The sequence below is a fragment of the Pseudomonas fluorescens genome (genome assembly GCF_902497625.1).
In the GTDB taxonomy this organism is placed as follows: Bacteria; Pseudomonadota; Gammaproteobacteria; order Pseudomonadales; family Pseudomonadaceae; genus Aquipseudomonas; species Aquipseudomonas fluorescens_BQ.
This window is the reverse complement of sequence record NZ_CABVGX010000001.1, coordinates 56439-276331: the sequence shown is the minus strand read 5'-3', so window position 1 is coordinate 276331 and position 219893 is coordinate 56439. Positions and strand designations below refer to the sequence as shown.

Genomic DNA, 219893 nt, shown 5'->3' with positions numbered 1-219893 from the left:
GGCGGAGCCTGCGCCTGAACGGGCAGTGCCACCCAGCAGGCTGCCGAGCAATCCACCCAATTCCCCCAGGCCACCGAGTCCGCCCGGGGCCGCGGTATTGCCGGCGCCACGTTGCGATGCGGCGCCCTGGCCACCGCGCAAGAGTTGTTCGAGCAGATCGCTGGTGTTCATGACAAGGTCCTGTTCGACAGCAGAAATTCTGTCAGGAAACGATAGCCCCCTGAGGAGATTCCGCCACCTCCGTCCGGCCGACACCAACGCGAATTTATCAGCAGTATTTTGCTCCGACCCAGCTAACATTCATGAGGGATGGACCTTATTCGCGGATTTTCGGTCGATACCTGCAACCCGACCGGTTTGCCGCCGCCCTCACCCATCGAGGGTGATGACTGGCTTGCTTCACTTTCTGGAGAACACCCCCGTGATATCCACCGTACACATCGCCAGGCTCAAAGCATGGGGCGCCCATGGTTTTACTGCCACAGGCGTAGTCACCGCGTTCCTCGCCACCCTCGCGCTGCTGGAAAACCAACCGATCAATTGTCTGCTGTGGCTGGGGGTTGCACTGATTGTCGACGGACTCGACGGCGCACTGGCGCGCAAGGTCAATGTGCAATCAGTGCTGCCGAGCTTCGACGGCTCGATTCTCGATCTGGTGATCGATTACCTGACTTACGTGTTCATACCGGCGCTGTTCATCTACCGCTATATACCTCTGCCGGACTACACGCTGCTGCTGACGGTCTCACTGATTCTGGTCTCGTCGCTGTTCTGCTTCTGCAACGTCAACATGAAAAGCAAAGACAATTACTTTCAGGGCTTTCCCGCTGCCTGGAACGTGGTCGCACTGTGCCTGTACATTATTGCCCCGTCGCCGTGGATCACCTTCCTGACCGTCATCGGCCTGGCGCTGCTGACCGTGACACGGATGAAATTCCTGCATCCCTTCCGCGTACGCAAGTTCATGCCCATCAACATTGCCGTGACCGCCATCTGGCTGCTCTGCAGCATGTCGCTGGTGATCAACCATCCGTTGATCAACCCGATGGTCATGGGGCTCTGGTTGCTGATGTCGGCCTACTTTTTGGGCATCTGCATCTGGCGGACCGCAATGGAATGGTTTGATGGATCGCGGTTGTAGGCGCAAGCTTGCTCGCGATAGCAGTGGGTCGACCGACATCGATGTTGGCTGTGCCGCCGTCATCGCAAGCAAGCTTGCTACGGGAGTGAAGGGTTATTCAGAGGCGTCGGTTGATGACCACCTCAAGATACTCGCTCGGTACCACCATCGAGTTCTCCCCCGCGCGGTTCAGGCTATTCAACAGTTCGGTCAAGTCACCTTCCAGTAACGTGGCGCCTTCCGGCGGCAGCGCGCCGAATGCCTTGTGGACTGGGCCGTACCAGTTGCGAAAGGTCTCGATAAAGTGCGCGGCAGAACGGTAACGGAAGTTGAAATGCCGGCGTGTCACCTGAATCAGAAAGTCGCTTTCGTCGAACTGCGAACGTAGCCACTCTTCCCGGCCCCAGTTGGACGGAGGTTGCGCACCGGCCGGTGGGGGCATGTGCTGGCCCAGTGTCTTGAACATCTGGCCGACGAAACCTTCTGGCGTCCAGTTGGCCAGACCGATGCGACCACCCGGCCGACAGACCCGCCCCAATTCTGTAGCCGCCTTTTCCTGATCCGGGGTAAACATCACCCCGAATGTTGACAGTACGGCATCAAAACTACGGTCCTCAAAAGGCAAATCCTCGGCGTCCGCAACCTGAAAAGTAACTTCAAGATGTTCAGCCCGCGTCCGGTCCTGTCCGCGCTCAAGCAATGCGGCGACATAATCGGTAGAAGTCACCAGACAACCCCGCCGCGCCGCCGCGAGTGTCGCGTTACCGTTGCCCGCCGCGACGTCCAGCACCTCCTCGTCGCAGAGCAAATCGCAAGCTTCGGCCAACTGCTCGCCGACAATCTGCAGCGTGGTGCCGATTACCGGGTAGTCGCCACTGGCCCAAGCGGCCATCTGCCGGTTTTTCAAAGCAGTGAGATCAATGGGGGTGCTCATAAACTCTGCTCCGCAATAATGAAACAGCATGACCCATGCTCGCTGACTATCGCTCTGGAGCCCGTGTTTGGCACGACCGATGGTCCGGCCGGCGGATGAATTGGCTGACTCGCCGATAAGCGGTGTCGATCTGTTTCAGCGACTTAACAACTTGCGCGCGGAAAGTTGTGCAAATGGGAAAAAAGCACAATGGCTCAGGCTGCAAACCTCTGAGCCATTGCCTTGAACATCTAGGCCGCAGGTGCTTTAGCCTCTTCCAGCAACTGCTGAATCATCTTTTCCTGCGTCTCATAGCGCCCTTCGCCGAAGTGAGTAAAACGAACCTGACCCTTCGCGTCGATCAAGTAGTGCGCCGGCCAATACTGATTGTCGAAATTGCGCCAGATTGCGTAATTGTTGTCGATGGCCACCGGGTAGGTGATGCCGAGTTTTTTCACCTGATCCCTGACGTTGTCGATGATGCGTTCATAACCGTATTCAGGGGTGTGAACACCGATGACCACCAGGCCGTCCTTCTGGTATTTTTTCGCCCAGTCTTTCACGTAGGGCAAGGCGCGCTGGCAGTTGATGCAGTCGTAAGTCCAGAAATCCACCAGCACTACTTTGCCCTTGAGCGACTCAGGGGTGAGTGCCGGCGAGTTGAGCCATTGCACGGCGCCGTCCAGCGACGGCATCGCGCCTTGGGCGTTATCCATCGACGTATCAGCCTTGACCTTGCTGACCAGGTAATCGACCACTTTCGGCACAGTTTCCAGCACCTGCGTTTCGACGTGGCTGATGCCCTCGGATGAAGTGCCCGCCAGCAAGGTTTTGTCCGCACCGGTGGAGATTACAGCGGCAGCGGCCAACACAGCGACACCGGTGCCGCGGCGCAACCAGCCCGTTACAGGAATCGAAGCCTTCAGGCGATTGACCAGGCCGCGACCGGCGAATATCAGCGTGCCGAGGGCTAATGCGCTGCCGAGCCCGTATGCCACCAGCAGGAGGCTGGTCTGCGGGTTGGCACCTTGCAGCATGGCGCTGGTGAGGATCACACCGAGGATCGGCCCGGCGCACGGTGCCCACAGCAAACCGGTGGCGACGCCTATGAGGATCGAGCTGAGCGGACCGGACATTTTGCGGCGATCAGGGTCGATGCGATTACCCAGCAGTACAAAGGGACGCGCCAGCCAGTCGCCAACCCGCGCGGAGATCAGCGACAGAGCGAATAACACCATCACGATCAGCGCCACGTGACGACCGGTATTGTTGGCCTGTACGACCCATTCACTGCTAACCACCGCCAGACTGGAGATCAACGCGAAGGTCAGGACCATGCCTGCCAATGTCAGCAGGATGGATGAGCGCGTGCGGTCGACCCCGGCGAACAGGAACGGCACGACCGGCAAGATGCACGGGCTGAGGACGGTCAACAGGCCGCCCAGGAATGCGATCAGTAACATGGGATTCACCGGATGCGAGAAGAGTGGTTTATGTGAACCGATGGGAGCGGCAGTGCGACTTGCTCGCTCCCACAGTCAAGCCCGGCCATCAAGCCGTCTGGCGCTCCAGCCACTGCCCCTGAGGCGTATGGCGGGCGCCGTTCTCCGCCACTCGTTGGCCCTGGGTGGTTCGGCTTGAACCGTCCTCGGCGAGGAGCCCGTTGCCGCCCTTCACCACTGGCGCCAATTGAAAGCACGTGTCGCTGCCACAGTGACTTTGCCCAACAGCCGCGTTGGCATGGGCGGCCGCGCCGGCCAAAGCGAAAGCACTGGCGGTCAAAAAGCGTGTGAGGTTTTTCATGATGATCTTCCTGCCTAGAAAAGGATTGACGAGGGCTCAATCAGCGACTCAGTTGTCTTCGTTGCAGCTGTCGGAGAATTTGCGATAGTCGAGCACCTGGGTTTTGCCGCTGGAATCCAGGTAGGTCATCTGCGCATTCACCACCCCGCAGGCAGGCTCGGCATCCTGCTTCAGCGACACCACTTTCCTGATGTCCAGATGCGTACCGTAGGTGTAGGTTTTGGGCGTGACGTCGGCTTCGGCACGTGCCGAGAAGGTGCAGATATTCAGTGCTGCAAACAGGCAAGTGGCGTAGATGGCTTTAGTGTTCATGGTGGTGTCCTCAAGGCTTCAATGGGTAGTGAGCCGAGGCGGTTTGGGTTTGCCTCGATGGAGCTCATTAGAAGCCCCCGAGGTATCTCGTCTGTGTCAGAAACAGGCGCGGATAAATCGGTTCGTATCAGAACCCCGTCCTGATACACAGTCATACAAAACCCCTGAAGTTCGTCGTTTTTGCCTCCACATGTATCCCTCGACGGAGCAGATACACTGCAATACAAACCGCAGCGGGCGAACGGGTGAAGGCTCTATAGACTGAGCAGCAATCCCCCATTTACAGAGGCTTGGTCCATGGAACACGTTGATCACATTCTCATCGTCGACGATGACCGCGAGATTCGAGAGCTAGTGGGCAACTATCTGAAGAAGAACGGCCTACGTACCACCGTCGTCGCCGATGGTCGGCAGATGCGCTCTTTCCTGGAATCCACGCCGGTCGACCTGATCGTGCTGGACATCATGATGCCGGGCGACGATGGCCTGATGCTCTGCCGTGAAATCCGCGCGGGTAAGCACAAGGCCACGCCGGTGCTGATGCTGACCGCCCGCAACGATGAAACCGATCGCATCATCGGCCTGGAAATGGGCGCTGACGATTACCTGGTCAAGCCGTTCGCCGCCCGCGAATTGCTCGCCCGCATCAACGCCGTGCTGCGCCGCACGCGCATGCTGCCGCCCAACCTGGTGGTGACCGAAACCGGCCGCCTGCTGGCATTCGGGCGCTGGCGACTGGACACCTCCGCCCGCCATCTGCTCGATGACGATGGCACCATGGTCGCCCTCAGCGGTGCGGAATACCGACTGCTGCGAGTGTTTCTCGATCATCCGCAACGCGTGCTCAATCGCGACCAGTTGCTTAACCTGACCCAGGGCCGCGACGCTGACCTGTTCGACCGCTCCATCGATTTGCTGGTCAGCCGCTTGCGTCAACGCCTGCTGGACGATGCCCGCGAACCGGCCTACATCAAGACCGTGCGCAGCGAAGGCTACGTTTTCTCGTTGCCGGTGGAAGTCCTTGGAGCGCCAGCATGAAACTGTCCATGCGCTGGCCTCGCACCCTCGCCTCTCGGCTGTCGCTGATCTTCCTGATCGGCCTGATTCTGGCTCAGGCGTTGTCTTTCGGCGCGCAATACTACGAACGTTACGAGAGCGCGAAGACCACCATGCTGGGCAACCTGGAAACCGACGTGTCGACCTCGGTTGCCATCCTCGACCGCTTGCCCGCCGCAGAACGTGCAGGCTGGCTGCAGCAGTTGGATCGGCGCAACTACCGCTACTTGCTCAATGAAGGATCACCCGGCACACACATGAGCGATACGCCCATCGCGATGACCTCGATCAAGGACGCCATCGGCATGGATTATCCGATGACCGTCACCGACATACCCGGCGCGCAGAAACACTTCCAGGTGCACCTCAAGCTGTCGGACGGCAGCCCGCTGACGATCGATGTTCGGCCGGCAATGGTGCCGTTATCACCGTGGCTGCCAATGGTGTTGCTGGGACAGTTGGCCCTGATGATTCTCTGCACCTGGCTCGCCGTGCGGATCGCCATTCGCCCGCTCACCCGCCTGTCCGAAGCGGTTGAAAGTCTGGACCCAAACGCCCATGCAGTACTGCTGGACGAGAAAGGTCCGACCGAAGTCGCGCACGCCGCCAGGGCGTTCAATGCCATGCAGGCGCGCATCGCGGCTTATTTGAAGGAGCGAATGCAGCTGCTGGCAGCGATTTCCCATGATCTGCAAACGCCAATCACGAGGATGAAACTGCGTGCCGAATTCATGGATGAGTCCAGCGAAAAAGACAAACTGTGCAACGACCTCGGCGAAATGGAACACCTGGTGCGCGAAGGCGTGGCGTATGCCCGCAGCATCCATGGCTCGACCGAGGAAAGCCGGCGCACCGATCTGGATTCGTTTCTCGACAGCCTGGTGTTCGACTATCAGGACGTGGGCAAAGATGTGCAGCTCGATGGCAAAAGCGGCACGGTGATTGACACCCGTCCGCATGCCCTGCGTCGGGTACTGGTGAACCTGACCGACAACGCGCTGAAATTCGCCGGGGCAGCCGAGTTGCAGGTGGCATCGAAAGCCGATGGCCGTCTGTCGGTGAGAGTCCTGGACCGTGGCCCCGGGATTGCCGAAGCGCAACTGGCGCACGTCATGGAGCCGTTTTACCGCGTAGAAAACTCGCGCAATCGCAGCACCGGTGGCACCGGTCTCGGTTTGGCAATCGCCCAGCAACTGGCACTGGCAATCGGCGGGACGCTGACATTGAGCAACCGCGAAGGCGGGGGATTGTGCGCCGAACTGACATTGCCTGAGCAAGCGTCAGGTCAGTAGAGAGCGGTCACGCCAACCACCCCTTCGCCGTGCATCTGCCGCAGCAGTGCCAGTCCGCCGTCCATGAAGGTTTGCGAACCGACAGAGCCTGCCTCCTGCGCCAGACCCTGCAGCTGCGCCTGACCATTGAGTAGCGGAAACTCCGCGATGCGTTGCAGCAGCCGCCACGCCAAAGGGCTCAATTCGGAAAATTTCACCGTCCAGTCCGCCGCTCGTCGAACCAGTAACAATGTTGGCTGAGCAGGGGCCGTTTGCGGCTGGAAGTCCGGTCCAACCAAGTGCACCGGCCAGGTGTAAGCCAACGGCCATGCCAGCGGTGAAATCATCAAGGGTTGTTGCAGCAAACTGTTGGCAGAACCAGACGGCAGAGGCTCGGCGTCGGACTGTTGCAGGACCATCTCGACCCATTCGTAATGCGCCAGTTCGAGCATGAACGGCGGCCAGGCGACTGGCTTGAACTCATCCGGCTCAGTGCCGAGGAACTCGACAAACTCCTGCGCAATCTCCCCAAATTTAGCCGTTCTCGCGCGATGATCGCGCAGGAAGCTTCTCACCAGCAAACGCCAATGCTCATCGCCAAGGATTTTGATCAACACCGGAAAGGTGCCGCTGAGCAGGGTCGACAGGTTTTGAAAAATCAGGTCGCGATAGACCTCTGCCCGCGCCAAGGGCATTTCGGCCGGTGGCGGGTTGTGCTCGGGATCGCGCAGATAAAGACCTAGCGTGGTCTGTTGTTCCTGCAGCGTGCGCTTAGCCACGGTTCACCTCCTGATCTTGCAAGCGGCGAAGGGTGCGCAGCTCAGTCACCAGGCTGGAAAACGCCGGGAAATTGAAATCCCGTTCCAGCAGGGTCGGTTGCGCACCGAAACGGCCATATGCCTCGGCCAGTAACGCCCAGACCACCGGTTTGACCGATGCGCCATGGGTATCGATCTTCAACGTGTCGGACGCATCAAAATGCCCGGCCACGTGCATCGCCACCACCCGCTTCGGATCGATTCCGGCCAGGAAGGTCTGTGGATCGAAGCCGTGGTTGATCGAATTGACGTACACGTTATTGACGTCCAGCAACAGGTCGCAGTCAGCTTCATGCAGCACTGCGTTAGTGAACGTCAGTTCGTCCATGTCTTGCTGCGGCGCGGCGTAGTAAGAGACATTTTCCACCGCCAGGCGCCGCCCGAGAATGTCCTGGGACTGGCGGATCCGCGCCGCCACGTGATGCACCGCTTCTTCGGTAAACGGCAATGGCAACAGGTCGTAAAGGTGACCGTCGTCACTGCAATAACTCAAATGTTCGCTGTACAACGGCACCTGATAATGATCGAGGAAACTGCGCACTTCGTGCAGGAAAGCAACGTCGAGCGGTGCCGGACCGCCGAGCGACAGGGACAAACCGTGGCAGGATAACGGATAGCGCTCGGCCAGGCTTCGCAAGGCGTGGCCATGGGCGCCGCCGATACCGATCCAGTTTTCCGGCGCGACTTCAAGAAAGTCGAAATCGCCTGCCGGTGCGGCTTGCAGGTCTTTGATCAAACCACGCCGCAGGCCGAGCCCGACGGTCGCTTTCGTTGGCATGACGGGGGTCCGCATGGTGTCGATCTCAAATTGTCTGAACGGAAGCCCAGTTGAGCAAAGCGGTGTATCGGCGCTGTGTTTCGACCCTGCGCAAATACGTTGAAAATGTATCGCCGAGGCGCCTGTACACGCTGTGGTACACGCAGGGTTCAAGACATTCCGCCGGGCAACCTAAACGCCGTTCAATCTGATTCTGGAAGCCCGCAAGTAACTCACCGATGACGGGACGCCTGTAGCAGCTGGCGCAGCCTGCGTTCGGCGGCACACGGCGATTGCAATGACCGAGCCGGGCGCCCGTCGTAAAACCTGAGCGCGCCGCCTTTTGATAATGTTCATCACTTGGATTCACGACTGCTTCGCAGCGGAACGCAGGCTGCGCCAGCTGCTACAGGTCAATGGCTCGCGCTCCTGCGGCAAATGTTACCGAGGCGGCGGTTCAAGACATTCTGCCGGGCAACCGAAACGCCGTTCAATCTGATTCTGGAGGCGCGCAAGTAACTCACCGATGACGGGACGCCTGTAGCAGCTGGCGCAGCCTGCGTTCGGCGGCACACGGCGATTGCAATGACCGAGCCGGGCGCCCGTCGTAAAACCTGAGCGCGCCGCCTTTTGATAATGTTCATCACTTGGATTCACGACTGCTTCGCAGCCGAACGCAGGCTGCGCCAGCTGCTACAGGGCACTTGGATGCATGACTGCTTCGCAGCGGAACGCAGGCTGCGCCAGCTGCTACAGGGCAATGGCTCGCGCTCCTGCGGCAAATGTTACCGAGGCGGCGGTTCAAGACATTCTGCCGGGCAACCGAAACGCCGTTCAATCTGATTCTGGAGGCGCGCAAGTAACTCACCGATGACGGGACGCCTGTAGCAGCTGGCGCAGCCTGCGTTCGGCGGCACACGGCGATTGCAATGACCGAGCCGGGCACCGGTCGTAAAATCTGAGCGCGCCGTCTTTTTGGAAATGCTCATCACTTGGATGCACGACTGCTTCGCAGCGGAACGCAGGCTGCGCCAGCTGCTACAGGGCAATGGCTCGCGCCCCCGCGGCAAATGTTACCCTGCCAACACTCGAACCGACCGGAGTGCGGAACATGCTCGACAGCCCCATCCGCGAACAACTTGAGCAACTTCAGCAACTGATGGCCGATCAGCCCTTTATCGTCCTGACCGGGGCTGGCATCAGCACCCCTTCGGGTATTCCCGATTACCGTGACAACCAGGGCGTGCGGCGTGGTCGCCAACCGATGATGTATCAGGAATTTCTTGCCGCCCCGGAGTCACGCCGGCGCTACTGGGCGCGGGCGATGCTCGGATGGCCGCGCGTGCGCCAGGCACGGCCAAACGTGGCGCATGAATCGCTGGCCAGTCTGCAACGCTCGCAGCTGATCGGCGGCCTGATCACACAAAATGTCGACACCCTGCACGATCAGGCCGGCAGCCGCGACGTGATCGAGCTGCATGGCAGTCTGCATCGAGTGCTGTGCCTGGACTGTGGTCAGCGTACCGAGCGCGATTCGATTCAACACGTGATGGAGGCGCAAAATCCGTACCTGGCCGGGGTCGATGCCGTGCAGGCGCCGGATGGCGATACGTTGCTGGATGCAGCGTTCGAGGCGCGGTTTCAGGTGCCGCACTGTCCGCATTGCAGCGGCGAGCGGATGAAACCGGACGTGGTTTTCTTCGGCGAGAACGTGGCGCAGGCCACGGCGGCCAAGGCAATGGCGGCGGTTGATAAAGCTGCAGGTTTGCTGGTGGTAGGCTCTTCGCTGATGGCGTACTCGGCGTTTCGCTTGTGCCGGGTGATGGCGGATCAAGGCAAGCCGTTGATTGCGATCAACCTGGGCAAAACCCGGGCAGACGATTTACTGGATATGAAAATCGAAGCGTCGTGCGAGCAATTGTTGCCCCTCCTGACACAACGCCTCTTACGCTGATCGTTCCCACGCTCCGCGTGAGAGGCGCTGGTCCAGGTTTTCCTCTCGAAAAATATCGAACAATGCCTGAGCAGCCGCCGACAGCTCCACGCCAGGCTTGGTCAGTACGCCAATCGCCCTCTCCACCACCGGATCATTCAACGTCAAACACCGCGCGCCCAATTCGCGCATCTGCCCGGCACACAACGCCGGCACTGCGCTCACGCCCAAACCGCTGGCAACCATTCTGCCCACCGTCGCCAATTGATGGCTCTCGAACTCCACCGGTAAATTTTTCCCCCGTGCTTGCAGGTGTTCTTCCAGCATCACCCGCACGGTAGACGGCCGTTGCAAGGTGATGAACGGCTCTTTGAGCAGCGTCTGCCAATCGATGTCATTGCGTTGCGCGAGCGGCGAATCCTGCGGCACCACCGCCACGAAGCGATCCACATACAGTGGTGTGAAGTGCAGCGAAGAGCTCTGCAATGGCTCGAACGCCACGCCCAGCTCCACCTGCCGGTCGCGGACCATTTCCAGTACTTGCTCGTTGATTACATCGTTCACCGTGACATTGACTTTGGGATAACGGGCGCGGAAGGTTTTCAGGATCGGCGGCAGCAGATTACCGGCGAACGACGGCATCGCCGCCAGGGTGACGCGGCCACGCTCAAGGGCGAAGCGCTGACGTAATTCGTCTTCGGCATTGTCCCAATCGGCAATCAGCCGCCGCGCCAGCGGCACCAGCGCTTCACCTTCGGGTGTCAACGCCACATTACGGGTGTTACGGGTGAACAGCCGCCCGCCCAATCCGTTCTCCAAGGCTTTTATAGTCAGGCTGAGCGCCGATTGCGACAGATGCAACCGCTCGCAGGCCACCGCAAAGCTCAGGCTCTGCGCTACCGCCAAAAAAGCTCTTATCTGCTTCACTGTCATGTCTGATTGCTCGCAGGAACAGAGCTGGCCCGAGATGACACCGCTGGAAACATCATCTCCACCGCGCCAGTGAAAAATATTAGTGAGTTTTATCTATCAATCGAACGCAAAAATCAACTTAACAAATCAATCCTCCGGCGAGACACTCAACCCAAACGGCTAGCCAGCCGCTCACCAAGAATAAAAGAGGTGCATATGGCAGGTTTCGACAAGCGCGTGAATTCCTACGAGGAAGCGCTGGCAGGTCTTGAAGACGGCATGACCGTGATCGCCGGCGGCTTTGGTCTGTGCGGCATCCCGGAAAATCTCATCGCCGAAATCAAGCGCAAAGGCACCCGGGAACTCACCGTGGTTTCCAACAATTGTGGCGTCGACGGCTTTGGCCTCGGCGTCCTGCTCGAAGACAGGCAGATTCGCAAGGTGGTCGCTTCTTATGTGGGCGAGAACAAGATGTTCGAGGAGCAATTGCTCAGCGGCGCGATCGAAGTCGACCTCACCCCGCAAGGCACACTTGCGGAAAAAATGCGCGCCGGCGGCGCTGGCATTCCTGCGTTCTTCACCGCCACCGGGGTCGGCACCCCGGTTGCCGAAGGCAAGGAAGTGCGCGAGTTTCACGGTCGTAAATACCTGATGGAAGAATCCATCACTGGTGATTTCGCCATCGTCAAAGGCTGGAAAGCGGACCATTTCGGTAACGTCATCTATCGCCACACGGCCCAGAATTTCAACCCGCTGGCCGCCACTGCCGGCAAGATCACCGTGGTCGAAGTCGAAGAAATCGTCGAACCCGGCGAGCTGGACCCGTCGCAGATCCACACCCCTGGCATCTACGTCGATCGGGTCATTTGCGGCACGTTCGAGAAGCGCATCGAACAGCGCACCGTGCGTAAGTGATCCCCTGCCCCCGGACCGAATGAAGGAATAACAACAATGGCACTTTCCCGCGAACAAATGGCTCAACGCGTCGCCCGCGAAATGCAGGACGGCTTTTACGTGAACCTCGGCATCGGCATTCCGACCCTGGTCGCCAACTACATCCCCGAAGGCATGGAAGTCATGCTGCAATCGGAAAACGGCCTGCTCGGCATGGGTCCTTTTCCGACCGAAGAAACCATCGATGCCGACATGATCAACGCGGGCAAGCAAACCGTCACCGCGCGGATCGGCGCGTCGATCTTTTCCTCGGCCGAGTCCTTTGCAATGATCCGCGGCGGCCACGTCGACCTGACCGTGCTGGGCGCCTTTGAAGTCGACGTGCAAGGCAACATCGCCTCGTGGATGATCCCGGGCAAAATGGTCAAGGGCATGGGCGGTGCCATGGATCTGGTGGCTGGCGCCGACAACATCATCGTCATCATGACTCACGCGTCCAAGGATGGTGAGTCCAAGCTGTTATCGCAATGCAGCCTGCCGCTGACCGGCGCCGGGTGCATCAAACGCGTGCTCACCGACCTTGCCTACCTGGAGATCGACAATGGCGCATTCATTCTCAAGGAACGTGCACCGGGTGTCAGCGTCGAGGAAATCGTCGCGAAAACCGCGGGTAAACTGATCGTGCCTGATCATGTTCCGGAAATGCAGTTCGCTGCTCAGTGAGGAATCATTCCATGCAAGAAGTCGTCATTGTTGCCGCCACCCGTACCGCCATCGGCAGTTTTCAGGGGGCATTGGCCAACGTGTCTGCAGTTGATCTGGGCGCTGCGGTGATCCGCCAGCTGCTGGAGCAAACCGGCCTGGACGTGGCTGAAGTCGATGAAGTGATCATGGGCCAGGTGTTGACTGCCGGCGCCGGGCAGAACCCTGCTCGCCAGTCAGCGATCAAGGCCGGCCTGCCGTTTACCGTGCCGGCGATGACCCTCAACAAGGTCTGCGGCTCGGGCCTCAAAGCGCTGCACCTGGCCACCCAGGCGATCCGTTGCGGCGACGCCGACGTGATCATCGCCGGCGGCCAGGAAAACATGAGCCTGTCCAATTACGTCATGCCCGGCGCTCGCACCGGTCTGCGCATGGGGCACGCGCAAATCGTCGACACCATGATCAGTGATGGCCTGTGGGATGCGTTCAACGATTACCACATGGGCATCACCGCCGAAAATCTTGCCGAGAAGTACAACCTGACTCGCGAGCAACAGGACGCTTTCGCTGCGGCCTCCCAGCAGAAAGCTTCAGCGGCCATTGAAGCCGGACGCTTTGCCGATGAGATCACGCCGATCCTGATTCCACAGCGTAAAGGCGACCCGCTTTCTTTCGCCACCGATGAGCAACCAAGGGCCGGCACCACTGCCGAATCCCTGGGTAAATTGAAAGCTGCCTTCAAGAAAGACGGTTCGGTAACTGCAGGCAATGCGTCCTCGCTGAACGACGGCGCCGCGGCAGTGATCCTGATGAGTGCCGAAAAAGCCAAAGCCCTGGGTTTGCCAGTGCTGGCGAAAATCGCTGCGTACGCTAACGCAGGCGTGGACCCGGCGATCATGGGCATTGGCCCGGTCTCGGCCACCCGCCGCTGCTTGGAGAAGGCCGGCTGGTCCATTGATCAACTTGACCTGATCGAAGCCAACGAAGCCTTCGCAGCTCAGTCTCTGGCGGTGGCCAAAGACCTGGAATGGGACTTGAACAAGGTCAACGTCAACGGCGGTGCCATTGCGCTGGGCCACCCGATCGGCGCATCGGGCTGCCGCGTGCTGGTCACCTTGCTCCACGAAATGCTCAAGCGCGATGCTAAAAAAGGCCTTGCCACCTTGTGCATCGGTGGCGGTCAGGGCGTGGCACTGGCGATCGAACGGGCGTAAAGCGTTCAACGGTCGGCGCGGGGACCCACGAAGATCCGCGCCGTCCGGCAATACCCCTGGTGCGACGCCCGTCGCACCAGGCTTTTACACGCATCCGTAGCAGCTGCCGAAGGCTGCGTCAGGCTCGGTCCGCGATCGGACCCAGCAGTCTTGAAATCAGGCGCAGCCGTTTTTCTCCTGCAGCGGGTAGGCTGGTTTTTGACGGTAACGCCGCCGGACGCAGCCTTCGGCAGCTGCTACAAAGTCTGGTTCGTTCGGGCGGCATCGTTATCAGGCTTCGGCGGATACAGGCGGAAAGATTGTATACAATATCGACTAATCAATAGAGCAATCCTGCTCCCACAATGCTACCGTTGCCCTCTCACACATCGGAGGTGTACGCGTGCTGTTGCTCAAACTGCTGGTCATTCCCGGATTCCTGTTACTGATTTCCCTCGCAGGCAAGCGCTGGGGGCCGAGCGTAGCCGGTTGGCTGTCGGGGCTGCCAGTGGTGGTCGGGCCAATTCTGTTTTTTCTCGCCATCGAACAGGGCGAGGTGTTCGCCGCTCACGCAGCGACCGCAGCGTTATCGGCAATGTTTGCGATGATCGCGTTCTGTGTGACCTATGCCCAGGTCGCACAACGCACCGGCTGGCCCCTGGCGCTGGCGTCTTCATTATTGGTTTGGGCTACCGCAGCGATTGCTCTGTCGGTGATTCCTGCGTCGCTGGCGTTATCGGTGATCGCTGCCGCAACCGCATTGCTCGCAGCACCGTACCTGTTTCCGAAAGTGCAGCCGATCGTCGCGGGTCCCGCGCCGAAGTCCGACAAATTGTTCATGCGCATGCTCGCCGGCGCCTTGTTGACCCTTGCGGTTACCTTGTTGGCCAGCACGGTCGGCGAACGCTGGAGCGGCCTGCTCGCGGTATTCCCGGTGCTCGGCAGCGTGATGGCGGTATTTTCCCAGCAAACCCGAGGCCCGGCGTTCACCGCTGCCTTGTTACGCGCCACCGCCACAGGCATGTATTCGTTCGCCGCGTTTTGCCTGGTGGTGGCACTGACACTGCCCGATATGGGCTTGGCAGGGTTTGGTCTCGGCGTCGCGGTGTCCGTGGCGATGCTCGGTGTCACCAAACGCTTGTTGGCCAAACCGGCGGCTGTCCCCGCCCCTGACATTCGCAAAGCCTGAACGCGGTCGCGCTTCACAAATCGCGATTCCGTGGGATGATTGCGCCCACCGCGTCGCCCCCCTTGGAGAGTTTCGAATGTCATTGTTGAGTAAAAAAGTCGTCGTCCTGTTGCTGACAGCGGTCGCCAGCCTGGGTGCGTTGAATGCCTACGCGGCAAAAGCCACACCCTCTGGCCCGGAACAAAAAATCTCAATGCTGGGCGACAAACTGAAATTTACCCTGCCCAAAGGCTTCAGCGCCAACCCGCTGCCCGCGAGCCCGACCGGTGCGAGCGGCACCATGTACACCAACGAGACCACCAAAACTGTGGTGATCGTCGCCGAGAACACCATCCCCGGCGGCGTCAACGTCAAGGATAACGACGGTGAATTCCTCGACTCCGCAGCAGCCGACTTCGCCACCGAGCAAGCCAGGGCACTGCCGGACTTCACTAAAATCAGCGAGAAAAGCCTGACCCGGAAAGGCACCGGCCTGGGCGTTCGCCAGATTGACAGCTCGGCCACTCAGGGCGGCGGCAAAACCCTCGACACCACGCTGATGGCGGCGTCAGGCACGCGCATGGCACTGATCCAGGTCATTTCTCGTCTGAGCGACAATGCAGGTCACGACGCGCTGGTGAAGAAAATCATCAGCGGCAAATAAGCGTCAAGGGTTCAGGCGCTGAAGCCACTTGCGTAAATCCTGTATTTCAACGCTGCTAATGCTGTGCCCGACGCCGGGGTAGGCGTGAAACTCAGGTTTGAGTGACAGACTCTGCAGCAGGCTGTCAGCCTCGGTACCGTCGTTGAACGGCAGACGTTGATCCAGCGTGCCGTGGCCGATGAATATCGCCAATGACTGGCGTCGTGCATCGGGTTTCAGTTCGGCTTTGAGCACCGGCAGAATCCGCCCGCTCAGGGCCGCAATCCCGCCCACAGCGTCGGGGTGCCGCAGCGCGACCTCGTAGGACATGATCGCGCCCTGGCTGAATCCCACCAGGAAAACCTTGTTGGGCTGGGTACGATATTTCTTCGCCGCCTGTGCGGTAAAGTCCAACAGCGCCGCACTGCTGGCCTTCAGATCCTCGGTCTCCCCGTCGTAGCCCGCGGTGCCTTTCTCGCGAAACCACTTGTAACTTCCCTCCTCCATGACCATAGGTGCCCGCACGGACACATAGTTGTACTGCGAGGGCAGCTCATCCTTGATGTCAAACAGGTCTTCTTCGTTACTGCCGTAACCGTGAATGAAAATAATCAGCGGCTTGCCAGCGGATTCAGCGTGAGTCTGCGCCAGATATTTCAGCGGCAAGTCAGCGTGCAGCGGGGTTTGAGCGTGGACGGCGGCGGACGCCAGGAGTGTCATCAATGCGAGAAACTTCAACATTAGCCTTCCTTCACAAGTGCAGGATTCGCCTCGGAGCCTAACACTGTGAAGCTTGCGATGAGACCTTTGAGGCCATCGGTTCCCGGTTCGTGGGCAAACCTGCAGGCAAAAAAAATGGCCACCGTTTTAGCGGAGGCCATTTATTTCAAGCGATGCGATCAATGACCGTAAACGTCAAAGTCGAAATACTTGTCCTGCACTTGCCTGTATTTGCCATTCGCGCGGATCTCAGTGATCGCCGCGTTGAATTTGTCTGCCAGCGCCTTGTCGCCCTTGCGCACGGCGATACCGGCACCGCCGCCAAAATACTGGGCATCTTCGTAAGTGGGGCCGACAAAGGCGAACCCTTTCCCTGCGTCGGTTTTCAGGAAACCTTCGTCAAGGGTGACCGAATCGGCCAGCGTCGCGTCGAGGCGACCCGAGACCATGTCCAGGTTGGCTTCCTGCTGGGAGCCGTAACGCACCAGGAAAATCCCGGCCGGTTGCAGCACTTCAGTGGCGAAGCGGTCGTGAGTACTGGCCCGCAGCACACCAACTTTCTTGCCGCGCAATTCGGTCAGCGGGTCCTTCACGTCGGTGCCTGCCTTCATCACGAAGCGGGCCGGCGTGTGGTAGTACTTGATGGTGAAATCGACGTTTTTCTTGCGATCGTCAGTAATGGTCATGGACGACAGAATCGCGTCGATTTTCTTCACCTTGAGTGCCGGGATCAAACCGTCGAATTCCTGCTCGACCCAGCTGCACTTGACCTTCATCTGCTCGCACAGTGCGTCGCCGATGTCCACATCGAAGCCGGTGAGTTTGCCGTCCGGGGTTTTCATCGAGAACGGCGGGTAGCCTGCTTCGATACCGATGCGAATCGGTTTGGCGTCCTCGGCCACAGCGGTCAGGGACAACATCGACAGTGCCAGGGCACCGAACATCACTAGCTTGTTCATTTATAACTCCTGTAGGCGGAGACTTTTATGGGCAGCGGTTGATAGACAGTGTTCGGCGCGAAAGCCGAGTGGCCGGCAGTCTAGAGCGGCTCCAGGCGTTCGAACAGTGCTCCGGCGACAAATTTTCTGAAAAAAAAGAACAGTCGAAATCAGCATTCACAGCCGATCGCCTGCCTGCTGGATCCGGGCGCGGCAGCGCTCAGTTCAAACCCTTCATCCAGCCATCCGGTCACACCGCCGATCATTTCCTTGACCGGATAACCCAGCGCCGCCAGTTTCACTGCTGCCTTGTTGGCACCATTGCAGTGCGGGCCCGCGCAATACACCACAAACAGCGTTGATTGCGGGTAGTCGGTCAGCGCTGCACTGGTCAGCAATCGCCCGGGAATGTTGATCGCGCCAGGCACGTGGCCTCGTTCAAACGCCAGCGGGCCGCGCACGTCTACCAGAATAAAATCCACACTGGCGGTCTGTTGGCTGCCATGCACGTCAGAACAATCGGTTTCGAAGGTCAGGCGGTTGCTGAAATGCATCAGGGCAATCGCCGAAGGGGCTGCGGGAATTTCACTGACTGGACTGGTCATGGGCGGTGCTTCGCTGTGGTAGGTGTCAGGCGACTTTATCGGCGTCAGGCCAAGCGCTACAGTGGCGCACAGGACACTCACCGGGAATTTTCCGCCAAATGCTTGATCACCCTGGATCAGTCGCGATTCTTGCCTACGATGACCTCTGCACCTTCGAGTTTGGCATTGCCGTAGAGATATTCGGCCTGGCCAGACCCGAATTCGATTTCCCCTGGTATGAACACTGTATTGCTGCGGTCGACCAGGGCCCGATGCGCGCCATGGGTGGCATTCAGGTGCTGGCCGACGGCGGCCTGGACCTGCTGAGTGAGGCACGAACGATCGTCATTCCCGGCTGGCGGGATCGCAGTGCGCCCGTCCCGGCAGAGCTGATCGTGGCCCTGCACCGGGCGTATGACCGCGGTGCACGCCTGCTATCGATCTGCTCGGGTGTGTTTGTGCTGGCGGCGACCGGTTTACTCGACGGACGCGGGGCCACGACACACTGGCGCTACACTGCGGAGCTGGCCGAGCGTTTTCCAAAGATCCTGGTGGACCCGGACGTGCTTTATGTCGATTCCGGGCAATTGATCACTTCCGCGGGCAGTGCGGCAGGGATCGACGCCTGCCTGCATCTGGTCACCCGCGATTTCGGTACGCAGGTGGCCAACGCGGTGGCGCGGCGGCTGGTGATGTCGCCGCAACGAACTGGCGGGCAGGCACAGTTCATTCCTCGCCCGGTCAGCCCTGCACCGCGCAGCGATCTTTCACGAGTGATGCAATGGGCACGGCAGCGTTTGCATGAGCCGCTGCAAGTGCGCGAACTGGCCAGCGAAGCCGCGATGAGCGAACGGACGTTCCTGCGTCGGTTTACCGAAGCCACCGGCACACCGCCCAAAGCCTGGTTGCAGCATGAACGACTCGGGCGCGCCCGCGAGCTGCTGGAAACGACCTCATGGAACACCGAGCAGATCGCCGAGCGCTGTGGCTACCGGTCCGCAGAGAGTTTCCGTGTAGCCTTTCGCAGCGTGGTCGGCGTACCACCATCGGTGTACCGGCAACGATTTGGTCGCCAGGTGAATGCAAGGCTGTAGGCCCCGGGGTTGCCCGCTGTGGCGGTTTGGCTGCTGGCGCCAGAGTCGAGGCTGCCTAGGGCTTGCGCAGCAAGTAGGTATCCATGATCCAGCCATTGGCCAGTCGGGCCGCTTTGCGCACACGTTCGATTTCATCCGCGACATCTTTGAGCTTGCCACTGATGAGGATTTCATCCGGCGTGCCGAGGTAGGCGCCCCAATAAATCTGCGTCTCCTGATCAGCCACCTGGTGGTAGGAATCCTGCGCATCCAGCATCACCACCACGCTGTCGGCATCACTCACTTGCCCCGCCGCCAGGCGCCTGCCGGTGGTGATCTCGATCGACCGGCCAATGCGATTCAGCGGTACTTTGTGCTGGGCCGCCAACGCTTGAACGCTGGTGATCCCGGGGATCACCTCGAACTCAAACACGCAGCGCCCCGACGCCAGGATGTCCTGCAGGATCCGCACGGTGCTGTCGTACAACGCCGGGTCACCCCACACCAGAAAACCAGCGCATTGTCCGTCAGACATTTCCTCATTGATCAGCCGTTCGAAAGTCTGCTGCTTGGAGAGGTTCAGCTCTTCGACAGCCGATGTGTAGTCAACATCACCGCGATCCCGCTCCGGGCTGCGGGCCTCGACGAAGCGCCAGGCGTCATGAGTGATGTAGCGCTCGCAAATTTCGCGGCGCAGATCGATCAGGGCGTCCTTGCTGCTGCCTTTATCCATGAGAAAAAACACATCAACGCTGTTGAGTGCTTTTACGGCCTGCATCGTGATGTAGTCCGGATTGCCCGCACCGATGCCAATCACCCTGAGCTGTTTCATCAGATCCCCTGCGCATCAGCGCCGCTTAAACGTAAACGCCAACGTCCGTTGAACCGAAGCTCAATCACCGACAAGGGTTCGACGTCAATATCGTTGAAGCCGGCGCTCTTCAATACCTGCGCCAGCGCGGCGCGAATAACCCCAGGATGAGTGATGGCTACGATATGGCCGGGCGTCGATTCCAGGGTCGCCAGCCACGCGGCGATACGTTGACGAAGCTGCGCGCGCGACTCACCGCCATGCGGTGACAGTTCCGGGTTATCGAGCCAGGCCTGCAGCGCCGCTGGCTCGGCTATTTGCAGATCATGGATGCGTACGCCTCTCCAGCGGCCGATATCGCAATCGCGCAATGCACTGACAATTTCCATTTCGCTGCCGAACAACTCGGCGGTCTGTCGGGCGCGCAATTCTGGACCACACACTAATCGAAAGGCTTTGTTAAACACATGCCTTCGCGATTTTCGCGCCGCCTGCCAATCCATTTCGACCGGCTCGTCCGTAGGAAATTGCGCCAGCTTTTGTGCGACGGTTCGAGCGTGGCATATCATGGTTAAACGGGTCGTCTGCACGAACAAGTACTCTTTGAAGAATGATAGTCGGGCACCAGGCTGCGGATTATCGCGCAATTGTGCCGTATTAAAGTCTGTTGGCGGTGAGTCTGCCCGGCATGTTTGATATCCGTCATAGCAGTAAGTAAGTAAGTAATGTCCGACACCGTTGTCAGTCAGGACCTACGCCTACCATCGACATTGACGTAGGCCCCGGCTCACGGGCATTCCGCCCTGTTTTTGACGCTTGAAAAACCGCGCGATAATTAACTAGACAGGACGCGCAGGTTGCATAAATACTGGTTTGAAAGCTGAACAAAAATAAACGATATCTCAACAGCACGCGTGGAACTGACAGTGATAGTCAGGTTTGGCCGACCGCCAGATCCATTGATACAGGAGTGCATCCATGCTGGTCTTTCGTCCAGTTGAAACAGACGACCTGCCCCAGTTGCAGCGACTCGCCAGGCATAGCCTTGTGGGCGTTACATCGTTGCCCGACGACACTGAACGTTCACAACGAAAAGTGCTCGACTCCTGCAGCTCGTTGAAAACAGACGTGCAGAGCCCCGGCCCGGAGAATTACTTTTTTGTGCTGGAGGACCAGGACAATCGGCGCCTGGCCGGTTGTTCGGAAATTCTCGCAACAGCAGGTTTCAACGAACCGTTCTACAGCTTGCGCAATCGACAATTCATCAGTGCCTCCCGTGAGCTGAACATCGAGCATGGCGTCCAGGCGCTGTCACTGTGTCAGGACCTCAACGGTCATACCTTGCTGCGCGGTTTTCATATAGAAGCGCAATTGGAGCGCTCCGCCTTCTCCGACTTGTTGTCACGCGCGAGGCTACTGTTCATCGCCGCTCATCCGCAACGGTTCGCCGAGGCGGTGATCACCGAAATCGTTGGCTATAGCGATGATGAAGGTCGCTCGCCTTTCTGGGATGCGCTGGGCAAGCATTTTTTCGACCTGTCTTATGCCGAAGCCGAGCACCTGTGCGGACTCCAGAGCCGGACTTTTCTCGCTGAATTGATGCCGCACTACCCCATTTACGTGCCGATGCTGCCTCCCGAAGCCCGCGCCTGCATTGGCCGCGTTCACCCCGATGGTCAGTCCGCGTGCGACATCCTCGAGCGTGAAGGTTTCGAAACCAACAGTTACGTCGACCTGTTCGACGGCGGGCCGACGCTGTACGCGCGCGTCGCTGCCATTCGCTCCATAGCGCTGAGTAGAACGGCGCCTGTGGCAGTCGGCTCATGCATCGATGCGCGCGGTCGCTACCTGGTCAGCAACGATTCGTTGCAGAACTACCGCGCCATCGTAGCCGACCTCGACTACACCGCCGGGCAACCGATCGCCCTGGACAGCGAAATGTGCGCAGCCCTGAACGTCTGCGAAAACAGCCCGATCCGGGTGATCGAACTTTGAGCACCAGCCGGCACCCAATCCGCTCACCGCGCCCGCGCCTGCGCATCAAGGGAGCTGCGCGATGATCGTCCGACCGGTTCAGGGCACCGACCTGCCCGCCCTTATGGCGCTGGTACAGCAGGCGGGTCCCGGGTTCACCTCGCTTCCGGCCAGCGAAGACCGTTTGGCCCACCGGGTGCGGTGGGCGCAACGGACCTTCGCTGCACAGGTGGAGCGAGCCGATGCCGATTACCTGTTTGTCCTTGAAGATGACGATCAGCAAGTGGTCGGTGTCAGCGCTCTGACCGGGGCCGTAGGGCTACGCGAGCCCTGGTACAACTATCGGGTCGGGATGACGGTCAACTCATCCCCGGAACTGGGGATTCAGCGCCAGATCCCGACGCTGTTTCTCAATAACGAGATGACCGGCCAGTCGGAGTTGTGTTCGCTGTTCCTGCGACTTGATCATCGACACGGTCACAACGGGCGCCTGTTGTCGCTGGCCCGCCTGCTGTTCGTGGCGGAATTCGCCGATCTGTTCGGTGACAGGCTCATCGCCGAGCTGCGCGGTAGTGCCGACGAGCACGGCTGTTCACCTTTCTGGGATAGCCTTGGCCGGCATTTTTTCAAGATGGATTTCGCCCACGCTGACCATTTGTCGAACCTGGGCAGTAAATCATTCATCGCTGAACTGATGCCACGTCAACCACTGTATACCTGTCTGCTCACAGCAAAGGCACAGGCGGCGATAGGCAAACCTCACCGCACTATCGAGCCGGCGCTGAGCATCCTCACCAATGAAGGATTCGCGCACAATGGCTACATTGACATCTTTGACGCGGGACCGGTCATCGACGCCGAGCTGTCGAGCATCCGCACCATTCGCGATAGCCAGTCTCTGTCACTTGCCATTGGCGCCCCGGACAATCAGGACCCGGTCTGGCTGATTCACAACCGCCGGCTGGAAAACTGTCGCATCACCGCAGCACCGGCGCGACTGGACGGCGACACGTTGATGGTTGATCGCCTCACCGCCAAACGCCTGCAATTGCAACCGGGCAATTCGATCCGGGCGGTGCCTTTGCCCGATCGGCAACGCCGGGCTGTGGCGGCCTGAGTGTGCCAAATCCTGCTGCCTGGCAGGAAACCGGGTAAATTCGTCATCATTGCCACCTCTCTCGCGTGATAGCCTTTTGTTTCTTCGGCGTTGACACTTTTGCTCAAGCCTTCCATTCCCATTGGTGGAACTCTCTATGTCCAGGCTTTCTCATCAAGATTTACGGCGTAATTTCCGTGAATTGTTTGCTTCCACTGCTTGCTACCACACGGCTTCGGTTTTTGATCCCATGTCGGCGCGCATCGCCGCCGATCTGGGTTTTGAAGTGGGCATTCTCGGCGGATCGGTCGCCTCCTTGCAGGTACTGGGCGCGCCCGACTTCGCCTTGATCACCCTCAGTGAGTTCGCCGAACAGGCCACCCGCATCGGTCGTGTGGCCCAGTTGCCGGTAATCGCTGACGCCGACCATGGCTACGGCAATGCGCTCAACGTGATGCGCACCATCGTCGAACTGGAACGGGCCGGCATCGCGGCGCTGACCATTGAAGACACATTGCTGCCTGCACAATTCGGGCGCAAATCCACCGATCTGATCCCGGTCGCTGAAGGCGTCGGCAAAATCCGCGCAGCCCTCGAAGCGCGGGTCGATTCGGAGATGGCAATCATCGCCCGCACCAATGCCGGCATCCTGCCGGTGCAAGAAATCATCAGCCGCACCCAGCAGTATCAACAAGCCGGTGCCGACGGGATCTGCATGGTGGGCGTGCAGGATTTCGAGCAGCTGGAAAAAATCGCCGAACACCTGAGCGTACCGCTGATGCTGGTGACGTATGGCAATCCGCTGCTGCGCGACGACAAGCGTCTGGCTGAACTGGGTGTGCGCGTAACCATCGACGGCCATGGCGCTTACTTTGCTGCGATCAAAGCCACTTATGACAGCCTGCGCGAACAGCGCCAGATCTTCACTCAGGCGTCGGACCTGAGCGCGACGGAACTGACGCACACCTACACGCAGCCTGAAGAGTACATCCGCTGGGCGGAAGAATTCATGAGCGTCAAGGAGTGATCAAACCGGATCGAGCAGCTCATGATGCGGGCGAATATCACTGCAACAAATGACACGATTGCGCCCCGTGGTCTTCGCTTCGTACAACGCCTGATCGGCATCGTTCAGCCAAAGCATTGCATCCTCGTGTGCCGGGTTGAAAGCTGCCAGACCAATGCTCAGGCTCACTTTCAACGCCGGATTCTGCTCATACCCGAGCCCGGCAAAACGGTCGCGCAAGGCGTCCATTGCCGCTGCGGCGCTGCTGAGCGGAAGGTCAGGAAGGATCACGCAGAACTCATCGCCGCCATAACGCCCGGCGATGTCGGTGGCCCGCAGGTTGTGCTTGAGCATCTTGCTCAATTGCCGCAGCACGATGTCCCCGGCGACATGGCCGTAGGTGTCATTGATGGTTTTGAAATGGTCGATGTCGATCAGCGCGATAGCCGCGCCCTGATGCTGACGTTTGCAGCGCTGGAATTCGACATCCAGCTGATCCTTCCAGGCACCGTGATTAAACAGTCCGGTGAGGCTGTCGGTGCGGCTGAGCGCCAGCAATTCGCGCTTGTGCCGACCGAGCGTGGTGGTTTGCTGAAAGCAAATCCAACCCAGCGCCAGCGGATAAAAAACCAACAGTGGCAGGCAAGCGTATAGCTGCAGCGAGCTGGTCTGGGCGACGAACGACGGCGTGAACAGCAGCCAGCCGATACCAAGCCCAAGTATTTGCGCAGTCGTGCCAACCAGCAAGAAGCGCAAGCCGCCGATGGCCACATTGTTCATCGCCATCATGGCCAGGGTGGTAGCAGTGGGCAGAGGATTAAAATGCATTGCGGCGACCCAGAATCCGCCCAGAAAGGCGTCCAACAGAATATTCCGATGCTCGGCGTGAAACGGTACCCTGGCCCGGCGCGCCCACAGATAAGCAACATGCGGCCAGAGCAGCCCATTGAACAACAGCAGCGCCCAGACCCAAGCTGCCGGCTGCAACGGGTACATCGCGGCGCCTACGCACAACAGGCCCAACACCAGCCCAAGCGTTCGCGACGCGTAGAGCCTTCTCGCCAGCGAAAGTCCTCTTCCTCCGGTTTTTTCCATGGGACCACCTCTGCACGAGACCTGATGACACCGGGGTGACAGGTGTGATGAAAGTCTATCAGGGCAACTTCAATTAGCCATCATCGAAGGGAAGTCCTTCTGAATAAGGGCGTCGCGCCATATTTTGGCTATACATGAAAGGTGCGTAGGCTGGGCTGGCGTCAAAGGAGAGGCATGCAGACTTTTCAAGTATTGATCATCGGCAGTGGATTTGGCGGGCAATGTGCGGCAATCAACCTGCTCAAGGCAGGCATCGACGATTTCCGGATTCTGGAGCGACGCAGCTTTTTCGGCGGCACCTGGTGTCAGAACACCTACCCCGGCGCCGCTGTCGACGTGCCTTCCCCCCTTTATTCGCTGTCTTTCGCGCCTTACCGCTGGAGCCAGATGTTCGCCACGCAGGCAGAACTTCATCAGTACACACAGCACGTCATTGAACGATTCGGGTTGCCCGAGCGAGTTGAGCTGGACGCGCAGGTCGAACAGGTTGAATGGGACGAAGACGGCAAACGCTGGACAGTGCAAACCGCCAGCAAAGGCACCTTTTACGCGCAGTTCCTGATAAACGCCAGCGGGCCGTTGAGTCAGCCGGTTATCCCGCATTTCGACGGGCAAGAACGCTACCAGGGCAAGAGCTTTCATACTAACCACTGGGATCACTCCTACGATTACCGAAGCAAGCGCGTGGCCATCGTTGGCAGCGGCGCCAGTGCTGCACAGATAATCCCGACGATTGCGCCGCAGGTCGCGCACCTGCATGTGTTCCAGCGCTCACCGCACTGGGTGCTGCCACGGGCTGACCGTTTTTTTGGCCCGTTCCAGCGCTGGCTGCTGGGGCTCAAACCCGCCTATAAATTGCTGCGCTGGATGATCTACTGGCAGTTCGAAACGCGGGTCATCGCTTTCAAATATTCGAAGCCGGCGCTCCGCATGGTTCAGCAACATGCGCTGCGCTTCCTGCAACGGCAGGTGAGTGATCCGCAGCTCAGGGAAAAACTCACACCGGATTACACCATCGGCTGCAAACGGGTCATCGTTTCCAGCACCCTGTATCCGGCGCTGGCGCGCAGCAACGTGAGCCTGCACAGTCGTGAGCAAGGCATCGCGTCGATCGACGAAACCGGCATCGTCATGCAGGATGGCCAGCATCTGGACGTCGACCTGATCGTCTGGTCGACCGGTTACGACGCCACAGACGGGGTAATTTCCTACCCGGTAAGCGGCAAAAACGGCAAACAGCTCAGCGATTTCTGGACGATCTATCCCCGAGCGTACCTCGGCACCAGCCTGCCGGACTTCCCCAACCTGTTTATCGTCACCGGGCCCAACACTGGCATTGGCCACACTTCAGCGCTGTTCATCATCGAATCGCAGATGAACTACATCGTCGATTGTATTCGCACGATAAAAAAGCGCGGCTTGCGCAGTATCGAAGTACGCGCTGAAGCGGAACGTACCTACACTGAAATGATTCACCGGGAAATGCAGCGCACCGTATGGAAATCCGGCGGTTGCAGCAGTTGGTATCAAAGCAAGAGCGGGCATGTGATTGCGATGTTTCCGGGATTCAGCTTCAGTTACTACAGGTTGACCCGGGCACTGAAATCCGCCGATCACATCCTGTCGTAACCTTTTCGAAAAGAGTTATCTGAAAAAAGGGGGCACACGATGCTTTTACTGTTGGCTGCATTGGCGGTATTCGTGGCCTGGAGCTGGTTGAGCTATCCGGCGATCGGTTACTGGCTGTATGACTTGAGCATGGCGGCTGAAGCCAGGCTGTATCGACTGCACAAGATCGTCGTGCCGATCTCCGAGATGACCGTCTCGACCTGGCAAGGCGGCCCCTATGAAGCGTCCAGCAGCGTTTTGATGCTGCACGGCTACAGCGCCGATAAAAATCTGTGGCTACGTTTCGCTCGACATTTTGTCGGCACTTATCGGGTGATCATCCCGGACATTGCCGGGCACGGCGAAACCGGCTTCAAGGCCGGCGGCGGGTATGACATTCCGTTGCAGGCCAAGCGGATGATTCAATTGCTGGACGTGTGCGGGGTGGAGAAGGTCCATGTGATCGGCAATTCCATGGGCGGCTACATGGCAGCCTGGCTCGCAGCGACTTACCCGGACCGGATCGCATCGGTTGCCTTGATCGACCCGGCCGGTGTAACCGCGCCTGAGACCAGCGATCTGGAGCGGCATTTGGCCAAGGGCCACAACCCGTTCCTGATCCATTCCCGGGAAGAATTCCGCCAATTCTACGAGATGACCATGGCCCAGCCCCCGTGGGTGCCCGGCGTGGTGCTGGACGCTGTAGCGCAACGTTATCAACGGTCCCGCGAGGAGCTTGAAGAGATCTTCCGGGATTTTCGCGCGAGCCCGCCGATGGAGCCAAGGCTGGCCGAGATCAAATGCCCGGCGTTATTGGTCTGGGGTCGCAAGGACCGCCTGATCGATGTCAGCAGCATCTCCGTCTGGAGCAAAGGCATCGAGGACCTGCGCGTCGAGGTGCTGGAAGGCATCGGTCACATGCCCATGGTGGAAGATCCTTCGGGCACAGCGAGCCTGTATCGGGAATTTCTGGCATCCCGACGCCTGGAAAGCCCTCAGGATCAGCGCATGCGTTGAGGTACCAGTCCTTTGCAGAATGAAGTCCGTAAGATTCTTCGTTTGTCGGCGTAGTAGAAGGCTGCGATCTTTTCGAGCAACCTCTACGTCACCGCGCCAGGAATTTTTCATGAGCCACCCGAGCTTCGTCTGCCCTGACCTGATCCGCCAACGCTTCTCCAAAGCGATGTCTGATATGTACCGCGAAGAAGTGCCGCTGTACGGCGCGCTGATGGAACTGGTGGAAAAAACCAACCGCCATGTGCTGGACAGCGATTCGCAAATTGCCAGGCAGTTGGACAGCACCGGCGAAATTCAACGTCTTGACCTGGAACGCCATGGCGCCATTCGCGTCGGTACCGCCCAAGAGCTGGCTACCCTTGCACGGCTGTTTGCGGTGATGGGCATGCAACCTGTTGGCTATTACGATTTGACGCCAGCCGGCGTGCCGGTGCATTCGACTGCTTTTCGAGCAGTGCATGAGGGTGCATTGCAAGTCAGTCCGTTTCGGGTATTCACATCGCTGCTGCGGCTGGAGTTGATCGAGGATTCGCGATTGCGCGCTTTTGCGCAGTCCGTGCTGGATAAACGTTCGATTTTCACGCCGTCGGCCTTGAAGCTGATCGAGCGTGCCGAGGCGCAGGGGGGACTTGGCGAACAGGATGCCCAGGATTTCGTCGAACAGGCTCTGGAAACCTTCCGCTGGCATCACAACGCCACCGTCACAGCCGGGCAGTACCAGCAACTCAGCGCGCAACATCGGTTGATTGCCGACGTCGTCGCGTTCAAGGGCCCGCACATCAATCACCTGACGCCGCGCACGCTCGACATCGACATCGTGCAGGCACAAATGCCCGAGCATGGCATCACTCCCAAAGCAGTGATCGAAGGCCCGCCCCGTCGGCAGTGTCCGATCCTGTTGCGCCAAACCAGTTTCAAGGCGCTGGACGAGCCTGTCGCGTTTGCCGATCAAGGCGACACGCCAGGGAGTCACAGCGCCCGCTTCGGTGAAATCGAACAGCGCGGCGCCGCGCTCACCGCGAAGGGCCGGGCGCTGTACGATCGCCTGCTCAACGCCGCTCGCGACGAACTGCAGGACTTCCCCAACGAAGCCAATGCCGCACGTTACAACGCGCTGATGACGCAGCATTTCAGCGAATTTCCTGACACCCTCGAGGGCATGCGCCAGCAGGAACTGGCGTATTTTCGCTATTTCGTGACGGAAAAAGGTCTGTCGGCGAACGGCCTGTGTGATGCATCGCTTGAGGACCTGCTGCGCGATGGCCATGTGCGGATGGAACCGCTGGTATACGAAGATTTCCTGCCGGTCAGCGCAGCGGGGATTTTTCAGTCAAATCTGGGTGATGCGGCACAGACACATTATGGCGTGCATTCCAATCGGCAGGCGTTCGAAACGGCGTTGGGGCGGCCTACCGTTGATGAGCTGGGTTTGTACGCCGAGACTGAGCAACGTTCGATCGGCGATTGTTATTTGGCTCTTGGTATTGCCATAAACAAGTGATGGACACTTGCAGCGGCTGACGCAGGCTGCGCCAGCTGCTACAGGGGCAGGGCTACTTCAGTTTTGCCAGCAATGCTTGCGCCGCAGCCTCCGACGACGCCGGATTCTGCCCGGTGATCAGCAGGCCGTCGGTCACTACATAGCTCGCCCAATCAGCGTCCTTGGAGTAATTGCCACCCTTCTCCTTCAGCATGTCCTCGACCAGGAATGGCACGACATCGGTCAACTGTACCGCCTCTTCTTCACTGTTGGTGAAGCCCGTCACCCGCTTGCCTTTAACCAAAGGCTGACCTTCTGCGTCTTTGACGTGACGCAGAACGCCCGGAGCATGACAGACCGCCGCCACGGGTTTTGCGGCCTGAAAAAACGCCCCGATCAATGCGATCGAGACAGGGTCCTCGGCCAGATCCCACAAGGGGCCGTGACCACCCGGGTAGAACACCGCATCGTAGTCATCCGCGCGCACGCTGCTCAGTAAACCGGTGGAAGCCAATGCCGCCTGAGCGGCGGAGTCCTGGCGGAAACGATCGGTCGATGCAGTTTGCGCATCCGGCTCATCGCTTTTCGGGTCAAGCGGCGGTTGGCCGCCCTTGGGTGAAACCAGGGTCAATTGGGCCCCGGCATCCTTGAAAGCGAAATACGGTGCGGCGAACTCTTCCAGCCAGAATCCGGTTTTCTTACCCGTGTCGCCCAACTGATCGTGGGAGGTCAAGACCATCAGGATTTTCATGTCGCGCTCCTTGAGTTGATAGGGGTTGAGTCAGCGTGGCGCTGTTTTGCAGGATTCACGATTTATCCGCAGTTTCCTGCGCAGTCGATTCGCCGCTTTCAGTCCCCTTGCCGTTTTCTTTGCGCCGAGTCGGATCGGTCGGTCTCAACGCGTCGTTGTCCCGCTCCACCTCTCCCGGTGGATACGGTTCTTCAGGATTCTGGGTAGTGTCTTTCGATTTGCCGCTCATGATCATTAACCTCAGGTTTCAGGATCGTCGACCTCGTGGGCGACGTTCTCGGCGGGCGAGTTTTTGTGCGATTGCTCAGCCTTGGCTTTGAGCGTCTGCCATTGCACGAGGTCAATGGCGCCCTGCCCCAACAAGTCGTCGGCTACTCGCAGCAGTTCGGCGAAGTGTGAGTCGGGCGATTGCTGCCAATACGCTGTGTCGTCAAACAGACGTTGCCAGGAGGCAAGATCAGGTGGTTTGAGATCGTCGCTCATGCGAACTCCTGTGTACGGGCTTCTTCACTTAGGAGGACGCCGCACGGCCGAGAGTTCCGATTCAGTAGCCAGTCATTTCCAGATAGCCCTGCCCTGCGTGGCTACCACTCAGGCGCACGGGGCCTTCCCAGTACGGAATGCGCAAGTCCATCCACGCATTGGGGTTGAGCGCATCCACGCTGATGTCGAGTTGTTTGCCGGGAATTTTCACCGACCAGCGTACGGGCATCGAACGTCCAGCGACCTGCGCCGTGGTCTGCGGGATGAGGCTGATGTCGCTGGCGTGCAATGTTTGAGTCTGGCCCAAAGCATCGATCCAGGTGCCAGTGAGGTAGGGTTCGCCCTTCTTGTGGCGCATGCGGTACAGCATGACTTCCTCGCCGCCGTCCAGGTGCAGGGAGAACCAGTCCCAGCCCGTCTGATTTTCGGTGAGGGGCTGACTGCTCCATTCGCGGTCAAGCCATGCCCGGCCGCTGACCTGGTAAGCCGTGCCGTCAATTTCGACGGTGCCTGAAGCCTGAAAAAACGGCTGACTGTAATAATACGACGCCTGCCCTTGCTCGGATTTCTGACTGAAACCGTTATCGCCCTGCAACACCAGCGGGCGGGAAGCTGTCAGGTGCAGTCGGTAGCTGAACTCCTTGTCGCGGGCGCTGAGGTGCAGATCGGACAAGCTGTCTGAACCCTGGCTGCTGAACTGCCAATCATCGATCCACGCATTGAACGATCCCAGGCTCACCCCGGCCTGCCCGACGCCGCCACGGGCGTAGCGTTCAGCGGCATGGTGTGCCGTCGCCGACGTCACGGCCGCGTGCCCCAGCCAGATCACTTGATTACCCCAGCCTGGCACTTGGGGCGTTGCTTTCAAGGCGCTGCGGAACAGCGTCCATTGCACTCCGAATTCGCGACCCTGATTGTCTTTGAGGTTGGCAGTGACATACCACCATTCTATGCGAAAACCATCGTGCGGCCCGTGATCCGCCGGGAAACTGAAAACCCGTCCAGGCACCACCGGCGTAAACGCAGCCGCTTCGCCGCCCAGACCTGCAAAGCCCTTTTCAACCGGCGCCGAGTCATCGCATGCGCTCAACAGCAGCGCCAGCAGTAGCACTAAACATCTAATCATCATGGGCAAACGTCCTGAGCAGATCTGCCGGCTGCGTGCGATACAACGAGTACAACGGCCACGCGGATGCCAGCAATGTCGCCAACAACGCCAGCCCCATCAGCTGCAGCAGTTGCAGCGGGAACACGCGCAGGGGCAGGCGCCAACCGAAGGCCTGAACGTTGATCACGGTGTCCAGGCACCATGCCAGCGCGATACCCAAAGGCAACGCCAGCACCAGCGTCAGCACTGCCAGCAACCATGTCTGTCCCAGGTTGAGCAGCATCAATTGCCGACGCGTTACGCCCAACGCCCACAACGGGGCGAGTTGCCCGAGGCGACTCTGACTCTGGGTCAGCAGGCTGATGAACAAGGCCACGCCCGCGACGGCGAGCGTCAGGCTGTTGAGTGCGGAGGTGGCTGCGAAGGTGCGTTCGAACACTTGCGTGGACCAGCCCTTGAGCCGCGCTTGATCAACTATGCGGCTGTCTTCGAGCGCGAAGCGTGAATCCAGTGCACTCAAAAACTCGGGAATCAACGCCGGCTCGATTCGAAGGTTGAAACGGTTGGGCGTCAGCTGCGGCCAGCCGCGCAGCAGGTGCTCGATGTTGACCAGGACATGACCTTTGGGATTGCCGTAGTCGGCGTAGATCCCGATGACCTGCGGCGCCCACGTGCCGCCAGCGGTGGGAATGCTCAGGTGATCGCCCAACCTTACCTTCAGGCGCCGCGCCAGTTGCTCGCTGAGCATCAGCGTGTCCTCTTTCGCCAAGCGGTCCCATGGATCTTCGCCCAGCGCTTCGAGCAGTGGCCAATGCTGTCGATAGGTTGGATGATTGATCACGCCGAACACTTCCGCCGGCCAACCCTGCAATTGAACCGACACTTGCCAGTTGGGCAGCACGGCGGTGACCTGCGGTTGTTGTTGCAGCCAGCGTTGCATTTCGCTGGCCTGAGTCGGGTTTTGCGGGTTGAGGTAGAGCTCGGCGGTCAATCGCTGTTCCAGCCAGTCGTTGAAGGTTTCGCGGAAACCGGCGGTCATGCTGCCGGCGCCAATGTTGGCGGCCATAGCCAGCAGGAGCGCCATCAAGGCGAGACTCAGAGCAGGCAATTGCTGTCGGCAATCGGCGAGAAACCATTGGCCGAGCACCGAGCGACTGCGCCGCAGAATCAGCCGTAGCACCCCACTGAGCAGCACCGGCAACGCCAGCGCGGCGCCGATCAACAGCGCCGCCATCAGCACGAAACCGGCAGCAAGGCTGTCGCCAAAAACCCATGCCCACAATGCAATCGTACCCGCCGTTGCGGCAACCCAGCCTTGTCGACGCAGCCACCGCGCGTGGGCCTGATGCCAGGCTTGCGGATCGGCCAGTGCGAGCAACGGCAAGCGCGCCGCGCGCAGCAGGCTGTTGGCGCCGGCCAGCAATGCGCCAAGCAGACTCAGGCCAATGCCGCTCAGCCACCACCCGACACTGAGGTGCAACTGCCCCGCTACTTCGGCGCCGTACAAACCCCGCAGGCTGGCGGCGATATCCGGCAACAGCACGCCGGCGAGCAGGTAGCCGCTGACGACACCGAACAAGCCTCCGATCAGTGCCAATGCGCCCAGCTCAACGACCAGACAAGTGATCAGCATTCGCGCGCTCACGCCGCAGGCACGCAGGGTTCGCAGTAGGCCGCGGCGCTGTTCCAGCGCCAGACCGATCGCGGCGTGGACGATGAACAGGCCAACTACGAAAGAAAGGAAACCCAAGGCGTCCAGGTTCAGGTGGAAGCTTTCGGTCAGGCGTGCAAGATTGTTTTCTTCGTCGCTGGTTTTGAGTTGCAGCACGCCCTTGAATTGATCGGGCAAGGGCGCGCTGAAATCTTTCGGCAACAGCAGGCGCGAGAGCTGATCCGGCAGGCCCAGAATCTGTTGGGCGAAGCCGATGTCCACCAACAACATGCCCGGCGCCATGTCGCTCTGGCTGCGCAGCGGTGGCAGCTTCACACCGTTGGAATTCAGCGGCTGGTCGCCTTCACTCAAGCCCAGGGATTGCAGCGTCTGCGGCGAAATCCAGGTGCTGCCCGGCGGCGTGAAGAACTCGACAATCTGGTCGATCGGTAAGGCCTGGCCGGCCACTGCGGTACCTGGCGGCAACGACACCGGTTCGATGCCCATCAGCTGCAAGCGTTGCGCTTGCTGGCCCTGGAGCGTGACCCGGCCTTGCAACACTGGCGACACTGGCCAACCGGCGCGGCGCAGGTCGACAAACAGTTGCTGAGGAAAAATTGCGCCGTCTGGCGTGGTGAGGCTGGCCTGGGGTTCGCCGCCAATCAGCTGACTGGCCCGGGCGTAGCTTTCCCGCGCCTGACTGTTCAATGCCTGCACGCCGGTCAACAGGCTGGTGGCGAGCCACAGCCCGGTCAGCACGCTGAAAAATTGCACCGGGTGCTGGCGCCAGTGGCTGAGTAGAGCCCTCAAGGTCTCGCGAAAAACTCGCACGTCAGTGCTCGTCTGCGTTGGCCAGACGGCCACGGTGCAGCACCACTTTATCTGCCAGGCGCGCGGCCACTCTGTGGCTGTGGGTGACCATTAACAGAGTGGTCGGACTATCGTCGAGCAACTCCAGGAGCAACTTCAGTACCTCGTCGCTGGTGCTTTCATCAAGGCTGCCGGTAGGTTCATCGGCCAGCAGCAGTCTGGGTCTGGCCGCCAATGCCCGCCCCAGTGCGACGCGCTGTTGCTGGCCGCCGGAAAGCTGCTCGGGATAACGCTCAAGTAAATCCCCCAGGCCCAAACGCTGCACCAGATGCGCTTGCCACTGCCGATCATGGCGGCCGGCGAGACGCGCCTGAAACGCCAGGTTGTCGGCGACGCGCAGACTGCCGATGAGGTTGAATTGCTGGAATACCAAGCCAATTTCCGTGCGGCGCCAGTTGGCCAGTTGAGCTTCGTTCATGTGTTCAAGGTGAAACTCGCCGCTGCGGATGCTGCCACGATCGACTTTGTCGAGCCCGGCGACGAGATGCAGCAGGGTGCTTTTGCCACTGCCGGATTCGCCCATCAACGCGAGGCTGCTGCCGGGTTTGAGGGTGAGGTCGATGCCTTGCAATACAGGCAACGGGCCTTGGGGAGTGGCATAGCTCTTAAAGACGCCTTGGACCTGAAGCATGGGGAAAGGCTCGCTGGATGCAGTGGGCCTAGGATAGCGGAAGGCAGCATGCACGAGTGATCGTTCTTCGCGTGCAGGGGCTGCTCAGGTTAAGCAGACTTCACTGCCCCACCGCCACATCCGCAGGCGCCTTGGTTGGGGTGACGATCCTGTTCAGGTCGATGTGCTTCCACTCCGGCTTGGCCCCAAGTCTCGCATTGAAGCGATAGTTGAAAGTGAACTCGTCTTCGGTCGGCACCGTCAGCGGTTTGCCGTACACCGATTCAATCCCGGCCAGGTCGTAGCCCATCAGTTGCAGCAGGGTCGGGAAAATATTGTAGTGGCTGGAGCGGTCCTTGTTGGCGGGTAACTGCGCCTGCCAGTCCAGCGTCGTCAATCCACTGCCCTGAATCACCAACAGTGGCACTAGGCCCTCCTCCTCCACCGGGTTGCCGCCGCAATGTGTGTTCAGCCCGGGATTACCGCGTTCATGCAAATCCTGGCCGTGGTCCGAGGTGTAAATCACCACGGCATTGTTCAAATGCCCCTGCGCCAGCAGTCGCGAGAAAAACTCGCCGACATTCCATAACAGCGTGTTCTTGTAGGCATTGCGATATAGCAACCAGTCATCCGGCTTGCCATCAAAACCTTCGCGTTTACCGGTTTCCGCCACCTCCACAAACTGCCCGCGAGGCAGCGTCGGGCGGTACGCCATGAACGCATCCGGAAACTTGTCATGCACCGGGAAATGCGCGCCCACTTTGTTGATCACCACCATCTGCGGACGGTCATCGTTGATCAAACTGACCAGCTTCGCCGCCGCCGCCATGTCGCGGTCGAGCACGCTGGTCTGGTCAAACTGTACAAACTCGTCGATGTCATTTTTTTCGCTGTCTTTCATCAGATTCTGCAGATGGCCGCCAGTCGTCTGCGCATCGATATACACAGTGCTCAACCCGGCTTTTTTGGCGTACTGCCAGATCGACGGCAGAGTGCTGTTGATGCGCACGTAATCGGCGCGGGTACCGCCGTAACGCAGGGTGACATTGGTGTCGACGCTGCAGTTGGCAATCGATGCGGCATAGCCGTAGTTGAAAATCTCGACCCCGGGCGGTGGCGACTTGAGGTTGCTGTGCACCCCGAATGGCGCGTTGATGTCCAGGTAATTGCCGGAGATGCTCTCATCGATGATGAGCACGATGTCATGGCCCACCGGGCGATCAGCGCGGGCCAGGGTGACTGGCTCGCGCGGGCCGACAGTGTTGTGCAGCGATTCATAAGCAAACAGATTCAGATACGCCAGCGGCGTGAACATCACCGGCAAGCCACGCGCGCCCTCCCCGCCACGCACAAACAACACGGCACTGAGCAACACCACACCGAACACCGGCGCCGCCACCAGCAAACCGCCAGGCACAGATGGGCGTCTGCGCGGTTTTAACGCGATGCCGAACAGTAACAGCAAGCCACTGAGCAGCCCGCTGATAATCGCCCCGCGGTACTGGTACGCCGCTTCCTCGATAAAGCCGCCGGAATACACCAGCGAAACGAAGGCGCTGTAGGTCAGGTAATCGGCCGTGACGCGGGTGTAAACGTCAAAGAACACCGCCGAGACGAACATCGTCAGGGCAAACACATAACGAATCAGCGGCTGGCGAATGTATGCAGTCATGAACAGCGCCACCGTCAACAGCACGAACATCCCGCCGTAAAGCAGCACCGGAAAGCCAATACCCATGGCACTCAAGCGTTCAAAATAGTAGTCATAAAACTTGATTAAATAGACAACTAAAAACAGCTCTTTGAGGTATCGAATCATAGTCTTTCCGGAGTCCGTCGACGCAACAGGCCAGGAGTTTGTCGGCCAGATTTTGACACTAGCACCGGGCCACTAAAGAGCAAGAAATGTCAGAAATTTTGCAAAAGCGTCAAAAAAATGTTGACTCAAATCTGACACAGTTGATTCTCCTGAAGCCACCGGTTTCAGGGCCTATGACCGTTTATCGCTTTGTTGAAACTCATATAAATCCTTCAAAAATCCGGCAAATCCAGCACTGGCAAGCACTTGATGGCCAATCGCCGTCTAAACACGCCCGTAAGTAACACTAGAACATGTCATTTTGCTGACACGTTTTCCTGCGGCTGGTCTATACCCCTTTTGACAGTCCCAATTCTGATTTCTCCACCGTCTTACGAGGCACGCCAATATGGACGTGAGCGTATTTGGTACGGGCTACGTTGGCCTGATACAAGCAGCGGCACTGGCCGATGTCGGACATCGTGTCCTGTGTGTCGACATTGATCCCAACAAGATCAAACAACTGCAACAAGCAGTACCGCCTATCAGTGAACCGGGCCTGTCCGGCACGCTGGAGGAAAACATCAAGGCCGGCCGGTTGATGTTTACTACCCAGGCCAGTGATGCCGTCGAGCACGCCGAGCTGATCTTCATCGCAGTCGGCACACCGGCCGATGAAGACGGTTCCGCTGACCTCAGCCACGTGCTCAACGTCGCCCGGCAGATCGCCAACCACATGGAGGCCGATCGCACGCTGATCATCAAATCCACCGTACCGGTCGGCACGGCGGACCAGGTCACCGCCACCGCCAGCGAAGAACTGCAGCGTCGCGGCAAATCCCTGAAGGTGCGGGTCGTCTCCAACCCGGAGTTTCTCAAGGAAGGCAGTGCCCTCGCCGATTGCATGCGCCCGGACCGGATCATCGTCGGCACCGATGACGAACAGGCCCGCGACCAGTTGACCGAGCTCTACGCGCCTTTCTGCCGCAACCGCGAAAAACTGATGTTCATGGACAACCGCAGTGCCGAGCTGACCAAGTACGCCGCCAATGCCATGCTTGCTACGCGCATCAGCTTCATGAACGAACTGGCCAACCTTACCGAACTGCTCGGCGCCGACATCGAAGCGGTGCGCAAAGGCATCGGTTCGGACCCGCGCATCGGCTACCACTTCATCTACCCCGGCTGCGGTTTTGGCGGTTCGTGCTTCCCCAAGGATCTGCGCGCGCTGTTGCACACCGCCGAACACAACGGCATGCCGCTGCGGTTGCTGCGCAGCGTGACTGATGTCAACGACAGTCAGCGCCACATTCTCTTCGGCAAACTCAAGGCGCAGTTCCCCGAAGGATTGGCCGGCAAATCCATTGCGATCTGGGGCCTGGCGTTCAAACCCAACACTGATGACATGCGCGAAGCGCCCAGCCGCTACCTGATGGATGCGTTGTGGGCAGAAGGCGCGAGCGTGCAGGCCTACGACCCGGAAGCCATGTCCGAATGCCGACGCATTTACGGCTACCGCAACGACCTGCACCTGTGCGCGACCCGCGACGACACCCTGGAAGACGCCGATGCGCTGGTGATCTGCACCGAGTGGAAAAACTTCCGCGTAGTCGACTTCGAGCTGCTGGCCGGCAAGCTGCGCTCCAGGGTCATCGTCGACGGCCGCAACCTCTACAACCCTGAACACGTAGCAGCGGCCGGCTTGCATTACAGCGGTATTGGCCTGCGCCACATTGCTCCCGAGGCCTTGCGACCATGAAGATACTTGTCACCGGAGCCGCCGGCTTCATTGGTGCCCACTGTGTGTTGCGCTTGTTGCGCGACGGGCACGAAGTCATTGGCCTGGATAACTTCAATGATTACTACGACCCGCAACTCAAGCACGATCGCGTGAATTGGGTGCAGGAGCAGGCCGGCCCTTTCCAGCTCGCTAGAGTTGACCTGGCCGATGCCGCGGCCATGGCAAAACTGTTTGCCGATGAAAAACCCGAGGTGGTCATCCACCTCGCAGCACAGGCCGGTGTGCGTTACTCGCTGGAAAATCCGCGGGCCTACGTCGACAGCAATCTGGGCGGTTTTCTCAACATCCTCGAGAGCTGCCGCAATCATCCGGTCAAGCACCTGATCTACGCCTCGTCGAGTTCGGTCTACGGCGCCAACCAGACCACACCTTATTCGGTGAAAGACGGCGTCAATCATCCGCTTTCGCTGTACGCCGCGACCAAGAAAGCCAACGAGCTGATGGCGCACAGTTACGCCCACCTGTTCAACATTCCCTGCACCGGCCTGCGCTTTTTCACCGTGTACGGACCGTGGGGCCGGCCGGACATGTCGCCCATCCAGTTTGCCCGGGCGATCGCCGAAGGCACGCCACTGAAGCTGTTCAACTACGGCGAGCATCAGCGCGACTTCACCTACATCGACGACATCATCGAGAGCATCGCGCGCCTGATCGACCTGCCGCCGCACGCCGCGCCCGAGTGGGATCGCGAGCAGCCTGATCCGTCCAGCAGCATGGCGCCGTGGCGGATCTACAACATCGGCGGCCAGCATCCGGTGGAACTCAAGGAATACCTGGCCCTGCTGGAAAAACACCTGGGACAAAAAGCCGTGGTCGAGTTGCTGCCCCTGCAACCTGGCGACGTGCTGAACACTTGCGCCGATGCCAGCGATCTGGCCCAGGCCACCGGTTTCCAGCCCTGTATCGCGCTGGATGAGGGACTCGGGCGTTTCATTGCCTGGTTCCGCGAGTACTACCCACTGCCTATCGCCAACGCGCCGCTCGCGGCTGAACTTCAGCGGAGGAATCCATGACTGGACATGAACAAGGTGTACCGCTCCAACAGCTGCGTCGCGACAAGCGCCTGGACCCTGAGCACCGAATGCGCCTCGATACAGCGATCCACCGGCAAGGCCGTGGCTGGATGACCGGTCGTGACGGCGGCCGACCGTGGACGCTGTCGCGCACCAATCGCGTGCTGGCATGCGTCGGTGCCTTGCTGATCCTGCTGGTGTTTTCGCCCCTCTTGCTCGGTCTGGCACTGCTGATCAAACTCAGCAGCCCGGGGCCAGTAATGTTCGTGCAAAAACGTACCGGCTACCGTGGCCGCAAGTTCGGCATGTACAAGTTTCGCACCATGGTCGCCAACGCTGAAGAGCTCAAAGAGTCGTTGCGCCACCTTAACAAGCACGGTGCCGACGCTATCGACTTCAAGATCGACAAGGATCCGCGTATCACCCCCATCGGCGGATTTCTGCGGCGCAGCAGCCTCGACGAATTGCCGAACCTGATCAATGTAGTGATGGGCGACATGCGCCTGGTAGGCCCCCGTCCGACCTCGTTCACCAGTTATCGCTACAAGGACAATCATCTGGCTCGCCTGAGCATCTACCCCGGCATGACCGGCCTGTGGCAGATATCCGGGCGCAGCAATATCGACTTCGACCAGCGCGTTGAGTTGGACCTCAGCTACATCGCCGAGCAGAGCCTGCTGCTTGATCTGAAGATCCTGTTGAAAACCCCCTTCAAAGTATTCAGCGGCCACGGAGCGAGTTAAATGGACGGTTCATCAGCCAAAAGCCTCACCATCGCAAACCCGAGCGAGTCCAATTTGACTTCGACTGTGCTCGATCAAGATCTGCGGATCCTATTCCTGACTGCCGCCAACCCCGGCGCAGGCACCACCACCAGCGCCCTGGCGCTGGCGAGCCAACTGGCACAAATGAGCAGCGGCGACGTGCTGCTGATCGACGCCAGCCACTCGGCCACCAACCTTTCGCAGCAACTCGGTTTGACCAAGGAGCGCGGCTTGCGCGACTTGCTGTTCAACACGCAGAGCCCGCCGCTGTTGCAGGACTGCGTGGTGAACGTCTCGAGCCTGCCGTTTCACGTGATGCCCAACGGCCGGTTTGTGCGCGGCACCGAGCACCTGACCCCGGAACGCCTGAGCCCGTTGCTCGACCAGCTCGGCAGCCAGTACCGCTTCGTCGTGATTGACGGCGACGCGGTGTATTCGGCGGCCGACACCCTGGTCATCAGCACTCAGGTCGATGGCGTGATCCTGGTGGTGCGCTCCGAAGACACCCGCTGGGAGGTAGCCCAGGCCGCCGTCCAGCGCCTGACTCAGGCCGGCGCGAAACTGGTGGGCAGCGTCTTCAACCGACGCAAGTACTACATGCCTAAATGGCTCTACAAAAACCTGTAAGCCACTGCAAAAGGATGACGCCATGAACGCCAGAATGCTTGTCCTGCTGTTGCTGCCGCTTGCGGGTTGCACCAGCACTTCGGAAACACAAAACATGCCGGTGAATATCCTCACCGCTGCGCCAGCCAACGCCCAGGCCACGGACATGCCCCGGGTCGAACAGACTCTGCGGCCACAGGATGTGCTGGACGTGATCTTCCGCATCAGCACCAGCGGCTCGGAAGCCTACCGCGTGCAGTCCGGTGACCAGATCGGCCTGAACTTCACCGCAGCCAGTCAGCTCAACGGCAACCAACTGGTGCTGCCCGACGGCACCATTGAACTGCCCGGTGCCAACACCTCGGTGAAAATTGCCGGGCTCACCAGCGAAGAAGCGCGTCAGGAGATCCAGCGCGCCTATCAACGCAAACAGCTGTTCCAGCCCAACCGCAACCAACTGTCGGTGCAGGTCATCAGCCCGCTGAGTAATGAGGCCAACCTCAAAAGCGCACTGAACCACCCCGGCACCGGCATGAGCCGCGAGATCACCGTGGGCACCGACGGCTATGCGAGTTTTCCGGAAATCGGCTCCGTGCCACTGCAAGGCATGACGGTCAATCAGCTGGAAACCTTCCTTAATAAGCGCTACGCCGAACTGCCGGGCCGGATGACCGTGGACGTGTTGCTCAAATCCACCGCCGGCAATGAAATCTTCGTGCTCGGTGAGGTGGCCCAACCCGGCTCCTATCCGATCCGTCGGCCGGTCTCGGTACTGGAAGCGTTGACCCTGGCCCGTGGCACCAACATCAAGGCGCGCCTTGATTCGGTGGTGATCATGCGCCGCAACGGCAATCAGGTTCAGGCACGCCGCTACGACGTCGAAAAAGCCCTCTCGGGCGATGCGTCGCAGATCGCCTACTTGCAACCCGACGACATGCTGTACGTGCCCAAGACCAAACTGGCCAGCGCCGGTGAGCTCGCGCGGCAGCTGGCAGACGTGGTGTTGTTCCAGGGCGTGGGCCTCAGCTTCGGCTATCGCCTCGACGACAAAGACAGTGACAGCAACTAACTCTCAGGTGAATCGACATGAATCCAAAGGAAAACTACCTGCATGAGTTCTTCAGGATCTTCTTTGCCAACAAACAGTTGGTCAAGCGAGTGTTCCTGGTCTTTGCAGTGATCGCGCTGGTCTTGCCGCTGATGCTCAAACAGAGCTTCGATATCACCGCCCAGGTGATCGTGCAGTCCAAAAAACTGTCACAAGGCGACGCCACCACGTCGCTTAATCAGGAGAACGCCTCGTTCATTCCGCCGTCTCTGGCAGACATGGAAACCGAGAGCAATATCCTGCGCTCCCCTGCCTTGATCCGGCAGACCGTCAGTGACTTGCGCGAGCAGGGCGAATACTCTCCGCCGCCGAGCGGGTTCAACAAACTGGTGACCGAGCCGTTCAAACGCTATGTGGTCAATCCGCTGCGGGCCAAGGTGATCAACCCGATGCGCGATGCGCTCGGGCTCGAAACCGATCCGGTGCGCGATACTACGCTGGACTCGCTCACTGCTCAGGCCATCGACAGCCTGAAAATCGAAACGCTGCCAGGCTCCAACGTGATCTCCATCGTTTACAGCTTTGGTGATCCGGCGCAAGGCACCAAGTTCGTCGCAGCGCTGTTGCAGAACTACCTGGCCAGCCGTCAGGCGCTGCAATCGATCGACCTGCCGCAGAGCTTCTACGAAACCAAAAAGATGCAATATCAGGTGCGTCTCGATGGGCTGGAAGGCAATCGTCTGGGATTGCTTGAAGGGGTCGGTTCGTCCGATCCGAAGGAAGAAATCACCTTCCGCCTCAATGCGATCAATACCGAGGAGCAAGCGCTCAACCTGTACCGCGATCGCCTCCTGCAAAGCCAACGCTGGCTGGAATACCTGAAAACCAGCCTGGCTGCCGCCAAGGACTCCAAACTCAACGACTACACCTTCCCCTACACCTTTACCACCACCGTGGACAACGTCGCCTTCGAAGATCGCGAGATCAAACAGATGGGCGAGGCGCTGACCACCCAGGTCAGCCGCTACATGAACGACCTGGCGATTTTCCAGCCGGGCAGTGAACCGATGCTGCTGACCCGCGAGCAAATTGCCCGCACCCGTCAGCAGTTCCTGAAGGTGGTGAGCAACCGGATTCAGGAACGCACCAATGACATCGCCATTGTCAGCTCAGTGATCGAGCAGAAAACCGCACGCATCGCCGAGTTCAAGGAGCGCATCCACCAGCTGCAAGTGACGCAAAGCAAACTGCGCCAGATGGACACCGAGATCGACGCGCTGCACGCGGCGTTCTCCACCTACGCGCAGCGTTTTGCCGAAAGCAGCAGCGCCCGTTCGCTGGACAGCGACTTGTCCAACGCCCGCGTGCTCAGCCCGCCGTACGAACCGACCGAAGCTGCCTTTCCGAAACCGATGCTGATTATTCCGTTCGGTTTGCTCGCCGGTCTGTTGCTGGCCATCGCCTTGGTCTACGTGCGTGAGTTCTTCGATCATCGCTTCAAGCACCCTGCGCAAATCAGCCACGAGCTGGGCCTGCCAGTGCTGTTGGTGATCAATGACCAGAACACGCTGCCCGCCAACCCACACAGAAGCATCTCCATGCGTGGCTTTGCACACTGGGTGCGCAATTGAACGCGCCGCTCAGCGCCACCCGTCACACCAGCGCCCTGCCGATCATTCACTTGCTCAGCAGCGGCGGCTTCTATGGGGCTGAGCGGATGCTGCTGGACCATTGCCTGGCGACGCCGGGGCAGCACCAGGTGCTGTTTCTCGACGCGCCGCCAGAGCTGATTGCGCGGTTTCGCGACGCCTCGGTGGATTGCCAGGGCTGCGCGGGGCTGGGGGACCTGCTCGGGCATTTGCGTCAGCGGCGTGCTGAAAAGCCGCTGATCAATACGCACAATTTCAAAGGCCTGTTGTTTGGCTGGGTCGGCGCGACACTGTTGCGCCTGCCACTGGTGATTACGCAGCACGGGTTCACCCCGCGCAGTCGCAAGCAGAAGTTTTACACCTGGTTGAGCTTGCAGCTGTGCCGCACGGCCTCGGTGAATCGTGTGGTCTGCGTGGCCGAAAGCATCGCGGCGCTGCACCGCAAAGCCAGCGTGCATGCCGACAAGTTGCAGGTCATTCCCAATGGCTTGCCGGCGGCCAACGGTTCGTTCACCCACGCGGCTGAAGGGCCGCGCTGGCTGGCCGGGTACGTCGGGCGTCTGAGCAGTGAAAAGGGTCCCGACCTGTTTCTTGATGCGCTGATCCCGCTGTGCCTGCAGCACCCGCAACTGGACGCCGTCATGCTCGGCGACGGCCCGGAACGCGACAGCTTGCTGGCGCGCATTGAAGCGGCAGGTTTGCAGGCGCGCATCACGCTGCCGGGGTATCAGACCGACATGAGCGTGTGGTGGCGGCAACTCGATGCGCTGGTGATCAGCTCACGCACCGAGGGCACGCCGATGATTCTGCTGGAAGCGATGCAAGCCGGGGTGCCGGTAGTGGCCTTCGGCGTCGGCGGCATTCCCGATGTGCTGGAGCATCGGCACAACGGGCTGCTGGCGACGGCCGCCGACAGCACCGCCCTCGCCCGGCAGATCGGCACCTTGCTGACGGACCCGGCGCTGGCCAGTGAGCTGATCGACAACGCAAGACGTACGCAACTGGATCGCTACGACCTCAAGGCCTTGGCCGAACGCTGGTCGCAGCTTTATATCCGTACTGCACGGGAGGCTCGCGCGTGATATTTCCACTCTCGATCGTCAGTTTGCTCGCCCTGGTCTGCCTTGGTTTGCTGGCCAGCCCTTATCCGTTTCTGGCACCCGCTGCGGTGCTGGGCCTGGTCGGTGTCTCGCTGCTGTACCGAAAACCCACGTGGGGTCTGCTCGGGATTGCGGTGCTGGTGCCGTTCGAAGGTTTCTTCAAGGAAAACGAAATTTCCGGCACCAAATTCATCGGTGTGTCGCTGGCCGTGATCCTGATGCTGCAGCTGGCCATTCACCAGATTCCCTCGGAACGCCTGCGCAGCAACATATGGCGCTATCTGGTGTGGTTTATCGCGCTGTACCTGTTGAGTCTGCTGGCCACCGACAACCTCGGCATGTCACTGAGTCACCTGCGCGAACTGAGTGTCGGTTTCATTCTGTTTGTGATCACTCTGCTGATCGGTCGTGAACTGAATATGGATTTGTTTGCCCGCTTGGTAACGCTCAGCGTGACGGCGACCTGCGCCTTGGCGATGTTCTCGGCCAAATATCAGGATCAGGGCCGAGCCTCCGGCCTGCTCGAAGACCCGAACGGCTTCGCCATGCTCATCGCCTTCGCTGTACCGCTGGCCCTGTGGCTGGTGATCAGCAGTCCGAAAATGTTGCACCGGTTGTTCTGGGCCACCTGCTTCATTCTGCTGTTGGGCGGCATGACCAAGACCGAATCGCGCTCCGGGCTGGTGGTGCTGTTTCTCAGCCTGATGATTGGCGTCTGGCACTACCGCACCGAGCTGGCGCGTATTCGTCCCCGGCACCTGGGCTTTGCCATGCTCGGCGCGGTAATCGCGATCCCGCTGGTGATCCATGCGATGCCGGCCGGTTACGTCGAGCGCATCAAGTCCTTGAGTATTCTCAGCGCCGGCGCCCGCAGTCAGGACGCTTCGCTGGGGCGTCGCGCCTCCTACATCGTGGTCGGCAGCGAGATGATCCGCGAAAACCCGCTGATCGGCACAGGGCCCGGGACCTTCCCGCTGCACTATGCCGCCACGGGTTACGCCAAGGCTTTCTCGGCCAACCGCAAGATCGGCGACCTGTACCGGCGCGCGCACAACACCTACCTGGAAATCTTCAGTGAGCTTGGCATCCCCGCCGGGCTGATGTTCGTCGGCATGCTGGGCCTGGGCCTGTACAACCTGATCCGCGCACGCGGCGCCTGGCTGTTGCGACGTAACGGCGCGCAGGCGGACCTGATGACGCACCTGAGCATGAGCTTCCTGTCATTGACGCTATTCCTGATGTTCCTCAGTGCACCGAACCAGAAGTACGTGTGGATCATGCTCGCCCTGACCAGCGTGCTGCGTTTGAAAGCCGAAGAAAGTCCGTTGCCGGAGGCCAGGGCATGAGCCTAATCAGTATTGTCATTCCGATGTACAACGAAGCGAAGCACATCGGCCGCACGCTGCTCGCGGCACAAAAAGCCGCGCATGCGGCCAACCTCGAATGCGAGTTGATCGTAGTGGACAACGGCTCCAGTGATCAGGGCCCGCAGATCGCCCGACAGTTCGGAGCGCAGGTGCTGGTGGTACCGGGCGTACTGATCGGCGCACTGCGCAATCGCGGTACGGCCATCGCAACAGGGCAATGGCTGGCCTTCATCGACGCCGACGTGGAAATGCCGGAAGACTGGCTGCGGCCGTTGATTGAACTGGAAAGCAGCGGCCAGGCGGATGTCTTCGGCCTTGACCTGCACACCCCCGCCCAGGCGCCGTGGTACGCCACGGCCTGGCAACGGCGGACATTGCGCCCGGCCACTCATGCCGTGCGCAAAGTCGACTGGCTGCCCAGCTGCAATCTGTTGATGCGCCGCAGTTGGTTCGACAAGGTTGGCGGTTTCGACGAAAGTTTGCGCACGGGCGAGGACAAGGATTTCACCTTGCGTCAGCACGAAGCTGGCGCGCAATTGTTGGCGATCAACCAGAGCGTTGCCCTGCATTGGGGCTACGAAGCCAATTGGCGCGAGTGGATGGGCAAGGAAATGTGGCGTCAGGGCAGCCATCTGCAACTGTTGCGCAACCACGGCATCAGTCTGCGCCTGCTGCGCTTCCCTCTGTTATCCCTTGGCGCCTGGCTCCTGGACTTCCTGGCGATCTCGGCGCTGATGGGCGGCTTCCCTCATCACGCACTGCTGATGATCATGCTCACGACCCTGCCTGCATTGGTGATGAGCGTTCGCCAGAGCCACAAGCACCGCAACATCGGCCTGACCCTGCAACTGTGGGGGTTGCATTGGGTGCGCTTGCACCTGGCCGGCGCCGCGTTCGCCCTCAGTATGTGTCGTTGGACTGCCAGGAGGCCTGCCCGTGGCTGAATTCTTTTTCTGGACTTGCCTGTTGCTGCCCGCGTACGCCTACGTCGGTTATCCGCTGCTGCTGAGTGTGCTGGCGCCGCTGTTCCCGGCGCGGCGCATCACGCCAGCGGCGCCGATGAATGTCAGCATCGTGATCGCCGCGCACAACGAGGCGCGGCACATCGAACACAAGTTACGCACACTGCTCGCCCAGGATTATCAGCCTTCCTCGCTGCAGATCATTCTGGCCAGCGACGGTTCGACCGATGACACGGTAGCGTGCGCACACCGGGTGGTCGACCCGCGCATCACCGTGCTCGACCTGCCGCGCCAAGGTAAAGCGGCGACCCTGAACACCGGCGCAGCACTGAGCACCGGCGACATTCTGGTGTTTACCGACGCCGACAACCAATGGTCGCGCGACACCCTCGGCCATTTGCTCGCGCCGCTCGCCGACCCTGAAGTCGGGGCCTGCGCCGGGCATATGGTGATTCCGGTAACGGGCGGTGGCCTGAGTGTCGGCGACAGCCTCTATCGGCACTACGAAGGCTGGCTGCGCAAGGTCGAAAACCGCACCGGCTGCATGGTGTCCGCTGATGGTGCCCTGCTGGCGCTGCGTCGCGAGCTGTTCCAGAACATCCCGGCGGAGGTCAACGACGATTTCTTCATCAGTACCTGCGCGCCGGTTGCGCATAAACAAATCGTCTATGTGCCCGAGGCGCAGGTGATCGATCACGGTGTCGACGAGGCCGACAAGCAATTCCGTCGGCGCCAGCGCGTCACAGTCGGTGGCCTGCAAAGCCTGGCCCAGCGCAGCGAACTGCTCAATCCGATGAAACACGGCCTCTATTCGATTGCGTTGATCAGTCACAAGCTGATCCGCCGTCTGGCGCCGATCCTGTTGTTGCCATTGTTGCTGAGCAATTTCTGGCTGTGGCAGGAACACGGTTTTTATCGCTTGAGCCTGATCGCCCAGTTGTTCGGCTACACAGTGGCGATCGCCGGTCTGATGGACTTCAGACACCGCTTGCCCAAACCCTTCCGCCTCGCCGCGTTTCTTCTGGTGACCCTGGCCGGGATGAGTATCGGACTGTGGCAGTTCCTGCGTGGCCAGCGCTATGCGCAGTGGAATCCGGAACAGAATCGTTGAAAAAAGGAGCGTGCCATGGCGATCAGACAACTGTTAAAACGCACCAGTGGCTGGCTGTACCGCAACTCGCCGGCAGGACGCAACCAGCTGCACGGGGCCGGGGTGATTCTCATGCTGCACCGGGTGCTGGCCGACGACAACGCTGCCACCCTGCCCCATCGCAATGAATTGTGCGTCGGACCGAACGCCTTCGAGCACTTGCTGATCTGGCTGAAACGCCATTTTGATTGCGTGCCCCTGATGGACATTCTGCAAACCGGCACGTTGCACGCCGAACGACCAAAAGTGGCGTTGACCTTCGACGACGGCTGGCGCGACAACGCCCTGAACGCCTTCCCGCTGCTGCAAAAATACCAGGTGCCGGCGAGCATCTTTCTCTCCACCGATTTCATCGGCAGTCGCCAGCGGTTCTGGTGGGAAAGCATCGGTGAAACCCTGTGGGGCAGCCATGGCGAGAGGGCCCGGGCGCACATCATCAATCGTCTGAACATGGCCGCACGGCCGGTGCCGGCAGCGCTCACTGAAGGGCATGTGCAGCGCCGCAGCCTGGCCCTTTTGCAGTATTTGCAGACTCTGAAAACCCTTGCCCCGCACGATCTCAGTCGCTTGACCGATGACTGCCCGCAAGAGTCGATGCCGCAAGCGCTGGACTGGCATCAGGTGCGCTCGCTGGAAGCTTCCGGCCTGGTGCGTTTCGGTCCGCACGGCGCGAGTCACGCGATCCTTACCGGCCTTGATGATCAACGGCTGGACGAAGAACTGAGGCGCAGCCGCGATGCGCTGTTGAACGGCTGCAATCAGCCGCTGCCGGTCTATTGCTACCCTAACGGCGACAACGACGCACGTGTGCGCCTCCACGTGGCGCAGCACGACTATGCGTTCGGTCTGGGCACCGCCACCGGCATCTACCGTGGCGTCGAAGACCCGCTGGCGCTCCCGCGTTTCGGGGTCAGCCAGCGCACCGCGCGCAATCCGGAATTGTTGTCGTGGCGCATTTATCGCGGGGCACGGCCATGAGCCGCAGCAACTACCTCAAACACCTGGCCATGAGCATGGGCACCAAGCTGGCAATGATCGCTTTGCGCTTGTTGCGCAACGTATTGCTGGCGCGGATCCTCGGGCCGAGCGAACGCGGTCTGTTTGCCCTGCTCAGCACCTTGCCCGATCTGATCAGCGCGGCCACCAGCGGCGGGCTTAACTCGGCGGTCGGTTATCAGGCCGCCAAGCAGCGGCCGATGGGCTTGTTGCTCAGTCAGGTGCTGGTCTTTGGCTGCCTGCTTGCCGGTTTGCTGACGTTGCTGGTGGTGGGGCTGACCCGCGAGTTCGGCACCGAGCTCGACATCACCACGCAACTCGGTCTGCTCGCCTGGCTGTTGCTGCTGGCGGTACCGTTGACCGTGCTCAAAAGCGGACTGCTGACGTTACACAACGCCTCCGGCGGGATCATGGCGTTCAACGTCCTGCGCCTGATTGAGTCCCTTGCGCCGCTGCTGTTGTTTCTTGCCCTGTTCTGGATGTGGAAAGACGCTGCGCTGGAAGCTGCACTGCTCAGTTGGCTGGCGGGCATCAGCCTGGTGGTGCTGGCGGGCTGGTTCTGGCTCAAACGTGCGCAGCCGCTGAAACTGCAATGGGACCGCGGCAGCCAGAACGAACTGCTGCGCTTCAGTGCCCGCAGTCATCCCGATTTGCTCTTCCAGCAAGTGATCTTGCGTTCCGACTACCTGTTTATCGGCGCCCTGCTCGGCAGCACCGCGCTGGGTCATTACGCCATGGCCAGCGCCGCGGCTGAATTGCTGCTGATCGTTCCGGAAGCAGTGACCACGCCACTGATGAAACGCCTGCTGCAGCAGGATGAGGGCATGGACAAAGTCACCCCGCTGGCGCTGCGCCTGACCGCTACGGTAATGCTCGGCGCCTGCCTGAGCATGGCGGTGATTGGCGAATGGCTGATCGTCACCCTGTTCGGTGCCGCCTATCAACCGGCGTACCCGGCGTTGCTCGCGCTGCTGCCGGGCCTGCTCGGGCTGTGCTACGCGAGCATCCTGCGCCTGGACTTGCTGGGCAAAAACCGCCCCGGCACGATTTCGTTGCTGATGGGGCTCGGCGCCTTGCTTAACCTGACGCTGAATGTAGTGCTGATCCCGCTGTACGGCATCGTTGGCGCGGCAGCCGCGTCGTCCATCGCTTACCTGGCTGTGACCGTAGCGTTGCTTGTCCTGTATTGCCGATTGAGCGGCGTGCCGGTGTGGCAGACCCTGATCATCCTGCCCAGCGACTTCAGTCCGATGTTGCACATGCTGCAGCGCAAGTCGGCATGACACACCTGATCCTGCTATTGAGCCGGGGCCCTGTCCCATGATTCTCATCGCATGGTTTGCCGCGCAACCCGTTGTCCGCACGGTGAGCCACTCCATCCACGGTCACCACCGTCAGGAGCCAATACCATGAGTGTTTTTTTGAGCAAGCTTGGCGAGCACATCCGGCACAAAGGCTGGCGCGCTACCGCCGCCAAAGGCTGGAAGCGTTATGTATTTTTTCATTGGGAACTGTTGTGGATGGAGCGCGATCTGGTCACGCCGATCCCGCCGCATAAACTGCGACCGTACCCACCGCTGAAAGTCGTCGCCATCACCGCGCAAAACGCCGTGGCGTTTACCCGTCATTTTGGCGATCGCGTAGAGACCATGGCCGAGCTCGCCCGTGAAGGTTTCACCGGACAGATGCACGTCGATGAGGCCGGTGACGCAGTGGCTTTCATCTGGGGCGCCACCCGCAACTACCACGACAAGCACTATTACGGCTGCAGCTTTCCCGTGAAAGCCGGGGAGTTTTTCGAGTTTGGCGGTGAACTGAGCCGCGCCTACTGGGGCACGCGGTTATCAATGGACCTGCAGACCGAACTGTGGAAAGCCATGCAGGCGCAGGGCTGCAACAAGGTGGTGGATGTGTGCGAGTCGGGCAATATTCCGGCGCTCAAGTTACACATTCGCACCGGCTACAAAGAACAGGGACGGGTCATGAACGTGTACGGGCTGTTTGGCCGTTGGCGCTTCTACCGGGAAACCCGTTACAGCGGTTCGCGCCTCGATGCCCTGCGCAAACCGGAACGTTCAACCGTTACAGCATCGGTGACCTGAGCTTATGGCAGCGCGATACGAATGGCGCACTTCGCTGTGCGCAGCAGATTTTCCTGCGGCGGCTTATGAAGCACTGCGCCTGCGAGTGATGGACCACACCCCATTCAACGCGCTCGCCTGGCTGTGCGCGTCCGAACAGGCGCTGAGCGGCGCGGAGCGTTTGCACGTGCTGCTCGGCTGGCAGGGCACCGAACTGGTGTTTTGCCTGCCGTTGGTGGCCTCGGTCGAGCGCTTCGGCAGGCTGCCGTTTCGGGTGCTGCATCACCTCGGCTATCCACTGACCGATCGTCTGGCATTACTGACCCGCGTCGACGCCGACGACATGCGCAAGGCCTTGATCGAGATCCGCCGACGCTTACCGCATGCCCTGTTGCAACTCAACGAGCTGTCCGAACCGATCGGCGCGGAGAGCGCGCTGACACAATGGATGGCTCACAGCTCGACGGGCGAACGACGTCTTAGTTGCCGAGTGCCGGTGCACTTGATCAGCGACGCCGATCGTCAGGAAGTGTCCGGTGATCCGCGCTACAAACTACGTCGGGCGCGCAAACGAATTGCGGCCTGCGGCGCTGAAATTCGCCGCATCACGCCCGACGCGGCGAGCATGGGACCCTTGCTGCAAGTCATCAGCGAAGTCGAAGCAGTGAGCTGGAAAGGCGACGAAGGCGTGGGAATTTTCTCTGATGAACGTCATCGCCAGTGGATGGATCGCGCCTTCACCGCCCTCGCCGCTCAGGGTCTGGTGCGAGTGGTGGTGCTGGAACTGGACGGCCGTTGCATCAGTTATCGACTCGGGTTGCTGGAACAGGGCCGGCTGTACGATTACAACCTGGCGTTCCTGCCGCAATACGCTGATCTGGGCAGCGGTCGGGTGCTGCTGGAAGAATGGATTCGCTGGGGGCTGGACGACAATTGGCGCTGGATCGATGCGTCGCGGGTCAGTCTGGAAAATTCCAGCCATCAGCTGCATGAACGCATGAGCGGCCAGCTTGAGCATTGGCGCTGGAGTTTTTACTCGTGGCGCCCCAGCGGCCTGGTCCTTGGATTTGCCTTGCGCAGCTGGCAGCGGTTGAAACCCTGGTTGCAGAAATGGCGCGCCAGGCGAGCCACGTCGGCGACACCTGCGACACCGGTACCGACCGCTAAAGTGGCCGCCACCATCGAACCTCACCGGGAGAGTGAACATGCCACGCCAAGTCATAGTCAACGCTGATGACTTCGGTCTCAGCCCCAACGAAAACACGGTGATCCTCGGCGCGTTCCAGGCGGGCGTCATCAGTTCTGCAACGGCGATGGCCAACATGCCTGCGTTCGAAGCGGCCTGCGCCATGGCTCGCCATCCGTTGCTTGCGGGGCGCATCGGCCTGCATTTCAACCTCACATATGGCCGGCCTTTGAGCCAGGGCATTCTCACGCGGGCCAATTTTTGCGACAGCACCGGGGTCTTCGACCTCAACCTGCCGCGCCACCGTATGCGGCTCAATCGTCTGGACCGCGATGCCGTACAGGAAGAACTACAAGCGCAATGGCAACGCTGCCTCGACAACGGTGTGCGGCCCAGCCATCTGGATTCCCATCAGCACGTGCACAACATCTGGCCGATTGGGGAAATCGTCGCGCGTTTCGCGGCGAGCCAGGGCGTTGCCGTGCGACTGGCGCGCAACATGGGACAAAACCTGAACCTGCCCAAGCGCATTTTCAAGGAGCTGCTCAACCGTCGTCTGCGTAGCCTGGCAGGTACCACAGCGGATTACGTGTGCACCCCGATTGGCTTGCGCGACGGTGACATTCCAACCGACGGCGTGCTGGAAATTGTCGCGCACCCGACCCAGCTCGGGGCCGATTTCGGCGACGCTTACCTGTCGCCAGAAGAATCGCTCAAATCCCTGCTGACGCTCAGGCTGCCGGGCGTTCCACGTATTTCCTATGGCGACCTGATTGAGGATTTACGCGGCCAGGCAATACCAATGGAGCGATCTACATAAAATGCAACATATTCAAAGGTGGCGCTTTGACATGATTTTCACCGCGTGATCTATACCCAACAAGAACGTCCCCCACCACACCTTGGCTCCGGCTTTGGAGAGCGTCATGAAAGTCATCGACAAGCTTCGCGAACGAATCAAACAAAAAGGTCTGAGCCGCATGCTTCGCACGCTGTGGAGGCGTTATGTATTTTTCCATTGGGAACTGCTCTGGATGGAGCGCGACCTGGTCAGCCCGGTTCCACCGCACAAGCTGCGACCTTATCCACCGGTACGAATGGCAGTAATCACCCCGGAAAATGCAGTCGCGTTCACGAAGCACTTCGGCGATCGCGTAGGCACGATGGCCGAGCTGGCCGCCGACGGGCATACCGGCCATATGTACCTGGACCAGGATGGCCATGCCATCGGGTTCATCTGGGCCAGCACCCGCGACTACCATGACCGCCACTATTACGGTTGCTGGTTCCCGGTCAAGCCAGGCGAATTTTTTTGTTTTGGCGGCGAAATGGCCCGCGCCTATTTCGGCACCAGTCTGTCGGTCGATGTCCAGGTGGCGCAGTGGGAAGCCATGGCGGCCAAAGGCTGCAACAAGGTGGTCGACGTGGTGGAAACCCACAACATCCCGGCGATGAAGCTGCATATCCGCATGGGCTATCAAGAGCAGGGTCGCGTGACGCATGTGTACGGTCTGTTCGGTTTGTGGAAATTCTATCGGGAAACGCGTTACACCGGCTCGCGCCTCGACCCGCTGCGCAAACCGGGTCGGCCCGTAGTCACGGGCGCGGCGAGCGCGTGAGGCTCGGTTGAAACCGGCACAACCTGCAGGGGCACCGCTCCTGCCGTTGGCGGGGTTGATCCGCCATTCTCGGTTACAGGACATTCATGGAGGGCGAGGCTAGCCCCGAGACGGGGCCTGTAGGCCGTCCCGGCGCAGTCATACGATCTCTTAGCAAGAATACCCAGGTTGCTTAAACGGCCTGGCAGGCAGGCAGGCAGGCAGGCAGGCAGGCCAACATTTTCGTGCTTTAAATAAACCATCATCCTTGCCCACGCAAACCAATTCCGGTAGAACTCAGGAGGTTGTACGATGACATAATAACAACACGAAGCCATCCCGGAAGATGGCACGTACCCCTCTTGAGAACCTGCCATGACCCGCTCCGCCCTCGCTTCATCCACCCCAGCACCTTTTCCCCGCCACATCGCCGTGCTCATTCTGTTGTGCATGGGCTGTGCATTCGCCGGTAATCATGTGGCAGCCCGGGTCGCCTTCGATGATGGCGCCGGGGTATTGCTGGCGATCTTGATGCGTTCGGGCGGAACGTTGCTGGTGCTCGCCGCGCTGGTGCTGTGGCAACGACAGAATCTGCGATTGCCGGCGGGTGCCTGGCGCTGGCAACTGCTGTTGGGTTTGCTGATTACCGCGCAAAGCCTGTGTCTTTACTCTGCCGTGGCGCGAGTGCCGGTCGCATTGGCGTTGCTGGTGGCCAACGTCTTCCCGATCCTCCTGGCGTTGCTCACTTGGGCACTGGGCGGAGCACGGCCGACGGCGCGCACGGCGGCCTTGATGGGGCTGATTCTGGTGGGTCTGGTATTTGTGCTCGACGTGCCGGGACGCCTGTCGGCCAACGCCAGCGTGGGTCCGCAATGGCTGCTCGGCGTGGGCCTCGCGTTTTGCGCCGCCACTGTGTTCGCCTGCGCGTTGTGGATTACCGATCACAAGTTGTCGCAGGTTCGCGGTTCGGTGCGCAGCCTGCTGACTATTTTCATCGTCTTCAGCAGCGTCAATCTCGCGGGATTGACCGGCGCCCTGCCCGGCGGCCTGAACCTGCCTGCGACGTCCACCGGCTGGATGGCACTTGCGACGCTGGTGGTGCTATATGGCACGGGTTTCATCGTGCTGTTCATTTCCGTGCCGCGCCTGGACATGCCGCGCAACGCGCCGGTGATGAACATTGAACCGCTGGCAACCTTGCTGATGGGCTGGATTGTGCTGGATCAGATGCTGAGCGCCGGCCAGGTGGTGGGTGGCGTGATCGTCGTGACAGGCATTGTGCTGCTGACGTATCGCAAGACGGAGACAAAGGTCGAAGCGAAAGCTGGAGCTCTGTAGCAGCCAGCTTGCTGGCGAGGCAAATGCCTGACGACATGGATACCCGGTTGAAATCGCATCGCTGGCAAGCCAGCTCCTGCACGTTCGCGGGTGGTTGCTGAATTTCGGTATGGGGGATCGGCGATGGTGTGGTTTGATAATCAGCAGGTCAGCGCGGTTTGACCACCACCAGCAGATCGGTGAAATGCTCAACCTGGATCGGTAGATTGTCGGCCAGTGTCGCCAGCGCGGCGTCGGTATCGTCGAGGCGGAATACGCCGGACACTCGTAATGACTGCAGCGCCTGTTGGTCATAGCGCACCAGGCCATGGCGGTAACTGGCCAGCGCCTGCAGCACTTCGCTGAGTGGTCGGTCGTCGACTTTCAGCAAGCCGCGTGTCCAGGCATCCGGGTCTGCGTTGCCGATGGCATACGGTGCTTGCACCCTGCCCGCTTTCATCCGCGCTTGCTCGCCGGCCTTGACGTTCACCGCCTCAAGCCCATTGGCTTTGGCGGCAACAACCGATTCGAGCACGCTGATTACCGTGGAACCGTCCGCTTCGCGTTTGACCAGATACCGCGTGCCAAGCGCCGTCGCGGTGCCTTGGTCGGTGCGCACCACGAACGGACGCTTGGCGTCCTTGGCCACGTCCACCCACAACTCTCCCGCCAGCAATTCAATCACCCGTTGCTGCCCGTCGAATTTCACGTCCAGCGCCGAATGGCTATTGAGTTGCAGATGGCTGCCGTCCGACAACGTCATCTCGCGCCGCTCGCCCACGCCAGTGCGCTGATCGGCCATCCAGATCGGCAGATTGTCGACACCGACCCAGCCACACGCCAGCACTCCCAGCAGTGCTAACACCTGGACGCCACGGCTTGAAGCAGATCGACCGGATCGCGCGAAAGCCTGTTTCAACGCAACCCGTGCAGGCGCGGCCGGCAGCTCACTGAGGCTGGTCCATAAACCGCGCATGCGTTCAACCGCAACAGCGTGCCGTGGATCGGCTGCGCACCAGGCATCGAAAGCCGCACGCTCGGCGTTACTGACGCAGTCGTCATGCAGCAGCGTCAACCAGCGCGCCGCTTCGTTGATCATCTGTTCGGAGGGAGGCGTCACGCTGGCTGATCCGCCCCGTACAAGGTGTTGTAACAATGAACCAGCGCCGCCGCGACATAGTTTTTCACCGTGCTCGCCGACACCTTCAATTCAAGCGCGATCTCACTGTAAGTCAGCCCGTCGAGCCGACTCAGCAGAAACGCCTCGCGGTTTTTGCTCGGCAACCCGGCGAGCATCACTGCGATCTTTTCCAACGCCTCAAGCGCGACGTGAATCGCCTCGGGGTCTGGCATGCCGGCATCACTTGCCTGAATCGCCAGTGCCTCGAGATACGCCTGTTCGATCCGCCGGCGCCGGGCGCCATCGATCAACAGCCGGCCAGCCATGGTCGCCAGAAACGCCCGCGGCTCTTTGATGGTGTGCGGATCGGTCAACGTGAGCACGCGGATGAATGCATCCTGCGCCAGATCGGCCGCCCGTTGCGAGCAGCCGAGTTTCTTCCGCAGCCAGCCATGCAACCAGGAATGGTGATCGCTGTAGAGCTGGGAGAATGTCCGATGACGGCTCGCCAAATCATCATCGGCCACGGAAATGTTACGCATACGAAAAAATTTCTCAAATAAGAAAGATTACCAGTAGCGATAACGATGACAGCAAATCTGCGCCAGAGCAAGCCACCGGCACGGCCGAATGTTCAAAAGAAACGCTGTTGGGCGATCGACCTCAGTGCTCCGGCGCGACCATTCTGAACCTGATAGTGATATCGCTGGATACGAAGCTGTCCGCCCATTCACCTTCGCCCAGTTTGAAATCGGCGCGCCGCAGGATCAGTTCGCCGTCAAAGATGCCGATAGCGTTCTCGGACTTGAGTGTCACCGGCACTGCCACTTCACGGGTAACGCCCCGCAGCGACAGGGTCCCGCTGATCAGGTAGCGGTGCTCGCCCAGCACCTTTACCGCAGTCGACTGAAACGTTGCCCGCGGATAAGTCGCCGTGTCGAACCAGGCAGGTTTTTTCAGTTCTTCATTGGCATCGCTGCTGCCGGCATCGATGCTGTCCAGTTCGATGACCAGCCCTGCGCGGGAGACGGCAGGATTCTGTGTGTCGAAAGCGAGCGTGCCGCGAAAGGAGGCAAACGTGCCATATACCCGCGAGCCCATCTGATGATAGGTAAAACTGATGGTGCTGGCGGTGTCGTTGACCTCGCTGTACTCGACCGCCTCAGCCCACGGCAATGCACCGATCAACAAGGCTGCAACCCCTGCGGCAGGGCGCTGGAATCGACGGTTCATGGGCTTCTCCGATGGCGCTGTAAGAAGACTTAAGCAAACATTTGCCGCGCGCGCGAATCTCGCCAGCGCTGACGCTCCACAAACCCGCTAACCCGCCCCGCCCTATACCAGACGCTCGATTTTCTGATGCTTCCACACCAGTTTGTAATACAGCGTCTGCAACAGCAGCATGCCCAGGTACGCCACCGGGAACGCCATCCACACGCCTTGCAAACCGTAGTGCCCATCCAGCACATAGGCCACCGGCAACTGCACCCCGACCACGCAGAAGATAGAAATCGCCATCGGCACCAACACATTACCGCTGGCGCGCATGATGCCGCCGATGATCGCCTGGAAGCCAAACACCAAAAGACTCCAGAGCATGATATGCAACAGCTGCTCGGCTTTCGCCCGTGTCAATTCATCGGTCAAGAAAAGGCCGAGCAACCAGTGCGACAGCAGGTAACCCAACACCACCAGGCCACCGGTCAGGCACACGTTGATCAGCAGACCCGTGCGCAGAATCGGCCCGATTCGCTCGACCCGCGCCGCGCCGATCGCCTGCGCCCCGAGGATCGAAGCGGTGATCGCAATCGACAGCGCCGGGAACTGCACATAATTGACGATCTGCGTCACCGCGCCATAGGCCGCCGTTGCCTGCGAACCGTGCTGATTGACCAGCGCCAGGATCACCAGCTCTGATACCGACAACACCACCATCTGCAACCCGGTCGGCAAACCGATGCGCAACACTTTGCCTAGAATCACCCGGTCCAGGCGCATCGCCGCAAACATCTCGCGGTCCGGCGCCAACGGATGCCCGCGTCGAATCAGTCGCCATGCCAGCCAGCCCATCGCCGCCAGATTGCCCACCAGCCCCGCATACGCCGCACTCTGAATCCCCATCATCGGCAGCCCCAGCCAACCGCGAATCAACGCCGGCGTCAGCGCCAGCCCGATACAAGTCGACACCACCAGCGCCACCAGCGGCGACACCGTATCGCTCACCCCGCGCAGCAACTGCGTGAACAGCACGTATACCAGCAGCGACGGCATGATCCACATCATCACGTGGGCATACGCGACGGCGTCATCGAGTACGTCCGGCGGCGTACCCAAACCCTGCAACGCCGGCCGCGCGAACACGCTGCCGAGCACTGCGGCGGTCAGGCCAATAATTGCGCCCAGGAGCAACGTGGTCCCGGCAATGGCTTTGACCAGATGCGCTTCACGTGCGCCCCAAGCCTGACCGATCAACACCCCTGCCCCGGCGCCGAGGCCGATCACCAGCGCGATGAAAAAAAACACGATGGGGAACATGCCCGACACAGCGGCCAACGCTTGCGTGCCAAGCATCTGGCCGATGTAGATGCTGTTGATGGTGCCCGACATGGACTGCAGAAAATTGGAGAGCACCATGGGCGCGAGGAAAAGCAGGTAGGTTTTCCAGAGGTGGTGATCGGTGGTCGGGGTTTGCATTGGGTGGAGATCCGGCTCTACTGCGGGTTACGGTTTCTAAGGATAGCGTCAGCGGCTATCGACACGCTGAGCTGAAATGATGGTTCAGGGTGCGCACGAAATTCCCGCGACAGGGGATAGACGTCCCAGGCCCACTATAAAGTTCCTACGCAACGCTCAGAATTGCTCACCTTGTCGAGGGATGCGATGAGGCTTATAGTCCGCTCCGTCGTCCGGATGGGCGATTCGGGTTTGGCGACCTGATCACAGAGAATGCGAAGGCTCCCGGCTTTGTTGCAGGGGTCGTCGCACCCGCAAAGCCGCTGTTATGGCGGCTGTGCGCGGGAGACCTTGGGGTCTGCCGGTTTTCTCTGTTGCCGGTTCGCCAACCTGCGCACAGCTGCCACCCAATCGTTTGGCGACGACTGAGTGACGGCGCAAGCCAATCAAACAGAGATCTTCCTATGAATCGCTACATGCCCCTCACCGGAATCGACCTGATCCCGGCCTCCCTGCTCATCGACACCCAAGCCCCACTCGACGTCCTGCAAGCCATGGCCGACCACCGCATCCGCTCGGTCACGCAAGTACTGGAAACCATCGCCTACCGCGCCGAACTGGGTTGCGACACAGTGGTGCTCACGGACTTCTCTCAGCTGCTGGTTATTCCGTTAAGGGATGGCTGTGATTTGATGGATGTGATCGGGCGACGGTTGCGGGCGCAAGCGGCGGAGTGAGTGATGAGAACGGGCGCTGATATGTGCCCGTTTTTTTAGGTGAAAGGTTCAATGCTGCTTTCTTTGGCGTTCGCTGCAGGTCGGCTTTCGGCCAAAAGAGGCCATTCCGTCTCCCTTACGAAACAGGGAGTCTCAGTCACCAGTATCGGGTACACAGGGCGCCCCTATACGTCCTCTTTCGCACTCGTGGCGGGGTGCCGGAGATTCATATCCTTGCTATGACGTAGAACTCGGTGAGTGTCATGTTTCACCATCATCCGGATTCGAGCTTTTGACATCGATCACCCGCCTCATATGCTTAGGTAAGGTCCACGGAAAAGGATGCGTTTTGACTTGTAGGCCGTTGAACTGGTCTTGCAACAGCTCGCTCAGGAGCTCATAAGCTTTGAGCGCCAATGCGTATTGCTCAGTCAGTACTTCGATGACCGAACTCAAAGGAATCGCTTATCGCACGGAAACCGCCCACGCTTGTTTCTTGGTGGTCTCTATCATCCCTCCGCACGGTTTAAGGCGGCCTGGCATTTCGATTTCGCTCAGCTCAACCGATGCTGTAAGCCCCATGCCAATGTTCCGGGGATGGCCATGTTCGGTCGCATTTCGAAAGTTGCCAGTAAGCTCGCTGATAGCTCCAAAGCTCAAACCCTCACTAAGTATAGGGCAAGCTCCTTCCACTTGTCCCAGGGTTGTCCAACTTTGGAGGCAATTTGCAATTCATATTTCCCTACCCGCGCCAAGCTAACTCGGGGCGATCAGGGGTAGGACTCTATTGGCTTGTGTGCAGCACATAGCCGCCGCATAAATGAACCGGCCCCTAGTAGCCTGCGGAGCACCTAAAGCCAGCGTCGAATTCGGTCGGATGTGCTCAAGCAAGAGGTCGTATTGCTCATACCGGTCGCATTCCTCATAGACTTGTGCCCATGCTTTCAGCATAACCAACGAGCGAGCAATATCGTTCACCGAGTTGAACAGCTCGCGTGAAAAATCGCTTGCTGCTTCGACGAGTAAAATCACTTGGCCGCTCATAGTCTGGCCGTCAGTCAAGGGCCGCAGCAGGGGTCGGTCAATCGGAGGAAGCTTTCGTGCGAAATTGCGAAATTGCGAAATTGGGTGTAAAGCTCTATCGCTCTATCGCTCTATCGCTCTATCGCTCTATCGCTCTATCGTCAAACATCACCCTGTCATCCTTTTCCTATGGCTCGATGCCGTTGATCCAGCCCTGCTCAGCAGCTGCACTCAACCACTCGCGCAACAACTCCGGCCGAGTAGGAGTTGAATAAATGCAAAAAGACGGTGAAACAGGTAATCAACATGGTCAGTTTGTATAACCGGCACCTGACGCTTTTCGTAATGGCGAATGAGGAAATTATTGCCTATTTCGGTCAGTTGTTTCGCTTCGAATTCAAGCATTGTACGGAAGGCGTGTTCGCTAGCCGCAGCGTCCAAAATTATCGAAATCGATCTCTTTTTATCAGCATCAGCAAGCGATTTCAGTCGTTCGAATGCATCCCATAAACGCTCAAGTGCTTCCCGACGAATGATCGGATCTGGTGAGGAAAACTTCACCCGAGCCTCTTCCAAACCATTGTCCAAGATTTTATCGCCTGTCCTGAAGAGGGCTCAACTAAGCGTCTCACGCAGAATCAGAGGCAATAGGCGTACGACTCGCCCATCGGATTGCAACTCGTAGGCTACTCCACATCGTGCAAAAACACTGTTAACGTCGGCCATGAACTCAAATTGGCCTTCCCCCTGATTAAAACCCAAGTGATTGTGGTTGTGATAATCGTGACGCTTGACTACAAAAGGCTTCGCCACCACAGCATGCACATACTCTACGAAATCCAGAATCAGAAGAGTTGCTGGTGCCATTGGGATGGGGGACCCAAAGCTAAAATCAGGATCTGTCTGAGTAGTTTGAAGCGGCCATTCCAAGCCAGGCATCAAGGCCCTGACATTGGCCCCAAAGGCTTTCTCATCAGTACCGTAAGGGGCGGCTCCATCGGGACAATTCACCGGAAAGCGGAAGCCAAAACCACCATTGGCTACATATCCCTGAACCAAAGCCACAATACCGGCCCAAGCAACCGGAGAAATCACCTGATCTATGCGAGGAACAGGTCCGTTCTCGCGATCACTGAAGTAGTCCGCCACCTTGTTCTCTCCCGTACTAGGACGCTAAATGGGCGCCTCTCACGCCCTTGGCCCCGGTTTAAGGCCGGGGCTTGGGAGAATGGGCAGTTGAGCTATCATTCCTGGAGCATTGACTTGAGCTCATCATCGCTAGAGCCACGTATGACAGCTTCGAATGAGTCGAGATCTTTGTCGGAGGCAACGGTCATTGCTGGTATCGCTCGAATCCCATCCGCAATGTCTCTGCGGCTCAAATTGCAGATGATCATCTGGCCGCTGTTGATCTGGTACTCCAAGGAGCCACACCAGCGATTCATGAATCCAACTGTCGGTGTCTGGACAGCAGCGCTCGGTCGCTTTCTCATCTGGTGCTTTGCTAGCGACATCCGCAGAAGCTCCATCTGAGTGAACAGCATTTGAGTACGCTTTAGATCATCCCTCATCGTCTCAACAAGCTTTGGATTCTCGATAAGTAGAGTGATTTCGTCGATGTGTCTTTGGATCGTATAATTCTCGTAGCTAATGGGCTTTTGAAGCTCCTTCAGCTTTAGCGGCAGTCCGCCGTTGTCCGCTGCTTTAAGGTACTTAGTGATTTTCTCGCGCCATGTGCGCATCAGCTCGTAAGCAGAAAAAATCCACATTTGTGACTGCGCAGACAGGAACATCGACTGATAAGGCGTGTTTGTCTCATCGAATTTACTACGGAGGTATCCGTACTCAAGATCCATGATGAACTCATCCACAACTGTGAGATTCATCGCTTGGTTACTAAAGTCGAGGTTGTTTGCGAAGAACATCAGGCTGTTTAGAGCCGAGTAAATCGCCATCTGATCAATTCTTTCAGGGCTCTCGTAAGGAATCTCTTCACCGCACTCTTCGTAGTCATCCATAGTTCTTTCCTTGATTACTACGAGGCCAGTCGCACGTCCAACCCGGACTCGCCGTCGAGGTCGAGTTTGCGCAGCGCTTCCAACACTGCCTCAAAGTGGTCGCGGGCTTGAACATCGTCAACCTTGAAATTCAATATCAGTCAGGTACTGCTCAGCAGCAGTACCCAGACAAAAACGTATGGTGGTGAAGAATGCCGGCCAACGATGGCGGAAATAGCGCTCCGAAAGTGTCCGCAAGGCTTGCTCAGGACGAATGCCCTGAAGGCGCAGGCTCTTTTTATTGCGCTCTATATCCCACAGAACTCGTTTGCGAGCCTCGCATAAGCGGTTGCAGTTGAGATTGAGCATATCAATGGTGTGTTGCACCAGCTCTTGAGTGCCTGCGTGCTTGTTGCCCGGGATAGTCACGTCGGCACAAGCCTGCTCATCAGGCTCCAGCTTACCTGTACTCTTTACGAGAAAAAACAAACAGGGGACCTCAGGTACATCGAGAGGGGCAATGATCCATCCCTCGCAATACTCAGTGAGTCTGCCGGTGGTGATCATCTGATCTTTGTGCGCATCACAACTGAGGTTTTCCGGCAGCGGCTCCAGTGTATAGGGCGCCTGTAGATAGCGTTGGGATCCACCCATGCAAACAGCAATAAAATTGTGCCAATCGAGCGCCCAGTTGTGTGCTGTTGAAGTATCCGATTTGGGATGAAAATGCTCGACTCGACATTTGAGCGGGTCAAGGTCATGTATTCCGATCTCGCAGAAACCACATAGGCAACCTTGTCCATTAAGCAACTGAAGCCGAACAGTTTCATAAGCAGCACGACCTGCCGCGTCGCCTCGCATTTGCTCCCAGCTACTCAACGGATTTGCTGCACGGTACTCCGCCAGTTCAGCGGGTTCATCAAGCCTAATAACGCGCTTCACGCACCCAGCTCCCACTTGCGGTTCTCGATCTGAAGATCAGCATCCAGCAGCGCTGGTTCCTGCCCCTGATAGCGCTCTTCCAGCTTTTTGCGCAGTTCTTGGGCTCGCGAGCTGTCCCACTGGTCTCTATCTACCATTAACAGATATTCATTCAGCTCCTGAGTTGCAAGACTGGATGGTGGACGCACCTCCTCAAGGCCAAGCACCTGTCTAAGCATGCGCTCCGGCTCCGATCCTTCGGTGCCTGGTGGCGCGGAATACACTTTGTTGTCTTTCAGAATGCGGATACTCTCTGAAGGCACGGTCGTCAACACCTGCGGGCTATGCGTCGTGACAATAAACTGAGTCATAGGGAAAGAGCGCAAGAGATCATCAAGCACTCGTTGCTGCCAAGCTGGATGAAGGTGCAAATCTAATTCGTCAATCAGCATGACACCGGGAGCTAACAATGAAGGTGCCCCAAAAGACGGTAAATGTAATACGCTATCAAGCTCTCCAAACCACAGTGGATTAAGTTGCTTTAACTCGTCAAAAAAAGTTATCGCTGTCTCGTTTAGTTCATCTGCAGGTAATTGCAGACGATGACCAAATTGGCCATTACCAATGGCCAGTCTCCGAGCAAAGTCCATAGCCAAGGCCAGCATGCTCTGATAGCCCTGACTCAATTGGCTGACCTGAAGAGGTGTCGGCCCGTGCTCAGCATCAACCACGAACCTGTGCTCTCTATTGAAACGTGGGTTGCTATAGTCGCCACCCAACACTTGATCAATGGCGATCCTAACTGCATTAAGAGCTAGGCTTTCTTCATACTCATCTGCTCTAGAGCCTTTGTTCGCTCGAAGCTCCGCAGATTCCTCAAGGTCGAACCATTGGAGCATTTCGCGAAAATCGCTTTTAGCATCCAGCGCATCAATTAAGGCCGAGGTTGGATGGCCATAGTTTTGCTTGCCTGCCCGTAGCCGTTGAGGAATATCAATATATCCCCTCTGGGCTCCGTAATAAGCAAAAACAGGTACTAGCTCGGGCTGCTGACTCCTAAAACTTTCTGTGATACGCCCCATGGCATGAGCTAGTTCGGTTTCGCCGACTTTGGTCTTGGGTGACTTGCCTCTAACTGACGCTTTCCAAGCATCCCATTTCAGATTCTTTGTTGTTTCAACGATAATCTGCGAATAGTCGCAAGTGCCCCACCGCCCATTTGCCCAGGGCTCAATACGAAAATCGGTATCTTTTATTCCCTTACCTGTCAACCGCTGATTAGCAGAAGAGAGATAACGCAGAACCGGCGAAAGACCCACAGCTATTGCATCGAGGATTGCGGTTTTGCCTCCGCCGTTTTTACCGACGATAACAGTCAGCCGGGGATGGAGATCCAGCTCGAGATTCTCGTAGCAGCGGAAGTTATTCAGTGTGAGTCTTTTCAGGTGCATTATCCGACCTTCTTCAATTTGCGCATCATCGGCATGACCTCTGTTTCGCCACCCGCGCCCGCCATCATCACGAGCGAGTTTTATATGATTTCGCTCATCCACCCTTCGGACATCTTCGAGTCCACAACGAGGGTTTTGCAGGTCCAGCCACGCCGCTAGAATACAGCGTTGAACTCATCCTGCATCAGCCGCGGGACTTTCATCAGATAATTCTCCGAACTATGTCACCCAAACGCGCAGGATCGCCCGCGCAGAGTTTTTTAACCGCTTCCAGGCTTTCGATGCCCAATATCTCGCTGATGTGCCTGAGGTCGATGCCACGACGCTTGAGCTTGACCGCGAGAGTTCGCCGCCCTGATTGCGCACTGGCTCCTTCGATCCCGGCAAGGCAGAACAAGCGCGTATACAAACGGCTGAGCTGGTTCGCGCTGTAATAAGTTTTGCCGTCCCGCCGCTGCGCACTGATCTTCAATCCTTCGCCAGTTCGCCCGGAGACGAACAATGGTGAATCAGAATCCAGGCCACGAAACGCCATTGATCTATTTGAAACTCCATGGCCGCGTGCAAGCCGCTCCGCTAGGTGGACGTCTATAGCATTAGTCAGCTTCTTACTGGTCCAGCACAATGGTCTCGATCGATGATTATAGGCAACCTCTGCTCTTACCTCAGAGTCGATTTGGATCGAACCAGATTCGGCGAGATAGTCGCTCACGCGCAGCCGACATATCTCTGTCACCGTCATGCCAGTCCCAAAGCAGGTGAGCAAAAGCGCCGCGTCGCGACTGCCGTTCTCAGGGCTGCTTACTTTCGCAACTCGAACAGCATGCTCAAGCTGTTCATCTTCAACAACAATCGCCTTCGGCATGTCGAACTCTAAACGCTAATTAACCATCAATCCTGACATAGTACGTCAGGAAAAAGGCCAGGGATAGTCCGGCCTTAATAGCGTCTCTGACGTTCACGGAAAATTATCTGCCGATCAACGGATCAGGACAAATGTTCCCGCCGTACAGAGCGAGAGTCTCCATCTGCTCGCTGGTGATTTCATCTCGTGCGGAGGCGCCAGTAATCATTCCTATAGCAATGCCAGTGGTATAGACATCGCGCTTGGAGTGCACCTCACTGATGGTCGCAGCGAGCATCCATCGCGCACCGAACGGAAGACGCTCAACAATGGTTTGAATGTTTGCCGGTAGTTTCGCTAGAAATTTTTGTGCATCGTCTACGGCAATACGGCGCCGTTGGTTCGTGTCAAGCGTCAAGGTTATTCTCCAGGCAGTTAAGAGGTTAGTAGCACCGGGCAGCGGTGTCGACCGATCTCATACTCAGGCGGGTTCCGACCAAAGGCCAAAGGTCACGGAAATTACCGAACAGTTGAAAGAACATAAGTGGGGTGGGAAAAAATGAGTTTAGATTTTAACGTCCACTACGAAAATCCGTGTCGAGCGCGAGCAACTAGGGATTGAACGACCCTTTCTGGCCGATTTAGCGGCCTTTTGCGAAAAGCGCATCTATCTGGATACGGTCGCTCACAAACGTCTGCTTTTTGGCCGTTTTCTGCCCCTCGCGTCAGTTAGAAAACGGCCGAAAGCGGTCATGACCTGCTCGTTGACAATGCTTTCTGAACATCATCAAGCCCTGCCATGGGTTGATACCTAGCGTCTTCTTCACGCAATCCGCTGCGTGGACAAAAGCGTTTACTCGGTCGCATTCAAGTTGCGCTGCATGGCAAGACTCAAAGCTAATGATGAGCTGATTAAGCCTTCAGCTTTCGTGCCATTTCGTCAGCTTTTCCACCGGTATCATGGTGTAACACTCTCAAGTGGTTAGATGGATTTGCTGAACTATGAGGGCTTGTTCCGGATGACAGGCAAAGTCAATTCGCTCACTTCGCCAGCTTAAGGCTAATTGCTGCCTGCCGCGAAGGGACCAGCCTACCGGGAGTGGGCATGATAGACAGATGTACGCCTTGGCCAATATCAAGCCAAGAATGACAGTGACTCCAAGGCGGCTTCCAATTAAGTCTCGGGTGACAGCTATAGGGTGTAGTATCACTACCTGTCTTTTCAGATATCAGTTAGCCATGTCCACGCTAAGCGAAGAGAGCCGTCAGATCGTAGCTTCTCTGACGCACCGTGTTGGCCCTAACGCTGACATTGCAACAGTCGCACAAGCGATCGCTTCATTACTGCAGGAAATGGACGCAGCCCTCACGCCCATCATTGGCCAGCAAGGAGTTGCCGCGCTTTATCGCCGCAGCCTTCAACTGTGTGCCTCCCACCATCCGCGCTTGGCCGGTACCTATGACAGTGTGCAGGCCTCATTGGATCTGATTGTCCTCAAGTCCGTAATCGTTGAGCAAAGCGAAGCCGATGCGTTGTTTTTCGGTGAAACGTTGCTGATGACCTTTTACGAGTTGCTGACCACGCTGATCGGGCCATCACTCACCGCCCGCTTGCTGTGTGGCGTGTGGGCCCCTTCTTTGAGCGACACCCCTTCGCAGGAAACTTCGCCATGAGCACCAAAGTGACTATCAACCGTCTGGCCACCGGCGTGCCAGGACTGGACGAGGTGCTGGGCGGAGGTTTGCCAGAGTTTTCGTTCAACCTAATCGCTGGCCCGCCTGGCTGCGGCAAAACCACTCTGGCACATCAAATGATGTTCGCCCTGGCAACGCCCGAACGTCCGGCGTTGTTCTTTACCGTGCTGGGTGAGCCGCCGCTGAAGATGCTGCGCTACCAGCAGCAATTCGACTTTTTCGACAGCGGAGCGATCAACCATTCGATCCGCTATATCAACCTGGCCGCCGACACGCTGGCCGGGAATCTGGACGAAGTGCTGCGGCGCATTGTCAGCGAAGTGGAGACGCATTCCCCGGCGCTCGTGTTCGTCGACTCGTTCCGTTCGGTGGTGCTGGCCAGCCAGACCCAGGACAACCCGAACAACAACCTACCGCAGTTCGTTCAACAGCTGGGCATGTTGATGACCACTTGGCAGGCGACGACCTTCCTGATTGGCGAATATTTCACAGAAACCGACACCAACCCGATTTTCACTGTGGCCGATGGCCTCATCTGGCTGCGCCAGAGCGTTCAGCGCAACTCGATGGTGCGCAAGATGGAAATCATGAAGATGCGCGGCCAACCGACTCTGCCCGGGCTGCACACCTTTCGCATCGCCACCTCGGGGATCAAGGTCTTTGCGCCAGCAGCACTCAACCCGGTTGAAGCGCCGTTGGAATTCCCGATCAAGCGTCTGAAGATGGGCGTGCCACAACTTGATGAAATGCTCGGTGGAGGCCTGCCCCGTGGTTACTCGTTACTGGTGGCCGGACCGTCGGGCTCAGGTAAAAGCATTCTGGCCGCGACCTTCCTTGCAGAAGGTGCGCGCAATGGCGAAACCGGTGTGATCGCGGTATTCGAACAACGGCCTAATCATTCCCAGAACGCCACCCTCGCGGGCCTGATACAGAGTGGTCAGGTGGGCCTGGTAGATAGCCGCGCACCGGACCTGTCCATTGACGAGATCGTGCAGTTGCTGTTGAGTGAGATCACACGGCTGAAGGCCACCCGCGTGGTGATCGACTCTTTGTCGGGCTTCGAACTGGCGCTGGCGCCGACCTTCCGCGAAGATTTCCGTGAATCACTATCGCGTATGGTCACCGCCCTCACCAGCGTCGGCGCCAGCGTGTTGCTGACCTCGGAGCTGGAAGACCGCTATACCGACCTGCGCTTCAGCCCTTACGGCACGGCATTTCTCACCGATGCGATTATCGTCCAGCGCTATATCGAAGTGCAGAGCCGCCTGTTGCGCATTTTGGCCGTGGTAAAAGTCCGGGCCAGCGCTCACTCCGATGAGTTGCGCCTGTACCGCATCGACGATAACGGTTTGCAAATCGGCGACATGTTACCGGACCAGGAAGGTCTGCTCGGAGGCCGCCCTACCCGGCAGCGTCTGGGCAATGACAATGGATGAGAAAAAGTCATGAATGAGGCCATGGCCAAGAACGAACTGGCGATGGCTTCAGCCGCTCGCGAGTTGTTCCTGCTTGGCCAGAAAACCGTCGAGGCGCGCGCGGTGCTGGCCGCGCTGAATCAGGAACTGAACGTCGCCAACACCCAGCTCGCCCATAACCAGCAGCTCGAGCAACTGATCGAGGCCAATCAGCAATTGGTCCTGGCGATTTTGTTGGCGCAGTCGGATGCGGAGAAACCGCAGCGCTCCGCTGAGGAGCAGCAGCGCTACCTGGAGATGCGCGAAGCCAACGAACAATTGATCATGGCTGCCCTCAGTGCGCAGCACTTGCAAGCCTCGGCCGAGCATAGCCTAAAACAACAACGAAACATCCTGACGATGGTCGCCCATGAACTGCGCAACCCGCTGACGCCCATCAGCATGATCGCCGGCCGGCTGGTGCGGGTGCCCAGTGAAGAACTGCCGAGAATGCAGGCGCTGATTGAAGGTCAGGTGCAACACATGTCTCGGTTGGTGGACGACTTGCTCGACGTCTCCCGTGCCAGTACCGGCAAGTTGCGATTGAATTGCCGCGATGTCGACATGGTACAGATCATCCATCAAGCCATTGAAGTGTGCAGCCTGTTGATGACTTCTCGGCATTTGCACTTCACCGCCGAACTGCCAGAGTGCCCGCTTACAATCAACGGTGATGCAGTACGTCTCACGCAGATTCTCGGTAACCTGCTGGGCAACGCGGCGAAGTACACGCCGGCTGGCGGCAGTGTCATGGTTTCGGTGACAGCGCAACCCGATCTGCTACAGATAAGCATCCGCGATAACGGCATCGGTATTTCCGCACAGGCGCTGCCGTTTATCTTCGAGCCATTTGTCCAGGATGTGCATGCCGTCGGCTACAACGGCGCGGGCCTTGGCATTGGTCTGACGGTGGTACGGGAGTTGGTCGAAGCCCATGGCGGCACAGTGACAGGCATGAGCGAGGGTGACGGTAAAGGAAGCGAGTTTGTGGTGATGCTACCGAGGGTGAAAAATTAACTTCTTCTGACGGTCTGTTGAAGAACCAGCAGTCTGGGCAAAGTCGACGAAACGCTTATTCGCCAGGAGCGGTCCGGGAGGTCGCCGTGGCGGCGGACAAAACCGGTCGCGCAATGCCCATCTTCGCGCTCAATCCGGCGCCACTGATGAGAGCCTTATAGGCATTTTCAACAGAAACAACGGGCGCATAACGATGAACATCGCACACCTTTTCTTTCACCTTGCCGATTGATGGCCAAGTTGACAGTGCCCGCGGTCAAGCGGGCACCGCCTCCTATGGAAAAAGGCTTACTCGCCTGCTTACCAGTTGTAACTCACTTTGGCGGTAATCTCGCGACCCGGGTTGTAGAAGTTCGCTGTGCCGGAACCGACCACGTGCTGCTCATCCAGCAGGTTGCTGAGGTTCACCGCAAGGTCGGTGCCTTTGGCGATCTCGTAGTTGAAGGCGGCGTCGAACAGCGTGGTGCCATCGCTTTTGCCGGAGTTGGCTGCATCGAAGTAATAAGAGCCGACATAGCGCGCTCCCAAGCCAACGCTGACGTCGGTGCCGGGCACGTCGTAATAACTCCAGAGCGAAGCGGAATGCTTGGGTGCCGTGGAGAACTCATTACCCTTCAGGGAGCTGCCGTCGTACAGCGAACCGCGCAATACCTCGGACTCCATATAGGAATAGCCACCGATCAGGCTGAGGTTCTGCGTCACCTGCGCCTTGGCCTCCAGGTCGAGGCCGCGCGCGCGCGACTCGCCCACCGTTTGTTGCTCAATGATGCCGCTCGGCAGCACCACGGCGATGGTGACGTTTTCCTGGGTCAGGTCATAAACGGCTGCGGAGAACAGTGCGTCCATCCCCATCGGCGCATATTTCACGCCCACTTCGTACTGCCTGCCCGTCTGCGGTGTTACGCCAACCTGCGGCGGCGAGACGGATTCCACCATGCTCACATAGGTGGACACCTCATCGTTGACGATGTAGGTCAACGCACCTCGGTAGGAGGTTTCGGAGAAGGTGTCTTTCTCAGTGGATTGCAAGCCTTTGCTGGTCAGGTCCATCGAGTCGTTGCGCACACCGCCGGTGACGATGAAACGTTCGTAGAACGACAGGTTCTGCTGAAGGAATACGGCCTTGGTGGTCGCGTCTCGCTTGTTGACGGCATACGGCGCGATAGAGCGTGACACGCCGGTAAACACGGGATTGGCAATGTCAATCGGGGTCGTCAGGGCGTAGATCGAGCTTTCCTTGGTGGTCGAATCGAGGTACTCCACGCCCATCAGGCTGCTGCTGTCGATGTTCTCGAAGCGGGCATCGTATTGCAGCATCAGATTGCCGTTGAACTGGTCGGCTTCACTGTCCGTTCCAAACATATAGCGGTCAACGGTAGTACCGACACGTGCGGCGCTGTCGCTGAGGTAAACGTAGCCAAAATCATCGGTCAACTTGCTGTAACGCAGATTACTGCGCAGTACGAAGCCGTTGTCGAAGTCATGGGTGATGTTACCGCTGAGGCTGGTGCGCTCGACATCGTGGAAGTTGTAGCTGGGCTCACCATAAAACTTGCTGCGGTCGTATTCCTTGTCCAGCGGATAACCGCCACTGTTGGGCGAACTTTCGGTTTTCAGGTAGTCCAGAATCATCGTGGCCGACGTGTAATCCGTCGGCGCCCAGGTGAGGCCACCCATCACCAACCGGTTGTCGTCCTGTGAGTGATCGTATTCGCGGTCGCTGTTTTGGCCTTTGGCAGTAAAGCGGCCAGCCAGGGTTTTCTCGTCGTTCAGCGCATCCCCCACATCGATGCCTGTCTCGACATGGTCAAATGAACCGTAGGTTACATAGCCTTGGCCAAATTGCTCGAAGCGCGGCTGTTTGGTCACGAAATTCACCGAACCGCCCGGGTCCGCGGGGCCAAACAGCGTGGAGTTGGCGCCACGCAAAATCTCGATGCGCTCATAAGCGAATGGATCTTCACGTACGCCGCGCATCGAACTCAGGGTCAAGCCGTCACGATAGGTAGTGGCCTGGAAGCCGCGGATCTGGAAATAGTCGTTGCGGTCATCCGTACCATAGAAGTCACTGACCACGCCCGGCGTGTATTGCAGCGCCTCTTCCGTGGTGCTGACGCTGCGTTGCTCCATTTCCTTGTTGGTAACCACCGACACCGATGCCGGTGTATTGAGAATGCTGGTTGCCACCTTGCCGCCAACCCAGAGCTCCTTGGCGACCACCGAGTTGGCGTCGTCGTCGGCACTGACCCTGACCTTGGCATTGATGATGAGGGGGGCAAGGCGGTAGTCCTCGACGTCCGTTGCGTCGAGCTCCAGCGGGCCGGCGGTTTTTGCTTGAGGGACCAGCAGGTAGGCATTGGGGCCTTGCTGTTCGATTTGCAATTCGCTCCCCTGCAGCAACGATGACAGCGCTGCCGACGTATCGAGCGTGCCGTTCACGCCAGCCGTGGTGCGGTTCACCACACTCGACGCGTCGAATGAAAGACTGATGCCAGCCTCGCGCGCAAAGCGGTCAAGCGCCGGCGCCAGTGGGCCCGCCGCGATGTTCCATTGCTTGACTTGATTGCTGTGGTCAGCGCTCGACGTTTGCGCCAGCGATGGCAATGCGTAGCTGCTGACGATCAATCCCAACATCGCACCGCGCAAGGCACGATTTAATGGATGGCGCTGTGAAACCGGGGTCGAACTCATTTTCTCGCTCCAAGAAAGGACATCGGCAGACTGGCCTGTATTCCGGCCTTCCTTAGAAGTCGAACGAGAATGAGAAACCACCTCATTATTTTTCACATAATTCAACGTTCTGATGAATTCAGGTGGCAGCGGTCACGGTTACCCAATAACGGGTTCGATAATCAACGTGAACGTGCAGTGACTGCGCGATCAAAGCCAGGACCTGATCGTTGTTGGCGAGCTGGAAGGTGCCGGAAACGCGACGATCAGCGACTTCATCGGTGCAGCGCAAAACCCCGGGGCGATAACGCGACAACTCCACGATGAAATCATTGAGGCGCATATTGCGCGCACTGATCACCCCGTCACCCCAGCTCCATAGATCAAGGCCGTTGTCCCTGAACATTTGGGCGCCACTTGATGTGAACAGCAGTTGATTTCCTGCCTGGACGCTGCGGCCTGCGGGAGTTTGACTGGAGCCGGGGAACACCGTGACTGATCCTTCCTGAGCCGCGACCAGAGTGCCATCGTCACGCTCGCGGACCAGAAAGCGGGAACTCTGAGCGCGCATGATTCCGTCACGTGATTGCACCCAGAGCGGTCGAGCTTGAGGCGAGTGTTGATCCGCGCCGACATTCACGATGATTTCACCACGTCGCAGGATGATCAGGCGTCGCTGGGCGTTGAAATCGCTGTCGACGGCGCTATCGCTATTGAGCTGGACAAGGCTGCCATCATCGAGCTGGAAGCGTCGTTGCTCACCGGTGCTGCTGCGTTGCTGCGCTAGCATGGCGGGTACGGGTGTGTAGTCCCGGCCGAGCCAGGCTGCCGTGCCAACAGTCGCCAATATGCCCATTAGCTTCAGGCTTTCCCGCCGGCGCATTCCATGATTGCTGCCATTAAGGGCTTGGCGGGCCAGTTGAGCGGGCACGCCTGCCAATTCATCCCCAAGTGTTTCCACACGCTGCCACGCCAACACATGCTCTGGGCGCTGCTGCAGCCAGTGCTCAAAAGTGCGCTGTGTTTGTTCATCGGCTTGATTGAAGCGAAGACGCACCGCCCATTGGATCGCCTGCTCAACAATGGCCGGATCCAGCGCCTGCGACTCACGCCTCGACATAACGCAAGCGATAGCAGTGTTGCAGGGCCGTGGCCAGGTCGCGCTCCACTGTCGCGCGAGAAACACCCAACTTTTCGGCTATTTGCGCGCACGTCAGACCGTCGAGTCGGGCAAACAAAAACGCCTGGCGAACTCTTGGTTTAAGCATGCCGAGCATGCGGTCTATGCGCTCGAGCGCATCAAGAATCAGCAGCCGGCTTTCTTCCGACGGAACCTCGTGTTGAGGCAGCAACGTGACGCTTTCCAGGTAGGCACGTTCGAGTTCGCGACGACGATACTGATCAATCATCAACCCGCGGGCGATGCTGCTCAAATAGGCGCGCGGTTCGCGCAACGGGCTGGACTGACGGGATTTGAGCAAACGTACGAAGGTGTCCTGCGCCAGATCTGCTGCGTTATCGCGACATCCAATGCGTCGGATCAGCCAGCCGTGCAACCACGAGTGGTGGGTGCGATAGAGCAGCCCAAGATCTGCAGTACCTAGCGTTTCGTCGCTGCGCATCGGAATCCCGGAAAGTGCATAATTGATAATTAATCGCATTCTACTCACGCGATTGATCTTAGGCAAATACGGGGCGCTCAGCGTTCGCAATTGGGCGAATGGCTTCATTCTGGTTCGGTATTGCAGCTCGAAGGCTTGCGCTGCATGTTGCCACGCTCACCATGCTGCCGAGCACGCCGGCCTGATGTCCCGATCGCTAAGACACCGCCCACGATCATCACCACTTCCTGGATCACCTGCATCAGATCGCGGCAAGGGCATGCTTTCACGCAGCAGATCAGCCAAACGCTTTTAACTTATTTATCTCGCACGCACTCTGCAATCCTACATATGGAACTGCTTGACCAGTCGATTCAACTCGACCGCAAGTTTAGTAAGCTCAGAAGTGGCAATCGCGGTCTGACTGGATCCCTCTGAAGCTTGATTCGACAAGTCTCGAATGCTGATGAGGCTGCGATCTACCTCCCTGGCAACTTGGGCCTGTTCTTCCGACGCGGTAGCGATCAAGACATTGCGCTCGGTGATATCACCAATGGATTGGGTGATTTCCATCAATGCACTGCCTGCGCCTTGAGCAGTGTCAAGAGTCCTCTGGGCTTGAGCGTTGGTGTGAGTCATTGCCGAAACAGCGGCTCCAGTGCCTTTCTGAATCGAGCTGATCATCTGTTCAATCTCACTGGTGGATTGCTGCGTACGATGCGCTAAAGCCCTCACTTCATCAGCCACTACTGCGAAGCCTCGACCCGCCTCACCGGCACGAGCGGCTTCGATAGCAGCATTCAGAGCAAGAAGGTTGGTCTGCTCGGCGATAGCCCGTATCACATCCAGAACTTTGCTAATGTCGGTCGCCATAACTGCGAGTCCTTGCACCTCCAGGGATGCGTCTTCAACATTTGCAACCATCAAGCTGATGGCTTTGACGGTTTCATCTACGCGTTCACGACCCGCCACTGCGGCAGAATTGGATCGATTGGCTGCTGCAGACGCTGCTGAGGCATTTCTAGCTACTTCTTCTACAGCTGCGCTCATCTCGGTGACGGCAGTAGCAGCCATCTCGACTTCGTTATTCTGACGCTGCATGCCTTTATTAGCATCCTCAGTGACCGCATGCATCTCTTCTGAAGTCGACGCTAACTGATTGGACGAATCATTTATGGAAGAAAGCGTACCTAGCAGGCCCTGCTGCATTACTTTGAGAGCCTGCATTAGCCTGGCAATTTCATCTCGCCCTTGCACTTCAATAACCTCACGCAGATCATTTTTGGCAATACGCTCAGCGATCGCTAATGACTGACTGACCGGGCTGGTAACGCTACGGGTATACATCAGGGCCAGCGTAATTGCAGCCAATATGCTGGCCAGGATAAAACTGCCAACAATCAGCTGCGCCTGCTCGTAGATGAGAGCAGCTTCCTCGCCTGAATTTTTAGCTTTTTTGTTGTTCATCTCAATCAATTTTTCTATATCGCGCTCTACAGTGTCTGCCGCCTGCTTCATTCCTTCATTGGAGAATTTGACAGCTTCATCCAAATTGCCCGAAGAAATAAGTGCCAGGTACTGATCCTGAACTTGCTGATAACCGTCATAGCTCTGGGAGAGCTCACCAAAAAACTGTTTTCCCATAGGAGTTACTATGAGCTGGTCAAGCTTCGAAAGCTGTTTCTTGACGCTCGCTCGGGCTTCGCTCAAGTCCTCAAGTGCTTGAGTTTTACTACTTTGGGGTTCTACAGGGTTACGCAACCGTGCGTTGCTACCTCTAATACCTACAAATTGCCTGTCAATCATGCTTAGCAGGGATATGCTAGGCACGACGTTGGTTTCTACGAACTTTGCAGAAGCACTTAAACTTGCAGCCTGCTTGAGGGCAACGACCCCCAAACCGATGATCATCAGGCAGAAAAAACCAAAGCAAAGCGCCGAGCGTGCAGCAAGGTTGAGCTTGCGCAATATCATTGTAGAAAACTCCATAGTTTACCTGCCTCGATGCTTCGACCAGATTCAGAAGCGACTTGCGTACTATCCCACCTACGATGTCCTGTTGAGCGGAATCAAGATTCCAGCTTTATCAAATCCGGTTGAAACCCGCCGAAAATCATGCCTGCGGCACCAACGTCATCAATTAACGCTTCAAATCTAAACTTTCATTATTTTGATAGCGTATTTTTTAAGTGGAAATTTTATCTACATACTCGCTCTCACTCGTCTCGAAGTCCAATCGCCCGAGTGAAAACTTAAGCATCCGCGAGGCTACACGTGGGCTTTTAAAGCGTCATTCGGGACGGCACACTGCTCGGCGAGGAAATTAATCGATGAGTGTTCGATTATGCCGAGCTGTGCCGAAGTCTAAATAGCCCGCACACGGTGCAATTGATTGAATCGTAGCGATCCTGATTATTGACATTCTCGTCGACACTGAAAAATTGAGTGTAGCAGTCTATTGGCTGATTATTTTTCAGATTGAAAATAGGTGGTTTTTAGCCAAAAGTATTAGACGATGACTTCAGGAGAATGGCGGCCAGCATTCTGGCGGCCTTTCACCCTGTCCTATTCCGCCAAAGAAGCAAAGCTCCAGCGATTGGACCAGGCTCTGCTTTCCATGGGAGCTCAAGAAAAATGAATTATCAGTACAAATTTTTCATTGCTCTGTATCAGTTGAATCTCAGCCAGCTCGCGGTTGGAGGGCATTTGAGGATCTGACCTCGATCGTCTCAAAATCGCGTCATTTGGAGCCAGAAACTACCAGCTCCATGACCCGTCACCTTTCTACACTGGAGAGAAATGCCGACCAACCACCGAGACCGCTTTCACTCTTATACAATCTCGCCAAACCAAAAACCATATAAAACAACAATACTTATGGAGCAGACCAAAATTTTATAGCCTCGGGAAATAAAAAACCAATTAAAAATTGGCAGAGGTTTTTGCACGATAATATTTCAAATGAATTCATTTGCAGGCCAATAAAAGACCAATAACATATTTTTAATGCGGGTTTAGACCGCCCGAGGGTTTACCACTATAATTTTTAGATCAAAATGATATTGGAGTTATTAGGTTTTAGCAGCGCAAGTACCGCTTGACAACTTTGACAAAGAATTCTAGCCTGCGCCGACGCCGTCTGTGCCCAGGTCGAGAATTTGCTTCAGGATTACATGAATTTCAGTTCAGTAAGCTCTGAGGGAGGTGCTAATTTTCTTGCTAAAGATTTTGGTGCTAACTTGTCTTACTCAGGATTAGAGTAAAAACCTATATTCCAGGCGGCCAATACGATGCTGTTCCAATAGGGATTCCATTACAACGACACGGTGGTGATATCATGGATGAAGCGTATCGTTTGGCGGTAGATGCATCGGCTATTTTCTCGGAAACTGACCTGGCAGGAAATATCACTTATGTGAATGACCAATTTTGCGCAATTTCTGGTTACACCGCAGAAGAGCTGTCTGGTCAAAATCATCGCATATTAAACTCAGGTCACCACCCTCATGAATTTTTCGTCGAATTATGGGCTGCTATATTGCGACGTAAAGTGTGGAAAGGTGAAATTTGCAACCGAGCTAAAGATGGCACGCTGTACTGGGTAGAGAGCACCATCATTGGCTTGCTAGACCCAGCAACCAATCGTGTTTTGAAGTATGTATCCATCCGGTTCGAAGTCACCGAGAAGCGCCAATTGCTTCAAACTCTGCAATGGCGCGCTGGCCATGATGTTTTGACCAATTTACCCAATAGGTTTTTGTTGACTGAGCGTCTGGATCAGGCGATAGCGAATAGCTATGAGCAGCAAGTAGCAGTCGGTGTACTTGATTTAGACGGATTCAAACAAGTTAATGATTCCTATGGACATGCCATTGGTGATCGGCTACTTATTGAAGTGGCCCGGCGCCTAATGAAAGTTGTACGCGGCGAGGATGTCGTCGCGCGCCTAGGAGGTGATGAATTTGTATTGATCCTCAATATAAGAAACGTTGAGGAGGTAAGAGTCGCAATTCAACGAATCATGGGCGCACTTTCCGCTTCATATTATATTGATAGAATCAGAATCGATATATCCGCCAGCATCGGACTCACGATATACCCTGCGGATGATGAGGATGCCGATACGCTGCTTCGCCATGCAGACCAAGCCATGTATCAGGCAAAGCAAAACGGCCGTAATTGTGTTCGCTATTTTGATGTGTCTTTGGAAAAGGCGGAGCAAATAGTTTTCGATACTGTGGCAAGAATCCGCTTAGCGCTAGAGCTTAATGAACTGTTGCTCTATTACCAGCCCAAGGTCAATCTGCGCAACGGAACTATTGAAGGATTTGAAGCCCTCTTGCGTTGGCAGCATCCGAACGAAGGCATTATTTTGCCAATGTCTTTCTTACCAAGGGTCGAACGCACTGAACTAATCGTTGAAATTGGCGAGTGGGTTATCAGTCAAGCGTTGCATCAGATTACATTATGGGCTAAAGCGGGCCATACTTGGTCTATTAGCATTAACATTGCTGCCTTCCATTTTCAGAAAAGAAATTTTTCCCACAGATTAGAAACACTTCTAGCATGTTACCCCAACGCACCTCCAAGCTCTTTGGATATAGAGATTGTTGAATCCGTGGTCTTGGATGATTTCGAGCAGGTTGCTCAGTGCCTTGCCGAATGCCAAAAGCTCGGTGTGACTTTTTCCCTGGACGATTTCGGCACTGGTTATTCGTCCCTTAGCTATCTCAAGCTTCTGCCAACGCAAACAATTAAGATCGACCAGTCATTCATCCGGAACATGCTCACAGATAAAGATGACCTGGCACTTACTAAAGTTATCATCGGCCTCGCGAAGGCTTTTGGTCGAAAAGTAGTGGCCGAGGGTGTTGAAACTGTCGCGCACAGTGAGAGATTGATGAATCTTGGTTGCGATATCGCTCAAGGATACGGCATCGCCAAACCGATGAGGATAGAACAAGTATGCACTTGGGCGGAACAGTATGTGTCACACCGCACCCTAGCCTACTCACTGGCATTGCCGCGCAAAACGGCCGCTTGGCAGAGCCGTTTTAGCAATTTACCCGCAGGCCTTGCCTGGCAAGTGCACGTCGAAAAGTAATGAACGCTTGGCACCAACCTCGCTCCAACTCTTACCCCGACGCTCACATTCTGCGAATCGCGTCGATGGGTATTTGATTCATCCGCCAATCAAGGAATTCTCATGACTGACCCACGCAACGTCGCCCACGACAAAAAAGTACAGCAAGAGAAAAAGAACCACGGCGAAGAAATCGCGCCGAATGCCGAGCACACGCCGCAGCCTGGTATGAAGCCGGCACTCAAAGACGAACATGACAAGCAAGACGAGCAGGCTTGAGTACGGTTGTAACCTGATCGCCTGATGGCCATTTGGCGGCGCCGACTGAAGTCAGCAGCCGCAGCTTTGCCGCTTGGAACGAATTTATTTTTCCTGAGCAAGTACTGAAACGGGCGCTGAATGCGCCCGTTTTTGGTCCCAAGAAACCGCAGAATCAACCGCTGCAGGCATCAGACCGAGAAGCGGGCCACCAAGGTGTTCAGGCTGGTGGCGAGTTTCGACAGCTCCTGGCTGGCTGCGCTGGTCTGGTTGGCCCCGGCAGAGGTCTGCACGGCCAGGTCGCGTATGTTGACCAGGTTGCGGTCGACTTCACGAGCGACCTGCGCTTGCTCTTCAGAAGCGCTGGCGATCACAAGATTTCGTTCGCTGATCTGATTAATGGCATCGGTGATGCGCTCCAGCGCTCCGCCGGCGTCCTGGGCGATTTCCAGGGTCTGGCGAGCCCGCTGCGTGCTGGCATCCATCGCATTCATGGCACCGCTCGAGCCTTTCTGAATGGTGCCTACCATCTGCTCGATTTCCTGCGTCGAAGTTTGCGTGCGGTGGGCCAACGCACGCACTTCATCGGCCACCACGGCGAAGCCTCTGCCGGCTTCGCCTGCTCGCGCCGCTTCGATTGCGGCGTTTAACGCCAACAGGTTGGTTTGCTCGGCAATGGCGCGAATCACGTCGAGCACCTTGCTGATGTTGGTTACACCGTCGCCGAGGGTTTTAACTTCCTCGGAGGTGCGAGTGACGTCATCCGAAAGCAGGCGGATGGACTCGACGGTTTTGGTTACTTGTTGCTGGCCATGTATGGCGGTCTGAGTCGATTCCTTGGACGCTTCAAAGGTGGCGACGGCGTTGCGCGCCACCTCGTCCACCGCCGCCGTCATTTCGTTGACCGCCGTGGCGGCTTGCTCAATCTCATGGCTCTGCTGGTGCAAACCGCGGGTTGAGTCTTCCGTAACGGCGTTCAACTCCTCGGCGGCAGAGGCCAGCTGGTTCGAGGAGTCGGCAATGTTAAGAATGGTGCTCTTCAGGTTTTGCTGCATGGTCTGCAGGGCGTTGAGCAATTGCGCCGGCTCGTCGACACCCGCCACATCGATCGACTCGGTGAGGTCACCTTTGGCGATGACTTGCGCCACCAGTACCGCCTGGGTCAGCGGTCGCGTGATGCTGCGGGTAAACAGCAAGGCCATGATCCCGGTGAGCAGCGCAGCCACGATGATGAATGCGACGACACCGGTCATGGCTTCCGCGTAGGATTTGTCGGCTTGCTGATCGGAGTCAGCCGCGCCGTCTTGGTTGATCTTGGTGAGTGCAGCCATCTGCACGCCCAACTCATCAGACGCCTTCTTATACTTGCCGCCCAGCAACCCGCGCATCTCATCGGGCTTGTTTGCGGCGGAAAGCTGGATCAGCTCGCGATTGACCACCTTGTACTCGCCGGCCAACTGTTTAAAGCTCTGGTATTGCGCACGCTCCACGTCGTCGTCAACGAGTGTTTCATAAGTGGCCATCGCGTCCGTGAGCTGTCCTTCCAATTCCTCAATGCGAGCCACCGTGCTGCGCACCTTGTCGTCCTCACGGTCTACCAACAGGCGATAGGCGGTGATGCGTAAACGTAGCATCGCCTCGTTAATGGTATTGAGGGCGGAGAGGCTTGGAATGCCTTTATCGGAAAGATCTTCAGCTTGCACACGCACGCTCTTAAGCTGATACATGGCAAACAAACCCAGCAGAATGACCAGCGCCCCAATAATGGCAAAACTGACTACGGCTCTTGGAGCGATTTTAAGCTGGCGCATGGGTGTTTCCAGGAGTGAGGAGCGTAAGCAATATATCGCCCGACTTGCGGTTAGCATGAGGAGCAAAACGTGGCAAATATGTTATTTGTGCTCTAGCGGTCTGCTTTGGACCGCCTGGCGCGCTTTGTGAATGGCCGTAACTGGCCGTTTAAACGCCCTCCCTCTTATTCAAGCTGCGTAGTTGAAAGGCTGCGATACTTGCAGACTCATTCAAGAACTCATGAAAAACAGGTTCCTTCGCCGGTTCTACCGGTTTTTTTGTATGGGAATTCTGGACCCACCGTTACTCCATCACAGCAAGGACCGCAAAGTGAACACCACCCTCCTCCTCCAACCCATGTTCGACATGCTGAAATGGCTTCTCCCGTTGATGCTGATCTCGTCCTTACTTAAAACCCCCCTGTTCAAAGGCTGGTTTGGCGAACATCTGGTGCGTCTGTCCACACATTTCCTGTTGAACCGGCGCACCTATCAACGCCTCCACGATGTCACACTGCATACCCCGGACGGCACGACGCAAATTGATCACGTGTTTGTCTCGCCCTTCGGCATTTTCGTGCTGGAGACGAAGAACATGAGCGGGTGGATTTTCGGCGGTGAAAAACAGAAGCAGTGGACGCAGCACTTTCCCCGCAAGCGCTTCCAGTTTCAGAACCCCATTCACCAAAACTACAAACATGTGAAAGCGCTGCAAGAGGCACCGGGGCTCGGGCCACAGCATGTGCATTCAGTCATTACGTTTGTCGGCGGCAGCAAGTTCAAAACGGCAATGCCGGCGAATGTCACTCAAGGTGGGGGACTGGTGCGGTACATCAAATCTTTCCAGCAAGCGGTTTTCACTGACGTGCAGGTGATGACCATGCTGGAGACGTTGCAGTCAGGTCGATTGGCTCCGACGATGGCGACGCGGCGTGAGCATGTGCAACACCTGAAGCTGCGCAATGATCCCACGGCCACGCGCCTGTGCCCGCGCTGCGGCAATGCGCTGGTGGTGCGCACCTATAAATCCGGCACTAAAACCGGCCAGCAATTCTGGGGCTGCAGCACCTACCCTAAGTGCCGGACGATGCAGCCGATCTGTGCTGATCGATAAATTGCCTATGGGGTGTATCGCGCTCCGGGTTGCCAGGATGAAAACCTCTTTGGGGATACGCAGCGTCAGCGATCATCAGTGCTGACCCCAAGCCCACCCCCACGCGTCAAAATAATTTGAACCGCTTTTGTACGTGCTCGCCTAATGATCAGCTTGTGAAGAATCGCACAGGCATTGTGCCAATACCGGCATATTCCCAGAGGTGGTCAACGTGGCTAAAGACGAGAAGAAAAGCAAAGACGACGCTTCGAAAGCCAGCAAGGACATGAAAGACAAAAAGTCCTCACCGGCAAAAAAATCGGCTGCGGCCTCGGCTCTTTCGAAATCTTCCGACAAGAAAGACAAGAAAAAAGATGCCGAACCAAAGAAATCTGCAAAAAAAGCTGACAGCAAGGCAGAGAAGCCCAAGAAGGCCGAGAAATCCGAGAAACCCGAGAAGGCCAAGAAGTCCGACAAGGCAGACAAGCCTGCCAAAAAGAAAAAATGATAACTGCTGTCCGCTAGGGCTTTACGCCCTAGCTTCCCCAGGCTGTAGTTCTCTCCATCGCCATCAGAGTTTGATAGTCCAGACTGGGTAGAGCGCAGTTCACCGACCATCGCAGACAGGTGATTCGCTACCTCCAATGAAGCGTGAGTGACCTTTCAAAACAGACTGAACGGATAACTGATGATCAGTCGATTGTCGTCGAACTCGTTGCTGCTGTAATCGCGCCGGATACTGGCGTTGCGCAGACGCACGCTGAGATTCTTCAACGAACCACTTTGCACCGTATACGCCAGCTCGGTGTCACGACTCCACTCCTTGCCGTCAGTGACCGTGCCGATATGCAGATTGCTGCCGCTGACATATCGATTCATCAACGCCAGACCGGGGATGCCGAGCGCGATAAAGTTGTAATCGTGGCGCAGTTGCCATGACTGCTCCCTGGCGTTGTCGTAGCTGTTGTTATAGCTGTCATTGGCCAGTGAAATACCGGCAGTGCCATTGACCCGCATCCAAGGGTCATCGCCGGTGAGCCTCTGCAGACCGACGTAGAAGGTGTGACCGCCATATTGGGCCGACAGCAATGCCGAGAACGTGCGGTTATCCAGTTCGCCCGCACGGGCGCTGCCGTCTTCGCGCCCCTGAAAGTAGCCAAGATTGACGCCGAACGTCCAGGCGCCCAGTGGTTGGACATGGATGAGCTGCACATACTGCTGCTGATAGATATCTTTGAGTGTGGCATTCCACACGCCGACCATCGTGCGCTTGTCGTTGAAGCGGTACTCCCCGCCCATGAAATTGAAACGGTCCGACAAGACCGCCGCTTTGCCTTGCATGAACATTTCCCGCCGGCTCGAATCGTTGCGTGGGCTGTTCTGCCGAACCTGGCCACCGTACAAGGTCAGGCCCTCGATTTCCTGCGATGTGACCTGAGCGCCTTCGAACGTCTGCGGCAGCGAACGACCATCGTCGGAGCGCAACACCGGCAGCACCGGCATCCACTCTCCGACCTTGAGTACGGTGTCGCTGATTTTCATTTTCCCGGCCACCGCCAGACGGCCGAAATCGTCGGCGGGACGCCCGTCACGATCGATCGGCAACAGCTGCGTTCCGCCGCTGCCCTTTCCGCCATCCAGCTTGATCGAAAAGAGCCCCAAGGCGTCCACCCCGAGGCCTACCGGCCCCTGTGTAAAACCGGAGCGGGCATCGAGGATGAAGCTCTGCGTCCACTCCTCGGCTTTGTTCTGGGGGGATGCCTCGTTGGCAAAGTTGCGGTTGATGTAGAAGTTTCTCAGGTTCAGGGTCGCGTTTGCATCCTCCAGTAAACCGGCAGCCGGCGACTTGGCCGAGAACGTGGCAACGATGGAAAACGTCAGAGCAATTCGAAGATTGGCGGTCATTTTCATTATTGTTCTACCCAATTTCTGGCTGTAGAAGTCCGCTGCATCCGCCATGGCAAATGCAGGCGTTCAATCGAATGGCTTGCGACAGCAGCTTGGGACGAGCCGCCAAGAGACTCGGGTTATTGCAGCAGCAACAGTGATCCGGAAACGAAAGCGAATATCAGGACAAATCGGCGCAAGCGGGCCTCGTTGATGAAGTGGCGGGCCCAATGACTGGCGAGTACGCCAAGCGCCAACGGCAAACACAGGCTCAGGACGGGCGATATCTGCGAGGCGTGCAGATGGCCACCCAGGGCCAGCACCACCAGGGAAATCACCTCCCCCACCAGAAAACACAGGGCGACCGAGCCTCGCAAAGTGGCCACCGGCGAGTGCTGATACACCAGCGCCAATGGCGGGCCGCCGACACCTGTGGCCGTTTCGGTAATACCTGTGATCAGTCCCGTGGAAATCAGCGCACGGCGTCCCGGTACAAAGGACGGCGCCATCCAGGTCGCCAGGCAAGCGGCAATGGTCGACAGGCCAATCAGGATGTTGAGTTGTGAAAGCGGCAGCCAGAACAATATCCAGACCCCGCCGAACGTGCCGACAAAACGTCCGACAGTAATCCACGAACTGCCTCGGAAATCGATGGCATGACGCTCGCGCCAGGCGATCGCCGCATTTAAAGGCAACATCAGAATCAGCAGACTGACCGGCAGGGACTCTGGCGCCAGCAAGCCCATTACCGGTGCAACGATGAGGGCGAAGCCCATGCCCGTTGTCCCCTGGATAAGCGCACCGCAAGCAACGGCGAGTGCGATGAGGTAAAGCGGGTCGAATGCAAGAGTCATCTTTTACCCAATAACCAAAAGAGTTAAGCCACAGACGGAAGCGGATGGACTTTATGGATGGGCGCCTGGCTGACAATGTCCCGCGCCAGCGCATCCACCTGACGCATCAGTTCGCGGGCGTCCCAATCGGTCGGCCACCCGTGCCACAAACGCACTTTGCCCTGCACAACGACGGCCTGGATTTGATCTCTGTTCGCCAGGCGCACCAGATCCCATGTCAGGTTCCAGGACGGCAGGAGCTCCGGCACCGCGAGGTCCACCAGCAGAAAATCCGCGGCCCTGCCCGGCGAGATCTCGCCGGTGACCTGGCCCAGGCCGAGCACCTGCGCAGCGTTTTTGGTGCCCATGTCCAGCCACAGTTGTCCACCGCCGCAGACCGAATCCCCTACCGGTATGCCGTGGGCAAAACGCTGGGCGGCTTCGGCGCAGTCCAGCAAGCGAAAGCCATCGCCGCGGGTGCCGTCGGTTCCCAAAGCCACGGGGATGCCCAGGCAGTGCATCAGGTGGGCCTGGGCCACGGCGTTACCTTTCCAGGCGCTGGCCACCGGGTTGTAACTGACCGCTGCGCCGCTGTCGCGCAACAGGCAGATCTCGCTGGAGGTAAGCAATGTCGCGTGGGCCAGTAACGCGGCAGGGCCGAGGGCACCCGCCCGGTGCAGGTGTTCAAGGGGTCTGACGCCGTAGAGTTCCAGGGAGCGCTCGACGGCGACCAGGTGTTCATTGACGTGACTCTGGAACACTCGCCCGGCCTCTTCGCATAAGCGGTAAACCGCCTTCAGGGTCGAATCCGTGGCGATTTCAGGAATGGGCACGGCCAACGAAGGCGTGATCAAGGAGTCGTTGTTCCATTGCGCCAGATGCCGTTCAGCCACCGCGAGGATCTGCCGCGCATCCAGTAATTGTTTGCCCTGCAGGTCGTTGCAAGTCTTCGCCAGTACGCAGCGAATGCCGACTTCGTGCACGGCTTTGGCGATGGCATCGACGCCCTCCATCGAGCGCGTGCCGGCATCGCACACCGTAGTGAAACCGCCACGCAGCGATTCAAAAGCCGCCAGTTTGCTGGTCAGGTAAAGCAACTGCGAATCAAGCGAGCCTTCGAGAGGAATCCAGACGCGCCGGAAAATTTCCGAGGGCTCGCCGAACACCAGGCCTTTGCCGAAACTTTGACTGAGATGATGATGGGTATCGATGAAACCCGGCATCAATAACTGTTGTTCGAGACGTCGTACCTGATGACCGGGATAACGTGCCTGCAGCAGTGGCAGCGGTCCGACGTCTGCGAATTTGCCGTCGACGACCAGCACGGCCTGACCGCGCCGCGGGCCCTCCGCCAGCATCAGCCAGTCCGGCGCCAGCAGTTGCTGTGGGCACAGCAGTTGTTCAGGAGAGGACAGCAAGTGAATGGTCGTTGTGCGATCCATGGAGCAACCTTAGTGAGTGTGTGTTGAGTGGCTGAGTTTCGCCTTGGTGTCCGCAGCAATTTCCTGACGACCCACACAATGGAAGAAGAAATTCATGATGGCGGCAGTCACGGCGCCCATGGCGACGCCATTGCCCAGCAGGCCGGCCACGCCGTCGGGAAAATGGCTGTAAACACCAGGCACGAGGATTGGCAGCAAACCGACCGCAAGGGCAACAGACACGACATACATGTTGCCGTGGTGACGCATATCCACTTTGCGCAGCATGTCGATGCCCATCGTGCCGACGATAGCGAAGACAATCAGGCTGGTCCCGCCGACCACCGCTTCCGGTATCCCGCCGATTAAACGCGCCAGAGGCGCCAGCAGCGCAAACAGTAAGAGCAGCACGCCGGAGACAGCGGTGACGTAGCGCGAGCGAACGTGCGTAGCACGGATGACTCCGATGTTTTCGCCGCTGGTGATAATCAGCGAGGTGCCCATGAATCCGCCGAGGATGGACGCCAGTGCGTCACCGCGAATGGTGCGGGTGACGTCTCGGCTGATGTCCAGCGGCTTGTCTACGGCTTCGCTGATCGCCACGGTCTGCCCGGTCGCTTCAACCATGGAAACCAGGCAGAACAGCATTAAGGGAATCGAGGCAAACAGATCGAAGTGAGGAACGCCGAACGGCATGATGGCCGGCAAGCTCAACAGTGGCCACCAACCCAGCTGGGTGCTATCGAAAGCCCCCAGGGCTAGCGCCAGCAGACTGCCGCCGACCAGACCGAGCAAGATAGATAACTGGCCGAGTGTTCCGCGTAGTAATCGTGAACAGAGCACCGTTATGACAATGGTCGAAAATGCCAGTAACAGTTGCTGCGGGGCGGCGAAATCAGGGCTGCCCGGTCGCCCGACAATCAACTCGCCCGACAGCTTGATCAGATTGACCGACACCAGTAAGAGCATTGTGCCGACGACCACCGAGGGGAAGAAACGCAGCAGGCGGCGAAATATCGGCAATACAACGAAGTAGAAAACACCGGTCAGAATCACTGCCCCGGACGCCGTCGCGACACCGTTTTGCTGGGCAATCAGAATGAACAGCATGATTGGCGCTCCACCCGGGAGCATGATGAACGGCAAGCGGGCGCCACAACCGCGCAAGCCTAAAGACTGAATCAGCGTACCCAGCCCGCAGACCAGAAAGGTCGCACTCAGCAACTGCAGTGTCAGCTCGCTGGAGAAGCCCAAGGCAGTGGCCATCAAAAAGACCGAGGTGACAGGCGATACCGCCATGACAAGCACGTGCTGCGCGCCAAAAATCAACAGCTGCCGCCAAGGCAATCGTTCATCAACAGGGGCAGCGGGATTTTTCTTGTTGTTATCCGGCATATCTCACCTCTACGTAAAGCCAGCATTCGCGGCTTATTATTGTTATTAAATATCACGTAGCTTCTGGTCGGGATTGTGTCGTCAACTCCCAGACCAAATCGATTTGCGATGCAGCCCAAATCGATTTGGGTAGAATGTAGTCGGCCGCAAAAAAGGTGTCAACCCATGATCGCTCGCCAACCCCGCTCAGTGGTCGAGAACGCCCAGTACGCGTATAACTCGACGCATTGCAGAATGAGCTACCTCAACCGATGCCAACCAACGACAACACTCGCCTTACCATCGCCGACGTCGCTAGCGCTGCCGGCGTATCACGCACCACCGTTTCCCACGCGCTGAATGACCGCGGGCAGGTCGACCCGGTGACTCGCGCCAGAGTCAAGGAGGTGGCCGCCCTCCTCGGCTATAGCCCCAATCTGCGGGCCCAGCGCCTGCGCACCGGGCGGGCGAATGCCATCGCCTTACTGTCTTCGATGCCGTTCGCCGTCGCCGGTGGATCGTCCCGGCTGGGCTTCTTGATGGAGATTGCGGCGACCGCGACGGAAGCGGCACTGCGCAGAGGCGTGGCACTGGTGCTGGTGCCGCCGCTGGATGAGGCCAAAGCTTTACTGGATACGCTGGATATTGACGGCGCGGTGATCATCGAGCCGGTCGCCAACGACCCGCACATAGCGCGCTTGCGCAAAAGAGGCGTGAAGCTGGTATCGATCGGACGCCAACCGGAAGCCGGTTTCACCCTGCCGTACATCGATATGCACGGCGAAGCGGCAGGCGCCCTGCTGCTCAATCACCTGCACGAGCAGGGAGCTCGCCGGATCGGCCTGGTCATCGGCCTTCAATCGCGACATTCCTATCTCGACATGGAGCAAGCGTATCTCGCCTATTGCACTGCCCATGGCCAGACCCCGGCGATGGTTCGTGCCGACGAGGCGGGCGGCGAAGCGGCCGGAGCCGCAGCGTGTCTGCAATTGCTGAACGAGCATCCAGATCTTGACGGTGTGTGTGTGCCGGTCGATGCCTTCGCGATTGGCGCGGTGCAGGCGCTGACTGCAAGAAACCTGAAGGTGCCGCACGATGTGAAGGTAGTGACGCGTTATGACGGTTTTCGCGCCCGGGAATGTACGCCGCCCCTGACTGCCTTGAACATGCACCTGGAAGAAGTGGCTGCGCTGGCGATCGAGTTGCTGTTCGAACAGATCAATGAATCCGATAACGGTCAGCGCCAGCGCATTGATGCGCCAATGGCCACGCTCGTGGTTCGTGAATCGAGCGAGAATACGCGCGAAAAAAATCGTTGAGTCGAGCTGTCTGTCGGTCACGAACAACAGTGATCGGCTCGAAGCGATCACATGTTCCCGCCAATCGACTTGGAATTCGCTAACCCGCCTCCATAACTATCTCCACACCCAACATTCCTGAGAGGTAGCATCCACCATGACCAATCAAACCGAAACCGCCCTTCTCGCTGGCGGCTGCTTCTGGGGCATGCAGGATCTGCTGCGGCGCTATCCCGGCGTGCTGCAAACGCGGGTAGGTTACACCGGCGACGATTTGCCGAACGCCACCTACCGCAACCATGGCAATCATGCCGAAGCCATCGAAATCGTGTTCGACCCCGCGGTGATCAGCTACCGCCAGATACTTGAATTCTTCTTCCAGATCCACGACCCCAGCACACCCAATCGTCAAGGCAATGACCTCGGTCCCAGTTATCGTTCGGCAATTTATTACCTCAGCGAACAGCAACGCGACATCGCCGAGGACACCGCCGCCGACGTCGACGCATCAGGCCTTTGGCCCGGTAGAGTGGTGACCGAAATCGAGCCGGCGGGCCCCTTCTGGGAAGCCGAGCCGGAGCACCAGGATTATCTGGAGCGTATTCCGAACGGTTACACCTGCCACTTTATTCGTCCGGACTGGAAATTGCCTAAGCGCGCCTGAGCGGCAGATCGCGCGTTTGATAGATCCACTAGCAGACGGGAACGGTTAAATTCCGGGTATCTGTCCTTGACCGATACCCGGTTTCGGCTGGTGTCTACCTGAGCACTGGCAACTCGAGCAACTCACCCCCCTCTTGGCCAAGGCGCTGCAGATACGCGGCGGCATCGAGCAGTTGATAAGGGAAGTACAGGCCAGCCGAAGTGGCCGGATGACCATCCAGCCCGAGCAGTCGCTCAAGCAGCATGGCGACGCTGAGGCCAGTCAGCGCCGCCGCACCTGCCGGGTGAACGACGGCATGACGCGTGTGCAACGGCTCCCCCTGCAGATCCTCGCCAGTGAGTTCGATGAGAATCTCGGTGGACATTGGCCGACCTTCGCGCCGGGAAGAACTCACGCCAACGGCCATATTGAACTGAACATCAGGCGCACCCGTCGCCGCTGCCAGGCCCACGACGTCGATGGACGAGAAGCCGTTGGCCTTCATTTCCGTACCATCGACGGCACGGAAGCTGACGACGGCGTCCGCCCCTTCGCGCCAGACATACACGCCATCGCGCCGAGTCAACGCGGCGGGCAGCATTTTGTTCAAGTGTTCAAAATCCGTGGCAACCGTCGGGCCGCCGCCGTCCTGCTCGTCGACCAGTGCGTTGATAGTGATGTCATGCACCCGGCCAAACGCCTTGGCTATGTTCAGCGTCGACACGGTCGTCCCGCCGACCATCCACTCGTAACCCAGTACGATAGGCGCTGCGTCAGGCGCATGGATGTAGGTGGCGATCTCCGGCGCGATCTCGAACACACCGGAAGAAATGCTCAGATGAGGCACGCCGCGCTGCTGGGCAAAACGCAGCCCGGCGAGGGCATGATCCATGTAAAAAACCACGACCCCGCTGACGGATCGCTCGCCCAAACCGAGGTCATCTGCGCCAGGGTCAATGACCACACCTTGGGCCCCGCCGATTTGCTCTGCGGCTTGCTGAACCTTGGCCAGGTCGCGACCACCGATCAGCAACGGTACGTCGGGATGCGCGGCGCGCAATGCCCGCGCCGCTTGATGACCGATCGCGCCAGAACCGCCCATTAACAGGATAGGATGAAGTGACATTGTGTATTCTCCTCGTTGTCGGGGTTGCAACCTACTCTTGGTAGATACCCTAACACGAGGATCGCCACTCTTACCTACCATTGGTAGGTTTTATTGTTTCAGGGTTGATTAAGTGCAAAAAAACAGCAACAACTCCACCAGGCCAGCAGCCACTCGGCGCCTCGCGAAAGCCGACCGCAGGCGACAATTGCTCGATACAGCCCTACTGATCGTGCGTGAAGAAGGCGCGGACCGACTCACTCTGGGACATCTGGCCATCCGCGCGGGCGTTTCCAAACCGGTGGTTTACGATCATTTCGCTACCCGCTCGGTCTTGCTAATCGACCTTTACAAGTGGATCGATACCGAGCGGGTCGATGCGTTCCGTGACGCCATGGCCAAGACCACGCTGGGTCTGGAACAGACCGCGCTGATCCTGGCCGACGCTTACATCCAGTGCGCGGCAAACCACACCGACGAATTCCACGCGGTGGGCGCAGCCCTGGCAGGCAGCGAAGAGAAGTCGGCGGTTTTTCAGGAGTTACTGGATAACTGCGTGCAGATGTTCGTGGCAGTGCTCAAACCTCAAGCCGCCTCGTCGGTGTCGGCGGCAGAGCTGGAAATACGCTGCATCGGCCTGATCGGCGCGGGCGAAGCACTCGCGGGCGCACTGGTACGGGCCCGCCATGACAAAGACCAGATGATTGCTTCTTTCGCATCACTGATACGGGGTGCATTGCGCTGATGTAGCTGGTTTAACGGGGTTGCCGTGACCTGCGTTCAATCCAGAAGGTGCACCATTCGTGGCTCCAGGGAAGTTGTACTGACTTCAACTATCGCCAACGTCACCGGAAGCTTGAAGCGCCGTCGCCCGGCGCTGCCAGGATTGAGATAAAGCCGCTCGCCGCGCCATTCGATGCACGGCTTGTGGGAGTGTCCGGTAATGACGAGCTTTGTTGCCACATCAAGCTCGGCGGGCACATCGGCGATGTCATGCACCAGAAATGCCTGCCAGCCGTTAATCTCGAAACAGGTCACATCTGGCAGACTTTCGGCCCAGTTGCTCTGCTGGTCGTTATTGCCGCGTACAACATGCAAAGGCGCGATGGACGCAAGTTGATCGAGAATCTCCGGGCTCCCAATGTCTCCCGCGTGGACAATCAGCTCACAACCCTCCAGCGCAGCAAGCGCTTGAGGTCGTAGCAGGCCGTGGGTATCGGAAATCACGCCGACTTTCATGTTTTCTCCGTGAGACGTGATTCAGTGCCGCCATTGCGGCTTCTCGACCAGCTCTTGTTCATAACAACACGCTCAACTTTCCTCCAGGTTACTCACGGTGCCGGACAATCCAACGCCCGTTTGCGCATTGGCCAGGTTAGCGTCCAGTTCGTCCAGGGCGTCCTGGTGCTCCGCGCCCCAGTGGTAGAGCATTTCCACCGCCTGAGCGAACGTCTTGCCCAAAGGCGTCAGTTCATATTCCACCTTCGGCGGCACGACACTGTGCACATGGCGCGAGACCAACCCACGGGCCTCCACGTCGCGCAGCGTTTGCACCAGCATTTTTTTGGAAATGCCCGGCAACGCCCTCTGCAATTGCCCGGTACGACAACGCCCGCCTGGCCAATGATCAAGTGCGTGCAGCACCAGGCTGACCCACTTCACGCTGAACAAACCCATCACCCTACGAGGGGCGCAACTCGCGTCAAACACTAACTGATTGCCGACAACTTTAGGCATTTTATGGTTACCAATAGGTATCTATGTCCCTTGATAGTACCTAATTTCCAAAAATGCTCCAGGCCTCTAGTATCCCCCCTCGATCACGCGATTCACTTGAGAGGGACAGTTCATGCCTGCTGCCATTTGGGCACTGGCCATTGCCACCTTCGGCATTGGCACCACCGAGTTCGTCATCGCCGGCCTGTTGCCCGGGATTGCGGCCGAGTTCGACATTTCTTTTTCCGCTGCAGGTTACATGGCGACGAGCTATGCGTTAGGGGTGTTCGTCGGCGCGCCATTACTGATCATTCTGGGCGCCCGCGTGCCGCAGAAAGCCATGCTGGTCTCACTGATGGGGTTCTTCATCGCGGGCAACCTGCTGACGGCGCTTTCGCCGACTTTCGCCTGGGCCTTGACCGGTCGGGTTCTCACCTCGCTGACCCACGGTGCTTTCATCGGGATCGGATCAATCCTGGCGTCGGAACTGGTGGCACCCAACCGCCGTACCAGCGCCATTGCGTTCATGTTCAGCGGCCTGACGCTCGCCAATCTGATCGGCACACCCGCCGGCACCTGGCTGGGACAGATGGTTTCCTGGCGCGCGACGTTTATGGCGATCACCGTGATAGGTGCGGTGGCGATGGTGGCTGTAGCGTTTCTGGTACCCAAGGGTAAAACGCATCAGGTGCCCAGTTTGCGCCGGGAGTTATCGGCTTTCGTCGATGTGCACGTCTTGCTCGCCATGGGCATTACTGTGCTCGGGCCCGCTGCATTTTTCACTTCCATCACCTATATCTCGCCAATGATGACGGAGCTGACGGGGTACTCGAACAATGGCGTTACGGGCATCCTTTTCCTGTTCGGGCTGGGACTGTTCGTGGGCAACCTGCTGGGAGGCAAGCTGGCGGACCGCGCCCTGATGCCTTTGTTGTACGCCACCCTGGCGGGACAGGCACTGGTGCTGTTCGTGTTTTTCTTCGTCGTGGAAAGTCGCTTGGCGTCCGCGGTTTGCGTATTGCTGATGGCCGGCTTCGGCTTCGCCAGCGTGTCGCCCATTCAGCGCCTGGTGATGGACAAGGCCCGGGCAGCCGGGGCACCCAACCTCGCTGCGTCCGTCAACATAGGTCTGTTCAATCTCGGTAACGCGATTGGCGCCTGGCTTGGCGGTTGGGTCATCGCATCAGGGTTTGGTTACGCGGCACCGAATTGGGTTGGAGGCATTCTGTCAACCTGCGCACTGATGCTGGCGATCGCGTCTGGTTGGCTCACGGTTTCTCATGTCGCAAAACATAAAGCTGCAGTGCCCTGCCCTGCGACCGCAGGTTGTCATCCAGGTAGCTGATGCCCTTTCGTTTACGATAACAAGGGCGAGAGTGCGCCACTTAGCCGAAATGCAGTTCTGCCAGAGTCTCACCTTCAACCGTGGAGGAAATCGTCAAGGTCCAGCCAAAACGCTCGCAAATACGTCGAGTGATATACAGGCCCAGGCCCTGTCCGCCGCCCTGCTTGCTCGAATCGCGCAATGCTCGTGTATAGCGTCGGGCGGCCTCGGTCACATCGAAGCCTCCGGTGCTGTTAAGGATACTCAGCGTGTTGACTGCCAGACATACTTTGATAGGCCCTGCGTTGCTGTGCTCAGCCGCATTGCGCAGCAAGTTGCTGACCACAATGCGCACCATGGTTTCGGGACACTCAAGCTCCACAGGCTGAAATTCTCCGATCACAAATGCGGCACCCGTTCCTTGCAACAGATGCTCATGATCGTCGACCAGCGCCGCCGTCAGCGTATCGAGTCGGGTGGTTTCAGCGGGAGCTTTCGCCTCGGGCTCCCTGGACAGGAACAATAACGCCGACATGATTTCCGTCAGATTGCCGATCGTTGACTCGATACGAGCCAGAGGTCGATCTGCCTCGACCGGTAACTCATACAGCTTGATCACGTCGACCGCGCCTGCGATCACGGCGATGGGGGTTCGAAACTCGTGGCTGGCCAGATCCAGCAGGCTGCGTTCTCGTTCAATGAAACGCTCAACCCGGTCGAGGTGACGATTCACAATGACCGCGATGTCATGTAATTCGCTTAAAGCAAAATCGGTTGCGAGGCGCTGGGATGGGTGCGCGGGGTCCAGATCGTCCATCCGTTGGGCCAGTGACTGGATCGGTCGTCTCAACGTGCGGTAGATCCAGACAATCGCACCCAGGATCATCAGACTGCTTAATAACGCCATGAGCACACTCAGCAGTGCGGTCATGTTTTGATAATTCTCCAGATCAGTTATGTCCACCGACATAACAATGCGCCCCTCCCCGATCGGCGTTACGAGTACCGCGTAACTGCGGTCGGTATCGTAGGCGTCCATCTGATGCTCATCATGATATCCAGGGTCAAGCCGCGCGAAGTATTGCGGCATGTCCGCTGGCAGAGCACCTGCGTGCAAATGCCATCCCCGGACAATACCAGTCGAAGAAAGATGTTTTTCCGGGACAGATCGTCCATCAGACAAATACTGGTCCGTACTGGACTGCAGAAGCTCACGCCAGATGGGATGAACAACCATTTGCTGGCTCAAGTTGCCTTGAATGGTCAATACCGCAGCCAACGTAAGGCCGAACAGGATGAAAATCGCACTGATCTTGCGACTTAAGCTAGTGGCTGCCATCGAGTAATCTCGCTGAAGGCGTGCTCATTCGTCGCAGGCTTGCAGACGATAGCCGCTACCCGCCACCGTTTTTATCAACTTGTGTGAGGATGCCCCATCCACGGCCTTACGCAGCATGTACATGTGTGAACGCAGGGCATCGTTGTCCGGAACGTGGTCATCCCAGATAAGCGTTTCGAGTTCATCCCGGCGTACTAAACCCGGGGATCTGCGCATGAGCAAAGCCAGTAAAGATCTTCGGACTGGCGTCATGGCCAGGGTTTTACCAGCCCTCGTCACCCTCAACGTGTTCAGGTCGAATCGCAAGTCAGCCACTTCCATGACCTGCAATTCGGGCTGCGCGCCATTCACGCGTTGAGAGACAACTCTTAATCTTATTTCGAGCTCGGCCAGGGCAACCGGTTTGACAAGGTAGTCATCCGCACCCGTCAGAAACCCCTGAATCTTGTCTTCGACTTGATCTTTGGCGGTAATGACGATCACCGGGGTGCGAGATTTCAACTGACTACGAAGTTTGGCCAGCATGGTAATGCCGTCCATGCGCGGCATCATCCAGTCCAGCACAATGACATCGTAGCGGTTGCTCGCCAGCAGACTAAGGCCTGTCTCACCGTCGGGGGCCGCGTCGGGGTTGTGACCACAGGCCAGGAGGTAATCATAAATATTGGCGGCCAGGGCAGCGTTGTCTTCAATGATAAGAACGCTCAGTGCCTGTTTGACCATAGTGTTCATGCTCACGACTCGACGTACTTGCAGGAAGTCAGAGCCCGCACCGCAGCGCACATCAGAGAGTATCCGATCAGCTGGTTCGGGCTCGTTGCAGATCAAAAGCCTCGCGATATCCCGACAAACGCAGACATCGAGCCGTTTGTGTCCTCGTCTACCAAGGGGCTGTCGGTGATCTTCCCCGGCAAGTGTTCGTACGAAACGTTGGCGATGAATGCCCATCGATCCGCGAAGGGCCGGACAAAATCTACACCCACGCGCTGTACCGTAGCACTGCCGGGGCGGTAATCGACAACGCCTCGGTCGACTTCGCCGGGCAGCGTACCGTAATAATAGTTCGCCAGTTTTTTTGACAGGAAGGAAAGGCCGACGTTAGGCGTGATGCTGCTTTTACCCCACTGCAGGGGGTAGCCATACTTCAGCCCTGCTTCATAGCCATCGCTGGCACTACTGATGTCGCCTTTGATATCGAATTCCAGCTGTCCGAAAGCCCCCGTCCACGTGGCCGCAATGCCCAGGTCGATTGCATCGTCGCGGTCTTCAAGCAAGGAGCGGTCGATGCCACGTTCCGCCAGTTCGCGTCTGCCAAAATCTGAACGGTCGATGCCGTCCATGCGTGCAGACAGTGTCGCATCGATTGCGAAGTCGTCACGCTTGTACAGATGCGCGCCGCCGGCGATGCCACGCCAGAAGAAGCGCTCGCTGTCATAACTGATCAGCGGGAAAGGCGTTAATCGGGTGCCCTCACCGGCGTAAATACCGCTCGACACGGCCATACCAAGCCCCAGGCCCCAGCGCGATTCCTGCGTTTGCCGGCTGGAAACCGAAGGAGCGTCACCGCCGGGAGTCTCGGCTTTAGCGACGCTGGAAGCGGCGCACAGCATGACAGACAGGATCAGAGAAGACTTCATTGCAGCACCATGAATTCATTTGAGTGGAGTTGTGCGCCGTGCGCAGCGCTGACGCTGCACACGGCTGTCGTCGAAATTTCGCTGAGCGTCTTTCAGCGCTTATTTAGCGGGGCTGTCTGCAACCACGTCGGTATTGATCGAGCCAAGATAATTACTCGAGTACCGCACGGTGTTACCCGGTCGCAGATAGATGCCTTTTTTCACTTCACCCGCCAAATAGTCCTCAATGACACTGAGCTGCTGATCCCGATTACTGGCGCCCATGAGTTTGTTGATAACGTCTGGGCCGGGCTCTTTGAACACCACGCCATCACCCGTGCCGGTAAGCACTGCGCTCTCCGTGCCGATTGCCGGTCGATCGACCATGGGGATGCGGCCGCCTTGATAGGACCAGGTACGGGTTGTCGCTTGCTCGAGCGTTTCCTGCACGATGGTGCGAAGGTCTTTGATCATATCGCCCGCATTCGAGTGCTGACGTCGATCGCCATCTACGTAGGTTTCAATGACTACATCGGCGAGAAAGGCTTTCCAGTCTTTAGGCACAACCAGAAACGGGCCAGTGGGAAAACGGTCGCTTCCGCTCTTCGCATCGGGGAAACCGTCCCCGGAAGTGACGTCCTTCAAATTGATATTTCTGACCAGTGTCGCGCGATCACTGAAGTCCCCGCAGATGAAGAAGCCCTTGCGCGCTTCATCGAAGTCCGCGACCGATTTCAACTCGCGGTCGAATCTGGCGCACACTTCAACCTCGTAATCCATCAAGGTGCCCGGGGCGGCAATCAGCTTAGAGCGTGGTCCGCTGGCAGGGGAAATCTTGGGGAACAGAAAAGCTTCGTCCACGCCAACTTCCTTGCCATGCTCTGGATAATTCGTGCCCGCAGCGATATGCGCCACGCCACGTGGGCCGATACCTATCAGCCGTACGAGCGGGTGCGCTTGCGTCTGTGATGGTTGGCCGGCAAGTGTGTCGAGTTGCGCGGTGCTGAAACGTTTGATGACATCGAATGCATCCGCGCTATGCACACCGCTGATTTTGCTCAGGTCGATTGCCGTGACGCTGGTTTCTGACAACGTGATGACCAGGAGAGTGCTGACGAAGTTGCCTCTGCGCACTTGGGCAAAGGTGTGGGCTATCTGCACGGGCGCCAGCATCGGTTTGGCCGCTGCAGCCTGGTTGACAGTCGCAGCGGTGCTTTCGGTGACGGGAATGGCCAGTGCGGATATCAGTGCCAAAGCGGGTACGAGAGTTCGGTTGGAAAACATGCGGGAGGCTCGGAATGGCGGGTGGGTGGCGCCTATTCTGATGACCGCATGTCGTTGGTTTGTCGTCGAACCTCTCCAGAGCCATGTCGCACGCAGCAACCACATCGGGGCAGCTGCGCAACCGTCAATGCAAATGCGAACGGCCCGTGGGATCCTCTATCTGAATGACGTTGCCTTTGTTCCAGGCATCGGCCCCGGGGTCAATCTTTGGCGCTGGAATATCGGCTCGCGCCTTCTTTTTCTCCAGGCTGTTCACGCCAAACCTGCTGTCCCTTTCGCTGACCATCTTCGGGTCGGCCTGGCCATCGGCAGTGAATCCCATCATCAGTTGAGGAACACCCAAAGGCAGCTCTTTATTCAGGTCGGTGTGCCACGTATGCCATGTCTTTCCATAGGTATTAACGAGCTTTTCCATGAGCGCATGCTCGGCAACTTCTGGAATCCCGGGCGCAATTAATTGACCCGACTTCACCTCATGAACATGGCTGTGCCACAGCGCCTTTTCCGCACCGGGCAATCTGGCGAACAGTTGCTCGCTGATGATGTATTCCACTCCCATCAACTTGGCGTCCTTGCGATTGCCGTCGTAGATCACGCACTGGATGACCTCTTCGTTCAAGATCGAACAGTAATGGTGGGCTTCCATCTGCACGTCGCGGTGCCCGTTGTAGAAATGAAATCCATCGAGGTAGGCGTTGAGCGCTTCGATCGGCGGGCGCGATTGAAGCAGCGCTGCGCCCGCCTCCAGCGTTTTGGTGCTGGAAGTCTTCGCCTCGCCCGGTGCATCCACGTTGGACGCCGTATTGTTGCCTGCACAGGCAGTCAGTAACCCGACGACAGCGAACGTCATTACTGCTTTGGACGCGGTCAGATATTCAGATTTGAAATTGATCTCTTTCATTGCCCGACTTCCTTCCGTTGGTGATGCTGTCACCGTTGGACAGTAGACGTGACGATGAGATCAAAAAAATCTCGCTGCAGGCTCAGCTACACAAGTGGCGCAGACTCGGCTTGTAGAAGAGGGAAAAGATGGCGCTTGTCGCTACGGTTTTACTTCATGACCCTCACCAACATGCGCGGCATCCATCGGTTTTGTCTCTGGCACGACAAAACCCACCACCGTACTGGTCAATATCTTGTGAGTCGGGTCAGCCACCTCCAGCAACACCTTGTGAGGGCCCGGCGTCAGCCCGACCAGAATGATCGGGTCTTCACTGGTGTGCGCCCATGTCCCCTTCCAGTCATCGACGGTCACATGCAGGTGGCCGAGACGCGGTGATACCTCCTGCGCCTCTTTGCCAAACACCGGAATGATCCTGGCGTGTTCTGCCCGATATTGAATAATGACAACACCGCGCGCGAGCGGCGCGGCCAGCGGTGGGTAGGCGATAAGTCGGGGCGCTGTTTCGGATTCCAGTGGGAGAATGGGCGGCGGGCTGTTATCTGCGATCCCCTGCCCGGACGCTGCCATAAACAGAACGAAGCCCAAAGCTGAAGCTGATGGATTTCCGAGAGCAAGGCGCATGGAATTTTCCTCCCGAGTTATCCTGTTAAGGCTAGATCAAACCGGGCAGTTGTCTACGCCTGTCAATGGGTTGTGGCCTCTCGAAACGACCTAGCAACCGAGGGCATCTGCCGCTTCCGTGAGGGAGTCGACGACCACATCCCAATCCTGTTCAGCCTTCAGGTCAGATGTCTGGCCTGGCCCATGTTCAGTCGGGCGCCGAACAAACACCGTTTTGAGCCCAGTAGCACGTGCGGCGGCCAGATCGGAGTTGTGCGCAGCCACCATCGCGACCTGTTCCGGGGCCAGACCCACGGCCTTTGCCGACTTCAAGTACGTTTGCGGCTGAGGTTTGTACGTACCGGCAATTTCCGCGCCCAGGATTACGTCCCAGGGCAAACCGCCGAACTTTGCGAGATTGAGCATCCCGGCTATGTGCCCATTCGACAGAGCACCGATCGAGAATTTGCCCTTCAATCGAGTGAGTCCAGTGACAGAGTCAGGCCAGGGATCAAGCTTCTCCCAAGCCTTGTTCAGTTCCGCGAGCTCAGCATCCGTGATGCGGCCAAAATCAACGTCTTGCCTGGAGAGCACAGCTTCCAGATTCTCCCGGTTCAGAACGTCGAGCGTGACGAATGGGCGCTCACCCGACCGCACACGCTGCATGGAGGGTTGATAGCGCGCGCGCCATTGGTCGGCGAAGTCGAACGGGTCCACATTCAGGGCATGACGTTGGAGAAACGGAGCAGCGGCTCGGGCGACGCCGGTTCGCCAATCGACGACGGTACCGAACACGTCAAAACCGAGAAAACTCACCTCTTGCAGTTTGGTCATGCGGTGGCCCTCGAAAAGTCCTGTGATTTTCAATCAATGCACTCGAAAAAACCCTCGTCCATCGAGCATGCAGTACATCGAAGCCGTAGTAAGGCATATCCACGGTCATTTTGTACTGACCTCAGGGCTTGTATCTCATTTCATCGGCGGCCGATTAGAAACCCGCTTAAGGGGCTTGTGCTTCACGTATTATGGTATACCATCATACGCACAGACACATTTCACCTATAGGGAGCAGCTCATGAGTTTCGAAATTCGCAAGATCGTCAGCTATGTCGAAGAAACCTTCATCGAAGGCGGCAAGGCCACTGATAAGCCAGTGACCATGGTCGGCCTGGCCGTTGTCATGAAAAACCCTTGGGTAGGCAACGGCTTCGTCGAAGACTTGAAACCGCAGATCAGGGCCAACTGTTCCGATCTCGGCGCGATGATGGTCGAGCGTCTGGTGAGCATCATTGGCGGCGCGGAAAAAATCGAGGCGTATGGCAAAGCTGCCGTCGTGGGCGCAGACGGCGAGATTGAACACGCCTCCGCCGTCATCCACACCTTGCGTTTCGGCAATCACTACCGTGAAGCGGTCAAGGCCAAGAGCTACCTGAGCTTCACCAACAAGCGCGGCGGGCCGGGCAGCTCGATTCAGATTCCGATGATGCACAAGGACGATGAAGGTCTGCGTTCGCACTACATCACCCTGGAAATGAAGATCGAAGATGCGCCCCGCGCCGATGAAATCGTCGTGGTATTGGGTTGCGCCGATGGCGGCCGCCTGCATCCACGCATCGGTAATCGTTACATCGATCTGGAAGAACTGGCGGCTGAAAAAGCCCAGTAATTCCGCTGAGTACTACAACAAAAAGGCATGCAGGAGCGCTCCATGATTCGGCTCACCGCTGAACGCACCCCGGCTGGCACCAGTTACCTGGCGACCGGCCAAGGCCAGCCCGTGGTCTTGATCCACGGCGTGGGCCTGAACAAAGAAATGTGGGGCGGCCAAATCGTTGGCCTGGCCACCAAATACCGCGTGATTGCCTACGACATGCTCGGCCACGGCGCCAGCCCGCGCCCGCAAAGCGGTACACCACTGCTGGGCTATGCCGACCAGTTGCTGGAGTTGCTCGACCACCTGCAATTACCTCAAGCAACGGTGATCGGCTTCTCCATGGGCGGCCTGGTCGCCCGGGCATTTGCTTTGCATTACCCGCAACGCCTGCAAGGCCTGGTGGTACTCAACAGCGTATTCAATCGCAGTCCCGAACAGCGGGCAGGGGTCATTGCCCGCACCGCTCAAGCGGCCGAACATGGCCCGGATGCGAATGCGGAAGCGGCACTCTCTCGCTGGTTCAGCCACGAGTATCAGGCCGCCAACCCGGCACAGATTGCCGCGTTGCGCCAGACGCTGGCGGACAACGACCCGCAAGGCTATTTGACCACTTACGAACTGTTCGCCACACAAGACATGTACCGCGCCGAGGACCTGGGCAGCATTCAAGCCCCGACCCTCGTCGCCACGGGCGAGCTGGACCCGGGCTCGACGCCGCAAATGGCCAGACAACTGGCCGCGCAAATTCCCGGAGCCACCGTTGCCGTGCTCGCCGAGCAACGGCATATGATGCCCGTAGAATCGCCGCGCCTGGTCAACCAGCTGCTGCTGGAGTTTCTCGACACTGCGCACTCCCGACCCAACCAGATCAAGGGGATCGTTGCATGACGCTCGCACGCTTCCAGATGTGCATTGGCGGTGAATGGGTTGACGCCCTCTCCGGCAAGACTTTCGACAGCCTCAACCCGGCGCTGGCTCAACCGTGGGCGCAACTGCCGGATGCCGACGAAGCCGATGTCGAGCGCGCCGTACAGGCTGCACAGACGGCTTTCGACAGCCCGGCCTGGCGCGGTCTGACGGCCACCGCACGCGGCAAGTTGCTGCGCCGCCTCGGCGACCTGATTGCCGAAAACAAAGAGCAGCTGGCGCAGCTGGAAAGCCGCGACAACGGCAAGCTCATTCGCGAAACCCGTGGCCAGGTCAGCTATCTGCCGGAATTCTTTCACTACACGGCAGGGCTCGCTGACAAGCTCGAAGGCGGCACTCTGCCGCTGGACAAGCCGGATCTGTTCGCCTACACCGTGCACGAGGCCATGGGCGTGGTCGCCGCGATTATTCCCTGGAACAGTCCGCTGTACCTGACCGCGATCAAGCTGGCCCCGGCCCTGGCTGCTGGCAACACCATCGTGATCAAACCTTCGGAGCATGCTTCGGCGACTATTCTTGAGCTGGCACGGCTGGCGCTCGAAGCCGGCATTCCGCCCGGCGTGGTCAACGTCGTCACGGGTTACGGGCCGAGCACCGGTGCCGCCCTCACCCGCCACCCGCTGGTCCGCAAGATCGCTTTCACCGGCGGCGCGGCGACCGCACGGCATGTCGTGCGCAGCAGCGCCGAAAACTTCGCCAAGCTGTCGCTGGAGCTGGGCGGCAAGTCACCGAATATTATTTTCGCTGACGCCGACCTCGACAGTGCAATCAACGGTGCGATTGCGGGCATTTATGCCGCTTCCGGCCAGAGTTGCGTGTCCGGCTCGCGCCTGCTGGTTCAGGACGAAATCTATGATGAGTTTGTCGAACGGCTGATCGAAAGGGCCAAACGCATTCGCATTGGTAACCCGCAGGAAGACAGCAGCGAAATGGGCCCCATGGCCACCGCTCAACAATTGGCAGTCGTCGAAGGTCTGGTCGCCGATGCCATCGCTGAAGGGGCGCGCCTGCGCCTGGGCGGCAAACGCCCGCAAGGCTTGGGCGAAGGCTGGTTTTACGAACCGACGCTGTTTGAGTGCGACCGAAATTCGATGAAAATCATGCAGGAAGAAGTCTTCGGGCCGGTCGCCTCGGTTATCCGTTTCAAGGATGAAGCCGAAGCGCTGGCGATCGCCAATGACTCGCAATTCGGCCTCGCTGCCGGCATCTGGACCCGCGACTTGGGGCGTGCACATCGCCTCGCCCGGGACGTTCGTTCGGGAATCATCTGGGTTAACACCTACCGCGCGGTCTCGGCCATGGCGCCGATCGGCGGGTTCAAGAACAGCGGCTATGGACGCGAGAGCGGCATCGATTCGGTGCTGGCCTACACCGAGTTGAAAACGGTGTGGATCAATCTGTCCCAGGCGCCTATGCCTGATCCGTTTGTGATGCGTTAGGAGAATTCTGAAATGATCGAACCCGGCATTTACAAAGACGTCATGAGCTCTTTCCCGTCAGGGGTAACGGTAGTTACCACACTCGATCCGGAAGGCGGCATCGTCGGCATCACGGCCAGCGCCTTCAGTGCGCTGTCGATCGACCCCGCGCTGGTGTTGTTCTGCCCTAACTACGCCTCGGACACCTATCCGGTGTTGCGCGACAGCAAGCAGTTTGCGATTCACCTGCTGTCCGCCGACCAGACAGCCGAAGCCTATGCATTCGCCAGTAAAGGCAAGGATAAAGCCAAAGCGATCGAGTGGCACCTGAGCGAGCTGGGCAACCCGTTGCTGGCCAAGGCGACGGCGATCATCGAGTGCGAACTGTGGCGCGAATACGACGGTGGTGATCACGCGATCATTGTCGGCGCAGTGAAAAACCTGATTCTGCCCGCGCAACCGGTGACGCCGATGATCTATCACAAAGGCAAGCTGGGCGCCCTGCCCGTCCTGACCTGACCAACCCAAAAACTGTAGGAGCGAGCCTGCTCGCGATGCGGTGCACCCGTCATGATTGATGCTGAATGTACCCCAGCCATCGCGAGCAGGCTCGCTCCCACAGGTGATCTACCTAAAACTCCAGGAGCCAGCATGAGTCCAGCAGCCTCACTATTGTTCCGCCAACAGGCCTACATCAACGGCCAGTGGCTCGATGGCGCCGATGGCGCCAGTCAGGAAATCTTCAATCCGGCGAATGGCGAAGTCATCGGACGGGTGCCAAACCTTGGCGCGAAGGAAGCAAAACAAGCCATCGCGGCCGCTGACAAAGCATGGCCAGCGTGGCGCGCATTGACCGCCAAGGAACGCAGCCAGATTCTCAAACGCTGGCATGCACTGATGCTCGACAATGCCGATGCGCTGGCAGAAATCCTCACCCTGGAACAAGGCAAGCCACTGGCAGAAGCCAAGGGCGAAATTCTCTACGCCGCGAGCTTCATCGAGTGGTTCGCCGAAGAGGCCAAGCGCATCTACGGCGACACCATACCGAGCCACAAGGGCGATGCCCGCATTGTCGTCAGCAAGGAGCCTATCGGCGTCGTTGCGGCCATTACACCGTGGAATTTCCCGGCGGCGATGATCACGCGCAAGGCCGGCCCGGCGCTGGCCGCGGGCTGCCCGTGCATTGTCAAACCCGCGCCCGAAACGCCGTTCTCGGCGCTGGCCATGGCTGCTCTGGCCGAACAGGCCGGGATACCGCCGGGTATTTTCAACGTTATCACAGGCGATGCCATCGTCATCGGCGCAGAGCTGACGTCCAGTGCGCTGGTACGCAAACTGTCGTTCACCGGGTCCACGGCGATCGGCAAGTTGCTCATGGCGCAGTGCGCACCAACCCTGAAAAAAGTCTCGCTGGAACTCGGTGGCAATGCGCCCTTTATCGTCTTTGATGACGCCAATCTGGAGCGCGCCGTCGAAGGTGCGATGATCGCCAAATTCCGCAACGCCGGGCAGACATGCGTTTGCGTCAATCGCTTTCTGGTACAGGCGGGCATTCACGATGCGTTCGTAGCGCGACTGGCGCAACGGGTGGCGGAACTCAAGGTTGGCAGCGGGTTCGAGCAAGGCATCAATCAGGGTCCGCTGATCAACGAACGCGCCGTGGCCAAAGTCGAGGACCACGTGCAGGATGCCTTGAGCCAGGGCGCACAATTGCTTTGCGGTGGCGAGCGCCACGCGTTGGGCCACGGGTTCTTTCAGCCGACCGTCCTGGCGGGCGTAACCCTGGCGATGAAAGTGGCCAGGGATGAAACCTTCGGTCCACTCGCCGCTGTGTTCCGCTTCGACTCCGAAGCCGAGGCGGTACAGATGGCCAACGACACCGAATTCGGCCTTGCCGCTTATTGCTACACCCGTGATCTGGGCCGTGCCTGGCGCATGAGTGAGGCACTCGAATACGGCATGGTCGGCATTAACGAAGGGCTGATTTCCACTGAAGTCGCACCGTTCGGCGGGATCAAGTCCTCGGGTCTGGGCCGGGAAGGCTCCAAGTACGGCATCGAAGATTATCTGGAATTGAAATATACCCTGATGGGTGGGCTCGACGACTTCGGGAGCACGCCGCGATGAGCACCGACAAGTATGAAAAAGGCTTGCAGATCCGCACGCAGGTGTTGGGCGAAGCCTATGTTAAGCGCTCGATAGAGAACGCCGACGACTTCACCCGCCCGCTGCAGGAAATGGTCACCGAATACTGCTGGGGGCATGTCTGGGGCCGGGAGGGTTTGTCGCTTAAAGAGCGCAGCATGATAAACTTGGCCATGATTTCGGCCCTCAACCGGCCGCACGAACTCAAGCTGCATGTACGTGGTGCCTTGCGTAACGGGCTGAGTCGTGAACAAATACGCGAAATTCTGCTTCAGGTCGGTATTTATTGCGGCGTTCCCGCGGCCGTCGACAGCTTCCGGCTCGCCCGTGAAGCGTTCGCCGAAGCCGATGCCGAGGCCTCCAGTTAACCCTTGGTTGTTGATGACTGAACACGCTGATCCACGGATCGAAGTGCTCTTTTTGCATGGACAGCCACACTCAGAGCGGACCCCATGAAACGCCTGCCACTCGACGACAGCTTCAAGGTCAATCGCAATCCCGTTACCCTGCGCGAAATCGTGCTGGACAAGCTGCGCACCGCCATCATGAACTTCCAGCTGTTGCCGGGAGACCGTCTGGTTGAACGCGATCTGTGCGATCGGCTTGGCGTCAGTCGCACGTCGGTTCGCGAAGCGTTGCGTCACCTGGAGTCCGAAGGTCTGGTGGAATTCGCCGATGCCAAGGGCCCGCGTGTGGCGATCATTACCCTGGCCGATGCCGTCGACATCTACGAGCTGCGGTGCGTCCTCGAAGGATTGATCGTTCAGCTGTTCACCCTGCGCGCCAAGGCCAAGGACATCAAGGCCTTGGAAAAAGCCCTTGCAGAAAACCGCAAGGCGCTCAAAGAAGGTGAACTGCAACAGGTTATCGATTCGGTACAAGGTTTTTACGACGTCTTGCTCGAAGGCTCGGGCAACCATGTTGCGGCCACCCAATTGCGTCAGCTGCAGGCACGCATCAGCTATCTGCGAGCGACTTCGGTGTCCCAGGAAAATCGCCGCGGCGCCAGTAACCAGGAAATGGAACGCATGGTCGAAGCGATCAAGGGCGGTGATCCTCTGGCCGCGCACCAGGCGTGCGTCGATCACGTACGGGCTGCCGCTGCCGTCGCCCTCGATTACCTCAAGCGCAAGCAGGAAGAGACCGGCGAACTCCCGCTGATCACCCTGCCCATCGCTCTCAAAGAACCGCGCATAGGTCGCTAATCATGTTCAGCCCGAGCTTTTGTCCAAAGTGTGGCGGCGCTGACCTCAATCAGCAGTTGCCACCGGGCGATACGCACGAGCGACTGATGTGTCGAGGCTGCGGCTACATCCATTACATCAATCCGAAAATCATTGCCGGCTGCATCATCGAGCAGGACGGCAAATACCTGCTCTGCCAGCGTGCGATCCCACCGCGTCCCGGCACCTGGACGCTGCCGGCAGGCTTCATGGAAGGCGGTGAAACCACCGAGCAGGCGGCCTTGCGTGAAGTGTGGGAAGAAAGCGGTGTCCGCGCGGAAATACTTTCGCCCTACTCCATTTTCAGCGTGCCGAAGATCAGTGAGGTGTACATCATCTTCCGCGCCATTGCGCTGGAGATCACCGGGCAATACGGGCCTGAGACGCTCGATTATAAATTCTTCGCGCCCGAGGAGATTCCTTGGGAGAGCATTTACTACCCGGCGATCCGGCAGATTCTTGAGCGGTATATCGAGGAGCGACAGGCCGGGGTGTACGGGATTTATATCGGCAATGATGACACCGGCAAAATTCACTTCATCCGCTGACAGCAACGCCCCCCGGAGCTGCCGCAGGTTGCGATCTTCGCTTGACCTCCAGCAGCTTTCAGTATGCCCAGGATCAAAAGATCGCAGCCTGCGGCAGCTTCTACAGGGTTACGCCGGGGCAATTCCTTCGACGATGATCACCTCGGCCCGCGCTACACCTTCGCGATACCCCCGCGCCTCCTGATATTCCTCTGACCGATAGCACGCCACAGCCTGCTCGTACGAATCGAACTCGATGACCACGCTACGCTGCGGCGTCGGCCGGCCTTCCATCGCCTCGCTGCGCCCGCCCCGAGCCAACATCCGTCCGCCGTACAACGCAAAAGCAGCAGGCGCCCGTTGCGTGTATTGGCTGTATTGATCGGCATCCGCAACATCGACATGAGCAATCCAGTACGCCTTCATAGTGACCTCTCGGTTATTTTTGTATTATGGTATACCACATAATATCCCCGTCACACACTGAGAATCCGCACATGGCCTTCAACAGTATCCAGGAAATAATCGAAGATTATCGTCAAGGCAAAATGGTCCTGCTCGTTGATGACGAAGATCGAGAAAACGAAGGCGACCTGCTGCTGGCTGCCGACTGCTGCAGTGCGCAAGCCATCAGTTTCATGGCCCGCGAGGCGCGCGGTTTGATCTGCCTGACCCTGACCGATGAGCATTGCCAGCGTCTTGGCCTGGAACAGATGGTGCCGAGCAATGGCAGCGTGTTCAGCACTGCGTTCACCGTGTCGATCGAAGCGGCGGTGGGTGTCACCACCGGCATTTCTGCTGCCGACCGGGCGCGCACCGTGGCGGCCGCTGTTGCCACCGGGGCCGGCCCTGCGGATATCGTGCAACCGGGTCACATCTTCCCTCTGCGGGCCAAGGAAGGTGGCGTGTTGACCCGTGCCGGACACACCGAGGCGGGTTGCGATCTGGCCCGTCTGGCAGGATTCACCCCCGCTTCGGTAATCGTCGAAGTGATGAATGACGACGGCACAATGGCCCGCCGCCCCGACCTGGAAATCTTCGCGCGCAAGCACGGCATCAAGATCGGCACTATTGCCGACCTGATCCATTATCGCCTGAGCACCGAGCACACCGTCGCACGTATTGGCGAGCGCGATTTGCCCACGGTGCATGGCACCTTTCGTCTGGTGACCTTTGAGGATCGCATCGAAGGCGGCGTCCACATGGCTATGGTGATGGGTGAGCTGCGCCGCGATGAACCGACGCTGGTGCGCGTGCATGTCATTGATCCACTGCGCGATCTGGTGGGTGCCGAATACAGTGGGCCATCGAACTGGACATTGTGGGCCGCACTCCAGCGGGTCGCAGAAGAAGGCCGCGGCGTGGTGGTGGTTCTCGCCAATCACGAATCCTCGCAGGCCTTGCTGGAACGAATCCCGCAACTGACCCAGCCACCGCGTCAATTCAGCCGTTCGCAGTCACGGATCTATTCTGAAGTAGGCACCGGCGCGCAAATTCTGCAAGACCTGGGCGTCGGCAAACTGCGCCATCTGGGCCCTCCGCTGAAATATGCGGGCTTGACGGGCTACGACCTGGAAGTGGTGGAGAGCATCCCGTTCACCGGGTGAGTTCACGCCGCACCACAAGCATACGGCTTGCCTGTGATAGCGCTTTCTGGATCCACAGTGCAAGCAAGCCTTGTTCTCGAGAACGGGCTCTTCACCAAATCTTCAGCACTGAAAACCCTGATTTGGCAGATAGCCGGTAAAGCGAAACCCTTGCACAAAGTTTGGAATACCATAATATGATATTCCATAGACCGGACTACCCTAACAGGCCAGACGGACCTACTGCTCCCGATAGGCGGGCACTCCAAGCCCCGCTCATAAACACAACAATGAGGGCGTAAAAATGGTGTTCAACAAACGTGCTACAGCGATTATTTTTGCGGGACTGCTCAGCGTGACCAGCCAGGCGTTGATGGCTGCCGAAAGTGTGAACTTCGTCAGTTGGGGCGGCAGCACCCAGGATGCGCAGAAGCAGGCCTGGGCAGACCCGTTCAGCAAAGCCAGCGGCATCACCGTGGTGCAGGACGGCCCAACCGACTACGGCAAACTCAAAGCTATGGTCGAGAGCGGCAACGTGCAGTGGGACGTGGTCGATGTCGAAGCCGATTTCGCCCTGCGCGCCGCCGCTGAAGGCCTGCTCGAGCCGCTCGATTTCTCGGTGATCCAGCGCGACAAGATCGACCCGCGCTTTGTCACCGATCACGGCGTCGGCTCATTCTTTTTCTCCTTCGTGCTCGGCTACAACGAGGGCAAGCTCGGCGCCAAGAAGCCTGAAGACTGGTCCGCGCTGTTCGACAGCAAAACCTACCCCGGCAAACGCGCGCTTTACAAATGGCCAAGCCCGGGCGTACTCGAACTGGCGCTGCTGGCCGATGGCGTTGCCGCTGACAAGCTCTATCCGCTGGACCTGGACCGCGCCTTCAAAAAACTCGACACCATCAAGAAAGACATCGTCTGGTGGGGCGGTGGTGCCCAGTCGCAGCAGCTGCTCGCCTCGGGTGAAGTCAGCATGGGCCAGTTCTGGAACGGCCGAATCCACGCGCTGCAAGAGGACGGAGCCCCGGTTGGCGTGAGCTGGAAACAGAACCTGGTCATGGCCGACATTCTGGTCATTCCCAAAGGCTCGAAAAACAAAGCAGCCGCAATGAAGTTTCTGGCCAACGCGAGCAGCGCCAAAGGGCAAGCCGACTTCTCCAACCTGACCGCGTACGCCCCGGTTAACGTCGACAGTGTCGCCCGCCTCGATTCAGTGCTGGCGCCTAATCTTCCGACCGCTTACGCCAAGGACCAAATCACTCTCGACTTCGCGTACTGGGCCAAGAACGGTCCGGCCATCGCGACACGGTGGAACGAATGGCTGGTCAAATGAAAGTGACGGCAACTACGTCCCGTCAGACCACGCCGACCGGGGGCGCCGCAAGCGCTGCCGGGGCGGTTCCTGGTCTGGTAGCCGAAAGCGCCCGGTCGCCTTCGCTGGTCCAACGCTGGCGTGGCGCAAGCAACCTGATTCCCGCCCTGCTGTTCCTCGGCCTGTTCTTTCTGGCGCCATTGATCGGCCTGTTGCTGCGCGGGGTGCTCGAGCCCGTTCCGGGGCTGGGCAATTATGAACAACTGTTCGCCAACTCGGCGTACGCGCGGGTCTTGCTCAATACCTTTTCGGTGGCGGGCCTGGTGACGCTGTTCAGTCTGCTGCTGGGCTTTCCGCTGGCCTGGGCGATTACGCTGGTGCCGCGCGGCTGGGGCCGCTGGATCCTCAGCATCGTGCTGTTGTCGATGTGGACCAGCCTTCTCGCTCGCACCTACTCCTGGCTGGTATTGCTGCAAGCCTCCGGAGTGATCAACAAGGCCCTGATGGCGATGGGCATTATCGATCAACCGCTGGAAATGGTGCACAACCTGACCGGCGTGGTGATCGGCATGAGCTACATCATGATCCCCTTCATCGTGCTGCCTTTGCAGGCGACCATGCAGGCCATCGATCCGATGATCCTGCAAGCAGGCTCGATCTGTGGTGCCAGCCCGTGGACCAATTTCTTCCGGGTGTTCCTGCCACTGTGCCGGCCGGGACTGTTCTCCGGAGGCTTGATGGTGTTCGTGATGTCGCTCGGTTACTACGTCACCCCCGCCTTGCTCGGTGGTGCGCAGAACATGATGCTGCCCGAGTTCATCATTCAGCAGGTGCAGTCGTTCCTCAACTGGGGGCTGGCGAGCGCTGGTGCCGCGTTGCTGATCGTGATCACGCTGGTGCTGTTCTACTTCTACCTGAAGCTTCAGCCGGAATCTCCGGTTGGCGCCAGTAACGCGAGGTAAGCCGTCATGCTCCTGACCCCTAATGCCATGAGCCCCCGGATGCGTTTCGGCCTGTACTTCACGACGGGGCTGATCGCCCTGTTCCTGCTGTTGCCGATCGTCTTCATCGTGCTGCTTTCGTTCGGTTCTTCGCAGTGGCTGGTCTTCCCGCCACCGGGCTGGACGCTTAAATGGTACGGCCAGTTCTTCTCTAATCCGGACTGGATGAACGCCGCGATAGCCAGCCTCAAGGTCGCCGTGCTGACCACGTTCTTCGCCGTGGCGCTGGGCCTGCCTACCGCTTTCGCGCTGGTGCGGGGGCGCTTTCCCGGCCGGGAAATGCTCTACGGCCTGTTCACCCTGCCGATGATCGTGCCGCTGGTGATCATCGCGGTCGCCGTGTACGCGCTGTTTCTTAAACTGGGCTACACCGGGACGATGTTTGCCTTTGTGGTCAGCCACGTCATCGTCGCGCTGCCGTTCACCATCATCTCGATCATCAACTCGCTGAAGCTGTTCGATCAATCGATCGAGGATGCCGCGGTAATCTGTGGCGCCTCACGCTTGCAAGCGGTGTTCAAGGTGACGTTTCCGGCAATTCGTCCAGGCATGGTTGCAGGTGCACTGTTTGCATTTCTGGTCTCGTGGGACGAGGTGGTGCTGAGCGTGATGATGGCCAGCCCTACCCTGCAAACCTTGCCCGTAAAAATGTGGACGACTTTGCGCCAGGACCTGACGCCCGTGATCGCCGTCGCCTCGACGCTGCTGATCGGCCTCTCGGTATTGGTCATGGTCATCGCCGCCGCCGTTCGCCGGCGCAACCCAATCAGCGCTTGAGCGCCAGGAGTACGATATGAGTGCCGTCATCAAAGACCCCGCGCAGCACACCGACAAACCCTTGGTAAGTTTGCGCAATCTGAACAAGTACTACGGTGATTTTGCCGCCGTGGACGACATTTCGCTGGACATCAAGGACGGTGAATTCCTCACCTTCCTCGGCTCCAGCGGTTCGGGCAAAAGCACCACCCTGTCGATGCTCGCCGGGTTTGAAACCCCAAGCAGCGGCGAGATCCTGGTCAACGGCCAGTCGCTGGTCAACGTGCCACCGCACAAGCGCGACATCGGTATGGTGTTCCAGCGCTACTCGCTGTTCCCTCACCTGTCGGTGCGCGACAACATCGCCTTCCCACTGGCGATTCGCAAACTGGCCAGCGCCGAGCGCGAACGTCGGGTCGACGCCATGCTCAAGCTGGTCCAGCTTGAGCAGTTTGCTCATCGGCGCCCTTCGCAATTGTCCGGCGGCCAACAACAGCGCGTCGCCATCGCGCGAGCGCTGGTCTACGAACCACGCATTCTGCTGATGGACGAACCGCTCGGCGCGCTGGATAAAAAACTGCGTGAAGACCTGCAGGACGAACTTCGTCAGCTGCATCGACGTCTGGGCATCACCATTGTTTACGTGACCCACGATCAGGAAGAAGCCATGCGTTTGTCGCAACGGATCGCGATTTTCAGCCATGGCAAGATCGTCGGCCTGGGCAGCGGCTTTGACCTGTACCAGAATCCGCCGAATGCGTTTGTGGCGTCGTTCCTGGGCAACTCGAATTTCCTCAAGCTCAAGGCTCAGGGTAATGCCGCCGCGACCTTCGAAGACCAGTCGCTGTCGATTCGTCTGACCTCGGGGCTGCAGACCGGTCAGGATGTCTTGCTGATGGTTCGGCCGGAAAAAGCCTTGGCATTAAGTGTTGACCAGGCCGCCCAGGAGCCGCTGGCTGCGGGCTGGAACGAAGTCTCGGCCATCGTGGGTGAAGTGTTGTTCCTCGGTGAAAGCCAGACTTGCACCGTCATGACCTCGGGCGGCACCTCGATGACGGTGAAGGCGCTGTCCGCGGCCGGCATGCCGTTGAAGACCGGCGACCCGGTGCTCGTGCGTTGGGCCACGGCAGATGCGTGTGTGTATACCGAGTGGGCCGAGAGCGATTTAAACAAGGCGGCCGGGGCGCACTGACTGGCTGATGTGCGAGATGCAAGCGTCACCCTCGGGGTCGCCGCAACGTCGGGTTGCGGTGGCCCTTTTTTTTGCTGTTTTCAGGAGTGTGTGCATCCGTTGGCTAACCCGGTATCCATACCGGCCAATGGATCTATTAAGTCGAACACCAACCCCACAACGCCCACCCACTCCACTGTAGGAGCTGTCGAGTGCAACGAGGCTGCGATCTTTTGATCTTGCACTTGAATTACCGGGGGCCGGACGGAGTAGGCATTTCTTAGCGACTCGCTGCAAAGCCGAACCAACATCAGCCATCACCGCAGCTACAAATATATACACCTCAAACCATCATCGCCCGATATGCCGCCATCGCGAGCAAGCTCGGCTTCCACAAGGGAACGTGTTCGGTTTGCGGGCGAAACCACGATCATCTACCGCATAAATAATGTGCTTTGCAAATATTCGCGCTTGCTAGCACGGCCATTCTGCCGACAACCTTTGAGGCTAAGATAAATGAAACCTCCTGCTATATATGTAGGATGAGTCTGTAGCCACACTCCGAAAATTATGAGTTTCTCAGTTTTATCTTTTTTCAGCCTTTCAGCCTCGCTAGGTTAATCGATGGCATTTCTTCAATCGAAGCCCATTGATACTTATAGAGGACTCTTCAATGCAACCACACAAAAAATACCTCACAGAGGCTGCCACCCATGAAGCTCTAATGCTTCAGGACCTCACCGAGAAAAGCTCTCCGGATCACTCCATCCGAGTTCTGATGAATGAAATACTCTCCGGGCTCTGCGTTAAGGGTTGGCCGCAGGCCACAATCCACACCGGGCCGAGGATTGTTTCGGCGCAGGACAACTACGGATTGCTGGGATATGACCCCGCTGAAATAACCCTCGGCAGTGAACACACCCGTTGGGTCGACGACGATTCGTTATTGCGCACACAGATGACCAGCCAGATTCCGACAGCTATCCAGCACGCTGCGGTTAACCGGCGCCCAGGCGAGATGATATTGCTGGCAGCACCCGGCATCACCTTCCGCCGCGATAGTCGCGATCGCTGGCACTGCGCAGAACCGCATCAAATGGATGTCTGGGTGCTCGGTGATCCCGAATTGTCGACGCACGCGCACCTGTTACGTTTGGTCAGCGATATCCTGACATCCGCTATCCCTGGCAGGTCTTGGGTCCACAGCCCAAATGCCCACCACTACACCGAAGGAGGCATCGAGGTAAACGTGCTGAATGATGGGCATCCCGTCGAAGTGCTGGAGTGCGGACGCATTGCGGCGTCACTGCTGAATCGGTTGCAGATAGATCCGTTGCAACACGGGGGACTGGCGCTCGGCATGGGGCTGGATCGCCTGACCATGTTGCGCAAAGGCATGCCCGACATTCGTCTGCTACGGGATCAGAACCCACGTGTACAGGCGCAACTGCATGATCTGGAACCCTGGAAGGCTGTATCGCGCCTGCCCTCGATCACTCGTGATATTTCCTTGGCGGTCACACCCGGACTAAGCGAGGAAGTGCTGACAGAGCGCATGCTTCAAGCTGCTGGCGACTGCGCTGACTGGATCGAAGAAATGCAGGTCAAAGGTCGTTGGGAGCTGTCCGACTTACCCGTGCAGGCAATCGAACGCCTCGGCCTTTTACCCGGCCAGGAAAACGTGCTTCTACGTGTTGTACTGCGTGACTGCTCGCGGTCTATCACCACCGCTGAAGCGAACACCCTCTATGCCAGGATCCAGTCGGCATTGCATGAGGGTGCACCAGGCGCCGGCTACAGAATGGACTCGGCTAACGCTTGAAATCTCCCCCGTTGCCGGGTTTCGGCCAGGCAACGAGAAATAACACGAGTCCTCAATCGCTATACCCCAACCGCGCCGCCTCACGCACCTGTGCCTGCCCGCGCGTCGCCAGGCAGTAATACAACGGACAGGTCACCACCAATCCCACCAGCCAGGATAAATCCGCCCCTTCAACAAGATTGGCGTACGGGCCGACGTACAACGAGGTATTGGCAAACGGCAACTGAACAATGATCCCGATGAAATACGCGACGATTGCATGCACATTGAAGCGCCCGTAAATCCCGCCGTCCGCACGGAAGATGGAGGCGATGTCGTAGCTGCCGCGCTTGATCAGGTAAAAATCGATCAGGTTGATCGAAGCCCATGGCACCAGCACCAGCAGCAACGCCAGAATCAGCCCGATGAATTGCGAGATGAAATCCGCCGAGGCGCCCAGCGCGACCAGGCAGCAACCCGCCAGCACCACACTCGAGAGCACGACGCGCACCTTGACGCTCGGCGTCCATTGACTGGCGAAAGTCTGGATCGAGGTAATGATCGAGAGCACCGCGCCGTACAGGTTCAGGGCATTGTGGCTGATGATGTTGAGCAAGAATAACACCATCAGAATCGGTCCCAGCCACCCGGTTGATTGCTTCACTGCGTCCATTGCTTCGGTGCCTTCAGGGGTGGCCAACACGGCGACCGCGCCGAAGGTGAAGGACAAAATCGTGCCCAGCGTGGCGCCCAGGTAAGTGGCCCAGAACGGCTTGGCAATGCCGATGTCCGCCGGCAGGTAACGCGAGTAGTCAGACACGTAAGGCGAGAAGCTGATCTGCCAGATGATCCCCAGCGACACAGTCGCGAGCCAGCCGGACAGGTTGAAGTCACCACGGGTGAAAAAATCGGCGGGCAGTTCATTGGCGAAGATGTAGATGAAACCGGCGAGCAAGGCGCTGCCCATCACCCAGGTACCGATCCGGTTGAGCGTGTGAATGAAGCGGTAGCCGATGATCCCGATTGCGGTGGCGCTGAGCGCGCCGATGATGATGCTCGCCGGGACGGGCACCGAAGGCGCCAGCCCGACAATCGATTTGCCAGCCAGCACTATGTTGGAAATGAAGAAACCGACGTAGATCAGTGCGGCAAAGAACACGATCAGCAGTGCGCCGTAGCGACCGAACTGACCTCGGCTCTGGACCATTTGCGGGATGCCCATTCGCGGCCCTTGAGCCGACGCGAGTGCAATCACCAGCCCGCCGATCATGTGCCCAAGTGCAATCGCCAACAGCCCCCAAAGCAGATCCAGGTGGAACACTTGAACCACCATGGCACCGGTAACGATGGGCAGTGGCGCAATGTTGGTGCTGAACCACAGAGTAAACAGATCGCGGGCCTTCCCGTGGCGCTCAGCGAGTGGGACGTAGTCGACCGTATGATTCTCGATCAACGGATCTTGCCGGGTCATCTGGGGCATAGGAATGAACTCGAGTTTGTCTGATCTTATATTTGTATGAAGCCAAACCGGGGGAGCGCTTTTGGCTGCCCCTCAGATGCGAGCCATATTATGGTATTCCAAGTATTTCACAAGACTGATGCGCTTTTTAAATGAACAGCTGATCCACATTTTCAACGCAAATCCCTGCTAATTTCGGAGGTAAATCCCAGTATTTACTGGGCTAAACCTGATAACGTCACGTTTATCGGAGGATTGAATCAGCCCTTGCAAAACACGTATTACGGTATACCATCAGACCTACAAATCTCAAAAAAAGCCTATACTTGAGGACAGTCCGATGATCGATGCCACTCTCTACAAACAAGTCATGGGATCCTTCCCGTCCGGCGTGACCGTCATCACCACACTGGATGACGATGGCCAAATTGTCGGGCTCACCGCCAGTGCTTTCAGCTCACTCTCGATCGATCCGGCGCTGGTACTGTTCTGCCCCAACTACAGTTCTGATTCCTATCCGGTACTGATCAAACACAAACGCTTTGCCATCCACTTTTTGTCCGGCGGCCAGCAAAGCGAAGCCTACGCCTTCGCATGCAAGGGCAAGGACAAAGCGCAAGGCATCGAATGGACGTTGAGCGAGTTGGGCAATCCGATTCTGGCCAATGCAACGGCCGTCATCGAATGTGAATTGTGGCGTGAATACGAGGGCGGCGATCACGCCATCATGGTTGGCGCGGTCAAGAACCTGATCGTGCCTCAGCACAACGCGGGGCCATTGGTGTACTGCAACGGCAAGATGGGCGCATTACCCGCGCTGGCATGAGAAATCGCCCCTAAAAATTTGGAGCGCTTCTCGTATTATGGTATACCAGAATTAACAGGCCTTCAGTCGATCGGCCGTCAACAAGAGTTCAGAGGCAACGCGTCATGAAATTTTCCCTGTTCGTGCACATGGAACGCTGGGACGAAAGTGTCAGCCATCGTCAGTTATTCGAAGATCTGACCGAACTGACGCTAATGGCTGAGGCCGGCGGTTTCAGCACCGTATGGATCGGCGAGCACCACGCCATGGAATACACCATTTCGCCGAGCCCGATGCCTCTGCTGGCATATCTGGCGGCCAGGACCACCACTATTCACCTGGGCGCCGGCACCATCATCGCGCCGTTCTGGCATCCGCTGCGCGTAGCCGGTGAATGTGCGTTGCTGGACGTCATCAGCAACGGGCGGATGGAAGTCGGACTAGCGCGCGGCGCCTATCAAGTGGAATTCGACCGCATGGCCGGTGGTATGCCTGCCTCTTCCGGCGGTCAGGCGCTGCGGGAAATGGTTCCGGTAGTGCGCGCACTGTGGAAAGGCGATTACGCCCACGACGGCGACATCTGGAAATTCCCCACTTCCACCAGCGTGCCCAAGCCGATCCAGCAGCCCAACCCGCCAATGTGGATTGCCGCGCGCGACCCCGACTCCCACAACTTCGCAGTCGCCAACGGCTGCAACGTGATGGTCACGCCGCTGATGAAGGGCGATGAAGAAGTGCTGGATCTGAAAAACAAGTTTCAGGCAGCCCTGGACAACAATCCGGATGTGCCGCGTCCGCAGCTGATGGTACTGCGTCACACTCACGTGCACGGCGTGGACGATCCCGACGGTTGGAAAATCGGCGCCAAGGCAATCTCCAGGTTCTATCGCACTTTTGATGCCTGGTTCGGCAACAAGACCACGCCGGTCAACGGTTTCCTGGAGCCAAGCCCTGAGGAGAAATTCGCCGAGCGTCCGGAGTTCAGCCTCGACAGCCTGCACAAGACCGCCATGATCGGCACCCCGGAAGAAATCATTCCGCGCATCAGGTACTACCAGGAACTGGGCGTCGACGAGTTCAGCTTCTGGTGTGATAACAGCTTGCCCCATGCGGAAAAGAAAAAATCCCTGGAGCTGTTCATCAAGCACGTGGTACCGGCGTTTCGTTAAGTCAGCTACCCAGCCTTCCGGTCGCCAGACCGGGGGGCTGATTGACTTTGCAAGAGCGCAAATTTTGAGTTCATCCTTCACCTCCCTCCTGCAATGCGCACCTGGCCGACCTATCGGCAAGGGCCGTTCGAAGCTGTCGATCATCCTGCGGACTTCCCCGTGCGTTCCTCGCGAAACGTGCGATGTGCTTGCTATCCCCTCACATCGCTGTCGTCGATAGTCACCATCAGCCCAATGAAGTTCTCAAAAAAACCGAGCGGCGTAACACTAGACCCATACCCACTTACAACGCTTCGGAGTACACAGACATGAAAAGCCAACTCTTCCTCAGCATTGCTTTCTCGGTACTGGCAGCCAACGCGTTCGCCGCTACTTCCCATAACGCTATCGCCGAAGGCGGTTCTGATCGCCTGATCGAAAGCCGCATCGCCGCTGACGGTTCCGACCGCCTCAAAGGCAACCAGATCGCTGCCGACGGTTCCGATCGCCTCAAAGGCAACCAGGTCGCTGCCGACGGTTCCGATCGCCTCAAAGGCAACCAGGTCGCTGCCGACGGTTCCGATCGCCTCAAAGGCAACCAGGTCGCTGCCGACGGTTCCGATCGCCTCAAAGGCAACCAGGTCGCCGCTGACGGTTCCGATCGCCTGCAACAGAATCGTGTAGCGCTGAGCCCGGCCAATGCGGTGATTGATGGTGTGCTGGTTGCGGATGTCCGCGCAGAGTTCGGTTCGAAGTACCAGCGTTACTGATCCGCCGCAGCGAATCAGTTCCCCCCAAAAGCCCGGTCAACCCGGGCTTTTTGCTGTCTGCGATTTGAGCATCGGTCCAGAGAGTGACGAGGCGACGACAGCCTGTCGCGCCAAATTCCGCTCAGGCCGTCCGGGACGATAATTCACCAGGTGGTAAATCGTCCCCTTCGCTTGGCGCACTGCTGAGACCAGAAATCCCCCATGCGACCCGGCGGTTTTGTATACCTGAGTATGGTATCGGACGCGATTGGCCACGATGCACACTGAGGCTCCGGGCGATCCGTCGCTCCGCTCCGGCGGAGCAGCGTTCGCTTGAATTGTCTACCAGACTACAGGAGAGCAACCATGGCACAACAACTGAACTCCCCCGTCCAACAGGATGGCTCACACCCCGACAGTAACGCTCGGCAAGCTTCGATCAGCAGCTTGCTGAATGCCTCTCGCCCCGCCAGCTCGGGCTATGAAGAGCTGGTCCCGTCACGTTATGCGCTAAACATTGGCGATATTGATGTACTGGTCATCAGTGACGGCGTACTGCCACTGCCGACCGCGACCATGTCCACCAATGTCGACCCGGCCGTCAGCGCCGAGTGGTTCAAAGACATGTTTCTGGGGCCGGACGCGTTCGACTGGGCGCTGAATGTTCTGGTGGTGCGAAGCCGTGAGCAGATCATCCTGGTCGATGCCGGCTTGGGCGGACAATTCCCCGGCTTCCCGCGTGCCGGGCAGTTCCCGAAGCGCCTCGCGTCTGCAGGCATAGACCTGGCAGCGGTGACCGACATCGTCATCACCCACATGCACATGGACCACATCGGCGGCCTGCTTGTTGACGAGGTGAAAAACAGCCTGCGCCCGGACGTGCGTATTCATGTGGCGGCGATCGAAGTGGACTTCTGGGCAGCACCCGATTTCACTCATACGGACATGCCGTCGCCAGTGCCAGACGTACTGCGCTCAACTGCCCAGCAGTTCATCAACGAGTACCGCGACAAGGTCCGTACATTCGATGACGAATACGAAGTCGCGCCGGGTGTGGTGGTCAAGCGCACCGGCGGCCATACGCCGGGGCACAGCGTGGTTCACGTGCGTTCCGCTGGCGAGCGACTGACGTTTGCCGGCGACGCGTTATTCCCGGTCGCGTTCGATCACCCGGACTGGCACAACGGTTTCGAGCATGACCCGGAAGAAGCGGTCCGCGTGCGAGTCAACATGATGCGTGAAGCCGCCGAGACCGGCGAATACCTGGTTGCCACGCACTTGCCGTTTCCGTCGGTGGGTCGAGTAGCGATCAACGGTGACGCTTTCCGCTGGATCGCCGCATTCTGGGATCATTGACAACTGAGCTTCAACGCCTGTCCGGCCGGCGCCTGGAGCGGCGACTGGACAGGCCCCCAGCCCGGCATCAGCGCTGACTCCCTCCCGCACTCAACCCCCTGCAATAATCGCGAATAATAATTCTTCCCATTTGCACTCGGTCTTCAAAGCTTTTATTCTCCTGCCTCAGCGGCGCGCGCTCCCCGACAAGTGCGCCGCGGGCTGACACCTGTTGCCAACAGGTCAGCATGGTGCTGGCGGCAGGACTGGACACAATGAACTGGAACGGTATCAACCTCAGGTGGGCCTACACGGATCTGCTGCTCAGCCTGAGCCGGCAAACCCGCTGCGTGCACGTTGCCTACGATATCCTCCACGACGCATTCATCCGCTACATGCTGGCCAGCCAACGCATCAATATCGATCAACCCAACGCCTACCTGCGCCGCGTCGCGCATTCAGTATTGATTGACCATTACCGCCACGCCGCGCGCTATGTCCCGCTGACTGATGAGATCCGGCTGGGCATTCAACCGGACAACCCGAGCGCCGACTTCGCCCCCTCCGCCGAGCACCTGGCCGACATGCAGCAGCGCCTTGAAGCCTTGCAGCGCATCCTTGATTGCTTGCCCGCGCGCTGCCGGGAAGTGTTCTGGCTGGCGCGCATCGAAGGTCATCTGCAGGCTCAGATCGCGACCATGCTGGGGATCAGCCTGAATATGGTCGAGCGGCATTTGATGCGTGCCTTGCTGGATCTGCGCGCGGCGCGGGAAGCGCTTTGCCCATGAGTTCACCGCGCGAAGAGGCCGCTGCCTGGTTCGTCCGCTTGTTGGAGATGGATGACGATCATCAGGACCGTGCCCGGTTCAACCACTGGTTGCGTGCCGACCCTCGGCATCAGGTCGAATACCAGGCGTTTGCCGAGCTGTGGGGTGACTTTGCTTCAACCCGCAAGACAGAAGCCCTGGCGCAGCAGATGGAACAAAACAACGGTCGGCGGCGGTTCCTGCGCAATGGCATGTTGGGGCTGGCCGGGTTGCTGGTCGGCGGACTGTCGTGGCGTCTCTGGACGACGAGCGGTGTTTACGAACAGCTTTTACAAACTGCCAAAGGTCAACGCCAGCAGTATCGACTACCCGACGGTTCGCAACTCTCGCTGGGCGCCGACACGCGCATGCTGGTGCGGTTTGACAGCCAGCAACGCCTGCTCTTGCTGTTGCAGGGCGAAGTGATTTTCGATGTCGCCCACGACGTCGAACGCCCCTTTGTTATTGACGCCGGACTGGCGCGAGTAACGGTGCTGGGCACACGCTTCGTGGTCAATCGTCTGCAAGACAGGCTTCGGATCAGCCTTGAACGTGGCCAGGTACAGGTCGACAGCGACGCCACCCGCTTGCACATGCATCCGGGCGATGTGGCGCAGGTCATTCGCGGCGAGCCCCTCAAGCGTTTGCCTTTACCGGCAGATAACGCCTTCGCCTTCGAAAGCGGGCGACTGGTTTTTACCCAGGCGGATCTCACGGAAATCGCGGACAGCCTTTCACGCTATCGAGAACGCCCGGTGATCACACTGCCCGGGAGGAAGTCGCCGTTGATTAGCGCCGTCGTGCAGCTCGCCGACATCGACAGCTTCCTGGCCGCGTTACCGGCCGTGGCGCCGGTTCAGGTCACACAGCTTGATGGCAGCACTCAGTTGCGGGCGCGTTGATGACGCCTCTGAAAAGAATGTGCGCGACGACATCAGGGTTTTGCCAGCTGCCGCGTCATTAGGTATCTGCTCCCTAAAACGAGAAAACCCATGCATCGTCATTCCTTGAGTTCACTGGTGGTTGCCCTGTCACTGGCGCTGACCGGGCACGCATTGGCGGCACCCATTGCCTTCGATTTACCCTCGCAGTCGTTGGCAACGTCGCTGCGGCAATTGGGCGAACGCGCAGGGCTGACGATTGCAGTGGACGACGGCATCGTCGCCCAACGCAACGCGCCTGCCCTCAAAGGTACGCTTGAACCTCTTGATGCGCTGCAACGCTTGCTCGACGGTAGCGATCTGACTTACCAGCAGCGAGGCTCGACGCTGGTGATTTCGCAACGCGACGACATGGTGATCGAGCTCGGCAGCACACGTATTGAAGGCCAAGGCATGGGCCAGGCGACGGAAAACTCGGGGTCTTACACCACCGGCCTGACCAGCGTCGGCTCGAAGACGCCGGCCAGTCTGCGGCAGACGCCACAGTCGATTTCCATCATCAGCGAGCAGTTGATGGACGATCAGCAAATGACCGACATCAACGATGCGATGCGGGCAACGCCGGGCATTTCCGTGCAGAGCAATACCTATCGCACCTTCGACATTCTGTCGCGCGGCTTCACCATTCAGAACTTCCAGCTCGATGGTGCGGCGCCCATGGCCCAAGGCAGTTCGCTGGGCAGTTTCTATTCATCCAACGTCTACGATCTGGCGGAATTCGATCACATAGAAGTACTGCGCGGCACCGCGGCGTTATTCGGTGGCACGGGCGACCCAGGTGGCCTGGTGAACATGGTGCGCAAGCGCCCGATGGACACGTTTCAGTTGAAGTTCAGCGCCTCGGCCGGCAGCTGGGACAACTACCGCCAGGAGCTGGACGTCACCGGGCCGATTGCTTTCGACGGCAAACTGCGCGGGCGGATGGTCGTGGCCAATACCGATCGCCAGTACTTTGTTGATAACCGCAGCACCGAAAAACCGTTCGTGTACGGCGTACTGGAGGCCGACATCACTGACGATACGATGCTCACCGCCGGCATCCGCTACAACAAATCCCATGAAAACGGTACGCAGAGTTCAGTGCCGCGTTACCTCGACGGCTCCGACATCGGCCTGCCCCGGCGCACCGGCATGAGTGAAAACTGGGCCTACACCGATGCCACCGGCCGCGAGGTGTTTGCCAAGATCGACCATCAGCTGTCCGAGGACTGGAAGCTCAACGTGTCGTACACCGACCTGTGGGATGTCGGTTATTTCAAAACTACCACGGCCAATGGCGTGGGCATCAACCCGGCCACCGGCACTGGCCTGACCTGGTTCGGCAGCTCGAGCAAACAGGAAAATCAGCAGCGCATGCTCGACACCAACCTGTCCGGCACCTTCCAGATGTTCGGCCTGCAGCACAATCTGGTGGTAGGCGCCGACTACCAGGAAATCACCAGCCGCTGGCTGGGCACCGGTCGCTATCCATCGGCGGGTGGCCCTTTGAGCCCGTTTGACCCGGACAGCACGCCTTTTCCGGAACCCGCCAACGATCGCAATTACACCCGCGACTACAACCCCAACGACCAGAAGCAATACGGTCTGTACGGCAGTTTGCGTCTGCAACTCGCCGATCCGTTGCACCTGATCCTCGGCGCACGGGTGCAGCGCTATAAATTCGAACAGACTTACCAGACCCGTGTCGGCACTACCTGGACCACGCAGTCGAACATCGACATGCGTGAGCCGACTAAAGTCACGCCCTATGGCGGTCTGGTCTACGACTTGAACGATGAGTGGTCGGTCTACGGCAGTTACTCGGAAACTTACAAACCCCAGGTCAACCTGCTGCAAGGTCCCCTGCCCGGCTCGCCGATGGATGCGATGGAAGGCAAGACCTATGAAACCGGTTTGAAAGGCGAGCTGTTCAGCGGTGCGCTCAATACCAATATCGCGCTGTATTACACCAAGCGCGAGAACCAGGGCGTGCGCGATCCGGGCTACCCGACCAACGACTTTGCGTTCTCCGGCAGCTGCTGCTGGCTGGACCAGGGCGAAGTGATCAGCAAAGGGATCGACATGGAAATTTCCGGCGAAATCATGCCCGACTGGATGCTGATGGCCGGCTACACCTACAACAACAACCGTAACCGCAATGCCAAGGCACCGATCAGCACGCAAACGCCCAAACACCTGTTCAAGATGTTCTCGACGTATCGCCTGCCGGGCATGTGGTCGGACTTCAAGGTAGGCGGCGGCGTCAACCTGCAAAGCTCGAACTACTTCAGCGGCACGGTCACCGCCAACGGCGTCAGCAATGCCTACGACTTCAGCCAGGCGGGCTACGCGGTGTGGAACGCCTTGGCAGAATACCGGGTGGACGAGCACTGGACGGTTACCTACAACGCCAACAACGTTTTCGACAAAACCTACTACGCCACGGTGGGGTCGACGTCTGCCACCAACTGGTACGGCGAACCCCGCAACCACATGCTGACCTTGCGCGGCACGTTCTGGTGATCTTCAGAAAACCCGCCCCACATCGATCACATTATTTTCACATGCGCCGGCGTACGGTGTACCCAGCTCCTTTGTGATTACCAGCCCGCACCCCCCATCGCGGGCTTTTTTTTGCCTGCGATAAAGTGCGGGGAAGCGGTCTCCTCAAACAAATATCGCCACTCAGCGCAATTGTTGCTGTTCGGGCGAGGTGTTCGCCTGCAGGAACGTCATCAACGCGCCCGCCGCTGGCGACAGACTTCTCCCCCTGCGCGTGAGCATACCGATCTGGCGTTCAACCTTTGGTTCGGCCAGCGGCAGGAAGGCGAGCTTTTCGTTTTCCTGCGGGAAAGCCAGGTACGGCAAGGTGCTGATTCCGACGCCCTCCTCCAGCATCGCAATCAACGAGATCATGTTGGAAATAAATAAACGACTGTGTTCCAGCAAACACTCTGCATCGGTACCTTCCAACAGACGCGAAGTGCCGTTGCGGATCATCGGCAAACCTTGCAAATGGGACCAGTGCAAGCTTCCTGCCGTTTGCAGCAAAGGATGATCGGCGCGACACACCACGCCCACCTGGTCGTGCAACATCGGCTCAAACTCGACCTGCTCGTCGGCCACCCACATGCTGCTGATTGCGAAGTCCACCTGGCCCTGGACCAACAACTGATGAACGCTGTCGGCCGTGCCGTCCTGGATGCTGATCTGCACGTTCGGATGCTCGACCACGAAACGTCCCAGCGGACCCGGCAGCAAGCGGCTGGCCACTGAAGGCACAGTGGCAATGCTGACTTGGCCGATCTCGTGCTGCACTAATAAGGTTACCTCCCGGGCAATGCGATCGTGATGCTCGATCAAGCCATGAAACAGCGGCAGACAGTGCTCGCCGAAAGGCGTCAGTTCGACCCGACCACCATTTTTCTCGATCAAGGCCTGACCCAATTTGTGTTCCAGCTCGCGCACGGCCAGGGACATGGCCGGCTGAGTGCGGTAAGCCTGGCGTGCGGCCCCATGGAAGCTCTTGAGTTCAGCCACCAAAAGAAAGTAGCGCAGCTGGGCGATTTTCAGCTCGGGCAGCATGGTTAGTATTCCTTATCGATTCATATTTTTTATTAATTTTTATTTCGTCCATATTGCTCGCAAGATGAAAGCCACGCAAACGGAGGCTTTCTCAATGTCACTCACTCCCTACAAAAACTACATCAACGGACAATGGTGCGAAGGCCACACCACGCTGAGCAATCACAGTCCGTCCGACAACCGCGACGTGATCGGTGAATACCATCAGGCCAGCGAAGAACAAACTCGCTCAGCCATTCAGGCCGCCCGCACCGCGCAGCCATTGTGGGCTGCCGTCGGCCTGGAGGCGCGCCAAGCGCTGCTGATGGCCATCGGCGACGAGCTGATCGGCCGCAAGGAAGAGCTGGGGCAGTTGCTGTCCCGTGAAGAAGGCAAGCCGCTGGCCGAGGGCATCGGCGAGGTCAATCGCAGCGGCCAGTTTTTCCATTACTACGCCGCCGAAGTCTTGCGCCAGATTGGCGAGACTGCCGCTTCAGTGCGCCCCGGCATTGATATTGAAGTGCACCGCGAACCAGTCGGTGTGGTGGGCGTCATTACCCCGTGGAATTTTCCCATGGCCACTGCCGCGTGGAAGATCGCCCCGGCCCTGGCTTTCGGCAATGCCGTCGTGCTCAAACCGGCCAACCTGGTGCCGGCGAGTGCTTGGGCGCTGACCGAAATCATCAGTCGCCAAGGTCTGCCGCCTGGCACTTTCAACCTGGTCATGGGCAGTGGCGCCAGCGTCGGCGAAACGCTGGTGCAGTCTGCGGACATTGATGCGCTGACCTTCACCGGCTCGCTCACCACCGGTCGCCGCGTCGCAGTGGCAACTGCCGGCAACCTGGTACGTTGTCAGCTTGAGATGGGCAGCAAAAATGCTTTGGTGGTGATGGACGACGCCGACCTCGACGTGGCAGTGGAGTGCGCCTTGAACGGGGCCTTTTTCGGCACCGGACAGAAATGCACAGCGTCTTCGCGACTGATTGTTTGCGACGCCATCCACGACCGCTTCGTCGAGGCCCTCCGCGGGCGCATGCGCCAACTTAAAGTCGGCCACGCCTTGGAGGCCGGCGTGCAGATCGGGCCGGTGGCCGAGGCCCGACAACTGGAGCAGAACCTCGAATACCTGCGCATGGCTCAGACCGAAGGCGCGACCCTGATCGAAGGCGGCGAGCGCCTGCAACTGGATACCGACGGGTATTTCATGCGTCCAGCCCTGTTCATCAACACACGTAATGACATGCGCATTAACCGCGAAGAAGTGTTTGGGCCGATCGCCTGCGTCATCCGGGTGCGCGATTTCAACGAGGCGTTGGCGACGCTCAACGACACTCAATACGGCCTGACCGCCGGCATCATCACCCAATCGTTGCGCCATGCCGCCGAGTTCAAGCGCCGCGCGCAAACGGGCTGCGTGATGGTCAATCTGCCGACCGCAGGCACCGACTACCACGTGCCGTTCGGCGGTCGCAAAGCATCGAGCTTCGGGCCACGCGAACAGGGGCAATACGCCCGTGATTTCTACACCGTGGTCAAAACCACTTACGTTCGGCCCTGATGGAGCATCCGCCATGCACGACCTTTTGATGATCGACGGCTTGCAGTATTCCAACTGGAGCCCGGAAATATTCCAGCAAATGCAGGCCGGCGGCCTGAGCGCAGTGCATGCCACCATCGCCTACCACGAGAATGCGCGCGAAACCCTCTCGCGCCTGGGTGAATGGAACCGCCGGTTCGAGGCCTGGCCCGAGCTGATCCGACCGGTGCGTTCGGCGGCCGATATCCGCGAGGCCCATAAGGAAGGTCTGGTGGGCGTATTCTTTGGTTTCCAGAACTGCTCGCCGATCGAAGACGACATTGATCTGGTGGAAATCTTCCGGCAACTGGGCGTGTTCGTCATGCAGCTCACTTACAACAATCAGAGCCTGCTCGCCAGTGGCTGCTATGAGCAGCAGGACAGCGGCATCAGCCGTTTCGGCCGCCAGGTCATCACCGAGATGAACCGCGTCGGCATGTTGATCGACATGTCGCACAGCGCCGAGCGCAGCACGCTCGAGGCAATCGAACTGTCGACCCGGCCCGTGATCATTTCCCACGCCAATCCATCGAGCTTCCATGCCGCCAAGCGCAACAAGTCCGATGCGGTGCTGCGTGGCATCGCCGAGTCCGGCGGATTGCTGGGTTTCAGCACGTACCCCTTCCACCTCAAAGGCGCCTCGTCGTGCAGCCTGGAAAGCTATTGCGACATGATTGCCAGAACCGCGGATTTGATGGGCGTCGATCACATCGGTATCGGCACCGACCTGTGCCAGGCGCAACCGCTGTCGGTGCTCGAATGGATGCGCAACGGCCGCTGGAGCAAAGAAAAGGACTACGGCGAAGGATCAAGGGACAACGCCAACTGGCCAGCGCCGCTGGAGTGGTTCCGCGACAGCCGCGACTTTTCCAACATTGCCAACGGCCTGCGCAGCCGGGGCTTTGCTGAAGATGATGTGGGCAAGATCATGGGTATGAATTGGCTGCGTCTGCTGGAAACCGCTACCACGGCGCAGGCCTGAGCCATCCCTGCACGGACAGCATGCACAATAAAAACAATCGCAGGTTCCGGAGGCTTCATGAAAAATTCAAGCACTCTTCAGGCTGACGGCCAGGCCGTGGGTCTGCCAATCGCCCGAGACATCGACTGGCCGCTGTTCCTCATCAGCGGCGGCTTTCTGGGCGCGTTTCTGATTGCCGCGCTGGTTGACATCGAAGCGGTATCGGCACTGGTCAACACGCTTTTCGCCTGGTCCACCAGGGCTTTCGGTCTGTACTGGCAAGTACTGATGCTGGCGACTTTCGTGATCAGCCTGGGCATCTGCTTTTCGAAATGTGGCCGCGTGCGACTGGGCGGCATCGAACAACGCCCGGACATCAGCACCTTCAACTGGATCGCCGTGATCATGTGCGCACTGCTCGCCGGCGGTGGCGCTTTCTGGGCGGCGGCAGAACCGTTGATGCACTTTGCCAGCCCGCCACCATTCTTCGCCGGCCTGCAGCCACACAGCGCAGAGGCAGCGACCGCAGCACTGGCGCAGGCCTTCGTGCACTGGGGCTTCCTCGCCTGGGCCGTGCTCGGAAGCTTGCTGGCGATCGTGCTGATGCACTTGCATTACGACAAAGGTTTGCCGCTGGCCCCGCGCACCTTGCTCTACCCACTGTTTGGCCAACGCGCACTGAAAGGTCCGATCGGCACTTTCGCCGACGCCACCTCGATCATCGCGGTGGTCGCCGGCACCATCGGCCCGATCGGTTTTCTCGGCCTGCAGATCAGCAGCGCATTGCACGCGGTCTGGGGCGTACCCAACGGCATCGTGACACAGTCGATCACCATTATCCTGGTGACCGTGATGTACACCACGTCCTGCCTTGTCGGCCTCAAAGGCATTCGTTTTGTCAGCGAGATCAACGTGTGGCTGATGCTCGGTCTGGCGCTGTTCATGGTGGTGTTTGGGCCGACGCTGTTCATTCTCAGTGGCTTCCCGTCGGCGTTCGCGCTGCATGTAGAGCAATTCATTCCGCTGACGCTGTTCCGCGCCGATCCCAAGTGGCTCGATTGGTGGACGGTGTTCTACTGGGGCTGGTTCATCGGCTATGCGCCGATGGTCGCGCTGTACGTCGCACGGATCTCGCGAGGCCGTACGATTCGCGAGATCATCATGACGTTGTCGATTATCGCACCGCTGGTGACCATGTTCTGGTTCACCGTGGTCGGCGGCACCGGCATCGGCCTGGAATTGCAGACACCCGGCATCGTCACGGCCCACGGCACACAGCCTGAAGACCTGCTGCTGGGCGTCACCCAAAACCTGCCATTGGGTGGCCTGATCAGCGCGTTGTTTCTGTTTCTGAGCTTCATTTCGGTAGCCACCAACGGCGATGCGATGGCCTTCACCGTGGCACTGGCAATGTCCAGTACGGATAAACCGAAAAAGTGGCTCTGCGGTTTCTGGGCCATCGGCATGGGCCTGGCCGCCGTGGTACTGATCACCATCGGGGCCGGCGGCGTCACCGCTTTGCAGTCTTTCATCGTCATCACCGCAGTACCCGTGTCGCTGGTGATTCTGCCGGCACTGTGGGATTCGGTCCGCATCGCCCGGCAAATGGCCCGCGAGCAAGGTCTTTGATCATGATGCCTTCAGGAACCCTGAAAATGTCCGACAACCCCTCCGCAGCGCTGGCGCTGCGGCCTGCCAGTCAGGTCATGGATCTGGCCCGGCTGGGCAGCCACTTCCAGAGCCCGCTGAGCTTCGTGCGCAGTACCATGCGCAAGATGATGAATCAGCAGTGGCTTATTCAGCGCAGCCGTTTTGACCTGGATGGCGACGGCTACGGCACCGTCATCTACCGCATCGACACGCCGACGGCACACTACCATTGCGTGATCTTCTCGGCCTACCTGCCGCCGGAAAAACGCACCGACCGGGTGATCGCCGATCAATGGGATGTCTGCTTCGTGTTAGTGGCCGGTGATGTCGACGAGGCGCAAATGGCAGACCTGCAACGCAACGTCCCTTTGCAGGAAGCCGGACGCTTCGATGCGCGGGTGCTGGTGCTTTCCCGCGCCAACCGAAGCTTGCGCAATTTCGAGCGATTCCTCATGGCGCTGGCCGAAGGCCAGCAACCCGATGCTCGCCAACTGGCCGACGTCGGCTACCTCTACCGCACCACCGCCGTGTACGGCAACGGCAAGTTCGGCATCGCCGATTTCGGCTGCCTGTCGGGCAACGCAGACTTCAACCAGCCCTTCAGCGCGCAAATGTTTACTGTGTACTTGCTGCGCCATTTCAGCATCGAACAGATCGAACACATGGCCCGCGTTCGCAGTCCGCAACGCGCGGCGAAACTCGACGTGCAGCTGCAGCGCTATCTGGGTGTGGGTAATGCCACCGGCCTGGGCATGGCGCCCTTCCTGCTCAACCATCCGCAGCTGATCGATCAATGGATCCTGGCGCGGGAAACGGCCTTGGCGCGGGTCCTCGCACAGGCGGCAGATGCGAGCCACCTGTTGCGTTTCCATGAGCTTGTGCAACGGGCAAGCCTGCATTTGCAGCAGACCCGGACCGAAGACGCGCGCCAACACAAGCAGGACCAGCAAACCCTGACCGACCTGACACTACTGCAGGAATGGCTCAGCCGTCAGCCTGCCAGCGACGGTCTCTGGTCGCGCTTGCTGCCTTGGAGCGAAGTGCACACGGGTCTCGGCTGCCAGGAATTGCTGGTCAGCCTGTTGCTGGAACTGTATCCGGAGCACGTCACGCCGCTGGCGGATCAGATGGTCGTGGAAGAGCGCTGGCGCCTGGAGGCGCATCTGCCTTTGGCGCGACTGCGCGAGCTGATCGAAAAGCACTACGCCTGGGCGCTGACTTACGACTTTCGCCATGTCGATGGCGAGCACTACTTCTGGTACCGCTCCGCCGAAAAGGAAGAACCGCGACTGGGCATGCGCGCTGCGGAGCCAGGTGCAGAAAAGGAAATGCAGCTGGGCATTGCGCGCAACATTCAGCGCTGTTACCGCGCCCTGCTCGATCATATGCACGAGCACCCCGGCGAGTTGACCGGGCACTTCCTGATCGCCCACCCGACGTTCAAGGGCACGGTACGTCGCCTGCAGAACATGGCCGACTGTGTCTATGGCGAAATCCGCGCCAACCTGCTCGCCCACGACATGCTGCCGATTCATCTGTTGCGCTGCAAACTGGCGTTTTTCGGCGCAGGCAAATTCGATCCCAAGTCCAGCCGCTGGGTGCGTATCACCCTTTTCCAGGGTGCGCCGCTGGTGGCGGATATAGGTCAGCCGTTTGCCGACGACTGGAATTTCGCGGTCATGCCCGACGGAGACCACTGATGATGCGCGTATCGCTAAACGAAATTCAGGTGATGTGCCGCAAGGCCTTCGAAGGCATGGGCTTTGCGCCTGGTGATTGCGAAGATGCAGCAGATATGGTCGGCTGGCTGCAGCGCCAGGGGCTCGACGGCATCGGTGCGCTGGAAAAGGCTTTGGATTATTTACAATGTGAAGCTGACCGACCCTTCGCCGTGCGCTACGAAGACAGCTCTCTCCTGGTCATCGACGTTGGCGGCCAGAGTGTATTGCGCTGCGCGGCGACTGCCGTGGAACTGGCGCTTGGCAAATCATTGCCAGGTGGCCAGAGCGTGCTGCGAATCCACCATTGCCACAACCGCCTGCTGCTCCTCGGCTACCTGTGCCGGGTAGCCGAGCAAGGGCTGGATGTTGAGGCGCGGTGGGGCGATGCCCGCCAAGTTCACACCGCCTCCTTCCTGGCTGGCAACAGCCATCCTGAACTGCACGTCGAAGTGCTGAACCGCACCGCGAATGTGGAGCAAAGCATCAGCGTACTCTTCACTCTTCCAAAAACGCCCGCCCGCGAACAGCGCCGCCCGCAAGTATCGCTGGAGCAAAGCTTCACAGTCAGCGAATCGACCTGGCTGCGATTCAAGCAAATGGCCGAACATGTGCTGGTCGAGAGTAGCGAAACGTCGCGTCGTCATGGCGCAGGTGGCGGCAGCGATGCCGACTGACACGTCCCGAACCGTTCACACAGGAATTAGCCGATGAAATACGCGATCAAAACTGATCTATATACCTCCAGATCCCCGCTTGAGTGGGCAGTGGTCGGTAACGGCACGCTTTACACCGCACAGATCCCCATTGATGCTCAAGGTCAGGTGGTGGCTGGAGGCATCGAATCCCAGGCGCGCCAGACCCTGGACAACCTTCGCCATACCCTCGAGGCCGCGGGTACATCGCTGGACGCCGTCGCACAGGTCATGATTTACGTCACCGACCGCAGCTACCTGGCAACGGTCAACGCTGTTTATGCGCAATACTTCGAGGCGCCCTACCCCAACCGCGCGGCAATCGTAGTGGCAGGACTGGCACGTGAAGAAATGCTGGTTGAGATGGTGGTATACGCCTGCTTGCCGCAGGTGGCTTGACTGGAGGGGACAGGCGTAGGGTTGGCTGCTGCCAACGAGGGCAGCAACCAGCTCCATGTGTGACGGATACTGGGGAGCCGTACGGCGTGATAACTGCCTAACGAAGCTCCTCATCCATGAGGAGCCATCCGCCTGTCAGCTGAACAAATCAACACCCAACTGGAACGCCACCCACAGCGCCAGGCCAGTGGCGAACAGCAGTGCAATGTTTTCGAAGAGGTTGTTGCGATACTTCTTGTCGAGCAACGATTTCTGGTTGGACATGATCAGCAGGCCAAGGGAAATAACCGGCAAGCCAATGATGTTCAGGGCGCTGACACCGATGGTCAGTGTGACGAAATCGGGCATGCCCGGCATCGACCAGATCAGTGGCGTGACCAGAATGAACAACATGAACCACTTGTGCATCGGGTCATGGTGGAACTCTTTGCCGTATTTATCCCGACGCTTGGGGCGTACGTGCTGGAAGGCGTCAGTGATGAGCATCGGGAACGCGGTGGTCTTGCCCGAGATACTGGCGAACAGCGTGGCAAAAACGCCAATGAAGAACACGTACCAGCCGATCGGGCCGAAGAACAATTCCAGCGCTTTGCCCAGATCGCTCAGGGTTTTGACTTCGATGCCGTTGGGCCGCAGGATTTCTGCACCGACGATCCAGATAGCCAGGTTGATCACGATCCCGACGAACACGGCAAACAGCAAATCATTGCGCTGAATGCGTTTGTGCTCAGGGCCGACCCAGCCTTTCTGGCGCATCACGTACGGGTGGACGAAGTTGGCAATCGAGCCGGCCACAGCACCAATCACCGAAACCGCTACCAGCAAGGCACCGTGCACACCTTCATCAGGCGGAATGCTGAAACCGATGGTGCCTTTGACGATGCCGACCACGTCCGGGCCCGACATCACCGCCAGAGCAATGAACGCCAGCGTCATGATCGCCAGCAGCACTTTCATCACGCCTTCGATCATCGAATAGATATTGCGTCCGACCAGCAGCCACACCGCAATCACGACCGCGACGGAACACAGCAACGGGTGGTCGATTTTCAGCAGCATCGCCAGGGATTCACCGGCGCCCTTGATCATGTAGGCGTTCATCAGGTGGCCCATCAACAGGGCTTACACGAGCATGAACCAGGCGAAGAAGGGATTCAGTTGGGCGTAGCCCTGGAGGATGGTCATGCCCTGGTTATTGCATAACTGGAACCGGGCAATGATGTTGACGATCAGGTAGCGCAGCAGTAGCGACACTGCCAATACCCACATCATCGCGTAGCCGTAGTTTGCCCCGGCGACAGAAGAGGTAATCAAGTCGCCCGCCCCCAGCCAGGACAACACGGCGATGATCCCTGGACCTAGAAGCTTCAATATCCGTGAGAAGCGATTTTGCGTGGGCGCAAGGGCTTGCCCTTCCACCGTAGGAATGCTCGGCATAGAGGAGTATCTCCATTATTTTTTTTGTGAGAACGGGCGCAGTCGAACATGGAGGTACGTCGTCGTACAACTTTTCTTGCAAGGAGAGTGTAAGAAAATATTTCTCGCCAGACTGGAGGCCACGGAAAGTGGACGCGCCCCTTCAATCCAGCCCTTTGCGCGTCGGTCCTGACTACGCAGGCGACACTTTTGAGCCGAGTCGATCAAGCAGCTTCCTCGATACTCGAAAGCCCAATGATGAGAACGCCGAGGTTAAACATGACCAGCGCCGCTACAGAGCAAGTCAGCCCGCAGACGCTGAGAAAAGTGATAGTCGCAGCCGCCATTGGCAACTTCGTCGAGTGGTTCGATTTCGCCGTTTATGGCTTTTTGGCGACCACCATCGCTCAGCAATTCTTCCCCAGCGGCGATGCCAGCGTCGCCCTGCTGAAAACCTTCGCGGTGTTTGCCGTGGCGTTTGCCTTTCGGCCGCTCGGGGGGATTTTCTTCGGCATGCTCGGCGATCGCATCGGTCGCAAGCGTACGCTGGCCATGACCATTTTGCTGATGGCTGGCGCGACGACTCTGATCGGTTTGCTGCCCACCTACGCCGCCATTGGCGTGCTGGCGCCGATTCTCCTGACCCTGATCCGCTGCGCTCAAGGGTTCTCTGCCGGCGGCGAATACGCCGGTGCCTGCGCCTATCTGATGGAGCACGCACCGAATGACAAGCGGGCCTGGTATGGCAGTTTTATTCCCGTGTCGACCTTTTCTGCCTTCGCAGCGGCGGCTGTGGTGGCTTATGCGCTGGAAGCCTCGTTGTCGGCGCAAGCGATGGGCAGCTGGGGCTGGCGCTTGCCGTTTCTGATCGCCGCTCCGCTGGGGCTGGTAGGCCTTTATTTGCGCTGGAAGCTCGATGAAACCCCGGCATTCCAGGCCGTCACTCAAGAGCACGCGGTGGCGCACTCACCCCTCAAGGACACCCTGCGCAACCATGGCGCAGCCATTTGCTGCCTGGGCGCCTTCGTCTCGCTCACCGCCTTGTCGTTTTACATGTTCACCACTTACTTCGCGACGTACCTGCAAGTGGCCGGCGGTTTGAGCCGGGCTGCGGCGTTGCTGGTGTCGCTGATCGCGCTGATTTTCGCTGCGGCGATCTGCCCGCTGGCCGGGTGGTATTCGGACCGGGTCGGGCGGCGGATGACCGTGATGACCGCGTGCGCGCTGCTGATCGTCGCGGTGTATCCATCGTTCCTGATGGCCAGTTCCGGCTCGTTCGCAGCGTCCATCGTCGGCGTCATGCTGCTGGCGATTGGCGCAGTGCTGTGTGGCGTGGTCACTGCTGCCCTGCTGTCGGAGACCTTTCCCACGCGCACGCGCTACACCGCGTCGGCGATCACCTACAACATGGCGTACACGCTGTTCGGCGGCACCGCGCCACTGGTGGCAACGTGGTTGATCAGCGCCACCGGCAGCAATCTCTCGCCGGCGTTTTATCTGATCGCCGTGGCGTTGCTGGCGCTGGCCGGTGGATTGGCGCTGCCGGAAACCTCGCGAATTTCGCTGCACGACATTCCCGCAGGCGACGCCCAAGCGGCAAAGCCCGCGGTAGTCTGATGGCCAAAAAAAATCCCGTTTCCACGGGATTTTTTCACGGTATTCAGGTATCGGCACTCGTCTAAGGCAGTGCCGATTCGATGGCCGGTTGCTCCTGAACCGCCACCTCAGGCCACTGCGTCAGCACGTCGAAGCCATCATCCGTCACCGCGATCATGTGCTCCCACTGCGCGGAAAGGGACTGATCCTTGGTGACCACCGTCCAGCGATCAGCCAGGGTTTTCACGTGCCGCTTGCCGGCGTTCAGCATCGGCTCGATGGTGAAGATCATGCCCTTCTTCAACTTCAGGCCCTGCCCCGGATAGCCGTAATGGAGAATTTGCGGTTCATCGTGATAAACCTTGCCGATACCATGGCCGCAATATTCACGCACGACACTGTACCCGGCGTTCTCGGCAACTTGCTGAATGGCGTGCCCGATATCGCCCAGCGTCGCGCCGGGCCGCACGACACGGATACCTGCCCACATGGCTTCATAAGTGGTGTCGATAAGCCGCTGTGCCTCGGCGCTCACTTCACCCACCCGGTACATCCGGCTCGTGTCGCCATACCAGCCATTCTTGAGCACAGCGATGTCGATGTTGAGGATGTCGCCCTCCTTCAACGGCTCATCCGAGGGAATGCCGTGGCAGACTATTTCATTGACCGAGGCACAAATGGTTTTCGGATAGCCGTGGTAACCGATGTTGCCGGGGATGGCTTTCTGCACGTCGACGATGTACTGGCGACACAGGGCGTCCAGTTCATTGGTGCTGATGCCCGGTTTGACGTGAGGCGTGATCATCGCCAGCACTTCAGCGGCCAGGGCGGCGGCGACGCGGGATTGGGCGATTTGTGCAGCACTGTGAATGACGACGTTCGCCTTCATGCTTGCGCCCCCACTGTGGCACGGGCTGACCCGGTTGCCGGCAGCGCGCTGGCATCGCACAACTGCGCAACATCAAGACCGCCCGCCAGCTCGGCGCGAATCAGCAATCGGCTGATCTCGTGGTGATTGAGCTCTGGGTGCAGTTCGGCCAGCATGCCAATACGCATCCAGTGCTCGGCCTGAGCGTTGATCGAACGGCTTAGCGCATTGCCGGCAATGCGCAGATTGTCGTGCATTGCTTCGGAGATTTTGACGATGCCCATCACACACACCTATACGAAACGACTATGAAACGTATATTAGACGGACGACCTCAGGATCGCAACGGACAATTGCTCAGAACGATCGCGCATCCTGTAGAGTCCAACCGAGAGACTTCGATCGAGTGGCCGCAATGATGTTCAACGCACTGGTTTTCTTCACCACGCTGATCGGCATGGAAGTGTTCGCTTTTTTTGCCCATAAATACGTGATGCACGGTTTTGGCTGGGGCTGGCACCGTTCCCACCACGAACCCAGAACCGGCTGGTTCGAGAAAAACGATCTTTACGCGGTGGTTTTCGCCGCGTTCGCCATTGTGCTTATTGCGCTGGGCACGCAGGGGATGCACCCGCTGGAATGGATCGGTGCAGGGATGACGGCGTACGGCTTTCTGTATTTTCTTGCCCACGACGGTCTGGTGCACAAGCGCTGGCCTTTGAAATTCGTGCCGCGCTCTGGCTACCTGAAGCGTCTCTACCAGGCTCACCTGATGCACCACGCGGTCTCGGGCAAAGACCGCTGCGTGTCCTTCGGCTTTCTGTTTGCGCCGTCTACCGCGCGCCTTCGTGCACAGCTGCGCAAGCTGCACGCGGGGCCGCTTCACAAGAGTGACGAGGACGTTGCCACAGCGTCGCCGGACGCGGCGGCCACTGCTTCGCGCGGCGAGTGAATGCGCGCCAGGCACCCAGACTGATCAGGCGCAATTTATCCAGCTTCGAGGTCGAGATCCGCACGTCCCAAGCCCCTGCCCCGGCGGCGTTGACCTTGACGCCGATCTCGCGATAAACCCCGCCCGCCGTGGCAACCGCCCACGCCGAACGCCCGCTGAGCGACGCCATGCCAGCCTCGGCGCTGGCGTAAAAGGGTTCGGCCAGTGCCACCAGACGTTGCGCCAGCACGGCCACGCCTTGACGATATTGCGGCTCGGCCAGGCGCTCGCGCGGTATCCCCAGTTCTACCAGCCAGTCGGCGGGCAAATAACAGCGGCCTACGCCCGCATCTTCAATAATATCGCGGGCAATGTTGGTCAGCTGGAATGCAATGCCCAGGTCGCAAGCACGGTCCAGCGTGGGCTCGTCTTTGACGTTCATCACTTGCGCCATCATCAACCCCACCACGCCAGCCACGTGGTAGCAATACTCCAGCGTGTCTTCGATGCTGAGGTATTCGCGCTGATGCACATCCATCGCAAAGCCGGCGAGATGATCCATCGCATAGGCCTGACGGATGCCGTGACGCTCGACCACTTCTTTGAACGCGGCAAAGGCCGGCGCCGACACCGGACGACTGGCGTACACGTCCTGGGTCTGTGCCACCAGATCATCCAGGCGCTGCTGCGCCAGCCCGGCATCCAGTACTGTCGCCGAGTGGCCGGCCTCCTGGCCATCGATCACGTCATCACAATGACGGCACCATGCGTAGAGCATTACCGCACTGCGCCGGGTGTGGGGATCAAACAAGCGTGATGCCGCTGCAAAGCTCTTCGAGCCGACGGTGATGCTTTGTGTGGCGTGGTCCAGAAGCGTGTGCTGATCGCTCATCGCTGCAAGTCTCCGAGCATCAGGCCAGCGGTCGCCTTGGCGGAGCCGATCACCCCCGGCACGCCGGCGCCGGGATGCGTGCCCGCACCCACCAGGTAGACGTTGCCCAGGCTCGCGTCGCGGTTGTGCGGACGGAACCAGGCGCTTTGCCGCAGGATCGGTTCCAGCGAGAACGCCGAACCGAGATGCGCGTTCAACTCGTCGCGAAAATCGTTGGGCGTGAAGATGCGGCAGGTGACCAGGTCTTCACGCAAGCCGGGCATGTAGTGCTTTTCCAGGTAGTCGAAAATCCGTTCGCGGTAGCGCGGCCCTTCCACTTCCCAGTCGATCGCCGCGTTGCCCAGATGCGGCACCGGCGACAGCACATAATGGCTGGAGCAGCCCGGGGGCGCCAGGCTTGGATCGGTGATGCACGGCGCATGCAGGTACAGTGAAAAATCTTCGGCCAGCGCCTCGCCCTGGAAAATCTCGCTGATCAACTCGCGATAGCGCGGGCCGAAGCAGACGGTGTGATGTTGCAGCTGCGGTTGCGGCCGCTTGAGCCCGAAGTGGATGACGAACAGCGAGTTGCTGAAGCGTTTGCCCTTCAACCGGGCACTCTCTTTTTGCCCTCGCGGATGCTCACCCAGCAGCGTCGCGTACGTGTGGATGACATCGGCATTCGAGGCGACACTGTCCGCCTGAAAGTGGCGACCATCCTGCAAGCGCACCCCGGTGGCGCGGCTGTCGCTGACTTCGATTTTCGCCACATCGGCGTTCAGTTCGACCTGCCCACCGATATCCTCGAACAGCTTGACCAGGCCCTGCACCAGCGCGCCGGTGCCGCCTTTGGGAAACCACACGCCCCACTCGCGCTCCAGCGCATGGATGAGGGTGTAGATCGACGAGGTTGCAAACGGATTGCCTCCCACCAGCAGCGAATGGAAGGAAAACGCCTGGCGCAATTTGTCGTCCTCGATGAACTGCGACACCATTGAATACACACTGCGCCAGGCTTGCAGTCTGGCCAGTTGCGGGCCGGCCTGGACCATGTCGCGAAAGGACAGGAACGGCACGGCACCCAGCTTCAGATAACCTTCCTGAAACACCGCTTTCGAATACGCCAGAAAACGCTGATAGCCGGCGACATCATTGGGATTGAGTGCTTGGATCTGGCGGTCCAGTGAAGCCTGGTCGTTGCCGTAATCGAACGACGTGCCATCTTCCCAGCACAGTCGATAAAACGGTGAAACGGGCAGCAACTCGACGTAATCCTTGATCGATTTGCCCGCCGCGCTGAACAGTTCTTCTATGGCGCTCGGATCGGTGATAACCGTAGGACCGGCGTCGAACGTGAATCCCTCATCGTGATAAACGTAAGCGCGGCCACCGGGTTTGTCGCGCTTCTCCAGCAGCGTGGTCTGCACACCGGCAGCCTGCAGACGGATCGCCAGTGCCAGGCCACCAAAACCGGCGCCAATCACGATTGCAGTCTTTTGCTCAGTCATCGGAAATTCTCATAATGCCGGGGCCGAAGCCGGAAGGCGGCGTGCATGGCTTCACCGACCGGAACCGGTGGTTTACCTGTGAGCACTCGAAGTTTGTCGCGCACTGAACTGTCGCCCGCATAAAAACGTTCGATCAGCCCTTCGGACAAGCCGTAGAAACGCTGCATGACTTGCCAGCGATCCTGGGGGCGCCCAGCCAGAAACAGCATGCGATTGAGCAACCGATAGAAGCCCTGACGCTGCCATTGCTGCCGGGCACGTTCACGCATGCCCCTGGCGAGAGCCTCGGCATCGAATGATTGCTGGGTTGCGATCCAGTCCGCCAGCCGCACCGCGTGCGGCAACGAATAACCCGTGGTGCAGTGGAATAGTCCGGCGCGCAACCCCGAGCGCGGCTGCCCCTGAGCCTCATCCCAGAACGCCTCGAAATCCCCCGCTAACGTGATCGGCAAAACGCCCTGCTCCTCGCGCAAACAGGCAGCGACGGACCAGCCCTGCTGACGCACATAGTCGGCGATGTGCTGGCGCAGCTGCTCATGGGACAGCAATTGGCGATCGACATAATGGGTGTCTTCGACGAGCACGGTGTCGGCGGAGAACGGCAACACGTAGACAAACCGATAGCCGTCGCCCTGCGCGACACGCGCGTCCATGATGATCGGCGACGTCAAACCGTGGGGCGCGTGCAGGCGCAGTAATTGCCCGAGAAAGGCCTGTTTGCCCAGCACCATCTGCGCGCTTGCCTGCACGCCGCGACCGTCAATAACAGCAGCGGCTTCCAGGGTTTCAGCGTTTTCCAGCACTAGGCTGCGTGGGGTTATTTTGGCGATACGCTGGCCGGTCCGCAGATCCGCGCCCAGTGCCGGTTCGATCACTGCAGCAAAACGTTCGGAGGTGATACTGGCGTAGCCGCTGTTCAGGTGCCGGGAACGTGCCGGGAAATGCACGTGATAGCTGGGCCAGGTTTTAACGACCAGCGGCTTGATCCATTGATGCTGCTCGGCGTTGAGGTCGCCGTGATGAAAAGACCAGGTGTGGTTGCCGCCCAGTTTCGGCTGTTCTTCAATGCACAGCACACGCAACTCGGGCCGGGTTTGCTTGAGGCGCCAGGCAATCAGTCCATTGGCCAGCCCGCCACCGGCGAGAATCAAGTCGTGGCTCATATCACTTCCCCACTCCACACAGGCTGCCCGTTACGGACCGCCGCCTCGACGACATTGGCTGCGCGCGTCACGCCACCGGCATTTTGAATATCGGCGGCCAGCCAGTTAAGCGGCTCAGGCGGATGCGTCAGCAGACTTTGCAGATGACGGCTGATGGTCGACGCACCCGCTCGACGATTCAAACGGACTCCAGCGCCGCTGTAACTGACCCGCGCCGCGACGCCCGGCTGATCGAAAGCGATGGGCATCACCAGCATGGGTGTGCGCGCCACGATCGCGTCCATCACCGTGTTCAAGCCGCCATGGGTCACGACCGCATCCGCCTGTTGCAGCGCCCATTGCTGGGGCGCGAAGTCAGTCACCCAGGTCGCTCCGTGGCGCTGCAACATCTTTTCCTGTGTACCGTTCAAAGCGCCGCAATGGGCGATCAACAGCTGGGCGTCGAGGCGTTGGCAGGCTTTTGCAATCCGTTTGAACATGCTCAGCCGTCCGCCCTGCATCGTCCCCAGGCTGGCGAATACAAATGGCCGATCCGACTCAACGGGCCAGTCGCCGGACTTCTCGGTAGACGGGGCACGTAAGGGTCCAACGGCGTGAAAATGCGCCGGCCGGTGCTGGCGCGGGAAGTCGAAGCTGTCGGTGGTCTGGCTGATCTGCGCCAGCGGCGACAAATACTGATGCAAGCCGTCGCGAGGCGAAATCGACAGTTGTCGCGACGCCCGATGCAAAACGTCGCGCAGCGGTCGCATGAACCAGTCATGCACCTGGCGGCTGCCGTCGTACATACGCTGGCTGCGTTCGTCGGTGGCGTAAGCGAAGGGCATGACCGGTAACGGCAGCCCGGGTTCACGGTTGATCGGCAATGCACAGGCGACAGACACAAAGGGCAGTCCCAACCCCTCGGCGACCAGGCCACCGGCCGCTTCCATCTGATCGCAGAGCAGCGCGTCGATGCCCTCACCTGCCAACGCCGCGGGCAACTCGGCACAGAGCATTGCCGTGCTGTCACACAGGTCGCGGATTACCCGGCGCAATCCCAACGGACCGCCCGGACTCGCCGCGCGGCGCAATTGGCGTTCGAGACTGCCGGGCGGATGACTGCCGGCGCCAAGCGCGCGGAAGCCGATACGCGGATCGGTCAACCAGTGACGCGTATCAGCCTGCTGGAAAAAAGTGACACGGTGCCCACGATCGAGCAACTCCCCGCTCAGCGCCTGAAGCGCCTGGAAGTGACTATAGAAACCGGGGGCAATCACTGCAAAATGACTCATGACTGCAGATCACCCTGGCTCGAAGGGGCCAGTAACCGCGCGCAACGCAACGCCTTGAGGTCGGCCGAGCCGGTGCAGAAACAGGCAATCCGCAGCTGACGAATAAAAATATCGAAATGCTCGATGACCGCGGCCGTGGACAATGTCGCGTCGTGCAGCACACCTGCCGCCTGACCCACCAGATCAGCGCCCAGCCGAATGGCTTTGGCCGCATCGACACCGTTACGAATGCCGCCAGAAGCAATCAGGGTTACATTTGGCAATACTTTTCGGACCATCGCCAGACTGGTCGCTGTCGGAATACCCCAGTCGGCGAAAGCCATGGCCACTTCTCGATCCGCAGGGAGCGCGGCACGTTCTGCCTCGACCGCCGCCCAACTCGTACCGCCGCAGCCGGCAACGTCAATTACGCGCACGCCGGTCTGGACCAAAGCCAACGCAACCTCAGCCGACAGCCCGGCCCCGACTTCCTTGACGATCACCGGCACGCCGACACTGTCGACGGTGCGGCGGATGGCCTCCAGCACGCCATGCCAATTCTTGTCGCCCTCGGCCTGAACGGCCTCCTGCAGCGGGTTCAGATGAATGATCAACGCGTTGGCTTGCAAATTGTCAACGGCGCGGCGAGCCAGATCCATGCCATCTTTTTCGAGCAATTGTGCTGCGCCAATGTTGCTCAGCAGTGCGATATCCGGCGCCAGGCGCCGCAATTCGCGGGTCAGGCCTTGATCGTTACCGCTTCGCAACCCGACCCGTTGGGAGCCCACACCCATGGCAATCCCCAGCGCCTGCGCGGCCTCGGCCAGGTGGCAATTGATCGCTGTGGCGCGCTCGGCGCCGCCGGTCATGGAGCTGATCAACAGCGGCGCACGCAATGGAATACCGAGCAAATCACTGCGCAGATCAATCGCTGCCATGTCCAGTTCGGGCAGCGCGCAGTGCTCGAACCGAATAGCATCGAGGCCGTTGCTTACGCCACGGGCGCCGCCCTGTCGGCCCAACACAATATCCAGATGATCGTCCTTGCGCCGACTCAGGTCGCTTTTATTCATGGCTGCTCCATTTACTCGGATCAATTTAGTCCGCACGCGGTCTGCTGATTGAGTAGTGTTGTACAAAGATCCTGCTAATGTACAGGTTATGTACAAGGTCACTTGATTCTTGAGGCACCCATGTGCGCAACTCGTTCCGTTTTGATCAGCAACATCAGTAGTGAAGCAGATAGACTTTCAGTGTACTCAGCAAGGTGGAAGCGGTGATGACAATGAACTCAGGCCCGAGCCTCGACAACGGCTTCGTCGAGCACCTTGCCGCATTGCGTGCAGCAATCGATTGCCGCTTGCAGCAATTGCTGCCGGATGCCGGCAATGGGACCAATCTCGTTACCCAGGCCATGCGCGAGAGTACCTTGGCGCCGGGCAAGCGCATGCGCCCGATACTGTTGCTGTTGGCCGCTGAAGGCCTGGGTCATAAAGGCAATCAAGCGCTGGACCTGGGCTGTGCCGTAGAAATGGTGCACGCCGCCTCGCTCGTGCTCGACGACATGCCCTGCATGGACGACGCCCGGTTGCGCCGTGGTCGTCCGACCGTGCACCTGCAGTTCGGCCAGGACGTGGCGATACTCACCGCAGTAGCGTTACTGAGCCGGGCATTCGGTGTCGTTGCCGCCATCGAAGGGCTGGCGCCGGAAATCCGTACGCAATTGGTTGAGGTGATGGCCGAAGCCGTTGGCACCCAAGGCTTGGTCTTGGGACAGTATCAAGACCTGCGCGACGGCCAGAAAAGCCGCGACGCCGAGCAAATCGCCCTGACCAACAGCCTTAAAACCGGCGTGCTGTTCGGCGCCATCATGGACATGGCGTGGCTGGTGGGCAGCGCCGACGAGCATATCCGGCCGGTGCTGCAAAGTTTTGCCATGGAACTGGGCCAGGCGTTCCAGCTATACGACGACCTGCAGGACAAGTGCATCGACAATAATAAGGATCAGGACAAGGACAACGGCAAATCCACCTTTGTCTCATTGTTCGGCGAGCAACGCGTTACCGAGCGTTTGCGCGCTCACCTGGCGAACGCGGAGCAGCACCTGTACCAGGTTTATGGCGGCTCGCCGATGATCGGCAGTTATATGAAAATGATTTTCTGGAACACCGCCATCAACCGGTGATGACCATTACTGCGGCAGTTTTTCGACATTCTGGCGCAGGATCGCAGGGTCGGAGAAACGCTGTTCACGGGTCACCTGGCCATTGCTCAGGACCAGCCATTGCACGCTTTCGCGATCGCCGTCGTAGCGCGAAGCAACTCGGCCATCCTGATCGAGCATGATCCGGTATTTGGCCGAACGCATTGCCGGCACTGCCACAAGTTTCACCAGCGACGGCATTTTCTCGATGTCGGCGACGTACACCACATGCCGGGCTTCCAGATAGCCCGCGGGCTGGTCCTTCAACGCCGCGTCGAGCAACTTTGCCGCCGCCATGCTTCGAGCGATCAACAGCACCTGTGCGTCATCGTTGAGGGTGTAGGCCTGCTCATGCTGGTCGAGCAGCGTCCATTTCACCAGCGGTTTTGCGGCTTCACCCGCCACGGCAGAGAAGGCAACCAAACTGAACACAAGTGCTGCGAACCGCATAGACAGATCCTTTTCAAGGGAAGAAGGCTTTAGCCGATATCAATAATGCGGCTCACCGTACGCGTTGCCGCGCTAATCGGGAAGTGCAATCTCCGGATGACCCGCTCTGCGACAATTCATCCCGAGCACTTGCAATCCGGTCCCTACACCGCAAAACAGGCACACCACGCAACCATGGCGCTCGACCCTCCAACGATGTTGACCCTCTCCATCGCCCTCGCGGCTGCCGCGGCGCTCTACCTGGCGATCGAATGGCGGAGCATTCGTGAACCTTCGCTGCTGTTCTGGAGCGCAGGTTTCGCAACCATCACCGTGGGCTCGACCCTCGCCCTGCTGCGCGGCAGCGGTCTGCTGCTGATCGGTATCTGGTTCGCCAATGGCCTGCTGGTGACGGCGCACTGGCTGTTCCTGCAGGGGGTTGCGCGCTTTACTCAGGTACACCTGTCCCGCGGTTGGTACCTGATTTTCGTGGCCTGGCTGGCCATGCTGTTGCTCCCCGAGGAACCGTCGTGGTCCAGGCTCATGCTGGTCGCCAACTCACTGCTGGTCGCCTTGCCGACGCTCAAGGCCAGTTATCTGCTGCGTCCACACGGACGTTCGTTAAGTGTGGGCGCGGTGCAACTGCGCTATGTGCTGCGGGCCCATGGACTGTTCTATGTAATCAAGGCAATTTCGGTCATCGTGCCGGGAACCCTGATCGACCTTGCGGCTTTTCGTGGCGAGATCATTCAGATTTCATTGGTCGAGGGTGCCATGGCGATCATGCTGATTGCGTTGTCGATGACCGGCACCGAGCGCTACCGTCGGGAAAAACGAATCGCCCGGCTGGCGGCACGTGACCCGCTGACTGCCCTGTACAACCGCCGCGCTCTGGAACTGCACGCCCCCCGTTTGCTCAAGCAAGTTTGCGCAACCCGCCCGGGCGCCGTGCTGATGATCGACGTTGATAATTTCAAACTGGTCAACGACCTGCACGGCCATAGCGCTGGCGATCAATTGCTGATCAGGTTGAGCACGATAATCCGCTCTGCCCTGCCGGATGCGGCACTGGCGGCGCGGCTGGGGGGCGACGAATTTATTATCCTGCTCAACGACGCTTCACGTGAGCGAGTCATTGCTCTGGGCGGAGCGCTTCGCGATCAGTTTCAAAAAGTTGCGTGCGAGGAGTTCGTCACGCCAGCGCCGGTGACGCTGAGCATCGGTGCCAATCTTTTTGACCAGCCACCGTCCAGCCTGACGGCATTGATCGAGCAAAGCGACACGGCGCTCTACGAGTCCAAACGGGGCGGTCGCAACAGCATCCGCCTGGTAGACCGCACGCTGGCCAATAGTGAACCGTCGCTTTGATGAACCCAGCGCGGCGGTTAACCCTTTTGTATGAATGAAAGCTTCATGAATTCAGCGTATGGTCAGCGACATTCGGCGTCTGTACGCGGCCAATTGCAAACCTCTCTTGCCAAGGAAGAGCCATGATCATTTCTTCAGCGTCCACCAACGCCGCGATGTCCGCCTACACCTCTGCGGTTGACAACCGTTCCGCGACCCGTGCGCGGCAGATGGCTGTCGAGGATGATCAGGCAAAAGCGCAGAACGATGATTCGGTGAGCCTCTCCAGTACTTCCACTGCTTACAGCAACTCGATTGGCGGTAATGCGCCGTTCTTTCCGGTCCGTGCTGGCATGAACGCTGACGCACTGGTGCTGGGCGTATCCGCGCCAGGTGCCGTGTCCAGCTCCAAGGACAAGACGTTCGCCGAGGTGGCCGTCGATGCGCGCAAACGCATGGACGAGAAATACGCGCTGATGAACGCCAGCGGCAAACCGTTCACCGACAGTGACGAAGACCGTAATGCACTGATGGGCGATCTGGATCGACGTTCATTGAACGCCGTGGCGACCAACCAGGGCGGTACTTTTACTGCGCAGGAACAAGCCTCGGCCCAGGCCTTGATGCGCCAGCAGGCGCGGCTCGCCACCGGTTACTACAGCGGGCCGGCGGATCAGCAGAAAAACTGGAAAGATCCGTTTGCCGATGACCCGTACGGGCGCGCCAGCGCAGCGCTGGACTTCATGAACAACATGAGCCCCGAAGAAAAAACCAGCCCCGAATGGTTGTCCCAGCACCAGACGCTGGAGGCTGCGCTGAACCAGGGCGCCAGTCTGGCTACCCCCGAGAAGAAAACCGGGCATTTTCCCAACCTGGCGGAAATCCTCGCCGGTGTGGTGACGCAACCTGAGCAAGAGCAAAAAAGCTCAGGCAAAAACGCCGACCCGAGTGCTCAGGTGATGAAAAAGCTGCAGTCGCTGATTTAGTAAGCCGGTCTTTCGTTGTTCAGGCGTGATGCAGACCGGTGCATCAGTCTGCATTTCAGGGTTAGCCCTTTACCGCCGCTTCAATCGCAGCGATATCAATTTTGCCCATTTGCATCATGGCCTTGAACGCGCGTTTGGCCACTGCAGGGTCGGGATCGTTGATTGCGCTGGTCAATACGCGCGGCGTGATCTGCCACGACAGGCCCCACTTGTCCCGACACCAGCCACAGACACTTTCCTGGCCGCCATCGTCGACGATGGCCCGCCATAAACGGTCGGTTTCGGCCTGATCGTCGGTCGCCACCTGAAATGAAAACGCCTCACTGTGGGTGAATTCCGGGCCGCCATTGAGCCCCAGGCAAGGAATGCCCATCACCGTGAATTCCACTGTCAACACATCGCCCTGCTTGCCCGCCGGATAATCGCTCGGCGCGCGCATTACCCTGCCCACCGCACTGTCCGCAAACGTCTGCGCGTAGAATTTCGCAGCCTCCATCGCGTCGCCGTTGTACCAGAGACAAATCGTGTTCTTGCTGATCATCATGGTTCTCCAGAACTGAACTTGACGCGTTCAGTCTAGTGGCGCATCCGGGCTGAGGTTTTCGCGCCGTTAAGCGGTCTACTCCTCACTTCGCCCGGTGCCCTCGCGGTCTCCCGGGTAGCTGCGGACGAGCGAGAACGCCGGCAGCCAGGATTCGCGACGGACGGTCCAGCTTTCATACGTCGGGGTCAATTGATCGGGAGCATCCAGGCAACCCAGGTTGATTTCGGTTTCATCGGCACTGCGGTTGAATACCGAGGAGCCGCAACGAGGACAGAAATGCCTGCCGCCGTAGTCGCGGGTTTCGCCCGATATTGCCACGGCAGTCTCAGGGTATATCGCTGAGGCGTGGAATAGCGCTCCGTGGAATTTGCGGCAATCCAGGCAGTGGCACAGTCCTACGCGGTATGGCTGACCCGACGCTTTAATTCTTACATCGCCGCAGAGGCAGCCACCGCTGATCGTTTGCATGCTGGTTTCCTCTCTCTATTGAATGCCAGCGCTTCAGTAAAATTGACTGTTTAACAGCTGGATCGATGTGGGTGAATCTCCACTGGTCGCGCCAACTTGCTCTATAGACGCAACACAACTAAATTTGAATCCATAGATTCAGAAGCGGGATATTGATATGGCAGTTGCTCTCCAGGAAAAAGCCTTCTCCAAAAGCCAGTGCGTGGCCGGCTTGCGCGCGGCCGTGAGTATTCTGGAAAAGTGGAGCGCGTCCAGTGAACAGGCCTGCCGGATTCTGCGCATCTCCCGCAGCACATACACCCGCGCCCGACAGCGCGATCCGGAGTGGGAAGTTGCCCTGGACGCTGATCAGATGCAGCGCATCAGTTTTGTCCTCAACATCCATGCGGCCCTCCGCCTGGTGTTCGATAACCCGGACAACGTCTACGGCTTCCCCTCGATGGCCAACAACAACGAATTTTTCAATGGCCGCAGTCCGCTGGAGATCATGGCGCAGGGCGATATGGTCTCCCTTTACGAAACCTTCCGGCGCATCGACGTGCTGCGTGGCGCGCAGTGGTAGCGCTGAATGAGCTGGCAGAGTCTGTCGGCCAACGCATACAGGCTTATCGACTGGTCAACTCGAAGTTTCCGCCTATCGCGCTCTTTGATGACGTCGCCGATGCGGAGGAATTTGAGGTGCTATATCAAATCCAGGAATTGACCAACCCCAGACTGAAAAATGAACTGGGACGCCTCGAGCTGATTCCCCGCCGCGAGATTCCGTTTGGCATTACCGGGTGCTCTTACGCAATAGCGCCCTTCACCCACGTCAACCCGGCGGGCTCGCGCTTCAGCGATGGCAGCTTCGGCGTGTTGTACCTGGCTGATACCCTGGAAACAGCACTCGCCGAAGTTCGTCATCATCAAAGCCTTTATTGGTCGAACGTCCCGAGCCTCAACTACGAACGCTTTGTGTTTCGAGGGTTGTCATGCTCTTTCTCGGATAAAGGCATGAGAGATGCCGCAACGATCGCCATCACCGACCCGATCTACGACCCCGACGACTACAGCCATTCCCGCTTGCTTGGAACGCTGATCAAAAAAGCGAAATGTCCCGGCATTCGTTATCACTCAGTGCGAATGCCGGGCAGTTATTGCTGGGCGCTGATGACACCGAAAGTTGTTTTATCAGTGATTCAGACAGCGCACTACGAGATGGTCTGGAACGGTCAGTTGACGAGCGTGAGTGAGATTAGTGAGGCGTGAGGGCCCGGCATGGGGAGGCGATTGCTGACTGCCGCACCGCCGCCCGTGCGGCGCAACAGTTATCCGTTCGCCGATCAGGGCCTGCGATGCCGAGCAGGTCGCGCAATCGTGGGGCCTGATCAAGGAGTGTCGATGTTGCGTAGCGGAACAGGAACCCTGATCCGGTATATAGGCTAAGGTGCACGTGCGACAACAGTTACAAAGGATTTACTGGAAGCACCACTCCATTCAGGGACTACAGGGATTTATCGAATGAACACAACAGATCAAGTACAGGATCAGAGTAAATACAGCGCAAAATGGCAAGAGCGTTTTACTTTCTTTGACGCCCATGGGGCACCCAACGCACCTGGCTACAAAACAGCCCTCAAGCAACTTCCAACTAAAAGCAAGATCACCATCAATGCCAACATCATCGCGTTCTTTTTCGGCCCCATCTACTTGTTTGTACTGGGACTGTGGAAGAAGAACCTGACACTGATTGCGCTGATCGTGGTGCTGACGTTCATGCTGGAGCTGGTCTATGAGCTGACTGATTTCCGGTATGCCAAGCAGCTCAACTTTGCCGTGGGTTTCGCGTTTAATCTGTTTTACGCACTGTCTGCCAATTACGCGTACTACCTCAAGGAGCAAAAAGGCGAGCAGGGCTGGAATCCGTTTAAAGGGATGCGCATGTAACCCGGCTTAAACGCTTGGGACACACTGTTCAGCCAACAACAGCAACCACTGCAGCACCGGACTTTTCGGGTGCTGCGGCTTCTGCAGGCCCACCCGTTAAAAACCGGCCATGTCCAGAGGCCACGGCCAGTCCCAGCAGCGCCCATGCTGTCTTGCCGGGCTGATCTGCACCGACGTCATCGCGCTTTAGCCTGCGCGATACCCGTTTGGCCGATGCTTGATTGCCAGCCAATTTTGCGGCCGGATAAAGCTCCTTGAGCTTGAAACCATCACCTCACATCATTTCCCGTCACTCCCCTGCGGATGCGCCCTATACGGCGTTCAGCTCGCATCGACATATTCGCGATGGATGAGCTGGTGGGCGCCGCACAGGACAACATCTAGCCAAGGGCCATCAACGGTGGATGGCCCGGGTTCATCCAGACATCGTTGGCGTTGATAGTCACCATCAACCCAATGAAGTTCTCATAAAAACTGCGCGGCGTAACATCGCATCCATACCAACCAATAACACCCCGGAGCACACCATCATGAAACGCCAACTCTTCCTCAGCATCGCTTTCTCGGTTCTTGCAGTTAACGCCTTCGCCGCTACCTCGGCCTACCCGGTTGTTGCCGAAGGTGGTTCGGACCGCTTGATCGAACGCCGCGTTGCTGAAGGTGGCTCCGACCGTCTGATCGAGCGCCGCGTTGCCGAAGGTGGTTCGGACCGTCTGATCGAACGCCGCGTTGCTGAAGGCGGTTCCGACCGCCTGATCGAACGCCGCGTTGCTGAAGGTGGCTCCGACCGTCTGATCGAACGCCGCGTTGCTGAAGGTGGATCCGACCGTCTGATCGAACGCCGCGTTGCTGAAGGTGGTTCCGACCGCCTGATCGAACGCCGCGTTGCTGAAGGTGGTTCCGACCGTCTGATCGAACGCCGCGTTGCTGAAGGTGGTTCCGACCGTCTGATCGAACGCCGCAACGTATGATTGAATACCTCAGCAATAACAAACCAAGCCCGGCTAACCAGTCGGGCTTTTTTCATGTGGCAGCACCAGAACATGCTCACTGGACGACCGGTGCGAAAATCCTTCGAACCTCATCGCAACTGCGCCTTCAAAGTAGTGAGCACAGCACCCGCGCTGCGCACAGGAGCGATCATGAGTAACAACAATTACCTGCAAGGCGGTTCGGGCAGCGAAGAACCAGTCCCCATTTCAAATCCGGAAAATCCCGGACATGACGACCAAGGCACTAACGTCGACGACCACGTACCGCTCGACCCGGGTGACGACAGCCCGGTCGAAGACGAATTGGCGGGTCGCTAATACCGTCAAGGCTTCTGCGACGTCATCGCCTGAGCCTGCCACAACGCTCTGAACGGGCCATCGCGCTTGAGCAGATCTTCCGGCATCCCGTCTTCAACAATTTCACCTTCATGCAGCACGATCACCCGGTCAAAATTGGCGATGGTCGATAACCGATGGGCAATTGCCAGCACCGTTCGCCCGCGCATCAGTGCAGTCAATGCGGTACGAATGACCGACTCGGTCTGCGAATCCAGCGCGGAGGTGGCTTCATCCAGCACCAGAATCGGTGCGTTCTTGAGGAACGCCCGGGCCAGGCCGAGGCGCTGGCGTTGCCCACCGGAAAGCATTGCCCCGCGTTCACCAATCAGCGTCGAATAGCCGTGCGGCAAGGCGCGGATGAACACGTCGCAGTAGGCCTGTTTCGCAGCGTTTAGCACTTGCTCTTCGGTGGCTTTGGGCTGTCCATAAGCGATGTTTTCGAAAATGCTGCGATTGAACAGCGCCGCTTCCTGCGGCACCACGGCGATTTGCCGGCGCAGACTGTCCTGGCTGACCGTACGAATGTCGCGGTCGTCAATCAGGATGATGCCGCTGCGCACATCATCCAGGCGTTGCAGCAAGTTGATCAGAGTCGATTTGCCCGCACCGGAAGTGCCGACGACACCCACAGTCTGCCCCGCCGGAATGTCCAGAAACAGGTGCTTGAACACCTCGCGACCATCGGCATGGCTGTAGCTCACATCGATGAATTTAATGCTACCGCGGGTTGCCTGCATTTCTTCCGGTGCGTCGGACAACGCATGCGGTTGCACGATGATGCGCAGGGTTTCAGAGATATCACCGAGCTGCTGCGAAGTGTCGACCAACGCCAGCGCCAAATCTCGCGAGCCGTGCAGGATGCGAAAGGTCAGCGCGCTGATCATGACCACGTCACCCGCAGTGATGCCGGCTTCGCGCCACAGGCTGATGGCCCAGATGAGCATGCCGCCTGCCATCACTGACAGAAAAATATCGTGCAGCACGCGGGCCTTTTCCAGGTAGATCCAGCTGCGTCGCTGGGCCTTGGCCTCGACGCCAATGGCGCGTTCCAGCCGCTGGCGCTCGCGGTTGCGCGCGGAGAACGCCTTGATCGTCCAGACATTGGACACCAGGTCGACGATCTCGCCGCCCACCCGCGCCGATTGCGAGGCGAAGTCGATGTGCCGCTTGCGCCCGCGAATCCCGAAAAAGGTTATTAGCATACCGACAACAAACACGCAGCCGATCAGGGCACCGGCCATGCCGAGGCTCACCGTGGAGAGCACGATGACCGCGCCGAGAAAATCAACGCACGGCGGAATGATCTTCCACGCCAGCCCGCCGTAAATCGACCCGGCCGCCGCGCCAGCAGATGAAATCCGGTTGGCCAGAGCTCCGGCGAAATGCTGGGAAAAATAGCGCATGGGGTGGCCGGTCAGATGACTGAACAGGTCGACCCGCAAGTCGGCGCAACTGGCGACCACGGTCCGACAGCCGAGCCATCCACCGAGCCGCCAGAAAACATTTTCCAGCACGATCAAACCGATAAACAGTGTGAACGGAAACCAGATATGCGCGCTGGCCCGATCCCCCAGAGTCATGACGTCCACCAGCAATTTCATGCCGTATTGCACAGCAACCGCGCAACTCGCGGCGCCGACGACCAGAAACAGCATGCCGCCAAAATGCCACGGACGCCGACACACGTAGCGCCATAAAAACGCTACCGGTTGATCGGGCAACTGTTGCTCTTCATCGCCCTCTTCACGGTCCATGATCGTCCGCACCGGGGGGAGTGAAACGTTGGGTCAGTTGTTGCATCGCCAGGCCAAGCGGATGAAAGGGTGCGCGTTGACCTTCGCCATCGGCGTAGCCGAACAGACCGGCCGGGCAATAGCGGTCGTTGTCCCAACCGGGGTAGTCGACAATCGGGTACCAGCAAATCCCTTCGATCGGCACGCCGCGACGCATGGCAAGCTCGACCTGCTCGCTGACATAGGCCAGCCACGGCACTCGCTCGTCGCCTTCTGCACCGGTTTCCGAGACCAGCATCGGCCGCTGATAGCGCTGGTGTACTTCGCTGAGCATGCCCGCCAGCGGTCGATATTGGGGAGCATCGCGGAGGATTTTCGGGCCGTTGAGAAACCACTGGTTATGCGGGTAGTAATTGATCCCGATGATGTCCAGATAGGACTCCTGCCCGCCCAGACCCGGCCACTGCCTGCCGGTGAGCAATTCCCAGGCGTCAAACTGTGACTGGCGATAATCCTCGGCGGCGTTGACCTGATCGATGCGGTGCGAACCGGCAATCACATTGATCAACGGTTCGCACTGCACGAACCGTGCGGCTGGCGCCTGTTCGCGGATCGCTTCAATGGCGGCAATGCTCGCCCGCACCAGTTGATGCTTGAGTTCCAGCCCGCGTCCTTGTGCCGATGGATTGAAATAGCCAACCGCCCCGCCCGCCCAGCTCCAGAATGAAATTTCGTTGAGCGGCGAATAGAACGGCGCCTCGATGCCCTCCTCCCTGACCAATCGCGCAACCGCGGCGCAGAACCGGGCAAAACGCTCGACGAACGCCGGGCGCCAGATGTCCAGATCATCGGGGTAACCGTAGTGACACAGGTCCCAGATCACCTGTAGATCGCACGCCTTCGCCGCTCGCAGCATTGGCAGGAAACTGCTCCAGTCGTAATGCCCCGGCCGCGCCTCGATCAAGTGCCAGCGCAAGCCATCGCGGACACTGCGAATGCCTGTCGCCGTCAGCTGGCGATAGTCACTCTGCACCCACCGCGCATGGCCGGTGGACGTACACAGATCAAGGCGTCGCCCGTCATTGCGGCGATGGGATGAGCATTCGTAGCCGGCCAACAGAAAACTGTCGAACGTGCCGCGCGTTGTCATGACGCCCGGGCCGGCCCAGCGGCGATCATGATTCCACTCCATCAGCCGGCACATTCGCATCGGCGGCTGCTTCGGCGATGCGCTGATAAAGCGCCAATGCCTGACCGACAACCTGATCCATGTTGTAGTACTTGTAGGTGCCCAGCCGACCAAGAAAGGTTACGTTCGGGGTGGTATCGCCCAGCGCCTTGTAGCGCTTGTACAACTCGGCGTTTTCCGGGCGCGGCACCGGGTAATACGGATCGCCGTCCGCACAAGGGAATTCATAGCTGATGCTGGTGAGTGGGTGGGTTTGCCCGGTCAGGTGTTTGTATTCAGTGATGCGCGTATAGGGCACCGCTTCGTCGGGATAGTTGACCACCGACACCGGCTGGAACTGCGGCTGATTGAGCGTTTCATGCTGAAATTTCAACGAGCGGTAGGGCAGTTTGCCGAAGCAATAATCGTAATATTCATCGATCGGACCGCTGTAGACGAGGTGGCCGTAGCTGACCTGATCGCGCACCTCGGTAAAGTCGGTGCTCAGCAAAATGTCAATATTGGCGTGCTCGAGCATGCGTTCGAACATGCGTGTGTAGCCCTCCAGCGGCATCATTTGGTAGGTGTCACCAAAATAGCGATCGTCACTGTTGGTGCGGGTCGGCACGCGCGAGGTTACCGACTTGTCTAGATCGGACGGGTCGAGGCCCCACTGTTTGCGCGTGTAGCCACGGAAGAACATCTCATAAAGTTCGCGACCAACCTGGTTGATCACCACATCTTCCGAGGTGCGAATGTTCTCCACCGGTTGCGCACGCCCGGCGAGAAATTCCGCAGCTTGTGGTTCGGTCATGTTCAATCCATACAACGTGTTCAGCGTGGTCAGGTTGATGGGGATGGGCACAAGGTGTTCAGCCACTTGCGCCAGCACGCGATGTTCATACGGCCGCCATTCGGTGAACTTCGACAGGTACTGCACGATCCGCTCGGCATTTGTGTGGAAGATGTGCGGACCGTATCGATGGACCATCACACCAGCGTCATCGAAATGATCATAGGCGTTGCCACCGATGTGTTCGCGTCGATCAACCAGCAAGACGCGTTTACCGAGGCCGCCAGCCAGACGCTCAGCAAGGACGCTGCCGGCAAACCCGGCACCCACGATCAGGTAGTCGTAGCGTTTCGCGGCGGAGCCGTCGATGGCGGATTGCAGGTTTATCTGAGGCATTCGATCTGCTCCTTCATCACAGCGCAAGTTTTGTCCCAGGACATGCCGTCGAGCACCTTGTCGATGCGTTGGGTAAACGCTGCGGTGTCGTTGTCCTCGGTAAGAATGCTCTCAATGGCGGCGATGAACTCGTCAACCGATGCGGCAATCCTGACCACGCCACTGTTGCCGTAAGTGCGCACTACATCAGTGATCGGCGTGGACACCACTGCGCATCCTCCTGCCAGGTATTCGGGAGTTTTGGTGGGGCTGATGAAGCGGGTCGATTCGTTCAGAGCAAACGGCATCAGCGCCACATCCCAACCGGCCAGGTACGCCGGCAACTGTGAATAGTCCTTGCCGCCCAGATAATGAATATTGGGATAGCGCGGCAGCATCGCCGGATCAATCTTGACCACCGGGCCGATCAATACGAGTTGCCATTGCGGCCGCTGACGGGCCAGTTCGCCCACCAACTCGACGTCGAAACGCTCGTCGATCACGCCGAAAAAACCGAGACGTGGATGGGGAATGTTGGCTTGATCGGCAGGTTCGGCAAGGGACTGACGCGCCGTACCGAAATGGTCGAGGTCGACGCTGCTGGGCACCGCATGCGCGTTTGCGTGAAATTTGCGCTTGGCTTCCCACAGGCTGTACCCGCCTGTGAACACCACGTCGGCCCGATCCATCAGTTGTCGTTCTTTTTCGACCAGCTCCCTGGGCGCACCTTTGAAAGCGGAAAGTTCATCCATGCAGTCAAAGATGGTGACCTGGCCTGCAAGGTGGGAGGTGAAGTCCAGACTCATCGGCGTCAGGTACCACAGCAAAAGTTGCGACGGTGCCTGGATCGCCAGATGCTCGTCGAGCAATCGCCGCTGGGCAGCATTGACCTGCTCAGGTTCGAGGCCACCGCGAACATGCGGCACGAGTACGGTGACACCTGGTGCCGGTTGCGACAGTTCCAGCCAGTCAACGCTGTTAGCGTCGTGAATCGGCTCTTCGAAAAACAGCACGTCGTAGTCTTTGGCCAGACGCGACATCACATGTTGCGGTCGTTGGTAAACAAAACCCCAGCGCAAGTGCGACAGACACAAGAGAACGGGGCGCAAGGACAGCGCGAGGTGCGAATCGGTTGTCAGGGAAGTCGGCGTTAGCTGCGAGTCAGGTTGCTCAAGAAGATTCATAAAGATGTCCTTTCGATTGTTGCCAAGACAAAATCGAAGCTCAGAGGCCACTTCGCTTCGACGCTAACTCATGCGGCTGAAGAGCAAACTCCGTGACTCGAAATCACGTTCTGCGCGCTTCTGTAGGTTTGAGATACTGCCCATCGCCAGCGTTCAAAAGCGTTTTGTTTAAAGCGGATGAAGGGTCTGTACCGGTCGTACCAATACTCTGAACTAGTCAGCAGCGCCGGCCCCATAACTACAAGCGACGCAACTTTGCTCGCCTCGGGATGAGGGTGGGATCATGATTCTGGTGACTGGAGGTGCAGGTTATATCGGGGCCCACGTGTGCGTGGAGCTGCTGCTCAAAGGCAACGATGTTTTGATACTGGACAACTTGTGCAACAGTTCGCGAATAGCCATTGAGCGTATCGCAGCGATTGGCAACTCCCGGCCGGGCTTCATCAAGGGTGACGTACGCAATCGCGCGTTGCTTGAGCGGGTATTCGACGATTACCCCATCGACGCGGTGGTGCATTGCGCTGGTCTCAAAGCCGTGGGCGAGAGCGTGCGCGAACCGTTGCGCTATTTTGAAACCAATGTCAGTGGCAGCGTGACATTGTGCCAGGCGATGGCCAATGCCGGCGTCCACACGTTGTTATTCAGCTCTTCGGCGACGGTGTATGGCGATTGCGCGCAGATGCCAATTGATGAAGCCTGCGTCCCGGGTCAGCCGGCGAACCCTTACGGCCACTCCAAACTCATGGCCGAAAACGTGATGTCCAGCATTGCCCGTTCGGATGAACGCTGGTCAGTGGGGCTGTTGCGTTATTTCAATCCCATTGGTGCGCATCGCAGTGGCAGCCTGGGTGAAGCGCCGAGCGCTACGCCCAATAATCTGTTGCCTTATTTGTTGCAGGTGGCCACTGGGGAACGCGCAACGCTGAATGTTTTTGGGGATGACTACGCCACGCCCGACGGCACCGGTGTGCGCGACTATATCCATGTGATGGACCTGGCTGCCGGGCATCTGAAGGCGCTGGACTACCTGCAACGCAAAACCGGCGTGCATGTGTGGAACCTCGGTACCGGCTGCGGCTATTCGGTGCTTGAAGTGGTGCGCGCGTTCGAGCGAATTTCCGGTGTGAACATCGCGCTCAATTACAGTCCTCGCCGCAGTGGCGACATCGCTCAATGCTGGGCCGACCCGGGCAAGGCAGAGCGGCAGCTGGGCTGGCGTGCGACTCGGGATCTGGATGAAATGCTCAGAGATGCGTGGCGCTGGCAGTGCCAGAACCCCCACGGTTACGAAGTGGCCGCGTTAGTGAGCTAACCCACAAACCCCTAGCAGCTGGCGCAGCCTACGCCCCCTATGTAGCAGCTGGCGCAGCCTGCGTCCTCTCTCTGTAGCAGCCGGCGCAGCCTGCGTCCAACACCCTCCTTGATCAAACGCAGGCTGCGCCAGCTGCTACAAAGGGCATCGCCAAAACGAATCAAGCCCCGCACTGGCGGGGCTTGAATGGTGTTACGCGGCATTAAGACTTACGCGCGCCACCGCCGGAGCTCTGACCTCCTTTTTTGCCTGCTTCAGAGGCTTTTTGCTTGTCGTCAGCGAAGTTGCCGCCGCGACCGCTGCCCTGTCCGCCGCTGCCCGAAGCTCCACCTGAAGCCTGGCCACCTTTCTTGCCGGCTTCCGAAGCTTTTTGCTTGTCATCGGCGAAGTTTCCGGTGTTTTTGTTCCCGGTATTAGCCATTTTCGTTCACCTCTCAGTTGCTGGAATCGAGCACGGGGCCCGTTTAGTTCCGAGGGTCGCAACTATCCGAAAGTTTGATCGAATTCCATGCCTCTCGACGAGCGGACGCAGTCTATGTCTCACTTCAGCCAAGGGACGTATCGAGAAACATCATCACCCCGAATCCAAGCATCAAACCCAGCGTTGCAGGTGTTTCATGCCCGTTACGGTGCGTCTCGGGAATTACTTCGTGAGAGACCACGAAAATCATCGCCCCTGCTGCCAGGCCCAGTGCAACCGGGTATCCCAAGGCAAAGCCGGATGAAACGCCCAAGCCGACAATTGCACCCAACGGTTCCATCAACCCGGAGCCAATGGCAACCAATGCCGCTCGAATCGAAGAGATCCCCGTAACGCGCAACGCCAGCGCAATAGCCAGGCCTTCCGGGATGTCCTGGATGGCAATCGCAGTCGTCAGCGGCAATCCGACTTTCATATCACCGTCGGCGAAGCTGACACCGATAGCCATGCCTTCGGGCAAGTTATGCAGAGTGATCGCCAGCACAAACAACCAAACCCGGTTGAGCCGCTGCACATCCGGCCCGCGTCGACCGCTTTTGTGGTGCTCGTGAGGAACAAAACGATCAAGGCCGACCATCAACGCCACGCCCAGCGCCATGCCGAATACCACGACGGCAGCCGCGATCATCTTGTTGCCGGTCATGGCTTCAGCCGCAGCAACACCTGGGAGAATCAAAGAAAAGGAACTCGCAGCCAGCATCATGCCTGCCGCAAAGCCCAGCATGGTGTCCTGAGTGCGCACAGCTACATCGCGCAGCACCAACGCCAATACAGCGCCCAGCGCCGTTGCGCCAAAACCTGCCGCGCCACCCAGCATCGCGTAGCGCAGCACTTGCGGATTTGATTCGGTCAACGCGCTATATCCGCTGAACAGCAACAGCAGCGTGACAACCGTCAAGGTCAACCAGAACAGAACGCCCGGCCAGCTACCGCTTTTGGCCAGTTCGAGCCATGAACGGGATGGATCTGCACCAGACGAAGCTGGATCCGACATAAAACCTCCTACCGACCGTTTGCCTGCTTATTGCCTGTTCGTGAGCCGCCCGGCTGCATTTGCCGGGTAATGCGCTGTGCCTCTTGTTCAAAAGACCTGGCGGTTGTGTTGAACAGTCCCGACAGATTTTCAACGGAATCGACGGACAAATCTCTGGATTTAGCGGCCATTGCCTTTACCCCTATCAACTGTAGCAATATAAAAGCACCGCACGCCTCATCGGCGTGCGGTGAACGGGTTACAACACATCGGGTTTAACCAGCAACCCGGAACCGATATCAGCACCGGTCATTGGGTCGCTGTCGGGGTCGGACATGGTGCGGGCCTTCATGTCCATCAACAGTTCTTCTTCGTCTGCACTCAACTCGACGCTGGCGGTGCCATCGCCGCCATCAACGGCCGGCATTGGGTCCTCGACAAATTCCCAATCGTCGCCCTGGTTCCAAGGCCCGCGAGTGCTGCCTTCGCCCTGAGACAGGTTGTAGTAGACGTTGGTGAACTGCGGATTGCCCGGCAATTTGCCCTGTGGGAAATTTGGCTGAATCGAGTGCAGCGCTTTCTCGAAGGACAGTTGATGCGCGATCTCACGGGTCATGAGAAAGCCCAGCGCTTCTTTCACGCCGGGGTCATCGGTGACGTTCATCAAGCGTTCGTAGACGATCTTCGCGCGAGACTCGGCGGCAATGTTGGAACGCATGTCTGCGGTAGGCTCGCCAATAGTATCGATGTAGGCCGCCGACCACGGCACACCGGCCGAGTTGGTCAGTGGCGCACCCGCGCCGTACAGGATCTGGGTGATGTGCGAATCATTGCCCGCACCGTTGATGGCACGGTACAGCTCGCCCTCTTCTTCCACGCCTTCGGCCAAACGTCCTTTCGCGCCCTTGTTGAGCATGACGATGATCGAGCCGACGATCTCCAGGTGACTGAGTTCTTCGGTGGCGATGTCCATCAGCAGGTCTTTCCTGCCCGGATCATCTTCGGCCAGCGCCTGGGTGAAGTAGCGGGAAGCGGCTGCCAGCTCTCCCTGTGCGCCGCCGAATTGTTCAAGTAACAGGTTAGCCAACCCTGGGTTCGGTTGAGCAACCCGCACGGTGTATTGAAGTCGCTTGTTATGTAAAAACATGACTGGATCTCCTCAGGCCTAAAGGCACCGATACTCATTCGAGGATTGCTCGAATGCGGCGCCCACAGTTATCTGAAGCACCGGTCCGTTTGAAAATTTTAAAAAAAATGGCGACTCGCGACGAGCGGCAGGAAACCCGGATTTGACGGCCAGTCGTCGGCGTATTCCAGCTGCCGGTCAAACTTCTGCGAGCCACGATTCCTCTATATGGGACTAAGGCCCGAGACCTCCCGAGACCTGTAGCAGCTGGCGCAGCCTGCGTCCGGCTGCGTCCGGCTGCGTCCGCTGCGTGCGGCTGCGTGCGGCTGCGAAGCATTCGTGAATCAGCCTAAGCGGTCGGTCCGATGATTCGCATGCCCAGGACCAACGACTGCTTCGCAGTCGGACGCAGGCTGCGCCAGCTGCTACAGACCCCAGGGGCTGCGTTGGGAAGCGACCCCAGGGGCGGCGTTGACGAGCGACCCCTAGGGCGGCGTTGGTAGTGGCAGTCGCGGCCCCAGCGGCGGTCGGTTCAGCCTTTGCTTTTGCTGGGATCGGCGGCACGCGGGTAGGTCCGCTCTTCTTCGAGGGTGCCATCCTCGCGGTGAATTTTCAGGGACGCGGTTTTGCCGTTGAAAAAGTCGCCGGCCAATGCGATGAGTTCCTTCTTCGTTGACGCTGTTTTCGATGCGCGGTCAGCGCCTTGCTTTTTCAATGACCAGCCCGTGTCGGTTTTAGTGATGTGATAGTTGTCCATCCTGTCTCCTCGCGCACCGAGCGCAGTAATGACGTGGTGTGCTGTTGACCGCTGGCTTCGCCATGAGTTTAAAAAGTGGTCCGGGGATGACCTGCCATGGTGTTAAATAGAGCACCTCAGCTATAACCCACACCCTGTCGCGTATTCAGTGCAACGAGAACCGATATGAACGCCTATTCCAGCAACAGCGAATTCCCAGTCATCGGCACAAGCACGGTGGTCAGCGCATGATTGAGGTGACTGAAGTTTCCATTGCCGAGCTGCGTGCGGCGCTTGAATCCGGCCGCACCACGGCGGTCGAGCTGGTTCAGGCCTATCTGGACCGGATCGACGCCTACGACGGGCCGACAACCGCAACTGCGCTTAACGCAGTCGTGGTGCTCAACCCGCAGGCGCTGGAAGAGGCGCGCGCATCCGATGCGCGCAGGGCCAAAGGCGAAACACTTGGCCCGCTCGACGGTATTGCCTACACGGCCAAGGACAGCTACCTGGTAAAAGGGCTGACCGCTGCATCGGGCAGCCCGGCCTTTGCCAATCTGGTAGCGCATCGCGATGCGTTCACCATTGAACGACTGCGCGGCGCCGGGGCGATTTGCCTGGGCAAGACCAACATGCCGCCGATGGCCAACGGCGGCATGCAACGCGGCGTCTATGGCCGGGCGGAGAGTCCGTATAACGGTGATTACCTGACCGCGCCATTCGCTTCCGGTTCTTCCAATGGCGCTGGCACGGCAACGGCAGCCAGTTTCGCCGCTTTCGGTCTTGCCGAAGAAACCTGGTCGAGCGGTCGCGGGCCGGCGTCGAACAACGGCTTGTGCGCCTACACGCCGTCGCGCGGGGTGATTTCGGTGCGCGGCAACTGGCCGCTGACGCCAACGATGGACGTGGTCGTGCCGTTCGCCAGAACCATGGCCGATCTGCTGGAAGTGCTGGATGTGGTGGTGGCGGAAGATGCCGACACCCGCGGCGACCTGTGGCGCTTGCAACCCTGGGTGCCGATCCCGAGCGTCGCCTCGGTGCGCCCCGCCGCCTATCTGCAGCTGGCGGCCGATAGCGCTGTGCTGGCGGGCAAGCGCTTCGGTATTCCACGGATGTACATCAACGCCGACCCCGCAGCAGGCACCTCGGATGCGCCCGGTATCGGCGGCCCCACCGGTCAGCGCATCAACACTCGACCTTCAGTCATCGCGCTGTGGCAGAAGGCGCGTCTGGCACTTGAAGCGGCCGGAGCCGAAGTGATCGACGTCGACTTCCCGCTGGTGTCCAATTGCGAAGGCGATCGTCCGGGCGCACCGACAGTGTTCACCCGCGGACTGGTCTCAAAGGAATTTCTGCACGATGAGTTGTGGGAACTGACCGCGTGGGCCTTCGATGATTTCCTGCAAGCCAATGGCGATCCCCGGCTGAACCGTCTGGTGGATGTCGACGGCCCGCTGATTTTCCCGCACGACCCGGGCACCCTGCCCAACCGCGAAGGTGATCTCGTCGCCGGCATGGACGAGTACGTGCGCATGGCCGAGCGCGGCATTACGCCGTGGAATGAAATCAGCACGGTGGCGGACGGCTTGCGCGGGCTCGAGCAAACCCGTCGCATCGACCTGGAAGACTGGATGGATAAACTGCACCTGGATGCAGTGTTGTTCCCTACCGTTGCCGACGTGGCGCCAGCGGATGCCGACATTGAACCGGCGTCAGCCGACATTGCCTGGAGTAACGGCGTCTGGGTGGCCAATGGCAACCTTGCCATCCGTCATCTCGGTGTGCCAACGGTGACAGTGCCAATGGGTGTGATGGCAGACATTGGCATGCCGGTCGGGCTGACCTTCGCCGGCCGCGCCTACGACGATTCCAATCTGCTGCGGTTCGCCTCGGCCTTCGAGTCGACAGGGACAAAACGCCTGGTTCCACCCCGTGCCCCGCCGCTGTCTGCTCGCTGACAAATCGGGACTGGCGCGTTCAGTCCCCACTCTCTGCTGTCACTTGACCAGACGCTTTTCCTTCGACGGCCGGTAGCCGAAATAGGCGCTGTAGCATTTGCTGAAGTGGCTGGGCGACACAAAGCCGCAAGCCACCAGCACGTCCACCTGGGACAGTTCCGTGTGCTGCAGCAAACGCCGCGCCTCGGTGATGCGCAATTCCATGTAATAGCGTTGCGGCGTGGTGCCCAGTTGCTCCTTGAACAAGCGCTCCAGCTGGCGCCGCGAACGACCGGCATACACTGCCAGTTGTTCCAGTTCCAGCGGTTCTTCAAGATTGGCGTCCATCAGCTTCACCACTTCTCGCAGCGGCGCACTGACGCAGACATTTTCCGTCGGCTTGATGCGCCGATAGCGCGATTCCTCGAACGCCAGAATATCCTCGATGCCCTCGATCAGCGCCTTGTCGTGCAAGCCCTTGATCCAGTCGAGCGCCATGTGAAAGGCCCCCGAAGGGCTGGATGCGGTGAGCCGGTCGCGGTCGATCACATAAGGTTCGCTGGTGACATGGGTGGCTTTGGAGATTTCCGCCAGTGCCGGACGGTGCTCAGGATGAATCGCACAGCGATAGCCATCGAGTACACCCGCGCTGCCGAGAAACCACGCGCCGTTCCACAGCCCCGCCAGGATAACGCCGTGATCCGCTGCCAGCCGCAGCAGGTGATTGAGCTCATCGCCAGGATTCAGTTCGGTGCGGTAGCCGCCGCAGATCACCAGCAGGTCCAGTTCATGGATCGCCGATGTATCGATGCGGGCGTCGGGGCGGATTACCAGACCCAGGTCGCTGATGACCTCGCCGCCATGCAGACCAAAGGTGCGTGATGAAAACAAACCCGGGCGCAGCAGGTTGGCGGTGACGAAGGTGTCCAGCGCCTGGGTGAACGCGGGCAGTGAAAAATGCTCGAGCAGCAAAAAGCCGGTGCGGGTCATGCGAGCCGACTCAGCAGGTTCATTCAGATAGCGGAGGTTTTTGCCCTTCATGCCACCGCTGAATTGACGTCTTTCGATCAAGGTGCGACTCACTCGGCTATGTTGACGAACCTGGCTTCAGGCGCGCTGATTACCGCCATGCTAACCGCAGATCCTCGACAAATATATCAATCCTGATACATGCTCCCTCGCACCTGTGGTACTTAACCATGACCGCGCGATCCAAGAGGTTTGCTTATGTGCCGCTCTTCCCGTTTACCACTGCTCGCTGCCCTGCTCGCCCTGTTTGCCAACGCCGGGCACGCCGCCACGCCTTCGCCTGCACCCGACAGTCTGCAGCCGCTGCTGGCGACGATGTACGAGCGTTTGAACATCGGCGATCTGGCGGCGTTGGCCAAGTGGGACAGCGGCAAGCCGATCCAGGACAACGCGCGGGAGGCGCTGGTCATCGCCGCTGCACGCAAGCAGGCTACGCAGTACAAGGTCAATCCGGATGAGTTCGCTGACCTCATCGCCGCGCAGATTGAGGCCAGCAAAGTGGTGCAATACGGGCGACGTGCGCAATGGCAGGCAGCGGGCAAGGCGCCCCCTGCCCCTCGACAGGATCTGGACAAGCAGATTCGCCCGCAACTGGACCTGCTGCAGAAACGTCTGTTGCAGCAATACGCGGCTTTTTCGCGCTATCGCACCGACCCGGATTGCCCGCACTGGCTGGGCAAGACCCGGGCGACGCTGATCAAGGACCAACTGCACGGTCAGGCGCTGATCCGTGCGTCCGGTGAACTGTGTGCCGTCGGTCGCTGACGCCAGGCCCTCGACATCGCAGCCGCTGAAAAAAATCCGGACCGTTGCGACGCCCAATCGACTACCATGCCCGCCGCCGGTTTCCAAATGGGATTAATAGGGAATCCGAGGTGCCTTGCATGGCATCAAACGGAACTGCCCCCGCAACTGTAGATGCCGAGCCTGCTCCTCGATTGCCACTGGGTTGATTCCCGGGAAGGCTGGAGCCAGGCGACGACGCATCAGTCAGGAGACCTGCCGGCCAGGCAAATCACTAACCGGCGGGGTGTCCGGGAAGGACATCCTTGCGCCCGGTTCTCGAGTTACCCCGGCAGCGAACAACGATGTGTTTCCAGTCCGTACCCTGCTTTTTTTGTACGGTCCTCCGGAGACTGCGTCATGCGGCTGTCGCGCCTTGTCACCCTCGTCACTGCCTTGGGTTTTTCCACCCTTGCCCATGCGGCCCCTACACACTATCCGCTGACGGTGGAAAACTGCGGCAGCACGTTGACGTTTGCCCAGGCGCCAAGCCGCGCGGTGACCATTGGCCAGGCCGGCACAGAAATGCTCTACGCCATGGGCCTGAGCGACAAGGTGGTCGGCACATCGCTGTGGTTTAACAATGTGTTGGCTCAGTACCAGGCCGTCAACGCGCGCATCGAGCGCCTGGCCGACAATGAGCCGAGTTTCGAGGCGGTGATCAGCAAGCGACCGCAGCTGGTCGCCGTGGAGCTGGAGTGGATGGTCGGGCCACAAGGTGCGGTCGGCACCCGCGAGCAGTTTCATGAGATGAACATCCCGACCTATCTCATGCCCTCCGATTGCGAAGCCAAGGACAACCTGGTCGGCGCCGATGGCACGCGGCTCGAAGCGTTTCGCGTCGACAGCCTGTACAAAAGCATCAGTCAACTGGCGCAGATCTTCGACGTGCAGGAGCGCGGCCGATTGTTGACCGCAACGCTCAAGGCCAGCCTGGAGAAGTCGGTGGCGACGGCCGCGCAGAACAAGGACTTGCGTCACACCAGCGCACTGTTCTGGTTCTCCAGCGCCAGCCTCGACATCGACCCCTACGTTGCCGGACACAAGGGCATTCCCGACTTCATGCTCAACACCCTCGGCGTTCGCAACGTGGTGGAGTCCGACGAAGAATGGCCGACCGTGGGCTGGGAAACCATTGCCAAGGCCAACCCGACCTTTCTGGTGATCGCCAAGATGGACCGCCGCCGCTTCCCGGCCGACGACCACCTGAAAAAACTCGAATTCCTGCGCACTGATCCGGTCACGCGCAACATGGACGCGGTGAAACACAACCGCATCATCATTCTCGATGCCATGGCCATGCAGGCCAGTGTGCGCATGTTCGAGGGTCTGGAAACCCTGGCGACGGCCATCCACGGCTACGACCTGGGGCAATGACGGCGATGCTGATGCGCACAATCCTCGCGCTGCTGACCTTACTGGCGGCAGTGATTGCCGGCATGGCCATCGGTGAAACGGTCATTGAGCCGGGCGTGGTGTTTCAGGTACTCGCGAACAAACTGTGGGCCGCCGGTTACGTACTCGACCCGATCGATGAAGGCATCGTCTGGAATTACCGCCTGACCCGCGCCCTGGTCGCTGCGGCCTGCGGCGCCGGGTTGGCGACCTGCGGGGTGATTCTGCAATCGCTGTTGCGCAACCCGTTGGCCGACCCGTACTTGCTGGGCATTTCCGCCGGTGCCTCGACCGGCGCAGTGCTGGTGGCGCTGCTAGGCTTGGGTGCGGGGCTGATTTCGCTGTCGGTTGGCGCATTTGTCGGTGCGGTGGCGGCCTTCATCGTGGTGGTGTTGCTGGCGCGGGCCAGCGCTGCACCGGGGCGAACCGGGCAGATTATCCTGGCGGGGATTGCCGGCTCGCAGCTGTTCAATGCGCTGACCGCTTTTCTGATCACCAAGTCGGCCAGCTCCGAACAGGCACGCGGCATCATGTTCTGGCTATTGGGCAACCTCAGCGGCGTGCGCTGGCCGTCAGTGTGGCTGGCGGTTCCAGTGGCGTTGATCGGTTTGCTCATTTGCCTGTGGCATCGACGCGCGCTCGATGCCTTCACGTTCGGCGCCGACTCGGCAGCGTCGCTGGGCATTGCGGTGCGCCCGGTACAGTTTCTGCTGATCAGTTGCGCGGCACTGGTAACGGCGGTGATGGTTTCGATTGTCGGCTCGATCGGCTTCGTCGGCCTGGTCATCCCTCACGCTGCGCGGCTGTTGCTGGGCACACAACATGCCCGCCTGGTGCCGGCCAGTGCACTGGGCGGCGCGGTGTTCCTGATTGCCGCCGACATCCTCTCGCGCACGCTGATCAAAGGCCAGGTGATCCCGGTGGGTGTCATCACGGCGCTGGTCGGTGCGCCGGTGTTTGCGCTGATTCTGATCGGCCGGAGGAATGCGCGATGAATGCCATGCAGTCTGTTGGCGATAGCGTGCTGCGATGTGAAGGGCTGGGTTTCCATGTGCGCGACATCGAGCTTTTGCACAACATCAGTCTGGAGGTGCGACGCGGCGAAACCCTCGGCATCGTCGGGCCCAACGGCTCAGGCAAATCCACCCTGCTGAAACTGTTGGCAGGTTTGCGCGTCCCTGGGCGTGGCGCCGTCTACCTCAATGGAAACAGGCTCAAAACAGTAGCGCGACGTGCGATTGCACAAACCCTCGCCGTGGTCGAGCAACAGGCCGATACGCTGGACGCCATCGGCGTGTTCGACGCCGTCGCCCTCGGCCGCACGCCATGGTTGTCGGCCTTGCGCCCATGGTCGAGTGAGGATCACGCCATCGTTCAGCAGGCGTTACGCGATGTCGATGCGACGCACCTGGAAAAACGCAGCTGGCACAGCCTGTCCGGCGGCGAACGCCAACGCGTGCACATTGCTCGCGCACTGGCCCAGCGTCCGCAGGTCCTGCTACTGGACGAGCCGACCAATCACCTGGATATCCAGCATCAACTGGCGATTCTGCAAGTGGTGCAATCCCTGCCGGTGACCACGCTGATTGCCTTGCATGATTTGAATCAGGCGTTGAGTTGCGACCGCCTGGCGGTGCTCGAACGAGGGCGCCTGGTGGCGCTTGGTAAACCGTTGGAAGTACTGACGCCGCAGCGTTTGCGCGAGACATTCGGCGTGCAGGCGCACTACCTGGTCGACCCGTTCGACGGCGCACAGATTCTGCGTATCAGGCCGGCCTGAAGCTGGTTTCAACGTGAACAGCACTGCCCTCCCCCTCGCGGGAGAGGACAGACGCCGGCCTTACGAGTGATTGATGTCGCGGTCCTTGGTTTCCGGCAGGAAAAAGATCCCGAGCACCGCTGTCATCAGGGCGATCACAATCGGGTACCACAGGCCGTAGTAGATATCGCCGGTCGCGGCAACCATCGCGAACGCAACAGTCGGCAGGAACCCGCCGAACCAGCCGTTACCGATGTGATACGGCAGCGACATTGACGTGTAGCGAATGCGCGCCGGGAACAATTCTACCAGCCAGGCCGCGATTGGCCCGTAGACCATGGTCACGTAGATCACCAGAATGGTCAGCAGGAGCAACACCATTGGATAGTTGGTCTTGGCCGGGTCGGCTTTCTCCGGGTAGCCGGCTTCCTTGAGCGCGCCGCCCAAGGTCGCGATGAAGGCGTCGTTGCGCGCCTTGAAGTCGGCGCCCGGCATGTCGGTGCCTTCGAAGCTGGAGATGACCTTGTCGCCGATTCGCACCTGCGCGACCGTGCCCGCCGGCGCTGCTTCGTTTTTGTAAGGGATGGCTTTCCTGGCCAGCTGGGTTTTGGCGAGGTCGCAGGAACTGGTGAATTTGGCTTTGCCCACCGGGTCGAACTGGAACGAACACTGGTCAGGATCGGCGATCACCGTCACCGGGTTCTTCGCCTGCGCAGTGAACACGTCGGGGTTACCGTACTGCGTCAGCGCATGGAAGATCGGAAAGTAAGTCAGCGCCGCGAGAATGCAGCCGGCCATGATGATGCCCTTGCGCCCGATGCGGTCCGACAGGCTGCCGAAAATCACGAAGAACGGCGTGCCGATCAGCAATGAGCCGGCAATCAGCAGGTTGGCGGTTTGCGCGTCTATCTTCAGCGTTTGCAACAGGAAGAACAGTGCGTAAAACTGCCCGGTGTACCACACCACAGCCTGGCCGGCGGTACCGCCGAGCAACGCCATGATGACGATTTTCAGGTTGTCCCAGCGGGCGAAAGACTCGGTCAGCGGCGCCTTGGATGACTTGCCTTCGGCCTTCATTTTCAGGAACACCGGTGACTCGCTAAGTTGCAGACGAATGTAAACCGAGACGATCAGCAGCAGGATCGACAACAGGAACGGAATCCGCCAGCCCCACGCCTCGAACGCTTCAGTGCCGAGAATTGTGCGGCAGGCCAGGATCACCAGCAGCGAGAGAAACAGACCGAGGGTGGCGGTGGTCTGAATCCACGAGGTAAAAAAGCCGCGCCGGCCCTTGGGTGCATGCTCGGCTACGTAGGTCGCCGCGCCGCCATATTCCCCACCGAGCGCCAGGCCCTGCAGCAAACGCAGGGTGATCAGGATGATCGGCGCCGCCACGCCTATCGTGGCATACCCAGGGAGAAAACCGACGATAGCGGTGGAGACGCCCATGATCACGATGGTGATGAGGAAGGTGTGTTTGCGCCCGATCATGTCGCCGAGCCGGCCGAACACAATGGCGCCGAAAGGTCGCACCGCGAAGCCTGCGGCGAATGCAAGCAGCGCGAAGATGAACGCCGTTGTCTCGTTGACGCCGGCAAAGAAGTGCTTGGCGATGATCGCCGCGAGAGAACCGTACAGATAAAAGTCGTACCACTCGAACACCGTGCCCAAAGACGAGGCAAAGATGACCTTGCGCTCCTCTTTGGTAATCGTGTGTTTGGGCGTGCTGCCCGTAGAAGTGTTGTCGATTGCGGCCATGGGTCATCTCCGTCTTTCTTGTTGTAGGCCGGAGTACCTCACTACCATTTGCCGCACCCAGGCCCCAGGGCTGATGTCATCGGATTACGGTGTGCGCGAAGCATGCAACAGGCAAAAGGCCTTGCATCGCTGCAAAGCCTTTGAAGGAAGCATAATCATGTTCTGCCAGATATCCACTCGCCATCATGCGCAATTCCGGGCCATCGTCTGGAAAACGCTTGGTTTTCCTGACAAATGCGAGTGTGTACTGGCCGTTACCGACTTCCGAGGTTACATGCCTTTGCGAGCCAGGTCTGCGCCTTGCAGCACGGCATTGCCGATGATGCTTTCGATGTGCTGATCGGTCATCGACTGCAGCGCCGCTGCGGTGACGCCACGGTAGGCCATGAGGGTTTCGAGCATCTGCAACGGGTCGTTATCGGCCAGCAACTGTCCGCCGCCGACCACCACGCCATGGGCGGCGCGTTGGGCGATGGCTTCGGGAATGCCGGCGATAACCGCCTGGCTGACCAGTGCCTTGTACAACAACGCCGGCAACGCAGGCCCGGTACCGGACAAGGCACAGAGGTAGTCGATGCAATCTTCATTCGGCACTTCATCCGCCGTGCCCACGCACTCGAACATCTGCTGCACAAATTGCCGATCGTCCTCATCCAGCGCGCCGGCGCTGAACCACGGCGTGTACGACTGACAAATCTGCACCGCGGCATTCGGCATTGCCCGAATCACCCGGTCTGCCCCGGTAGCTACGCAGATCAAAGAGGCCGGCACACCCGCCATCAGCGAGACGACCGTTTTGCCCCGCGCATTGATCGTCAACTCGCGAAACTGCTCCGGCCGGATCGATAAAACGATCATGTCGCTGAGCGCTACCAACCGCTGATTATCTGCCAGAACCTGCACCTTCGGCCCGAACGTACCAGCGCCCGAGCGGTTGGAAATCAGCAGACGATCCGGGCTGAGCAACCCACTGATCAAAGCGGCATCGGCAATCGCCCGCCCCAGCATCCCGGTGCCGCCGATAATCCCCAGCGTCTTATTGTGCATCGCTACCCCCCTGCGCAAACGTATCTGCCAAGGGCACGAACACCCCGGGTTCTGTCTCCGCATAACCGAACTTGCCGAAAAAACGGTCGAGCTCGCGCCGCTTCGGGGCCTTGCCGGTAAACACACTGACGTACTGCGGAATGCGCCGAAACCGCACAATCGCGTCTTCCGTGGTTTTCATGGAGATGTAGCCGATCTGCGTCAGGTAAATCGTCCTCGCCCGTGCGTCAGCGGCCTCCGGTTCAAACCCAAAACGGCGGAACATCGCCGCCAGCGCATTGATCCTCGCCTCGTCTGCGAGCGCAATTTCGGCGGTCACCTCCTCCGATTGCAGCGCCCAGCTGCGCACCGCGAATTCGAATTGCGAGTCGAACAGCTCAGGGTTCAGCCAGCATTCAAAAACGTTGAGAATCGCTTCGGAGATGCTCTCCGCGTAGCTCTCGCATTGGGTGAGCAGCCCGCCGGTGTTCTTGTCGCGCCAGCGCGCCAGCAGCGCGGCCAGCAACTGTTCGCGGTCTGAATAGAACCAGTAGAAACTGGTGCGCGACAGGTTCAGCCGCTTGGCCAGCGGCATCACGCGCACCGCATCGATCCCGGATTCCTTCAGCGCTTCGTACGCGGCATCCAGCCAGCCATCGATCGATCCGCGCCATCCCGCATCCTGCGCCTTGGTGCGCGTTTTTGCTGCTTGCGACATCTTCGGAATCCACCCTGAAACAGAAATACTGCCCCACTCTACCGCGCGGATTCCATTGCGTACACAGCGTGTACACTGACGTACATTTTTCCGAAGAGTTAGATATTCGCCTGCACCACCTTTGCCTCACGCCCTTTGAACGCCAGGCCGAAACAGAAAAATATCGCCAGGGCAAAACCCGCCGGGAATAGCCAGATACTCTTCCAGTCATGACCGTCAGTCATTGCGTAGTGGTCGGTCACCTGCCCCGCGACCCAGAAACCGATCAGCATGCCCAGGCCATAGGTGGCGAGGGTAATCAGTCCTTGAGCGGAGCTTCTAAAGCGCTCCGAGGCTTTTGCATCGGTGTAAATCTGCCCCGAGACGAAAAAGAAGTCATAGCAGATGCCATGCAGCGCGATGCCGGTGAACAGCATGAACGCCAGCTCACCGTTGTTGCCGAAAGCGAACAGCACATAGCGCAGCGCCCAGGCCAGCATGCCCACCAGCAGCGCAATCTTGATGCCGAATCGGTGAATGAACAACGGCAACAGCAACATGAACAGCACTTCGGACACCTGCCCGATGGCCATTTTCGCGGTCGGATTGGTCACGCCGATTTCCGCCAGAAACGGGTTGGCGTTCTGGTAATAAAACGCCAGCGGAATACAGATCAGGATCGAGGCAATGAAAAACACCAGGTAACTGCGATCCTTGAGCAAACCCAAGGCGTCCAGGCCGAGCATTTGCTTGAGGCCACCGCTGCCGGTTTCAGGCTGTAAGGGTGCCGTGCGCGGCAGGGTGAAGCTGTACAAACCCAATACCAACGAGGCAATCGCCGACATCAGAAAGGTGTTGCGCAAGCCGCCCGAGGAAATCGCCGCCTGCGAATCCCAGGCGAAGACAAAACTGATCACCACGCCAGCGACGATCCAGCCGATGGTGCCCCACACGCGAATGCGCGAAAACTCCGCCGCCGGGTCGCTCATCTGGCGGAACGCGACCGAGTTCACCAGTGCCAGAGTCGGCATGTAGATCATCATGTAGGCCAGCACGAACGGATAAAAAGTGCTGAAGTCCGGCGCTTTGTAAAGCTGGTACAGCAGCACGGCGCCCACCAGATGCAGCACGGCGAGGATCCGTTCGGCATTGAAGAATCGGTCAGCGATAAGACCGATCACGAATGGCGCGATGATCGCACCCCAGGACTGGGTCGAGAACGCCATGCCGATCTGCCCGCCAGTGGCGCCCAGATTGCTGGCGAGGAAGGTACCGAGGGTGACAAACCAGCCGCCCCAGATAAAAAACTGCAGGAACATCATGGCGCTCAATCGCGCGGTCATCGTGGTCATAACGGGTCACCGTCTTATTGTTTTTGTTGTTGGGGAATAATGATCGCGGCGCGCGTCAGGCGTCAGGCAATCCCAGCAAGCGTCGATTGAATCCTTCGTCGGATTGCACGCTGGCAAAATCGTCGAAGGCTTTTTGCGTCTTGTTGATCATGTGTTGTTCGATGAACGCAGCCCCTTGCGCAGCGCCCTGCGCGGAGTCCTTCAAGCAGCATTCCCACTCCAGCACTGCCCAACCGGCGAAATCGTATTGGGTAAGTTTGCTGAAGATCGATTTGAAGTCGATCTGGCCATCGCCCAGCGAACGGAATCGTCCCGGCCGGTCAACCCAGCCCTGATATCCGCCATACACACCGGAACGCGCGTCGGGGCGGAATTCGGCGTCCTTGACGTGGAACATGCGGATCCGCTCGTGGTAGCGATCAATAAAGCCCAGATAGTCCATTTGCTGCAGCAGCAGGTGACTCGGGTCATACAGGATCGCGGCGCGTGGATGGTGATTGACTGCCTCAAGAAAACGCTCGAAGGAAGCGCCGTCGTGCAAGTCTTCGCCAGGGTGAATTTCGTAGCAGAGGTCAACGCCGGCCTCTTCGAAACAGTCGAGAATCGGCAGCCAGCGCCTGGCCAATTCTGCAAATCCCTGTTCGACCAGACCGGCGGGGCGCTGGGGCCACGGGTACATGTAGGGCCACAACAGCGCTCCGGAAAACGTCGCATGCGCGGTCAATCCCAAGCGTTGACTGGCACGCGCTGCCAGCTTCAACTGGTCGATGGCCCATTCGGTCCGTGCTTGCGGCTGGCCGCGCAAATGCGCCGGGGCGAAGTCGTCGAACAGGGCGTCAAACGCCGGGTGCACGGCGACCAATTGGCCCTGCAGGTGCGTCGACAATTCGCTGATCTCGACACCCGCCTGCGTGCACACCGCTTTCAGTTCGTCGCAGTACTCCTGGCTGTCGGCCGCCCGCTCAAGGTCGATGAACTGCGTGCCCAGCGTTGGCAACTGGATCGCCTTGTAGCCCTGAGAAGCCGCCCAGTGCGCGATATTGCTCAGGGTGTCGAATGGCGCTTCGGCGGACATGAATTGCGCAAGAAAAATCCCCGGGCCGCGCAGGCCTGGCTGTGCAGTAGCGTTCACGGTTGAGTGCTCCGGGTGCGTGGTGGGCAGACCAGGTCGGTCCACTTGGTGTCGCCGCGATGATTGGCGATTGCCGCTTCTATGAAGGCCATGCCGCGCAATCCGACGTCGATGCCGGGGACGCCGGGCGCCTCGTGGCCGGCGACATTGCTGCGAATGGCCGTGGCGAAATCGCCGTAGAGATTGGCCATGGCCTCCAGATAACCTTCGGGGTGGCCAGCGGGCAGGCGCATGCGTTGCGTTGCGGCTTCGCACAGCCAGGGCTGGCCGACACCGGAACGCAGGACGCGCATCGGCTGATCGAGGGAGCGATGGATCAGGCTCGACGGTTCTTCCTGGCGCCATTCGAGGCCGCCCTTGTCGCCATAAACACGGATCTTCAGCGGGTTTTCTTCGCCCGCGCAGACCTGGCTGGCGATCAGCACGCCGCTCGCGCCGTCCGCCATTCTCAACAGCATTGCGGCGTCATCATCGAGTTGTCGAGTGGCCACGTGGGTATTGAGCATTGCGCACAGTTGTGTCACCTGCTGGTCCGCGACGAACTCGGCCAGGGAAAAAGCATGAGTGCCGATATCACCAATGCAACCGCCCAGGCCGGAATGCTCCGGCCGATCGCGCCAGCCAGCCTGTTTGTTGCCCTGCCCCGCGACATCCTCGCTCAGCCAGCCCTGCGGGTACTCGACGATGACCTTGCGCAAGGTGCCGATCGCGCCGTCGCGAACCATCTGCCGTGCCTGCCAGACCATCGGGTAACCGAGGTAGGTATGGGCCAGGCCATAAAGACGTTTGCGGTCTTGCACCACGGTTCTCAGTGCAACCACCTCGGCCAGGTTCAGCGCTGCAGGTTTTTCGCTGAACACATGAAAGCCTGCTTGCAATGCCTGAGCGGCAATCGGTGCGTGCAGATGATTGGGCGTGACGATGATCAGCAGTTCCATGCGCTGTTCGGCCGGCAGTGCGCATTCGGCATCAAGCATCTGCTGCCAATCGCTGTAACAGCGTGAAGATTGGAGCCCGAGCGCGGCACCGGTGCTTTGGTTATTGCGCGTATCACGACTGAACGCGCCGCACACCAACTCGAAATGGCCGTCCAGACCCGCAGCCTGGCGGTGAGCCTGGCCGATGAAAGCGCCTTCACCCCCGCCGACAAAACCGATTCTTATTTTTGCCACTGGAACATCCATCGCAATGCTTCTCTGTTTTTCCGGCAGTTTCAGGCTTAAGCTCAGTTGACGATGTAACCGGTTACATCATGGGCGAAATTTAAGCTGAGTTTTACCGAGTGTCAAACACCGGCGGACTAACGCCGGCCTATTTCAGCCTTCGGCATAGCTGCGTTAGACTCGCCGGCCGCACTGTGTTCAACGAGGTGATCTTGTCCAATATCCGTGAAGTAGCCCGGCTCGCCGGAGTCTCGGTGGCGACGGTGTCTCGAACCCTGAAGTCGCCGGAACGGGTGCTCCCGCAGACGCGGGACAAGGTCAATGCCGCTGTGGAGAAGGCCGGCTACCGACCGAATCTGATGGCCGTGCAGTTTCGCTCGCGGCGTACCGGCAATCTGGTGATCCTGGTGCCAGCCATCGCCAATACTTTTTTTGCCCGGGTAATCAGCGGTGCGCAACAGGCCGCCCAGTTCGCCGGCTACAGGCTGCTGCTATGCGACACTCAGGGGCGCGAAGAAATCGAACGGGAATTTGCCGAACTGGTCTACGCCCATCAGGCTGATGGCGTGATTCAGTTACGCGCCTACGACCCGTTTGAAGCGCCTTTCCCCAGCGCCGACACCCCACCGATCGTCAATGCCTGTGAGGTGATTCAGGACGGCCGCCACCCCACTATCAGTCTCGACAACCGCGCCGCCGCCAGGGCAATGACCGAGCATTTGATTGAACTGGGCCACCGCCGCATCGGCCTGATCAAAGGCCCGAAAAGCAGCCCGCTGACCCGCGAGCGCGTGGCCGGTTATCAGGATGCGTTGCGCGCGGCCGGGATCGCCGTCGATAAGACGCTGGTCTGCCACGGGGATTTCACTTTGCAGGCGGGTCAGGACGGCGCCGCTGAAATGCTCGCCCTGTCCGCCCGCCCCTCTGCACTGTTTTGCGAAAACGATGAAATGGCGATCGGTGCGTTGAAGCGGATCAAGCAAATGGGTTTGCGCGTGCCCGAGGACATTTCACTGGTGGGCTTTGACGACATTCCTTTCGCGCAATACTGCGACCCGCCGCTGACGACCATCGCGCAACCGGCCGAAAATTTCGGGCGCAAAGCCGTGGAAATGCTGATTGCACTGATCGAGAAAAAGCCGCTTGAGCAACGGCACGTGATCCTGCCATTCGAGCTGACCTTGCGTAACAGCACGGCGGCTGTCAAAGCGCGCGACGATCCGTAACCGGGGCGTGTTGCTCCATCAACCCGGCGATCCAGTCGATGAACACGCGCAGCTTGATGCTGATACGTCGATTTGGCGGAAACGCCACGTACATGGGCATCGGATCGAGTCGCCAGTCCTCGAACAACGGCACCAGTTCGCCCCGCGCGACGTGCAGCTTGGACATGTAGTCGGGCAGCCACAACACGCCCATCCCGGCCAGGCCCGCTGCAAGGTAGGCATTACCATCGTCGACCGCCAACACGTAGCGGCCGTTGATGTGAACGCTCTCTTCGCCCCGGCGCATGGCATATGGCAAGGCCTTGCCGGTGCGTGCCCACAAGTAGCCGACGATCCTGTGGGTCGAGTCCTCAAGCACCTTCGGGTGTGCGGGCGTGCCCAGGCGTTGCAGGTAACCCGGCGCTGCGAACACGCCGAGGCACAGATCACCGATCCGCCGCGCCATCAGCGATTGATCGGTCAGCTCACCGCCGCGCACCACGCAGTCAACGTTCTCGCGGACCAGATCGACAATCCGGTCGCTGACGCCCATGTCGATCTGAATGTCCGGGAAACGCGCGTGAAAATCCGGCAGCGCCGGCATGAGAATCATCCGTGCAAACGGGCTGGGCACGTCCACCCGTAAGCGGCCGCGAGGCAATGCGGCGGCGGCGGACAAACCCGTCTCGGCATCATCCAGATCGGCCAGCAATTTGACCGCACGCTCATAGAACGCCGCGCCGTCGGCCGTGACATTGACCTTGCGTGTGGTGCGGTTGAGCAATTTGACGCGCAGCCTGGCCTCCAACTGCTGGACCAGCTGTGTCACGCTGGTCTTGCTCATATGCAAGGTGTCCGCCGCTTTGGTGAAACTGCCCGTTTCGACCACTCGGGCAAACGCTTGCATCGCATCGAAACGGTCCATTTCCATTCCCGGGATTGTTTGAGTTTTACAAACAGTGATGGCTAGAGTTGCTGGTTTATCCCATGGGTACAAGCCCCTTAAGGTCTCTTCATCGTTAACCGAGGAGATACCCACATGACTAATACCCGCGATGTCGTTTTTCCAGCTGGCCGCCAAGCCCTGTACGAGCTCAATCGTTACTCACCGGCAATTCGCTCCAATGGCTTCATGTTTGTGTCCGGGCAGGTTGGCAGCCGTGAAGACGGCTCACCCGAGCCGGAACTGGACGCGCAGGTACGGCGAGCTTTTCAAAATCTCAACGCCGTTCTGGAGGCAGCAGATTGCACGTTTGACGACGTGGTGGATGTGACGGTGTTTATCGTTGATCCGGCCTCAAAGTTCGAGCAGATCTGGAGAGTCGTGCCGGAGTTTTGGGGCAACGCCCCGTTTCCGAACATTACGTGCGTGGGTGTGACCTGGCTGTACGGGTTTGATTTCGAGATCAAGGTGATTGCGAAGCTGCCGCAGGGGTGATGGGGCAAAGCCAGCAGCTCACAGATTCGTCTGGAAAACTCATTCAGCCCGACGCGCCACAGAACGTGTAGCAGCTGGCGCAGCCTGCGTCTGATCGCGGCCCGAGCTGGACGCAGGCTGCGCCAGCTGCTACACGGATTGGCGGCGTGGAGTAACCTTCAGGCTTCGATCAGCCCATAAAACGCAGCTCCCCCGCTATTCCGGCAACCCCGCCCGCCGCAACCCATCCACAAACACCGCAAGATTCTCCGCCCGATGAATCGGTAGCCAATCGGTAAGGATGGACAAGCGCAAAGTCGGGTCAAGTCGGCGCAGATCCTCCATGGCAACCCGCGCCTCAATTTCCCGTCCCGCCAACCCGTGACTGGCAGCCAGTACAGCAACGGCCAACAAAAATGTCGGAAGATCGCGCAACGCATTCTCCGCCCGAGCCCAGGCAACGTCGTATTGCCCTATGAAAAGATGGGCCAGGCCCAGCCCCGCTTGCATCCGGTAGAGTTCCGGATCGACCGGACTCAAACGCATGGCATGGGTGAAATGCTCGATGGCCGCATCGGTTTCACCATGCCACAGCCTGAGAAACGCCCCCAGAAACCACGCCGCGGCAAGATTGGGATTGAGCATCAATGCCTTGTCCAGCAAGGCAATGCCACCGGGCAAATCGCCGCCGAGATAACCCAGGGCATGACCGCTTCGTGTCAGCGCCACCGCATCGCCCCGGTCCAGTTCCAGTGCACGCCGGGCGAGCCGCACCCCTTCAGCGACTTCCGCAGGCCGGTCGGCCATCCAGCCATTGGCTTTGCGCCAGCAATAACACCAGGCTGCCATCGCATAAGCCGAGGAAAATTCCGGATCATAGGCCATCGCTTTATGTAACAGCGGCAGCGCCTGATCAATCGCAGCCCGAGTGCCATGATGCAGTTGAGCCATGCCCCTCAGGTAATAATCATAAGCGTCCAGGCTTTCGGTGGGCTTGTGCCGCGCCCGGTCTATTTCCGCACGTTCGAGTTGCGGTGCGATCGCACCGACCACGCTTTCGGTGATCTGATCCTGCAACTCGAATATGTCGACCAACACGCCTTCAAAGCGCCCCGCCCAGTGGTGCGCGCCGGTTGCCGCATCAATCAGTTGAGCGGTGATGCGCACGCGGTTTTCGGCTTTGCGCCAGCTGCCCTCAAGCACATAGCGAACGCCCAGCTCGCGACCAACCTGTTTCACGTCAACCACGCGCGCCTTGTAGGTAAAACTCGAGTTTCGCCCGACGACAAACAGCCAGCGATATTGCGACAGCGCTGCGATGATGTCGCCGACCACACCGTCAGCCAGGTAATCCTGCTCACCATCACCGCTCAAATTGATGAATGGCAGCACCGCAATCGACGGTTTGGAAGGCAGGGCCGGGCCAGCCGCAATCGCCGCACTGGAGAGCGCGGACTCCATGCCAGCGGGACTGACAACCTCCTCGCGCACCTCGGCGACAAAACGAAAACCTTTGCGCGCAACCGTACGAATCACACGCTGCTGCTGACCGTCATCGCCCACCGCTTTGCGCACCGCGTTGATGTGGCTCGCCAGCGTTGATTCCGAGACGATGCGGCCGGTCCAGATGGCGTCGATCAGATCGTCCCGGCTGACCACGTGTTGCCGGTGCTGTGCCAGGTAGACCAGCAGGTCGAACACCTGTGGTGCTGTAGCCACGACCACGGCGTCGCGCAGCAGCTCGCGGCGGTTCAGGTCGAGCACGCAATCATCAAACTCCAATAGCATTTGGTACTCCTGGTCCCGTGCTCACGCGTCGGATAGCTGATTGCCGGCAACGGTGCAACGATTTTTGGCCGAGGGCGTTATATATATCACCCGACTTGCTGGACAGATACCCAAGGTAAAACCAATGGAAACCCAAGGTATACGCAAGGTGTAACGCGCCGCCGAAGAGCATCCTCTGTCCATCGATCACTGCAACGAATCTGATCGAACCAATCGAGGAGCGGGACATGAAAATTGTCGTCATTGGCGGTAGCGGACTTATCGGATCGAACATTGTAGATCGGCTACGGGCGAACGGACACGAAACGGTAGCGGCATCCCCCAGCAAAGGGGTGAACGCCCTCACCGGACAAGGGCTGGCCGAGGCGCTCGCCGGCGCACAAGTGGTCATCGACGTCGCCAATTCGCCGTCTTTCGAGGACGCCGCCGTGATGGACTTCTTCCAGACTTCCAGCCGTAACCTGCTGGCGGCTGAAGCACTCGCCGGAGTCGAGCATCACCTCGCACTGTCGATCGTCGGTGCGGAACGCCTTCCGCACAGTGGCTACTTCCGCGCAAAAATAGCTCAGGAAGAACTGATCAAAACGTCGAAAATCCCCTACACCCTGCTGCGGGCCACGCAGTTTTTCGAGTTCATCGAAGGCATCGTCGAGTCGGGAGTCGACGGCGACACCATCCGCCTGTCCCCTGCCCTGATCCAGCCGATTGCCGCCGATGACGTTGCCGCCGTGCTGGCCGATCTTGCAGTCGGCGCCCCACTTAACGGCGTCGTCGAAGTGGCTGGCCCGGACCGTTTCCCGCTGGACGAACTGGCGCGCAAATTTCTTGCCTCGCGCAATGACAAGCGATCGGTCAGCGCCGATGTGCACGCGGCGTATTACGGCAATGAATTGAATGACCGGTCCCTGGTCGCGGGCGGCAATGCACGTATCGGTGCGACACGATTCAACAACTGGCTGAGCCGTCCTTCAGCCTAGTCACCGCGCCGGCCACCCATGCCGAGCGCCAATGCGTCATCCATCCACACACGTCTTACCAAGAGGTTTCGCCATGACTCAGCGCATTGATTACCAGAAGCAATCCCCCGAGCTGTTCAAAAAGTTTGTCGAATTCAGCTTCGCCTTGAAGCAATCCTCGATCGAACAGTCGATTCGCGACCTCGTCGACCTGCGCGCCTCGCAGCTCAACGGCTGCGCGTTCTGCGTCGACATGCACGTCAAGGAAGCCACGATGCACGAGGAGCGCCCGCTACGCCTGCACCACGTAGCCGTCTGGCGCGAATCCCAGCTGTTCAGCCCGCGCGAACGGGCGGCGCTGGCGTGGACTGAAATCCTCACGCAGATCCCGGCGCAGGGTGTGCCGGACGAACTCTACGACCGCGTCCGCACGCAGTTCTCGGAAAAGGAAGTGTCCGACCTGACCTTCCTGGTGATGTCGATCAACGCCTGGAACCGCGTCAACGTCGCACTTCGAGTGGTACCCGGCACGTACGACAAGGCATTCGGCATCGACAAGTCCGGCCTGGCCTGACGCGCCAGCCTGCGCGAGGCGTTGCGCCGCAGCGCCCGCGGATTCAAACACGCGTGCCTGACTTTACCGAGGAATGAACCATGTCCATTTTCAGACTGTTTGCATTAGCTCTGCTGTTCACCACCGGCGCCGCCAGCGCCGACCAGGCGCTGCCGCACCCGCAGGTAACGGAACTGATGACCAAGGCGCTGGCAGATTATCCCGGCAAGGAAGCGGTATTGATCACCGTGGAATATCCGCCGGGGGGTGGTGATCCCGTGCACCGTCACGATGCGCACGGATTTATCTACGTGCTCGAAGGTTCGATCGTGATGGGTGTGCGCGGCGGTGAATCCGTCACGCTCAAACCGGGGCAGACCTTCTACGAAGGGCCGGACGACGTCCACACGATCGGGCGCAACGCCAGCAAAACCGAGCCGGCAAAATTTCTGGTGATGTTGCTGAAGCACAAAGAGAAGCCGATTTTCACCCCGGCGCAGTGACCGCAATGGCCGGGATCGTTGCGACGACGCCGGCATGCTCTTCCCCTATATCTCAACAGGACGCTGCAATGATCGCGCACCCGCTGTCCCTGACCATTCGCCTGAGCGCACTGGTGGCGATTGGCGCCATCGCGCTGGCTGGCTGTGCGGTGGGGCCGGATTTTGCGGCGCCCGACAACGGCCTCGATCGCGTCAACCTGGCGCCGCGCGAAGAGCACGCCCGCGTCGCCTCGCCATCAACCGCCGCAGTGCCGGCGCGCTGGTGGCTACTGTTTAACGACGCTCTGCTGGGCGAACTGCAATCGCGCGCGCAGGCCGGCAATCTCGACCTGCACATTGCCTCCGAACGCATTGAACAGAGCCGTGCGCAACTAGGCATCGTCGCCTCACAATTGCTGCCGAGCGTGGCCGCCAATGCCAGCTACGCCCGTGAAGGCCTCAGTGAGCACGGCAAATTTGCCGCTCTGGGCGCACCGACCGACCCGGGCAACTTCTGGCAACTTGGCCTTGATGCGAGTTGGGAGATCGATCTGTGGGGGCGCGCGCGGCGGGCACGTGAGGGGGCTGAAGCGGCGCTGGAGGCCACTGTGTATGAACGCGAAGCCGCCCGCGTGGCGTTATCCGCCGAAGTCGCGCGCACCTATTTACTGTTGCGCGGCACCCAGGCGCAATTGGGTATTGCCGAACAAAACCTGGTCATCGCCGAGCGCACGCTGAGCCTTGCCGAGAGTCGTGAGCGTAACGGCGTTGCGACCCGCTTCGAGACCACGTCGGCGCGTGCGCAATTGGCGACGATCAAAGCCTCTGTGCCTGACCTCGGCCAGCGCCGCAATGCGCTGATGAATGCCCTGGCGCTGCTGCTGGGTGAGCAACCGCGAGCGCTTGATGCACGACTGCGCCCATCCATGACCTTGCCCGCGTTCCCGGCCCGTGTGCCGATGGGCGTGCCCTCCGAGCTGGCTCATCGGCGTCCCGACATCCTGCGCGCCGAAGCGCAGTTGCACGCCGCGACCGCCGCGATCGGGGTGGCCAAAGCGGAGTTCTACCCGCGCATCGGCCTCAAGGGGCGCTTCGGCGTGGAAGCGTTTGAAAGCGGCGACCTGGCCACGTGGGATTCTCGGGTATTTTCAGTCGGCCCGACGGTGTATCTGCCGATCTTCCAGGGCGGTCGCCTGACCCAACGCCTGACGTTGAACGAAGCACGGCAAAAAACCGCGGCACTGGCTTATCGGCAAACCGTTCTGCGCGCCTGGCACGAAGTGGACAATGCGCTCGATGCCTGGGCTGCCGAACAACGCAGGCATGACGAATTGCGGGCGGCCTATGACCAGAATAAACAGGCATTGAATGCCGCCGAACGCGGTTATCAGCAAGGCGCCAGTGATTACCTGAGCGTGCTGACTGCGCAGCGCAACGTGCTCGCCAGCCAGACCAGCCTCAACGACAGCGCCACGAATGCGACACTGACGGTGGTCAATCTGTACAAAGCCCTGGGTGGTGGCTGGGATCCTCAGACACTGACCGGCAGGCAGGACGATTCGGTAGCCATGACGGCGCCGAGCGTCTCCGCCGAGCGAGTCGGGCCATGAACAGCAACGCGCTCGCACCAAATCCGGCCACGGTTGCCACTGCGGCAAAAGCCCACTCGGCCTTGCGCCCGATGGTCGGGCTGCTCGGCATTTTCATCGCGGCAATGATGGCCGGCCTGAATATTCGTGTCGGTGCATTGGCACTGGCGGATGTGCGTGGCGCGCTCGGCTTCGGTCTCGACGACGCATCATGGCTGACCACGGTGTACAGCGCCGGGGAGTTGATCGCCATGCCGTTTGCCGCGTGGTTTGCGCTGACACTGTCGATCCGTCGTTTCGAACTGTGGATGCTCGCCACCTGCACGTTGCTGGCACTGCTTTTGCCCTTCATTCACGATCTGAATCTGCTGCTGACATTGCGCTTCGTGCAGGGCATCGCTTGCGGCACCACCATTCCATTGCTGATGATGGCCGCGCTGAAATTCCTGCCACCGCCCATCCGTCTGTATGGATTGGCACTCTACGCGATGACCGCCACCTTCGCACCGAACCTGTCGATCTGGCTGGCCGGTTACTGGACCGACGGAGTGTTCGACTGGCGCTGGGTGTATTGGCAAATCATCCCCTTGACGATCGTCGCCGGTGCATTGATTGGCTGGGGCTTACCGCAAGAACCCGTGCAGCGAGCAAGATTTAGCCAAGCCAACTGGGCCGGCATGATCTGCGGTATTCCGGCGCTCGGCCTGATTGCCGTTGCGCTGGATCAAGGCGTGCGCCTGGACTGGTTCAATTCGCCGCTGATCACTGTCTCGCTGGTAGCCGGCCTGGCACTGCTGGCCGTTTACCTGATGACGGAGTGGTATCACCCCTCGCCGTTCATCAAATTACAGGTACTGGGCCGGCGCAATCTGGGGCTGGGTTGCCTGCTGTTCGTCTTGTTGCTGGTGGCGCTGATGTCCAGTTCATTGCTGCCGACCAGTTACCTCGGCCCGCTACAGCAGTACCGCCCGCAGCAAATGGCTTCGATCGGCCTGATCGTCGCGTTGCCGCAGTTGATTCTGGGGCCGTTGGTGGCCCTGCTGCTGTACCGCAAATGGGTCGATGCGCGCTGGGTGTTCGCCCTGGGCTTACTGCTGATCGCGCTCGCATGCTTGTGCGGGGCGCAGCTGGACTCCGAGTGGAACCGCGACCAGTTCGTCATGGCGCAAACCCTGCAAGCGTTCGGCCAACCCATGGCGGTGGTGTCGATGCTGTTCCTCATCACCAGCGTCGTACAGCCTCAGGAAGGACCCTACTTCTCGGGCACCATCAACACCCTGCGTGCGTTTGGTTCGTTGCTGGGTGGTGCGGTGGTGGCGCAGCTGATGACCATGCGCAGCCGTTTCCACGGCGAAATGCTCCTGGACCACGCGGCCCTGACCGGCAACAACCTGCCCGTGGTGCCAGACCCCACGCAACTGATGAGCCTCATCGGCCCGCAGGCGCTGGTGTTGTCGGTTGCCGATGCCTACCGCGTGCTGGGTGTGCTGGCCATTTTGCTGGTGCCGCTGGTGCTGCGCCTGACCTACATCCCGGCCCCCGACGTGAGCGGCGGCGCGGCTTCTCATTCCCCTACCTGACCCGGACTTCTCGCCATGGCCTTACCTAAAAACGCCAAGATCATCTGCGCGGTCCTGCTGCTTGCAGTGGCGATCGGCGGTGTTCTCTATCTCGATCGCCACGAATCCGGCGCATCGCTGCAGTCAACCGACGATGCTTATGTTCACGCCGACTACACCGTCCTCGCGCCCAAGGTTTCCGGCACGATTGAAGAAGTGTTGGTTGAAGACAATCAGTTGGTCAGAAAAGGCGACCTGTTGGCGATCATCGATAACCGCGATTTCGTCGTCGCCATCGACTCGGCCAACGCTCAGGTGAGCAGTGCCCGCGCCGGCATCGCCAGTTTCGAGGCGCATCTGGTCCAACAGCAAAACGCGATACGCCAGGCTCAGGCCGCCGTCGCAGCGGACGACGCCGCGCTAAAGCTGGCAAAGGCCAATCTTGCGCGTTACCGCAACCTTGCCGCCGATGGCTCCGGTACGGTGCAGGCGCGGCAACAGGCGGAAGCGCAATTGGGCATTCAGCTGGCGATCAGCGATAAAAGTCAGGCGGGTTTACAGGCCGCGCGTCAGCAGGTGGCCATCCTCAAAGCGGACCTGGAAAAAGCCCAGGCGGCGCTGGCGCATGCGCAGGCGGCGCAAGCCACTGCCCAATTGAAGCTGTCATACACCCGCATCACCGCGCCGGTCAGTGGCACGATCGGGCAGAAATCCGTGCGCGTCGGCGCTTTTGTCAGCGAAGGCAAACCCTTGCTGGCGATCGTCCCGCTGGATGCCGTCTACGTCACAGCCAACTTTCGCGAAACGCAACTGGCGCGGGTGCAGACAGGTCAGTCGGTGGACATCGAAGTGGATGCGTTGCCAGGCGACGCACTCAAAGGCACGGTGGAAAGCCTGGGCCCGGCCAGTGGCGTCAGCTATTCGGCGATCGCGCCGCACAATGCCACGGGCAATTTCACCAAGATCGTCCAGCGGTTGCCGGTGCGCATCCGCATTGAGCCGGGCCAGGCTGCCGCGACGAAACTGCGGGTGGGCATGTCAGTGACGCCGAACATTCATATCAATGAATAACCGCGTGCCGCGCTTTGCGCATCAAGCGTTGGCTATACGCGATGCAGTGCGCTTGCGTGATGCATCGCCAGGTGGCCGGTCTTGTCGCTCTTGACCTCGTATTGGGGTTCATCACGTGAGGCCAGACGATGCTTGCCCATGAACTCGACGTCCTTGACGTGCACCTTGGTGACCTTGCCATGAATCTCGCCGGCCTCGGAGTTCCAGCGCACAGCGTCGCCAACCTTGAATGAAGGGGTCATGGTGTTCTCCTGCAGTGATGGCAATGATCAGGGGATTGCTATGTCCGACACCTCTGGCGGCTGGAACGTTTCAAGATAAGCCAACACATCATCGATCTTCTGCGCATCACTCATGCCCCAGAAAATCATGCGGGTGCCGGGCACGACTGCTTTGGGATCCTCCAGATAGGCCGTCAGGGTTTCGCGGCTCCAGACAATACCGGCAGCTTTCATCGCGTCGGAATACACATAATCGGCAGTGCTGCCGGATGCCCGCCCGAAAATACCGTTGAGCTGCGGGCCAAAGGACCCCCGCGCTGACTCGCCGACCTGATGACATCCGCCACAGATCCGCTTGAACAGTTTCCCGCCGGCCTCGGCCTCTCCGGCAGCGTATGCCTGCTGGCCGAACAGCGCAGTGGTGAGCGCCAGGGTGCAGGTGATGAGTGCGGCTTTGTTCACGGCGAAGTCCAGGCAGTTTGTTTCGGAGTGTGTAGAGAAAGCTTGAAGTATTCGCCATTTTCTCACACGAAAAAACCAGAAAGCCATGAAGGCGCATCGGCACACCGTGCAGCCAGTCTTTAATCAAAACCAGGTCGCGATTGGCAAGCACTTCGCTGAAGTACTTCACTGAGTAACCCCCATAGGAAAACGCCCGGGATCGATCTCTCGCGCGGCGCACACCCCACCGGAAAGATGGCCATATGACATCTCGCGATAGCCATCCGACGCATTGGCAGCGACCTTTCTTTGCGCATACCATGCGGCCACTCCTGCCTTCAGATAGTGCTCATGATCAAAGCCAGTTTGCGTAGCCACCTCACTTTATGGTTTGCCGGTTTGTCCTTGCTCACCTTGCTGAGCGTAGGCTTCTACGTGGGCCACATCGCCACGGGGCAGATGAAACAGGCCAGTGGCAATGCGCTGTTGAGCACTGCGCGTTCGGCCTCTGAACTGTTGGGCGCGCAGTTGCATGAACGGCAACTGGAAGTGTCACTGCTGAGCCGCGCGCCCCTTCTCAGACGTGGCAACCTCGACGATCCGGACATCCTGGTGTCGATGGAATTGCGCTCGCAGTCACGCGCCGAATACGCCTGGATGGGCGTGGCTGCGGCTGATGGTCGCGTACGGCAGGCGGTGAACAGCTTGCTGGTCAGCCAATCGGTCCAGGCACGCCCGTGGTTTCAGGCCGGCTTGCGCGGCGCCTACACCGGCGACCCGCATGAGGCTGTTTTGCTCGCCAAATTGCTACCGGGTAATCCGGCAGGCGAACCGTTGCGCTTCATCGATTTCGCCGCACCGATTCTCGATAATCGTGGCCAGGTGATCGGGGTGCTGGGCGCCCACGCGCATTGGAGCTGGGTGACCCGGATCGTTGATTCGGCGGTGCGCAAAGGTTCGATGCCGGACGTCGAAGCGCTGATTGTCGACCACGACGGTAAGGTGCTGTACCCGGAAAATCTTATGGGGGAACAGCTGTCCAACCTGCCGACAATGTCGGGCGACGCTGCCACAACGCCTGGCTGGTCGGTGGGCAACGGCTTCCTTACCAGCATTGTTGCAGTGCCTACGCCATCGGGCACCAACCTGACCTGGTACATCGCCGTCCGGCAACCTCTGCACATCGCGCTGCAACCGGCGCGCGTGCTGTTTTACAAGCTGTTGATGCTCGGTGTCGCAGCGGCAATTATCTTCGCCTTGGTGGCCTATTACCTGGCACTGTCCCTGAGCCGTCCTATCGAGCAACTGGCCAGGTCCGCCAAACGCGTGCAGAACCAGCAGGCAGGCGCGACTTTTTCGCTGAATCACCCGGTGCGGGAAATCGCCCAGTTGGGCCAGTCGATCCATGGCATGACGCAGTCCCTGCTCGGCAAGGAACGCGAACTGCAGGAGGCCAACGCATCGCTCGAAGCCACGGTCGCGCAACGCACCGCCGCCCTCACCCAGGCCAATGCCGAGCTGTTGAAACTGGCGACCCACGACGCATTGACTGGCGTGTTCAACCGTCGACGTTTTGATGAAAAACTGGCCGAGTACAGCCTGCTGTTCCAGCGCACCGGACGCACATTCGCCCTGCTGGTGATCGACGCCGACCACTTCAAGAATATCAACGACACTTATGGTCATGACGTCGGCGATGACGTACTGCGGCAATTGGCCCAGGTGATCCAGAACAGCACCCGCGTGACCGATTTTGTTGCGCGTTATGGCGGTGAGGAATTCGCGGTGCTGCTGCCGGGTATCGAAGTGCCGGAAAGCCCGGAAGTCGTTGCCGAGAAAATTCGCGCGGCGATTGCCGGGGCGACTTTCGCTACCGTGGGTAAAGTCACTGTCAGCATTGGTGTCGGTCTGGCGAGACTGTCGGACGGCACTACGACTGCGCTGATCAAGCGAGCCGATCAGCAGTTGTACGAAGCCAAGCGCGCGGGACGAAACACGGTGTCGTTCAATTCGGGAGAGGGCAGCGGTAAACCGATTGTTTCCTGAAGCTGCTGCCGATTTATCAAGTCGCCATTTTCAGGGTGCTGTACCACTGTGCATAAGGTGTATTGGCAACTTTATGCCGATTGAAATCCGGACTGCCGTCGTCCCACCAGACAGGGCCCCGCTCACCCAGCCCGACCTTGGCGGTTTGCACCCGCGCTCTGGCCGCCTTCATTTGCGATGGGTCGCCGCTGGCCTTCGCAGCCTTGACCTCACGGCGCGCAGCCATCAAATCGTCGACAAGCCGCTGGCGCACTTCTTCGCTGAGGGACGGATCAGAACAGCGCCACAATTGTTCCTTGACCACAAAATAGCGTCCGTCCGGTGTTGTCTGGTTCATCTTCGATACTCCTGCTGCAACAGCATGCACTCGGTCATCGGTGGACAAGGTAGCAGATGGAAAATCAGCAAGCGCGGTGTGACCCGGATCACATTGACCCTGATGGGCTACGGTTATCAGTACCGGACAGGCACTTACCGCAGACATCCCTGTCTTACAACGCAAGACCACCCCACGTTGTGAGTGCCGCAGCTGCTTGCACAAGCCACGCAGGAGAAGGACTCGTCGATGCCCGGACGCCAACCGCCAAAGTCGCAGTCAACAAGCGAGTTTCAGACCGCCTCAGCGAAACCGGTCAGGGCCGGCGCAACCTTCCGACTGATCGTCAGCTTCATGCTGCTGGTCATCATGGCCTTCGTGACGGTCGAGGGCTGGCGCATCTGGCGCGACTATCGCTCGGCTTTCGCCTCAGCCCGGGATTCCGTGACGAACCTCGCTCGCGCCACAGCCCAGCACGCCGAGGACGCCATCCGGCAGGTCGATATACTCACCGCCGCGCTGAGCGAGCGCGTTGAAGGCGATGGCCTGCAAAACATCAACGTTGCGCGCATTCATAATCTGCTGGTTCAGCAATCGAAGATCATGCCGCAGTTGCACGGATTGTTTGTCTACGGCGCAGATGGCCAGTGGATCGTCACCGACAAGCAGGAGATTCCAGAACCGGCCAACAACGCCGACCGCGATTATTTCCAGTATCTCCGCACCCATGACGATCGCAATGTACGCATCGGCGAAGTGGTCAGAAGCCGCTCCACCGATGATCTGATCATCCCCATTTCACGCCGCTTGAATAACCCGGACGGATCCTTCGCGGGCGTGCTGCTGGGGACGATCAAAGTCAGCTACTTCGTCGATTACTACGGCGATTTCAAGATCGACGACAAGGGTGCGCTGGTCCTGGCCATGCGCGACGGCACGATTCTGGTCAGACGCCCATTCATTGCGTCAAGCGTGGGGAAAAGTCTGGCGAACAGCGAGATTTTCACAAGCTACCTGCCCAATTCCAACGAAGGTGTGGCCGAAGTCAAAGCAGTTGTCGACCACACGGATCGACTTTACGGCTACCGCGCATTGAGCACCTACCCGCTCGTCGTCGAAGCCGGGCTCTCGCGTGATTCGATCACGGCTCCATGGTGGCGGGACCTGCTGAAGTCCGGGCTGGTCCTGGTTTTCCTGATCCTGGTACTTACGGGCTTCGGCTTGATCGTCCTCAGCCAGCTTCGCCAGAGAATGGCCATGGCGCGGGAGATACGGCATGCGCATCAGGCCATGCGGGAAATGGCGCTGACGGACAGTCTCACTGGCCTGGGCAACCGCCGGCGTCTGGACGCGGCGCTGCTTGATGAAATTCGTCTGGCCAAGCGTCAAGGCTCAACACTCGCGCTGATCATGCTGGATGTCGATCACTTCAAACGCTACAACGACGCCTATGGCCACGCTGCCGGCGATGACTGCCTGAGCGCTGTCGGACGCGCGATCCAGCAATCAGTCAAACGGCCTGGCGACCTTGCCGCCCGGTACGGAGGGGAAGAATTCACCGTGCTGCTGCCCAACACGGACAACGCGGGCGCGGTGCGTGTGGCGGAACAGATTCTACAGGCCATTCGATCTCTGGAGATCGAGCACTCGGGTCATCCGTTGGGCAAAGTCACGGCCAGCGCGGGCATCACCACGGGGCATCCGGCCACGACTGAAGTGAGCTCCGCGACTTTATTGAAATCGGCTGACCGCTGCCTATATCTGGCCAAGCAGCAAGGCCGCAACCGCTGGTGTTCGGATGACCAGCCGGGTGAGGGGGCGGTCGGTGGATGATCCCGCGCCTACAGTGGGCAATCCTCACGATCCAGACGCTCACGCAAAAACTCCACCAACGCCTGCACCGGACGCGAGCTCTGACGATGCTGCGGATACACCGCCGATAACGTCAGTGGCCCGGTCCGAAACTCATCCAGCACGGTGACCAGGCTGCCCTCTCGCAAGGCCGCGCCGACAATGAATGTCGGCAGATACGTTATCCCGAGCCCCGCCACCGCAGCGTCCTTGAGCACCTCGCCATTGTTCACCCGCATCCGTCCGGCAACATTTACCGCCAACGGCTTGCCCGGCCCTTCAAAACGCCATTGCACCTGCCGGCCATGCCCATACGGCAAACAATCATGCCCCTGCAGATCCTCGGGCCTGAGCGGCGTGCCGCGCTCCGCCAGATACGCCGGACTGGCGCAATACACACGGTCAACAGAGGCAATCCGCCGAGCGATCAACGTGGAATCCTCAAGAACGCCAATGCGCAGCGCCAGGTCGTAGCCCTCACCGAGCAAATCGACCGAGCGATCACTCAAGTCAACTTCCACCGTGACGTCCCGATAGCGCTGCAAAAACAGCGGCAGCAGACAGCCCAGATGCGCCAGCGCAAACGACAGCGGTGCACTGACACGGATCGTCCCACGCGGCTCGCTAGTCTGCCCGGCGATGCCCTGCTCCACTTGCTCGACATCACTGAGCAAGCGCAATGCTGACTCGTAATAGCTCTGCCCTAGCGGCGTAACGTCGAGACGCCGGGTCGAGCGGTTAAGCAGGCGCACGCCCAGGCGCTCCTCGAGCTGCATCAAACGCCGGCTGACGAATTGCTTGGACAGCCCGAGCTGGTCAGCTGCCGCAGTAAAGCTTCCCGAGTCCATGACCTGGCAGAAAATACGCATGTCTTCAAATGGGTTCATTGTCTCGCCTTGGTTGACAGTCAAACACTTTATAGCGGCTTTTTCACTTTCAAGCATCCGATTAATCTGTGTCCACGGTGCTGATGAAGCCCAAACCTTACGTGACCTCATACATTCATTAAAAAGGATTTACTCGATGAACACCGTCAAAAAAACCCTGACCGCTTCCCTCCTCGCTCTCGCCGTCGGCAACGCATTCGCCGCAGGTAGCCCGGGGGTTGAGCACGACACTCAGGCGTTCCTCGAAGCGCTCGCCGCAGGCGGTGGCAAACCGCTTGAACAACTGAGCCCGAAAGACGCCCGCGCTGTACTTACCGGTGCACAGGCATCGGTAAAGGTCGACCTGTCCGGTGTAGAAGTCAGCGACCGTGCGATCAAGGTTGACGGGCAAACCCTCAACCTGAAAATCGTCCGTCCGGCCAAGGTCAAAGGCGAGTTGCCGGTGTTCATGTTTTTCCACGGTGGCGGCTGGGTGTTGGGCGATTACCCGACTCACCAACGCCTGATCCGCGACCTGGTGGTCGGCTCCGGTGCGGTCGCGGTGTACGTCGATTACACGCCGTCACCAGAAGCGCAGTACCCGACCGCGATCAACCAGGCCTACGCTGCGACCCGTTGGGTGGCCGAGCATGGCAAGCAGATTGGCGTCGACGGCAAGCGTCTGGCCGTGGCCGGTAACAGCGTTGGTGGCAACATGGCGGCGGTCGTGGCGTTGATGGCCAAAGAACAGAAAACCCCGGCGCTGCGGTTTCAATTGTTGATGTGGCCAGTGACCAACGCGCAGTTCGACAGCGCTTCTTACCAGCAATTTGCCGAGGGCCACTTTCTGACCCAAAACATGATGAAGTGGTTCTGGGACAACTACACCACCAACGTCAGCGAGCGTGCGCAGATTCACGCCTCGCCGTTGCAGGCCAGCGCCGAGCAGCTAAAGGGTTTGCCCGCCGCACTGGTGCAGACCGCCGGGTTCGACGTGTTGCGCGACGAAGGCGAAGCCTATGCCCGTCACCTCGACGCGGCAGGCGTGCCGGTTACGGCGGTGCGTTACAACGGGATGATCCATGACTTCGGCTTGCTCAACCCGCTGAGCCAGATCCCGGAAGTGAAGGCTGCAGTGCGTCAGGCGGCACTGGAACTGAAGACGCATTTGAACTGACAAATCCACCTCGCCGCCCTCTCCTGTGCGGCGAGGTTTTCTGGTGATCAGCGATTACCTGTGGCAAGGAATCACCGATTACCTGTGGCGAGGGGGCTTGCCCCCGTTGGTTTCGTAGAGACCCCTACGTATGACTTGTAGTCATATCTGCGCCTGCTTCGCAGCCGAACGGGGGCAAGCCCCCTCGCCACAAAAGTGTTTAACACCCTGTCCGGAGTCATCCCATGTCCTTCTTCCTCGCTCACCTGCTGTCCTGGAGTGCCCTGTTGCTGGTGGTCGACATCGTGCTCTGGCACATTGCGCCGTTCACCCATCGCGTTACACGGGTCGGGGTGCGTCTGGCACTGTTTCTGCTGTTCAGTGCGCTGATCATCAACGCCGGCGTAAGCCCGTTGCAGGCGCCGCTGTTTGGCGAGGACCGGGTAGCGCAACTTGGTGGCACCGCGCTGGGTATTCTCTGGTGGTTGTACGCTGCGCGGGTTCTCACCGGGGTGATCGGCCTGGTGCTGATGCGGCGCATCGGTCACAGCGGCCGGTTGTTGCAGGACGTCATCGGTGCACTGGTTTTCCTCATCGCCATCGTTGCAGCGGCGGGTTATGTGCTCGAACTGCCGGTCAAGGGTTTGCTTGCGACCTCGGGGGTCGTCGCAATCGTTGTCGGTCTGGCTTTGCAGAGCACCTTGAGCGACGTGTTTTCCGGGATCGTCCTCAACACCACAAAGCCGTATCAAGTGGATGACTGGATCGCCATCGACGGCGTCGAAGGCAAAGTGCTCGACATCGACTGGCGCGCGACGCACCTGCTCACCAGCGCCGGCAGCACGGCGGTGATCCCGAATTCTGTAGCGGCCAAGGCCAAGATCGTCAATCTCAGTCGGCCAAATGACCGGCACGGCGTGTCGATCAGCATCATGGTGCCCAATCACATTCGCCCGCGTCGGGTACTCGATGCACTGGAGCGGACACTGCGGGGCAGCAGCCGTTTGCTGCTGGATCCGGCACCCAAAGCGGTGCTCAAAGAGGCCGGTGAAACCATGTCCGAGTACGTTGCGAGTGGTTTCATCGCCGAGCTTGGCAAGAAAAGCGAAGTACGCAATCAGCTGTTCGACCTGGCGCACCGGCACCTCGAAGCCGCGGGCATCTCCCGTCAGCTTGACGGCGTGATCGAACCGACGACCCGTGCCCGCGCCTTGCTCGACGAGGTGAAAATCTTCCGTTCACTGAGTGACGACGAACGCGATCAACTGGCGCAGTCGATGGTTGCCCAGCAATACGCAGCGGGTCAGGTGGTGCTGGATCTGGGCGAAGTGCCGGACAGCCTGATGGTGGTCGCCACCGGCGTGGTCAGCGCCACCGTGCCCGACGGCAACGGGCACACCGAAGCTGGCCGCATGGGCCCCAGCGAAGTCATGGGCGAACAAAGCATCCTCGCCGATACGCCATCGCAGGCGACCTTCACCACATTGACCTCGTGCATCATCTACCGCATCGATAAATCCCTGACGCGCAATATCATGGAGCAACGCGCTGAAGTGAGCCGAGCGCTGAACAAACTGCAAGCGGTGCGCCAGCAGAACAGCCGGCAGGCGTTGATGGCGAAGCCGGTGCAGATCAAGAAAGGCGGATTCCTGAGTTGGTTGCAGAAGCGCCAGCCTACATAACCATTACGCAAATCCTGTAGCAGCTGCCGAAGGCTGCGTCCGGCGGCGAAGCCGTCGGAGAACTCAGACGCTACGGTCCATCTGTTGCTTCCAGAGCACCGGTTTACGACGGCTGCGTCCGAACGGGGCCGATCCGGACCGTCCGGAACCGGCCCGGACGCAGCCTCGCAGGCTCGACAGCTGCTACAGAAAGCGTGTTTTACGAAACGAAAATGCCCGCACATTTGGCGGGCATTCGTTTTGTCGCCTGACTTATTTAGCGCTAAGCACCGAGTAACTGTTCATCAGGTTGCGGTAGTTGGGAATGCGCGGCGACAAGAGGTTCGCCAGGCCTTCCATGTCGTTGCGCCAGTCACCTTGCAGCTCGCATGCCACCGAGAACCAGTTGACCAGTTGCGCACCGGCTGCAGCCATGCGCGCCCATGCGGCTTGCTGCACGGTTTCGTTGAACGTGCCGGAAGCGTCGGTGACCACAAACACGTCAAAGCCTTCAGCCAGTGCCGACAGGGTCGGGAACGTCACGCAAACATCAGTCACCACACCGGCAATAATCAGTTGCTTGCGACCGGTGGCTTTCACTGCCTTGACGAAATCTTCGTTGTCCCAGGCATTGATCTGACCTGGACGCGGAATGTATGGCGCGTCCGGGAACTGCTCTTTCAGCTCAGGCACCATCGGGCCATTCGGGCCGCTTTCGAAACTGGTAGTGAGGATGGTCGGCAGTTTGAAAAATTTGGCCACGTCGCCCAGGGCCAGGACGTTGTTCTTGAATTCGTTGGGCGAGAAATCCTGAACCAGCGAGATCAGGCCGGTCTGGTGATCAACCAGCAGAACCACAGCGTCATCTTTGTTCAGGCGTTTGTACGGAACGTTGCTCATGTGAAACTCCTCGATGGATGGTTGTCGCTGAGAGCGCCGGCACGTTGGGCCGGCACTGTTGGGTGTGGGTCAGAACGCGAAGCACGAGCAGCCAAAGGCGCCCCAGAAACCGGCAAAGTCGCTGACCGGCGCATTCGACAAACGCGCGCGGTCATGGCTATGCGCATGCACGCCGCACGGTCCGCTGCAATGGTGGACCTGCGCCTGCATCGGCGAAGTCGGACGCCAGTGCCCCGGCACCTTGACCACTGGCGACCAGTCCGGCAGCACCGGCACACTCGGCGGGCCGAGCTTTTCGAAATCACCGGCGGCGTACACGACCTTGCCGCCGACTACGGTCAACAGCGACTCGATCCACTTGATCGCCTCTTCGTCGACACTGAAAAAGTCCGCGCTGAGCGCCGCGAGATCGGCCAGTTGGCCGACCTTGATCATGCCTTTCTTGCCCTGCTCGGAAGAGAACCAGGCGCTGCCATGGGTGAACAGCTCCAGCGCGGTCTGGCGCGACAGGCCTTCGCTATGCAGCTCGAGGCCGCCGACCGTACGGCCGCTGACCATCCAGTACAACGAGGTCCATGGATTGTAGCTCGACACCCGGGTCGCATCGGTGCCGGCGCCGACCGGTACGCCTTCGGCGAGCATGCGCTTGATCGGTGGCGTGGCTTCGGCGGCTTTGGCGCCGTACCGTTCGACGAAATACTCACCCTGAAACGCCATGCGATCCTGAATCGCGATGCCACCGCCCAGCGCCCTCACCCGCTCGATATTCTGCGGCGTGATTGTTTCGGCGTGGTCGAAAAACCATGGCAAGCCGTTGAAGGGAATGTCGCGGTTGACCTTCTCGAACACGTCGAGCATGCGCGTGATGGATTCGTTGTAGGTCGCGTGCAGGCGGAACGGCCAGCGCTGCTCGACGAGGTGGCGCACCACCGGTTCCAGTTCGTCTTCCATGGTTTGCGGCAGGTCCGGACGGGGTTCGAGGAAGTCCTCGAAATCCGCTGCGGAAAACACCAGCATTTCCCCGGCACCGTTGTGACGCAGGTAATCGTCACCCTGATGAAGGGTGACGCTGCTGGTCCAGTTCTTGAAGTCGGTCAGCTCTTCCTTGGGCTTCTGGGTGAACAGGTTGTACGCAATGCGCACGGTCAGTTGCTGGTCTTTGGCCAACTGCTCAATCACCTGATAATCGTCCGGGTAATTCTGAAAACCACCACCGGCATCGATCGCACTGGTCAGGCCCAGGCGATTGAGTTCGCGCATGAACTGGCGGGTCGAGTTGACCTGATATTCCAGCGGCAACTTTGGCCCCTTGGCCAGCGTCGAGTACAAAATCATCGCGTTCGGCCGCGCCACCAGCATGCCGGTCGGCTCACCATTGCTGTCGCGGACGATCTCGCCGCCCGGTGGATTGGGCGTGTTGCGCGTATAGCCGGCGACACGCAAAGCCGCGCGATTGAGCAAGGCACGGTCGTATAAATGCAGGACAAATACCGGAGTGTCCGGCGCAGCCTGGTTGAGTTCTTCGAGGGTCGGCATGCGTTTTTCGGCAAACTGGAATTCGTTCCAGCCACCGACCACGCGCACCCATTGCGGGGTCGGCGTGCGGTCGGCCTGATCCTTGAGCATGCGCAACGCATCGACCACCGACGGCACACCTTCCCAGCGCAATTCGAGGTTGTAGTTCAACCCGCCACGGATCAAATGCAGGTGCGAGTCGTTGAGGCCGGGGATGACGCAACGGCCCTTGAGGTCGATGACCTGGGTGCCGGAGCCGCGCAGGGCCATGGCTTCGGCATCGGTACCGACGGCGACAAAGCGACCTTCGCTGATCGCGACGGCGCTGGCGCGCGGATTTTCCCGGTCAACCGTATGAAATTGGCCATTGAATAAAATCAGGTCGGCGTTCATCGCGTTTCCTTAGGCTGAGTAGAAGGTGACAGCCAGCGCGCGAACAGACGCGTCGCCAATGGCATGAACAGGTACACCACCGAGACCACGATGGTCAGCGTGATCAAAAACGTTGCGACCACGTAGTGGGAAAGAAAGGCGTTGAGTTGCAGCAACGGTCCCCAGAGCAACGGCACCAGCAAGGTGTGCGGCAGGATCACCAACAGCGTCACCACTGCCTGCTTCCAGCGCGGCGGTGGCGGCGAGCCCGCTTCGGCCGGAGCGAACCAGAATTCGTTGACCGGGTTGACCTCGGTCTGGTCGCCATCGGCCAGCATCGGCGTGGCTTCATTGACGAGTGCCTGGCGCTGCGGTGAATCGAGCCAGCGCTGCATCGCCTCGGTTGAGCAAAAACGCAGCACGCAGGTGTACAGGTCGAGGCCGGCGTTTTTGCCGCGCATGACGTCAACACCCAGATGGCCGTCCTGCTGGCCGGCGATGCTGACAATGTTGCGTAACCACGCCTCGTAGGCCACTTCGAAACCGGCTTTGACCCGGTGTTTGATGACCAGGGTCACGACTTCATCAAAACTTCTTTTGGCAAGCTCGGGCTGATTGGAATCAGGCATAACGTAAAGCTCCGGCGAAACGCACATTAAGCGCCAGCCGTCCCGGCCCGGCGATGAAAACGCTGGTGAAGACAATCAGCAGCAACCAACCGAACTGCCCTTCAGCGAGGCTCCATTGCGGGTGCACCACCAGCATCGCTATCAACAGCACGGACAAAATCGGCAGACAGGCCAGACGTACCAATACCCCTGCGATGATCAGTAAAGGACAGAACACTTCGGCGAAAATCGCCAGCATCAGCGTGATGTGGGCCCCCAGGTTGAAAGGGTCTTCGATGCGCTGCAGTTCAGCGCTGTAGTTAAGCAGCTTCGGCAAACCGTGCACCCACAGCAGAAAAAGCCCACCGCTGACGCGCAGGAAGAGCAAGCCGAGGTCGGGGACGCGTTCATCCCATTGCGATGTGTTCATGGCCCGTCCGCCCAGAAAAAAACCGCCGGCGTGGGTGCGCCGGGAATGGTTTGATAGTGCCGGGGTTGGGGGGGTTGGAAATTGGATGTACGTGCTGTTTTTTTTGGGGAGGATGGTTTGCCGATGGCCGCCGGGTGGCGTTGTGTCGGCACTTGCCGCGCGGGATCAATTCATGCCGACGCGCCTGTAGCAGCTGGCGCAGCCTGCGTCCGGCTACGTCCGGCTGCGTCCGCCTGCGCAGCTTGACGATCTTGAGCATGCGGTCCGTCTACCAAACCGAGCTACCTGATTTTGCGACTGCTGCGCAGCCGGACGCGGCCGGACGCAGGCGGACGCAGGCGGACGCAGGCTGCGCCAGCTGCTACAGGGTTAGGTGTTGATGCGTGGATTTCGTGCAACACGCGCGAGCCAGGTCGGCCCAGAGACCGCCAAGACCTACCGCTAGGAAACCTGCAAAGGCGCCGACATGAACTGGCCGATCCGCCCGCGCAACCAGCGCTCTGCCGGATCATTGTCATGCACGCCACTCCAGGCCATCGACAACTGCGCCGCCTCGATCGGAAATGGCGGATCCTCCGCCCGCAACGCGCAACCCTCGACCAACGCACAGGCCGCGTAATCCGGCACCGTGGCGATCATCTCGGTCCCGGCGAGCAATGCCCGCAATCCGCTGAACTGCGGCACACCCAGCACCACACGACGACTGCGCCCGATCTTCGCCAGATCCAGATCAATGTTGCCGCTCAAATCCCCGGAAAAAGACACCATTGCATGGGGCCGCTCGCAGTATTCATCCAGCGTCAGCGGACCCGGCCGCTTGTCACCGCGCAGCACCTTGCAGGGAATATCGCGCAGCGTCTTGCGCTTGGCGTTCGCCGGCAAATCCGTGGTGTAGCTGACGCCCACGGAAATTTCTCCGGACGCCAGCAACGCCGGCATCAGCAGATAATTGGCTCGACGCACGACCACAATGATCCCCGGCGCTTCCTCGCGCAGTTGTGTCAGCAGCGGCGGAAACAAACCGAACTCGGCGTCGTCCGACAAACCAATGCGAAACACGTCGCAGCTGGTGGTCGGATCAAACTCCTTGGCCCGGCTGACCGCTCCGGAAATAACATCCATCGCCGGCTGCAGCTCCTTGAGAATCGCCAGCGCCCGGGCCGTCGGCTCCATCCCGCGACCATTGCGCAGCAACAACGGATCGTCGAACAAATCACGCAACCGCCCAAGCGCTGCGCTCACTGCCGGTTGGCCCATGAACAGCTTTTCGGCCACACGCGTCAGGTTCTTCTCGAACATCAACGCTTCAAAAATCACCAGCAGGTTCATGTCGACGCGACGCAGATCATTACGGTTCATAGGCACGATTCCATTGTGTGTCCAGGCAGGCAAAACCCTGGGATTTTATTCGATCAGCGGCACTTTGGCTGCACGTTTGTACGGGCCGTATTCCACCGGGACCCACTGGAAGTGCTTGCCCTGTGCAGCGATGTGGCCAATACCCGGGAACGGCAGATGCGCCGCCGTCACCCAGATCTTGCTGGCCGCAGCATCACTGAACACCCTGGCGCGACTCTTGATCGCCTGCTGACCATCGACGTCAAAACCGATCGACACCTCGGGATGCTCGAACTGCACCGCGAGGTTATGCACCAGATCCCCCATGAACAGGATGCTCTGGCCTTGCGAGTTGAAACGGTACGTCGTGCTGCCCGGCGTGTGGCCTTTTTCCAGCGTCGCCTCGACGACACCCGGCAGCGGCGATTGCCCGGTGTCGAAGGTTTTGAAGCGGCCCGCAGCGAGGTACGCCGCCGTCGAATCCTGAGCGATTTTGAAATAGCCTTTGGCGCCTTCAGGAGCGTTGGCGAGCGCTTCGGGATTCAGCCAGTAATCGGCCTCTGTTTTGGCGGCGTATACGGTAGCGTTGGCAAACAATGGTTTTTTCTGTGCGTCGACCAGGCCGCAGACGTGGTCCAGGTGAAGATGCGTCAGCAGAATCGTGTCGACCTGCGAAGGTTGGTAACCCGCCGCTTTCATGTTGTCCGAGAGCATGCCTGCAGTCGCGCCGATGCACTGGCCTGCACCGGTGTCGACCAGGATCAATTGTTTGCCGGTGTTGATCAGAAACGCGTTGAACGCGGTCTGCACGCCTGGTGTTTCGATCGAACGACGGGCCAGCAGCGCGCGGATCTGATTCTGCGTCAGACCTTTGAGCAGTTTTGGCGACAGGTCGTTGTAACCATCGAACAGTGCGGTCACTTCGTAGTCGCCCACCGCCAATCGGTAGTACCCGGGAACCTGGGTGCCCACCTGGGCCGGTGCCTGCGCCGCCGCCACCCCCGAAGACAGTGCCACCGCCAGGCCCACTGCGCGCATCAGATAACAATTCATGCCCTTTTCACCTTGTTCGAGTCAGAAAGCAGCCGGACCGCCCCGCCACATAACGTCGATCATGCCTGCCCGCGCCATCGGAAAATTGCAGTGATGTGCTGAGCTGAATCGGAATTAACAACGTTTAACTCGCCTGCCAAAGGTTCACAGCCAAAAATGGAGACCACTCACACGGACATTGCTCATGGCTTCTTTTCAGCAAAACACCGCGTGCGCGGTAACCACTGAAACGCGTAAAAAAACCCCGGGCGGCCTGAATTCGTGGCGTGAAAGTCTGGCCAAACAACTGATCCTTGAGCGCCTCAGCGAAACCATTGAGGTGGCCGAACTGGCGAGCGCCTGCGCCCTCTCGCGCAGCCATTTCTCGCGCGCTTTCAAATGCAGCACCGGCCTGTCGCCGCAAGACTGGATCCGGCATCAACGCATCGCCCGCGCCAAACACCTGATCCGCAGCACCGACCTCAGCCTCACGCAAATCAGCCTCGAATGCGGGTTCTGCGATCAGGCCCACTTTTGCCACATGTTTACCCGCAGCGAAGGCATCAACCCGTTTGCGTGGCGCTGCCGTGCCCTGCGGCCCCGACTGCGCCCCGCTCCAGCGACAACCCGCCAAGCCTTCAGCCTGCCTATCTGATTAAACTGACGTGCGCCACTCCTAGGAGCCGGCTGGCTGGCAACGGCGATTCCGAAGACGCCATCGCTGGCAAGCCAGGCTCCTGCAGAGGGCGTCAGCCTTGGAGAAACGCCAACAGATCGGCGTTGAGCTGGTCCTTGTGGGTATCGGTCAAACCATGGGGGGCGCCTGGGTAGACTTTCAACGTGGAACCCTTCACCAGTTTTGCCGAAGCGATGCCGGCGGCTTCGATCGGCACCACTTGATCGGCGTCACCGTGCACCACCAGCGTCGGCACATCGAACTTCTTCAAGTCTTCGGTGAAATCGGTTTCGGAGAAGGCCTTGATGCAGTCATAAGCGTTCTTGTGGCCGGAGGTCATGCCCTGCATCCAGAACCAGTCGATCATGCCTTGCGATGGCTTGGCATCGGGTTTGTTAAAGCCGAAAAAAGGTCCGCTGGCCAGGTCGATGTACAGCTGCGAACGGTCAGTCAGCGACGCCTCACGAATGCCGTCAAACACTTCAATCGGCAAACCGCCCGGGTTGGCTTCGGTCTTGAGCATCAGCGGCGGCACCGAGGAAATCAGCCCGGCCTTGGCCACGCGTGCAGTGCCGTGGCGCCCGATGTAGCGCGCTACTTCGCCGCCACCGGTGGAGAAGCCGAACAGCACGGCGTCCTTGAGATCGAGCAGTTCGATCAACTGCGCGAGGTCATCGGCGTATGTGTCCATGTCGTTGCCGGTCCACGGTTGGCTGGAGCGACCATGGCCACGACGGTCGTGGGCGATGACCCGATAACCTTTGGAGGCCAGGAAAATCATCTGTGATTCCCAGCTGTCGGCGTTTAATGGCCAGCCGTGGCTGAACACCACGGGCTGACCGCTGCCCCAATCCTTGTAGTAAATCTCGGTACCGTCGCGGGTGGTAAACGTGCTCATGCGGTGTCTCCCTTGAGAATGTGAGGCGCGGACCGCTACTGCGTGACATCGTGCGGCTTTCCACCCGGAGTGTCGGGCGTAGTCTCTTGGCAAGACGAGTTAAACGTTGTTAATTGTCGATTGCACTCACGGATAAACCTGCGGAATATGCCGGTAAACCGCGAATTAGACGGATGCAAGCAGGAGTAACGCGTTGACCCTTTCCCCCGCCCCGGCCATCCATTTTGGCCCCTACCGGATTTACCCGGCTCAACGCCTGGTGATGGAGGCCGACCAGCCGCTGCGCCTGGGCCGCCGCGCCATGGACATCCTGTTAATCCTGCTGGCTCAGGCCGGAAACGTGGTGAGTAAACAGGAACTGATTGCCGGAGTCTGGCCCAACAGTGTGGTCGAGGACATCAATCTGCGGGTGCACATGGCGGCACTGCGCAAAGCGCTCGGCGACGGTCAGGCTGGTCAGCGTTACATCGTCACCGTCGCACAACGCGGCTACAGCTTCGTCGCGCCCCATTCCGTCGAGCATCTTGCGCAACAGCCGCAAGACGGCCAAGTGGCAGCGTCCAGCCACAACCTGCCCGTGCGCCGGACCCGCATGATCGGCCGTGAAAGCCTGATCGACAGCCTCGTTACTCAGCTCCCCCGGCAGCGTTTCATCACCCTGGTCGGTCCCGGCGGCATCGGCAAAACGACCGTTGCGCTGCGGGTCGCCGAGCAGTTGATCGGCCACTATCGGGACGGCATTCGCCTGCTCGATCTGGCACCTGTCAGCGATCCGTCGATGATCGCCGCGCACCTCGCGACTCTGCTCAATCTGTCACTGCATGACGCGGAGCCGCTGAACAGCCTCGCGACAGCGCTGGGGGAGCGGCAGATTCTGCTGGTGATCGACAATTGCGAACACCTCATCGACGCCATCGCCTTGCTCTGTGAAAGCATCCTGCGCGGCGCGCCCCACGTGCATATTCTCGCCACCAGTCGCGAGAGCCTGCGGGCTGAAGGCGAATACGTGCAGCGTCTGGATTCACTTGACTGCCCACCGCCCGTTACGGTCCTCGACCGTTCCCAGGCGCTGACGTTTCCCGCCTTGCAGCTGTTCGTCGAACGCGCCATGGCCAGTCATGACAATTTCGAACTGACCGATGAGGCCTTGCCACTCGCGATCGAAATCTGCCGGCGGCTGGATGGCATTCCGTTGGCACTCGAGCTGGCGGCGGCGCAAGTCGGCAGCCTCGGCCTGAGCGGTGTAGTGGAGCGCCTGCAAGGCAGCTTCCGCCTGCACACCCAAGGTTGTCAGACTGCGCTGGGTCGGCATCAGACGCTACGTGCCACGCTGGACTGGAGTTTTGCGCTACTGACCGCGTGCGAGCAAACCTGCCTGCGCCGTTTGGGCGTATTCCGCGGCGGCTTCACCCTGGAGTCGGCGGCGGCGGTGATTGTCGGCGAGCATATCGAACCGGACGAAGTGCTGGGCTCAGTCACGCAACTCGTCGCAAAATCGCTGTTGAACGTCGAAGTGGGCGACGAGCAGGTGTTCTATCGTTTGCTCGACACAACACGCCGCTATGCCTTGGAAAAACTCGACGCAAGTGCCGAATTTGAGTCCACCCGCGCACGCCACGCCGAACGTTGCCTGAGCTTGATGCAGCAGGCCCAGCAAGACTGGGAGCGAGTGGCGACCCGTCAGTGGATCGAGCGTTACGCGCGCAGTCTCGAGGATATTCGCGCGGCGCTCGACTGGGGCTTGAGTGCCGACGGGCCGCAGACTCTGGCAATACGTCTGTGCGCGACGTCGGCGCCGCTGTGGCAAGAACTGTCGTTGCTCAAGGAGCACGGCGCTTATGTGCGCAAGGCCTTGGCGCTGCATGCCGCCACGTCCGCGCCGTGCCCTCGGTTGACGATCGCTTTGAAGCTCGCGCTAGGCAGTTCGTGTTATCACACCCAGGGCGGCACGGCGGAAACGGTCGAAGCGTTCGTCAGTGCGGGGTCTCTGGCCAGTCAATGCGAGGACCAGGCGGGGCAATTGCGCGCAGTGTCCGGGCACATGGCGGTCAGCCTCAGCTGCGCCAACTATCAAATGGCCCTGGAACAGAGCCAGCAATTCGACCGGCTGGGACTGAACGGCGATGACCTGTTGTCGCTCAGTACGCATCGGTTGCGCGTGCTGGCCTTGCATTTTTCCGGGGATCAGGCGCGTGCGCGGGAGAGCGCCGAACAAGTGCTCCAGCGCATGGCTCAAAGCGGCCATCTCAACCGCTTCACCCACGGCTTCGGCGTGCAATACGACCAGAGCGTGGCATCGTTGACGATACTGGCGCGTATCCTTTGGTTGCAAGGCCAACCGGAACAGGCCTGGCGCACCGCCCGGCAGGCGCTGGACATTGCGATCCAGATCGACCACGGCACGTCCATTTGCTACACGCTGGCACTCGCCGGATGCCTGATCGCGCACTACAACGGTGACAGGCAAACCGCTCGCGATCTGGTGCGCCTGCTGCTCGAACAGGCACAGAAACACTCAGTGCTGCTGTTCTACACCTGGGCTCGCCAATACGCGCAAGTGCTTGACCACGCAGGGGTGCATGCGCCGCTGAAACCTGGGATCGGCCTGATCAAGGACCTGATGATCACACTCGACACCGCGTTCATTGATGATGATTTGTTGCGACGGGCGGACGCCGGAACTGCCGGCTGGAGCACCGCGGAAATCCTCCGCGCCAAGGCCGACGCGCTGCTGGTGGATGACTGCCCGCACATCGCCAACGCCGCCGAAACCGTACTGATCAGGGCGTTGAACGTGGCCAGGCATCAGGGCGCATTGGCGTGGGAGTTGCGCAGCGCCACCTCGCTCGCGAAGCTGTGGCAACGCCAGGGCCGGCACTCACAGGCCCATGCATTGCTGGCACCGGTTTATGGCAGATTTACGGAAGGCTATGCGACGCCGGACCTATGTAAAGTCCGCGGCCTGCTCGACGAGTTGCAGTGCCATCTGTCCGTTTGAGATCCAGCGCGCCCTGCAGATGTAGCGCGCGTGACGGTTCTCGAAGTCACGCAATGCGCCGCTGCGCTCAAGCTTTTGCAGCGCATAAATGCGGGTGGTGTTGAGGAACCGGTAGCGACTCAGGCCACTGCCCTGCTCCAGCGACAGCAACGACTGGCGCGCCAGGCTTTCCACTGCTTCCACCAGTCGCCCGGGTGGCACAGCCGCGCAGCTGATCACGCCGATGGCTGCTTCAAGGGTGAAGGCCATTTTGAACACCGCCAAGCGCTGCAGCACGGTTTGCTCAAGCACACTTAGCTGTTCATAGCTCCAGTCCAATGCGGCTTTGAGCGTCTGGTGCCGAGGCACCGCCGTACGTCGACCAAGCGCCAGCAGCTGAAAGCAGTTGTCCAGTTGCGCTTGCAAGCCCACCAGCCCCAGCGCATCGATTTGCGATGCCGCCAGTTCGATGGCGAGCGGCAACCCATCAAGCCGTCGACAGATTTCGCGGACGCTGTTCAAGTCTTGTTCGCGCAGGGCAAACCCATGCTGATGGTTGCGCGCACGGCTGACGAACAACTGCACCGCCGAGTGGCCCATGGCCTCGGCGACACTGCGCATCGCTGACGCTGGCGGCACGGCCAACGCAGGCAAACGCAGCAGCGTCTCCCCGCGCGCCATCAGCGGCGTACGACTAGTGACCAGAATCGACAGGCGTGGCGCGGATTTGATCAGGTCGTCGACCAGAGCGCGGCAGCCATCAAGCAGGTGTTCGCAGTTGTCCAGCACCAGCAAGGCGTGCCGCTGGGCCAACGCTTGCAGGCCGCTGCCGATCTGCAGTTGCAGGGTTCGTTGCAGGTGATCACCGATACGCGCAGGGTCATCGATAGCGGCGAAATCAATCAGCCAGACGCCATCTTGATAGTGCTGCAATAGCAACTCCGCCACGCGCAGCGCGACGGTGGTTTTGCCGATGCCGGCGGGACCGGTCAGCGTCATCAGGCGCCGCAGCGGCAACTGCCGGACCAGACCGCCGACGGTGGAATCGCGCCCCGTCACCGGGGTCAGTCGCGCAGGCAGGTTGTGTTGAGGGATTTGCACGGTCGCCATTGAAGTCAGCAACCCCGCAGGCGCGGCCTGCACCATAGCGATGAAGCTGTAACCACGCTGTGGAATATTGACGATGTAACGCTGGCCGTTCTGCCCGTCACCCAAGGCGCGACGCAGCGCCGCGATGTGCACACGCAGGTTGATTTCTTCGACCACGGACGTCGGCCAGACCTCGGCGATCAGTTCGTCTTTGCTTACGACACTGCCGGCGCGCCGCACCAGCACCTGAAGAATATCCAGCGCCCGACCACCCATGCGCAACGGCCGATCGCCGTCGAGGATCAGCCGCTGCCGAGGGTGGTACACGTAGGGGCCAAACTGCAGCACCGCCGCGGTGTTCAAATCTGTGACGCTGTTCATGCGCGCTCATGTATGCAAACCCGGGCCGGTGCTGCTCGTGCCAGGCTCGCATAGCTCCATTGCAAAGAGTTCAACGCTATCTTGGCAGGCCAGGCTGACGGCACAACTGCCAAGGTGGGAGCGTCGCGGCCATCACGGTGCGCGAAACGGACAAAGCCGCCTTAGCTGAACTGTTCGCGATACTGAGTGGGGGTTAGACCGAGCTTATCACTGAACAGAAAGCGCATATGCCGGACACTGCCGAAGCCGCTTTTGAAGGCGACGGTCTTGAGGGGCAAGTCACTGGTTTCCAACAGATTTCTCGCGCAATCGATGCGCGCGCTCTGGAGAAATTCCATGGGTGTCATGTTCACTTCTCGAGCGAACATTCTGGCGAAATGCCGGGTACTCATGGTCGCCAGACCGGCCATGCGCTCGATCGTAAACGCTTCATCGAGGTGATCGAGGACATAATTCTGCACCCGTGTTACCGGGGTTTCGTGGGGTGCGACCGCGGCCATCAACGGACTGAACTGGGCCTGACCGCCCTGGCGCTTCATCACCACCAGCAAAACCTTGGCGACGTCCTGGGCGACTTTTTTTCCATGGTCCTGGGCAACAACGGAGAGTGCCAGATCGATGCCGGCAGTGACCCCGCCGGAAGTGATCAGGTTGCGGTCCTGCACGTAGATCTGGTCGGTTTCGACGCTGGCCTTGGGGAAGCCTTTGATCAGGCGCTCGGTGTAATGCCAGTGCGTGGTCACGCGGTAGCCGTCGAGCAAACCGGCATGCCCGAGCACGAAGGCGCCTGTGCAGATCGAGCCGTAGCAACCGGCGCGGGTGACGGCGTTCTGCAACCAGGCCAGCAACGGCGGGTGCCGTTCGTTGTAGGCGCCGGGACCGCCGGGCACCAGCAGCAAATCATAAGGCACCTTGGCTTGATCGATGTGCATATCGGCATAAACATTGACGCCGTTGGACGCCCGTAGCGGCCCTGGCGCGGTGCCGATGGTCGAGAGTTGGTAGTGCTCGCTCGGCGACAGATAACGATTGGCGATGGAAAACACCTCCATCGGCCCGGCCATGTCGAGCAGGAGAAAGTCGGGGAAAAGCACCATTGCCACGGTTTTCATGAATGCGTAATCACTGGAGTCAAAAAGGAGGTGAATGCTGAAACTGGAGGTGCAACTTCGGTAAAAACAAAGCGTTCAGTTGCGAAACAGAAAGCATTATGGCCGAGCGAGGCGCCTTTCGTTGCTCCAGTATCAACTGTCAACCAGATCAGGACAGTATTTCAATTTTCATCTACTTATTGCATCAGTTAGTAACCATTAACCTTCTCCTCACTCGGACGAATCAACGTCCCCACAGGAGATTTCATCATGCTGACTCTTCGCAAAGCTTCTGATCGCGGTGCGGCCAATCACGGTTGGTTGAAGTCGTTCCACACCTTTTCCTTCGCCAACTACCGCAACCCGAAAGAGCAGGGTTTTTCCGACCTGTTGGTGATCAACGACGACCGTGTTGCCGCCGGCAAAGGCTTCGGTCAGCACCCTCACCGCGACATGGAGATTTTCTCCTACGTACTGGAAGGTGCTCTGGAGCATAAAGACACGTTGGGCACCGGCTCGGTGATTCGTCCCGGCGATGTGCAGCTGATGAGCGCCGGCAGTGGCGTGGCCCACAGCGAGTACAACCATTCAGAAACGCGCCCGGTGCATTTCCTGCAGATCTGGATCGTGCCGCAAGTCAGCGGCGCCAAACCGCGTTATCAGCAAGAGCACTTCAGCACGCAGAAAAAACGTGGTCGCTTGCAGTTGATCATTTCCCCTGACGGCGACAAGGGCTCGCTGACAGTGCGCCAGGATGCACGGGTCTACGCGGCGTTGATCGACGGAAAGGAGAGCGCCACGCTCGAACTGGCGGCCGATCGATATGCCTACGTCCATGTGGCACGCGGCAGCGTTGAACTCAATGGCGTGCAGTTGCAGGAAGGCGATGGCGTGCGCTTACGGCAAGAGCAGGTGTTGACCTTGAGCAATGGCGTCGATGCCGAAGTACTGGTGTTTGACTTGCGCCCGCAGGAGTTGCCGGAAATGCCGTAACGGCGAAGATCGGAAGATCGCAGCCTCGCTTCGCTCGACAGCTCCTACGTGGATGTGTGGTGGTACGCACAACAATGCTCACCACAAAACCTGTAGGAGCTGTCGAGTGAAACGAGGCTGCGATCTTTTGCATGATCTCAATCCCCCGTCCCTGAAAACCCCGCAACGATTTCATCGATGACCGCCCGCACTCGCGCCGTATGCCGCAAGTCCGCATGGGTCACCAGCCACACGTCGTAGGGCACCGGTCGCGTACGCTCCGGCCACAGCCTCACCAACCCGTCACGCTCGCCCATGTCCACCGGAATCTCGCCGATGCCGATGCCGGCGGCAATCGACCGACGCACCAGCAAACCCGAACTCAGGCTCGAAACGATGCGCCCGCGAGTGAGTGGTTCAGAGACCAGCGTCATGTCCTTGTTGCCCTGCAGATAAGGCTGGTAAACCACCAGGTCATGCCCTTCAAACGCCGAGCCCGGCACCGGTACTCCGTAGGCGTCGACGTAATCCTGCGAGGCAAACAGCCCGACCGGCCAGCGCGCGATGCGCCGGGCGATCAGGTCCGGGTTGTCCGGCCGGGTATTGCGTACGGCGATGTCGGCCTCGCGTTTGGCCAGGCTGAGAATTTGCGTCGATGCGTCCAGTTGCACCCGCACATCCGGGTGCCGCGCATGCAAGCACGCAATTGCCGGTATCAGGAAATCGATCGCCAGCGAATCCGTGGTGCTGACCCGCACGGTGCCGGTCAATCGGTTGTCCAGGCCTTCGATCTGTCGCTGCAGTTCCAGCGCCGAATGCTCCATCTTTTCCACGGCCTTCAGCGCGGCTTCACCGACTGCGGTCAGCGCGTAACCCTCAGAGGTGCGCAGAAACAACGTCGCACTCAGAGCCTTTTCCAGCGCGGTGATACGGCGGCCGACGGTGGCCTGATCCACGCCCAATACCCGTGCCGCGCCACGTAACGTCGATTCGCGGCATACCGCCAGGAATACCCGAGCATCATCCCAATTCATAAAGCCTCCAGCGATGCATTTACGCATCACGATAACGCAAACTCGCTGCGTAAGTGCATCAATGGACAGGGTTAAGCTGGGCGCAGGAAAAACACTGACAGGATACTTACCATGCTCAGCTCATCTACACCTCAACGAAGCGCGATCTGGCTGCCGATCTTCGCCGGCCTCTGCGCCAGCCTGGTCAGCATCGGCCTGGCGCGTTTTGCTTATACGCCATTGATTCCCTCTCTGATCGGGGCACACTGGTTCTCCGCCAGCGATGTGGTTTACCTGGGCGCGGCAAACCTCGTCGGTTATCTGCTCGGCGCTTTGATCGGCCACCCACTGGCGCGTCGCACGTCCAACAGAACCGCACTGCGACTGATGATGCTGGCGGTGACGTTGTCGTTTTTCGCCTGCGGTTTTCCGCTGTCGGTGAGCTGGTTCTTTGGCTGGCGCCTGCTGTCGGGCGTGGCCGGTGGCGCAATCATGGTGCTGGTGGCGGCGACCGTGCTGCCGCATGTACCAGCGGCGCGCAGAGGGTTGGCCAGCGGCGCGATATTTCTCGGCATCGGATTGGGCATTGCCGGTTCGGGGACCATCGTGCCGCCGCTGCTGAGCCTTGGCTTGCAGCAAACCTGGTTCGGCCTTGGCCTGCTGGCGCTGGTGCTGACCGGAGCAAGCTGGTTCGGCTGGCCGTCCACCCCGCACGCTGTGCCTGACACTGCATCGGCAGGCGCTGCGAAGGTGCCGACCGACCCGGCGGTCTACCTGCTGTTCGCCCAGTACGCATTCATGGCCGCCGGCCTTGTTCCAGCGATGGTATTCCTGGTGGATTACGTGGCCCGCGGGCTCGGTGCCGGGGCGCATGTCGGTGCGCTGATCTGGGTGATGTATGGGGTAGGCGCGATCATCGGGCCGGTCAGTTATGGCTTTCTTGCAGACCGGCTCGGCGCCCGATTGAGTATCCGATGGGTCCTTGCGGCGCAGATGGTAGCCGTCAGTTTGCTCGCGGTGACCAGCTCCTTCGCTGCATTGGCGCTGCTCGCGGTCATCCTTGGGTCATTTCCACCGGGCATCGTGCCGCTGGCATTGGCGCGGGTGCACGAACTGATTCCGAATCATCACCAGCAGCAGATTGCCTGGAGCCGCGCCACCGTGTCGTTCGCCACGTTTCAGGCAATTGCCGGATTTGCCTATTCGGCCTTGTTCAATGCCAGCGGAGGTCATCATGAATTATTGTTCGTCATCGCGGCCGGGGCGATCATGGTGGCATTGTTGCTGGAACTGGTGATGCGCTTGGTGAATCATCGTCACCGGCCGGTTCTGGTCAATTGCCCTTGAAGGCCTGAAGATCGCAGGTTGCGATCTTTTGATCGACCGCGACATTGCGCGGTCCCATTAAATGAATGCCACACAACAGGACTGCGAAATGACTCTGCCGCAAACCATGACCCTGATTGAAATCACCGAACCCGGCGGGCCCGAGGTACTGAAGCCGCGTCAGGAACCGGTGCCCGTCGCCGATGCCGGCGAGGTGCTGATTCGCGTGCACGCCGCCGGGGTCAATCGCCCCGACGTGATTCAGCGCAGCGGCAAGTACCCGATGAAACCGGGCATGAGCCCGATTCCCGGCCTGGAAGTGGCCGGCGAAGTGGTGGCCATCGGTAAAGGCGTCAGCGAATTCATCGTCGGCGATCGCGTCTGCGCCCTGACCAATGGCGGCGGCTATGCGCAATATAGCGTCGCGCCGGCCAGTCAGACCCTGCCGATTCCGGACGGCATGGAGTGGGTGCAAGCAGCGGCCGTCCCGGAAACGTTCTTCACCGTGTGGGCGAATCTGTTCGATATCGGCGGCGCCAGCAAAGGCCAGCGTGCACTTGTACACGGGGGCACCAGTGGCATCGGCACCACCGCGTTGATGCTGTGCCGCGAATTCGGCGTCAAGGCGTTTGCCACGGCAGGCAGCGAGGAAAAATGCGCTGCCATCCGCCAGCTGGGCGCCGAGGCGATCAACTACCGCGATAAAAACTTTGTCGAGGTGTTGCAGGAAAAAACCGGCGGCAAGGGCGTCAATGTCATTCTCGACATCATGGGCGGCTCGTACCTGAATCAGAACATCGCGGCACTGGGCATGGACGGCCGTCTGGTGATGCTGGGGTTTCTCGGCGGCGCGCATGCCAAGGACATCGACCTGATGGCGATTCTGGGCAAACGCGCAACGATCACCGGTTCGTTGATGCGCTCGCGCACCCGCGAAGAGAAAGCCTCGATTGCCGAGCAATTGCGCGAATATGTCTGGCCGGTGCTCGCCGCCGGTCGTTGTCTGCCGATCATCGACAAGGTCTACCCGCTGGTCGAGGCCGCGCAGGCCCATGCGCGGATGGAGGCCGGTGATCATATTGGCAAGATTGTGTTGCAAGTGGATTGACTGTTTTCCCTGGCGCAGAGAGCCTGGCTGCGGGACCACCCTGAGGGCCGCTTCGCGGCCCAACGGGTCGGTTCGGCGGTCCGAAAAAGCAGGCCGTCGCAATTTTTCCCGCCCCTGTCATGCATCTGTTAAAAACCGCACTTCAGTCATTAAACGGTAATCCGCCCTATGCTCCGTCCCCTCCTCACCCGCCTGCGCCGACGCTGGTTGACGTTGACGTGCATGGCCGCGCTGATTGTCGGCCTGCCCGTGGGTTGCGGCGTGCTGGAGCAGACAGAACGCGAGTTGCTGTTTCGCATCGAGCCGGGTACGGCCCGTTGGTATCGCGGGTTACCCGACGACGTGCAAGAACTCAACATCCAACCGGCCGATTTCAAAGCCGGAGAAAACCTGCATGCCTGGTGGTGGCCGGCTGCGCGCCGTGATGCGCCGTCGATCCTCTACCTGCACGGAGTGCGCTGGAACCTCACGGGTCAGGCGTTCCGTATCGAGCAGCTGCGCGCCATGGGCTATTCGGTGCTGGCCATCGACTACCGCGGTTTTGGCCAGAGCAAAGGCGATCTGCCGTCGGAAGCCAGTGTCTATGAGGACGCGCGCGTTGCCTGGGAGCGTTTCACGCAGATGCAACCTGACGCCAGCAAACGTTTGATCTATGGACATTCACTGGGCGGCGCGGTCGCCGTCGATCTGGCAGCGGATCTCGCCGCACAGGCCAAGAAAGACAACGTTGCAGTGCCGGCGCGGGGCCTGGTGATCGAGTCCTCGTTCACCACGCTGGGTGACGCGGTGGCGCAAGTGGCGGAAAGCAAATTGCCCGTGAAGTGGCTGCCGGTGCGTTGGTTACTGTCGCAAAAATTCGATTCGATCGACAAGATCGTCGACATCGACATGCCACTGCTGGTGGTGCACGGTCTGGCCGATCAGTTCATGCCATCACGCTTCAGCCAGCAATTGTTCAATGCCGCCAACGAACCCAAACGGCTGTTGCTGGTGCCCGGAGGGACGCACAACAACAGCATGAGCCTTGGCAACAGCCAGTATCGCCAGGCCCTTGAAGGCTTGATGAGAGCCAGACCGCCGCAGATGGCCGGGCCGTTAGTGGTCCCGCCCTCGCCGCAATCCTGAGCGCTATCGGTAACCTTTGGCCTGCAAACCGAATAGCTGCGCGTAACGCCCGCCAGCAGCGACCAGACTGTCATGATCGCCGCGCTCCAGGATCGAGCCCTGATCCAGCACGATGATGTGATCGGCGTTGCGCACACTTGAAAACCGGTGGGAAATCAGCAGCGTCATGCGGCCCTCGGTGTGTTGACTGAAATGCTCGAACACCGCGGCTTCGGCTGCTGGGTCCAGTGCAGAGGTGGGCTCATCGAGAATCAGGATATCGGCGTCACGGCGCATGTACGCGCGAGACAACGCAACCTTCTGCCACTGCCCACCCGACAATTCCTGGCCTCCGGCAAACCAGCGCCCCAGTTGCGTTGCATAGCCACGGTCAAGCCGTTCAATGAACGGCGCGGCCATGCCTTCGGTGGCGGCTTCCTGCCAGCGCTGTTGATCGTCGAATGCCAACGTGTCACCCACGCCGATGTTTTCGCCGACGGTAAACTGGTAGCGAATGTAATCCTGGAAAATCACCCCGATACGCCGGCGCAGAGCGTCTTCTTCCCACGATTGCAAATCGCTGCCGTCGAGCAGGATGCGGCCGTGATCGGGACGGTACAACCTCGTGAGCAATTTGATCAGCGTGGTCTTGCCTGAGCCGTTCTCGCCCACCAGCGCCACACTGTGCCCCGGCACCAGATGCAGATCGATATTCTCCAGCGCCGCGCGACTCGCTCCCGGGTAGCGGAACCCCACGTGCTCGAAGCGCAAACCATCCCCCGGCAGCGCGCCCACCGTCAGCTGGCCAGTGTCCGCGATCACTGGTTCGGCGAGGTATTCATACAGGCTCGACAGGTACAGACCGTCCTCGTAAAGACCGCTGATGGCCGTAAGACTGTTGCTCACCGCGGTCTGCCCCTGCTTGAACAACACCAGGTACATGGTCATCTGCCCGAGGGTGATACTACCGTGAATGGTGTCGACTACCACCCAGGCATAGGCCAGATAGAAAGCACCTGTGCCCAGCAACCCCAGCACAAAGCCCCAGCCATCGCGGCGCAAGGTCAGCTGCCGGTCTTCGGCGTACAGCCGCGCAAACGTCTCGCGATAGCGTTGCAACAGCAACGGCGCGAAGCCGAACAGTTTCACTTCTTTTATATAGCCCTCATGGGAGAGCAGCGTCTCGATATAGTTCTGCTGGCGGCTTTCCGGTGCACGTCGAGTGAACAATCTGAAGGCATCGCCGGAGAAATGCGCCTCGGCGAAAAACACTGGCAACGCACCGACCACCAACAGCACCAGCGCCCACGGCGAAAAGTGCACCAGCAATACGCCGAAGCTGATCAGCACGATGAGGTTCTGGATCAATCCCAGCGATTTCATTACCAGCGCCAAGGGCCGGGTCGATGCCTCGCGCCGCACCCGAACCAGCTTGTCGTAAAATTCGGAATTTTCGAATTGCACCAGCGATAGCGTCTGGGCTTTCTCCAGAATCATCGTGTTGACCTTCTGCCCCAGCTGCACGCGCAATAATGATTGCTGGACAGACAAGGCGCGCTGGGTAGCGGACAGCGATGCCAGCACCCCGGCTTCGAACAACACGTAACGCACCACCGGCCACAACGGCGCACTGCCTTGCTGCGCGTGTAATTGCATCGCCGCGACCACGGCATCGACGATGCGCTGCCCGAGCCAGGCGGCCAGGGCCGGGAGTATGCCGGCGATCAGCGTCGCCACCACCAGCCCCAAAAACAATCCGCGGGAGGTGCCCCACACCAGCAGCAAGGCACGCCGGGCCTGGTCGAGCAACGAAGTAAAACGGTTCAAGGCAAGTGGCATGAGGCGTGAGACCCGGCTAGGCGTTAACGGCAATCCGCCATGTTACTTCAGCCAGACACCGCTGCGGGGGCTGCTGCGGACGCCGTTTTGTTTTTTTCGGGGCAGACGTCAAGGCCGATCAGACTGGCTCGCGGTACAAATTGCAGCGCTTTGGAATCGCTTGTCCTCGGGCGCACAAAGTAAATACCGTCAACTTCGGCAACGACGCGTAGCGGGCGACTGAAGCCAGGCGTATCGGAATCGAGGAGCGCGTCGAATCCCTTGCTCTCGGGCATGAAGTTCATGATTGTGCAATTGCGCGCCCCGGAGGCGGAAAACTGCAGCGCGAATCCTCCCAGCTTGGCGCCCGATGGCGGAAACAGGCCGAAGAAAATAACGATAATCACGGCGGCAGAGGCCAGTAAGGCAACGGGTTGGCGATGGCTGCGCACCCGGTCCAGAAACAAGGCGCCTAACACTTGAATCATCCACAGGGCTAACACCACCAGCAGCATTAGCGGCAAGAGCCACCACAGGCTTTCGATGTATTTCCCGGCGATGCCGATGGCCACTATGGTGAAGTTGAGGATGACCATGATCTGGACAAAAGCAGCGCCCACACACGCCAGACGAAAATCGTTCGATACCGGGCGCGCTACACCCAGAGTTATTATCCAGCAGTAGCTCGCCAATGCCAGAATCGTTCCCAGCACTGCTGCGGTTATCCACCAGACACTAGCGGACACCTGTGAGCCAATGACGGTGAGCAACCCGCAGAAAAGGCCGAGGCTCAACAAACTGGCCCCCCATCGCACCATCAGTCTTCTATGCCGTGAGCGCTGTTCCGGGCTGCCCGGGCCAAAATGAAAATCGTCACTCAGGCGCCTGGCGGTATCATCCAATCGATGAAACAAAACGAAAATCGGCATCAGCACGAACGCCACCAAAATCGTAACGACCCACACCAATATGGCCGACATGGCTGGCAGCGCAGTGAGTACGGCTGACGAGGTGATGCTCAGCGGTATCTTTTCTTCCTGAATATATTGATACAAATACAGCCCGGCAGTGACCAGAATCAAGATGCTGAGCGGCCATGCGCGCTCGTTCAACCACAGCAAACCTGCGCTCAACCGGGCATAAAACCCGAGCGCCGGTTGAGTCGTTTGTGCTTCGATATTTTCAGGGTCAGTCACGTGTTGGAACTCCATTTGAGAAGTACAGCTTCCTTTTAGCAGCCAAGCTGCGTCGAACAACGGCGGGGGACTGTACAGCTAAAATACCTTTGAAACAGTTGGCTGAGGTTGAATCAGCGAAGGCGTACACGCGATTGGGTCAATCACCTCGCTGGCACCGGGCAATGCTTTGCGCGAGTGAAGCCATAAACCTCATGCTCACAAGAACAAAAACATCTAATCCAAAGTTGCTAAATACCGCCCCTGGCGCTTTGCTGATTAATCCAGCCAATGCAGCGTCTAAGACGATCGGCCTCAGGCCTGCTCAGAAACGGGAGGACACCATGAGGATCAATCCCTACCTCATTTTCAATGGCGACTGCAAAGCCGCCTTCACGTTCTACGCGCAAGCCTTGCAGGGGCGAATCGAGGTGATGATGACCTTCGGTGAAAGCCCTGCCCGCGAACATTTTCCGGCCGACCTGCACAATCTGATCATCCACACTTCGCTGTCGGTGGACGACCAGGCAATCATGGGGTCGGACACAACACCCGACCGCCCCACGGATGACATGGCCGGTTGTTCGATTTCGCTCAACGTCGACAGCATCGCGGAGGCGGAGCGGGTGTTTGCCGCGTTATCGGAGTACGGCAGCGTGCAGATGCCACTGGAAGCGACATTCTGGGCCGCACGTTTTGGCATGCTGGTCGACCGGTTTGGTGTGTCGTGGATGATCAATTGCGAAAAGGATCAGTAGCACACCACCAAACCTTGTAGCAGCTGGCGCAGCCTGCGTCCGGTGCGTCAGGCTGTGAAGCACTCGTAATCCAGCCCAATGCGGAGTGTCTGAGGGACCGGATCACGCTGATTTTACGGCTGCTTCGCAGCCGGACGCAGGCTGCGCCAGCTGCTACAGGTGTGTGGGGTCGGCATCAGCCCTTCACGCACAAAACCTGACGGATTGTGTGCAGCACTTCCACAAGATCGTGCTGGGCATAAGCCAATCAGCCATGAAACGCGAGTGAAAACAGGCGCAAAATACCGTTCGTCGCCCTATGGAACCGATGCAGAAAATGACCGGTCTGACTGGCTTAACGATTGCACAGGCCGTCCATAGCAGCCATGGAACGTCGAAATTCTGACGCGGCAGCCACATTAATCAATGCATAGCGACTCCAGCGAAATGCTTGGCCAGTCACCGGGGGATGTAACGTGTCAACTCTTAGCGAAATCGCAGCCAACCACGCGAGAATGGCGAAAGCCCAGGCAGAGGAGTCGATTGAGGTGTCCATGCGCACGATCCAGGTGGTGGGTGGCTTTGAAGTGCATACGCCCGATGAAAAATCCGGCGCGACACTGCATTACATCGATATCCCGCAGGAAGAACATGCGCATTTGCTGGTTGCGAAATTGCCAGCCCAACGCTGCGTAATCAGCCATCAGCAACAGGCAGTCTGACGGTCGTCGAAAGCTCAGGACGAGACAACACCCATTAAAAAGCCCGGCATGAAGACCGGGCTTTTTAATGGAAGTGGAACGCCTAGGTGCCTGGCTGTCACAGGCCACTCAAGACTTGTCCCAAAAATCCGCCAATGATTGCTAAGACCATGATGACTGGTCAAGAATTGCCCGGTTCACTTCACTCAATGGCAGCACCATGAACCAACAGGTAGTAATCGTTGATGACCGTCCTTTAATCCGCTTGACCGTACGTCTATTGCTGGAAAAGGAAGGTTACGACATTGTGGGTGAAGCGGAAAATCGGGACCAGGCAATGAAGCTCACTCAGCCCCTTGCGCCAGGAACTGTGATTCTCGACTTGGGACTACCCAAGGTTGACGATCTGACTGTACTCAAGTGCCTGACAGCGCTATGCCTGCCAGTGAAGACGATCGTGCTGACCGCCAACCTGTCCAATCGCCTGGCATTCCACGGCATGCCGGCCAACGCTCGTGGCTTCATCGATAAATATAAGCTGTGCCAACTGGTGAACTCTAGTCAGGCGAAAGCCAATGGGGACGATCACATACCTGACAGATCTTTTTGCCTTACCCGCCATCAGGACGATAACAGTCACGATGCCGAACTGTTGAGGACGCTCTCGGCCTGCGAATTGGGAATACTGCAGCAACTGGCGCAAGGCCTGAGCAACAAGCAGATCGCTGAACGGATGTTACTGAGCAGCAGAACTATCAGCGCCCACAAAACCAGGATTTCTCTCAAGTTGAAAACAAGCAGCTTGCTTAACCTGTGCGGTTTGAAAAAGCGCAACACTTCAACCAGGCATTAGACGCCGGAGCGTTTCAGCCAGGATTCAAACTTGCTCTCAAATGTCCTGGAGATGCAAATGCAGCTTGAACAGTTCGGTGTCCGTGCGCACATTTAACTTACGCATCGCGGCCTGCTTTTGCCCGCTGATGGTTTTGCGACTACGCATGAATTTGTCGGCAATTTGAGAAACCGACATGCCCTCCAGACAGCACCGCAACACTTCACGTTCCTTCGGTGACAAGGCTGGGTATTCAACAAGCGTATCTGCACCTTCAACGTGTCCCTGCGGGTCGGGGGTCCCAGAAGGCGTTCGCGGGGTTGAGTCCAGTTCAGCAGCCATGGCCGGTGACAGGTACAGGCGGTCCAACGCGACTACCCGAATCGCACGAATCAGCTCATCCGTCGGCTGAGACTTGCCGAAAAAACCATTAGCACCGGCGCGAATGGCCATATTGACCGTTGCCGGTCGCTCAATTGACGAAAAAATCAAAATTCGCAATGTCGGGTAATGACTGCGTAACAGCTGAATCAATCGCAAACCATCCAGCTCACCTTCGCTCAGTTGATAGTCAAGAATCAGCAGTTCGGCCGGTTGAATGCGCAATCCTTCAAGGAGCTCAGGGCTGCTTGAATAGACCCCGGCAACCGTGAAATCCGACTCCAGGGAAAGGCGAATTTTCAGCGCGTCACGAATCAAGGCGTGATCGTCAAGAAGAGCTACTCGCAAGGGTGAAACTACCGACCACTTCATTCAAGAACTCCATACCACCAGCGAAAAGTGTCAGACCATTCCTACAAGATGTAACAGGAATGTACCTTAACTCAGGTGCGAGATGAAATTGTAGGCAGTTCTAGCTATCCCCCCCATTACGACAAACTATTCGCTCAAGGCCAGGGTATAGAGGCACGGGCAGGGGCAGGAGACAGTATATGGACGGGACTACTCCGCTCAAACTGCGCGGGGCAACCAACACCTTCCTTGCGCAGCTCGAACCTTGTCGGGAAAGGCGCA

General features: G+C 59.1%; 208 protein-coding genes, 2 pseudogenes and 1 riboswitch. Of the genes and pseudogenes, 110 read left to right on the top strand and 100 right to left on the bottom strand.

Annotation, left to right across the window (positions count from 1 at the left end; translation table 11 throughout):
* Positions 1 to 171 (bottom strand): annotated as a pseudogene (locus F8N12_RS01335) (DUF533 domain-containing protein); the annotation flags it as partial.
* Positions 172 to 421: 250 nt separating this feature from the next.
* On the opposite strand from F8N12_RS01335, the gene pcsA reads away from it, so the two are divergent.
* Entirely contained in the window at positions 422 to 1141 is a 720-nt protein-coding gene (gene pcsA / locus F8N12_RS01330) for a phosphatidylcholine synthase (protein WP_150578802.1), read from the top strand.
* A 97-nt stretch (positions 1142 to 1238) separates the two neighbouring features.
* Here pcsA and F8N12_RS01325 read toward each other — a convergent pair whose 3' ends face one another.
* From F8N12_RS01325 to F8N12_RS01310, 4 genes are all read right to left on the bottom strand, one after another.
* Positions 1239 to 2054, bottom strand: a complete 816-nt coding sequence (locus F8N12_RS01325) for a class I SAM-dependent methyltransferase (protein ID WP_150578786.1) — start codon at positions 2052 to 2054, stop codon at positions 1239 to 1241.
* 230 nt (positions 2055 to 2284) lie between these two features.
* Entirely contained in the window at positions 2285 to 3496 is a 1212-nt protein-coding gene (locus F8N12_RS01320; RefSeq protein ID WP_150578785.1) for a cytochrome c biogenesis protein DipZ, read from the bottom strand.
* 88 nt (positions 3497 to 3584) lie between these two features.
* Positions 3585 to 3836: a hypothetical protein gene (locus F8N12_RS01315; protein WP_150578784.1), complete on the bottom strand. Its 252-nt coding sequence runs from the start codon at positions 3834 to 3836 to the stop codon at positions 3585 to 3587.
* A 48-nt stretch (positions 3837 to 3884) separates the two neighbouring features.
* Complete coding sequence (locus F8N12_RS01310; RefSeq protein WP_150578783.1) at positions 3885 to 4148, bottom strand: DUF2790 domain-containing protein; 264 nt, start codon at positions 4146 to 4148, stop codon at positions 3885 to 3887.
* A gap of 297 nt (positions 4149 to 4445) precedes the next feature.
* On the opposite strand from F8N12_RS01310, the gene F8N12_RS01305 reads away from it, so the two are divergent.
* Together F8N12_RS01305 and F8N12_RS01300 are read left to right on the top strand one after the other, a co-directional pair.
* Entirely contained in the window at positions 4446 to 5186 is a 741-nt protein-coding gene (locus tag F8N12_RS01305) for a response regulator (protein WP_150578782.1), read from the top strand.
* Positions 5183 to 6496 (top strand): ATP-binding protein, encoded by a 1314-nt coding sequence (locus F8N12_RS01300; protein WP_150578781.1) that lies wholly within the window; start codon positions 5183 to 5185, stop codon positions 6494 to 6496. Before F8N12_RS01305 ends, F8N12_RS01300 begins: the two co-directional genes overlap by 4 nt.
* On the opposite strand, the gene F8N12_RS01295 is transcribed toward F8N12_RS01300, so the two are convergent.
* The gene (locus F8N12_RS01295) at positions 6490 to 7254 is read right to left on the bottom strand and encodes a DUF2063 domain-containing protein (RefSeq protein ID WP_150578780.1); all 765 of its coding nucleotides are present in this window, start codon (positions 7252 to 7254) and stop codon (positions 6490 to 6492) included. The genes F8N12_RS01300 and F8N12_RS01295 overlap by 7 nt on opposite strands.
* Entirely contained in the window at positions 7247 to 8071 is an 825-nt protein-coding gene (locus tag F8N12_RS01290; RefSeq protein ID WP_412072126.1) for a DUF692 domain-containing protein, read from the bottom strand. Before F8N12_RS01290 ends, F8N12_RS01295 begins: the two co-directional genes overlap by 8 nt.
* A gap of 1090 nt (positions 8072 to 9161) precedes the next feature.
* Here F8N12_RS01290 and F8N12_RS01285 point away from each other — a divergent pair.
* Positions 9162 to 10004 (top strand): NAD-dependent protein deacetylase, encoded by an 843-nt coding sequence (locus F8N12_RS01285; protein WP_150578778.1) that lies wholly within the window; start codon positions 9162 to 9164, stop codon positions 10002 to 10004.
* Here the strand turns inward: F8N12_RS01285 and F8N12_RS01280 are convergent.
* Positions 9996 to 10916: a LysR family transcriptional regulator gene (locus F8N12_RS01280; RefSeq protein ID WP_150578777.1), complete on the bottom strand. Its 921-nt coding sequence runs from the start codon at positions 10914 to 10916 to the stop codon at positions 9996 to 9998. The two genes, F8N12_RS01285 and F8N12_RS01280, sit on opposite strands and share 9 nt — an antisense overlap.
* Before the next feature lie 195 nt (positions 10917 to 11111).
* Between F8N12_RS01280 and F8N12_RS01275 the strand changes: the two genes are divergently transcribed.
* The 5 genes from F8N12_RS01275 to F8N12_RS01255 all read left to right on the top strand — a co-directional run bounded on the left by F8N12_RS01275 (position 11112) and on the right by F8N12_RS01255 (position 15516).
* Positions 11112 to 11810, top strand: a complete 699-nt coding sequence (locus tag F8N12_RS01275; RefSeq protein ID WP_150578776.1) for a CoA transferase subunit A — start codon at positions 11112 to 11114, stop codon at positions 11808 to 11810.
* 36 nt (positions 11811 to 11846) lie between these two features.
* Positions 11847 to 12512 (top strand): CoA transferase subunit B, encoded by a 666-nt coding sequence (locus tag F8N12_RS01270; protein WP_150578775.1) that lies wholly within the window; start codon positions 11847 to 11849, stop codon positions 12510 to 12512.
* 11 nt (positions 12513 to 12523) lie between these two features.
* Positions 12524 to 13705, top strand: coding sequence for an acetyl-CoA C-acetyltransferase (locus tag F8N12_RS01265; RefSeq protein ID WP_150578774.1), 1182 nt, complete (start codon positions 12524 to 12526; stop codon positions 13703 to 13705).
* 382 nt (positions 13706 to 14087) lie between these two features.
* Positions 14088 to 14873 (top strand): hypothetical protein, encoded by a 786-nt coding sequence (locus tag F8N12_RS01260; protein ID WP_150578773.1) that lies wholly within the window; start codon positions 14088 to 14090, stop codon positions 14871 to 14873.
* Between the two features lie 76 nt (positions 14874 to 14949).
* The gene (locus F8N12_RS01255) at positions 14950 to 15516 is read left to right on the top strand and encodes a hypothetical protein (protein WP_150578772.1); all 567 of its coding nucleotides are present in this window, start codon (positions 14950 to 14952) and stop codon (positions 15514 to 15516) included.
* A gap of 3 nt (positions 15517 to 15519) precedes the next feature.
* Here the strand turns inward: F8N12_RS01255 and F8N12_RS01250 are convergent, their stop codons facing one another.
* From F8N12_RS01250 to F8N12_RS01240, 3 genes are all read right to left on the bottom strand, one after another.
* Complete coding sequence (locus F8N12_RS01250) at positions 15520 to 16236, bottom strand: alpha/beta hydrolase (RefSeq protein ID WP_150578771.1); 717 nt, start codon at positions 16234 to 16236, stop codon at positions 15520 to 15522.
* 158 nt (positions 16237 to 16394) lie between these two features.
* Positions 16395 to 17174 carry an ABC transporter substrate-binding protein gene (locus F8N12_RS01245; RefSeq protein WP_150578770.1) on the bottom strand — a complete coding sequence of 260 codons (780 nt, stop codon included), beginning with the start codon at positions 17172 to 17174 and terminating at the stop codon, positions 16395 to 16397.
* Positions 17175 to 17323: 149 nt separating this feature from the next.
* Positions 17324 to 17758, bottom strand: coding sequence for a rhodanese-like domain-containing protein (locus F8N12_RS01240; RefSeq protein ID WP_150578769.1), 435 nt, complete (start codon positions 17756 to 17758; stop codon positions 17324 to 17326).
* Between the two features lie 98 nt (positions 17759 to 17856).
* On the opposite strand from F8N12_RS01240, the gene ftrA reads away from it, so the two are divergent.
* On the top strand, positions 17857 to 18831 hold the full coding sequence (ftrA, locus tag F8N12_RS01235) for a transcriptional regulator FtrA (RefSeq protein ID WP_150578768.1): 975 nt from the start codon (positions 17857 to 17859) through the stop codon (positions 18829 to 18831).
* A gap of 55 nt (positions 18832 to 18886) precedes the next feature.
* Here ftrA and cobF read toward each other — a convergent pair whose 3' ends face one another.
* Positions 18887 to 19642: a precorrin-6A synthase (deacetylating) gene (cobF, locus tag F8N12_RS01230; protein WP_150578767.1), complete on the bottom strand. Its 756-nt coding sequence runs from the start codon at positions 19640 to 19642 to the stop codon at positions 18887 to 18889.
* Positions 19642 to 20211, bottom strand: a complete 570-nt coding sequence (locus F8N12_RS01225; protein ID WP_150578766.1) for a histidine phosphatase family protein — start codon at positions 20209 to 20211, stop codon at positions 19642 to 19644. Before F8N12_RS01225 ends, cobF begins: the two co-directional genes overlap by 1 nt.
* A gap of 388 nt (positions 20212 to 20599) precedes the next feature.
* Here F8N12_RS01225 and F8N12_RS01220 point away from each other — a divergent pair, with 388 nt between their 5' ends.
* From F8N12_RS01220 to F8N12_RS01210, 3 genes are all read left to right on the top strand, one after another.
* A complete protein-coding gene (locus F8N12_RS01220) occupies positions 20600 to 21616 on the top strand; it encodes an arginine N-succinyltransferase (RefSeq protein ID WP_150578765.1) in 1017 nt (338 codons plus the stop codon).
* A gap of 61 nt (positions 21617 to 21677) precedes the next feature.
* On the top strand, positions 21678 to 22712 hold the full coding sequence (astA, locus tag F8N12_RS01215; RefSeq protein WP_150578764.1) for an arginine N-succinyltransferase: 1035 nt from the start codon (positions 21678 to 21680) through the stop codon (positions 22710 to 22712).
* A gap of 136 nt (positions 22713 to 22848) precedes the next feature.
* Positions 22849 to 23718 (top strand): isocitrate lyase/PEP mutase family protein, encoded by an 870-nt coding sequence (locus tag F8N12_RS01210; RefSeq protein WP_150578763.1) that lies wholly within the window; start codon positions 22849 to 22851, stop codon positions 23716 to 23718.
* Here F8N12_RS01210 and F8N12_RS01205 read toward each other — a convergent pair whose 3' ends face one another.
* Positions 23719 to 24792: a diguanylate cyclase gene (locus tag F8N12_RS01205; protein WP_150578762.1), complete on the bottom strand. Its 1074-nt coding sequence runs from the start codon at positions 24790 to 24792 to the stop codon at positions 23719 to 23721.
* Between the two features lie 174 nt (positions 24793 to 24966).
* Here F8N12_RS01205 and F8N12_RS01200 point away from each other — a divergent pair, with 174 nt between their 5' ends.
* The 3 genes from F8N12_RS01200 (at position 24967) to F8N12_RS01190 (ending at position 28918) form a co-directional block, all read left to right on the top strand.
* Positions 24967 to 26421, top strand: coding sequence for a flavin-containing monooxygenase (locus F8N12_RS01200; RefSeq protein ID WP_150578761.1), 1455 nt, complete (start codon positions 24967 to 24969; stop codon positions 26419 to 26421).
* Positions 26422 to 26460: 39 nt separating this feature from the next.
* Complete coding sequence (locus F8N12_RS01195; RefSeq protein WP_150578760.1) at positions 26461 to 27417, top strand: alpha/beta fold hydrolase; 957 nt, start codon at positions 26461 to 26463, stop codon at positions 27415 to 27417.
* 109 nt (positions 27418 to 27526) lie between these two features.
* A complete protein-coding gene (locus F8N12_RS01190) occupies positions 27527 to 28918 on the top strand; it encodes a VOC family protein (RefSeq protein WP_150578759.1) in 1392 nt (463 codons plus the stop codon).
* Between the two features lie 52 nt (positions 28919 to 28970).
* Here the strand turns inward: F8N12_RS01190 and F8N12_RS01185 are convergent, their stop codons facing one another.
* The 7 genes from F8N12_RS01185 to F8N12_RS01160 form a co-directional block, all read right to left on the bottom strand.
* A complete protein-coding gene (locus tag F8N12_RS01185) occupies positions 28971 to 29648 on the bottom strand; it encodes a type 1 glutamine amidotransferase domain-containing protein (protein ID WP_150578758.1) in 678 nt (225 codons plus the stop codon).
* Positions 29649 to 29703: 55 nt separating this feature from the next.
* Complete coding sequence (locus F8N12_RS27565) at positions 29704 to 29877, bottom strand: hypothetical protein (RefSeq protein ID WP_191623085.1); 174 nt, start codon at positions 29875 to 29877, stop codon at positions 29704 to 29706.
* A gap of 11 nt (positions 29878 to 29888) precedes the next feature.
* Complete coding sequence (locus F8N12_RS01180; RefSeq protein WP_150578757.1) at positions 29889 to 30131, bottom strand: hypothetical protein; 243 nt, start codon at positions 30129 to 30131, stop codon at positions 29889 to 29891.
* Positions 30132 to 30192: 61 nt separating this feature from the next.
* Positions 30193 to 31260 (bottom strand): lipocalin-like domain-containing protein, encoded by a 1068-nt coding sequence (locus F8N12_RS01175; RefSeq protein ID WP_150578756.1) that lies wholly within the window; start codon positions 31258 to 31260, stop codon positions 30193 to 30195.
* Positions 31250 to 33721, bottom strand: a complete 2472-nt coding sequence (locus tag F8N12_RS01170) for an ABC transporter permease (protein WP_150578755.1) — start codon at positions 33719 to 33721, stop codon at positions 31250 to 31252. Before F8N12_RS01170 ends, F8N12_RS01175 begins: the two co-directional genes overlap by 11 nt.
* A 1-nt stretch (position 33722) precedes the next feature.
* On the bottom strand, positions 33723 to 34391 hold the full coding sequence (locus tag F8N12_RS01165) for an ABC transporter ATP-binding protein (RefSeq protein ID WP_150578754.1): 669 nt from the start codon (positions 34389 to 34391) through the stop codon (positions 33723 to 33725).
* A gap of 100 nt (positions 34392 to 34491) precedes the next feature.
* On the bottom strand, positions 34492 to 36189 hold the full coding sequence (locus F8N12_RS01160) for a sulfatase-like hydrolase/transferase (RefSeq protein WP_150578753.1): 1698 nt from the start codon (positions 36187 to 36189) through the stop codon (positions 34492 to 34494).
* Between the two features lie 86 nt (positions 36190 to 36275).
* Between F8N12_RS01160 and F8N12_RS01155 the strand changes: the two genes are divergently transcribed.
* The 18 genes from F8N12_RS01155 (at position 36276) to F8N12_RS01070 (ending at position 54827) form a co-directional block, all read left to right on the top strand.
* Positions 36276 to 36473: a hypothetical protein gene (locus F8N12_RS01155; protein WP_150578752.1), complete on the top strand. Its 198-nt coding sequence runs from the start codon at positions 36276 to 36278 to the stop codon at positions 36471 to 36473.
* A 104-nt stretch (positions 36474 to 36577) separates the two neighbouring features.
* A complete protein-coding gene (locus F8N12_RS01150) occupies positions 36578 to 37927 on the top strand; it encodes a UDP-glucose dehydrogenase family protein (RefSeq protein ID WP_150578751.1) in 1350 nt (449 codons plus the stop codon).
* Positions 37924 to 38982: an NAD-dependent epimerase gene (locus F8N12_RS01145; protein WP_150578750.1), complete on the top strand. Its 1059-nt coding sequence runs from the start codon at positions 37924 to 37926 to the stop codon at positions 38980 to 38982. The genes F8N12_RS01150 and F8N12_RS01145 overlap by 4 nt, the downstream gene beginning before the upstream one ends.
* Positions 38979 to 39725, top strand: coding sequence for a sugar transferase (locus tag F8N12_RS01140; protein WP_150578749.1), 747 nt, complete (start codon positions 38979 to 38981; stop codon positions 39723 to 39725). The genes F8N12_RS01145 and F8N12_RS01140 overlap by 4 nt, the downstream gene beginning before the upstream one ends.
* On the top strand, positions 39726 to 40373 hold the full coding sequence (locus tag F8N12_RS01135) for a CpsD/CapB family tyrosine-protein kinase (RefSeq protein ID WP_150578748.1): 648 nt from the start codon (positions 39726 to 39728) through the stop codon (positions 40371 to 40373). It begins immediately after the preceding gene.
* Positions 40374 to 40395: 22 nt separating this feature from the next.
* Positions 40396 to 41421 (top strand): polysaccharide biosynthesis/export family protein, encoded by a 1026-nt coding sequence (locus F8N12_RS01130; RefSeq protein WP_150578747.1) that lies wholly within the window; start codon positions 40396 to 40398, stop codon positions 41419 to 41421.
* 17 nt (positions 41422 to 41438) lie between these two features.
* Entirely contained in the window at positions 41439 to 43031 is a 1593-nt protein-coding gene (locus F8N12_RS01125; protein WP_150578746.1) for a GumC family protein, read from the top strand.
* A complete protein-coding gene (locus tag F8N12_RS01120; protein ID WP_224787648.1) occupies positions 43028 to 44131 on the top strand; it encodes a glycosyltransferase family 4 protein in 1104 nt (367 codons plus the stop codon). Before F8N12_RS01125 ends, F8N12_RS01120 begins: the two co-directional genes overlap by 4 nt.
* The gene (locus F8N12_RS01115; RefSeq protein ID WP_150578745.1) at positions 44128 to 45495 is read left to right on the top strand and encodes an O-antigen ligase family protein; all 1368 of its coding nucleotides are present in this window, start codon (positions 44128 to 44130) and stop codon (positions 45493 to 45495) included. Before F8N12_RS01120 ends, F8N12_RS01115 begins: the two co-directional genes overlap by 4 nt.
* Entirely contained in the window at positions 45492 to 46460 is a 969-nt protein-coding gene (locus F8N12_RS01110) for a glycosyltransferase (protein WP_150578744.1), read from the top strand. The genes F8N12_RS01115 and F8N12_RS01110 overlap by 4 nt, the downstream gene beginning before the upstream one ends.
* The gene (locus tag F8N12_RS01105; RefSeq protein ID WP_150578743.1) at positions 46453 to 47589 is read left to right on the top strand and encodes a glycosyltransferase family 2 protein; all 1137 of its coding nucleotides are present in this window, start codon (positions 46453 to 46455) and stop codon (positions 47587 to 47589) included. The genes F8N12_RS01110 and F8N12_RS01105 overlap by 8 nt, the downstream gene beginning before the upstream one ends.
* A 15-nt stretch (positions 47590 to 47604) precedes the next feature.
* Positions 47605 to 48606, top strand: a complete 1002-nt coding sequence (locus tag F8N12_RS01100) for a polysaccharide deacetylase family protein (protein WP_150578742.1) — start codon at positions 47605 to 47607, stop codon at positions 48604 to 48606.
* Positions 48603 to 49907, top strand: coding sequence for a lipopolysaccharide biosynthesis protein (locus tag F8N12_RS01095; RefSeq protein ID WP_150578741.1), 1305 nt, complete (start codon positions 48603 to 48605; stop codon positions 49905 to 49907). Before F8N12_RS01100 ends, F8N12_RS01095 begins: the two co-directional genes overlap by 4 nt.
* A 126-nt stretch (positions 49908 to 50033) precedes the next feature.
* Entirely contained in the window at positions 50034 to 50726 is a 693-nt protein-coding gene (locus tag F8N12_RS01090) for an N-acetyltransferase (RefSeq protein WP_150578740.1), read from the top strand.
* 4 nt (positions 50727 to 50730) lie between these two features.
* A complete protein-coding gene (locus F8N12_RS01085) occupies positions 50731 to 51939 on the top strand; it encodes a GNAT family N-acetyltransferase (RefSeq protein ID WP_150578739.1) in 1209 nt (402 codons plus the stop codon).
* Positions 51911 to 52711, top strand: a complete 801-nt coding sequence (locus F8N12_RS01080) for a ChbG/HpnK family deacetylase (protein WP_150578738.1) — start codon at positions 51911 to 51913, stop codon at positions 52709 to 52711. The genes F8N12_RS01085 and F8N12_RS01080 overlap by 29 nt, the downstream gene beginning before the upstream one ends.
* A gap of 106 nt (positions 52712 to 52817) precedes the next feature.
* The gene (locus tag F8N12_RS01075; RefSeq protein ID WP_150578737.1) at positions 52818 to 53510 is read left to right on the top strand and encodes an N-acetyltransferase; all 693 of its coding nucleotides are present in this window, start codon (positions 52818 to 52820) and stop codon (positions 53508 to 53510) included.
* 354 nt (positions 53511 to 53864) lie between these two features.
* Complete coding sequence (locus F8N12_RS01070; RefSeq protein ID WP_150578736.1) at positions 53865 to 54827, top strand: EamA family transporter; 963 nt, start codon at positions 53865 to 53867, stop codon at positions 54825 to 54827.
* 148 nt (positions 54828 to 54975) lie between these two features.
* Here the strand turns inward: F8N12_RS01070 and F8N12_RS01065 are convergent, their stop codons facing one another.
* The 4 genes from F8N12_RS01065 to F8N12_RS01050 form a co-directional block, all read right to left on the bottom strand.
* Positions 54976 to 55905 (bottom strand): FecR family protein, encoded by a 930-nt coding sequence (locus F8N12_RS01065; RefSeq protein ID WP_150578800.1) that lies wholly within the window; start codon positions 55903 to 55905, stop codon positions 54976 to 54978.
* A 17-nt stretch (positions 55906 to 55922) separates the two neighbouring features.
* The gene (locus tag F8N12_RS01060) at positions 55923 to 56468 is read right to left on the bottom strand and encodes a sigma-70 family RNA polymerase sigma factor (RefSeq protein WP_150578735.1); all 546 of its coding nucleotides are present in this window, start codon (positions 56466 to 56468) and stop codon (positions 55923 to 55925) included.
* Positions 56469 to 56589: 121 nt separating this feature from the next.
* Positions 56590 to 57159: a YceI family protein gene (locus F8N12_RS01055; RefSeq protein ID WP_150578734.1), complete on the bottom strand. Its 570-nt coding sequence runs from the start codon at positions 57157 to 57159 to the stop codon at positions 56590 to 56592.
* A gap of 102 nt (positions 57160 to 57261) precedes the next feature.
* Entirely contained in the window at positions 57262 to 58620 is a 1359-nt protein-coding gene (locus F8N12_RS01050) for an MATE family efflux transporter (RefSeq protein WP_150578733.1), read from the bottom strand.
* Positions 58621 to 59063: 443 nt separating this feature from the next.
* On the opposite strand from F8N12_RS01050, the gene F8N12_RS01045 reads away from it, so the two are divergent.
* Positions 59064 to 59336: a hypothetical protein gene (locus F8N12_RS01045; RefSeq protein ID WP_150578732.1), complete on the top strand. Its 273-nt coding sequence runs from the start codon at positions 59064 to 59066 to the stop codon at positions 59334 to 59336.
* 240 nt (positions 59337 to 59576) lie between these two features.
* Here F8N12_RS01045 and F8N12_RS01040 read toward each other — a convergent pair whose 3' ends face one another.
* From F8N12_RS01040 to F8N12_RS01010, 8 genes are all read right to left on the bottom strand, one after another.
* Positions 59577 to 59771 carry a hypothetical protein gene (locus F8N12_RS01040; protein WP_150578731.1) on the bottom strand — a complete coding sequence of 65 codons (195 nt, stop codon included), beginning with the start codon at positions 59769 to 59771 and terminating at the stop codon, positions 59577 to 59579.
* A gap of 798 nt (positions 59772 to 60569) precedes the next feature.
* Positions 60570 to 60926, bottom strand: a complete 357-nt coding sequence (locus F8N12_RS27740; RefSeq protein WP_224787647.1) for a hypothetical protein — start codon at positions 60924 to 60926, stop codon at positions 60570 to 60572.
* A gap of 27 nt (positions 60927 to 60953) precedes the next feature.
* The gene (locus tag F8N12_RS27735) at positions 60954 to 61487 is read right to left on the bottom strand and encodes an AbiJ-NTD4 domain-containing protein (protein WP_224787646.1); all 534 of its coding nucleotides are present in this window, start codon (positions 61485 to 61487) and stop codon (positions 60954 to 60956) included.
* Between the two features lie 95 nt (positions 61488 to 61582).
* Positions 61583 to 62356, bottom strand: coding sequence for a hypothetical protein (locus tag F8N12_RS01030; RefSeq protein WP_191623084.1), 774 nt, complete (start codon positions 62354 to 62356; stop codon positions 61583 to 61585).
* A gap of 117 nt (positions 62357 to 62473) precedes the next feature.
* Positions 62474 to 63277 (bottom strand): retron system putative HNH endonuclease, encoded by an 804-nt coding sequence (locus tag F8N12_RS01025; protein WP_150578730.1) that lies wholly within the window; start codon positions 63275 to 63277, stop codon positions 62474 to 62476.
* Complete coding sequence (locus F8N12_RS01020; RefSeq protein WP_150578729.1) at positions 63274 to 64809, bottom strand: AAA family ATPase; 1536 nt, start codon at positions 64807 to 64809, stop codon at positions 63274 to 63276. The genes F8N12_RS01025 and F8N12_RS01020 overlap by 4 nt, the downstream gene beginning before the upstream one ends.
* A 100-nt stretch (positions 64810 to 64909) precedes the next feature.
* On the bottom strand, positions 64910 to 65572 hold the full coding sequence (locus F8N12_RS01015; protein ID WP_150578728.1) for a site-specific integrase: 663 nt from the start codon (positions 65570 to 65572) through the stop codon (positions 64910 to 64912).
* A 103-nt stretch (positions 65573 to 65675) separates the two neighbouring features.
* A complete protein-coding gene (locus tag F8N12_RS01010) occupies positions 65676 to 65969 on the bottom strand; it encodes a hypothetical protein (protein ID WP_150578727.1) in 294 nt (97 codons plus the stop codon).
* Positions 65970 to 66790: 821 nt separating this feature from the next.
* Here F8N12_RS01010 and F8N12_RS01005 point away from each other — a divergent pair.
* The 3 genes from F8N12_RS01005 to F8N12_RS00995 are packed head-to-tail and all read left to right on the top strand — an operon-like array spanning position 66791 to position 69717.
* Positions 66791 to 67225, top strand: a complete 435-nt coding sequence (locus F8N12_RS01005; RefSeq protein WP_224787645.1) for a hypothetical protein — start codon at positions 66791 to 66793, stop codon at positions 67223 to 67225.
* Positions 67222 to 68682 carry an ATPase domain-containing protein gene (locus tag F8N12_RS01000; RefSeq protein ID WP_150578726.1) on the top strand — a complete coding sequence of 487 codons (1461 nt, stop codon included), beginning with the start codon at positions 67222 to 67224 and terminating at the stop codon, positions 68680 to 68682. Before F8N12_RS01005 ends, F8N12_RS01000 begins: the two co-directional genes overlap by 4 nt.
* Before the next feature lie 9 nt (positions 68683 to 68691).
* Complete coding sequence (locus tag F8N12_RS00995; protein ID WP_150578725.1) at positions 68692 to 69717, top strand: sensor histidine kinase; 1026 nt, start codon at positions 68692 to 68694, stop codon at positions 69715 to 69717.
* 300 nt (positions 69718 to 70017) lie between these two features.
* Here F8N12_RS00995 and F8N12_RS00990 read toward each other — a convergent pair whose 3' ends face one another.
* The 4 genes from F8N12_RS00990 to F8N12_RS00975 all read right to left on the bottom strand — a co-directional run bounded on the left by F8N12_RS00990 (position 70018) and on the right by F8N12_RS00975 (position 75962).
* A complete protein-coding gene (locus tag F8N12_RS00990; protein ID WP_150578724.1) occupies positions 70018 to 72408 on the bottom strand; it encodes a TonB-dependent siderophore receptor in 2391 nt (796 codons plus the stop codon).
* Positions 72409 to 72526: 118 nt separating this feature from the next.
* On the bottom strand, positions 72527 to 73507 hold the full coding sequence (locus tag F8N12_RS00985) for a FecR domain-containing protein (RefSeq protein WP_150578723.1): 981 nt from the start codon (positions 73505 to 73507) through the stop codon (positions 72527 to 72529).
* Positions 73494 to 74009: a sigma-70 family RNA polymerase sigma factor gene (locus F8N12_RS00980; protein ID WP_150578722.1), complete on the bottom strand. Its 516-nt coding sequence runs from the start codon at positions 74007 to 74009 to the stop codon at positions 73494 to 73496. Before F8N12_RS00980 ends, F8N12_RS00985 begins: the two co-directional genes overlap by 14 nt.
* 324 nt (positions 74010 to 74333) lie before the next feature.
* Positions 74334 to 75962: a methyl-accepting chemotaxis protein gene (locus F8N12_RS00975; RefSeq protein WP_150578721.1), complete on the bottom strand. Its 1629-nt coding sequence runs from the start codon at positions 75960 to 75962 to the stop codon at positions 74334 to 74336.
* Positions 75963 to 77325: 1363 nt separating this feature from the next.
* Here F8N12_RS00975 and F8N12_RS00970 point away from each other — a divergent pair.
* Together F8N12_RS00970 and F8N12_RS00965 are read left to right on the top strand one after the other, a co-directional pair.
* Complete coding sequence (locus F8N12_RS00970; protein ID WP_150578720.1) at positions 77326 to 79092, top strand: putative bifunctional diguanylate cyclase/phosphodiesterase; 1767 nt, start codon at positions 77326 to 77328, stop codon at positions 79090 to 79092.
* A gap of 102 nt (positions 79093 to 79194) precedes the next feature.
* Entirely contained in the window at positions 79195 to 79350 is a 156-nt protein-coding gene (locus F8N12_RS00965; protein ID WP_150578719.1) for a hypothetical protein, read from the top strand.
* Positions 79351 to 79520: 170 nt separating this feature from the next.
* On the opposite strand, the gene F8N12_RS00960 is transcribed toward F8N12_RS00965, so the two are convergent.
* Positions 79521 to 81140 (bottom strand): methyl-accepting chemotaxis protein, encoded by a 1620-nt coding sequence (locus F8N12_RS00960; protein WP_150578718.1) that lies wholly within the window; start codon positions 81138 to 81140, stop codon positions 79521 to 79523.
* Between the two features lie 310 nt (positions 81141 to 81450).
* Here F8N12_RS00960 and F8N12_RS00955 point away from each other — a divergent pair, with 310 nt between their 5' ends.
* Both F8N12_RS00955 and F8N12_RS00950 read left to right on the top strand, forming a co-directional pair.
* Entirely contained in the window at positions 81451 to 82233 is a 783-nt protein-coding gene (locus F8N12_RS00955) for a nuclease-related domain-containing protein (RefSeq protein WP_150578717.1), read from the top strand.
* 211 nt (positions 82234 to 82444) lie between these two features.
* Entirely contained in the window at positions 82445 to 82720 is a 276-nt protein-coding gene (locus F8N12_RS00950) for a hypothetical protein (RefSeq protein WP_150578716.1), read from the top strand.
* A 155-nt stretch (positions 82721 to 82875) separates the two neighbouring features.
* Here F8N12_RS00950 and F8N12_RS00945 read toward each other — a convergent pair whose 3' ends face one another.
* The 4 genes from F8N12_RS00945 to F8N12_RS00930 form a co-directional block, all read right to left on the bottom strand.
* Complete coding sequence (locus tag F8N12_RS00945) at positions 82876 to 84123, bottom strand: OprD family porin (protein WP_150578715.1); 1248 nt, start codon at positions 84121 to 84123, stop codon at positions 82876 to 82878.
* Positions 84124 to 84239: 116 nt separating this feature from the next.
* Positions 84240 to 84953 carry a sulfite exporter TauE/SafE family protein gene (locus F8N12_RS00940; protein WP_150578714.1) on the bottom strand — a complete coding sequence of 238 codons (714 nt, stop codon included), beginning with the start codon at positions 84951 to 84953 and terminating at the stop codon, positions 84240 to 84242.
* A 23-nt stretch (positions 84954 to 84976) separates the two neighbouring features.
* Positions 84977 to 86374: an amidohydrolase family protein gene (locus F8N12_RS00935; protein ID WP_224787644.1), complete on the bottom strand. Its 1398-nt coding sequence runs from the start codon at positions 86372 to 86374 to the stop codon at positions 84977 to 84979.
* A gap of 9 nt (positions 86375 to 86383) precedes the next feature.
* On the bottom strand, positions 86384 to 87748 hold the full coding sequence (locus tag F8N12_RS00930) for a uracil-xanthine permease family protein (protein WP_150578713.1): 1365 nt from the start codon (positions 87746 to 87748) through the stop codon (positions 86384 to 86386).
* A 251-nt stretch (positions 87749 to 87999) separates the two neighbouring features.
* Here F8N12_RS00930 and F8N12_RS00925 point away from each other — a divergent pair, with 251 nt between their 5' ends.
* The gene (locus F8N12_RS00925; RefSeq protein ID WP_150578712.1) at positions 88000 to 89046 is read left to right on the top strand and encodes a substrate-binding domain-containing protein; all 1047 of its coding nucleotides are present in this window, start codon (positions 88000 to 88002) and stop codon (positions 89044 to 89046) included.
* 136 nt (positions 89047 to 89182) lie between these two features.
* Positions 89183 to 89689: a peptide-methionine (S)-S-oxide reductase MsrA gene (gene msrA / locus F8N12_RS00920; protein WP_150578711.1), complete on the top strand. Its 507-nt coding sequence runs from the start codon at positions 89183 to 89185 to the stop codon at positions 89687 to 89689.
* 94 nt (positions 89690 to 89783) lie between these two features.
* Here msrA and F8N12_RS00915 read toward each other — a convergent pair whose 3' ends face one another.
* A complete protein-coding gene (locus F8N12_RS00915; RefSeq protein WP_150578710.1) occupies positions 89784 to 90794 on the bottom strand; it encodes an NAD(P)-dependent oxidoreductase in 1011 nt (336 codons plus the stop codon).
* A gap of 187 nt (positions 90795 to 90981) precedes the next feature.
* Here F8N12_RS00915 and F8N12_RS00910 point away from each other — a divergent pair, with 187 nt between their 5' ends.
* Positions 90982 to 91518: a TetR/AcrR family transcriptional regulator gene (locus F8N12_RS00910; RefSeq protein WP_150578709.1), complete on the top strand. Its 537-nt coding sequence runs from the start codon at positions 90982 to 90984 to the stop codon at positions 91516 to 91518.
* A gap of 35 nt (positions 91519 to 91553) precedes the next feature.
* Here the strand turns inward: F8N12_RS00910 and F8N12_RS00905 are convergent, their stop codons facing one another.
* Complete coding sequence (locus F8N12_RS00905) at positions 91554 to 92012, bottom strand: metallophosphoesterase family protein (protein WP_150578708.1); 459 nt, start codon at positions 92010 to 92012, stop codon at positions 91554 to 91556.
* Between the two features lie 72 nt (positions 92013 to 92084).
* Complete coding sequence (locus F8N12_RS00900) at positions 92085 to 92510, bottom strand: winged helix-turn-helix transcriptional regulator (protein WP_150578707.1); 426 nt, start codon at positions 92508 to 92510, stop codon at positions 92085 to 92087.
* Positions 92511 to 92622: 112 nt separating this feature from the next.
* On the opposite strand from F8N12_RS00900, the gene F8N12_RS00895 reads away from it, so the two are divergent.
* On the top strand, positions 92623 to 93834 hold the full coding sequence (locus F8N12_RS00895) for an MFS transporter (protein ID WP_150578706.1): 1212 nt from the start codon (positions 92623 to 92625) through the stop codon (positions 93832 to 93834).
* 40 nt (positions 93835 to 93874) lie between these two features.
* Here the strand turns inward: F8N12_RS00895 and F8N12_RS00890 are convergent, their stop codons facing one another.
* The 7 genes from F8N12_RS00890 to F8N12_RS00860 form a co-directional block, all read right to left on the bottom strand.
* Positions 93875 to 95152 carry a sensor histidine kinase gene (locus tag F8N12_RS00890; protein WP_150578705.1) on the bottom strand — a complete coding sequence of 426 codons (1278 nt, stop codon included), beginning with the start codon at positions 95150 to 95152 and terminating at the stop codon, positions 93875 to 93877.
* 24 nt (positions 95153 to 95176) lie between these two features.
* A complete protein-coding gene (locus tag F8N12_RS00885; protein ID WP_150578796.1) occupies positions 95177 to 95875 on the bottom strand; it encodes a response regulator transcription factor in 699 nt (232 codons plus the stop codon).
* Between the two features lie 101 nt (positions 95876 to 95976).
* Positions 95977 to 96789 carry a MipA/OmpV family protein gene (locus tag F8N12_RS00880; protein WP_150578704.1) on the bottom strand — a complete coding sequence of 271 codons (813 nt, stop codon included), beginning with the start codon at positions 96787 to 96789 and terminating at the stop codon, positions 95977 to 95979.
* Positions 96790 to 96888: 99 nt separating this feature from the next.
* Entirely contained in the window at positions 96889 to 98052 is a 1164-nt protein-coding gene (locus tag F8N12_RS00875) for a fumarylacetoacetate hydrolase family protein (protein ID WP_191623083.1), read from the bottom strand.
* A gap of 124 nt (positions 98053 to 98176) precedes the next feature.
* The gene (locus tag F8N12_RS00870) at positions 98177 to 98902 is read right to left on the bottom strand and encodes an OBAP family protein (protein ID WP_224787653.1); all 726 of its coding nucleotides are present in this window, start codon (positions 98900 to 98902) and stop codon (positions 98177 to 98179) included.
* Between the two features lie 192 nt (positions 98903 to 99094).
* The gene (locus F8N12_RS00865) at positions 99095 to 99577 is read right to left on the bottom strand and encodes a DUF6130 family protein (protein ID WP_150578701.1); all 483 of its coding nucleotides are present in this window, start codon (positions 99575 to 99577) and stop codon (positions 99095 to 99097) included.
* 90 nt (positions 99578 to 99667) lie between these two features.
* Positions 99668 to 100390, bottom strand: a complete 723-nt coding sequence (locus tag F8N12_RS00860; protein WP_150578700.1) for a haloacid dehalogenase type II — start codon at positions 100388 to 100390, stop codon at positions 99668 to 99670.
* 241 nt (positions 100391 to 100631) lie between these two features.
* Here F8N12_RS00860 and F8N12_RS00855 point away from each other — a divergent pair, with 241 nt between their 5' ends.
* The 8 genes from F8N12_RS00855 to F8N12_RS00820 all read left to right on the top strand — a co-directional run bounded on the left by F8N12_RS00855 (position 100632) and on the right by F8N12_RS00820 (position 107471).
* A complete protein-coding gene (locus F8N12_RS00855) occupies positions 100632 to 101222 on the top strand; it encodes an amino acid synthesis family protein (protein WP_028622903.1) in 591 nt (196 codons plus the stop codon).
* Positions 101223 to 101264: 42 nt separating this feature from the next.
* Complete coding sequence (locus tag F8N12_RS00850; protein ID WP_150578699.1) at positions 101265 to 102098, top strand: alpha/beta fold hydrolase; 834 nt, start codon at positions 101265 to 101267, stop codon at positions 102096 to 102098.
* Positions 102095 to 103576: an aldehyde dehydrogenase gene (locus F8N12_RS00845; RefSeq protein WP_150578698.1), complete on the top strand. Its 1482-nt coding sequence runs from the start codon at positions 102095 to 102097 to the stop codon at positions 103574 to 103576. Before F8N12_RS00850 ends, F8N12_RS00845 begins: the two co-directional genes overlap by 4 nt.
* Positions 103577 to 103588: 12 nt before the next feature.
* Positions 103589 to 104074 (top strand): flavin reductase family protein, encoded by a 486-nt coding sequence (locus F8N12_RS00840; protein ID WP_150578697.1) that lies wholly within the window; start codon positions 103589 to 103591, stop codon positions 104072 to 104074.
* Between the two features lie 132 nt (positions 104075 to 104206).
* On the top strand, positions 104207 to 105682 hold the full coding sequence (locus F8N12_RS00835; protein WP_150578696.1) for an NAD-dependent succinate-semialdehyde dehydrogenase: 1476 nt from the start codon (positions 104207 to 104209) through the stop codon (positions 105680 to 105682).
* Positions 105679 to 106068, top strand: a complete 390-nt coding sequence (locus F8N12_RS00830) for a carboxymuconolactone decarboxylase family protein (protein WP_150578695.1) — start codon at positions 105679 to 105681, stop codon at positions 106066 to 106068. The genes F8N12_RS00835 and F8N12_RS00830 overlap by 4 nt, the downstream gene beginning before the upstream one ends.
* Positions 106069 to 106152: 84 nt before the next feature.
* The gene (locus F8N12_RS00825) at positions 106153 to 106905 is read left to right on the top strand and encodes a GntR family transcriptional regulator (protein WP_150578694.1); all 753 of its coding nucleotides are present in this window, start codon (positions 106153 to 106155) and stop codon (positions 106903 to 106905) included.
* Between the two features lie 2 nt (positions 106906 to 106907).
* The gene (locus tag F8N12_RS00820; protein ID WP_150578693.1) at positions 106908 to 107471 is read left to right on the top strand and encodes an NUDIX hydrolase; all 564 of its coding nucleotides are present in this window, start codon (positions 106908 to 106910) and stop codon (positions 107469 to 107471) included.
* Positions 107472 to 107579: 108 nt separating this feature from the next.
* Here F8N12_RS00820 and F8N12_RS00815 read toward each other — a convergent pair whose 3' ends face one another.
* Positions 107580 to 107876, bottom strand: a complete 297-nt coding sequence (locus F8N12_RS00815; protein ID WP_150578692.1) for a DUF1330 domain-containing protein — start codon at positions 107874 to 107876, stop codon at positions 107580 to 107582.
* 71 nt (positions 107877 to 107947) lie between these two features.
* Here F8N12_RS00815 and ribBA point away from each other — a divergent pair, with 71 nt between their 5' ends.
* The 6 genes from ribBA to F8N12_RS00785 all read left to right on the top strand — a co-directional run bounded on the left by ribBA (position 107948) and on the right by F8N12_RS00785 (position 115095).
* Positions 107948 to 109057, top strand: coding sequence for a bifunctional 3,4-dihydroxy-2-butanone-4-phosphate synthase/GTP cyclohydrolase II (gene ribBA / locus F8N12_RS00810; RefSeq protein ID WP_150578691.1), 1110 nt, complete (start codon positions 107948 to 107950; stop codon positions 109055 to 109057).
* 283 nt (positions 109058 to 109340) lie between these two features.
* Complete coding sequence (locus tag F8N12_RS00805; RefSeq protein WP_150578690.1) at positions 109341 to 110366, top strand: ABC transporter substrate-binding protein; 1026 nt, start codon at positions 109341 to 109343, stop codon at positions 110364 to 110366.
* Positions 110363 to 111307: an ABC transporter permease gene (locus F8N12_RS00800; protein ID WP_191623087.1), complete on the top strand. Its 945-nt coding sequence runs from the start codon at positions 110363 to 110365 to the stop codon at positions 111305 to 111307. The genes F8N12_RS00805 and F8N12_RS00800 overlap by 4 nt, the downstream gene beginning before the upstream one ends.
* A 6-nt stretch (positions 111308 to 111313) precedes the next feature.
* Positions 111314 to 112123, top strand: a complete 810-nt coding sequence (locus tag F8N12_RS00795) for an ABC transporter permease (RefSeq protein WP_150578688.1) — start codon at positions 111314 to 111316, stop codon at positions 112121 to 112123.
* Between the two features lie 16 nt (positions 112124 to 112139).
* On the top strand, positions 112140 to 113294 hold the full coding sequence (locus F8N12_RS00790; RefSeq protein WP_150578687.1) for an ABC transporter ATP-binding protein: 1155 nt from the start codon (positions 112140 to 112142) through the stop codon (positions 113292 to 113294).
* A 652-nt stretch (positions 113295 to 113946) separates the two neighbouring features.
* Positions 113947 to 115095, top strand: a complete 1149-nt coding sequence (locus tag F8N12_RS00785; protein WP_150578686.1) for a hypothetical protein — start codon at positions 113947 to 113949, stop codon at positions 115093 to 115095.
* 52 nt (positions 115096 to 115147) lie between these two features.
* Here the strand turns inward: F8N12_RS00785 and F8N12_RS00780 are convergent, their stop codons facing one another.
* A complete protein-coding gene (locus tag F8N12_RS00780) occupies positions 115148 to 116554 on the bottom strand; it encodes a purine-cytosine permease family protein (protein ID WP_150578685.1) in 1407 nt (468 codons plus the stop codon).
* Positions 116555 to 116873: 319 nt separating this feature from the next.
* Here F8N12_RS00780 and F8N12_RS00775 point away from each other — a divergent pair, with 319 nt between their 5' ends.
* The 7 genes from F8N12_RS00775 to F8N12_RS00745 all read left to right on the top strand — a co-directional run bounded on the left by F8N12_RS00775 (position 116874) and on the right by F8N12_RS00745 (position 124819).
* The gene (locus F8N12_RS00775; RefSeq protein ID WP_150578684.1) at positions 116874 to 117359 is read left to right on the top strand and encodes a flavin reductase family protein; all 486 of its coding nucleotides are present in this window, start codon (positions 116874 to 116876) and stop codon (positions 117357 to 117359) included.
* Positions 117360 to 117463: 104 nt separating this feature from the next.
* A complete protein-coding gene (locus F8N12_RS00770; protein ID WP_150578683.1) occupies positions 117464 to 118507 on the top strand; it encodes an LLM class flavin-dependent oxidoreductase in 1044 nt (347 codons plus the stop codon).
* 308 nt (positions 118508 to 118815) lie between these two features.
* Positions 118816 to 119256 (top strand): hypothetical protein, encoded by a 441-nt coding sequence (locus F8N12_RS00765; RefSeq protein WP_150578682.1) that lies wholly within the window; start codon positions 118816 to 118818, stop codon positions 119254 to 119256.
* A gap of 345 nt (positions 119257 to 119601) precedes the next feature.
* Complete coding sequence (locus F8N12_RS00760; RefSeq protein WP_150578681.1) at positions 119602 to 120591, top strand: MBL fold metallo-hydrolase; 990 nt, start codon at positions 119602 to 119604, stop codon at positions 120589 to 120591.
* Positions 120592 to 120845: 254 nt separating this feature from the next.
* Positions 120846 to 121358, top strand: coding sequence for an RNA polymerase sigma factor (locus F8N12_RS00755; protein WP_150578680.1), 513 nt, complete (start codon positions 120846 to 120848; stop codon positions 121356 to 121358).
* Positions 121355 to 122278 carry a FecR family protein gene (locus F8N12_RS00750; protein WP_150578679.1) on the top strand — a complete coding sequence of 308 codons (924 nt, stop codon included), beginning with the start codon at positions 121355 to 121357 and terminating at the stop codon, positions 122276 to 122278. The genes F8N12_RS00755 and F8N12_RS00750 overlap by 4 nt, the downstream gene beginning before the upstream one ends.
* Positions 122279 to 122368: 90 nt before the next feature.
* Positions 122369 to 124819 (top strand): TonB-dependent siderophore receptor, encoded by a 2451-nt coding sequence (locus tag F8N12_RS00745; RefSeq protein ID WP_150578678.1) that lies wholly within the window; start codon positions 122369 to 122371, stop codon positions 124817 to 124819.
* A 162-nt stretch (positions 124820 to 124981) separates the two neighbouring features.
* On the opposite strand, the gene F8N12_RS00740 is transcribed toward F8N12_RS00745, so the two are convergent.
* On the bottom strand, positions 124982 to 125881 hold the full coding sequence (locus F8N12_RS00740) for a LysR family transcriptional regulator (protein ID WP_150578677.1): 900 nt from the start codon (positions 125879 to 125881) through the stop codon (positions 124982 to 124984).
* 94 nt (positions 125882 to 125975) lie between these two features.
* Here F8N12_RS00740 and F8N12_RS00735 point away from each other — a divergent pair, with 94 nt between their 5' ends.
* From F8N12_RS00735 to F8N12_RS00710, 6 genes are read left to right on the top strand one after another with little or no spacing between them, the layout of a single operon-like run.
* Positions 125976 to 127418 carry an aldehyde dehydrogenase family protein gene (locus tag F8N12_RS00735; RefSeq protein WP_150578676.1) on the top strand — a complete coding sequence of 481 codons (1443 nt, stop codon included), beginning with the start codon at positions 125976 to 125978 and terminating at the stop codon, positions 127416 to 127418.
* 13 nt (positions 127419 to 127431) lie between these two features.
* Positions 127432 to 128418, top strand: a complete 987-nt coding sequence (locus tag F8N12_RS00730) for a dipeptidase (RefSeq protein WP_150578675.1) — start codon at positions 127432 to 127434, stop codon at positions 128416 to 128418.
* A gap of 57 nt (positions 128419 to 128475) precedes the next feature.
* Complete coding sequence (locus F8N12_RS00725) at positions 128476 to 130026, top strand: BCCT family transporter (RefSeq protein ID WP_150578674.1); 1551 nt, start codon at positions 128476 to 128478, stop codon at positions 130024 to 130026.
* Between the two features lie 26 nt (positions 130027 to 130052).
* Positions 130053 to 131747: a hypothetical protein gene (locus F8N12_RS00720; protein ID WP_150578673.1), complete on the top strand. Its 1695-nt coding sequence runs from the start codon at positions 130053 to 130055 to the stop codon at positions 131745 to 131747.
* Between the two features lie 2 nt (positions 131748 to 131749).
* Positions 131750 to 132442, top strand: coding sequence for a DUF3726 domain-containing protein (locus tag F8N12_RS00715; protein ID WP_150578795.1), 693 nt, complete (start codon positions 131750 to 131752; stop codon positions 132440 to 132442).
* 33 nt (positions 132443 to 132475) lie between these two features.
* A complete protein-coding gene (locus tag F8N12_RS00710; RefSeq protein WP_150578672.1) occupies positions 132476 to 132859 on the top strand; it encodes a RidA family protein in 384 nt (127 codons plus the stop codon).
* A gap of 135 nt (positions 132860 to 132994) precedes the next feature.
* Here the strand turns inward: F8N12_RS00710 and F8N12_RS00705 are convergent.
* Positions 132995 to 134296 (bottom strand): annotated as a pseudogene (locus tag F8N12_RS00705) (Nramp family divalent metal transporter).
* Positions 134297 to 134554: 258 nt separating this feature from the next.
* Here F8N12_RS00705 and F8N12_RS00700 point away from each other — a divergent pair.
* Positions 134555 to 135892: an MFS transporter gene (locus tag F8N12_RS00700; protein ID WP_150578671.1), complete on the top strand. Its 1338-nt coding sequence runs from the start codon at positions 134555 to 134557 to the stop codon at positions 135890 to 135892.
* A 61-nt stretch (positions 135893 to 135953) separates the two neighbouring features.
* Here F8N12_RS00700 and map read toward each other — a convergent pair whose 3' ends face one another.
* Both map and F8N12_RS00690 read right to left on the bottom strand, forming a co-directional pair.
* A complete protein-coding gene (gene map / locus F8N12_RS00695; RefSeq protein WP_150578670.1) occupies positions 135954 to 136760 on the bottom strand; it encodes a type I methionyl aminopeptidase in 807 nt (268 codons plus the stop codon).
* Entirely contained in the window at positions 136757 to 137023 is a 267-nt protein-coding gene (locus F8N12_RS00690; RefSeq protein ID WP_150578669.1) for a ParD-like family protein, read from the bottom strand. The genes map and F8N12_RS00690 overlap by 4 nt, the downstream gene beginning before the upstream one ends.
* Positions 137024 to 137154: 131 nt before the next feature.
* On the opposite strand from F8N12_RS00690, the gene F8N12_RS00685 reads away from it, so the two are divergent.
* Entirely contained in the window at positions 137155 to 137691 is a 537-nt protein-coding gene (locus tag F8N12_RS00685) for a sterol desaturase family protein (RefSeq protein WP_150578668.1), read from the top strand.
* Here F8N12_RS00685 and F8N12_RS00680 read toward each other — a convergent pair.
* From F8N12_RS00680 to fni, 5 genes are read right to left on the bottom strand one after another with little or no spacing between them, the layout of a single operon-like run.
* Complete coding sequence (locus F8N12_RS00680) at positions 137573 to 138562, bottom strand: phytoene/squalene synthase family protein (RefSeq protein WP_150578667.1); 990 nt, start codon at positions 138560 to 138562, stop codon at positions 137573 to 137575. The two genes, F8N12_RS00685 and F8N12_RS00680, sit on opposite strands and share 119 nt — an antisense overlap.
* A complete protein-coding gene (locus F8N12_RS00675; protein WP_150578666.1) occupies positions 138559 to 140049 on the bottom strand; it encodes a phytoene desaturase in 1491 nt (496 codons plus the stop codon). The genes F8N12_RS00680 and F8N12_RS00675 overlap by 4 nt, the downstream gene beginning before the upstream one ends.
* Complete coding sequence (crtY, locus tag F8N12_RS00670; RefSeq protein ID WP_150578665.1) at positions 140046 to 141212, bottom strand: lycopene beta-cyclase CrtY; 1167 nt, start codon at positions 141210 to 141212, stop codon at positions 140046 to 140048. Before crtY ends, F8N12_RS00675 begins: the two co-directional genes overlap by 4 nt.
* Positions 141209 to 142483 (bottom strand): glycosyltransferase, encoded by a 1275-nt coding sequence (locus F8N12_RS00665; protein WP_150578664.1) that lies wholly within the window; start codon positions 142481 to 142483, stop codon positions 141209 to 141211. Before F8N12_RS00665 ends, crtY begins: the two co-directional genes overlap by 4 nt.
* Positions 142480 to 143535, bottom strand: a complete 1056-nt coding sequence (gene fni, locus F8N12_RS00660) for a type 2 isopentenyl-diphosphate Delta-isomerase (RefSeq protein WP_150578663.1) — start codon at positions 143533 to 143535, stop codon at positions 142480 to 142482. Before fni ends, F8N12_RS00665 begins: the two co-directional genes overlap by 4 nt.
* A 206-nt stretch (positions 143536 to 143741) precedes the next feature.
* Between fni and F8N12_RS00655 the strand changes: the two genes are divergently transcribed.
* The gene (locus tag F8N12_RS00655; RefSeq protein ID WP_150578662.1) at positions 143742 to 144647 is read left to right on the top strand and encodes a polyprenyl synthetase family protein; all 906 of its coding nucleotides are present in this window, start codon (positions 143742 to 143744) and stop codon (positions 144645 to 144647) included.
* Between the two features lie 6 nt (positions 144648 to 144653).
* Here F8N12_RS00655 and F8N12_RS00650 read toward each other — a convergent pair whose 3' ends face one another.
* Complete coding sequence (locus F8N12_RS00650; RefSeq protein WP_150578661.1) at positions 144654 to 145115, bottom strand: hypothetical protein; 462 nt, start codon at positions 145113 to 145115, stop codon at positions 144654 to 144656.
* A gap of 174 nt (positions 145116 to 145289) precedes the next feature.
* Between F8N12_RS00650 and F8N12_RS00645 the strand changes: the two genes are divergently transcribed.
* Together F8N12_RS00645 and F8N12_RS00640 are read left to right on the top strand one after the other, a co-directional pair.
* Entirely contained in the window at positions 145290 to 146462 is a 1173-nt protein-coding gene (locus tag F8N12_RS00645; RefSeq protein ID WP_150578794.1) for a GGDEF domain-containing protein, read from the top strand.
* A 122-nt stretch (positions 146463 to 146584) separates the two neighbouring features.
* Positions 146585 to 147427 (top strand): hypothetical protein, encoded by an 843-nt coding sequence (locus F8N12_RS00640; protein WP_150578660.1) that lies wholly within the window; start codon positions 146585 to 146587, stop codon positions 147425 to 147427.
* Positions 147428 to 147488: 61 nt separating this feature from the next.
* Here the strand turns inward: F8N12_RS00640 and F8N12_RS00635 are convergent, their stop codons facing one another.
* The gene (locus tag F8N12_RS00635; protein ID WP_150578793.1) at positions 147489 to 147968 is read right to left on the bottom strand and encodes a VOC family protein; all 480 of its coding nucleotides are present in this window, start codon (positions 147966 to 147968) and stop codon (positions 147489 to 147491) included.
* Between the two features lie 78 nt (positions 147969 to 148046).
* Positions 148047 to 148439: a GFA family protein gene (locus F8N12_RS00630; protein WP_150578659.1), complete on the bottom strand. Its 393-nt coding sequence runs from the start codon at positions 148437 to 148439 to the stop codon at positions 148047 to 148049.
* Between the two features lie 157 nt (positions 148440 to 148596).
* Here F8N12_RS00630 and F8N12_RS00625 point away from each other — a divergent pair, with 157 nt between their 5' ends.
* The 5 genes from F8N12_RS00625 (at position 148597) to F8N12_RS27560 (ending at position 151675) form a co-directional block, all read left to right on the top strand.
* Positions 148597 to 149001, top strand: a complete 405-nt coding sequence (locus F8N12_RS00625) for an antitoxin Xre-like helix-turn-helix domain-containing protein (protein ID WP_150578658.1) — start codon at positions 148597 to 148599, stop codon at positions 148999 to 149001.
* On the top strand, positions 148995 to 149687 hold the full coding sequence (locus F8N12_RS00620; protein WP_150578657.1) for an RES family NAD+ phosphorylase: 693 nt from the start codon (positions 148995 to 148997) through the stop codon (positions 149685 to 149687). The genes F8N12_RS00625 and F8N12_RS00620 overlap by 7 nt, the downstream gene beginning before the upstream one ends.
* A gap of 252 nt (positions 149688 to 149939) precedes the next feature.
* Positions 149940 to 150365, top strand: coding sequence for a DUF2628 domain-containing protein (locus tag F8N12_RS00615; protein ID WP_150578656.1), 426 nt, complete (start codon positions 149940 to 149942; stop codon positions 150363 to 150365).
* A gap of 530 nt (positions 150366 to 150895) precedes the next feature.
* Positions 150896 to 151336, top strand: a complete 441-nt coding sequence (locus F8N12_RS00605; protein ID WP_150578655.1) for a phage infection protein — start codon at positions 150896 to 150898, stop codon at positions 151334 to 151336.
* 171 nt (positions 151337 to 151507) lie between these two features.
* Positions 151508 to 151675 carry a hypothetical protein gene (locus F8N12_RS27560; RefSeq protein ID WP_191623082.1) on the top strand — a complete coding sequence of 56 codons (168 nt, stop codon included), beginning with the start codon at positions 151508 to 151510 and terminating at the stop codon, positions 151673 to 151675.
* A 5-nt stretch (positions 151676 to 151680) separates the two neighbouring features.
* On the opposite strand, the gene F8N12_RS00600 is transcribed toward F8N12_RS27560, so the two are convergent.
* Genes F8N12_RS00600 through F8N12_RS00585 form a run of 4 tightly spaced genes read right to left on the bottom strand, consistent with a single transcriptional unit; the run spans position 151681 to position 156949 of the window.
* Positions 151681 to 153450, bottom strand: a complete 1770-nt coding sequence (locus F8N12_RS00600) for an ABC transporter ATP-binding protein (protein ID WP_150578654.1) — start codon at positions 153448 to 153450, stop codon at positions 151681 to 151683.
* Positions 153440 to 154621 carry a beta-glucosidase gene (locus F8N12_RS00595; RefSeq protein ID WP_224787642.1) on the bottom strand — a complete coding sequence of 394 codons (1182 nt, stop codon included), beginning with the start codon at positions 154619 to 154621 and terminating at the stop codon, positions 153440 to 153442. Before F8N12_RS00595 ends, F8N12_RS00600 begins: the two co-directional genes overlap by 11 nt.
* The gene (gene glf, locus F8N12_RS00590) at positions 154605 to 155786 is read right to left on the bottom strand and encodes a UDP-galactopyranose mutase (protein ID WP_150578653.1); all 1182 of its coding nucleotides are present in this window, start codon (positions 155784 to 155786) and stop codon (positions 154605 to 154607) included. Before glf ends, F8N12_RS00595 begins: the two co-directional genes overlap by 17 nt.
* Positions 155774 to 156949 (bottom strand): glycosyltransferase family 1 protein, encoded by a 1176-nt coding sequence (locus F8N12_RS00585; protein WP_150578652.1) that lies wholly within the window; start codon positions 156947 to 156949, stop codon positions 155774 to 155776. The genes glf and F8N12_RS00585 overlap by 13 nt, the downstream gene beginning before the upstream one ends.
* A 283-nt stretch (positions 156950 to 157232) precedes the next feature.
* On the opposite strand from F8N12_RS00585, the gene galE reads away from it, so the two are divergent.
* Positions 157233 to 158261: a UDP-glucose 4-epimerase GalE gene (galE, locus tag F8N12_RS00580; RefSeq protein WP_150578651.1), complete on the top strand. Its 1029-nt coding sequence runs from the start codon at positions 157233 to 157235 to the stop codon at positions 158259 to 158261.
* Positions 158262 to 158463: 202 nt separating this feature from the next.
* Here galE and F8N12_RS00575 read toward each other — a convergent pair whose 3' ends face one another.
* From F8N12_RS00575 to F8N12_RS00560, 4 genes are all read right to left on the bottom strand, one after another.
* Positions 158464 to 158682 (bottom strand): KGG domain-containing protein, encoded by a 219-nt coding sequence (locus F8N12_RS00575; RefSeq protein ID WP_028622950.1) that lies wholly within the window; start codon positions 158680 to 158682, stop codon positions 158464 to 158466.
* 124 nt (positions 158683 to 158806) lie between these two features.
* Positions 158807 to 159736 (bottom strand): ZIP family metal transporter, encoded by a 930-nt coding sequence (locus tag F8N12_RS00570; protein WP_150578650.1) that lies wholly within the window; start codon positions 159734 to 159736, stop codon positions 158807 to 158809.
* Positions 159737 to 159974: 238 nt separating this feature from the next.
* Positions 159975 to 160862, bottom strand: a complete 888-nt coding sequence (locus tag F8N12_RS00565) for a manganese catalase family protein (RefSeq protein WP_150578649.1) — start codon at positions 160860 to 160862, stop codon at positions 159975 to 159977.
* 511 nt (positions 160863 to 161373) lie between these two features.
* Positions 161374 to 161598 carry a DUF2188 domain-containing protein gene (locus F8N12_RS00560; protein ID WP_150578648.1) on the bottom strand — a complete coding sequence of 75 codons (225 nt, stop codon included), beginning with the start codon at positions 161596 to 161598 and terminating at the stop codon, positions 161374 to 161376.
* Between the two features lie 227 nt (positions 161599 to 161825).
* Here F8N12_RS00560 and F8N12_RS00555 point away from each other — a divergent pair, with 227 nt between their 5' ends.
* The gene (locus F8N12_RS00555) at positions 161826 to 163535 is read left to right on the top strand and encodes an amidase (RefSeq protein ID WP_150578647.1); all 1710 of its coding nucleotides are present in this window, start codon (positions 161826 to 161828) and stop codon (positions 163533 to 163535) included.
* A 39-nt stretch (positions 163536 to 163574) separates the two neighbouring features.
* On the opposite strand, the gene F8N12_RS00550 is transcribed toward F8N12_RS00555, so the two are convergent.
* A complete protein-coding gene (locus F8N12_RS00550; protein ID WP_191623081.1) occupies positions 163575 to 164585 on the bottom strand; it encodes a GlxA family transcriptional regulator in 1011 nt (336 codons plus the stop codon).
* A 156-nt stretch (positions 164586 to 164741) separates the two neighbouring features.
* Between F8N12_RS00550 and F8N12_RS00545 the strand changes: the two genes are divergently transcribed.
* From F8N12_RS00545 to F8N12_RS00530, 4 genes are all read left to right on the top strand, one after another.
* A complete protein-coding gene (locus F8N12_RS00545; RefSeq protein ID WP_150578645.1) occupies positions 164742 to 165308 on the top strand; it encodes a chorismate mutase in 567 nt (188 codons plus the stop codon).
* Positions 165309 to 165368: 60 nt separating this feature from the next.
* Positions 165369 to 165565: riboswitch (cobalamin riboswitch) on the top strand.
* Positions 165566 to 165686: 121 nt separating this feature from the next.
* Positions 165687 to 166703 (top strand): ABC transporter substrate-binding protein, encoded by a 1017-nt coding sequence (locus F8N12_RS00540; protein ID WP_150578644.1) that lies wholly within the window; start codon positions 165687 to 165689, stop codon positions 166701 to 166703.
* A gap of 11 nt (positions 166704 to 166714) precedes the next feature.
* Complete coding sequence (locus F8N12_RS00535; protein ID WP_412072125.1) at positions 166715 to 167716, top strand: FecCD family ABC transporter permease; 1002 nt, start codon at positions 166715 to 166717, stop codon at positions 167714 to 167716.
* Entirely contained in the window at positions 167713 to 168501 is a 789-nt protein-coding gene (locus F8N12_RS00530; protein ID WP_150578642.1) for an ABC transporter ATP-binding protein, read from the top strand. The genes F8N12_RS00535 and F8N12_RS00530 overlap by 4 nt, the downstream gene beginning before the upstream one ends.
* Positions 168502 to 168561: 60 nt before the next feature.
* On the opposite strand, the gene F8N12_RS00525 is transcribed toward F8N12_RS00530, so the two are convergent.
* The 6 genes from F8N12_RS00525 to F8N12_RS00500 form a co-directional block, all read right to left on the bottom strand.
* A complete protein-coding gene (locus F8N12_RS00525) occupies positions 168562 to 170238 on the bottom strand; it encodes an MFS transporter (RefSeq protein WP_150578641.1) in 1677 nt (558 codons plus the stop codon).
* Between the two features lie 270 nt (positions 170239 to 170508).
* A complete protein-coding gene (locus F8N12_RS00520; protein ID WP_150578640.1) occupies positions 170509 to 171285 on the bottom strand; it encodes a pyrroline-5-carboxylate reductase family protein in 777 nt (258 codons plus the stop codon).
* On the bottom strand, positions 171275 to 171982 hold the full coding sequence (locus F8N12_RS00515) for a TetR/AcrR family transcriptional regulator (protein ID WP_150578639.1): 708 nt from the start codon (positions 171980 to 171982) through the stop codon (positions 171275 to 171277). Before F8N12_RS00515 ends, F8N12_RS00520 begins: the two co-directional genes overlap by 11 nt.
* Positions 171983 to 172080: 98 nt before the next feature.
* Entirely contained in the window at positions 172081 to 173313 is a 1233-nt protein-coding gene (locus F8N12_RS00510) for a nucleoside permease (RefSeq protein ID WP_150578638.1), read from the bottom strand.
* Between the two features lie 55 nt (positions 173314 to 173368).
* The gene (locus tag F8N12_RS00505; RefSeq protein WP_224787652.1) at positions 173369 to 174388 is read right to left on the bottom strand and encodes a sugar phosphate isomerase/epimerase family protein; all 1020 of its coding nucleotides are present in this window, start codon (positions 174386 to 174388) and stop codon (positions 173369 to 173371) included.
* Positions 174389 to 174441: 53 nt separating this feature from the next.
* A complete protein-coding gene (locus F8N12_RS00500; protein WP_150578636.1) occupies positions 174442 to 175629 on the bottom strand; it encodes a Gfo/Idh/MocA family protein in 1188 nt (395 codons plus the stop codon).
* A 191-nt stretch (positions 175630 to 175820) separates the two neighbouring features.
* Here F8N12_RS00500 and F8N12_RS00495 point away from each other — a divergent pair, with 191 nt between their 5' ends.
* On the top strand, positions 175821 to 176834 hold the full coding sequence (locus F8N12_RS00495) for a LacI family DNA-binding transcriptional regulator (protein ID WP_150578635.1): 1014 nt from the start codon (positions 175821 to 175823) through the stop codon (positions 176832 to 176834).
* Here F8N12_RS00495 and F8N12_RS00490 read toward each other — a convergent pair.
* Positions 176812 to 177738, bottom strand: coding sequence for a LysR family transcriptional regulator (locus F8N12_RS00490; protein ID WP_150578634.1), 927 nt, complete (start codon positions 177736 to 177738; stop codon positions 176812 to 176814). The genes F8N12_RS00495 and F8N12_RS00490 overlap by 23 nt on opposite strands.
* 114 nt (positions 177739 to 177852) lie before the next feature.
* Between F8N12_RS00490 and F8N12_RS00485 the strand changes: the two genes are divergently transcribed.
* The gene (locus F8N12_RS00485; protein ID WP_150578633.1) at positions 177853 to 178251 is read left to right on the top strand and encodes a RidA family protein; all 399 of its coding nucleotides are present in this window, start codon (positions 177853 to 177855) and stop codon (positions 178249 to 178251) included.
* Positions 178252 to 178446: 195 nt separating this feature from the next.
* Here the strand turns inward: F8N12_RS00485 and F8N12_RS00480 are convergent, their stop codons facing one another.
* On the bottom strand, positions 178447 to 180018 hold the full coding sequence (locus tag F8N12_RS00480) for a winged helix-turn-helix domain-containing tetratricopeptide repeat protein (protein ID WP_150578632.1): 1572 nt from the start codon (positions 180016 to 180018) through the stop codon (positions 178447 to 178449).
* A gap of 227 nt (positions 180019 to 180245) precedes the next feature.
* Here F8N12_RS00480 and F8N12_RS00475 point away from each other — a divergent pair, with 227 nt between their 5' ends.
* The 6 genes from F8N12_RS00475 (at position 180246) to F8N12_RS00450 (ending at position 186228) form a co-directional block, all read left to right on the top strand.
* The gene (locus tag F8N12_RS00475; protein WP_150578631.1) at positions 180246 to 180995 is read left to right on the top strand and encodes an SDR family oxidoreductase; all 750 of its coding nucleotides are present in this window, start codon (positions 180246 to 180248) and stop codon (positions 180993 to 180995) included.
* A gap of 73 nt (positions 180996 to 181068) precedes the next feature.
* Positions 181069 to 181548: a carboxymuconolactone decarboxylase family protein gene (locus tag F8N12_RS00470; RefSeq protein ID WP_150578630.1), complete on the top strand. Its 480-nt coding sequence runs from the start codon at positions 181069 to 181071 to the stop codon at positions 181546 to 181548.
* Positions 181549 to 181628: 80 nt separating this feature from the next.
* Positions 181629 to 182030 carry a cupin domain-containing protein gene (locus F8N12_RS00465; protein WP_150578629.1) on the top strand — a complete coding sequence of 134 codons (402 nt, stop codon included), beginning with the start codon at positions 181629 to 181631 and terminating at the stop codon, positions 182028 to 182030.
* A 68-nt stretch (positions 182031 to 182098) separates the two neighbouring features.
* Complete coding sequence (locus tag F8N12_RS00460) at positions 182099 to 183619, top strand: efflux transporter outer membrane subunit (protein ID WP_150578628.1); 1521 nt, start codon at positions 182099 to 182101, stop codon at positions 183617 to 183619.
* A gap of 71 nt (positions 183620 to 183690) precedes the next feature.
* Positions 183691 to 185178, top strand: coding sequence for an MFS transporter (locus tag F8N12_RS00455; protein ID WP_224787651.1), 1488 nt, complete (start codon positions 183691 to 183693; stop codon positions 185176 to 185178).
* Between the two features lie 15 nt (positions 185179 to 185193).
* Positions 185194 to 186228, top strand: a complete 1035-nt coding sequence (locus F8N12_RS00450; protein ID WP_150578626.1) for an HlyD family secretion protein — start codon at positions 185194 to 185196, stop codon at positions 186226 to 186228.
* A 32-nt stretch (positions 186229 to 186260) separates the two neighbouring features.
* Here F8N12_RS00450 and F8N12_RS00445 read toward each other — a convergent pair whose 3' ends face one another.
* Together F8N12_RS00445 and F8N12_RS00440 are read right to left on the bottom strand one after the other, a co-directional pair.
* Positions 186261 to 186470 carry a DUF2945 domain-containing protein gene (locus tag F8N12_RS00445; protein ID WP_150578625.1) on the bottom strand — a complete coding sequence of 70 codons (210 nt, stop codon included), beginning with the start codon at positions 186468 to 186470 and terminating at the stop codon, positions 186261 to 186263.
* A 27-nt stretch (positions 186471 to 186497) separates the two neighbouring features.
* Positions 186498 to 186911, bottom strand: a complete 414-nt coding sequence (locus F8N12_RS00440) for a c-type cytochrome (RefSeq protein ID WP_150578624.1) — start codon at positions 186909 to 186911, stop codon at positions 186498 to 186500.
* Positions 186912 to 187241: 330 nt separating this feature from the next.
* Between F8N12_RS00440 and F8N12_RS00435 the strand changes: the two genes are divergently transcribed.
* Positions 187242 to 188936 (top strand): sensor domain-containing diguanylate cyclase, encoded by a 1695-nt coding sequence (locus F8N12_RS00435; protein WP_150578623.1) that lies wholly within the window; start codon positions 187242 to 187244, stop codon positions 188934 to 188936.
* A gap of 16 nt (positions 188937 to 188952) precedes the next feature.
* Here F8N12_RS00435 and F8N12_RS00430 read toward each other — a convergent pair whose 3' ends face one another.
* Positions 188953 to 189273, bottom strand: coding sequence for a hypothetical protein (locus F8N12_RS00430; protein ID WP_150578622.1), 321 nt, complete (start codon positions 189271 to 189273; stop codon positions 188953 to 188955).
* A gap of 228 nt (positions 189274 to 189501) precedes the next feature.
* On the opposite strand from F8N12_RS00430, the gene F8N12_RS00425 reads away from it, so the two are divergent.
* Positions 189502 to 191085 (top strand): sensor domain-containing diguanylate cyclase, encoded by a 1584-nt coding sequence (locus tag F8N12_RS00425; RefSeq protein WP_150578791.1) that lies wholly within the window; start codon positions 189502 to 189504, stop codon positions 191083 to 191085.
* A gap of 8 nt (positions 191086 to 191093) precedes the next feature.
* Here F8N12_RS00425 and F8N12_RS00420 read toward each other — a convergent pair whose 3' ends face one another.
* Positions 191094 to 191990: a LysR family transcriptional regulator gene (locus F8N12_RS00420; RefSeq protein WP_150578621.1), complete on the bottom strand. Its 897-nt coding sequence runs from the start codon at positions 191988 to 191990 to the stop codon at positions 191094 to 191096.
* Between the two features lie 136 nt (positions 191991 to 192126).
* Between F8N12_RS00420 and F8N12_RS00415 the strand changes: the two genes are divergently transcribed.
* A complete protein-coding gene (locus tag F8N12_RS00415; RefSeq protein WP_150578620.1) occupies positions 192127 to 193146 on the top strand; it encodes an alpha/beta hydrolase in 1020 nt (339 codons plus the stop codon).
* A gap of 224 nt (positions 193147 to 193370) precedes the next feature.
* Entirely contained in the window at positions 193371 to 194807 is a 1437-nt protein-coding gene (locus tag F8N12_RS00410; RefSeq protein ID WP_150578619.1) for a mechanosensitive ion channel family protein, read from the top strand.
* 252 nt (positions 194808 to 195059) lie between these two features.
* On the opposite strand, the gene ycaC is transcribed toward F8N12_RS00410, so the two are convergent.
* The 6 genes from ycaC to F8N12_RS00380 all read right to left on the bottom strand — a co-directional run bounded on the left by ycaC (position 195060) and on the right by F8N12_RS00380 (position 201002).
* A complete protein-coding gene (ycaC, locus tag F8N12_RS00405) occupies positions 195060 to 195686 on the bottom strand; it encodes an isochorismate family cysteine hydrolase YcaC (RefSeq protein WP_150578618.1) in 627 nt (208 codons plus the stop codon).
* Positions 195687 to 195755: 69 nt separating this feature from the next.
* Complete coding sequence (locus F8N12_RS00400; RefSeq protein WP_150578617.1) at positions 195756 to 197594, bottom strand: amidohydrolase; 1839 nt, start codon at positions 197592 to 197594, stop codon at positions 195756 to 195758.
* Entirely contained in the window at positions 197591 to 198202 is a 612-nt protein-coding gene (locus tag F8N12_RS00395; RefSeq protein ID WP_150578616.1) for an antibiotic biosynthesis monooxygenase, read from the bottom strand. The genes F8N12_RS00400 and F8N12_RS00395 overlap by 4 nt, the downstream gene beginning before the upstream one ends.
* Positions 198195 to 198611: a DoxX family protein gene (locus F8N12_RS00390; RefSeq protein WP_150578615.1), complete on the bottom strand. Its 417-nt coding sequence runs from the start codon at positions 198609 to 198611 to the stop codon at positions 198195 to 198197. The genes F8N12_RS00395 and F8N12_RS00390 overlap by 8 nt, the downstream gene beginning before the upstream one ends.
* A gap of 441 nt (positions 198612 to 199052) precedes the next feature.
* Positions 199053 to 199970 carry a LysR family transcriptional regulator gene (locus F8N12_RS00385; RefSeq protein ID WP_150578614.1) on the bottom strand — a complete coding sequence of 306 codons (918 nt, stop codon included), beginning with the start codon at positions 199968 to 199970 and terminating at the stop codon, positions 199053 to 199055.
* A gap of 45 nt (positions 199971 to 200015) precedes the next feature.
* Positions 200016 to 201002 carry an MBL fold metallo-hydrolase gene (locus tag F8N12_RS00380; protein WP_150578613.1) on the bottom strand — a complete coding sequence of 329 codons (987 nt, stop codon included), beginning with the start codon at positions 201000 to 201002 and terminating at the stop codon, positions 200016 to 200018.
* Positions 201003 to 201186: 184 nt separating this feature from the next.
* Here F8N12_RS00380 and F8N12_RS00375 point away from each other — a divergent pair, with 184 nt between their 5' ends.
* On the top strand, positions 201187 to 201636 hold the full coding sequence (locus F8N12_RS00375; protein ID WP_150578612.1) for a helix-turn-helix domain-containing protein: 450 nt from the start codon (positions 201187 to 201189) through the stop codon (positions 201634 to 201636).
* Between the two features lie 94 nt (positions 201637 to 201730).
* Here the strand turns inward: F8N12_RS00375 and F8N12_RS00370 are convergent, their stop codons facing one another.
* Positions 201731 to 202555, bottom strand: a complete 825-nt coding sequence (locus F8N12_RS00370; protein ID WP_150578611.1) for an alpha/beta fold hydrolase — start codon at positions 202553 to 202555, stop codon at positions 201731 to 201733.
* Between the two features lie 193 nt (positions 202556 to 202748).
* On the opposite strand from F8N12_RS00370, the gene F8N12_RS00365 reads away from it, so the two are divergent.
* Entirely contained in the window at positions 202749 to 205553 is a 2805-nt protein-coding gene (locus tag F8N12_RS00365; protein WP_150578610.1) for an ATP-binding protein, read from the top strand.
* Here the strand turns inward: F8N12_RS00365 and F8N12_RS00360 are convergent.
* Together F8N12_RS00360 and F8N12_RS00355 are read right to left on the bottom strand one after the other, a co-directional pair.
* Positions 205500 to 207002, bottom strand: coding sequence for an ATP-binding protein (locus F8N12_RS00360; protein WP_150578609.1), 1503 nt, complete (start codon positions 207000 to 207002; stop codon positions 205500 to 205502). The two genes, F8N12_RS00365 and F8N12_RS00360, sit on opposite strands and share 54 nt — an antisense overlap.
* Before the next feature lie 161 nt (positions 207003 to 207163).
* Positions 207164 to 208114 carry a GlxA family transcriptional regulator gene (locus F8N12_RS00355; RefSeq protein WP_150578608.1) on the bottom strand — a complete coding sequence of 317 codons (951 nt, stop codon included), beginning with the start codon at positions 208112 to 208114 and terminating at the stop codon, positions 207164 to 207166.
* Between the two features lie 249 nt (positions 208115 to 208363).
* On the opposite strand from F8N12_RS00355, the gene F8N12_RS00350 reads away from it, so the two are divergent.
* On the top strand, positions 208364 to 209086 hold the full coding sequence (locus F8N12_RS00350; RefSeq protein ID WP_150578607.1) for a pirin family protein: 723 nt from the start codon (positions 208364 to 208366) through the stop codon (positions 209084 to 209086).
* Between the two features lie 137 nt (positions 209087 to 209223).
* Here F8N12_RS00350 and F8N12_RS00345 read toward each other — a convergent pair whose 3' ends face one another.
* The gene (locus F8N12_RS00345) at positions 209224 to 210099 is read right to left on the bottom strand and encodes a LysR family transcriptional regulator (RefSeq protein WP_150578606.1); all 876 of its coding nucleotides are present in this window, start codon (positions 210097 to 210099) and stop codon (positions 209224 to 209226) included.
* Positions 210100 to 210210: 111 nt separating this feature from the next.
* Between F8N12_RS00345 and F8N12_RS00340 the strand changes: the two genes are divergently transcribed.
* The 3 genes from F8N12_RS00340 (at position 210211) to F8N12_RS00330 (ending at position 213637) form a co-directional block, all read left to right on the top strand.
* Entirely contained in the window at positions 210211 to 211425 is a 1215-nt protein-coding gene (locus tag F8N12_RS00340) for a YbfB/YjiJ family MFS transporter (protein ID WP_150578605.1), read from the top strand.
* An 88-nt stretch (positions 211426 to 211513) separates the two neighbouring features.
* Complete coding sequence (locus tag F8N12_RS00335; protein WP_150578604.1) at positions 211514 to 212512, top strand: NAD(P)H-quinone oxidoreductase; 999 nt, start codon at positions 211514 to 211516, stop codon at positions 212510 to 212512.
* Positions 212513 to 212680: 168 nt separating this feature from the next.
* The gene (locus F8N12_RS00330) at positions 212681 to 213637 is read left to right on the top strand and encodes an alpha/beta hydrolase (RefSeq protein ID WP_150578603.1); all 957 of its coding nucleotides are present in this window, start codon (positions 212681 to 212683) and stop codon (positions 213635 to 213637) included.
* Positions 213638 to 213640: 3 nt separating this feature from the next.
* Here F8N12_RS00330 and F8N12_RS00325 read toward each other — a convergent pair whose 3' ends face one another.
* Both F8N12_RS00325 and F8N12_RS00320 read right to left on the bottom strand, forming a co-directional pair.
* Positions 213641 to 215455 carry an ABC transporter ATP-binding protein gene (locus F8N12_RS00325; RefSeq protein WP_150578602.1) on the bottom strand — a complete coding sequence of 605 codons (1815 nt, stop codon included), beginning with the start codon at positions 215453 to 215455 and terminating at the stop codon, positions 213641 to 213643.
* Between the two features lie 47 nt (positions 215456 to 215502).
* Entirely contained in the window at positions 215503 to 216630 is a 1128-nt protein-coding gene (locus F8N12_RS00320) for a hypothetical protein (protein WP_150578601.1), read from the bottom strand.
* Between the two features lie 323 nt (positions 216631 to 216953).
* Between F8N12_RS00320 and F8N12_RS00315 the strand changes: the two genes are divergently transcribed.
* From F8N12_RS00315 to F8N12_RS00305, 3 genes are all read left to right on the top strand, one after another.
* Positions 216954 to 217367: a VOC family protein gene (locus tag F8N12_RS00315; RefSeq protein WP_150578600.1), complete on the top strand. Its 414-nt coding sequence runs from the start codon at positions 216954 to 216956 to the stop codon at positions 217365 to 217367.
* A gap of 455 nt (positions 217368 to 217822) precedes the next feature.
* A complete protein-coding gene (locus tag F8N12_RS00310; protein WP_150578599.1) occupies positions 217823 to 218068 on the top strand; it encodes a hypothetical protein in 246 nt (81 codons plus the stop codon).
* 199 nt (positions 218069 to 218267) lie between these two features.
* Entirely contained in the window at positions 218268 to 218900 is a 633-nt protein-coding gene (locus F8N12_RS00305; RefSeq protein ID WP_150578598.1) for a response regulator transcription factor, read from the top strand.
* Between the two features lie 36 nt (positions 218901 to 218936).
* On the opposite strand, the gene F8N12_RS00300 is transcribed toward F8N12_RS00305, so the two are convergent.
* Complete coding sequence (locus tag F8N12_RS00300) at positions 218937 to 219632, bottom strand: response regulator transcription factor (protein ID WP_150578597.1); 696 nt, start codon at positions 219630 to 219632, stop codon at positions 218937 to 218939.
* Positions 219633 to 219893: the final 261 nt, after the last annotated feature.

Bases quoted from the DNA above. Each gene is read 5' to 3' on its own strand.
- F8N12_RS01325 (WP_150578786.1), bottom strand. From the start codon at position 2,054: ATGAGCACCCCCATTGATCTCACTGCTTTGAAAAACCGGCAGATGGCC.
- F8N12_RS01320 (WP_150578785.1), bottom strand. From the start codon at position 3,496: ATGTTACTGATCGCATTCCTGGGCGGCCTGTTGACCGTCCTCAGCCCG.
- F8N12_RS01315 (WP_150578784.1), bottom strand. From the start codon at position 3,836: ATGAAAAACCTCACACGCTTTTTGACCGCCAGTGCTTTCGCTTTGGCC.
- F8N12_RS01310 (WP_150578783.1), bottom strand. From the start codon at position 4,148: ATGAACACTAAAGCCATCTACGCCACTTGCCTGTTTGCAGCACTGAAT.
- F8N12_RS01305 (WP_150578782.1), top strand. From the start codon at position 4,446: ATGGAACACGTTGATCACATTCTCATCGTCGACGATGACCGCGAGATT.
- F8N12_RS01300 (WP_150578781.1), top strand. From the start codon at position 5,183: ATGAAACTGTCCATGCGCTGGCCTCGCACCCTCGCCTCTCGGCTGTCG.
- F8N12_RS01290 (WP_412072126.1), bottom strand. From the start codon at position 8,071: ATGCCAACGAAAGCGACCGTCGGGCTCGGCCTGCGGCGTGGTTTGATC.
- F8N12_RS01285 (WP_150578778.1), top strand. From the start codon at position 9,162: ATGCTCGACAGCCCCATCCGCGAACAACTTGAGCAACTTCAGCAACTG.
- F8N12_RS01280 (WP_150578777.1), bottom strand. From the start codon at position 10,916: ATGACAGTGAAGCAGATAAGAGCTTTTTTGGCGGTAGCGCAGAGCCTG.
- F8N12_RS01275 (WP_150578776.1), top strand. From the start codon at position 11,112: ATGGCAGGTTTCGACAAGCGCGTGAATTCCTACGAGGAAGCGCTGGCA.
- F8N12_RS01270 (WP_150578775.1), top strand. From the start codon at position 11,847: ATGGCACTTTCCCGCGAACAAATGGCTCAACGCGTCGCCCGCGAAATG.
- F8N12_RS01265 (WP_150578774.1), top strand. From the start codon at position 12,524: ATGCAAGAAGTCGTCATTGTTGCCGCCACCCGTACCGCCATCGGCAGT.
- F8N12_RS01255 (WP_150578772.1), top strand. From the start codon at position 14,950: ATGTCATTGTTGAGTAAAAAAGTCGTCGTCCTGTTGCTGACAGCGGTC.
- F8N12_RS01250 (WP_150578771.1), bottom strand. From the start codon at position 16,236: ATGTTGAAGTTTCTCGCATTGATGACACTCCTGGCGTCCGCCGCCGTC.
- F8N12_RS01245 (WP_150578770.1), bottom strand. From the start codon at position 17,174: ATGAACAAGCTAGTGATGTTCGGTGCCCTGGCACTGTCGATGTTGTCC.
- F8N12_RS01240 (WP_150578769.1), bottom strand. From the start codon at position 17,758: ATGACCAGTCCAGTCAGTGAAATTCCCGCAGCCCCTTCGGCGATTGCC.
- ftrA (WP_150578768.1), top strand. From the start codon at position 17,857: ATGCTTGATCACCCTGGATCAGTCGCGATTCTTGCCTACGATGACCTC.
- cobF (WP_150578767.1), bottom strand. From the start codon at position 19,642: ATGAAACAGCTCAGGGTGATTGGCATCGGTGCGGGCAATCCGGACTAC.
- F8N12_RS01220 (WP_150578765.1), top strand. From the start codon at position 20,600: ATGCTGGTCTTTCGTCCAGTTGAAACAGACGACCTGCCCCAGTTGCAG.
- astA (WP_150578764.1), top strand. From the start codon at position 21,678: ATGATCGTCCGACCGGTTCAGGGCACCGACCTGCCCGCCCTTATGGCG.
- F8N12_RS01210 (WP_150578763.1), top strand. From the start codon at position 22,849: ATGTCCAGGCTTTCTCATCAAGATTTACGGCGTAATTTCCGTGAATTG.
- F8N12_RS01205 (WP_150578762.1), bottom strand. From the start codon at position 24,792: ATGGAAAAAACCGGAGGAAGAGGACTTTCGCTGGCGAGAAGGCTCTAC.
- F8N12_RS01200 (WP_150578761.1), top strand. From the start codon at position 24,967: ATGCAGACTTTTCAAGTATTGATCATCGGCAGTGGATTTGGCGGGCAA.
- F8N12_RS01195 (WP_150578760.1), top strand. From the start codon at position 26,461: ATGCTTTTACTGTTGGCTGCATTGGCGGTATTCGTGGCCTGGAGCTGG.
- F8N12_RS01190 (WP_150578759.1), top strand. From the start codon at position 27,527: ATGAGCCACCCGAGCTTCGTCTGCCCTGACCTGATCCGCCAACGCTTC.
- F8N12_RS01185 (WP_150578758.1), bottom strand. From the start codon at position 29,648: ATGAAAATCCTGATGGTCTTGACCTCCCACGATCAGTTGGGCGACACG.
- F8N12_RS27565 (WP_191623085.1), bottom strand. From the start codon at position 29,877: ATGAGCGGCAAATCGAAAGACACTACCCAGAATCCTGAAGAACCGTAT.
- F8N12_RS01180 (WP_150578757.1), bottom strand. From the start codon at position 30,131: ATGAGCGACGATCTCAAACCACCTGATCTTGCCTCCTGGCAACGTCTG.
- F8N12_RS01175 (WP_150578756.1), bottom strand. From the start codon at position 31,260: ATGATGATTAGATGTTTAGTGCTACTGCTGGCGCTGCTGTTGAGCGCA.
- F8N12_RS01165 (WP_150578754.1), bottom strand. From the start codon at position 34,391: ATGCTTCAGGTCCAAGGCGTCTTTAAGAGCTATGCCACTCCCCAAGGC.
- F8N12_RS01160 (WP_150578753.1), bottom strand. From the start codon at position 36,189: ATGATTCGATACCTCAAAGAGCTGTTTTTAGTTGTCTATTTAATCAAG.
- F8N12_RS01155 (WP_150578752.1), top strand. From the start codon at position 36,276: ATGTCAGAAATTTTGCAAAAGCGTCAAAAAAATGTTGACTCAAATCTG.
- F8N12_RS01150 (WP_150578751.1), top strand. From the start codon at position 36,578: ATGGACGTGAGCGTATTTGGTACGGGCTACGTTGGCCTGATACAAGCA.
- F8N12_RS01145 (WP_150578750.1), top strand. From the start codon at position 37,924: ATGAAGATACTTGTCACCGGAGCCGCCGGCTTCATTGGTGCCCACTGT.
- F8N12_RS01140 (WP_150578749.1), top strand. From the start codon at position 38,979: ATGACTGGACATGAACAAGGTGTACCGCTCCAACAGCTGCGTCGCGAC.
- F8N12_RS01135 (WP_150578748.1), top strand. From the start codon at position 39,726: ATGGACGGTTCATCAGCCAAAAGCCTCACCATCGCAAACCCGAGCGAG.
- F8N12_RS01130 (WP_150578747.1), top strand. From the start codon at position 40,396: ATGAACGCCAGAATGCTTGTCCTGCTGTTGCTGCCGCTTGCGGGTTGC.
- F8N12_RS01125 (WP_150578746.1), top strand. From the start codon at position 41,439: ATGAATCCAAAGGAAAACTACCTGCATGAGTTCTTCAGGATCTTCTTT.
- F8N12_RS01110 (WP_150578744.1), top strand. From the start codon at position 45,492: ATGAGCCTAATCAGTATTGTCATTCCGATGTACAACGAAGCGAAGCAC.
- F8N12_RS01100 (WP_150578742.1), top strand. From the start codon at position 47,605: ATGGCGATCAGACAACTGTTAAAACGCACCAGTGGCTGGCTGTACCGC.
- F8N12_RS01095 (WP_150578741.1), top strand. From the start codon at position 48,603: ATGAGCCGCAGCAACTACCTCAAACACCTGGCCATGAGCATGGGCACC.
- F8N12_RS01090 (WP_150578740.1), top strand. From the start codon at position 50,034: ATGAGTGTTTTTTTGAGCAAGCTTGGCGAGCACATCCGGCACAAAGGC.
- F8N12_RS01085 (WP_150578739.1), top strand. From the start codon at position 50,731: ATGGCAGCGCGATACGAATGGCGCACTTCGCTGTGCGCAGCAGATTTT.
- F8N12_RS01080 (WP_150578738.1), top strand. From the start codon at position 51,911: ATGCCACGCCAAGTCATAGTCAACGCTGATGACTTCGGTCTCAGCCCC.
- F8N12_RS01075 (WP_150578737.1), top strand. From the start codon at position 52,818: ATGAAAGTCATCGACAAGCTTCGCGAACGAATCAAACAAAAAGGTCTG.
- F8N12_RS01070 (WP_150578736.1), top strand. From the start codon at position 53,865: ATGACCCGCTCCGCCCTCGCTTCATCCACCCCAGCACCTTTTCCCCGC.
- F8N12_RS01065 (WP_150578800.1), bottom strand. From the start codon at position 55,905: ATGATCAACGAAGCGGCGCGCTGGTTGACGCTGCTGCATGACGACTGC.
- F8N12_RS01060 (WP_150578735.1), bottom strand. From the start codon at position 56,468: ATGCGTAACATTTCCGTGGCCGATGATGATTTGGCGAGCCGTCATCGG.
- F8N12_RS01055 (WP_150578734.1), bottom strand. From the start codon at position 57,159: ATGAACCGTCGATTCCAGCGCCCTGCCGCAGGGGTTGCAGCCTTGTTG.
- F8N12_RS01050 (WP_150578733.1), bottom strand. From the start codon at position 58,620: ATGCAAACCCCGACCACCGATCACCACCTCTGGAAAACCTACCTGCTT.
- F8N12_RS01045 (WP_150578732.1), top strand. From the start codon at position 59,064: ATGAATCGCTACATGCCCCTCACCGGAATCGACCTGATCCCGGCCTCC.
- F8N12_RS01030 (WP_191623084.1), bottom strand. From the start codon at position 62,356: ATGGATGACTACGAAGAGTGCGGTGAAGAGATTCCTTACGAGAGCCCT.
- F8N12_RS01015 (WP_150578728.1), bottom strand. From the start codon at position 65,572: ATGCCGAAGGCGATTGTTGTTGAAGATGAACAGCTTGAGCATGCTGTT.
- F8N12_RS01005 (WP_224787645.1), top strand. From the start codon at position 66,791: ATGTCCACGCTAAGCGAAGAGAGCCGTCAGATCGTAGCTTCTCTGACG.
- F8N12_RS01000 (WP_150578726.1), top strand. From the start codon at position 67,222: ATGAGCACCAAAGTGACTATCAACCGTCTGGCCACCGGCGTGCCAGGA.
- F8N12_RS00995 (WP_150578725.1), top strand. From the start codon at position 68,692: ATGAATGAGGCCATGGCCAAGAACGAACTGGCGATGGCTTCAGCCGCT.
- F8N12_RS00990 (WP_150578724.1), bottom strand. From the start codon at position 72,408: ATGAGTTCGACCCCGGTTTCACAGCGCCATCCATTAAATCGTGCCTTG.
- F8N12_RS00985 (WP_150578723.1), bottom strand. From the start codon at position 73,507: ATGTCGAGGCGTGAGTCGCAGGCGCTGGATCCGGCCATTGTTGAGCAG.
- F8N12_RS00980 (WP_150578722.1), bottom strand. From the start codon at position 74,009: ATGCGCAGCGACGAAACGCTAGGTACTGCAGATCTTGGGCTGCTCTAT.
- F8N12_RS00975 (WP_150578721.1), bottom strand. From the start codon at position 75,962: ATGATATTGCGCAAGCTCAACCTTGCTGCACGCTCGGCGCTTTGCTTT.
- F8N12_RS00970 (WP_150578720.1), top strand. From the start codon at position 77,326: ATGGATGAAGCGTATCGTTTGGCGGTAGATGCATCGGCTATTTTCTCG.
- F8N12_RS00965 (WP_150578719.1), top strand. From the start codon at position 79,195: ATGACTGACCCACGCAACGTCGCCCACGACAAAAAAGTACAGCAAGAG.
- F8N12_RS00960 (WP_150578718.1), bottom strand. From the start codon at position 81,140: ATGCGCCAGCTTAAAATCGCTCCAAGAGCCGTAGTCAGTTTTGCCATT.
- F8N12_RS00945 (WP_150578715.1), bottom strand. From the start codon at position 84,123: ATGAAAATGACCGCCAATCTTCGAATTGCTCTGACGTTTTCCATCGTT.
- F8N12_RS00940 (WP_150578714.1), bottom strand. From the start codon at position 84,953: ATGACTCTTGCATTCGACCCGCTTTACCTCATCGCACTCGCCGTTGCT.
- F8N12_RS00935 (WP_224787644.1), bottom strand. From the start codon at position 86,374: ATGGATCGCACAACGACCATTCACTTGCTGTCCTCTCCTGAACAACTG.
- F8N12_RS00930 (WP_150578713.1), bottom strand. From the start codon at position 87,748: ATGCCGGATAACAACAAGAAAAATCCCGCTGCCCCTGTTGATGAACGA.
- F8N12_RS00925 (WP_150578712.1), top strand. From the start codon at position 88,000: ATGCCAACCAACGACAACACTCGCCTTACCATCGCCGACGTCGCTAGC.
- msrA (WP_150578711.1), top strand. From the start codon at position 89,183: ATGACCAATCAAACCGAAACCGCCCTTCTCGCTGGCGGCTGCTTCTGG.
- F8N12_RS00915 (WP_150578710.1), bottom strand. From the start codon at position 90,794: ATGTCACTTCATCCTATCCTGTTAATGGGCGGTTCTGGCGCGATCGGT.
- F8N12_RS00905 (WP_150578708.1), bottom strand. From the start codon at position 92,012: ATGAAAGTCGGCGTGATTTCCGATACCCACGGCCTGCTACGACCTCAA.
- F8N12_RS00900 (WP_150578707.1), bottom strand. From the start codon at position 92,510: ATGCCTAAAGTTGTCGGCAATCAGTTAGTGTTTGACGCGAGTTGCGCC.
- F8N12_RS00895 (WP_150578706.1), top strand. From the start codon at position 92,623: ATGCCTGCTGCCATTTGGGCACTGGCCATTGCCACCTTCGGCATTGGC.
- F8N12_RS00890 (WP_150578705.1), bottom strand. From the start codon at position 95,152: ATGGCAGCCACTAGCTTAAGTCGCAAGATCAGTGCGATTTTCATCCTG.
- F8N12_RS00885 (WP_150578796.1), bottom strand. From the start codon at position 95,875: ATGGTCAAACAGGCACTGAGCGTTCTTATCATTGAAGACAACGCTGCC.
- F8N12_RS00880 (WP_150578704.1), bottom strand. From the start codon at position 96,789: ATGAAGTCTTCTCTGATCCTGTCTGTCATGCTGTGCGCCGCTTCCAGC.
- F8N12_RS00875 (WP_191623083.1), bottom strand. From the start codon at position 98,052: ATGTTTTCCAACCGAACTCTCGTACCCGCTTTGGCACTGATATCCGCA.
- F8N12_RS00870 (WP_224787653.1), bottom strand. From the start codon at position 98,902: ATGACGTTCGCTGTCGTCGGGTTACTGACTGCCTGTGCAGGCAACAAT.
- F8N12_RS00865 (WP_150578701.1), bottom strand. From the start codon at position 99,577: ATGCGCCTTGCTCTCGGAAATCCATCAGCTTCAGCTTTGGGCTTCGTT.
- F8N12_RS00860 (WP_150578700.1), bottom strand. From the start codon at position 100,390: ATGACCAAACTGCAAGAGGTGAGTTTTCTCGGTTTTGACGTGTTCGGT.
- F8N12_RS00855 (WP_028622903.1), top strand. From the start codon at position 100,632: ATGAGTTTCGAAATTCGCAAGATCGTCAGCTATGTCGAAGAAACCTTC.
- F8N12_RS00850 (WP_150578699.1), top strand. From the start codon at position 101,265: ATGATTCGGCTCACCGCTGAACGCACCCCGGCTGGCACCAGTTACCTG.
- F8N12_RS00845 (WP_150578698.1), top strand. From the start codon at position 102,095: ATGACGCTCGCACGCTTCCAGATGTGCATTGGCGGTGAATGGGTTGAC.
- F8N12_RS00840 (WP_150578697.1), top strand. From the start codon at position 103,589: ATGATCGAACCCGGCATTTACAAAGACGTCATGAGCTCTTTCCCGTCA.
- F8N12_RS00835 (WP_150578696.1), top strand. From the start codon at position 104,207: ATGAGTCCAGCAGCCTCACTATTGTTCCGCCAACAGGCCTACATCAAC.
- F8N12_RS00830 (WP_150578695.1), top strand. From the start codon at position 105,679: ATGAGCACCGACAAGTATGAAAAAGGCTTGCAGATCCGCACGCAGGTG.
- F8N12_RS00825 (WP_150578694.1), top strand. From the start codon at position 106,153: ATGAAACGCCTGCCACTCGACGACAGCTTCAAGGTCAATCGCAATCCC.
- F8N12_RS00820 (WP_150578693.1), top strand. From the start codon at position 106,908: ATGTTCAGCCCGAGCTTTTGTCCAAAGTGTGGCGGCGCTGACCTCAAT.
- F8N12_RS00815 (WP_150578692.1), bottom strand. From the start codon at position 107,876: ATGAAGGCGTACTGGATTGCTCATGTCGATGTTGCGGATGCCGATCAA.
- ribBA (WP_150578691.1), top strand. From the start codon at position 107,948: ATGGCCTTCAACAGTATCCAGGAAATAATCGAAGATTATCGTCAAGGC.
- F8N12_RS00805 (WP_150578690.1), top strand. From the start codon at position 109,341: ATGGTGTTCAACAAACGTGCTACAGCGATTATTTTTGCGGGACTGCTC.
- F8N12_RS00800 (WP_191623087.1), top strand. From the start codon at position 110,363: ATGAAAGTGACGGCAACTACGTCCCGTCAGACCACGCCGACCGGGGGC.
- F8N12_RS00795 (WP_150578688.1), top strand. From the start codon at position 111,314: ATGCTCCTGACCCCTAATGCCATGAGCCCCCGGATGCGTTTCGGCCTG.
- F8N12_RS00790 (WP_150578687.1), top strand. From the start codon at position 112,140: ATGAGTGCCGTCATCAAAGACCCCGCGCAGCACACCGACAAACCCTTG.
- F8N12_RS00785 (WP_150578686.1), top strand. From the start codon at position 113,947: ATGCAACCACACAAAAAATACCTCACAGAGGCTGCCACCCATGAAGCT.
- F8N12_RS00780 (WP_150578685.1), bottom strand. From the start codon at position 116,554: ATGCCCCAGATGACCCGGCAAGATCCGTTGATCGAGAATCATACGGTC.
- F8N12_RS00775 (WP_150578684.1), top strand. From the start codon at position 116,874: ATGATCGATGCCACTCTCTACAAACAAGTCATGGGATCCTTCCCGTCC.
- F8N12_RS00770 (WP_150578683.1), top strand. From the start codon at position 117,464: ATGAAATTTTCCCTGTTCGTGCACATGGAACGCTGGGACGAAAGTGTC.
- F8N12_RS00765 (WP_150578682.1), top strand. From the start codon at position 118,816: ATGAAAAGCCAACTCTTCCTCAGCATTGCTTTCTCGGTACTGGCAGCC.
- F8N12_RS00760 (WP_150578681.1), top strand. From the start codon at position 119,602: ATGGCACAACAACTGAACTCCCCCGTCCAACAGGATGGCTCACACCCC.
- F8N12_RS00755 (WP_150578680.1), top strand. From the start codon at position 120,846: ATGAACTGGAACGGTATCAACCTCAGGTGGGCCTACACGGATCTGCTG.
- F8N12_RS00750 (WP_150578679.1), top strand. From the start codon at position 121,355: ATGAGTTCACCGCGCGAAGAGGCCGCTGCCTGGTTCGTCCGCTTGTTG.
- F8N12_RS00745 (WP_150578678.1), top strand. From the start codon at position 122,369: ATGCATCGTCATTCCTTGAGTTCACTGGTGGTTGCCCTGTCACTGGCG.
- F8N12_RS00740 (WP_150578677.1), bottom strand. From the start codon at position 125,881: ATGCTGCCCGAGCTGAAAATCGCCCAGCTGCGCTACTTTCTTTTGGTG.
- F8N12_RS00735 (WP_150578676.1), top strand. From the start codon at position 125,976: ATGTCACTCACTCCCTACAAAAACTACATCAACGGACAATGGTGCGAA.
- F8N12_RS00730 (WP_150578675.1), top strand. From the start codon at position 127,432: ATGCACGACCTTTTGATGATCGACGGCTTGCAGTATTCCAACTGGAGC.
- F8N12_RS00725 (WP_150578674.1), top strand. From the start codon at position 128,476: ATGAAAAATTCAAGCACTCTTCAGGCTGACGGCCAGGCCGTGGGTCTG.
- F8N12_RS00720 (WP_150578673.1), top strand. From the start codon at position 130,053: ATGTCCGACAACCCCTCCGCAGCGCTGGCGCTGCGGCCTGCCAGTCAG.
- F8N12_RS00715 (WP_150578795.1), top strand. From the start codon at position 131,750: ATGCGCGTATCGCTAAACGAAATTCAGGTGATGTGCCGCAAGGCCTTC.
- F8N12_RS00710 (WP_150578672.1), top strand. From the start codon at position 132,476: ATGAAATACGCGATCAAAACTGATCTATATACCTCCAGATCCCCGCTT.
- F8N12_RS00700 (WP_150578671.1), top strand. From the start codon at position 134,555: ATGACCAGCGCCGCTACAGAGCAAGTCAGCCCGCAGACGCTGAGAAAA.
- map (WP_150578670.1), bottom strand. From the start codon at position 136,760: ATGAAGGCGAACGTCGTCATTCACAGTGCTGCACAAATCGCCCAATCC.
- F8N12_RS00690 (WP_150578669.1), bottom strand. From the start codon at position 137,023: ATGGGCATCGTCAAAATCTCCGAAGCAATGCACGACAATCTGCGCATT.
- F8N12_RS00685 (WP_150578668.1), top strand. From the start codon at position 137,155: ATGATGTTCAACGCACTGGTTTTCTTCACCACGCTGATCGGCATGGAA.
- F8N12_RS00680 (WP_150578667.1), bottom strand. From the start codon at position 138,562: ATGAGCGATCAGCACACGCTTCTGGACCACGCCACACAAAGCATCACC.
- F8N12_RS00675 (WP_150578666.1), bottom strand. From the start codon at position 140,049: ATGACTGAGCAAAAGACTGCAATCGTGATTGGCGCCGGTTTTGGTGGC.
- crtY (WP_150578665.1), bottom strand. From the start codon at position 141,212: ATGAGCCACGACTTGATTCTCGCCGGTGGCGGGCTGGCCAATGGACTG.
- F8N12_RS00665 (WP_150578664.1), bottom strand. From the start codon at position 142,483: ATGAGTCATTTTGCAGTGATTGCCCCCGGTTTCTATAGTCACTTCCAG.
- fni (WP_150578663.1), bottom strand. From the start codon at position 143,535: ATGAATAAAAGCGACCTGAGTCGGCGCAAGGACGATCATCTGGATATT.
- F8N12_RS00655 (WP_150578662.1), top strand. From the start codon at position 143,742: ATGACAATGAACTCAGGCCCGAGCCTCGACAACGGCTTCGTCGAGCAC.
- F8N12_RS00650 (WP_150578661.1), bottom strand. From the start codon at position 145,115: ATGCGGTTCGCAGCACTTGTGTTCAGTTTGGTTGCCTTCTCTGCCGTG.
- F8N12_RS00645 (WP_150578794.1), top strand. From the start codon at position 145,290: ATGGCGCTCGACCCTCCAACGATGTTGACCCTCTCCATCGCCCTCGCG.
- F8N12_RS00640 (WP_150578660.1), top strand. From the start codon at position 146,585: ATGATCATTTCTTCAGCGTCCACCAACGCCGCGATGTCCGCCTACACC.
- F8N12_RS00635 (WP_150578793.1), bottom strand. From the start codon at position 147,968: ATGATCAGCAAGAACACGATTTGTCTCTGGTACAACGGCGACGCGATG.
- F8N12_RS00630 (WP_150578659.1), bottom strand. From the start codon at position 148,439: ATGCAAACGATCAGCGGTGGCTGCCTCTGCGGCGATGTAAGAATTAAA.
- F8N12_RS00625 (WP_150578658.1), top strand. From the start codon at position 148,597: ATGGCAGTTGCTCTCCAGGAAAAAGCCTTCTCCAAAAGCCAGTGCGTG.
- F8N12_RS00615 (WP_150578656.1), top strand. From the start codon at position 149,940: ATGAACACAACAGATCAAGTACAGGATCAGAGTAAATACAGCGCAAAA.
- F8N12_RS00605 (WP_150578655.1), top strand. From the start codon at position 150,896: ATGAAACGCCAACTCTTCCTCAGCATCGCTTTCTCGGTTCTTGCAGTT.
- F8N12_RS27560 (WP_191623082.1), top strand. From the start codon at position 151,508: ATGAGTAACAACAATTACCTGCAAGGCGGTTCGGGCAGCGAAGAACCA.
- F8N12_RS00600 (WP_150578654.1), bottom strand. From the start codon at position 153,450: ATGGACCGTGAAGAGGGCGATGAAGAGCAACAGTTGCCCGATCAACCG.
- F8N12_RS00595 (WP_224787642.1), bottom strand. From the start codon at position 154,621: ATGGAGTGGAATCATGATCGCCGCTGGGCCGGCCCGGGCGTCATGACA.
- glf (WP_150578653.1), bottom strand. From the start codon at position 155,786: ATGCCTCAGATAAACCTGCAATCCGCCATCGACGGCTCCGCCGCGAAA.
- F8N12_RS00585 (WP_150578652.1), bottom strand. From the start codon at position 156,949: ATGAATCTTCTTGAGCAACCTGACTCGCAGCTAACGCCGACTTCCCTG.
- galE (WP_150578651.1), top strand. From the start codon at position 157,233: ATGATTCTGGTGACTGGAGGTGCAGGTTATATCGGGGCCCACGTGTGC.
- F8N12_RS00575 (WP_028622950.1), bottom strand. From the start codon at position 158,682: ATGGCTAATACCGGGAACAAAAACACCGGAAACTTCGCCGATGACAAG.
- F8N12_RS00570 (WP_150578650.1), bottom strand. From the start codon at position 159,736: ATGTCGGATCCAGCTTCGTCTGGTGCAGATCCATCCCGTTCATGGCTC.
- F8N12_RS00565 (WP_150578649.1), bottom strand. From the start codon at position 160,862: ATGTTTTTACATAACAAGCGACTTCAATACACCGTGCGGGTTGCTCAA.
- F8N12_RS00560 (WP_150578648.1), bottom strand. From the start codon at position 161,598: ATGGACAACTATCACATCACTAAAACCGACACGGGCTGGTCATTGAAA.
- F8N12_RS00555 (WP_150578647.1), top strand. From the start codon at position 161,826: ATGATTGAGGTGACTGAAGTTTCCATTGCCGAGCTGCGTGCGGCGCTT.
- F8N12_RS00545 (WP_150578645.1), top strand. From the start codon at position 164,742: ATGTGCCGCTCTTCCCGTTTACCACTGCTCGCTGCCCTGCTCGCCCTG.
- F8N12_RS00540 (WP_150578644.1), top strand. From the start codon at position 165,687: ATGCGGCTGTCGCGCCTTGTCACCCTCGTCACTGCCTTGGGTTTTTCC.
- F8N12_RS00535 (WP_412072125.1), top strand. From the start codon at position 166,715: ATGCGCACAATCCTCGCGCTGCTGACCTTACTGGCGGCAGTGATTGCC.
- F8N12_RS00530 (WP_150578642.1), top strand. From the start codon at position 167,713: ATGAATGCCATGCAGTCTGTTGGCGATAGCGTGCTGCGATGTGAAGGG.
- F8N12_RS00525 (WP_150578641.1), bottom strand. From the start codon at position 170,238: ATGGCCGCAATCGACAACACTTCTACGGGCAGCACGCCCAAACACACG.
- F8N12_RS00520 (WP_150578640.1), bottom strand. From the start codon at position 171,285: ATGCACAATAAGACGCTGGGGATTATCGGCGGCACCGGGATGCTGGGG.
- F8N12_RS00515 (WP_150578639.1), bottom strand. From the start codon at position 171,982: ATGTCGCAAGCAGCAAAAACGCGCACCAAGGCGCAGGATGCGGGATGG.
- F8N12_RS00510 (WP_150578638.1), bottom strand. From the start codon at position 173,313: ATGACCACGATGACCGCGCGATTGAGCGCCATGATGTTCCTGCAGTTT.
- F8N12_RS00505 (WP_224787652.1), bottom strand. From the start codon at position 174,388: ATGTCCGCCGAAGCGCCATTCGACACCCTGAGCAATATCGCGCACTGG.
- F8N12_RS00500 (WP_150578636.1), bottom strand. From the start codon at position 175,629: ATGGATGTTCCAGTGGCAAAAATAAGAATCGGTTTTGTCGGCGGGGGT.
- F8N12_RS00490 (WP_150578634.1), bottom strand. From the start codon at position 177,738: ATGGACCGTTTCGATGCGATGCAAGCGTTTGCCCGAGTGGTCGAAACG.
- F8N12_RS00485 (WP_150578633.1), top strand. From the start codon at position 177,853: ATGACTAATACCCGCGATGTCGTTTTTCCAGCTGGCCGCCAAGCCCTG.
- F8N12_RS00480 (WP_150578632.1), bottom strand. From the start codon at position 180,018: ATGCTATTGGAGTTTGATGATTGCGTGCTCGACCTGAACCGCCGCGAG.
- F8N12_RS00475 (WP_150578631.1), top strand. From the start codon at position 180,246: ATGAAAATTGTCGTCATTGGCGGTAGCGGACTTATCGGATCGAACATT.
- F8N12_RS00470 (WP_150578630.1), top strand. From the start codon at position 181,069: ATGACTCAGCGCATTGATTACCAGAAGCAATCCCCCGAGCTGTTCAAA.
- F8N12_RS00465 (WP_150578629.1), top strand. From the start codon at position 181,629: ATGTCCATTTTCAGACTGTTTGCATTAGCTCTGCTGTTCACCACCGGC.
- F8N12_RS00460 (WP_150578628.1), top strand. From the start codon at position 182,099: ATGATCGCGCACCCGCTGTCCCTGACCATTCGCCTGAGCGCACTGGTG.
- F8N12_RS00455 (WP_224787651.1), top strand. From the start codon at position 183,691: ATGGTCGGGCTGCTCGGCATTTTCATCGCGGCAATGATGGCCGGCCTG.
- F8N12_RS00450 (WP_150578626.1), top strand. From the start codon at position 185,194: ATGGCCTTACCTAAAAACGCCAAGATCATCTGCGCGGTCCTGCTGCTT.
- F8N12_RS00445 (WP_150578625.1), bottom strand. From the start codon at position 186,470: ATGACCCCTTCATTCAAGGTTGGCGACGCTGTGCGCTGGAACTCCGAG.
- F8N12_RS00435 (WP_150578623.1), top strand. From the start codon at position 187,242: ATGATCAAAGCCAGTTTGCGTAGCCACCTCACTTTATGGTTTGCCGGT.
- F8N12_RS00430 (WP_150578622.1), bottom strand. From the start codon at position 189,273: ATGAACCAGACAACACCGGACGGACGCTATTTTGTGGTCAAGGAACAA.
- F8N12_RS00425 (WP_150578791.1), top strand. From the start codon at position 189,502: ATGCCCGGACGCCAACCGCCAAAGTCGCAGTCAACAAGCGAGTTTCAG.
- F8N12_RS00420 (WP_150578621.1), bottom strand. From the start codon at position 191,990: ATGAACCCATTTGAAGACATGCGTATTTTCTGCCAGGTCATGGACTCG.
- F8N12_RS00415 (WP_150578620.1), top strand. From the start codon at position 192,127: ATGAACACCGTCAAAAAAACCCTGACCGCTTCCCTCCTCGCTCTCGCC.
- F8N12_RS00410 (WP_150578619.1), top strand. From the start codon at position 193,371: ATGTCCTTCTTCCTCGCTCACCTGCTGTCCTGGAGTGCCCTGTTGCTG.
- ycaC (WP_150578618.1), bottom strand. From the start codon at position 195,686: ATGAGCAACGTTCCGTACAAACGCCTGAACAAAGATGACGCTGTGGTT.
- F8N12_RS00400 (WP_150578617.1), bottom strand. From the start codon at position 197,594: ATGAACGCCGACCTGATTTTATTCAATGGCCAATTTCATACGGTTGAC.
- F8N12_RS00395 (WP_150578616.1), bottom strand. From the start codon at position 198,202: ATGCCTGATTCCAATCAGCCCGAGCTTGCCAAAAGAAGTTTTGATGAA.
- F8N12_RS00390 (WP_150578615.1), bottom strand. From the start codon at position 198,611: ATGAACACATCGCAATGGGATGAACGCGTCCCCGACCTCGGCTTGCTC.
- F8N12_RS00385 (WP_150578614.1), bottom strand. From the start codon at position 199,970: ATGAACCGTAATGATCTGCGTCGCGTCGACATGAACCTGCTGGTGATT.
- F8N12_RS00380 (WP_150578613.1), bottom strand. From the start codon at position 201,002: ATGAATTGTTATCTGATGCGCGCAGTGGGCCTGGCGGTGGCACTGTCT.
- F8N12_RS00375 (WP_150578612.1), top strand. From the start codon at position 201,187: ATGGCTTCTTTTCAGCAAAACACCGCGTGCGCGGTAACCACTGAAACG.
- F8N12_RS00370 (WP_150578611.1), bottom strand. From the start codon at position 202,555: ATGAGCACGTTTACCACCCGCGACGGTACCGAGATTTACTACAAGGAT.
- F8N12_RS00360 (WP_150578609.1), bottom strand. From the start codon at position 207,002: ATGAACAGCGTCACAGATTTGAACACCGCGGCGGTGCTGCAGTTTGGC.
- F8N12_RS00355 (WP_150578608.1), bottom strand. From the start codon at position 208,114: ATGAAAACCGTGGCAATGGTGCTTTTCCCCGACTTTCTCCTGCTCGAC.
- F8N12_RS00350 (WP_150578607.1), top strand. From the start codon at position 208,364: ATGCTGACTCTTCGCAAAGCTTCTGATCGCGGTGCGGCCAATCACGGT.
- F8N12_RS00345 (WP_150578606.1), bottom strand. From the start codon at position 210,099: ATGAATTGGGATGATGCTCGGGTATTCCTGGCGGTATGCCGCGAATCG.
- F8N12_RS00340 (WP_150578605.1), top strand. From the start codon at position 210,211: ATGCTCAGCTCATCTACACCTCAACGAAGCGCGATCTGGCTGCCGATC.
- F8N12_RS00335 (WP_150578604.1), top strand. From the start codon at position 211,514: ATGACTCTGCCGCAAACCATGACCCTGATTGAAATCACCGAACCCGGC.
- F8N12_RS00330 (WP_150578603.1), top strand. From the start codon at position 212,681: ATGCTCCGTCCCCTCCTCACCCGCCTGCGCCGACGCTGGTTGACGTTG.
- F8N12_RS00325 (WP_150578602.1), bottom strand. From the start codon at position 215,455: ATGCCACTTGCCTTGAACCGTTTTACTTCGTTGCTCGACCAGGCCCGG.
- F8N12_RS00315 (WP_150578600.1), top strand. From the start codon at position 216,954: ATGAGGATCAATCCCTACCTCATTTTCAATGGCGACTGCAAAGCCGCC.
- F8N12_RS00305 (WP_150578598.1), top strand. From the start codon at position 218,268: ATGAACCAACAGGTAGTAATCGTTGATGACCGTCCTTTAATCCGCTTG.
- F8N12_RS00300 (WP_150578597.1), bottom strand. From the start codon at position 219,632: ATGAAGTGGTCGGTAGTTTCACCCTTGCGAGTAGCTCTTCTTGACGAT.